Origin of the sequence: Paenibacillus sp. UNC496MF (assembly GCF_900113915.1) — a bacterium.
Classification (GTDB): domain Bacteria; phylum Bacillota; class Bacilli; order Paenibacillales; family Paenibacillaceae; genus Paenibacillus_Z; species Paenibacillus_Z artemisiicola.
In genome coordinates, this window is record NZ_FORE01000019.1 from 1 (window position 1) to 181,614 (window position 181,614).

Annotated in this window: 145 protein-coding genes, 11 pseudogenes and 1 riboswitch; of the genes and pseudogenes, 60 read left to right on the forward strand and 96 right to left on the reverse strand. The window is 48.1% G+C overall.

The features are described 5' to 3' along the window. Positions 1-810: 810 nt before the first annotated feature. The 11 genes from BMZ79_RS29085 (at position 811) to BMZ79_RS29135 (ending at position 19,887) form a co-directional block, all read left to right on the forward strand. On the forward strand, positions 811-2,118 hold the full coding sequence (locus BMZ79_RS29085) for an ABC transporter substrate-binding protein (RefSeq protein ID WP_090647508.1): 1,308 nt from the start codon (positions 811-813) through the stop codon (positions 2,116-2,118). 63 nt (positions 2,119-2,181) lie between these two features. Beyond that, a complete protein-coding gene (locus BMZ79_RS29090; protein ID WP_090647511.1) occupies positions 2,182-3,069 on the forward strand; it encodes a carbohydrate ABC transporter permease in 888 nt (295 codons plus the stop codon). Continuing rightward, a complete protein-coding gene (locus BMZ79_RS29095; protein ID WP_090647514.1) occupies positions 3,066-3,896 on the forward strand; it encodes a carbohydrate ABC transporter permease in 831 nt (276 codons plus the stop codon). The genes BMZ79_RS29090 and BMZ79_RS29095 overlap by 4 nt, the downstream gene beginning before the upstream one ends. 93 nt (positions 3,897-3,989) lie before the next feature. Further along, positions 3,990-5,072, forward strand: coding sequence for a Gfo/Idh/MocA family protein (locus BMZ79_RS29100; RefSeq protein ID WP_090647517.1), 1,083 nt, complete (start codon positions 3,990-3,992; stop codon positions 5,070-5,072). A 3-nt stretch (positions 5,073-5,075) separates the two neighbouring features. Beyond that, positions 5,076-6,860, forward strand: a complete 1,785-nt coding sequence (locus tag BMZ79_RS29105) for a cache domain-containing sensor histidine kinase (protein ID WP_090647520.1) — start codon at positions 5,076-5,078, stop codon at positions 6,858-6,860. Continuing rightward, complete coding sequence (locus tag BMZ79_RS29110; RefSeq protein ID WP_090647523.1) at positions 6,857-7,957, forward strand: response regulator; 1,101 nt, start codon at positions 6,857-6,859, stop codon at positions 7,955-7,957. Before BMZ79_RS29105 ends, BMZ79_RS29110 begins: the two co-directional genes overlap by 4 nt. Further along, entirely contained in the window at positions 7,944-10,421 is a 2,478-nt protein-coding gene (locus tag BMZ79_RS29115; protein ID WP_090647525.1) for a GH116 family glycosyl hydrolase, read from the forward strand. The genes BMZ79_RS29110 and BMZ79_RS29115 overlap by 14 nt, the downstream gene beginning before the upstream one ends. A gap of 882 nt (positions 10,422-11,303) precedes the next feature. Next, positions 11,304-13,322, forward strand: coding sequence for an RHS repeat protein (locus BMZ79_RS29120; RefSeq protein ID WP_177222405.1), 2,019 nt, complete (start codon positions 11,304-11,306; stop codon positions 13,320-13,322). Positions 13,323-13,415: 93 nt separating this feature from the next. Beyond that, the gene (locus BMZ79_RS29125) at positions 13,416-18,764 is read left to right on the forward strand and encodes an RHS repeat-associated core domain-containing protein (RefSeq protein WP_218154823.1); all 5,349 of its coding nucleotides are present in this window, start codon (positions 13,416-13,418) and stop codon (positions 18,762-18,764) included. 23 nt (positions 18,765-18,787) lie between these two features. Then, positions 18,788-19,522, forward strand: a complete 735-nt coding sequence (locus BMZ79_RS29130) for a hypothetical protein (RefSeq protein ID WP_090647534.1) — start codon at positions 18,788-18,790, stop codon at positions 19,520-19,522. A gap of 179 nt (positions 19,523-19,701) precedes the next feature. After that, positions 19,702-19,887: a hypothetical protein gene (locus BMZ79_RS29135; protein ID WP_090647537.1), complete on the forward strand. Its 186-nt coding sequence runs from the start codon at positions 19,702-19,704 to the stop codon at positions 19,885-19,887. Positions 19,888-20,807: 920 nt separating this feature from the next. Here the strand turns inward: BMZ79_RS29135 and BMZ79_RS29145 are convergent. From BMZ79_RS29145 to BMZ79_RS34875, 3 genes are all read right to left on the reverse strand, one after another. Beyond that, positions 20,808-22,340, reverse strand: coding sequence for an RCC1 domain-containing protein (locus BMZ79_RS29145; protein ID WP_090647543.1), 1,533 nt, complete (start codon positions 22,338-22,340; stop codon positions 20,808-20,810). Positions 22,341-22,802: 462 nt separating this feature from the next. Next, positions 22,803-24,134 (reverse strand): hypothetical protein, encoded by a 1,332-nt coding sequence (locus BMZ79_RS29150; RefSeq protein WP_090647545.1) that lies wholly within the window; start codon positions 24,132-24,134, stop codon positions 22,803-22,805. Positions 24,135-24,150: 16 nt separating this feature from the next. Beyond that, a complete protein-coding gene (locus BMZ79_RS34875; protein WP_218154824.1) occupies positions 24,151-24,297 on the reverse strand; it encodes a hypothetical protein in 147 nt (48 codons plus the stop codon). Positions 24,298-24,668: 371 nt separating this feature from the next. Here BMZ79_RS34875 and BMZ79_RS29155 point away from each other — a divergent pair, with 371 nt between their 5' ends. The 3 genes and pseudogenes from BMZ79_RS29155 (at position 24,669) to BMZ79_RS29160 (ending at position 26,238) form a co-directional block, all read left to right on the forward strand. Further along, complete coding sequence (locus BMZ79_RS29155) at positions 24,669-25,607, forward strand: helix-turn-helix transcriptional regulator (protein WP_177222407.1); 939 nt, start codon at positions 24,669-24,671, stop codon at positions 25,605-25,607. A gap of 81 nt (positions 25,608-25,688) precedes the next feature. Beyond that, positions 25,689-25,818: pseudogene (locus BMZ79_RS33935) on the forward strand (transposase); the annotation flags it as partial. Between the two features lie 213 nt (positions 25,819-26,031). Then, the gene (locus BMZ79_RS29160) at positions 26,032-26,238 is read left to right on the forward strand and encodes a hypothetical protein (RefSeq protein WP_090647550.1); all 207 of its coding nucleotides are present in this window, start codon (positions 26,032-26,034) and stop codon (positions 26,236-26,238) included. A gap of 190 nt (positions 26,239-26,428) precedes the next feature. Here BMZ79_RS29160 and BMZ79_RS29165 read toward each other — a convergent pair whose 3' ends face one another. The 40 genes and pseudogenes from BMZ79_RS29165 to BMZ79_RS29350 all read right to left on the reverse strand — a co-directional run. Continuing rightward, a complete protein-coding gene (locus tag BMZ79_RS29165) occupies positions 26,429-26,980 on the reverse strand; it encodes an NAD(P)H-dependent oxidoreductase (protein WP_090647553.1) in 552 nt (183 codons plus the stop codon). A 241-nt stretch (positions 26,981-27,221) separates the two neighbouring features. Next, positions 27,222-28,554 (reverse strand): annotated as a pseudogene (locus tag BMZ79_RS29170) (FAD-dependent oxidoreductase). Between the two features lie 99 nt (positions 28,555-28,653). Next, entirely contained in the window at positions 28,654-30,084 is a 1,431-nt protein-coding gene (locus tag BMZ79_RS29175) for an aldehyde dehydrogenase family protein (RefSeq protein ID WP_090647556.1), read from the reverse strand. A 19-nt stretch (positions 30,085-30,103) separates the two neighbouring features. After that, positions 30,104-31,216 carry an MFS transporter gene (locus BMZ79_RS29180; protein ID WP_218154825.1) on the reverse strand — a complete coding sequence of 371 codons (1,113 nt, stop codon included), beginning with the start codon at positions 31,214-31,216 and terminating at the stop codon, positions 30,104-30,106. Between the two features lie 100 nt (positions 31,217-31,316). Continuing rightward, positions 31,317-32,213, reverse strand: coding sequence for an oxidoreductase (locus tag BMZ79_RS29185; protein WP_256253215.1), 897 nt, complete (start codon positions 32,211-32,213; stop codon positions 31,317-31,319). A 155-nt stretch (positions 32,214-32,368) separates the two neighbouring features. After that, positions 32,369-32,932, reverse strand: coding sequence for a TetR/AcrR family transcriptional regulator (locus BMZ79_RS29190; protein WP_090647565.1), 564 nt, complete (start codon positions 32,930-32,932; stop codon positions 32,369-32,371). Positions 32,933-33,045: 113 nt separating this feature from the next. Then, positions 33,046-34,587, reverse strand: coding sequence for an aldehyde dehydrogenase (locus BMZ79_RS29195; protein ID WP_371263818.1), 1,542 nt, complete (start codon positions 34,585-34,587; stop codon positions 33,046-33,048). A gap of 220 nt (positions 34,588-34,807) precedes the next feature. After that, on the reverse strand, positions 34,808-35,128 hold the full coding sequence (locus tag BMZ79_RS29200; protein ID WP_256253216.1) for an SDR family oxidoreductase: 321 nt from the start codon (positions 35,126-35,128) through the stop codon (positions 34,808-34,810). Positions 35,129-35,211: 83 nt separating this feature from the next. Further along, positions 35,212-35,541, reverse strand: coding sequence for an antibiotic biosynthesis monooxygenase family protein (locus BMZ79_RS29205; protein ID WP_090647572.1), 330 nt, complete (start codon positions 35,539-35,541; stop codon positions 35,212-35,214). Between the two features lie 240 nt (positions 35,542-35,781). After that, entirely contained in the window at positions 35,782-36,345 is a 564-nt protein-coding gene (locus BMZ79_RS29210; protein ID WP_090647574.1) for a TetR/AcrR family transcriptional regulator, read from the reverse strand. 636 nt (positions 36,346-36,981) lie between these two features. Continuing rightward, complete coding sequence (locus BMZ79_RS29215) at positions 36,982-37,536, reverse strand: SDR family NAD(P)-dependent oxidoreductase (protein WP_218154826.1); 555 nt, start codon at positions 37,534-37,536, stop codon at positions 36,982-36,984. Between the two features lie 504 nt (positions 37,537-38,040). Next, positions 38,041-38,617: pseudogene (locus tag BMZ79_RS29220) on the reverse strand (tRNA-dihydrouridine synthase); the annotation flags it as partial. A 20-nt stretch (positions 38,618-38,637) separates the two neighbouring features. Continuing rightward, on the reverse strand, positions 38,638-40,035 hold the full coding sequence (locus BMZ79_RS29225; RefSeq protein WP_090647577.1) for a sulfatase family protein: 1,398 nt from the start codon (positions 40,033-40,035) through the stop codon (positions 38,638-38,640). Between the two features lie 14 nt (positions 40,036-40,049). Beyond that, positions 40,050-41,531 (reverse strand): sulfatase family protein, encoded by a 1,482-nt coding sequence (locus BMZ79_RS29230; protein ID WP_090647581.1) that lies wholly within the window; start codon positions 41,529-41,531, stop codon positions 40,050-40,052. A 45-nt stretch (positions 41,532-41,576) separates the two neighbouring features. Then, complete coding sequence (locus tag BMZ79_RS29235) at positions 41,577-42,923, reverse strand: sulfatase family protein (RefSeq protein WP_090647583.1); 1,347 nt, start codon at positions 42,921-42,923, stop codon at positions 41,577-41,579. A 2-nt stretch (positions 42,924-42,925) separates the two neighbouring features. Beyond that, a complete protein-coding gene (locus BMZ79_RS29240) occupies positions 42,926-44,395 on the reverse strand; it encodes a sulfatase family protein (RefSeq protein ID WP_090647585.1) in 1,470 nt (489 codons plus the stop codon). A 24-nt stretch (positions 44,396-44,419) separates the two neighbouring features. After that, positions 44,420-45,292 carry a carbohydrate ABC transporter permease gene (locus BMZ79_RS29245; protein ID WP_090647591.1) on the reverse strand — a complete coding sequence of 291 codons (873 nt, stop codon included), beginning with the start codon at positions 45,290-45,292 and terminating at the stop codon, positions 44,420-44,422. 1 nt (position 45,293) lies between these two features. Next, on the reverse strand, positions 45,294-46,211 hold the full coding sequence (locus tag BMZ79_RS29250) for an ABC transporter permease (protein WP_090647593.1): 918 nt from the start codon (positions 46,209-46,211) through the stop codon (positions 45,294-45,296). 24 nt (positions 46,212-46,235) lie between these two features. Beyond that, the gene (locus tag BMZ79_RS29255; RefSeq protein ID WP_090647596.1) at positions 46,236-47,753 is read right to left on the reverse strand and encodes an extracellular solute-binding protein; all 1,518 of its coding nucleotides are present in this window, start codon (positions 47,751-47,753) and stop codon (positions 46,236-46,238) included. 545 nt (positions 47,754-48,298) lie between these two features. Further along, positions 48,299-49,144: a helix-turn-helix transcriptional regulator gene (locus tag BMZ79_RS29260; RefSeq protein WP_090647598.1), complete on the reverse strand. Its 846-nt coding sequence runs from the start codon at positions 49,142-49,144 to the stop codon at positions 48,299-48,301. Positions 49,145-49,174: 30 nt separating this feature from the next. Continuing rightward, positions 49,175-50,524, reverse strand: a complete 1,350-nt coding sequence (locus BMZ79_RS29265) for a sulfatase family protein (protein ID WP_090647601.1) — start codon at positions 50,522-50,524, stop codon at positions 49,175-49,177. A gap of 13 nt (positions 50,525-50,537) precedes the next feature. Beyond that, positions 50,538-51,902, reverse strand: a complete 1,365-nt coding sequence (locus tag BMZ79_RS29270) for a glycoside hydrolase family 27 protein (protein ID WP_090647604.1) — start codon at positions 51,900-51,902, stop codon at positions 50,538-50,540. Positions 51,903-51,931: 29 nt separating this feature from the next. Then, positions 51,932-53,443 (reverse strand): sulfatase family protein, encoded by a 1,512-nt coding sequence (locus BMZ79_RS29275; protein WP_090647606.1) that lies wholly within the window; start codon positions 53,441-53,443, stop codon positions 51,932-51,934. A gap of 18 nt (positions 53,444-53,461) precedes the next feature. Next, the gene (locus BMZ79_RS29280; protein ID WP_090647609.1) at positions 53,462-54,946 is read right to left on the reverse strand and encodes a sulfatase family protein; all 1,485 of its coding nucleotides are present in this window, start codon (positions 54,944-54,946) and stop codon (positions 53,462-53,464) included. Next, on the reverse strand, positions 54,943-56,289 hold the full coding sequence (locus BMZ79_RS29285; protein WP_090647613.1) for a sulfatase family protein: 1,347 nt from the start codon (positions 56,287-56,289) through the stop codon (positions 54,943-54,945). The genes BMZ79_RS29280 and BMZ79_RS29285 overlap by 4 nt, the downstream gene beginning before the upstream one ends. A gap of 62 nt (positions 56,290-56,351) precedes the next feature. Further along, entirely contained in the window at positions 56,352-57,881 is a 1,530-nt protein-coding gene (locus BMZ79_RS29290) for an ABC transporter substrate-binding protein (protein WP_090647615.1), read from the reverse strand. 30 nt (positions 57,882-57,911) lie between these two features. Continuing rightward, on the reverse strand, positions 57,912-58,754 hold the full coding sequence (locus BMZ79_RS29295; RefSeq protein ID WP_090647617.1) for a carbohydrate ABC transporter permease: 843 nt from the start codon (positions 58,752-58,754) through the stop codon (positions 57,912-57,914). Between the two features lie 12 nt (positions 58,755-58,766). Next, positions 58,767-59,729 (reverse strand): carbohydrate ABC transporter permease, encoded by a 963-nt coding sequence (locus BMZ79_RS29300; protein ID WP_090647620.1) that lies wholly within the window; start codon positions 59,727-59,729, stop codon positions 58,767-58,769. Positions 59,730-59,746: 17 nt separating this feature from the next. Then, positions 59,747-60,793, reverse strand: coding sequence for an ROK family protein (locus BMZ79_RS29305; protein ID WP_177222408.1), 1,047 nt, complete (start codon positions 60,791-60,793; stop codon positions 59,747-59,749). Positions 60,794-60,937: 144 nt separating this feature from the next. After that, positions 60,938-61,894: a formylglycine-generating enzyme family protein gene (locus tag BMZ79_RS29310; RefSeq protein WP_090647624.1), complete on the reverse strand. Its 957-nt coding sequence runs from the start codon at positions 61,892-61,894 to the stop codon at positions 60,938-60,940. 1,501 nt (positions 61,895-63,395) lie between these two features. After that, positions 63,396-64,538 (reverse strand): Ger(x)C family spore germination protein, encoded by a 1,143-nt coding sequence (locus BMZ79_RS29315; RefSeq protein ID WP_090647626.1) that lies wholly within the window; start codon positions 64,536-64,538, stop codon positions 63,396-63,398. After that, positions 64,535-65,980 carry a spore germination protein gene (locus BMZ79_RS29320; RefSeq protein ID WP_090647630.1) on the reverse strand — a complete coding sequence of 482 codons (1,446 nt, stop codon included), beginning with the start codon at positions 65,978-65,980 and terminating at the stop codon, positions 64,535-64,537. Before BMZ79_RS29320 ends, BMZ79_RS29315 begins: the two co-directional genes overlap by 4 nt. Further along, positions 65,977-67,086, reverse strand: coding sequence for a GerAB/ArcD/ProY family transporter (locus BMZ79_RS29325; RefSeq protein WP_177222409.1), 1,110 nt, complete (start codon positions 67,084-67,086; stop codon positions 65,977-65,979). Before BMZ79_RS29325 ends, BMZ79_RS29320 begins: the two co-directional genes overlap by 4 nt. Before the next feature lie 1,062 nt (positions 67,087-68,148). After that, a complete protein-coding gene (locus BMZ79_RS33940) occupies positions 68,149-68,502 on the reverse strand; it encodes a hypothetical protein (RefSeq protein WP_143089151.1) in 354 nt (117 codons plus the stop codon). 351 nt (positions 68,503-68,853) lie between these two features. Continuing rightward, positions 68,854-69,108, reverse strand: a complete 255-nt coding sequence (locus tag BMZ79_RS33945; protein WP_143089152.1) for a hypothetical protein — start codon at positions 69,106-69,108, stop codon at positions 68,854-68,856. 218 nt (positions 69,109-69,326) lie between these two features. Beyond that, a complete protein-coding gene (locus BMZ79_RS29330; RefSeq protein WP_090647634.1) occupies positions 69,327-69,869 on the reverse strand; it encodes a hypothetical protein in 543 nt (180 codons plus the stop codon). A 337-nt stretch (positions 69,870-70,206) separates the two neighbouring features. Next, entirely contained in the window at positions 70,207-70,749 is a 543-nt protein-coding gene (locus BMZ79_RS29335) for a hypothetical protein (RefSeq protein ID WP_256253218.1), read from the reverse strand. A 172-nt stretch (positions 70,750-70,921) separates the two neighbouring features. Further along, the gene (locus tag BMZ79_RS29340; RefSeq protein WP_090647638.1) at positions 70,922-71,650 is read right to left on the reverse strand and encodes a DUF6602 domain-containing protein; all 729 of its coding nucleotides are present in this window, start codon (positions 71,648-71,650) and stop codon (positions 70,922-70,924) included. A gap of 13 nt (positions 71,651-71,663) precedes the next feature. Next, positions 71,664-72,428 carry a nucleotidyltransferase domain-containing protein gene (locus tag BMZ79_RS29345; RefSeq protein WP_090647641.1) on the reverse strand — a complete coding sequence of 255 codons (765 nt, stop codon included), beginning with the start codon at positions 72,426-72,428 and terminating at the stop codon, positions 71,664-71,666. Positions 72,429-72,844: 416 nt separating this feature from the next. Next, a pseudogene (locus BMZ79_RS29350) lies at positions 72,845-72,961 on the reverse strand (hypothetical protein); the annotation flags it as partial. Here BMZ79_RS29350 and eno point away from each other — a divergent pair. Further along, a pseudogene (gene eno, locus BMZ79_RS29355) lies at positions 72,962-73,189 on the forward strand (phosphopyruvate hydratase); the annotation flags it as partial. It lies immediately after the preceding pseudogene. Positions 73,190-73,343: 154 nt separating this feature from the next. Here eno and msrA read toward each other — a convergent pair. Beyond that, positions 73,344-73,718: pseudogene (msrA, locus tag BMZ79_RS29360) on the reverse strand (peptide-methionine (S)-S-oxide reductase MsrA); the annotation flags it as partial. A 531-nt stretch (positions 73,719-74,249) separates the two neighbouring features. On the opposite strand from msrA, the gene BMZ79_RS29370 reads away from it, so the two are divergent. Further along, positions 74,250-74,912 (forward strand): L,D-transpeptidase family protein, encoded by a 663-nt coding sequence (locus BMZ79_RS29370; protein ID WP_256253219.1) that lies wholly within the window; start codon positions 74,250-74,252, stop codon positions 74,910-74,912. 403 nt (positions 74,913-75,315) lie between these two features. Here the strand turns inward: BMZ79_RS29370 and BMZ79_RS29375 are convergent, their stop codons facing one another. The 20 genes and pseudogenes from BMZ79_RS29375 to BMZ79_RS29475 form a co-directional block, all read right to left on the reverse strand. Continuing rightward, positions 75,316-78,441, reverse strand: coding sequence for an alpha-amylase family protein (locus tag BMZ79_RS29375; protein WP_090647653.1), 3,126 nt, complete (start codon positions 78,439-78,441; stop codon positions 75,316-75,318). 38 nt (positions 78,442-78,479) lie between these two features. Next, complete coding sequence (locus BMZ79_RS29380) at positions 78,480-79,310, reverse strand: carbohydrate ABC transporter permease (protein ID WP_090647655.1); 831 nt, start codon at positions 79,308-79,310, stop codon at positions 78,480-78,482. Positions 79,311-79,313: 3 nt separating this feature from the next. Then, the gene (locus BMZ79_RS29385; RefSeq protein ID WP_090647657.1) at positions 79,314-80,195 is read right to left on the reverse strand and encodes a carbohydrate ABC transporter permease; all 882 of its coding nucleotides are present in this window, start codon (positions 80,193-80,195) and stop codon (positions 79,314-79,316) included. 148 nt (positions 80,196-80,343) lie between these two features. Next, positions 80,344-81,639 (reverse strand): ABC transporter substrate-binding protein, encoded by a 1,296-nt coding sequence (locus tag BMZ79_RS29390; protein ID WP_090647659.1) that lies wholly within the window; start codon positions 81,637-81,639, stop codon positions 80,344-80,346. Positions 81,640-81,828: 189 nt separating this feature from the next. After that, positions 81,829-84,438, reverse strand: a complete 2,610-nt coding sequence (locus tag BMZ79_RS29395; protein ID WP_090647661.1) for a glycoside hydrolase family 2 protein — start codon at positions 84,436-84,438, stop codon at positions 81,829-81,831. A 152-nt stretch (positions 84,439-84,590) separates the two neighbouring features. Then, entirely contained in the window at positions 84,591-85,646 is a 1,056-nt protein-coding gene (locus BMZ79_RS29400) for a LacI family DNA-binding transcriptional regulator (RefSeq protein WP_090647664.1), read from the reverse strand. Positions 85,647-85,772: 126 nt separating this feature from the next. Beyond that, positions 85,773-86,063, reverse strand: a complete 291-nt coding sequence (locus BMZ79_RS29405) for a hypothetical protein (RefSeq protein ID WP_090647666.1) — start codon at positions 86,061-86,063, stop codon at positions 85,773-85,775. Between the two features lie 97 nt (positions 86,064-86,160). Next, positions 86,161-87,117, reverse strand: coding sequence for a hypothetical protein (locus BMZ79_RS29410; RefSeq protein ID WP_218154827.1), 957 nt, complete (start codon positions 87,115-87,117; stop codon positions 86,161-86,163). A gap of 91 nt (positions 87,118-87,208) precedes the next feature. Next, positions 87,209-88,072 (reverse strand): hypothetical protein, encoded by an 864-nt coding sequence (locus tag BMZ79_RS29415; protein ID WP_090647671.1) that lies wholly within the window; start codon positions 88,070-88,072, stop codon positions 87,209-87,211. Next, entirely contained in the window at positions 88,057-88,341 is a 285-nt protein-coding gene (locus BMZ79_RS35400) for an ATP-binding cassette domain-containing protein (RefSeq protein WP_090647673.1), read from the reverse strand. Before BMZ79_RS35400 ends, BMZ79_RS29415 begins: the two co-directional genes overlap by 16 nt. 215 nt (positions 88,342-88,556) lie before the next feature. Then, a complete protein-coding gene (locus tag BMZ79_RS29425; RefSeq protein ID WP_143089154.1) occupies positions 88,557-88,895 on the reverse strand; it encodes a glycosyl hydrolase-related protein in 339 nt (112 codons plus the stop codon). Positions 88,896-89,218: 323 nt separating this feature from the next. Further along, a complete protein-coding gene (locus BMZ79_RS29430; protein WP_090647846.1) occupies positions 89,219-89,932 on the reverse strand; it encodes a response regulator transcription factor in 714 nt (237 codons plus the stop codon). 17 nt (positions 89,933-89,949) lie between these two features. Next, a complete protein-coding gene (locus tag BMZ79_RS29435) occupies positions 89,950-91,371 on the reverse strand; it encodes a sensor histidine kinase (RefSeq protein ID WP_218154828.1) in 1,422 nt (473 codons plus the stop codon). Positions 91,372-91,419: 48 nt separating this feature from the next. After that, the gene (locus BMZ79_RS29440) at positions 91,420-92,145 is read right to left on the reverse strand and encodes an ABC transporter permease (RefSeq protein ID WP_090647681.1); all 726 of its coding nucleotides are present in this window, start codon (positions 92,143-92,145) and stop codon (positions 91,420-91,422) included. Continuing rightward, complete coding sequence (locus BMZ79_RS29445; protein WP_090647683.1) at positions 92,142-92,864, reverse strand: ABC transporter ATP-binding protein; 723 nt, start codon at positions 92,862-92,864, stop codon at positions 92,142-92,144. The genes BMZ79_RS29440 and BMZ79_RS29445 overlap by 4 nt, the downstream gene beginning before the upstream one ends. A 27-nt stretch (positions 92,865-92,891) precedes the next feature. Next, positions 92,892-93,863, reverse strand: coding sequence for a hypothetical protein (locus BMZ79_RS29450; RefSeq protein ID WP_090647686.1), 972 nt, complete (start codon positions 93,861-93,863; stop codon positions 92,892-92,894). 427 nt (positions 93,864-94,290) lie between these two features. Continuing rightward, positions 94,291-94,584 (reverse strand): annotated as a pseudogene (locus BMZ79_RS29455) (ABC transporter permease); the annotation flags it as partial. Positions 94,585-94,872: 288 nt separating this feature from the next. Next, positions 94,873-95,574 (reverse strand): annotated as a pseudogene (locus BMZ79_RS29465) (alpha/beta fold hydrolase); the annotation flags it as partial. A gap of 111 nt (positions 95,575-95,685) precedes the next feature. Then, a complete protein-coding gene (locus tag BMZ79_RS29470; RefSeq protein WP_218154829.1) occupies positions 95,686-95,928 on the reverse strand; it encodes a ThuA domain-containing protein in 243 nt (80 codons plus the stop codon). A gap of 209 nt (positions 95,929-96,137) precedes the next feature. Next, entirely contained in the window at positions 96,138-96,338 is a 201-nt protein-coding gene (locus tag BMZ79_RS29475) for a cold-shock protein (protein ID WP_090647694.1), read from the reverse strand. A gap of 622 nt (positions 96,339-96,960) precedes the next feature. Between BMZ79_RS29475 and BMZ79_RS29480 the strand changes: the two genes are divergently transcribed. Further along, positions 96,961-97,638 (forward strand): SOS response-associated peptidase, encoded by a 678-nt coding sequence (locus BMZ79_RS29480; protein WP_090647697.1) that lies wholly within the window; start codon positions 96,961-96,963, stop codon positions 97,636-97,638. A gap of 891 nt (positions 97,639-98,529) precedes the next feature. On the opposite strand, the gene BMZ79_RS29485 is transcribed toward BMZ79_RS29480, so the two are convergent. Together BMZ79_RS29485 and BMZ79_RS29490 are read right to left on the reverse strand one after the other, a co-directional pair. Further along, complete coding sequence (locus BMZ79_RS29485; RefSeq protein ID WP_256253220.1) at positions 98,530-98,967, reverse strand: YhjD family protein; 438 nt, start codon at positions 98,965-98,967, stop codon at positions 98,530-98,532. Further along, positions 98,957-99,157 carry a hypothetical protein gene (locus BMZ79_RS29490; protein WP_256253221.1) on the reverse strand — a complete coding sequence of 67 codons (201 nt, stop codon included), beginning with the start codon at positions 99,155-99,157 and terminating at the stop codon, positions 98,957-98,959. Before BMZ79_RS29490 ends, BMZ79_RS29485 begins: the two co-directional genes overlap by 11 nt. 1,001 nt (positions 99,158-100,158) lie before the next feature. On the opposite strand from BMZ79_RS29490, the gene BMZ79_RS29495 reads away from it, so the two are divergent. Both BMZ79_RS29495 and BMZ79_RS29500 read left to right on the forward strand, forming a co-directional pair. Continuing rightward, the gene (locus BMZ79_RS29495) at positions 100,159-100,356 is read left to right on the forward strand and encodes a hypothetical protein (protein ID WP_090647702.1); all 198 of its coding nucleotides are present in this window, start codon (positions 100,159-100,161) and stop codon (positions 100,354-100,356) included. Positions 100,357-100,783: 427 nt separating this feature from the next. Further along, on the forward strand, positions 100,784-101,446 hold the full coding sequence (locus BMZ79_RS29500) for a prepilin peptidase (protein WP_090647705.1): 663 nt from the start codon (positions 100,784-100,786) through the stop codon (positions 101,444-101,446). Between the two features lie 144 nt (positions 101,447-101,590). Here the strand turns inward: BMZ79_RS29500 and BMZ79_RS29505 are convergent, their stop codons facing one another. The 15 genes from BMZ79_RS29505 to BMZ79_RS29575 form a co-directional block, all read right to left on the reverse strand. Beyond that, on the reverse strand, positions 101,591-107,794 hold the full coding sequence (locus BMZ79_RS29505) for a hypothetical protein (protein ID WP_143089155.1): 6,204 nt from the start codon (positions 107,792-107,794) through the stop codon (positions 101,591-101,593). Between the two features lie 698 nt (positions 107,795-108,492). Continuing rightward, a complete protein-coding gene (locus tag BMZ79_RS29510) occupies positions 108,493-109,449 on the reverse strand; it encodes a copper amine oxidase N-terminal domain-containing protein (protein ID WP_090647712.1) in 957 nt (318 codons plus the stop codon). A gap of 225 nt (positions 109,450-109,674) precedes the next feature. Then, positions 109,675-110,298, reverse strand: a complete 624-nt coding sequence (locus tag BMZ79_RS29515) for a hypothetical protein (RefSeq protein ID WP_090647715.1) — start codon at positions 110,296-110,298, stop codon at positions 109,675-109,677. After that, on the reverse strand, positions 110,295-110,756 hold the full coding sequence (locus BMZ79_RS29520; protein WP_143089156.1) for a hypothetical protein: 462 nt from the start codon (positions 110,754-110,756) through the stop codon (positions 110,295-110,297). Before BMZ79_RS29520 ends, BMZ79_RS29515 begins: the two co-directional genes overlap by 4 nt. Positions 110,757-110,985: 229 nt before the next feature. Then, the gene (locus BMZ79_RS29525) at positions 110,986-111,174 is read right to left on the reverse strand and encodes a hypothetical protein (RefSeq protein ID WP_090647720.1); all 189 of its coding nucleotides are present in this window, start codon (positions 111,172-111,174) and stop codon (positions 110,986-110,988) included. Between the two features lie 14 nt (positions 111,175-111,188). Next, complete coding sequence (locus BMZ79_RS34570) at positions 111,189-111,335, reverse strand: hypothetical protein (RefSeq protein WP_177222411.1); 147 nt, start codon at positions 111,333-111,335, stop codon at positions 111,189-111,191. Between the two features lie 11 nt (positions 111,336-111,346). After that, positions 111,347-112,210, reverse strand: coding sequence for a hypothetical protein (locus BMZ79_RS29530; protein ID WP_090647723.1), 864 nt, complete (start codon positions 112,208-112,210; stop codon positions 111,347-111,349). Between the two features lie 15 nt (positions 112,211-112,225). Continuing rightward, positions 112,226-113,152: a type II secretion system F family protein gene (locus tag BMZ79_RS29535; protein ID WP_090647725.1), complete on the reverse strand. Its 927-nt coding sequence runs from the start codon at positions 113,150-113,152 to the stop codon at positions 112,226-112,228. Further along, entirely contained in the window at positions 113,143-114,558 is a 1,416-nt protein-coding gene (locus BMZ79_RS29540) for an ATPase, T2SS/T4P/T4SS family (RefSeq protein ID WP_090647728.1), read from the reverse strand. Before BMZ79_RS29540 ends, BMZ79_RS29535 begins: the two co-directional genes overlap by 10 nt. An 11-nt stretch (positions 114,559-114,569) precedes the next feature. Continuing rightward, positions 114,570-115,817, reverse strand: a complete 1,248-nt coding sequence (locus BMZ79_RS29545; RefSeq protein ID WP_090647730.1) for a CpaE/TadZ family protein — start codon at positions 115,815-115,817, stop codon at positions 114,570-114,572. 14 nt (positions 115,818-115,831) lie between these two features. Then, complete coding sequence (locus BMZ79_RS29550) at positions 115,832-116,737, reverse strand: hypothetical protein (protein WP_090647733.1); 906 nt, start codon at positions 116,735-116,737, stop codon at positions 115,832-115,834. Positions 116,738-116,753: 16 nt separating this feature from the next. Beyond that, positions 116,754-118,337, reverse strand: coding sequence for a CpaE/TadZ family protein (locus tag BMZ79_RS29555; RefSeq protein WP_143089157.1), 1,584 nt, complete (start codon positions 118,335-118,337; stop codon positions 116,754-116,756). Between the two features lie 606 nt (positions 118,338-118,943). Beyond that, positions 118,944-119,852: a replication-relaxation family protein gene (locus BMZ79_RS29565; protein WP_090647741.1), complete on the reverse strand. Its 909-nt coding sequence runs from the start codon at positions 119,850-119,852 to the stop codon at positions 118,944-118,946. Positions 119,853-119,868: 16 nt separating this feature from the next. Then, complete coding sequence (locus BMZ79_RS29570) at positions 119,869-120,441, reverse strand: hypothetical protein (RefSeq protein WP_090647744.1); 573 nt, start codon at positions 120,439-120,441, stop codon at positions 119,869-119,871. A 1,000-nt stretch (positions 120,442-121,441) separates the two neighbouring features. Next, on the reverse strand, positions 121,442-121,681 hold the full coding sequence (locus BMZ79_RS29575) for a type II toxin-antitoxin system HicB family antitoxin (protein ID WP_090647745.1): 240 nt from the start codon (positions 121,679-121,681) through the stop codon (positions 121,442-121,444). 266 nt (positions 121,682-121,947) lie between these two features. Then, positions 121,948-122,031, forward strand: a riboswitch (cyclic di-GMP riboswitch). Between the two features lie 35 nt (positions 122,032-122,066). Between BMZ79_RS29575 and BMZ79_RS29585 the strand changes: the two genes are divergently transcribed. Together BMZ79_RS29585 and BMZ79_RS29590 are read left to right on the forward strand one after the other, a co-directional pair. Continuing rightward, the gene (locus BMZ79_RS29585; protein WP_177222412.1) at positions 122,067-122,735 is read left to right on the forward strand and encodes a LytTR family transcriptional regulator DNA-binding domain-containing protein; all 669 of its coding nucleotides are present in this window, start codon (positions 122,067-122,069) and stop codon (positions 122,733-122,735) included. An 832-nt stretch (positions 122,736-123,567) separates the two neighbouring features. Next, entirely contained in the window at positions 123,568-123,885 is a 318-nt protein-coding gene (locus BMZ79_RS29590) for a hypothetical protein (protein ID WP_090647748.1), read from the forward strand. Positions 123,886-123,947: 62 nt separating this feature from the next. Here the strand turns inward: BMZ79_RS29590 and BMZ79_RS33950 are convergent, their stop codons facing one another. Further along, the gene (locus tag BMZ79_RS33950) at positions 123,948-126,326 is read right to left on the reverse strand and encodes a type IV secretory system conjugative DNA transfer family protein (RefSeq protein WP_256253222.1); all 2,379 of its coding nucleotides are present in this window, start codon (positions 126,324-126,326) and stop codon (positions 123,948-123,950) included. 625 nt (positions 126,327-126,951) lie between these two features. On the opposite strand from BMZ79_RS33950, the gene BMZ79_RS29600 reads away from it, so the two are divergent. After that, positions 126,952-127,620, forward strand: a complete 669-nt coding sequence (locus BMZ79_RS29600) for a hypothetical protein (RefSeq protein WP_090647753.1) — start codon at positions 126,952-126,954, stop codon at positions 127,618-127,620. Between the two features lie 1,747 nt (positions 127,621-129,367). On the opposite strand, the gene BMZ79_RS33955 is transcribed toward BMZ79_RS29600, so the two are convergent. Next, positions 129,368-129,907: a hypothetical protein gene (locus BMZ79_RS33955; protein WP_143089159.1), complete on the reverse strand. Its 540-nt coding sequence runs from the start codon at positions 129,905-129,907 to the stop codon at positions 129,368-129,370. A 39-nt stretch (positions 129,908-129,946) separates the two neighbouring features. After that, positions 129,947-131,257, reverse strand: coding sequence for a ParM/StbA family protein (locus BMZ79_RS29610; protein WP_177222413.1), 1,311 nt, complete (start codon positions 131,255-131,257; stop codon positions 129,947-129,949). A 590-nt stretch (positions 131,258-131,847) separates the two neighbouring features. On the opposite strand from BMZ79_RS29610, the gene BMZ79_RS29615 reads away from it, so the two are divergent. The 8 genes from BMZ79_RS29615 to BMZ79_RS35530 all read left to right on the forward strand — a co-directional run bounded on the left by BMZ79_RS29615 (position 131,848) and on the right by BMZ79_RS35530 (position 142,555). Beyond that, positions 131,848-132,843 (forward strand): replication-relaxation family protein, encoded by a 996-nt coding sequence (locus BMZ79_RS29615; protein WP_090647755.1) that lies wholly within the window; start codon positions 131,848-131,850, stop codon positions 132,841-132,843. Positions 132,844-132,996: 153 nt separating this feature from the next. Further along, on the forward strand, positions 132,997-133,389 hold the full coding sequence (locus BMZ79_RS29620; RefSeq protein WP_090647758.1) for a hypothetical protein: 393 nt from the start codon (positions 132,997-132,999) through the stop codon (positions 133,387-133,389). Between the two features lie 15 nt (positions 133,390-133,404). Continuing rightward, complete coding sequence (locus BMZ79_RS29625; protein WP_090647760.1) at positions 133,405-134,535, forward strand: conjugal transfer protein; 1,131 nt, start codon at positions 133,405-133,407, stop codon at positions 134,533-134,535. A 57-nt stretch (positions 134,536-134,592) separates the two neighbouring features. Further along, positions 134,593-134,895 carry a hypothetical protein gene (locus BMZ79_RS29630; protein WP_090647763.1) on the forward strand — a complete coding sequence of 101 codons (303 nt, stop codon included), beginning with the start codon at positions 134,593-134,595 and terminating at the stop codon, positions 134,893-134,895. A gap of 3 nt (positions 134,896-134,898) precedes the next feature. Continuing rightward, positions 134,899-135,303, forward strand: coding sequence for a TcpE family conjugal transfer membrane protein (locus BMZ79_RS29635; protein WP_090647765.1), 405 nt, complete (start codon positions 134,899-134,901; stop codon positions 135,301-135,303). A 32-nt stretch (positions 135,304-135,335) separates the two neighbouring features. Beyond that, complete coding sequence (locus tag BMZ79_RS29640) at positions 135,336-137,990, forward strand: ATP-binding protein (RefSeq protein WP_090647768.1); 2,655 nt, start codon at positions 135,336-135,338, stop codon at positions 137,988-137,990. Further along, positions 137,950-140,622: a CD3337/EF1877 family mobilome membrane protein gene (locus BMZ79_RS29645; protein WP_256253223.1), complete on the forward strand. Its 2,673-nt coding sequence runs from the start codon at positions 137,950-137,952 to the stop codon at positions 140,620-140,622. The genes BMZ79_RS29640 and BMZ79_RS29645 overlap by 41 nt, the downstream gene beginning before the upstream one ends. A gap of 40 nt (positions 140,623-140,662) precedes the next feature. Next, positions 140,663-142,555, forward strand: a complete 1,893-nt coding sequence (locus BMZ79_RS35530) for a glucosaminidase domain-containing protein (protein ID WP_218154833.1) — start codon at positions 140,663-140,665, stop codon at positions 142,553-142,555. Between the two features lie 727 nt (positions 142,556-143,282). Here the strand turns inward: BMZ79_RS35530 and BMZ79_RS29655 are convergent. Next, positions 143,283-144,122 carry an alpha/beta fold hydrolase gene (locus BMZ79_RS29655; RefSeq protein WP_090647772.1) on the reverse strand — a complete coding sequence of 280 codons (840 nt, stop codon included), beginning with the start codon at positions 144,120-144,122 and terminating at the stop codon, positions 143,283-143,285. Between the two features lie 258 nt (positions 144,123-144,380). Here BMZ79_RS29655 and BMZ79_RS33960 point away from each other — a divergent pair, with 258 nt between their 5' ends. Next, positions 144,381-144,515: an NUDIX domain-containing protein gene (locus BMZ79_RS33960; protein ID WP_143089160.1), complete on the forward strand. Its 135-nt coding sequence runs from the start codon at positions 144,381-144,383 to the stop codon at positions 144,513-144,515. A 111-nt stretch (positions 144,516-144,626) separates the two neighbouring features. Here BMZ79_RS33960 and BMZ79_RS29660 read toward each other — a convergent pair whose 3' ends face one another. Then, positions 144,627-145,268 carry a hypothetical protein gene (locus tag BMZ79_RS29660; RefSeq protein WP_177222404.1) on the reverse strand — a complete coding sequence of 214 codons (642 nt, stop codon included), beginning with the start codon at positions 145,266-145,268 and terminating at the stop codon, positions 144,627-144,629. Further along, positions 145,178-145,782 (reverse strand): annotated as a pseudogene (locus BMZ79_RS35725) (MFS transporter). Before BMZ79_RS35725 ends, BMZ79_RS29660 begins: the two are co-directional and overlap by 91 nt. 137 nt (positions 145,783-145,919) lie before the next feature. Between BMZ79_RS35725 and BMZ79_RS29670 the strand changes: the two are divergent. From BMZ79_RS29670 to BMZ79_RS29675, 3 genes are all read left to right on the forward strand, one after another. Further along, positions 145,920-146,369, forward strand: coding sequence for a MarR family winged helix-turn-helix transcriptional regulator (locus BMZ79_RS29670; RefSeq protein WP_090647778.1), 450 nt, complete (start codon positions 145,920-145,922; stop codon positions 146,367-146,369). 113 nt (positions 146,370-146,482) lie between these two features. Next, the gene (locus BMZ79_RS34575) at positions 146,483-146,758 is read left to right on the forward strand and encodes a DUF6220 domain-containing protein (protein WP_177222415.1); all 276 of its coding nucleotides are present in this window, start codon (positions 146,483-146,485) and stop codon (positions 146,756-146,758) included. A gap of 173 nt (positions 146,759-146,931) precedes the next feature. Further along, positions 146,932-147,951 carry a carboxymuconolactone decarboxylase family protein gene (locus BMZ79_RS29675; protein WP_177222416.1) on the forward strand — a complete coding sequence of 340 codons (1,020 nt, stop codon included), beginning with the start codon at positions 146,932-146,934 and terminating at the stop codon, positions 147,949-147,951. Positions 147,952-148,511: 560 nt separating this feature from the next. Here BMZ79_RS29675 and BMZ79_RS29680 read toward each other — a convergent pair. The 3 genes and pseudogenes from BMZ79_RS29680 to BMZ79_RS29690 all read right to left on the reverse strand — a co-directional run. Further along, positions 148,512-148,706 (reverse strand): annotated as a pseudogene (locus BMZ79_RS29680) (transposase); the annotation flags it as partial. A gap of 288 nt (positions 148,707-148,994) precedes the next feature. Continuing rightward, complete coding sequence (locus tag BMZ79_RS34580; protein WP_256253224.1) at positions 148,995-149,210, reverse strand: glycosyltransferase; 216 nt, start codon at positions 149,208-149,210, stop codon at positions 148,995-148,997. Next, entirely contained in the window at positions 149,207-149,674 is a 468-nt protein-coding gene (locus tag BMZ79_RS29690; protein WP_090647785.1) for a glycosyltransferase, read from the reverse strand. Before BMZ79_RS29690 ends, BMZ79_RS34580 begins: the two co-directional genes overlap by 4 nt. Before the next feature lie 571 nt (positions 149,675-150,245). On the opposite strand from BMZ79_RS29690, the gene BMZ79_RS33970 reads away from it, so the two are divergent. From BMZ79_RS33970 to BMZ79_RS35415, 8 genes are all read left to right on the forward strand, one after another. Then, positions 150,246-150,641 (forward strand): DUF4258 domain-containing protein, encoded by a 396-nt coding sequence (locus BMZ79_RS33970; protein WP_143089163.1) that lies wholly within the window; start codon positions 150,246-150,248, stop codon positions 150,639-150,641. A gap of 76 nt (positions 150,642-150,717) precedes the next feature. After that, complete coding sequence (locus BMZ79_RS29695; RefSeq protein WP_256253225.1) at positions 150,718-150,951, forward strand: hypothetical protein; 234 nt, start codon at positions 150,718-150,720, stop codon at positions 150,949-150,951. Between the two features lie 109 nt (positions 150,952-151,060). Further along, positions 151,061-151,285, forward strand: coding sequence for a hypothetical protein (locus tag BMZ79_RS29700; protein ID WP_090647788.1), 225 nt, complete (start codon positions 151,061-151,063; stop codon positions 151,283-151,285). Positions 151,286-151,853: 568 nt separating this feature from the next. After that, the gene (gene radC / locus BMZ79_RS29705) at positions 151,854-152,528 is read left to right on the forward strand and encodes a RadC family protein (RefSeq protein WP_090647790.1); all 675 of its coding nucleotides are present in this window, start codon (positions 151,854-151,856) and stop codon (positions 152,526-152,528) included. Positions 152,529-152,548: 20 nt separating this feature from the next. Beyond that, positions 152,549-153,064, forward strand: coding sequence for a hypothetical protein (locus BMZ79_RS29710; protein WP_090647793.1), 516 nt, complete (start codon positions 152,549-152,551; stop codon positions 153,062-153,064). 239 nt (positions 153,065-153,303) lie between these two features. Beyond that, entirely contained in the window at positions 153,304-154,455 is a 1,152-nt protein-coding gene (locus BMZ79_RS29715; RefSeq protein ID WP_256253226.1) for a hypothetical protein, read from the forward strand. Further along, the gene (locus BMZ79_RS34585) at positions 154,439-154,609 is read left to right on the forward strand and encodes a hypothetical protein (protein ID WP_177222418.1); all 171 of its coding nucleotides are present in this window, start codon (positions 154,439-154,441) and stop codon (positions 154,607-154,609) included. The genes BMZ79_RS29715 and BMZ79_RS34585 overlap by 17 nt, the downstream gene beginning before the upstream one ends. 100 nt (positions 154,610-154,709) lie before the next feature. Then, complete coding sequence (locus BMZ79_RS35415) at positions 154,710-154,844, forward strand: hypothetical protein (protein ID WP_256253228.1); 135 nt, start codon at positions 154,710-154,712, stop codon at positions 154,842-154,844. A 179-nt stretch (positions 154,845-155,023) separates the two neighbouring features. Here BMZ79_RS35415 and BMZ79_RS29720 read toward each other — a convergent pair whose 3' ends face one another. Further along, positions 155,024-155,497, reverse strand: coding sequence for a hypothetical protein (locus BMZ79_RS29720; protein WP_090647795.1), 474 nt, complete (start codon positions 155,495-155,497; stop codon positions 155,024-155,026). Positions 155,498-155,783: 286 nt separating this feature from the next. Here BMZ79_RS29720 and BMZ79_RS29725 point away from each other — a divergent pair, with 286 nt between their 5' ends. The 6 genes from BMZ79_RS29725 (at position 155,784) to BMZ79_RS29755 (ending at position 163,000) form a co-directional block, all read left to right on the forward strand. Then, positions 155,784-156,506 (forward strand): NPCBM/NEW2 domain-containing protein, encoded by a 723-nt coding sequence (locus tag BMZ79_RS29725; protein ID WP_090647798.1) that lies wholly within the window; start codon positions 155,784-155,786, stop codon positions 156,504-156,506. Positions 156,507-157,572: 1,066 nt separating this feature from the next. Beyond that, positions 157,573-158,892 (forward strand): replication initiation protein, encoded by a 1,320-nt coding sequence (locus tag BMZ79_RS29730; protein ID WP_177222419.1) that lies wholly within the window; start codon positions 157,573-157,575, stop codon positions 158,890-158,892. A gap of 744 nt (positions 158,893-159,636) precedes the next feature. Continuing rightward, positions 159,637-161,358 carry an LPD1 domain-containing protein gene (locus tag BMZ79_RS29740; protein ID WP_090647803.1) on the forward strand — a complete coding sequence of 574 codons (1,722 nt, stop codon included), beginning with the start codon at positions 159,637-159,639 and terminating at the stop codon, positions 161,356-161,358. Between the two features lie 22 nt (positions 161,359-161,380). Then, positions 161,381-161,554, forward strand: a complete 174-nt coding sequence (locus BMZ79_RS29745) for an aspartyl-phosphate phosphatase Spo0E family protein (protein WP_256253230.1) — start codon at positions 161,381-161,383, stop codon at positions 161,552-161,554. Between the two features lie 302 nt (positions 161,555-161,856). Next, positions 161,857-162,432: a hypothetical protein gene (locus BMZ79_RS33975; protein ID WP_143089164.1), complete on the forward strand. Its 576-nt coding sequence runs from the start codon at positions 161,857-161,859 to the stop codon at positions 162,430-162,432. After that, positions 162,389-163,000, forward strand: a complete 612-nt coding sequence (locus tag BMZ79_RS29755) for a hypothetical protein (RefSeq protein WP_143089165.1) — start codon at positions 162,389-162,391, stop codon at positions 162,998-163,000. Before BMZ79_RS33975 ends, BMZ79_RS29755 begins: the two co-directional genes overlap by 44 nt. Positions 163,001-163,417: 417 nt before the next feature. Here the strand turns inward: BMZ79_RS29755 and BMZ79_RS29760 are convergent, their stop codons facing one another. Both BMZ79_RS29760 and BMZ79_RS29765 read right to left on the reverse strand, forming a co-directional pair. Beyond that, on the reverse strand, positions 163,418-165,220 hold the full coding sequence (locus tag BMZ79_RS29760; RefSeq protein WP_218154835.1) for an LGFP repeat-containing protein: 1,803 nt from the start codon (positions 165,218-165,220) through the stop codon (positions 163,418-163,420). Positions 165,221-165,573: 353 nt separating this feature from the next. Further along, a complete protein-coding gene (locus tag BMZ79_RS29765) occupies positions 165,574-166,566 on the reverse strand; it encodes a helix-turn-helix domain-containing protein (RefSeq protein WP_090647812.1) in 993 nt (330 codons plus the stop codon). Positions 166,567-167,376: 810 nt separating this feature from the next. On the opposite strand from BMZ79_RS29765, the gene BMZ79_RS29770 reads away from it, so the two are divergent. The 3 genes from BMZ79_RS29770 to BMZ79_RS29780 all read left to right on the forward strand — a co-directional run bounded on the left by BMZ79_RS29770 (position 167,377) and on the right by BMZ79_RS29780 (position 169,699). After that, the gene (locus tag BMZ79_RS29770; RefSeq protein WP_090647814.1) at positions 167,377-167,790 is read left to right on the forward strand and encodes a hypothetical protein; all 414 of its coding nucleotides are present in this window, start codon (positions 167,377-167,379) and stop codon (positions 167,788-167,790) included. Between the two features lie 174 nt (positions 167,791-167,964). Continuing rightward, entirely contained in the window at positions 167,965-168,429 is a 465-nt protein-coding gene (locus BMZ79_RS29775) for a hypothetical protein (protein ID WP_090647816.1), read from the forward strand. A 16-nt stretch (positions 168,430-168,445) separates the two neighbouring features. Continuing rightward, positions 168,446-169,699 (forward strand): toprim domain-containing protein, encoded by a 1,254-nt coding sequence (locus BMZ79_RS29780; RefSeq protein ID WP_090647819.1) that lies wholly within the window; start codon positions 168,446-168,448, stop codon positions 169,697-169,699. A gap of 60 nt (positions 169,700-169,759) precedes the next feature. On the opposite strand, the pseudogene BMZ79_RS33980 reads toward BMZ79_RS29780, so the two are convergent. Continuing rightward, positions 169,760-169,897: pseudogene (locus BMZ79_RS33980) on the reverse strand (SpoVR family protein); the annotation flags it as partial. Positions 169,898-170,116: 219 nt separating this feature from the next. Between BMZ79_RS33980 and BMZ79_RS29785 the strand changes: the two are divergent. Continuing rightward, complete coding sequence (locus BMZ79_RS29785; protein ID WP_090647821.1) at positions 170,117-170,686, forward strand: Uma2 family endonuclease; 570 nt, start codon at positions 170,117-170,119, stop codon at positions 170,684-170,686. Between the two features lie 317 nt (positions 170,687-171,003). After that, the gene (locus tag BMZ79_RS29790; RefSeq protein WP_371263819.1) at positions 171,004-171,870 is read left to right on the forward strand and encodes a copper amine oxidase N-terminal domain-containing protein; all 867 of its coding nucleotides are present in this window, start codon (positions 171,004-171,006) and stop codon (positions 171,868-171,870) included. 521 nt (positions 171,871-172,391) lie between these two features. On the opposite strand, the gene BMZ79_RS29795 is transcribed toward BMZ79_RS29790, so the two are convergent. Beyond that, positions 172,392-173,663: an IS110 family RNA-guided transposase gene (locus BMZ79_RS29795; RefSeq protein ID WP_090647824.1), complete on the reverse strand. Its 1,272-nt coding sequence runs from the start codon at positions 173,661-173,663 to the stop codon at positions 172,392-172,394. Positions 173,664-174,042: 379 nt separating this feature from the next. Between BMZ79_RS29795 and BMZ79_RS29800 the strand changes: the two genes are divergently transcribed. The 7 genes from BMZ79_RS29800 (at position 174,043) to BMZ79_RS35730 (ending at position 180,695) form a co-directional block, all read left to right on the forward strand. Further along, positions 174,043-174,567, forward strand: coding sequence for a DUF2199 domain-containing protein (locus BMZ79_RS29800; protein WP_090647827.1), 525 nt, complete (start codon positions 174,043-174,045; stop codon positions 174,565-174,567). A gap of 85 nt (positions 174,568-174,652) precedes the next feature. After that, a complete protein-coding gene (locus tag BMZ79_RS29805) occupies positions 174,653-175,495 on the forward strand; it encodes a tyrosine-type recombinase/integrase (RefSeq protein ID WP_090647829.1) in 843 nt (280 codons plus the stop codon). Positions 175,496-175,676: 181 nt separating this feature from the next. Then, on the forward strand, positions 175,677-176,432 hold the full coding sequence (locus tag BMZ79_RS29810) for an AAA family ATPase (protein WP_371263820.1): 756 nt from the start codon (positions 175,677-175,679) through the stop codon (positions 176,430-176,432). Positions 176,433-176,832: 400 nt separating this feature from the next. Beyond that, positions 176,833-178,377, forward strand: coding sequence for an RCC1 domain-containing protein (locus BMZ79_RS29815; RefSeq protein WP_090647835.1), 1,545 nt, complete (start codon positions 176,833-176,835; stop codon positions 178,375-178,377). 530 nt (positions 178,378-178,907) lie between these two features. Then, positions 178,908-179,129, forward strand: a complete 222-nt coding sequence (locus tag BMZ79_RS33985) for a hypothetical protein (RefSeq protein WP_143089166.1) — start codon at positions 178,908-178,910, stop codon at positions 179,127-179,129. A gap of 167 nt (positions 179,130-179,296) precedes the next feature. Next, on the forward strand, positions 179,297-180,358 hold the full coding sequence (locus BMZ79_RS29820; RefSeq protein WP_090647838.1) for a DUF1835 domain-containing protein: 1,062 nt from the start codon (positions 179,297-179,299) through the stop codon (positions 180,356-180,358). A gap of 13 nt (positions 180,359-180,371) precedes the next feature. After that, the gene (locus tag BMZ79_RS35730; protein ID WP_090647840.1) at positions 180,372-180,695 is read left to right on the forward strand and encodes a YxiJ family protein; all 324 of its coding nucleotides are present in this window, start codon (positions 180,372-180,374) and stop codon (positions 180,693-180,695) included. A gap of 126 nt (positions 180,696-180,821) precedes the next feature. Here the strand turns inward: BMZ79_RS35730 and BMZ79_RS29830 are convergent. Then, a partial coding sequence (locus BMZ79_RS29830) for an Hsp33 family molecular chaperone HslO (RefSeq protein WP_143089167.1) occupies positions 180,822-181,614 on the reverse strand: 793 nt, incomplete at its 5' end.

Sequence of the window (181,614 nt, forward strand, 5' to 3'; positions counted from 1 at the left end):
ACATCGTGAGGAATTCGCGCGGCAAAGACGTCAACTCGTGGTCGGGGAAGATAAACAATTCGTGTTCCTAAAGCCAGAGCTGCAGGGAATCGTGCGGCACCGCGGCTGGACCCGAAAAGGTCTGCTGCGATTGCCGGAGTTTGTGCAATTCTGTTAATAGAAAAGCCTGTTAAACCGTTTCTAAAGAGCAGCCGTTAGTTAACGTTGGGTTCATTCATTTACTTTTTCACAAAATACTGATTTTTCGAACATGTGTTCGTATTTTGGTTAATAGAAAAAGCAACCGGGCGGCATGACTCCCGCAGGTGTGGCACCTTTTGAATATGCGAATGGACTCCTTTTGGTGTGGCCTTTCTTTGTTCTCAGTGTTTCAACTGGGGTTGATGGAAGGACAGTTGCTGGCTGTCGTGGTACAGCATTTCCACTATAAATGACCCTAAATAGGCCTGATATAACTATTTTGGGCATATTCTTGTCTAACACATAGCCTACAACCGGGTCTTCTCGTCGCCTTGAAATAAACATCTCTCACACCATTTCACTACGCCTATTAGATGTCTCCCGTTATTACCTTCGGACTATCTGCATTTTATGTCTAAATGATCTTCTTTAGACAGAAAAAATTATGACGAGTAGAATGAAGATACATAAAATAGTTGCAATCTACTTGCTCCGGTTAACAGAATAGCGCACTTCAATTTATTACAGTCCTAACGATTAACATTCTCCAATTACAAACAAAGACACGAAAAATATAATAAACAAGACAGCGCTTACAAATTAGCGTTTATCCAAAAGGGGGTTGCAGCATTGAAAAAACGATTGGGCGTTTGGCTTGTATTGTTGCTTCTGATCAGCATCGTTAGCGCTTGCGGAAGCAGCAACAGTGCATCGAATTCGGGCAATAACACCGGTGCTTCGGGCGGAGACCAGGCCGTCGATCCGCCGAAAAAAGTGGAGCTTAATCTGATGTTGACGGGACTTGGACGATTCAAGGAACAATTCGATCAATATTTGAAGCAGTTCGCGGCCAAAGAGAAAACGGACAAGGGGATCGAAGTGTCGTATAACCTGGAATTGCCCTCGGACGCGAATCTATTGAAAACGAGGCTTGCCAGCGGAGACGCGCCGGATATCTTCTCGTTCCATGCGGCCTTCGACGGACCGACTTTCGAGAAGGGCGGATATTTGCCGGATCTCTCCAATGAACCGTTCGCAAGCAAGTTAATCGACACGATTCGCAACGTCGTCACCATCAATGACAAGGTCATCGGCGTTCCGATGGAAAGCTTCTCCTGGAGTTATCTCTATAACAAAGACATTTTCGATAAGTACGGCTTGAAGGCGCCGACGACGTTGTCGGAAATGAAGCAAGTCGTCGAAACCTTGAAGAGCAACGACGTGACGCCGTTTATGCTGGCCTACAAAGAAGAAAGCTTCCCCGGATGGCTCACGCAGCTGGCCTTTGAATCGGTGGCCGCCAAGCAAGACCCGGATTGGTGGGAGCGCATGAACAAGGGAGAGGCTTCCTTCAAGGAGTTAAAGGATAAAGGCATGTTCGACATTATCGATCTGGTCAACGCCAACGGAACGAAGCGCCCACTCGAGATCGGCGCGGATGACGGCCTGGCGAAATTCGCCAACGGCGAAGGCGCGATGCTGATTACCGGCACGTGGTACGCGGACAGCATTCTGAAGGCGAATCCGAATTTCAAGCTGGGTCTTGGCGCGCTTCCCGTCAATGATGATCCCGATTCCACGATGGTGAACTTGGCCGTATCGACGACATTGACTGTCTATCCGGACAGCCCGAACAAAGCGGTTGCCACCGATTTCCTGAATTACATTTTGGACGATAACGACTCTTCGGCTTTCTTCGATCAATTGAAGTTCAACAAAGTCGCCAAAAATCAGAACATCGAGACGTTCCCTTGGACGGAACAGGGCAATCAATACGTGGAAAGCGGACATTCGTACCTGGATCAATCGATTCCGCAATCGGCGAACGAGGCGATTGGTAAAATGTCGCAATCCTACTTCTCGGGTCAAATCACGCAGGATCAACTGGTCGACGAAATCGACAAAGTCTGGAAGAAATCGATCGAGCTTCAAAAATAATGCAACGGAGAAAGCGGCAACCGCTTGCGTTGTCGCTTTCTCGTTAGTTAGGCGGTGATAGAGATGTATCGCGCGTTAATCAAACGACCCTGGATGTCCCTATTGGCTTTCGCAGCCCCGGCATTGGTATTTTACGCGATCTTCTTGTTGGTTCCAACGATCGGCGGGATTTACTACAGCTTCACAGATTGGAACGGTTTGTACCGGCATTACAATTTCGTCGGTTTTGCCAATTACATCGAATCATTCACCGACGATTCGAGATTCATCTATTCGTTGTTCTATACCTTGAAGTACGTGCTCGCAATCGTCATCTTGCAAAATGTAATCGGTCTCTCGCTGGCATTGCTGGTGGAAAGCCGGATGCGAACCAAATCGCTGTTCCGGACCTTGTTCTTCCTGCCCAACATGTTCAGTGTCTATATCAGTACGCTGATGTGGACGTTCATCTTTTCGACGGTTTTCCCCCAACTCGCGGAGAAGACGGTGCTGCACATCCTGGACCAGCCGTGGCTCGGCTCTTCTTCCATGGCGTTCGTATCAATCCTGCTCGTATCGGTGTGGCAGGGTGCCGGTTATTTGATGGTCATCTATATCGCGGCTCTGCAAGGCGTGCCCCGGGATTTGCAGGAGGCCGCGACGATCGACGGCGCGACGACCTTTCGCAAATTCCTGCACATTACGCTGCCGATGATCATGCCGGCCATCACGATATGCGTGTTCTTGACCTTAAACGGCTCCTTCAAAATCTTCGAGGTCGTCTATGCGCTCACCGGTGGAGGCCCGGGTTATAGCACGGAAGTCATCGCGTTCAACATTTATCAGGAAGGCTTCGCGAGAGACTTGCGTTACGGCTACGCGACCGCCAAAGCGATGATTTTATTCTTGATCATTCTGGTCATTACCGTCACCCAGGTGTCCGTGCTCAAGAAAAGAGAGGTAGAAGCATGAGGAAAAAGAATCGGCTGCTTTCGTCGCTCATCGTCCTGCTGCTGATCGCCGTCACGATTTTCTTTATGTTTCCCATCGCGCTTGCGCTCGTGAATTCGCTCAAGACGCAAGGCGAGATGTTCAAATCCGTGATCGAGTGGCCGAAGACGATGCATTGGGAGAATTATAAATACGTCCTGACGGAAGTTCACATTCTGCGCAGCTTGTATAACACGTTCATTATTACGTTCCTGTCGATTGCGGGCATCGTCGTCTGCAGCGCGCTCGCCGGTTACAAATTATCACGTACGCCGGGGAAGCTTAGCGCGTTTCTATTTTTTCTGTTCCTGTCGTCCATGCTGATTCCCTTTTATTCCATCATGTTCTCGCTGATCCAGGTCGCTTCCGGTCTTCAAATCCAAGGCTCGGTGTATCGTTTGCCTTTGATTTACATTGGCCTGGGCGTCAATTTCGCAATCTTCCTCTACCACGGGTTCGTCAAATCGATTCCGCGCGAATTGGAGGAATCCGCTCAGATGGACGGCAGCGGACAGCTGAAGACGTTCACGAGCATTATTTTCCCGCTGCTTATCCCGATTACGATGACGATCGTCATCTTGGATATTCTGTGGGTATGGAACGACTTCATGCTGCCGCTGATCATGATTACGGATTATAAGAGCTACACGCTCGTTCTGCTGGCCAGCACGTTCTTCAGCTCGTATTCGACGGAGTGGTCCTACATTCTGAGCATTCTGGTGCTGACGTCGCTGCCGGTAATTCTGGTTTATCTCGTTTTCCAGAAATATATCGTTCAAGGGATTGCGGAAGGGGCCATAAAAGGATAACGCGTATGACCTATTCTAGATATTTCCAAATGCAGCGCAATCATTTAATCGTTACAATAGAAATCAATCATCATCTACGGGAGTGAACGGAATATGGCACGAACAGCGTTAAACGTCGGCATGATCGGCCTGGGGGAAGTCGCGCAGGTCATTCACCTGCCAGTATTGCAATCGCTTGCAGATCGTTTCCGGGTGACCGCTTTATGCGATATTTCCCCCCGGCTGGTCGAGCATCTGGGGCAGCAGTATAACGTCGAGAACCGGTATACGAACATGGCGGACCTTGTCAAGCAGCCGGACATCGACGTGGTGTTCATCTTGAACAGCGACGAATATCATGCCGAATGCGCGATCGAGGCGATCCGCCATGGCAAGCATGTGTTCATGGAGAAGCCAATGTGCCTAACCGCGGCGGAAGCCGATGCGATCATTACTGAGCGCGACCGGCATAACGTAACGGTAATGGTTGGCTACATGCGGCGGTATGCGGCTTCCTTCACCGAACTGGTCAAGGAAATCGGCGGGTTGGACCAGATTGCATACGCACGCGTCAGAGACATTATTGGACCTAACGGTTATTTTATTCGGCCGACCAGCCCTACGGTCGCTTTCGACGATATTCCGAAATCGGCCAAAGCCGATCGAGCCGCCAGGTCGGAACGCTTGGGCATCGAAGCGACTGGCCTCGAGCCGAGCTCTCCGTTGTTCGGCGTGTACCGCTTCCTGACCGGCTTGGGCAGCCATGACCTGTCTGCCATGAGGGAAGCGCTAGGAATGCCGCTCGGCGTCGTCGGAGCCAAGGTCACTCAGCAGCCGGGCAGCATTTTTCTGACCGCCATCTTCGATTATGGCCGATTTTCCGTTACGTACGAGACCGGGATGGACCAACAAGGGAGGTTCGACGCCCATATCGAGGTGTACGCCAGCCGCAAGTCGGTGAAGGTGCAGTACGATACGCCTTATATCCGCCATCTTCCGACCAAGCTGTTCATTAACGAAACCGAGGGCGAGCAGTACAAGGAATCCGTGATTCGGCCGACGCTTACCGATCCCTATACGCTGGAATTGAACGAACTGTACGAAGTCTTAACGGAGAAGAAAACGCCGAAAACGACGCCGGAAGACTACAAGAATGATCTTCGAATCTTCGGTATGATCATGGATTCGTTGAAGTAGCCGATGTCGAATCGTCTGCGCTTAAAATTGCTCGCGGCTTTCCAGTCGTTCATTCAATCCTTTTCCAGCAGCATCAAGCGGAAGCTGTTCCTCGTCATGATGCTTCTGACCTGCTTGCCCTTAATCGTGCTGACCGTCGTGGCCATCCGTAACGCCGAGGATCGCCTGGAGTCGGAAATTACCCGTTCCAACCTGTCCAAAATCGAATGGACCGGTTCCTTTGTCGACGATCAAATTCAGGTCTTGGATCAGATTTTGTTTTCCTTAATGAACGACCAAGCCGTTTCAACCTTTATGGATGCCGCGCAGAAGCCGGACGATCCCGTCGAATTCCCGGTACAAAATAATCTGTTCGATAAATTGTCGGCGCAGTATGTTTCCAATCTGAAAAGCTTCGACGAAATCCAATTGTTCAAGAAGGATGCAGGCAGGGTATACGCCATCCGTAGCGGCGAAGAACGCATCTTGAACGATCAAGGGTCGGTCGCGCCGTGGAATGCGCTTGGCGGCAGGAAAGCAGCCTTTATCGCCGATCCCGATCCCGGTCATTTCACGATGTATCGTTCCATCTACCGATTTATCGGACGCGATTTGGAGGGCGGCATTGCGCTGCAGGTGAACTGGAGCATGTTCAATCCGCTGTTCGAATCGTTGAAAAGCGGCGATTCGGCAAAGATTCTGATCTTGGACGATACGGGGAAGGTCGTGCTCGAACCGATGGTGAGCGGGGCTGCTACGGCCGTCCCGGAAGACATTATTACGCGGATTCACGGCCATTCAGGCGACCATTTCTACAAAAGCGGCAAGTATTATGCGTTCTATCAGCCATTCGCCGGAGGCAAGATGACGCTTGTGAAATTGATTCCGACCAGCGTCGTCTCCGAGAGCGGGAAGAACACGATCTGGTTCAGCATCTGGATCGTATCCATCCTGATCGTCGTTTCGATTCTATTCTCGATCATTGTTTCGAACAAGGCGACGGCCCCTATTCTGAAGCTGGTCAGGGCGATCACTTGGACGGAAGAAACGAACAGCGAAATCTACATCGGCCATGAACGGCAGGATGAAATCGGCTTATTGGAGCAGAAATACGCCCAAATCATCAAGTCGCGTTACCAGATCCATATCGAGAAACGAACGGCGCAATTAAAAGCGCTGCAAGCGCAAATAAATCCCCACTTCCTGCATAACACGCTGCAATCGATCGGCGCGATGGCGGTCGTGAAGGATGTTCCCGATATTTACCACATCATTCAGGCGATGAGCAGCAATCTTCGTTATACGATGAAAGTGGGCGGAGATTTGGTCGAGCTGAAGCAAGAATTCGAGCATATTCGCAACTATCTGGTCATACAGAAATTCAGGTTCAAAGATAAAATCACGGTGGAATGGGAGGACGATTCTGCGGCGGGCAGCGGTCTGATTCCTCCGTTATCGCTGCAGCCCATCGTCGAAAACGCGTTCGAGCACGGTTTCCGCAATAAAAGAGGCGGTTGGGTCATCCGCATCAAGACAACGTGGGAGCCGGACAAATTGCGTATTGAAATTGCCGATAACGGAACAGGAATGTCCGAGCAGTCCGAATTCGAGCTGAAGGAGCGTCTGTCCCGGAACATCGAAGACATTATCGAATCGAAGGAAAGCATGGCTTTAAGCAACATTCACGCGAGAATGAAGACGCAATTCGGATCCGAATTCGGACTGGAAATCGAAAGCGAGTGGCAGAGCGGGACCCGGGTTACGCTCGTGCTGCCTAATCTGTCTGCGCAGGGAGGGGGATTCTCTTGACTAACTTACTTATCGTCGAAGATGAATCATGGACTCGCGAATTGATCAAGCAATTCGTTATTCAAGCCGACATGGACATCGAGGTGATTGGGGAAGCGGACAACGGGGAGGATGGCTTGCAGCTCATCCGCGAGAAGCATCCGGATATCATCATCACGGATATGAACATGCCGGTCGTCGACGGCATCGATATGCTTCGCCAAATCGAGACGGCTCAGCTGGATACGAAAATTATTGTACTTAGCGGGCATGACGACTTCAAATACACGCGCCAAGCGATACGCTCCGCTGCCGTAGAATACTTGTTGAAGCCGGTCGACCCCGAGCAGCTGAAGCAAGCGTTGAAGCTCTGCCTCGAGCAGCGCCAACGCCAGATCTCCGAGGCATTAGTGGCGCTTTCCCCCGAGCTGCTAACCGTTCTCAATGACTATAAACGGAGCGTTTCCGCCCATCTGAACGAATTGGCCGTTAAATCGGCTGAAGACGCGCTGCTGGAATGCATCTCTTACGTGGACGCCCATTTTAATTGCGGCGCTCCGCAGTGGTTTCGAATTTATCATGAGTTCTTGATTATGCTGGAGGAATTCGCCGCGATGGAGTGCGCGGAGCTGCTCGACGTGCTGCGCGATAAATTCATGAAAGCCTATGCGCCGCAGCAGTTTGCCGCCGCGGATATCGCCGAAGCCTTGCTCGGCATTTACCGGGAAGCGATGGGCAGCATCATCTCGAGCAGGAAAGAGCGCAAAAAACTCAATCTGAATCTAATCTTCGATTACGTTCAGCAGCATTACGCCGATTCGATTTCATTGGAAACGCTTGCGCACCGGTTTTTCGTGAGCAAGGAATACCTGAGCAAAATGTATAAGCTCCGATTCGGGGAGAATCTCATGGAGCAGATCATCCGCCTTCGCATGGAAGCGGCTAGATCATGGGTGATGCAGGACGGCACGCAAATCAAGCATATCGCGAGAAGAGCAGGGTATGAAGACGTGTCCTATTTTCATAAACTATTTAAAAAGCATTACGGGGTATCCCCGATGGAAATGAGACAAAAGGAAGAGTCGACAGGAGGCTGCTCGTCATATGAAGAACATTGAGGAGAAGCGGCAGGACGGCAGCTATGCCGGCGCCCGAAATTCGCATGTCGCGTTTCCGCTCGGAGGCATCGGCGCAGGCATGTTTTGCTTGGAAGGAACGGGCGCGATGACTCATTTTTCCTTGCGCAACGCGCCGGACGTCACCCACGAGCCGATGATGTTCTCCGCGCTCTGCGTCAAGAGCGAGTCGGGCAATCTGGCGAGGGTGCTGGAAGGGCCGGTGCCGTCCTGGAAAATATTCAGCCATCGGTCGGATCGGTTCGTCGGGCCGGGGAATGGCTTGTTCGGCAAGCATTACGGGCTGCCGCGATTTAAGGAGGCGGCGTTCAGTTCCCGGTTTCCGTTCGGAACGGTGGAGCTGCGAGATCCCCAAATTCCGGTCGACGTATCGATCACCGGATGGAGTCCGTTCATTCCGCTGAACGCCGACGATTCGAGCTTGCCCACGGCCGGCCTGGAATTCACGTTCTCCAACGCGACGGATCGGACGGTAGAGCTCGTCTATTCGTTTCATGCCGCCAATTTCTTGGCAGCGGACGGCTCCGGCAATCATCGCATTGTCCGATCGGATTCGGGTCGGGGCTTCAGGCTGGAGCAGCCGCCGATCGAGAACCGCGGCTGGGAGCAGGGGGCATTCAGCGCCGTCACGGACGATCCCGGAGCGAAGGCGGACTGCGCATGGTTTCGCGGCGGCTGGTTCGATCCGCTCACGATGATCTGGAACGATATCGCCGCCGGACATTACCAGGAGAAAGCGCCGGTAGCGGAAGGCAAGCCCGGACCGGGAGCGAGCCTTTTCGTCCCGGTGGCGCTTCTTCCCAACGAACGAAAGACGGTCAGGCTGATGCTGTCTTGGTGGGTTCCGGAGACCAACCTAACCGTCGGTGTTCCCAGTCCCGCCGCTTCATCGCAGGAAAAGGTAGATGGCAAAGGTCGTGCCGTACTGGAATTCCATAAACCTTGGTATGCGGGAAGGTTCGCCGGCGCCAGCGATGTCGCCGATTATTGGCTCCAACACTACGACCGGATGCGCAAGGAGAGCCGCGACTTTACCGACAGTTTCTATGGGACGTCGATGCCCGCCGAGCTCGTGCATGCCATCGCGGCAAATCTGTCGATCTTGAAATCGCCGACCGTGCTCCGTCAGACGGACGGCAGGTTCTGGGGCTGGGAGGGAAGCGAGGACACTCGGGGCAGCTGCCACGGTACCTGCACGCATGTGTGGAATTATGCGCAAGCGCTTCCGCATTTATTTCCCGAATTGGAACGAGGCGTTCGCACGACCGAATTCACGGAAGGACAGGATGAGCGGGGACACCAGAATTTTCGCATTCCGCTGCCGATTCAACCGGCCGACCACGACTTCCACGCAGCGAGCGACGGTCAGCTCGGCGGCATCATGAAGGCGTACCGGGAGTGGCGGATCGGCGGGAATACGGAATGGCTCTGGATCCTGTGGCCCAAAATCAAATCGAGCTTGGACTATTGCATCGAAGAATGGGATCCGAAGAAGGAAGGGGTGCTATCCGAGCCGCATCACAATACGTACGATATTGAATTTTGGGGACCGGACGGGATGTGTTCCTCCATCTACGTTGGCGCTTTGAAGGCCGCTTCGCTGATGGCGCAAGCGCTCGGGGAAGCCGACCCTTACGGTTCCTTGTATCTGCGAGGCAGGCATTATTTGGATCACGTGCTGTTTAACGGAGAATATTACGAACAGCATATCGTTTGGGAAGGTCTTCGGACGCCTTCTCCGACAAGCGGCGAGCAGGCGTGGAACGTCAATTACTCGACCGAGGCGATCGAGCTCTTGAAGGGACAAGGCCCGAAATACCAATACGGCATGGGCTGTCTCTCCGACGGCGTCATCGGCGCTTGGCTGGCCGAGATGTGCGGACTCGGCGATATCCTCGACCGCGACAACGTCCGCAGCCACTTGCTCAGCGTATACAAGTATAATCTCAAGCGCGATTTATCCGACCATGTCAATCCGCAGCGTCCCGGTTTCGCGATCGGCGACGAAGGCGGGCTGCTGTTATGTACGTGGCCGAAGGGCGGCCAATTGGCGCTTCCGTTCGTATACAGCAACGAGGTGTGGACGGGAATCGAATACCAGGTCGCCTCTCATCTGCTCTCGGTCGGCTGCGCGGAGGAAGGATTGGATATCGTGCGAATCTGCCGAGACCGCTACGACGGCCGGACACGAAATCCTTTCGACGAATACGAATGCGGCCATTGGTACGCACGGGCGATGGCTTCCTACGGTTTAATTCAGGGATGGAGCGGCACGCGTTACGACGCGATTGACCGAACGCTGTACTTGTCGCCGAGGTCTGTCGAAGATTACGGCAGTTTCCTCTGCACGTCCGGCGGCTACGGCATTGCAGGCATGCGCGGCGGCAAGCCGTTCGTCGACGTCAAAGCGGGCAAAATAGAAATCGATCAGGTGCGCGTCATCTGATTGCGAATAGCTAAATGCTGTGCACCGTGCACCGGTTGGCGGCATAAAGGAAGAAGTCTCCGACGCACGCATTCATTGCGGAGTTAGAGACTTCTTTGGATTGAGCGCGGATCACTTCAACGTCGAAATGGAAGGTTTGTCGCGCTAGATATTTCGTTATATTAATCTTCTTCTTCTGCCCACATGCAGTCCGTTTGTTGATGTATGGCTATCGTCCCGGCCTCGATCTACGGGGCAATGCCCTTTGCCCAAAGCAATCCGGTACTCCGTGCAGTCTTTAGATCCCACGAACAAACCCATTTTCGTGTTACATGAGAAGCAGCTAAGCAGCTTGTTTCAAAAGTAGAGCACGATCCGGCTCGTAAGCTTCACCGCTTGGTGCCATGGCAACCCAAAGGCGTGCAAACGGGCATAACTGAATCTACTAAGTCTACTATTTTGGATGGATAGTGATCGTTATGCGATTATGGAAGGGTCCAGAGGCGAAAGCAAAATCGAAGAAAATTGTGAAATTTGAGATGGGTGTTCGTGTTCCACCAAACAAGAATTGGGACAAGGACATGAAGGAAATTCGTAAGAGCTTGAAACGAATGGGGAAATGATGGCCGATTTTGTGGCCATCTTTTTTATTTCAAGATGCATGAGCAGCTGATGTGATGCAACGTCGTTTCCGCGATAATATCCAGCGATAAAAATTTCCACAATTTAAAATAATTAAATTCGACAACGGTATTCGACAGTAAATGATATCAAAATTGTATTATTGTAAATTGGTAAAAATTTATAAAAATAAAATGCATTTTTTAAGGGGGATAGAGGTAGTGGGAATGCTTTAGGGAAAACAGCGCATTTTTGTAAGGATTGAATATGAGGAGGATTAATGTGATTAGGAAATATCTCATGTTTGGTGCAATTCTACTATCCTGCCAAACGTTCGTCACACCACAATTTGTGACAGCAAGTAGCAATGTTACCCAAAATAATATTGTCAAAAACGAAGCAATGATTAATTCGCAAAATTCGAGTGCAAAAGACATTGTGCAAAAGAAGATCGACAATCTTATCAATCGAAAGGCCATTGAGATCCCTAGCCTTAGGACAAGCAATGAAAAACACTTTGTCCTACCGAACGGTAAATATGAAGCTGTGATTTCTCCCTATGAGCTTCATTACTTGGATGAAAACAATGAATATCAGAATATCAATACAACATTAGTCGCTGAGAATCGATTGGCCAGCATAAGCTCAAAGTCTAAAGAGTTAATAGTTAAAAATAAGACTGAGACTGATGAGAGTGTGAGTGCGGAAAATGCAGAAGACGGAAAGAGTTTTAGAGCCCCAAGAGTTCCCTTTGATGTACGAGTACCTCAAACGTTTAATTTAGGGTACTCCATCTCAAAAGGAGAGGATAACATTGAGTTTGTACCCGTAGAGAGCTACGATGTCATCGGAAGTCAAACATCTCTTTCAACGATCTTCTATAAGGACGCCTGGGAAAATACAGACGTATCACTGGAGGTCCAGAGAAACGGGATTAAGGAAACCATTGTGCTTAAGAATGATTTGTCTCCTAAAAAAATTTCATATGAAGTAATCGGAGACATCGACGGCAACTTAACATCTGATGTATTTAGCATACTTCCAGCGTGGTTGGTGGATGCGAAAGGTACGAAACGCGTGGTAAATCAACAGCTTCGAGAGACGGATAATAAGAAGTACATAGACTTAGAAATAGATGCAGTAGGACTTACTTATCCCATTACCATTGATCCAACAACAATAACCTCTACAATCTCTGGTGTAGAAAATGGAAAAGTATACACATTTGATGTTCCGAAAAATGCTACCAATATTAGTGCGAGTGCAACGGTCACTTCACAAGACTATTCTAAGATCACATCTGTATCCAAGACAGGTACCACCACTTCAAGCAGCGGGACAGTCGTCCCAGCCTCAAATGTTAATACAGCCTTTTCTATTACAAATATTAATGTCACTGCAACCATAACTAACACGAGTGGCTCTAGTCCTGGAGATCCTCCTGGACAAACAAGAACTACTGAACCTTCTGACGTAGGTATAACCTCAACGACAACCACCTGTTTCTCCAAAGATTTTGCATCAAGCTATGCCTCAAGTACGTTTGAAGCCAAATACACTTCTATCTTTTCTGGAGGCATAAAGAATCATTGTGAGCTCTTTGTCAATGGAGTAAGCAATGCTTCAGTCAACGCTCCGTTGGGAGTACTACAATCAACAGGAATCAAACTAAACATCGCGCAAAATATCTCTTTAGTAAATGGTAGCTTTAAATTAAATAACGGCAGTACAAGTTATACCGTTGGTAACTTATCCGGAGCCGCTTCCAAAGTTATTCCTCTTGGTACCGGTATAATACCAGGAACAAACTCAATTGCCTTTAGTGCAGCTTCTGGCAGTAAGGCCAACATTGTCATCAGCGTTACGTATACACTCGTTACACAGCTCGTATCCCCAAACGGCGGAGAAACCGTTGATGCTTCAACTCCTATCCAGTGGTTAGCCGGTGAAGACCAGAATAAACCACAATCCAGTTTGCAATATCAAATTCAACTCTCTGGAGACAATGGGGTAACATGGAAAGATTTGCTCTCCCTAACTCCACCGGGTGATACATCAGCCACAATAGACTTTCGTACAATTGCGCCAACTACAACTGCTTTAATAAGAATAAGATCTTTTAATGGAACAACCTATGGTGCATGGGATGAATCGGATGCTGTGTTCAGTGTTCGTCATTTAGCGACAACGTATGAATACGACCAAGCAGGAAGATTGGCCAATGTATATCTTACTAGCGGAAAGAAAATCACCTATACCTATGATAGTAATGGAAATCTGATTTCAAAAGTTGTTTCGTAAATAGGGGAAATGGTCTGAAATTTCAATTAAGGTGGAGATAACTTGAAGAAGAGACTAAGATATTTGGTTGTATTAGTAATTGTCACTTTACTCATGACGACTACTAACTATCAATCCTGGGCAGCACCAAATAGTGGTACGGGTGAGGCAACGCCAGATGTCAATGTAAATAATTATAATTCTTACAATTATACAGAGCAGCTAAACTTTGAGGATGCGGAACGACAATGGATTAACGATCAGATTAATTTCGGTCTTGCACAAAATGCTGGCCGAAACGAAGAACCGGATATCAGTGCAAACCCATCATATGAGGAGCTTGTTAGTTCTCAAGAAACAAGTGACCGGGATTTAACGGAGCGGTTAATACGGCTTAAACAGCGAGAATTAGATGAAGCCTTGACGAAACAAAACGAAGAACTTACGGGTTTGAATTTGGAGGCAGTCTCTACTGAAACGCAGGTTAGTGAGGCGGAAATCCAAAAAAAGCTAGATCAAGGATTTACATTGGAAGAAGCAACCAGTGGCACACAATCTGCAGAAGGCAGCCGTGCTGCGGGGGCAGCAGAACCTAGGACGGTCATAAATACGTCCGAAACTGCCGAAAGCCAGATTTCATCCGATTTAGGTGACATTGATTTAACGGTAACGAATGATTTTCAAACGGAAGCCTTACCACCGCAGCCTGAAAAGCCAAATCTTGAATTGTTGAAAATTAAAGGAGATGAGGCTCCGTATAAAGTTAGCCAGGACACAGAGGATGTATCCACTGTATCCGGTACGTTGTCATTTACCGAACCGGACCTAACCCTTCCCGGCCGTAATGGACACCGTTTTACGCTGACCCGTTCTTACGACTCGGGGGCATCGCAATTATATGAAGCCGATGTTAAAGAGAATGTATCCAGTGTCCCGATCTATAACATTAACACGAATTATCAAGTCGATGTGTATGGCAATGTGTACTATCTAAACTATAACTACCATGTATTAAATGTGAAGTACAAATGCAGTGATAACTCTTTTGTTTTGCAGGAGAGCGAGTGGTTTGATCCATCAACACCTACTCAAAGATCTTTTTCATCTGAAAGTGAACGCGCAAGCTTTTATAATTCCTTAGTTCAATACAAAGAAGAAGCAGGTCCGAGTTACTGTTCGACCGATGACCGCTACTACCTGCATAAATATTATTTAATTCCGGCGTTCACTTCCGCTTATCAATACTTAAGGACAGAATCATATAGAGAGCCTGATGGTCCGTATCTTTTATCGGATGCACAGAATGCGGTAGCCATTTTCAACAACAAGAAGGGCTCGCAGGCGTTTAGTGAATCTGATGCAAATTATAATCGCTACTACAAATATGATTATGCATCTTTAATTACGACCCCAATTGATACGTTTGATCAAGTTTCATATTCAAATAGTATTGTAGACTCTAAAGATCAGAAGCGTGCACCGCTGGGAATCGGCTGGTCGTGGAACATCCCGTATGTGACTTTTGATAACGGAACGTATATTCATCTGGCAGACGGCGGTTCATATCAAGTTGAAGCAGGCGTACTAAAAGGATACCCGTGGAAGGATCTTACTTTAGCAAGCGATACTTCGGTCACGGTTAATGGGCTGAAATCTGCCCAAGTCCTGCGAAATAGTATTACGGGAGAAAAACAGTATTTTGATGACAAAGGGAAAGTGCTGCAGATTTCCGATGCGTACAATAACAATACGTCCTTTCAGTATGCAGATGTTTCTCCTTATGGGACGTTATTAACTCAAATTACAGATGCGATTGGTAATCAAATTACAATTCAGTACACGTCCTCCGCGGTTACGCTCACGATGGGGGATCGCCAGGTCATCTACAAAAAGACAATTCAAAATGGCAAAGAACTACTTACTCAAGTCATTGATCCCTTAAACCGGAAAACAACCTATGATTACTCCATCGCCACAGCAAAGTTTGACTTGCTCTCGACAACGCCAACGACGCTTAACCCCTATGCTTTAATTACAGGCGTGACGTACCCGACTGGAGCAAAGTCTGTTTATGAATATGAGGCTACGCCGGTCAAGCGGTATACAAGTGCAAGTTCCGTAAATGAAGCCTATCGATTGGCTGTTCGTAAAGATGTCGTTACATACTCCGACCAGACAACTTCTGACGCGAACCGTATGGCTTTTATCTACCCAACAGACATGGGGAACTCCTATAATGTCGATATGAACTTTACCACGAAGACCATTCGTGGACAGATTGAAACGCTTTACACGTACAAGAAAGACTTCATCGATAATCAGACACCTCCAATGATCTATAATACCAATATTGAAGCTTCCGATTTAGCCATTAAACAGATAACCAACAATACATTCGATGAAGCGAGACGAATTCCATCTCCGATTTCCACAACATCCTATTATCGTTCAACGTCTGCACAATCGGAACCGATCATGGATTCAAAAACGTTTGATGATTATGGCAATATACTCACGCGTACAAATGCGTTAAATAAAACGACCACGTTTACGTATGATCCTACAACGCACTTTAAATTAACCGAAACGTGGCCAGTCTCAGCTACTGATTCTCTGTTTGTTGACATGATTCGTAACGCTCAGGGAGATGTGCTGGATTATAAACTGAAATTAAACAATGCGGCAGGTGCTGTACTCCAGCGGTCGACGTACGATTATGACGGCTTTGGGAATGTGGTTGCGACAACGGACTTTGATACAGCAAGACAAGCCTTAACCACGTATGAGTATGATCCTGCCTACGGATCTGCATATCTGACTAAAGAAACCGCCCTCTACAAAGATGCTGACGGGGTTCAACAAAGCAGCAGCACCTCTTCGACGTACGATAAACTATCCGGAAACATGCTGACCTACACGGATGGTCGATCTAACAAAACATCGTACCAGTACGATAAGCTGGATCGTTTGACGAAAGTAACCAATCCGAATACTTCTTGGAATAGTCTTGTTTACGACGATACAAATAACCAAGTGACTCAAACCGATGAAGCAGGGGTGCAAACAAGAATCACTTGGGATGGCCTGGGAAGGCAGATTAAAAGTGAAATATATGAAAAAGAGCCTACTGATGCAGCGCCAAGCTTCAAGGCGAAGAGCAAAACCGGTTATGATGCTTTAAGTCGAAAGGCTTGGGATGAAGATGCTTCTGGAGATCGTACGGCGTACACGTATGATAATTGGGATCGGCTTATCAAAACAACGAATGCCGATTTAAGTTTCAGTCAAGTGGTGTATGACGACATTCTTCATACTATAACTGAAGTGGATGAAGAAAATAATCCCGTTAAAAAGCAATTGGATCATCTTGACCGTGTCACAAGTGAACAGGAATTAGAAAATGGTACTTACGTAACGAAACGGAGTACTCAATATGATGACGCGGATAACATTACTCAGATTTCGACTTTCGATGCCCCAGGTGTAGAGAATGTTACCAAGTACTCCTATGATGTGTTAGACGAATTGCGCAGCGTAACCACACCCAAGAATGAATTATTTACGTATGCCTATGATCAACTTGGCAATTCTACTGGCGTGACCTATCCAGACAATAAAAAGTTGATTAAAGAGTACGATGAAGTAGGAAATCTAATTAAGTATACCGATGAAGCCGGTAAACAAAAAAAAATGTATTACGATGCGGAAGGTAATCTGTCGAAGTTAATTGATCGCAATAACAAAACCTTTACGTATCAATATGACACCCAGAATCGCTTGCAGTATCGTTATGGTCCAAGTGAGACAATAAGTTATGTGTATAACCCAGATGGAAAACGTAAAACGATGGCGGATAAAACCGGTACTACCCAGTATGATTACGATTCCTATACCGGTTTGCTTAAAAGCAAGACATATCCAGATGGAAAGACAGTCCAGTATACCTATGATTTACGAGGGAATCGAACAGGATTAACCGATCCTTTTGGAAGAGCAATTGCCTATTCGTATGATACGGTGAATCGCATTAGCACCGTGAAAACGGATAATCAATTATCTGCAACTTACGCATATTATCGAAATGATAATGTTAAGACAATTACGCACGCGAATAATTTTACTAGCAATTATGTATATGACGGTTTGGACCTCAAATCACTCCAACATAAAAAAGCAGACGGGACAGTAGTTAACTCCTTTGACTATGAAAGCGATTGGAGCAGCAATGTAACAAAGCGTACAGAAAATGGAACGATCAACAATTATACGTATGATAAATTAGGGCAAATGCTGACGAACACCCAATTTCATGAGACCTACGGTTACGATGCAAGAGGAAATCGAACAAGTCTGATTTCAGATGCGACACCTTCGATTGATAATTTCAATTACACGTATGATGAATGGAATCAATTAACGAAGGTCACCGACAAAGATGCTGCCACTATCAGTTACACGTATAATGGTGATGGTCTGCTTTATGAACGGACTGCTGGTGGTACTAAGACCCGGTACTATTGGGATGACCAGCTCTTGATTGGAGAAGCGACTGTTAATGGAACAACGGTTACTCCGAAGGCTTCTTATGTGTATGGTAATGGTTTACTTGAACGAATTGATGGAAACAATCTAACAAAAGCGACTTATCTGCTCAACGGACATAATGATGTTGTTGAATTAAGGGATAATGCAGGCACAGTCTTAAATAAGTATACCTACGATATCTGGGGCAAGCCGTTAAGTGTGAGTGAAACGATCGATAACCCGTTCTGGTATTCATCCGAATATTGGGATAAGAATAGTGGGTTACAGTATCTTCGTTCAAGATGGTATAATCCAGAATCAGCTAGGTTTACAAGTGAAGATACGTTTGAAGGTGAACTTAAAAACCCACTAAGCCTGAATTTGTATACGTATGTTATGAATAGTCCACTGCGGTATACTGATCCAAGCGGGCATAAACAACATATGTTAGATTATGGAGGTGGTGGAGATGAATACTACAGACCGGCAGTATCGCAAGCCGGTGGCGGTTCAGGCGGTAGTGGTGCTGGTGCTCGTTCTCTGCCGCAATCAGCAAGCAGAGGCTCGGCAGGCACAAAAATTAATGTCAATTCTTCGAAAAGCGGAAGTAAAGTCCCCAGTCAATTGACCAGAGGGCAAAAGTTTGAAAAAGATGTGCTTAAAGAAAATAATCTGAATAAAAATGGCGGAAAAGGTACTACTGAAAAGATTGGAAAAAGTATCCCTGATAGTGTTAGCAACGGCAGAATAACCGAGGTAAAGGACCAAAAATATATATATAATAATAGTCAAATGAGAGACTATGCTAAAGATGGACGACCAATCGATTTGTATGTCTCTCCAAAAACTAAGGTTTCTAAAAATGCTCAGGCAACAGTTAGAAATAGTGGGGGAAGTATCATTGTACGAAAAGGGACTAATAGTTACGCTGCATATTAATCTATCTTGAGGAAGGAGTGAAGATGTTGATTACAATGTCTTTTTATTTCAACTCTTTTATCGGAACAAAAGAAAAGGCGGCTTTATTTCTGGAAATACTAGAAAAACAAGATTTATTACCGGACAAAGTAGGAATTTATGAACCTTTGAAAGTAGAATTTAGTAAGGAAGTAGCAATTGAACTCTGGTCAAAAGCAGAACAAGGTAAAGATAGGATAACTGGAGGATTGATGGGTAAAAAGAAAAATCCTTCATTTTCTTTCATTATGGAATGGAATAAAGGCCAGAAATATATTCGACCTAATTGGGTGACATTGTATGTTGCTGATAATGCGTTTAATAAATCTCAACAGAAGTTTATTGAACTATTCTTACAAATTAATGATAAATTTAATGGACTGTATTCATATATTTCTACAGAGAAAGCAATTGATCGGCAATTTGTTCCAGGAGGATTGGACACTAGATTACCAGGAGTTTTTTGGTGTAATTACTTCAGTAAAACATATGTTGACTTCTTTGGAGAGAAAAAGTTACTAAATGGGCCGTGGTTTAAATCGGAGGAATATTCAAATGCGATAGTAACATTTCTCACAAAATCTCCTGCCGATTCAGACAGTGATGAAAACTTAGAGAATGAGTTAAAAAGATATCTTGGAGAGAATTCTTTTGGAGATAGAAAATATTATCTCGACAATCTACGAGAGATTCAGGTAAAAAATGTTCCTAAATTTGAGTTGATAGAAATTAAAATCTGAATAGGTTGAGGTGTTCGTACTTTTTTAAAATAGAGCGCCTCAGTTTATTTATCCATCAGGGAGGCGCTCTTATTGAATATATTTATTGAGGCCTAAACCGGTACCGGGAAATCGCTTTCTGCCGCGCTCTGGAGCGCCGAAACGGTAAGAAAATCATTCTACGTGGAGAAGCCTTACGCGTGCGCCGCGACGATGCGAAGAAGGTGATCGAGCTAGCGCAGGCTAAAAACCTGCGCGTTGGTGACGCACCGGATACGTTCTTGGGCGGCGGTCTGCAGACTTGCCGTAAGCTAACCGACGAAGGCTGGATTGGGACACCGTTCTCTGCAGATGCCCGCATCATGATGGGTAACGCAGCCGATTAAAGCAAATAATCCTACCGCTAAAAATGATAAAATTATAGTATCGGATTTGGCATGGGATATAGAAGATATTAAGTAAAAGGATTGGTTCAAATTATGGAGATAGAAGAAGAGTTAGTGTCAATGCTCAGCTTACTGTTTTTTGTGATTATAATTCCATATTTTTTTATAGTGCTCTACTACGTCATTAAGACTAAACATCTCTTACTAAACTTTTTATTTTTGCAGATATTTTTCTTGGTTATAGCCTATTTTACTGCTATCCATTGGTTAAATGATTCCACTAATACAAACTCTATTATGGAATCAGAAGAAAACTCACTTTATATTGGATTAGTAGTGCTTTTTTGGGCAGTGAGCATGGTCTGCCTTATTATTGGACTACTAGGACTCATAAAAAGGAACAAGAAGGATGTTTAATTAGTGATTAAAAACCGTCGAACTCAACGACGGTTTTTTTTTATGCTATCGAAAAAATGGGTTGTAGCAGTCAATCCGGGAGCCGCCGCCGCCCGCCGGTGACTCGTTCGGGAGAGGCAACGGGACATGTGTACAAAATCCGAATTTTGTGCAAAAGTATTAGATTAGCTGCTAGAACAAATCTCTGGCGCTGCTGCTTTTCAATCGTCTCGATCCTGACGGTACGGGCTAATGTCACCTACCTCTTTGCTAGGAAACCTGCTATAGTGCCTCTTCCAATCCCTTTAATGGTCCAGCAATTGTGGCAATGTGGAATCTGTATGAGTAATTCATCCAATCTTTCTTCCAGCTCGAGTTTGCCATCGCGAGACAAGCCCAATTCGGCATATACTTGCTCCAGCTGCTACTTAATCATTCTTCAAAGTCATATATCAGCGGTACTTGATGTGCGCGAGCCGCATGTTTGAACTTTGCAATGTCTACACCTACAGCTTTCAACTCCGTTAACTTGGCCATATGTTCAGTTCATATTGGATGGCCACGTAAACGAAAACTTTCTCATCCTGACTATAGTCGTTGTCCGAGTGTCCCTTCACCCTCCACACGACTGCGGAATCTGGGGGAACAACCGCTTTACTGAACTCAGTACTATCCGGGTATTTCCCCGTTTCTTCCGGCGATTGATTGTCTTCGCCAACCGTTGTCAGACTAAGGTCATAATCTACCCCCGCTGGGGAAATCATGGAGACCGTAACGGTTCCGTGGAAACCTGCAGGCGGACTCCAAGATCCGCTCAATTCTTGTCCGAATGACGAAATGTATCCGTAATATAACGAGTAATCATAAGTGGATCCGCCGTTTGAATAAGATTTGGAATCGGAAAGCTGGAATGAGCCCGTTTGGTTCAGATCAACCTGAACGGGAGCATCACGGTCTGTCATTGTTCCGTCTCCCAGTTGACCATAGAGATTATCTCCCCATGTCCAGATGGTTCCGCCTTTAATAGCCATATTATGGAGATTTCCTGCGGCGATGGAGTCTACCGAACGAAGACCCTGCACCTGAACCGGAGGATCTGCACTCTCGACGCCCAGTCGGCCATCCCCCCATGACCAGACGGTCCCGTCGTCTTTAAGGGCCAAATTATGATCACCTGGTGCAGTGATGGCGACTGCCGTATGGAGACCCTTCACCTGAAATGGCGGATCTGCTCTATATCCCTGCGATCCGTCCGTTTCCGTTTGGACCCCCCCCCATTCCCAGACAGTCCCGTCGTTCTGGAGTGCTAGACTTTGATCGACCCCGGCAGCGACTGCGATCACCGATTTGAGGTTGGGTACTTGGGTAAGATTCGTCATTTCATATAGAGGGCCGATACCAATCTGGCCTGTACCATTGGATCCCCACGCCCAGACGGTTCCGTCCTTTTTGAGTGCCAAATTATGTTCACTGCCCGCGGCGATCGCAACTACCGAATCGAGATCGCGGCCTACCGAATCTGTCGTAATTACTTTAACGGGGGTATGACGGTCAATATTAGTCCAGTCGCCAAGCTGGGCCCAGTTGTTACTCCCCCACGCCCAAACGGTTCCATCGCTTTTGAGGGCCAAATTATGATCACCGCCCGCATCGATGGCGACTACCGAATCGAGACCCAGCACTTGTACGGGTGTATCCCGGTCTGTCGTACTCCCATCACCAAGTTGACCATGGGAATTGCTCCCCCACGCCCAGACGGTTCCATCGCTTTTAAGGGCCAAACTATGCCAACTACCTGCAGCTACATTGACCACATTTGTGATGCTCTTGACCTGAACGGGGGTGACACGGCCTGCCTTACTTCCATCGCCGAGCTGGCCGTCCCAATTATTTCCCCATGCCCATACTGTACCGTCACTTTGGAGAGCGATAGTATGAAAATCCCCTCCATCAACCTGTTGCACCGATTTTTCCGCAGCAGCCGCTATGTTGGATACAGATACAAGACCAACAAGCAGACAGATGATAATCATGAATTTTTGAGATTGTTTTATCATAATGATTCATTCTCCTCTCATCTTGTTCAGACGCATCTAAACCAACCTTTCGAGCATGACCTTGGCAACAACCCCACATCATAAAACCGCTCGATCTTGGACTTGGGTCAAACGGGTGCGAACGGTCCCCTGGGACAGCCTCTTTAGCAACTAAATTTTACCATGCAATAGTCGGGTTTCAATGTGCTGATGGGACTACTTTGCCCGTAGCTTATCACCGACTCAGAATTATCATAATGGCCCGCCGACGCCGGCAGGCCATTATTTGTTGAACTATCGTATCGGTTCGTATTATGAGGTCACCATTTTATTGAAATAAGTTTTGTCCATTACCCAAGACAAGAACATAGATTGTTTCCGAAAGGCTCTGAGATTACAAATTCTTCGACTGGGATTCCTATAAATCCTGTGGCGTGGGATCTAACGAGCCCTTATTAGAACGTGCAGATCCACTTCAATCGGTTAAGGAAAATATGTCGGACTATTCTCCGAAACCTTGGCATCGGATTGGTGTCGGGGTAACACCACTAGCAAAGTCATTAAAAGCGCGCGACCGAATGCATCTCCCGTGAGTTCCAATACATTACCTACTCGCATCATCATCGGCCATGAGGTGTATCCGAGCAGCGGGACCCACGCTTCTAGTACCGCCCCGATCAGTGCAAGGTACAGACCTGTAGCCCAACGTGAATAGCGCGTGAAGGCAATGACCGGCAGAAGGGCACACACAAAGAGGATTCCGCGAGATGCTTCCAGGATCAGAGTCGTAGTGGTCGAAGGAACTCGGGTGTGAAGCGTCGCCAGGAAGGCTTGGTCGTGATAGTAGGCGTGTTCTATCGGTGTAACAAGTGCTCCGAACAGCAGATATATAGCGGCGTAGGGCACACCCGCAAGGACAATTCTCCAAACCCAGGATGTGAACGGACGTTCACTAAAGATTTCCCCCAAACGGGAGGTGCAGCGTGCCTTCACGGTTGCCGGAAAGAGCCACGCAATGATGCACGCAATGATGGTGAGTGGAAATGCCTCAATTATCAGAGCTCCGAATAGTTTGGCAAGCGTTAACAGTGTGGTATAGAAATACGCCTCAACGAGGTCGGCCAATGCTCCAGTGACATATAGCGGAACGAAGATGGCCAGGAAGCGCGAAAACGGACCCGTAACTTGGCGAGCCAAGGGAAACATGATCCCAACGTACAGGACGCCGGAGAGTACTTGAATGGTGATATTTTGAATGGAGAAGGTTTTTAGTCCTGCGTTTGAAGTTAGTAACGCGCTGAATGCCGTGAGTACCCCCGCAACCAGTAAAGCGCCGACGAGGCCGCGGATGATAAGGTGGATTCTGGGTATCTCCTTTTGACGAGCGGGATTTTGTGCTACATGAAGTGATGAACCCTTCATCCATCCATTTTTAGACAAGCTACGACTCGGTTGGTAATACCTCAGCAGAATTCCGCGACCCAGGAACAGCCCAAATATAGAGAAACAAATCTGGACCAATAGAGATGTACCTGAATTCTGCAAATTGGAGACATGACTCATCGCAATGAGTGTCTTTAGTGCAACGATCACCCCAAACGACGCGGCAATCACTGCGGTCCGCACTTCGGCAGTGATGAGTCCCGCGTAGAAGTTGGCGATGGCGCGTCCCTGCATGACTCCAGCACAAAAGCTCAACACAGCGAAGCTCGCAAGCAACATCCAGTCCATTAGGCGCAAACCCTTTAGGTTCGATCCCAGCGCGACACCGACAATTAGCGCAACTATCGCGATCCGGATGAGTCGATCTCTCATGAGATATTCATCTCCTTCATTTGCCGATCTCCCGATGTGCCACGATGCGGCCGATATCCGGTGCGATCATTGCCCCCATGTCTCCGCCCTGCACCCCATACCCCTCATAACCGAGTGCTTCCATCAGTTGGTCAGCGCAGCTGCAGCACGGCTCGGTGTCCATCCTGTTTCCGTCGTCGGGCCGGACAGTCCTAAACTGGGCAGGGACGGAATGACGAGGTGATAGGCATCCGACGCGGCGCCGCCAAAGGAAGCAGGATCGGTCAAGGGACCAGCGGGTCATGCGAAGCCGAAGATTCAGATCATCCAGCTCGGTTTGGGAAACCTCAAAGCGGTACTGCCGGATTATGCTTACAGTGGATGATGTGTTTTCGTGTTCATCGTGGATATCCTCCTATAATTTGTTTTGGCTTATGTCCTCATTGTAAGGAACCCTTTCTGACAACTATCTGTCAGAGAAAAAACGGCCGCCAAAAAAAGTCGAAGGAATTCCACCGAAATTGTAAAATATGGTTTAGAGGGGAGGGACACACCTTGAAGATTGAGAGATTGTTCGGCATTACAATGATGCTGCTCAGCCGGCGCCGAGTGAACGCCCAGACGCTGGCCGAGAAATTTGAAGTTTCACATAGGACGATCTACCGGGATCTTGATACGATCAATGCCGCAGGAATCCCCATCGTAGCCTTTACGGGGAACGACGGGGGTTATGAAATTATGGAGCAATTTCGCATTGACAGGCAGATTGTCACGCTGGAAGATCTCCAATCGATTTTGTCCGCGCTCAAGGGCGTTCGTGCGTCGCTGGATGATGAAGAGATGGACGACCTGCTGACCAGAATCAAAGCGCTGATCTCCCGATCCGAGCAGAAGCAACTGGAGGAGACTGGTGAGACGCTCATCTTCGATACGAATTTATGGCACGGCGGCGGCATCAAGGATAGAACGATACTCGTACAGCTCCGTCAGGCATCCAGAAACCGCACCGTCGTTTCCTTTACTTACACCAATACGGAGGGAACCCATGAGCATCGGGAAGTCGAGCCGATCGGGCTTGCCTGGAAGGGATACGCTTGGTATTTGTACGCCTATTGCAAACTGCGCGGCGATTACCGGACATTCCGTCTTTCCAGACTGACAGAGCTCCGCGTGCATTTGGAGTATTTCGCAAGCCGCGGCGTGCGCATGGAGGAGCTCGACACACGCTGGGGCAATCAGGAGACCGGATCCGTCGTCGAGCTTCAACTGCTATTCCGACCACGATTACGCGTACGTGTGGAGGAGGCTTTCGGACCGGCCAACGTCGAAGTCCGGGATGATGGATCGTTGCTGGTCCGAGCCAGCTGTCCGGACAACCACTGGATGTACGGAATGATTCTCTCATACGGTCCTGACGTTAAAGTTCTGGAACCAGCCTTTGTGGCGGATAAGATCAAGCGCATGGGCACACAAATCACGAGCTTGTACGAATAAATCACTGGTCCCGGTCCGGTATTGAGGTCACAGCCAATGGAAAAAGAACTAACCCATACGTCGTGACGCTTCGAAAATGCATATAAGCTTATCCAATTAATCCCCGGTATCGGCGCCAAGATTGCTGCAACAACTTTGGTTGGTGGTTGAAATAGAGCGATTCAACCATGCCAAAAAACTGGTGGCTTTCGCTGGCGTTGACCCCAGCGTCTTCTTAATGCCAGTCCCCAGTCAACAACTTTATTTTTACAGTCTAATGCTTTGTTTTTCAGTCTGCATTGCCTTCGGCAGCGTGCTATCGTGTCCCGTTAGTCATAATGAACGAGGCGGCCTCAATCGCTTAACGTAGGTTGCATGTGGTTACAATGTGTAGTGGATTCTACTTAAAACCACATGCAGAGCTACATTCGAAAGGAGCCGTATTATGAAGGATTTCACAAAATATGTTGGTTTAGATGTATCAAAAGATATCATCTCTGTTGCCATCGCGGATGCTGGTCGTGGTGAACCGCGTTTCCTAGGGAACTTTCCCCACACACCTGAAGCCATGCGTAAACTCATGAAGAAAATAGGAACACCGGAGCAGCTGCACGTCTGCTACGAAGCTGGACCAACGGGGTACGTGATATGATGCGCTTCCAAGCTCTTCGCGGGAATGAGATTAAGTTCTTGTCAATTTCGGTAATGGGATCAAGTTCTTGTCATTGGGTTTTGACAAGAACTTGATCCCATAAATAAAAAAACAGCGATTTTCACGACCTCTAATGAGATAATGTTCTTGTCACCCGACAAAAATACATCAAGATTTTGAAAGAGAATTACTATCCATTAACGAAAGGTTCTAAAGCGCTTGTAAGTACATAATTTGCATACTCTCTAGCACTCTCACATAACTCTTTATCACTCTTTTTATCAGTGCCAAAAAGTGTGAATGGAACTAAAAAATTTGTCTCAATTAAATTGCTCGTTTCATGAAAAGGACTAATTAGTTCATTTATTGAATAACCCTCTCCTTCACCATGACGATAATCACTCTCGGATCCTCCGATTGAAATGGCAAGTGCGAGTTCTTTTCCTTTTAACTTGCTTCCTTTCGATGTAAAAGCCCAACCATATGTCAATACATCATCCAGCCATTTTTTTAATAACGGTGGTGAGCTATACCAGTAGAACGGGAATTGAAAAATTATTCGATCATGCTGCTCTACGAGCCGTTGTTCTTTTACAACATCAATTTGAAAATTGGGATAGTTTGCATATAAATCATTAATTGTTATAAACGAAGGATACTGTTGTATTTCCTCTAACCATCTTTTATTTACTTTGGAGTTTTCTAAGTTCGGATGAGCAACCAAAACTAATGATTTTTTCATAAGTAAATGAATTTCCTTTCGTTACATTTAGTTCCATCACCTATTTGTGCAGAGATCATTTCGAACTCTTGAAGGTGTACATGATTTTTATCGTTTTCATTTTGCGGATAAGTTATTCGCTTTTTTTGATCTATCTCAAAAATCGCCTGATCGATAATCGTTAACAAATTCAACCGGTTGTTATAAAAAGAAGCAGCCAAGCCCCACTCTACGTGGACTTGGCTGCTTCTTTATTAGACGTTCATCCGTGAACGACTTCGAGTCCGGGCGCGTTAAGAAGGTTCCACGGTTTGTTGTAATGAGGCTGGAAGAAGAAATCGACGTAGGCGAGTTCTTCCATCGTCATCCGGTTTTGATGCAGACCGACATCGTATTGATCGATTGGGTCAAGTCGGCTTTGGACAATACTTGGGCTCCTAAGATGCGCTTGCTCTCTTCCTCGTAGACGACTTTCAACATCGCTTTCTCGTAGCTCGGCATAAATTCGGGTCGGTAATTTTGCTCGACGACGATGCTCTTCGCGTTCATGCCCGTCGCTAGCGCGGCCGCTTCCGTCATGCCTGTCGAAGCGATGTGCAGATCGTAGATTTTGATTGCGGAAGTCACTTGCGTACCCAAGTATTTCACGGTAGGCTTCAGTAGATTGCGCGCGACAAGAGAACCCATGCGCACCGCGTTCGTCGCCAACGGAATATAAGACTGCTCCCCCGTCGGATTGTATCGCACGGCGCAGCTATCGCCCGCCGCGAAGATGTCGGGGTCGCTCGTGTGCATGTATTCGTCGACGATGGACGCGCCGTTAGGAAGCGTGTCGACTTGCCCCTGCAACAGCTGCGTATTCGGCCGGAAGCCGATGCATAGAATGACCAGATCCGCGACATATTCGTCGTCGTTCGTGACGACGGTCGTCACGACTCCGTCTTTTCCCTCAAAGCCGGTCACGGTCTGCCCGAGCGCCAAGCGGATGCCGCGTTGGAGAACGATGCCTCGACTCGGTCCGTCATTTCGGGATCCAAGTACCGGAATAACACACGGTCCATATTGTCGATCAACGTGACGTTTTTGCCGTGATGCTCGAAAGCTTCGACCAACTCGATGCCGATATATCCCGCGCCGATAACGGCGATGTTGTTCGCGTGTTCGGCTTTCTCGATGATCGTCAAGGCGTGATTGTAGTTTTTGCAAAGCAGAATGTTGACCAGCCCGATGTTGCGTAAATCGGGAATGACCGGCCAGGAGCCCGTCGTCATGACGAGTTTGTCGTACGTATCGGAGAAGCGCTCGTTCGTCACGAGATTGCGGACTTGAAGCCGTTTGTTCTTCGCGTCGATTTCGAGCACTTCATGCTGCATGAACATATGGACGCTGAGAGCGCTCAGCTCTTCGGGAGACGAATAGAACAAATCCTCCGGGTTCTCCACTACCCCGCCGACGTTAAGCGCGATGCCGCAGGAAAGGAAGGATACGTTGTCGTTTCTTTCGTATACGTTAATTTCCGCGTCCGGATACATGCGCGCAAGGTCCTTCGTCGCTTCCGTTCCGGCATGGGTGCAGCCGACTACTACGATTTTCATCGTTGTTCCCTCCAATAGTTTGTGATTCATTTCACATAATTCGAGAAAGGAAAACCAAGTTCTCGACTAAGAACTTGGTATTCAAAAAGCAACCGCGAGTTACATCGGCAAATCGTAGCCGGTGATCGTCTTCGTCTCCAAGCAGTCTTCCAGCCCGTGCACGCCGTATTCGCGGCCGATGCCGGAATGCTTGTAACCGCCGAACGGAGCTTTCATCTCGAAGCCGGCGCCGTTGATGAGCACCGAACCGGCTTGAATCCGGGTAGCCAGCTCGTTCGCTTTCTCCAGGTTGCTCGAGCTGATATACGCGCCAAGGCCATAGTCCGTGTTATTCGCCATTTCGATGGCTTCTTCTTCGGTTTTGAACGTCAAGATCGAAAGTACCGGTCCGAAAATTTCTTCCTTCGCTATCGTCATGTCTTCCGTAACGTTGGCGAATACGGTCGGTTTTACGAAGTTACCTTGCTCCAGTCCCACTGGGTGGCCTGCGCCGCCGACCACGAGTTCCGCGCCTTCTTGAAGGCCGAGGTTAATATAGTGCTGAACTTGATTGTATTGCTTCTCCGACACGATCGGACCGAGATTCGTATCGGCTTCGGTCGGCAAGCCGACTTTCATCGATTCGACCGTCGCGCGGGCCAGCTGTTTTACTTCTTCCAAGCGATGCTCGGGAACGAACAATCTCGTGCCGGCAACGCAAGCTTGACCGTTGTTCGAGTAGCACGATTTGACGGCGGCCGGAATCGCTTTGGAGAAATCCGCGTCGTCGAGCACGATATAAGGCGATTTACCGCCCAGCTCCAGAGTCACGCGTTTCATCGAATCTACCGTCGCTCTGCGGATTTCTTTACCGACCCGAGTCGAGCCGGTGAAGTTGACCATCGCGACGTCCTTATTGCGAGTTAATTCCGCCCCGACCGTTGCGCCAAGACCGTTAACGACGTTAATGACGCCTGCAGGAATACCCGCCGCATCGAAGCATTCGGTCAACAGCTGGGTTTGCAAGCCGCTCATTTCGCTCGGTTTAATGACGACCGTGCAGCCCGCGGCGATAGCGGCGCCAAGCTTCGCCGTAATTTGCGAATAGCTCGCGTTCCATGGCGTGATGATCCCCATGACGCCGACAGGCTCGGAGACGACTTTGGCTTTGCCTATATAATGAACGAATTCGAATTCCTCGAGCGCTTCTTTGCTGATCATCAAGTTCATCGCGGCCAGTTGCACGCGAGGAACGGAAAGCATTCTGGGAGCGCCGTATTCGAGAATGTTGGCTTCCGCCAGTTCGTCGGTTCTCGCCAAGATGGCATCGTTCAGACGTTGCAGCATATCCGCTCTTTCTTGCACGGTCGTTCTGGAGAAAGCGGGGAATGCAGCTTTGGCTGCCGCGATCGCAAGCTTAGCATCTTCCTCGTTGCCGAGCGCCAATGTCGCGAATACTTCCCTCGTCGAAGGATTCACCAATTCTTGACGCTCCGTGCCCCGCGGGGTTACGAATTCGCCGTTAATATAAATTTTGTCAATGTGTCTCATTAGGAAGTACCACCTGTTATTAGATTTTTGTTGCGGATGGCGACGTTGCGCGCATCTTGTTGCGGGAAAAAAGCAGGAATCCGACGGCAACCGCGGCCAAACCGACGGCTACGGCCGTGAACACGTCGCGAGTCGAATCCGAACGAAGCAGCGCTTCGACTCCTGTAACGAACAACGGGCTCAGGAATTGACAAATATATACGCACGCGAGCAGCAAGGAAATGCCCGTCGTAACGATTATCGTCGGAACGACTTCCGACGTTTTAATGAAGGATAACGGGAAGAGCACCCCTTCAGCCAAACCGATCATGAACACCGCCAAGGCGACCGTCCATTCCGCGTGGGCCGAAGAAAGGAGCAGGAAACCTCCGCCCATCAAAATCAAAACGAGCGGAACGAGCATTTTTTTGAATGCTTTGGTTACTCGCGTTATGAAAAGTCCACCGATAAAAACGCCGACTAACGAAAACGCAATCAAGTAACCTGCCGACGATACGCTGCCGATTCCATTATTCGCGATGAACAGCGAAAGATTCGTCGGAATCAACGCGAACATCATCGTATGGAAGCCGCCCGCGATCGCGACCGCGATGAAAAACTTCGGCAGCTTCGCGGAAGATTTCGTCGATTGACTGGTTTGAAGAGGCGGAAATTTTGGAAGAAACGCGATTACCAAGATCAGCAGCACCACTGCGTAGAAATACGTCATGAAGACGTCTCTCCACCCCAGCGATGCGATAAAACCGCCGATCGAAAGGAAAATGGCGCCGCCGATACCGTTGATCGACGTTTGAATGCCGTTCATGCGCGACCGCGCTTCGCCCTGGAAGTTTTCCGCGATCAACGAATTGAAGGTCGGCGAGATTAAGCCGATGCTGAGGCCTAAGATCGCCCTGCAAACCAAGATTAAATCGAACGACTGCATGAAAGCCGGACCGACGCCGCCGATTAAATACAACACCAGTCCCGTGATCAGAATCGATTTTCGATTGAATCTTTTGGCCAGCGTACCGGATAAAAACAAAGTCGGCAATATGAATAAAGAAGATATTGTAACGACCCATTGTACCAGTAGAGCGTCCGTATTCGGGAACGCCACGGCCAGCGGTTTAAGCGCCGGTGCGGCCATCATCGTTCCGAAGGTAGTCGTAACGACCAACGACAATAATGCGATTCTTGCGCTTTCTTTCAATGACGAAACCTTCTTTCGCCCTAAGGGATTGATTTAGAAATCAGAAATCGGTCGAGCGGCTGATCGCTTCCCAACGTTTCGTCTCTTCCAGCTTGCCGTTGTCCATCGCGTTCGCGAGCTCGACGGCGTCGCTTCCGAGCAGCAATCGAAGTGGCGGATTCTCTTCGTTCACGATCGTTATGATCGCTTGCGCGGCTTTAGCTGGATCGCCTTTCTCTTTACCGGTATTTTCGCGGAAGTGCTTCATCATGTAGCCGACCGTGTTTTGATACTCGGCGCGAGGCTCGACTTGTTGCATCGAGGAGCCTGCCCATTCGGTACGGAATCCGCCCGGCTCAACCAAAGTCACTTTGATTCCCAGCGGCCCGACTTCTTTGGCCAATACTTCGGAGAAGCCTTCGACCGCCCATTTCGCGGCTTGGTATGGCGCAAGCCCCGGCGCTCCGATACGGCCGCCGATGGAGGAGAACTGGACGATGTGGCCGTGTCCCTGTTCTCTCAGTAAAGGCAATGCGGCTTTCGTCACGTTGACGACGCCCCACAGGTTCGTTTCCACTTGAGCTCGGAAATCTTCCATCGACGTTTCTTCGATGGAGGAGACGTTGCCGTAACCCGCGTTGTTCACGAGCACGTCCAGACGACCGAACGCTTCGAACGCGGCTTTGATAGCCGACTGAGCTTGAACGTACTGATTAACGTCCAGCGTCACGAGGCGAACCAGGTCTCCGTAGCGCTCCGCCAAATCGGCGAGCTGCTCCGTTTTCCGAGCCGTTGCGACGAGGCGTTCGCCTTTCGCGAGAACCGCTTCGGCGAGACTGCGGCCGAACCCGCGCGAGCTGCCCGTAATCAACTTTTGCATATTCATGATCTCCTTTGAGCTGATATTCGGAATGTTTGTTCCACAATTAGTATAGCTCCTCACTATCGCATAAGTCAACGAAAACCGGAATATCTATTCCAAACAATTCGGCAAGAATTATACTTTCCGCGATTTACTCATGCATTTCTACATGGTTATGAGGAGCTTGATCGTTTATTATACATCGTTTTATGGAATTTATATTCCGTAAAGTAATTGGATATCATGGTAATTCAAACAAGCAACGCTTTCCAGGACGACTCCAGAACTTGCTGCGTCTGGCTCTCGTTTAACGGATATTTCCGCACGTAATAGCCTTTTAGAATCGAAGACACAATGCCGTGAATGAATTGATGGCACAGATGGGTATCCATTTCTTTGAATAGGCCTTGCTTTTGGCCTTCGACGATCAGGGAAAGCACGACTTCGACCGAATTTCGGGAATCGTCCATGTTGCGGAGTTCCGGTGAAATATACGGCGGGAAGGAAAAGCTGTCGATAAACAGAAATTCCTTCGGATAATGAATGCCGAAGCGCAGCCTGTTCAACTGAAGGCATTTAAACCGCTCGTAAAGGCTTGCCGTCGGATCGTAGCCTTGCAGCATATATTTCCCCATGAGCATACGCGCTTCCTTATAGACGGCGTTGACCAATTCTTCTTTATTCGAAAAATAATTATAAATCGTGCCGGATCCGACGTCCGCTTTCTTGAATATTTTCGAGAAGGTCACCGACTGCAGCCCTTCCTCGTGAATCAGGTCGAGCGTGGCAGCCATAATATCCTGTCTCTTGCCCATTCTCTCCACCTCTCCTTAAAATGAATGCCCTTAATCGATCCTGCCGGAACGACTAAGGGCATTGGGGTTAGTTGAGCGACCGGGGTTTACGCCCTTTCGACCTTATCCTTTAATTAGATGTTGATCGATTTATGCTCGACGAACGCGCCCAAGCCGACAACGCCGAATTCACGGCCGATGCCGCTCGCTTTATAGCCGCCGAACGGTCCTTCGTACGACACCGTCGCGCCGTTAACGACGAAGTTACCCGTGCGGATTTGGCGAGCGATTTCTAAACCGTGTTCCTTCGTGCCCGACCAGACGCCTCCGCCTAAGCCGAATGGCGAATCGTTCGCGATGCGCACGGCATCGGCTTCGTCTTCGTAAGGAATAACGACGAGCACAGGACCGAAGATTTCTTCTTGCGCAATGCGCATGCTGTTGTCGACGTCCGCGAAGATGGTCGGTTTGACGTAGAAGCCGCCTTCCAAGCCCGCGGGAACTTCCGTTCCGCCGGTAACGAGACGCGCGCCTTCTTTAATTCCCAATTCGATATAGGATTGAACGCGTTTTTGTTGGTCTTCCCGTACCATTGGACCGATGAAGGTCGCAGGGTCCTCGGGATTGCCCACGACGAGGCTTTCGGTCATCGTTTTGATCAAGGCGACCGCTTCTTCGTAACGTTTTTTGGAGACAAGCACGCGGGTATGCGCTACGCAGCTTTCTCCGTTGTTTACGAAAGACGTATATTTCAAGCCTTGAACGGCGGATTCGAGATCCGCGTCGTCGAGAATGATCGTCGCGGATTTGCCTCCGAGCTCCAAGCTTACACGCTTGAGCTGCTCGCCCGCAATGGAAGCGATGCGGCGACCGGCTCCGGTCGAACCCGTAAACGCGATTTTGTCGACGCCCGGATGAGAGACGAGGTATTCGCTCGTTTCGCGGCCGGCCGGCACGATGCTTACGACCCCTTCGGGGAGCCCGGCTTCAGCGAAGATTTCGCCCAGCAAGAGCGCGTTTATGGACGTTTCCGGAGATGCTTTAAGGATGACAGTATTGCCCGCAAGCAATGCGGGGATCATTTTGGCAAGAGCCGATTGGTGCGGTGCGTTCCAAGGAATGATCGCTGCGACGACGCCGACCGCTTCGCGGCGAATGATCGGACCTTTGCCGTCGTTCAGCGTTTCTTCCCAAGCGTACGATTTCGCGGCGCGAAGGTAAGCGTTCGTTTGCTCGGACAGAGAGTGCTGCAGTCCGTTCGTGAACCAGCTAGGCGTACCGTTCTCGGAAGTGATCAGAACCGCGATTTCGTCCGCGCGCGCGGCATGCAATTCATTGAAGCGAGCGACGAGATCTTGGCGTTCGCCCGGCGTCATTTTCGGCCAAGGACCGTTATCGAACGCTTTTCTGGCCGCCGCAACGGCCAAATCGATATCGGCGGGCGAAGCTTGAGCCGCTTTGCCTACAACGGATTGGTCATGCGGGGAAAGAATTTCGATGACTTCTTGGTTGATTGGCGCTTTCCATTGACCGCCGATAAATAGTTTGTCGTATATTTTCATTTTCGTTTCTCCTTTAGGATCGTATAGTTTATGACTCCATGGCTTGGAGACGGGGGGACGAGACTTTCGGTAATTGTTTGTCGCTGTATGCCATTCGCCTCCTCTGTACCGCATTTAATTGGAATGTTTGTTCCATGAGACCTAGTCTACCCTCTCAACCAGGTGTTAGTCAAGCAATTTCGGAATAATTATTCCGTTTGATATTATATACGGTCAACTTCGGACAGTTCAATATCACATTTAAACACGTTCTGACTGGTGAATACAGCGTCATATCGGAACATAAATTCCAATTTTGAAAGTGTCGCATTTGGGGACGGCAGGCGTATGCGGCTTACAGAAACATGCCGCCCGATGCCTCGATTCTTTGCGCGTTCAACCAGCCCATTTCCGGCGAGCAAATCGCGGCGATAACGCCTTCGATGTCGTCGGCTTCCCCTGCTCTGCCAAACGCCGTAACGGAGCCGATTTGTGCTTGAAGAGCCGAATTGTTCCGAAGCGTTCCTCCGGCGAAATCCGTCATGATCGCTCCTGGCGCGACGGAATTGACGCGAATGCCGCGGGCGTGCAGGCCTTGTCCGGCGTTGTTGACGAAGTAGTTCAGGTCAATTATCGCCGGCGCATAACGGATGGTTTGTGGTTTTTCCCAAAACAAAATCCCCTATTGCGATATACAGCAATGGGGATAAAATGAAGTAAAAGCGTTTGACTAGTGTCATTTCTAAGAGATGTGGCACACTACACCTTAATAGGTTCAAATGTTTTAACGACTTCATATGAACCGGGCTCAAATTTCGCTATCGTCATCGCTTCTTGTAAATACGGAAGAGGTTTTGGGTCATTTCGCATTGCTTGGTAATGCTCCATGGTACTCCATTGCGCGTACATCGTTACTTTCGTTCCATCCGTTCCTCGATGAAGGCTACATGAAACGAATCCGGGCGCATATCGAACGGAGACATCCGTTGCTTGAGTAAGCAATTCGAGAAGTAGGTCTTGATTTTGGGGCTCGACGGTAAACACGTTGATAAAGGTCACGACTTTGTTGCTTGTGGAAATTTGAGTCATCGTGGGCTCCTTCGCTGTTTTCTGAAAAGCGGCAAAAATTTTTTCTCAGGTATTATTGTTAGTTACCGTACCTGCTTTTATACAACGAATAAAACGTGTCAGTTCACGCTCTCAACCGTTAAGGTTAACTGCGTTTGCGAGTAAGGTGTGGTCAAGGATGGTTTAATAATCTAAAGGGATCAAGCTCTTGCTTAACGGCAAGTTCTTGATCCCTTCATAAACTTAATCGCTTTCTGCGATTTATACGAGTATGGCTTTCCAAGAGGCTTCGACGATTTGTTGGATCTGGAAATCGTTTAAAGGATATTTGTGTATATAATATCCCTTAAGAATCGATGAAATAATTCCATGTATGAGTTGGTGACATAAATTTGAATCCATCTCTTTGATTACACCTTGTTTTTGCCCCTCGATAATTAGAGAAAGAATCACTTCTCTCGAATGGTGAGCATCATCCATTTGTCGCAATTCCGGCGAGATGTACGGGGAAAAGGAAAAATTGTCTATAAATAAAAACTCCTTCTGAAAATGGATGCCGAACTGCAACCTATTTAACTGAAGGCGTTTAAAGCGTTCGAAGAGACTCTCTTCTGGGTTAAAACCTTGCAAAAGGTATTCCCCCATATGCATCCGAGCTTCTTTATAAACATGGTTTACCATTTCTTCTTTATTCGCAAAGTAGTTATATATTGTGCCGGACCCGACATTCGCTCTCTTGAATATTTTGGAAAATGTGACCGACTGCAGCCCTTCTTCATGTATCAAGTCAAGCGTCGCAGCCATAATGTCTTGTTTCTTGCTCATATCCCCACCTCTAAAACTAACATTAGTACGAGAAAGCATCACATGTCAACATTTATGAAATTTCGCTTGTTAACAGATTCGTAAACGTGAAATACTGCTTCTTCCATAGTTATCTCGGTAAAAGTAGCATTAGATTCATTATGCTTATAAAAATGATCGGATCGACCGCTTCTGGAGACGCAAAGGATGATTGATTACAAAATAGACACGTATAAAGAGGTCCTTGATCCGAAGCTTTGAATGATTTGTAAAACGGATGCTAAATACGCGTCAATTGTCGTTGCGGACACAGACGGTCCGCCCGTTGTCCAACTGCCGTCCTTCTTCTTTGCTTCTATTTTAAAAGTATAGGAAGGAGGTGCTTGGTTGAAGGTCACTTGCCTCATAAGAGAGAATCGTCTCGCCTGCGGTGATGTAATGTGGACTGCCCCATTAGCCATTATTCTGTGATGCTGAACGGTTGCACTTATCCATTTGATCCTCCGTAGAATCACTCAGCAGGGAAATCCGCTGACTTGCTGATTTCAGCCCATTTCTCGGTTTCGGCGATTCGATCTTTCGCTGACTTCAGTGCCATTTCAAGCGCTCCTGCTCCGAGTAACAAACGAAGAGGAGGCTGAGTCTCCTTTGTAAGATTTACAATGATTTGAGCTGCACGGCAGGATCTCCATGTTGTTTGCCATCGGTTTGTTCGCGCATTTTGTTTAAGGCCCCGACGGTTTGTTCATAATCCAATCCTACGCTCGCCCTAATCATGGATGAACCTTGCCAGTCGGTACGGAATGCCCCAGGTTCAATGATGGTGACCCTAACGCCAAATGGCTTAACCTCATTGTTTAAGACTTCCGAAAAACCTTCTACCGCGTATTTTGCAGTTTGATAAGCTCCCATGCCCGGCGTCCCCCCACCATATACACGGCGTTTGTTTATCTCGTCTTCAAAAAGAAGTGGAGTTGCTTTGATTCTTGATAGTAGATCCGTGCCAATGCCACGTTCAGTCCAACGTTGCCGGGCATGTTCGGAGATATGAAAAACGAATTTTGGTAGCTGTACGCCAACATGTTTTTCAATAAGTTCGACCTTTAGCATGCTTTGATCGACCGGTTTAAATTCTTCCACACTTCGCATCGCTAATCCGTTCAGATGTGCATCTGAAATGTTCCCGCATCCAATAAAGCCCAGTTTCATCATTAGCAACCTCCTAGATATTCGTGCAAGATGGCCATTACTACTCTGCGGCTCGGCGCATCGTTTACCAGTCTCGAATGGCGCCCCGGCATTCTCATGCGCGGTCTGAGGGAGCTGCAGATAGAATTCTAACGACTCGATACCTGAAGTGAAGTGCAGCCCCTCCTTGCAATAAAGCGTAAACTGCTCAAACAATGTGCCAAAAACGAAAGCTGAGAAAGAGACCGATCTAAATGAGGCCACTGAAAAAGTTCAAAAAGAGCAAGCACCTCATATTTGTTGAGGAGCCTGCTCTTTTTGAACTTTATAATTGAGTCATAAGGCCGTCCCTCTTTTTAGTCGTTTAGTATTCTGGCTTTTTATACTGATGTGTCACATTATATGTTCTGCAGCAGCAGCTCGGCTGGCCGGTCAAAAAAATGCTTTCTCGAGACGAAATCACGTAGTGAAATAATGAATGAACTGGCGTACGATCCCAGATCTCGTGCCCCTGGTTGTAAACCAATGGCCAGTCTGACGGTCAGGGATATCCCCGTTAATGGTCAGAAGTGTATCTGGTGCCACCTCATCACGAAGCTTCTTAATCTCCGGAATCAGTTCCCAATGAGCTTTTACTTTGCTCATTTCCTCACTTGTCCGAAGATGAATGGACAGATTAACAATGTCTTGTTTCAAAATATGGTTAACCAGTCACGCCATGTCTAGGTCACTAAAACCGAGCCTTGTTTTTACACTGACAGGAAGTCCTCCGGCTTTGGCGGCTTGGATGATATCCGCTGCGATTTCAGGACGGCAGATCAGGCCGCTGCCCTTTCCATTCTCTGCTACATTCGCCACTGGACAACCCATATTAATATCGATGGCTTTGAATCCTTCTTTCGCCATGCCAATGCTCATTTCACGGAAAAATTCCTTTGTGCCCCTCTGGGTGACAATAACTCTCCGTATTCGCAAACTCCGTAAAATACACATCCGGTCTGCTTGCCTCACTTACCACATGGCGAAAAACAACATCTGTCACATCTTCCATGGGTGCTAGTACAAAAAAAGGTTGTGGTAAATCGCGCCAAAAGTTTTCTTTCATTATTTGATCGCCCATCCTCGTTAATCGGTATCTCCGATCTTTTCGCGAAGACGTTCCAGCTCTCTCTCTAATTGTACCGTGATCTCCGCATATTCGGGACGGCCATAAACGTTGTAAAGCTCCCTGGGATCCTTCTCTAAATCAAACAATTCCCACTCTTTTGGCGTGGATATGTCTTGGGCTCCGCTAGAGCCGAGCGCCTCCCCATAGTAATAAATCAATTTGTACTTTTCAGTCCGTACCCCGTAGTGGGCATACACGTTATGAATTTTATCAAGATGCATCCAGTAACGATAATAAACGGATGTTTGCCATCCTTCAGGCACTTGGCCTTCTAAGATCGGCCGTAAGCTACAGCCCTGCATCTCTTTGGACGCCTCAATTCCTGCGTAATCAAGCAGCGTTTGCGCGAAATCCACATTGACGGCGAACGCGTCGGTGCATGTGCCGGCCGGGATTTCACGCGGGTATTTGATCAGACATGGCATTCGAAGTGACTCCTCATACATGAAACGTTTGTCATACCAACCGTGATCGCCGAGGTAAAAGCCTTGGTCAGACGTATATACGACAATGGTATCCTCGGTCAGTCCCTGTTCGTCTAAATAGTCGAGCAAACGTCCGACATTCTCGTCGATCGAAGCGACGCAGCGTAAATAATCCTTGATGAAATGCTGATATATCCGCTTTCTGGCTTCCGTTTCCGACAGCCCCTCGGCAATCTGGTACTTTGGGATGCGGTTCGGCAAATCGCGGTCAATCCGCATCTTGGCTGCTCTTGCGGCACCAGACCGGTTCGAATAATTATCGTATAGCGTGTCCGGTTCCGGGATCTCCACATCTTCGTAAAGCTTCTCGTGCTTATGATCCGGCTCCCAAGGCCCATGCGGTGCCTTGAAGTGGCACGTCAGCAAGAATGGCTTCGACTTGTCGCGGGCTTCGAGCCAATCCAGCGAAAAATCGGTCGTCAGCGTGGTGACATAGCCGGGGACTTCCCTTTCAATTCCCTCCGCCTCGATGAAGATCGGATTGTGATATTTGCCTTGACCGGGAAGCACCTTCCAATCGTCAAAGCCGGTCGGATCCGAATCTCCACCGTGGCCCAGATGCCATTTGCCAAACAGCGCAGTCTGATAGCCGCTGGCCTGCAGAAGCTTCGGGAACGTGACCTGCCGACCATCGAATTTGTCTGCGAGTGTTTTCACCCCGTTTAGATGGCTGTATTTGCCAGATAGAATTACAGCCCGGCTTGGCGCGCATATCGAGTTCGTACAAAAGCAGTTGTCCAGCCTGACGCCACCGTTTGCGATCCGATCCAAGTTCGGTGTCCGGTTTATCCGGCTGCCGTAACAGCTCATCGCCTGCCAGCCGTGGTCATCGCTCATGATATACAAAATGTTCGGTCTCTTTATTTCCACGTGCTTATCTCCTTTCAATTGCCGACTTCGCTTCCTTGGAGAAAGTTGTTCATGCGCACTCTATACCATTCCTCGGCGATCTTATGTTTGTCGACCAAATTCCGCTTGTTATCCTCCTCAAGGACGACAGGCGCCTCATCATCCAAATGGCTCGTCGGCATCGTCTCAAACAAAATCATATCGGATAGCTTGCGGATGTACGACTGAACTTCATCATGGTACTCCGGGGCTTCATATAAATTGTTCATCTCGTACGGATCGGTTTCCAAATTAAAAAATAACCGCTGGACCGGATTTCTCGAATAAATCAGCTTGCGCGTTTGCGAACGAAGCATGTACTCGTTCAAATTGACGGACAACGCATATTGACGCTCCGCTTCCGCCGCCGCCAAATCTTTTCCCGGGAGATCTTTAGCTTCGATTCCGCATTGCCGAAGCAGTGTCGGGGCGATATCCACATTGCTGGTGAGCTCCGTTCTCCGTATACCGTGCCACCGATTGCCGGGGAACTTGATGATCAACGGAATTTTGGAAAGCGGGTCGTACATATAGTTGCTTTTTAACAGCATATGATGAAATCCCATATATTCGCCGTGATCGCTTGTAAACAGAATCAGCGTATCTTCATACATCCCTTTTTCCTGCAGTGCCTGAGCCAGCCGCCCGACATGATGATCGATCTGTGAAATAGAGCCATAATACAGCGCCATCGCGTTCTGCAACGTCTCCAATTTCAACTCTTCATGCGGGAAAAATCCACGGTTGCGCTGCAGATCCCTCTCCAGGCATTGCTCCGTCCACCCTGGCAGCGGTTTTAACTTGCGCGGATCGTACATATTGCTCCAGGGAGAGGGCGGATCAATCGGATGATGGGGCTTGATAAAGCTGACCATCAGCAAGTTACCTTCTCCCTCCCACGCCTGCAAGGAGTCGAGCGCTCTATCTCCGATCCATGTCGTTGAATAGTGCTCCTCCGGAAGGTCGGATTCACGTGTGCCGAACTGCTCGTAATAATGCTGCGGCGCACGAACCCGGTATTCATTGACCTGATCCATCAAATCATGAAGATCCGCAAGGCCATGCTCCATTAAATATTGATGATAATCGTCGTCAAACCTCCCCGGACCGGCCTGTTCGGCCAGCTCCATCGATTCGAAGCCGACGTCCAGATAGGTAGGCGTATAATGCATCTTACCTACAGCTTTTGTACGGTAACCGGCGAGTTTTAATTCGCGCGGGAACGTTCTTGTCCCTCTCGGGATGGTGCTGTGATTCGTCTTGCCATGATGCTGATGGGGATACAGGCCGGTTACGAACGAATACCGGGAGGGGGTGCAAAACGGAGCGGCGCAAAAGCAGTTGTCGTAAATGACGCCGTCCGCTGCCAAACGATCTATATTAGGTGTCTTTACATCGGGATTGCCTGTAGCTCCCAAACAATCGAAGCGATGCTGGTCCGTCATAATTAGCAAAATATTCGGATTACCCGTTTTCATTGGAATCTTCCTTCCGCAACAAATTCAGCTGTAAACTTCATGTCACTAACGACTGGCGAGGTGCTCCTGGAACGTTTGTGTCAACGGATCCCCCGTTGATTCCATCATGTTTAGCATGTCGCTCTGAAAATCCGCAAGCTGTTGCCGATATTCGGGCTCATCAATCAGATTAACCAGCGCATCCGGGTCTTGTTCAAAATCGTAAAGCTCTTCTCTTACCCGGTATTGAAAGAAATGAGTTCTCCGCCGAACATACTCGTCATGCTGCGCCGCTTCCTCCATCGCTTTGAACGTCCGGCCGCTCTGCGATTCGTTTTTGAATGCGGTTTCCTGATCCGACCAAGCGTTGTAGATGTACCCGAGACGCCGGTTTTGTACGCAGCGCATCGGGAAATCGCGTTTTGCCGCCGTTTGCGTGAAAAAAGTAAACACTTTAGTTCGATGAACCTGCTTACCGCCCGTCAATAAAGGCAGGAATGAATCTCCGTTCAAATCTTCGGGGGCGTTCAAACCGACCGTTTCCAATACGGTGGGCATAAAATCGATCCCCGAGATCATATGCTCTTCGTCCACCGTTCCGGGTTTTACGCGCCCGGGCCAGCGGATGATCCACGGGGTCCTCGTGCTCGTTAAATAGCAATTTGTCTTGGCGAAAGGAAACGCCATGCCGTTGTCGCTTAAAAACATGACGAGCGTTTGTTCCTCCAGCCCCGATTCCTTCAAAGCTCGCAAAATTTCCCCGACGGTTTCGTCGCAGCGGTGAACGGAAGTAAAATACTGTGCCAGTTCTTTCCGAATGTCGGGCAAATCAGGCAGGAAGCCGGGCACCTCGATTTCTTCGGGTGTATAATGACGACTTGCTTTCGTATAGCGGCCGAACTTTTTCAATTCCTGCTCGCTTCCGGCGAACGGACGGTGCGGATCATGCGAGTTCGCCATAAGGAAAAACGGTTTCCCCGCTTGCTTTGCTTGCTCAATCACGTGTTTCGTGTGCGTATAATACACTTCCGGACTTCTTCCGAAACCATTCTCCTCGTCCATTGTCGTAATAAATGAATCCCAGCAAAATTTCCAAGTCGGCGCCAAATGCGCCTCTTTGCCGATAATGCCGTTGTAATAACCGGCCTGTCGCAGCAATTCCTGCAACGTGCATACGTTGTCGTTAATCGGCTCGAAGCCGAGGGCGCCATTTTGATGCGGATATTTTCCAGTCATGAGCACCGACCGGGACGGCTGGCAGACGGCCGACGTCACGTGCGCATGCCGGAACCGAATGCCTTCTCCGGCGAGCCGGTCGATATTCGGCGTTACATCACGGACACCGCATCCGGTTACCCCAGGAGAATTGTAGTTCAAATCGTCGGCGGTAATGAGTAATATATTGGGTTTCATCCTTATCTCGCCTCTCTTTTCGGATTCCGATCCGGAAGCTGACGGGCAGATTCGGGTATGGGCCAACGTTCCTCTTCCTTCACGTCCGCTCTCGCGCCCCACTTTGACAATAATCGATAGTAGGCCTCTTTTTGCTCCTGTCTCTTTACGATAGTCGGAATGTCCCAGTCTGTTTCCAATATCGCCCGAAGCTCCCTATAAACGCTGGGCTGCTCGTGCCGCAAATTCGTTCCTTCCAAAGGATCACCCGCCAAGTCAAAAAGCAAATCGTGTTCCTCAAAGTACGTATAAGAAATGAGCTTCCATTTTCCTTTACGGACCATTCGCGCGGGTACGCGATGTCCCTTTTCGTCCTTCACCACATATTCGCTCAAAACAGCCCGCTCCAGGTTCTCCGTTTCTCCGAGCAACTGTGGCAGCAAGCTTTGACCTGATTGTTCAGGCGGGGCAACGGCACCGATTAAATCGCAGAGTGTCGGTCCGATATCAAGCATGCTGACGGCTCCTTGAATGTTCCTCCCTCCTTGAAAGCCCTCGATACCATGGCCTGACACGACAATCGGAATTCTCGCCGAGCCCTCGAAGAATGTCTCCTTGCCGTAGAAATGATGTTCGCCCGCTTGATCGCCGTGATCGGATAAATAAACAAAAAGCCCTTGTCTTTCGTTCCGGTCCAAATATTGACGCCAAGCTTGATGAACGGAACCGATTTGCTGATCGATGTTTTCGATCATGCCGAAGTAGGCGGCCCGAACGTCTCTCATCAACTCGCTATCAATTCGATTTTGCTTGTTGGATAGAATCGGATTTCCTGCCAGAACGTCTACTGCATTATGGTGAGGGAGCTCAGCGAGATCGCGGTAATAAGCGTATAGCTCCGTCGGAGCGACATAGCTGAAATGCGGTGCATAAGTTCCGACCACCACGCATTGCGGCTTCTCATGATCCTCTTGCAAATAGTCAAGAGCCGCTTGAACAACGGCCCTGTCGTAGGCAAGAACAGGCGAATCGCCGCCGCCGACCACCTCCAAGCAGCGCTCCTTACTAAACGTGCCAACATACGGACCCAAATCCGCCCGCTTCTTGCCCCCTCTACCCCAATACAGCGGAGTGATCTCTCCCATAATTCGCTTCGTAAATCCGTGACGCTGATCGTCGCCGACAAAATGCATCCGGCCACAAAGCACCGTCTCATAGCCTTCTGCGGCAATCGAATGAATAAAGGTAGGCTGATCCACAGGTATCGCGCCTTGATTCGAAAAAATTCCCGTTACGGACGGCAGTTGGCCGGTTAGAAAGGCGGACCGGGCCGGCACGCAAAGCGGACATGCCGTGTACGCCGTATCGAAAGCAACTCCGTCTGCGGCAAGCCGATCCAAATTGGGTGTTCGCACGACCGGATGACCAGCATATCCCGTGTAGTTTCCATGGTGCTGATCGGATAAAAAGATCAATAGATCAGGCTGCGGCATTTGTTTTCCTCCTCTGCTGCTCGATTATCCTTTGATGGAACCGAGCAGCATCCCTTTGTTGAAGTACTTTTGGAACAGCGGATAAATGGCGAGTAGCGGCAATGCGGCAATAAGAACGGCGGCCATTTTGACCGGAGGACCGTATTCGAAGCCATTCAGCTCGTCTGCGTTGGACGAATCGTTCGCCGCCAGCAGCATTTGCCGCAAATACACTTGAAGCGGCCATTTTGCCGAATCGTCCAGATAGATAATGGCGGAAAAATACGTATTCCAGTTGTTGACCAAATAAAATAATAAAAAGGTCATGATCGCCGGCATGGACAGCGGCACGACAATGTTCCATAGCAAACGGAACTCCTTGCATCCGTCGATTCTAGCCGCTTCTTCCAATTCGCTCGGAAACCTGCTGAAAAAGCTGCGCATGACGATCAAGTTAAAAGACGCAACCGCTCCGCTTAGCCACAACGACCAGTAGCTATCCAATAGATGCAGTCCTTTGATGACCAGATAAGTAGGGATAATCCCGCCGCTGAACAGCATCGTGAACAGCACCATGAAATTGATCCATCTTCTTCCCGCCAAGTACGGCTTGGACAAGCCGTACGCCATAAGTGCAGTCAGCACAATGTTGATGACGGTTCCAACCGCCGTAATGTAGACAGAACTTCGAAGGGCATCTACGAAATTACGGTTGTTGATCAAATAGCCGTACGAATTCCATGTGAACCTTGAGGGAATCAGATAGAAACCCCGGGTGATTGCCTCTTCCCTAGTGGAGAAGGAGATGACAACGAGATAGAGGAAGGGGAGGAAAATAGCTGCAAAAGCAAAGCCGCAAGCGGTATATATGATGATTCTGAACAGAATATCAGAACGCCGCAAGGTAAGACTCGCCATTTCAGTACACTCCTTCCTCGCCGATTTTTTTCGAAAGCGCGTTGAATACGATGATGAGAATGAGCCCGACAAGGGACTTAAACAGTCCGACCGCCGTGCTGTAGCTGAATTCAGCCGATTGTATGCCGATTCTGTATACAAACGTATCAAAGACGTCCGAAACCCCCAGGTTGAGCGAGTTTTGCATCAGGAATATATGCTCGAATCCGATATCCATCACATGGCCGAGTCTTAGAATAAACAGAACGACAATCGTTGATTTGAGGGCGGGGAGACTGACATGAAGCATCTGCCTCCATCTACTGGCTCCATCCATCACGGCGGCTTCGTACAGCGACGGATCGACGGATGCCAGTGCCGCAATGAAGATGATCGCGCTCCATCCAGTCTCTTTCCATATATTTTGGAGCAAATACACCCACCGGAAATAGACCGGATCGGTCAACAGCTCGACCCGCTTCATCCCGTGATTTTCGAGATAATTATTGAACATGCCATCTTGGGTAGAAAAAAAGATGACCATCATGCCCACGACGACAACCCATGAAACGAAATGAGGCATATACGTCACCGTCTGTACCAGTCTGCCAAACCAACGGACTCTGATCTCGTTCAGCAACAGCGTAAACACGATGGGAGCAGGAAAGAACAAAAATAAATTGATCGAGCTCAGCACCAGCGTATTGCTGAGCAGCTTCATAAAGTCTTGTTCGGCGAACAACTGATGAAAGTTGTCCAGCCCGACCCATGGACTATGCAAAAACCCTTCAAACGGATCGTAGTTCTGAAATGCAATGATTAATCCGCCCATCGGAATATACTTGAAGATAATAAAATAAAGGAACCCCGGCAGGATCATGATATACAGTGGAATATCCTGCCGGATCCGCAGCTTCAGCTTGCCATTTCCGCCTCGCATGCTTTCATCCCCAAACCTGTATGATTACGACTGTGTCAAGACGTATTGATCGTTGATTTCCTTCACGATTTGATCGCCGCCGCCCGATCTCCAAGCCTTCGCCGCTTTTTCGATATTATCCAACGGTTCTTTGCCTACGATAATATTGACCATGGTTGTGAGCCATTCCTGATTCAGCTGCGTTCCGAGCTGGACCGCCGTGTCCGACTGCAAGCCAACCGCCGGATTCGGCCACTTGTATTTCGAGCCGTTCTCAATCCACTGAAACACGGATTTGGCATACTCCTGATCGTCCCATTTACGGATTTGAATATTCGGGTCGAATCTGCGGAAGAACCAGGTGGACAGAAGATAAGGTCTATCCTGATCGAAAGCGGGCAGCTTCTCGTATTTGTCGTCTCCGACCTTCTTGTAATGGATGCCTTCTACGCCGTTCTTGATCAAGTCGTAGCCTTCGTCCGAGAGCATATAGTCGAGCAGCTTTACAATACGCTGCTGCTTTTTCGGGTCGATTTTATTGTTGATGACGATTTTCCCCAAGCTGACTGACGTAACGGTGGCCTGCAGCCCCGTCGGTCCTTTCGGAGGCGTCAATTGAACAACCTGCGCGTCCGGAGCTACTTTTTTAAGAGTGGTCATCGTGACCGTTTGCAGTTGGTTCGCGTTCACATAATGGATGCCGCTTTTGTTCGCTTCGAATTTATCGAGCGGCTCCCGATTTTTGTTGACCGCAAAATCTTTATCGAGCACGCCTTCGGAATAAGCTTTACGAAGGAAGCCGATGAAGTCCGTCAACTCTTTCGTTTGCAACTGATACGGCACAAGCTTTCCGTCCACCAGCTTCCATTGGTTGCCGAGGCCAAAAGCACCCATCAGATAATCCAGGTTGTTAAAGCCGCCATTCTTATTCAAGGCAAAGCTAAAGCCGATGGTATCCTTCTTCCCGTCTCCGTCGGGATCGTCATTGACGAACGCTTTTGCCGTCTCGTAAAATTCGTCGACTGTGGTCGGCGCTTTCAAATGAAGCTTATCCAGCCAATCCTGCCGAATGGCAAGGTTATCCCTGAATTCCGGCACGTATTTCGGTAATCCGTATACTTTGCCTTTCGGGTTCAGGATTTCCATCGCATCCGCCCCCAAATATGTCGTGAAGTTCGGATATTGAGCGAGGTAGGGCGTATAATCGAGAAAAATGTTTTTGACCTGCCATTTCTGGTATAACGCCGTATCGCCGATCTCGTATACGTCGGGGAAATTGCCCGACGCGGCGAGCACGTTCAGTTTATCCTTGTAATCGTCCGTCGGAATCCACTGGATTTTCAAATCGATATTCAGTTTTTTGTCCAGCGCCAGCAGCACCGGATTGTTGTCCGGCCAACCTCCGCCTTGATTGCTCGATACCATCAAATTGATCGTCAATTTCTCGCTGCTGTCATCCTGTGCATTGGCCGCAGGCGCGCTCGTTGCGGCTGGTTTGGATTCACAGCCCGCTAGGCTCAGACTTGTTGCCAGCGCCAATAATGCCAAACTTCTTTTTTTCATGACTTTGTAATCTCTCCCTGTTTTTCATATGTTCTAAAGCTGTTTTTTTCTAACCTTGCCTCCGGAGGAGTTACTCTATTTCCGATATCCGCTTTTCGGCAAATTGACAATTCAACTTGTTGCACCCTCCTTACGCACGGGATACCCATGGCACCTATATCGTTTCTTTCCAATCCCACCCAAATGTTGCGCAGGAGAAACTCTCTTCAACTCCGCCACCTGCTTCCGTCGGATTGAATCCCCATAAATTTCGCTTACTATTCCTACTGATATACTATGTTTTGCGGGCATGCAATTATATTAATCGCAAGTTTTCTGGAATCAAATATCATTTTGTCTAGTCTGCATTTGTCATTTTGTCGGGTAGACCGGAAAGCCCTGGGCCGGGCGGCACACCACGAGGTGGCAAACGATGTGTATCCATCACAAAAAAGCCCTTGATTTTCAAGGGCTTTGGTTTTGGAAGATTATCCCTATAAGACTCGTCCAGTCCAACAGATAGGAAAAAAGGTGGAGGAGCATATCATTTTGTCTAGTGCCGTTTATTAATTTGTCTGTTTAGCTTGAGTCGGCGACATTCCGTAATATTTGCTAAAAGCTCTGGAGAAGGAGAAAAGATCCGGATAACCTACGGATAAAGCAATTTCCGTCACGCTAAACCCGGTGTCCTTCAGTAGTTCCCTTCCTTTCTCCATACGAAGCTTAATGATATATTGCATCGGGCTACATCCGATAAGACGGCTGCATTCCTGATAGAGATGGGAGCGATGAACACCTGCCACCTTAACCACATCGGAGACTGCAATATTTTCCGTATAATGCGTGTTCATATACTGAATACTTCGTTTCAGCCAATCTGCCGTCTCCTCGGTTTTGGTCAGCTCGCTGGCCCGAAGAGACAATGTCACGAAGAACTGATATAACTTCAACTGCAGCAGTGCTTCGTCATATTCAGCCTTATCCCGCAGCAGATCTTGAATGGCAGTCATCGTTCGTTCATGTTCCAGCATCCAGCGATCGGTTACATACGGCTTCGCTCGGCTAAATCCGATACGTTCCACCAGCTTCTCCGCTTGACTACCTTGGAAGGCCAGCCAATACATGCGCAGCGGATCTTCATTCTCGGCCAGTTGATAGCTGTACCGCAATCCGGGAAAAAGGCAGAACAGATCTCCGCTGCGAAGCCGAACGGTCTCATTGTCGAAAGCTAGCGTCATGTTTCCACCGATAATTGCATGAACGGAATAACACTCAATCACCCTGGGCCCGACCTGATAATTCGACTTTGCCTTGTTACGGCCGGCCCGAATGGCCCACAGTCCGCCGCTTTTCTCAAAATCGGAGGGCGTGTGGTACAAGTATTCAGCGTACTCATGACCATATTCAATCATAAACTTACCCTCTTGGCCGGTTCCCCAGCCTTACAAGCGAACCTCGGCTTCCAATACGCGCCGTTGTCCACTACGCTTACTCTCCACTGGCTCAATCCTCGCTGGTTGTTCGCCGGCTTCAACCATCCGCCGTAGCAGGCGTTCCCGCAACGCAGCCGTTACTTCTTGATGCGACTCGAAGCCAATCAGGTTCGTCAACTCGTAAGGGTCGGCCAAAAGATCGTACAGATACTCCTCATAATAAACATCGGATGAAGACGAATCCTGGATCGGATCGGCAGAGGAGACAGAATATTTCCAACGAGAAGTCCGGATCGACCGCCCGACTTGCGCTTCGCTGATCTGAATGTAGACGTCGTCCGGCCATTCCTTCGTATCCCTGTGCAGCAAAGGTAGAATCGACCGCCCCTGCATGACATCCGGTACAGGGATGCCGGCCGCATCGAGCAGCGTTGGCGCCAAATCAATTAAGCTGACGAGTTCGCGGATTTGTCCCCGGCTGTTAAAACCAGGTCCGATCGCCGCCGTCGGGACACGGATCGAGCTCTCGTGGCACGAACGTTTGTATTCGCTATTGCGTGTCTTGAAGTGACAGCCGTGATCGGAGGTGAACAAAATAATCGTGTCATCGGCAAGCTCCAGGCTCTTGACAGCGTCAAAGATCCGCCCGAGCGCTTCGTCGAGCCGCTTCACCATCCCGTAGTAACCGCCTAGGTGCTGCGCGCTTGTGCCACCGAGTGCCGCCAGATCCGGCGGGGTCCATCTTCCGGTATAGGATTCACGGTAGACGTCGGGCGAAGGATAGTCGTCCCGATGATTCTGATGATGAGGCTCAAGGAAGGACAGGAAGAGGAAGAACGGCTGTTCCTTCTCCGCGTCGATAAACCGGATAGCCGCATCCGTCAAGGCGTCCACGCGATATCCCGGTAGCTTTACGCGCTCGTTATCGTTATTGAAGACGACGGTGTCGTATGAATCTGAAGTCATCTCAAGCGCATTAGCCGCAAGCCAATATTCATATCCGCCGCGTCCTTTCTCGGTTACTGGGTTTTCGTCTGCCAGATGCCATTTGCCAATATATCCGGTTTTGTAGCCCGCCCCGCGGAAATGGTGCGCAAGCGTCTTCGTCCCCTTCGGAAGCGGTATTTTGTTGCGGTAGCATCCGGTCGTCGTCGGGTACAGCCCCGACTGGAATACCGAACGCGCCGGACCGCATACCGGCTGGCAGGTAAAGGAATGGTACAGATGCGTACCTTGCACTGCCATCCGATCGAAGTTGGGCGTCAGTCCTAGCGGGTTGCCATGAGCGCCGGTCGTATCCCAGCGCTGTTGATCCGTGAAGAAAACGATCACGTTCGGCTGCGAATCTCTTTTGGCCATCTTGATTCAACTCCTATTCTTGGTAATGGTAATGCAGAAACAGCACGCCGTCCCCTTCGATGTCCGCGGACAAGACGCCGCCTTGAAGCACATGCGAACGCGGCGCCCAGATCGATCGAAACGAAGGCGCCTCCGACTCGTTCAAGGCCAGCTGCTCCAAACTGAGGCGCGCTTTCCGTTTCTCCGTCGTGCGGTTAAACACGCCGATCCAGCCTTGTCGCGCATCGGCACGGTGCGGACTCTTCCAAACTTCGAGTCCTTCGCCCGCATGCACCTTGTACCCCATGACGCCGTTTTGGTTACACGCCAGCATGTCCGGATTCGTAATAAGCGAGAAGGAAAAATCGTCGGAGGTCGGTAGATCTCCACCCATGAAAAGCGGCGATGCCGCCATCGCACGGATCGTGATGAAGGTCAGTTTCTGGTTTGCCGATAGACCGCTCATCCGCTCGAAGCCTTTGCCGCTCAGCTGCTCCTCCGCCACGCTTTCCTTGTAGGACGAGCCGTCGGTTCGCGGCTTCCACAGCTGCAGATGGCCGAACGGAATCATGTCCAGATCGAGCCAGAATCCTTCTTGCCGGAACTCGTTGTAGACGCTCCAGGCATGAAACGCTTTATCCAGATCGGCCCGGTTGTCCCAAATATCGCGCGTCGTCCGGAGCATGTTCGCCTGCTGGTAGACGTCTATGTTCGCAGGCGTCGTCTGGCCGCCCGGAGACAGGCTGAGCACGATGTCCCGTCCCGAGGTGCGGATCGCCTTCGCGATGGCATCGATCTCCCGGGGATGCCCGGTGATGTCGTCCGCTTTGATAAAGTCGACGCCCCATCCGGCCAACATGTGAATCCAAGAATCGTAGTAAGCTTGTGCCCCGGGATGATCAATGTTGACGCCGTAGTTGTAGGGGCACCAGACGCAGGTATCTTCCGTATCGGCAATGTCAGCGGCCCGGTAAGGCGTGCCGTACACGGGCAGGTTCAGCATGACAGCCTTGCGGGGGATGCCTCTCATTACATGGATGCCGAATTTCAACTCCAGCTCGTGGACGCGGTCGATGAGCCGCCGGATTCCGTTCGGAAAATAACAGCGCGACGGCTGCAGCCTGCCGTATTCGTCCACGTGCACGTCGTCCGCATGGCGAACGCTGGGATAACGACTACCTTCCGCGAGTTCATACTCCGCAAACCAGCCGTTGTCCACAACAAAATAGTCGTAACCTGCCGGCTTCAAAAGCTCGGCCATCGCTTCGGCATTGCGGAGCAGCGCCTCCTCCGGCGCGGCGCAGCCGTAGCAGTCGAAGCTGTTCCAGCCCAGCGGCGGGCGAGGAGTCAACCGCAGCGGCGTCCCCTCTAGGCCAGCTTCATGTTCGATTCCGTTCACCGTAAATCCTCCTTTGTGCAAAAGGTCGCTTAAGCACCGGCGATCCGGGGCATCGGCAGCGGCTCTTTGCCCAGCTCCGCCCAGGCGTACCGGAGTAGCAGTTCCGACTTCAGTGCCGCATGCGCAGGTTCGTTCCACAAGTTCCGCACCTCGTCTGGGTCCTCCTGCAGGTCGAACAGCTCGCCATATGGCCGATTGTAATAAACGGTTAGCTTGTATCGCTCGTCGACGTACGTTTTCAGATGAATGGTCGTTGGTTCGTGATGGTTCTCGCACAAGATATGGTTACGAACGGACTCGCGCTTGCCGTTCCATACCTCGCTCTGGTCCTTGCCCGTCATCGTGGCGGGGATCGGCAACCCCGCATAGGCGAGCAGCGTCGGGGCAATGTCAACCAGCGATTGCATCGATGCCGACAAGCGGCCTGCCGGTACGCGGCCAGGGTAGCGAACGATCATCGGAACGCGGATCAGGTCTTCGTAATGGAACGGGCCCTTGGCGATCAGACCGTGCTGCCCGAATAGATGGCCGTGGTCGGACGTGAAAACGATCAGCGTATCTTCCGCCAGGCCAAGTTCGTCGAGCTTATCGAGGATGCGCCCGATATATCGATCCATCAGGCTCGTCATGCCGTAATATACGGCCACGTCTTTGCGGAGTGCCTCTTCCTGATGCAGATGCGACCGGAAGCCGTGCATGCCGAAGCCCGATTCGCGGTAGGCCGAGAAATCTGGCTCCTCCTCTTGGGTCAAGCGGAAGTGCGGCGGGTTCGCTTCATGCTCCCCGGCGTGCAAGCCCTGCAGCGTCAGCTGCTTCGGGTCGTACATCGTATCCCAAGGCTCCGGCACCAGGTACGGCGGATGCGGGTCAAAGAAGCTCGCCCACAGGAAGAACGGCTGCTCCTCCCGCTTGTAACGCTCAAGCTGCGCGTTGGTACGTTCGGCGATCCAGGCGTCATAGTGGAATTCCTCCGGGATCGGCCAGTGGTGGCGGTGCTTCTTGTCCATCGTGCCGGTCGGCGGTTGGAAGTAATCGCGCCAATTAAGGCAACCCTTCTCTTCCAGCCAAATCGCGTAATGCTGCCCTGCGTGGGCCTCGTTCGTATGGTTCCGGGCCAGTTCGACGTGACGGAAGCCGTAGAACGTCTCGTCGAAACGCCGCCAGTAATCCAAATCCTGCAGCAGCGGATACGATTCGATGGACGGATACTCCTCCGTCGAAGCGAGTGGCTGGAAGTGCGCCTTGCCGATTAACGCCGTCTCGTATCCGGCCTGAAGGAAATCTTCCCCGACTGTGTGAGCTTTCTCCGACAACTTCGTGCCGAGCGACCATGCGCCGTGCTGGCTTGGGTACTGCCCAGTGATCAACGAGCTGCGCGTCGGCGTGCACGTCGGGTTCGGGCAGTAAGCCCGGGTGAAGGTCGTTCCTTCCCGGACCAGACGGTCCAGATTCGGCGTCGAGATGTCTGGCTGGAACGCGCCGATCGTATTCCAATGCTGTTGGTCGCTCGTAATGAGCAGAATATTCGGTTTACGGCTCACCGTAGATCAACTCCGTTTCTAATGGTCCTGTGTAGTCGGGCCTGGCTGGCTCGCATCGGTCCCGATCGCAAGCGCCGGCCCCCAATCCGCCGTAGCTACGGTCGCGTATTTGTTAAATATGATATCGTCAACCCGCGCCGCTTCCTCCCACAGCTTCAGATACAGCTCCTTCTTCACGCTTGCGTATTCGGGAGCGTCCGCCACATTGATCAGCTCGAAGGGATCGGCGGACAGATCGTACAGTTCGTCGACGTCTGTCGGGTGATACACGAATTTGTATCGTTCCGTCCGCACCATGCGATGCGTGTAATACACTTCCACACCATTGCACTGGCTGTATACGGCATCGCGCCAGCGAACTGGCCGTTCATTCCGGAGCCAGGCGGCTAAGCTCGCACCGTTGGACTCGTTTAGTGCCTCTGCTTCGGCCAGCTCCACGAACGTCGGAGCCCAGTCCATGATGCTGACCAGTTCGTCCACGACTCTTCCCGGCTCCACGATGCCATTCGGCCAGCGAGCGACGCAGGGAAGGCGGTATGTCTCCTCGAATGGGCTGATGCCCTTCAGGTACAGTCCGTGCGCGCCCCCACTCTCCCCATGGTCGGAGAGGAAGAGGACCAGCGTATTTTCGGCCTGCCCCGTCGCTTCCAGCGCGTCCAGCACGTTGCCCAGCAGCTCGTCCACTAGTGTGCAGTAGCCCCAGTAATGCGCCGTCGCTTCCCGCACTTCCTCAGGCGCAAGCTGGTCCCACACCTTTCGCATGCGCCGGTATACGGCCGGCTTATCGGCGAGCGGATCGCCGTAATTCGGTGGCAGCGGAATCTCGGCAGGGTTGTACAGCTTGGCGTAAGGCTCGGGGATCACAAACGGATCATGCGGTCCCGTGACGCCCACATACAGGCACCATGGGTTGTCGCTGTCTTTTAGTTCCCGCAGCTTGCCGATGGCCTGCTCGACGACTTTGGCGTCTCTCGTATGCTCGGCAGCCGTCTCCGACATCCCGTACAGCCGGTATGGTCCCCATCCGGGACGCCTGAGTTCGCCGCGGCTTCGTTCCGCCCCCGGCTCCTCCCGCGGCATGGCCTGCCACTGCGGTATGGTAAGCCCCATCTGAGCGTCCTTGCCCGCCACGACCATGAGCTCCTCCCAGCCCCGGTCGGACGGATTCTCCTCCGCGGATACATGCCACTTGCCGGAGAAAAACAGATCGTATCCTGCCGCGCGCAGCTTCTCGGAGAACGTCTCGGCGCCCGGCCGGAGCCCCCTTCCTAGCGCCGCCGCATTGCTGACGTTGTTGTGAATCCCGTGCCGGGACGGATAGAGCCCGGTCATGAAGGACGCCCGCGACGGACAACAATGCGTCATCGTCGTATAGGTACGTCGGAAAGCGACGCCCTCCGATGCAAGCCGTACCGCGTTCGGCGTACGGCAAGGATGCCCTGGCGCGATAACTTCAGCCTGCTGCTGGTCGGTCATGAAGATCAGGATGTTGGGCCTGGTCATCGCGCCGCGAGCGCTTTCAGCTGCTCCTCCTGAAACGCATGAGCTCGCTCGTTCTCCTCTTCGGGATCGCAGATACGGCGAAGCTCGTCTTCGAGCTCGCGCGCCTTGTCGGGGAATTCCGAATAGACGTTGCGCAGCTCGTCCGGATCGTCGCTCAGCCGGAACAGTTGGTGCGGCGCTTCCATGTAGTAAATCAGCTTCCAGTCGCCCTTGCGGATCATATAAGCGCCCGAACGCGTGCCGTGGCCGTGGTATTCAGAGAAAATGACCCTTTCCGAATCGGAGGCGGGAATCGTCTGAAGCGGACTCCCCGTCCATTCGGCCGGACGCTCGGCGCCTACGGCGAAGAAGATGGAAGCCTGCACGTCCAGCAGGTCGACCGGCGTATCGACAACGGCTCCCGCGCCGAAGTCCGGTCCGGCCGCGATCACTGGAATGCGAACCGAATCTTCGTACAGCGAGCACTTCCACCACATCCCGAATTTGCCGAGCATATCGCCGTGGTCCGACGTATAAACCACGTTTGTACCGTCCGCTTGGGCCGTGCGCTGCAGCGTATCCAGCAGTCGGCCGATCTGCCGGTCGATGAAGGTAACGTTGCCGAGATAGCCTCTGCGGAGTCCGCGAGCCTGCTCCTCCGTGAAGAGATCCGTCTCGAAGTGCGCGCGCAAATCCCTGGCATACGGATGATCGGCGCTCTCCTGCTCCTTGCCGAAGCGGGGAAGGTCTTCGCCATGCGGGTAAAGGTCCCACAATTCTTGTGTGTTCCATTGGGGAAAATGGGGGTTGATCAGATTGATTGTCAGGCTCCACGGGCCATCCAACGTCGGCGCCGTCTCCTCAAGCCACTGCAAGGCAGCGTCCATGACCTTAAGGTCCGCGTCGAAGGCTTCATCTTTGACGCCATAGCCGTGCGCTCTTTCCGCCGCATCCTTGCGGATGGCTAGCGGCCTTCGGGAGAAATTTATATCTCCTGGAGCTTTGCCGTCCTTGGCCAAATGCATCTCCGAGAAGCCTAGCTTCTCGCCCTTCTCGTACACATGCGTTTTCCCGAAATGAACCGCATGCACCCCTTCATCTCGCAGCACGCGGCCGTAGGAAGGGAAATGATTGGGCAAATCGACATTGCAATTGCTGTACGCTTGCACCTCATGCACCCGGCGGCCGGAGATGAAAGCAGAACGACTAGGCGTGCAAAGCGGCGACGGGCAGTATGCGTTCCGGTATACTGTCCCCTGCCGCGCCAGCCGTTCCATATTCGGTGTCTGTACGAACGGATGGCCGTACACGGAAGAATAGAACGGATTGTGTTCGTCCGATAGAAATACGATAAAGTTGCTCACGGTTCAGCCTCCTTGCGCCAACGGATCGGGGCTTGCGGCCAAGCCCCTCCGCGCGCTTGTATTTATTTTAATTTCACATAATCATCCACCGTGTAGTCTTTGCCGGCGTCCCAGTTCGGGAATTGGAAATCCGTGATGTCAACCTTGGCGCCTTCCGACTTCGCCTTGCCGACCGCATCGGCAAGCCCTTTGTTGAGCTTCTCATCGTACGCCTGGAGCAGCGCCGGCAAATCCTTCTCGGCGCCGGTCAGCACGGACTGCAAGATATCGCTGTACCCCGGCTTGACCTTCGGCTGCTGCAACGATCCGAGCTCCACGATGACTTTGGCCGTCTCCGGATTGCGAACCGCGTAATCAGGGCGAAGCTTCAACAGATCCTTATGCAGCTTGAGGAACGTGTTGAACTCCGGATACGGATATAGCGAAGTATCTTGGTTGATGCTATCGAGCGGGGTAAGCGCCACGCCGCTTTGCAGATACTTCGTATAGAACGGCGGTGCCGCGAACGCCTTCTCGATGAATTCCCCGGCTTCCTTGGCATGCTGCGACGCTGACGAGATCATGTAACCCGACGGATCCGCTTTCACGTAGAAGTAGGTTGGCTTCTGGCCGGTCGGGGTTGGCACCTGGGCCAAACCGAAGTTTGCTTCCGGCGTGTCCCGCTTGACGATCCACATCCGTGCCCGGCCGTCGATCAGGAAGGCCGCCTTTCCTTGCCCAAACAAGACGCTTGATTCTGTCGCCTTCAGCGTATACGAGGAAGGCAAAATGCTGCCGTCGGCTTTTAATTGCTGCAGGAAGCCGAACGAGTCCACCGTCGCTTTCGACTCGTACACGTACTGGCCGGTTTTGTAATCGAATCCGCCCGCTTCTTCGGGCGAGATACCCGCAGAAAGCGCATCGACAAACTTGGATATACCTGATGCCGATCCCGTCTCGCCTCCACCGAACACGATGCCGTATACGTCGCCCTTGCCGCTCGCCGTTACTTTCTTGGCGTCTTCGCGAAGCTCGTACCAAGTGGTCGGCGGTTTCTCCGGATCCAGGCCCGCGTTTTTCAATACGTCTTTGTTGTAGTACAAGATTGCGCCGAGCTGAGGTCCGGTCAACGGCCAGCTGTAGGTTTTGCCTTCAATGACGTTGACACCTTCCACGAACGCGCCTTCCCCGAACTGCTGCTTCCAGGCATCGGAGACCAGCCCGTCGAATGGTTTGGCCCAGCCGTCGGCCACGAGGGTTCGGATGTCCGAATTTTGCGGTGTCTGGAAAATATCGGGGAGCTCATGGGATGTCGCGGCCGCCTGAATGGCCGTATTGTATTCGCTCCATGCCATATACCGGGCTTCGATCCGTATCCGGCCTTTGTTCTGCTCGTTGAATTCCTTGATCATGCGCTGCCCCGGGCTCTCATCGCCCTTCAAAAAATCGCTGGCCCCCCATAACGTGACTACCGTTTCCTTTTGCGTGGCGTCGGAGCCTTTCGCGCTCGGTTTCGCCACCGTTTCTCCGGTCGAAGCGTTGTCCGAGCAGCCGGCCAGTAAAGCGGCCGCAGCAACACCAATCACCGTCAATTGAAGTCGTTTGTTGATCATGCAAGATCCTCTCCCAGTCGTTCGAATGATTTAGCCTTTGATTGCTCCCGATACCCCTTCGATAAAATAGCGCTGCAACGCGACGAACACGGCCAGAATCGGCACTAGCGAGATGCTAGCGGCCGCCGCCATGCCGGTCCAGTCCATCGTATTCTCACCAGCGAACTGAAACATGCCGACGCCGAGCGTGCGCAGCTCCGGCTTGCCGAGCGTGAAGATGAGCGGCATGAGGAACGCGTTCCACGTCCACATGAATTGCATGATGGCCGTCGTTGCGATAATCGGCTTGGACAGCGGCAGGATGATCTGAGCGAACGTTCTGATAAAGCCGCTCCCGTCAATTTCCGCCGATTCCGACAACTCCTTCGGAAGTCCCCGGAAGAACGCGACGAACAGCAGGATGAAGAGCACATGCGCCCCGCCCACCTCCGCCAAAATGACGCCCCACAACGAGTTGTTCAGGCCAAGTGAATTCACCAACGTATACACCGGAATAATCGTGTACCCTTTCGGCATGAACATCGTCGCAGTGACGGCGGATATGAATACCAGCCGACCCTTGAATCGATGCCGTCCGATCGCGTAGCCGGTGAGCGAGCAGACGATTATGACGATGGCGACGACGAATACCGTGATGATGATGTTGTTCCAGAAATAAACGGAGAAATGCGCCGTCTCCCATGCCCGTTTGTAATTAGAGAACTGGAAGCTTTGCGGCAGTAGTTTGATCCCGGATATGATATACTCGTTGTTCGTTTTGAACGAAGACATAATCATCCAAATGAAGGGATACACCCATACGATGCCGATCGCGACAAGCAGCACATGTACGAGGACGAATGCCGGCGATTTCTTTTTCCTTGTCAGGGTCATTACCTTCACCTCCTAGAATCGTTCGGCATTCCGGCGGCCGCCGGACCATCGGACCAGCAAGCCGAGTGCAAGCGAGATAATCATGACCACAATGCCGTACGCGACGCCTGCTGCCGAAGCGAATCCGACACGCGCCCCTCCGTTGCCGGAGAAGGCATATCGGTAAATGTACACGTCCACCATATCGGTTTTGAAAGCTGGCCCTCCGTCCGTCATCGCCTTCACCAAGTCAAACACATGCAGCGCGTTGACGGCAGACATGAGCAGGATGACGCTACCGATGGGCAGCAAGAGTGGGATAGTAATATACCGAAGCAACTGAGGTGCCGAAGCACCGTCGATTCTGGCTGATTCATACAGCTCCTTCGGCAGCGACTGAATACCGGCGAGCCAATACACTAGCTTCATGCCGAAGGTCTTCCAAATGCCGACGAGCACTACGACCAAGAATGCCGTATCGATCGAGCCGAGCCAGTCGACCGGCGCGGACAGCAGTCCCAGCTTGATCAGCAATTCATTGACAACGCCTTTATATGCGCCGAATATAAACCGCATCACCAGGCCGACGACGGCCGTCGTCGTCACGACCGGCAGGAAATAGATCGTTCGATAGATGATCTTCCCTCGCAATCGTTCGGCGTTCAACAGCAGCGCCAGCAACAGAGCGAGCGGCACTTGGACGGCCACCACATAAGCCATGAACAGCAGACTGTTGCGAAATGCATTCCAGAAAATCGGATCTGTTAGCGTCTCGATAAAATTGTCGAAGCCGACGTAGTCATGCGGCGGCCCGTATCCGTCCCAATCGAAAAAAGCATACACGTAGCTCATGACGATCGGATATGCCGTAAATAGCAGAAACAATGCCAGCTGCGGCGCGATAAAAGCCAAGCACCAAAATTGCTGACGCGTCCGGAATCCGACCAGTGGACCGGTGCGCTTCTTCGCGACAAGAACTCGGTTTGCAATGCTCATTCGCGTTCCTCCTATTCTCAGCCTAATCGCCGGTGCTCGAAGACTTCGTTCCACTGCGCCAAGGCCGCCGCTCCGATCAGGCCGATGTTCTCGCCCAGCTCCGAAGCCGCGACTTCCACCCGCTCGCGCCTCGCCAGATAGGATCTGTCGTACAGCTCTCGGCGAATTTCTTCAAGCAGCGGACTCCCTTCCTCTGCCAAAGGGCCGGCCACCATCACCTTCGGTACATGGAACATGTTCAAGTACGATGCGAGCACCGTGCCGATTCGCCGGCCTGCCCGCGAGACCGCCTCATGTGCCTGACGATCCGATTGCCGCACCCGATTCAGCAGCTCCTCCTCGTCAAGGGCATCAAGCTCCGATGCAATGGCCGTAAGCGAGGTATATCTCTCCAGGCAGCCACGATTGCCGCAATGACAGATTGGGCCATCCGGATTGTACGTCATGTGGCCGAACTCGCCCGCTCCCGTAGAACCGCCGCGGTACAGCCGGTCCCCGATAACGAGGCCGGAGCCGATGCCCGGCCCGATGTAAATTAATAGGAAGTCCGTAAGCGTTCGTCCGGCGCCGAACATTTTCTCCCCCATCGTCATCGTACGAATGTTGTTGTCTATGTACACGGGCAGCCCGAGCCTTTCTCTCAGAAGCGCGGCTAATGGGACGTCTTTCCAGCCCAAGTGATCCTTGCTCAAATACGTACCGGATTCGAAGTGGACAAGTCCAACCAACCCCAAACCGATAGCAGCGATCGTGACTTCCTCCGATTCGGCGATGCAGGCGTCGATCTCCGAGATTAGGCGTTCGATGAACGCACTCTGGCCTGACTCCAGCGAAATCTCGTAACGACGCAGCGTTTGGACGGTTCCATGTATATTCGCCAGCCCGATCTGCACTTCGCGCGCGTTCATGTGCACGGCAAGTGTATTGCACGCATTCGGATGAAAAGCTAACGCGACGGATTTGCGTCCGGCCCGTCGCCGATCCTCTTCCAGGTTACCTTTCTCCATTACCAGGGTCTCATCGAGCAATTCCGAGATCAGATTGGATATGGTCGCCGGCGTCAAGGATGTAATCTCCGCTATGTGCTGCCTGGAGATCGGTCCGTACCGGAGTAGGCATTGCAGTACCGTCCTTTTGTTCGTCTGTTTGGAGCGCGCGGTATTGTGGCCTATTAGCACCATAAGGTCAGCATCCTCTCCCGCGTCGCGTCATAGATCCGCCGCGCAACGGAAGCCGAGATTCCCCGTCGAACTGTCCGGCGTATTGGAGCTTCGCGCCGCCACTCGATATCGGTTGCAGTACGACTTGTGGCATAGATAAGAGCCGCCGCGCATGCTGCGGTTCGTTCCGAGGGTGGGTCCTTTCGGATCTTTGTGCCTTGAATGCTTGGCCGCGGAAGAGGAAAACCAATCGGAGCACCATTCCCACACGTTGCCGACCATGTTGTACAAGCCATAGCCATTCGGAAGATACGATTGCGCCGGAGCCGTGCCGACGTAGCCATCAGACGCTGAGTTCTTCATCGGGAACTCTCCTTGCCAGATATTGCATCTGTGCTGCCCTTCCGGTTTCAGCAGGTCCCCCCAAGGGTATTTTTTCTGCACCAAGCCCCCGCGCGCGGCGTACTCCCACTCGGCCTCGGTCGGCAGTCTTTTGCCAGCCCATCGGCAATAAGCGACTGCGTCATTCCACGAAATGTGAATAACGGGATGATCCATCCGTGCCTCGACCGAGGACTCGTTCCCCTCTGGCTTTCGCCAATGGGCTCCGTTCACCGCCAGCCACCATGGGATTCCGGGAACGATGCGGGCGTCGTGTTTCTTTGCTTCCTCTGTTACGAACAAGTGAAACACAAACGACCAGCCGAAACGTTCCGCTTCCGTCACATAACCCGTATCCTCGACAAAAATTGCAAACTTGGCGTTTGTGACCGCCATGGGATCGATGTAAAAGGGCGACAGCTCGATCTCTCTAACAGGACCTTCCCCGTCTTCTTGAAATCCTTCCTCGTCGTCCGTTCCCATTAAGAAGGCGCCGCCGTTCAAATACACCATTCCATCTTTGTTCTTCTCACTTGTCCCAACGTGATGGCCGGAAGCGACTGTTGGTGTTTGCGAGGCCTGGTTCCTCCCGATGCTGCAGCAAGAAGATGGTTGTCTGATCATCGTCGTCCCTCTCTTTAATTAATATTTTAAATTAACCAATTCGATCGACCAGGAACAAAAAAAAGACGCAATTTCCCCTAATAAGGAAATGGCGTCTCCGGTTCGTCCGGTCAACAGCGTTTTGAGTTATGTCAAGTATTATACTCGGATTACTAGATATTTCAAGATCTTTTATTTTCGCCTATAGCTCATCCCTTTCATTTTTGTCGAAGGCTTCTTTGTAACAGATGTAGTTATGCCTGATTTTCTTTCTATGACAAACGGGTATACAAGTCGCTCGTTAAACGGCTACTTTATGTTTTGTTGAACTCACCTACTTCGACATAAGAGATTGTATTTGTAACAAACGGGGATTTTTCAATTGAGACGGCAAATGACAGGACTAAATTCATTTGCACAGGATTTTATACATATGTCTATAAATAGCTTTAAAGCCTTACTTGACTGGATTTATATATGGTGTCATACACGCCCTTTCTTATTGTTTAGAATATAGTTTGGAAATTTGTTTTCCTTTGTTCTAAACCCTGGTGTTTTATATGGTGTATAACACTATATAAAAATTTTGATTTGTTTAGTTCACCTGTCTCACTAGATAAAGCTATCAGCCTGGCGGGATTATCGAACTGGCGGTTACGCCGAAACATCGTGAGGAATTCGCGCGGCAAAGACGTCAACTCGTGGTCGGGGAAGATAAACAATTCGTGTTCCTAAAGCCAGAGCTGCAGGGAATCGTGCGGCACCGCGGCTGGACCAGGCTCCCCCCACCAAAAAAACTGTAACTCCCTTTCCCATGCTCTTTTTTAAGTATACCATCTCGTGAAATGACCACCAAGCTATTAGCTGGAATATATAGTGCTAACAAGCAATCATCCGCTATGGCAACATCAGCCCTGTCCGCCAATTAATAGTTATTTGGGTGTCGAATTATGCGCTTTGGTGGCATTTGCATCTACCACCCTGATATACCTTGGTTCATTCCCAAAGGGAGTCAGTAAGTCCATATTATGGATTGGATTTTGGGTCGTAATTTATTCCTTAATTGACGTTATATTTTTGTTTTACGGTGTGATGATACATTTTAACGGTTGGAGCATGCTTTATTCAGTTTTATTCAATATGGTCATGTTCCCAATGCTTCGATTACATTTTTCTCGGCCATTACTAGCGTATATGGTCTCAATACCAATTGCTATTGTACTATTGGTTATATTCAAGGTCCCAATTAAATGATGGGCTCTAGTTTTTTAGAGGATGCTTCTGCACTTCGTTCAAGGCGATCGTCATAAATTATCGGGTTAGTTGAGAAAACGGCAACCGATCGTTGACCGGCTACAGCTGTTGGGTCAAGGAAAAACTCCAGTACCAGAATGTATCAGCTACATGCTAAATTGTCTGGTGAAAATGTGATGACTCCCCATAGCTAAAGCTAGGGGCTTCTCGGTTCAACGAGAGTTCATCGATCTGGCAGCCTTTTAATAAGTTAAGGGTTAATGTGGACTTAGTACTTGAGCTTTTGCGCATGTTTCATATTGACATGTACATGAATCTGAAGAGATTCCGACGTAAGGTGAAAATCTTCCCGGCTCCGGAGCCGTTTCCACACCTGATTGTTCTTTCTATACAGTTCATGTTCCAAGCGAAGCAGATCTGTGTCTCTCTTAAGCCCTTTCTCGTATGTTTGCCGAATTTCTGCTTGCACTTGTTCTTCCGCCTTTCGCTGCAAATCCGGTTCGGACAGCGGGAGCAAGGCTTCGCTTACGATTCCCGTCAGCGTGACGTTCAAAGAGAACGCCACCTTATCTTTATTGATTAGCGGTTGGATTGTAACCTTGGGACTCTCAAGTGATAATACGACCATCGGTTTGCCATTATGAGAACGGATAATCAACGGGCTTCGTTTTGTCTCCGGATTAAACCAACGAAGTCCGTAAAGTTCCTCCATCCTGAACCATCCTTGATACACTTTGTTTTGGAAGACAAAGCAGCCATCCTCCAAGAACATCGGCTTCGGTGTTCCGCCACTTTGCCAACTTGCTTTAGATAGGACAACGGAGGGAACCAGAACCGAATTGCTAGGTTCACGGAATTCCGCAGCAAACTTCACCAATTTCATGGGTGGGATTAGTGATTCTTGAAGGTACGTTTCGTTCGGTTGATGAAGCAGGGAAATGAGCGGCGGATAATTGAAAAAAGAGCCGGCCGTGAACAGTTCCTTGATGTCTCCTTTCGTTCCGAACAGCCATGGGGTGTAACGCATTTCGTAATAGCGGGCAAGTAACTCCCGGGGATCCTTTGCTGCATTTTTTTCTATAATTCCCTTTCCTAGGACGACCACGTTGACATGCCCATAGAAAATCCGCATCTGGGATGTCCGGTAGAGTTTGTTGAGCGCGACACCCAACGTCTCTCCTGTACTATTACCGACCCAGGTCGGCACCTCTTGAGCCGCTTTCCCTTGTTCCGTTTTGGCAACCGAAGAAAAATCCAGCATTTGCACATACACCGCATACTGCCCGTCGATCAAATCAAATCCAATCGCGGTGAGGTAATTGACATCTTGAATCGTCTTGCTATCCCAGCACCCGTTAAGCAGCAAGGCCATCAACACCCACAAAGCGGTGGCTTTGGCGCGGCGGATCATTGGCCCCCCTCCCCCTGTCTTGTCGAATCCTCCGTCTCAAGGATCTCCGCTCGACGGTTTTTTAGAATCCAAGGTTTTCGCACCAGTGCGGAGAGGAAATCCTTCCAACGTATAGGAGTAAGTGGGGAAAGATAAGGCACTCCAAAAGATTCTAGCGTCGACAGATAAACTACAATTGCGATCGTTGACAGAATGAACCCAAACATTCCTAGCGTGGAAGAACAAAGCATAACAAAGAGACGGATCAGGGTGACCGCACCTACCAACGACTGGTTGACAAGAGTAAAGCTGGCCACCGCGGTAACTGATGAGATCACAAGAAATGTAGTCGATGCCAATCCTGCCTTGATTGCCGCATCACCCACCACAATGCCGCCGACGACGGCCACCGTTTGCCCGACTGCCTTAGGCAGGCGCTCGCTGGCCTCACGGAACAGTTCGAAAAGCCCCATCATGAGGAACCCTTCAAGTTGGGCGGGCAATGGCAGTCCGATGCGAGACATGGAGATGGTGGCTACGAGTGGATAGGGAATCTGTTCGATATTGAAAGAGGCGGCCGCGATCCAAAAACCGGGAAGTAGCAACCCAATGGCTAATCCTGCAAATCGAAACCACAGACCGAACGTCCCCATATAAAACGGGATATAACCGTCTTCCGGTGTTTTCAGTAGTAGCGTCAAATTTGCCGGTCCGATGATGGCAGTCGGGGCCCCATCGACGAGAACGGCAAATCTGCCGCGGATCAGGCAATCTACGACGAAATCGGGGCGCGTTGTATAGTGTAGCAACGGAAACAGGGTGATTTTCCGATCCGCGAGTAGCTCTTCTAATTGGCTGCTGCTTGACAGTATATCGAGGTTAAGGCGTTGAAGCCTTTTCCGTGCTTCTTCAACAAATCTCGGCTGTGTAATATCCTCGATGTAAAGTAAAGCCACCTTAGTCTGGCTTCTTTTACCGATGGAAAATTGCTCATAGTGCAAGGAATTGGTACGCAATCGCTTTCGAACCAGCGCCACGTTAGTGTCCAATTCCTCTACAAATGCGTCCCGGGGACCTTTAATGGCAATTTCGGTGTTCGATTCATCGACCGCCCGATGCGGGGGACTGGAAATATCGAGCGCATATACAAGATCCAACTTTTCCAGGTATAGAAGAAGATGTCCTGAAAAGACAAGCTCAACGATTTTCTGTGTTTCGGATACGCGGGATACATTCCACCTGCTATCGAGCTCTCGACCGAACTCTTGATTGATCATAATATCCAAACGACGGAGTACCTCATCGATATGTTTCGTCGCAGCCAACCCATCGCAGTACAGCAAAAATACGGGTTGCCAATGATCTGCATCTCCCAGTTCATATCGCTCCATTTTGAGGTCGGCCGATTGGCGGAACAGCTGCTTGATACTTTCCCGCGTCCATTGCTGTTGGTTCGGTGTCATAAATTTTCACCTGTTCTTTTCTTTGATCGAAGGGTAATCAGGAATAAAGTAGCCAGGACCAATGTAGTGATGCCTAAAGATCCTGGTAAATAGTAATTTTTTAGGAACGCTAAGTATTGCATATCACTGACAGGTAAGACCACAAGAATCAAGATGACAACACCGAGCATTATCAGCCAGGCGGTTCTTATTTTCTTTTTGGAACTGGGAGTCATCAGTTCGGTAAGAAGAAACAAGGAAAGAGCGATTCTTGCGAAAGCTCCCGTTAACCATTGATAAATGGACAGAAAATCCACGTGACGGATGTACTTCCCGATGCTGACCAGGCGCCATTCCTCATAAGCAGGATACCGCAGATCCGCTGCCTCAAAGGGGCCGAACTCGGCGATCGCTCCTGTCACCGGCCCTAAGACAAGAAACACCAAAAAAAGGGCCAATAGCCAAATTGACCACGGTTTTACGTTCGTACGAAGATGCTGTTGAATAAGCAAAAGCATTATCAGTTCGACAAGTCCTCCACCGATATACAAGCACCCGTGAACCATAGGAAGCATGCCATTTTCTAGGATTGGTGTTAATAGGCTGTAATTTTTTTTGGGTAAGTTGGCGCTCATAACGAAATCACCGAACACGATGACAAACGGTAACAAGAAGCCCGAAGAGAAAGCAATCGCCCGAATTCCAGCAAATGCAGCGCTGCAGCATAGCCCCAGGATCGCGGCTGCTTCGACTATGGGTGGTGTACTGGGCAAATACGAGGAGTCTGTCCACATCACCGTCTCTTTTACCGTCATGACGCTGATTAGAAACAAGTACCCGATAAAAAAACATCGGAATAGCCCGCAGACAAAGCCGCCGTAATGATGCCGCAACCATGGCAAAAGTGGCTGCTGATTCGTCCGTTTCATAATGAGATATAGTAATGTGGCCCATATCATGTATGGCGGAATAGTACTTAGCACACTGAGCCATGCATCTCTCTTCGCAATCTGAAGCAGAGGAGGAATGACCATGACATGATTCATGAGACCGACGCCTAGAACAATCACACTGAAGATGGAAAGAACATTGAGATTATTAGTATCAGTTCCGGACGAGGGACTCACAAGGCCATCTCCTATTGTAATAGTGGTGTGTTAACGAATAATATTTCCATTTAGAAAGTAAGTATACATAGCCTGGTCGGTCAGGAAAACAAACCCACGCTGCGGAGGCGATCATCTCGATTCCTCTGGTCAGTCCATAAATAGCTAAAATTCGATTTTGCTGCGACTCAAATGTTCCTTCCGCATTATATACACTCAAATAACGGGAAACGCAGTAATCGTGCTTCATCGCCGAAGCGTTCAAATTGGATATACCTCCCGATACGAAGAAGGATAGTAGCATGAACAGCACACTGATGACGAGGCTTCCGATGATGCTGAGGTGTAGTAGATTGGTCACGTCCTTCGTCAAATGCTTCGTCGGAATAACGCTGATATACTTCCAACCGTCGACGAACCTAGACGTATAGTACGTGACGATATAACCGCTGCCCCCGATCCACCGCGTGAAATGGCCCGGCCCTTCGCTGCGCCTATCCCTTCGCAATCATGAAAGGCAATCGTAAACATTTTAGAGGTTCAATCGGAGCTGCACCGTTACGTCTGCAAGCCGCCGGCGTCGGGCTGGCAGCTCGTGCGCGAAATCGAGCGCTGATTGCGCGGCTAGTCAAAGAAGAACCTCGATCTCCAGCGGCTTCCGCGCGCTGAGCGTGACGCGCACTGCAGCGGCAAATGCTTAGTCCGGCGAAGTGAACCGGCAGATTGCAGCACTCTGCAGGAGCCGGGCGGGGCTTTTACGCTTCACCAGTAATTCAGTGCACTTCCCTGCGCGGGAGGATGCCGGGAACCGAGAACGATCGAAGAGCCTGATGAAAAGAAAATACTGCTTATTCAGTACTTTAATAAGCTCGGTCAATTCTATTTATGAGCGGCGGCGATTGGTAAGGTCTTTCGTTTCCTCGATTTCATTCCCCAACGCTCGTGCCCCCTCCGAACCACTATTAATTTATACATATGCGCGCCTGGATGACGAATGGTATGCAGGGGTGAAAGCAGTGAGGGAAGCAGAAAAAGAAGCAGCTAAAGCTCGAAAGAAACGGGCTTAGCTGCTTGGCGGTTTTGTTATTCGTTCGTCAAATCCGTATGGTTAATACCTCGTACGATCTCGGTTGTCCAACTTACAAGCAGACAAAGGCCATTTCGTTCAATGCCCCATTTTCTTTTCTCTTGACCATAGTACCCACCTAATATTTCTTCTAGGCCATTGTGTAAGAAATCCCGATCTTCTCTTTTAAACATACTGAAATCGAGTGATGGACCATCTGGGTTATTAAATGGGAATTGTACTTCTAACCAATCTAGTACATCCTTATCTTCGATATGCTGTCGAACTTCTTCGATGGTGTAGCTGATGCCTTTATCAAGCAAAAAAGACAGTTCCTGAATTAATGTTGTTGATGCAGTAATCTTTCTCAATCTATCGCCTCCCCGTTTTTTCCAATTCAGTATATCTCAAAATGGTAGAAACTTGTACGTTTTCCCGTACGCGAATTTAAGAGGGCGCCGAAGCTCTTGATACACAAGGGTATAGCGCTCACGTAGTATCTGCTATCGTGTCGATATTGGGGCGCTGGCCAATGGCAATCCTAAGCGTTCTGGAATGTGGTTTCTCATTATCGCGGTGGTCGGATTCATTGTTCGCCAATCTGTTTTATCATCTCGGCCGTCTTGTTTGTTGTCGCCGGGGTAATTGGAGTAAGGCAAAACAAGAAAGTTCAAGCGTAAAGCAGAGCTCCCAGCTGGAGGCCCTTTTTGATTTTCGGAGGCTCAGAAACCGACAAATCTAGTCTGCCAGCCACTCCAATCTTCAAGTCGCTGCCCTGAAAATATAAGCTCATCAAGCAGCGTTAAAAAATCATTATCAGACGAATGAACGACTCTCGCTTTGATTACGCGATCTGCAGCGGTCACGGCAACATCGTCAGAAATTCTGAACAAAGAGAGCTGGCGGATAATATGTTGGATGGCCGAGTTCAAGTGATGTGGATCCGGAACGCGGCGCCAATAATCCTTGCCTTCCATGGTTACGACCACGATCCATACATTTTCCCATGTCGTATCTCTGCCTACGTTTGTAGCGAAGTAAGGGCACGCGGATGGATTTCCATTACAGCGGGATGATTTCCATGCGCGGAGCTCGTCTCGATCGGAGAAATCAATCCACTCTCGGCCGCTATGATAGTGTCGACACCGCATTCGTGGGTACTTCGATGATGATTCGCTATAAAATGGGCACTTCATCAGTACGGAGACTGCTCGTAGATAGCGCGAGCTTCTTTAATCGATTTGAAATCGAATTCGCTGTAAATCGCCCGGACCAACTTCTGCAGCTGCTCTTCGCTGTACCCGAGCTTCTGCGCGCCCAGGATCGCGTATCCGAGGCAAGCGTTATTGCTCCAGGGCTCACGGTTGAACATGTCCCGATCGATTAGCTTACGGAGATACTCTGCACGGTTTCCATCGGCTTCGCTGTCGACATACTCCCATGTGTTTGTCGGCAGCGTCAGGGAAACCTTTTTAGTTTCTCCGATGGCCGGCCGCCCGACAGGCAGGCGCGCTCCCTTGTTTCGCATCTCCAACATTCGTTGACTAAGCGATTTATACTCCTCATTTGCCCATTCTTGATGAGCCTTGACCATGCTCTCAAGATCAGCGACGTAATTCCATTCCTCGTCGCCGTCATCCCACCGAACATCGAACGTGCCGTCCTCATTATCAGATAATACCTCAAACGTTCGCGTCTTCTTTTCCCCGCCCAGAAGTGCATTGTAGACTTTCCCCACCTCAAATTTAATGCCGGAACACGCTCCTAGAATTTGTATTTGAGCCAATCATAATTTATGGAACTTTAATTTTCAATATTTTATGGAACATTAATTTTAGGGAGGAAAAAGGATTAACGATACTTATGGAGAAATGATCGTTTGCATGGCACCCTTATGGCATTAGGAGTTGCGAAGGATCTGAACGAGGCGGAGTCAATGGCGAAGGAGATTCGGTAGATTATTGATAGCCTATACAGAGGGAAGCTTTGCATAAAATTTTTCAATAAATAAAAGAGATGCTTTCAGATGAAGCATCTCTTTTTATTCACTCTCTCCTTATGTTCGAACTCGGACATTAGTTCAAAAGGGGATCATCATAAAAGAGCCCGCACTCCATGGAGGTAACTCTGGTCGGGACTACCAAATACTCCTGTGCCAAATAGATAAAACGTATATCTTTTGGTTTCAACCGTGAAGAATCACCAACCTTCACAAAGAAACTCTCATTTCCATTTGCTACGAACATATCAAGGCAAGGCGAGACAACATATCCGTTTTTAGTCCATTCACTTGCTTTGTGCCGAAAAGACTCATACCGCCCATTTCCGACGACAATCCGAATGAAATCAATTTGTTCTTGGAATTTGGATTGTCGAGCCAATAGATTGAAACGATCAATAACATCATAGCCCTCACTTTTGAAGTAATGCGATGTCCAATAAGTCTCCCAGCCACGCGAGGAAGATTTGAAAAGGCCAGGGCCATCCCAACCCAAGGCTTCTTGCGGTATAAATTGCGTTAGGTCCACCTTATACAAAAAGTCCTTATAAAACGGTATCCGTATAACAGTGATGGTAAGTTGATCGGGTTTGGCATCAGACGGAAACAAATCTTTCATATCGTAATGGGTCTGACTCATTAGCATCACCTACCAAGATTTTTGCGAGCAATCGGCTTGTGCCGCTTTTTGTGCTTGCTTCTGTTGCAATTCTTCCTGTTCCTTCAATAGCTGTTTATCAGCAGCACGTTTCTTAAAAAAAAACGAATATGATTCTGTCACTCCCTACCGGTTATATTGAGTCCAGCGCCCGGCTGTACAGGTCGATGTCCATTGCCGGCACGGTCCCCAGGTTTTGCAGTTGAGTGAACAGTTTGATGAAGAAGAAAATAAGCGCCTCTTCTGGCGTGCTCGTATCCAAAGATCCATCTTGCTTTAACAGGAACGAGCCGCTGTCGAGAGCGCAGCCGATGTTCAGGTGCTGCCACGGCTTCAGCGTCCCCATTGCCTCATGAAAAGACTTCCCGAACGGTGGGGACCAGTCGGAAGATGTGGTAATGAGGCCGGCCACGATCTCGAACACGGGACGTGGTGGATACGTCCCGCCAGCATGAACGATCGGAACAGACGTCCGCTTGAGTGCACGAACTGACTCCGCTTTTGCGGCTGCGTATTCGATATGCGGCTTGTTGAGTGCCTGTTTGATCTCGAAGATCGCGTAGACGCTCTCGGCGGGAATGAATTTCACGCCGTCGTGGAGAAAGACGAATGGCGAATACTGCTGGTCGTAGATGATAAGATCGATCTGGTCACTACGCGTTCCGGTGTGATCCACAACAAAGGCCGAATCCACGCAGTACCGATTCGGCAAATAAGCGGAAAGGAATTCAATCCAATTTCGTTCAACCGCATCTCCTTTGGTCGGCGCGTGGGTCACATGCTTTCGTATCGAGTTGAGTCTCGTGAGCATCTCCTGCTGCATGTCTAAAAAAAGTTCTTTCATGTTCACTTTCTTGTTCAAGCCGCACCCCTCCTCACCAGATCACGTCTTCCCATCTGCTCATTGCAAGACACTCCGCGGCCTTCTTGCGGATCGCCTCTTTTTCGTATTTGTACAGGTCATCGGAAATGATGTTTTTCGTGTTGGCAGGATCATAAAAGGTCTTCCCCACGAACTCGGTCTTCAGATATTCAAGAAGCGCAATTAAGTTACTTGCCGGCGTGTTTTTGTTCTTTCCCTTCAGCGCCTCGATGACGGTGAGTTCAAGATAAATGGACGGGAAATCAAGGCCGTGCAGTTTGCGCCATATTTTTAGCAGGACAATTTCTACGATGCGGCCGGAGTTCAGGACCTTATCGATGTGAATCTTCACGTTGGTCTGCGTCCAAGTGTTCCGCTTGTTGATATACAAACTGTGCAGATTCGTATTCCCGGGCCGCTTTTTGGCAGGGACCAGATCCACTGCGTTCCCCCATACACGGACCCCGATAGAGACGTTCTGTCTTCTCGTGGCGTAGCCCTTATGCGTTAGAAAGTTATCAAGAAAGTTGTAGATTTCCTGAAGCGTATTCTCCGTGTCAGACCTCAATGAAATAAACAAATCCAGGTCGGAAGAAAGAGAGATTGCCGTACCCTTCGCCCGTGAACCGGAAAGGTAAATATCCTGCAAGCAACTTCCCGCCCACTGTTGGATTACGTTTTTGAGAGGCTCCACGACGTGTAGGTTGGTCAGAAAGTCCACATCTTTCTGGACATAATACTTCTTTGCAATGGAGATCACGTACTGATCTGGTGTCATAAGAGCCCCCTCTATCTCTGTGCAGCCGAAAACGCTGCAACTGCAAAAGAAGCCACAGGCGCTCCCGCCTGCGGCTTCCGTTCTAAGCCTCAATCGGCCAGTCCTTGTATTTTTCTGTCATGGAACACTAGTTCGACTGCGCATTCTAATTACAGAACATTAAAATAAATTCTACGATATCCGACAAAATCCCTTTTTATCAATTGGGATTTTATTGAAATGACTAATTATATAGAGAGAGAATAGTGTAGACGTTTTTTGAAATACAAAACGAATGAGCATCTCGTCCGCAATAGAGATGCTCATTCTGTTTCAATTCATGAATACGTGCTTGATAATACCACGAAGAGATTCAATAGCCGGTGCGCCTGACACACGATCACTCCTCGATTATATATTGTCTGAATCTATGTCATTATTAAAATAGCATTGGCTACATGTTCTAGAATACCTTTCTTTAAAAAGCGAGAGTTTGTAACGAAGATATCGTCACCAACTAATTGAATTTGTTTACCTAGCTGCTGATTGAGCAGAAACCGAATCAAATTGGTACCTTAACAGAGACACTAGATACCATTCAAGAAGCTCAAAAGGCTGGCTACGGTATCGTAATGTCTCACCGTTCAGCGGATACAGAGGATAGCTTTATTTCAGACCTTGCTGTAGCCACCAATTGCGGTCAGATTAAAGCAGGCTCTGTGGCTAGAAGTGAACGCTTAAGTAAGTACAATCAATTAATTCGAATTGAAGAACAGCTTTAATGACATAACAAAAGCATTAGCTTCATCTTTTTGAAGCTAATGCTTTTATTTCTTTATTTCTTCTTTATGTTGAGTCATATTTTGTTTGCGAAAGCTAAAACATTAGCAGCATGTATGTTTCCAACTCCAAGAATTAAACTACCAATGAGCGGTATTAATACAGGGACTGTAAGGAATTTCTGTTTCCACTGCGCGGGAAGTGGCAAGTATAGCCGTTCGGATAGCGCTCCAGATAGTCCTGGTGCTCCGGCTCTGCGTCTCAGAAATCGCCGACCGGTGTCACTTCGGTGACGACCTTGCCCGGCCACAGATCCAACGCGTTCACGTCGGCGATTGTCTCCTCCGCCACCTTTCTCTGCTCGTCGCTCGTATAGTAGATCGCCGAGCGATAGCTTGTGCCGATATCGTTGCCTTGACGGTTCAGCGTCGTAGGATCGTGGATTTGAAAGAAATACTCCAGGATACGCCGGTAGCTCGTCTCCGCTGTATCGAAGATGATTTCGATCCCCTCCGCATGAGTGCCAAGATTGGCTAATTATACATGGTTTCTCAACAGTCTACTCCTACTGTCTTTCCCCTGCTAATGACTAAAGCGGGTATTGGGACCACATTTTTCATCGAGGCTTGATGCCTATGTTTCTGTTCTACATAGACTTTGAATGGGTCATAATTACTTAAACATGATTTATCTAATTTACTTCATCCTCCAATACACGGAGACCATAGAAATACGAGGAGAGGAATGAAGACGTCGCCGACGAGGGTGCCGATTGTTCGCGACCACGACACCTTGCGGGGTTCGGAAGTAGAGTTCATCATTCAACATCTCCTTTGGCTTGTTTATGCCGTCATTTCAACACCTCTTTCTTCAATATTCAAGATGACGACGGTTCAAGAAAAAACATGCTTTATTACAATGATTAACAGCTGGGCCGGCCAAATAAAATTATGAATAATTTTGAAAAAATAGAGCATGATACGATTTAGTCCTTAAATTTCTGTCTTCGAAATCAGCCATAAAGCTAAAGGGTGATGAATGATGAGGCAATTTGCCTTTTACATGTTCGTTTCTTTGATCTTCTTATTGACCGCTTTCAAAGGTACGTCGTCTTATGCCGAACCATCACTGCCGATCGTTACGGCTCAAGGAATTTATTCCATCGAAGTTTACCCTTTGAAATATCGATTAGTTGTGCTTATGCAAGGGCAGAAAATAAAAGAATATCCCGTTGCCGTCGGCAATCCGTCCACGCCAACTCCTGTTGGAGAATACCAAGTGGTTTATAAAGGTAAGGATTGGGGAACTGCATTCGGCCCACGCTGGTTGGGGTTAAACGTACCATGGGGATATTACGGCATACACGGCACGAATAAGTCCTATTCCATCGGCCAGCATCTTAGTCATGGATGCATCCGCATGCTTAACAGTGATGTAATCGAATTATTTGATATAATTCCGGTCGGAACGAAAGTAACGATCTACGGACATGTCTTGGGTGATCCCAACCGTAATCCAAGAGACTTGGCGGAAGGTGACGTCGGCGGCGATGTGCAATTGATTCAATCCCGGTTGAAAAGTGCCGGCTATTTCGTCGGCGTATGCAACGGTAAATTTCGTTCGGACACGACTCTAGCACTCAAGAAATTTCAACGGGATCGTCATCTAGTGCAAAATGGCGTCGTCACGAACAAGGTATATGAAGAGTTCGGACTATTTGAATAGAGGTCTTGATCGGTAGAAATCAATAGATCTGACGCTATCTCCCCTAAACGTTTCCAAGAATATCCATCGATAAGAGACAAGAACTTGTTCGGTTTTCTTTCTTCACTTCTTTTGTAACGAAATAAAGCTGCCGGCATTTTTCTTGCCGTCACAGCTTAACCATTCCTACACCGTTTCAATGAAGAAGACCCAGCATTCACCGGCTGGGTCTTAGACTGTCGACCGACTCTGGGCTGATTTCACCTTGATAACCCTCGGCATCCTTCCAGGTGTTGTCGAACTTTTTGCGCATTAACGTTACGATGTCATCGTCGGCGTTTACTTGTTTCCTGGGGCATTCGCCGTAAGCGTCGATTCTCACTCTCTTATTCCAATGCCCGTGCGCATGTGTATCCGTTCTACGCTACTGGCGCGAACAGTTGATATCCACCTCGCCGCTTCGGTAAATGGCAAGAAGCCGGCCTTCCCCGTCGGCGGCAAAGAGTACGGACCGCTCCCGCTCCAACCGGAACGCATACGTTACCCCGGTCGCGCGGTCTTTCACCCGAACAAGACAGTCCGATGCGGATTCGGACACAAAGATGAACAGCGCGCCGCTGCGAAACGTCAACTTGCGGCCGTAGATACCGGGCCCCTGGCCTTCCAGCCATATCAGTTCTGGCATAACGCCAGCCTGCTTCAGCACCTCTGCGTATACGGCTCTAAGCGTATCGCTTCCGTTGCCAAGCTCCAGCGGGAGCGGCGACCAGATGAGTCGACCTTTTCCCGTGTGATACTCATGCAGGCGGCTGCCGGTCGCCATGCCGGCATGCGCATCAACTCCCATGGCCATCGGGACTTCCTTGCGCAGCTCGGCGATTCGGGTGCCGCCATACCGGATCGACAGTTCTACGCCGCCGACTTGGATCGTCTCCTCGCGCATTACGTTGAGTGTCCGAACGGGGCCGACAAGCGCTTTCGCCCGCGGAGTCGGCCGCCCATATGCATCACGGGCCAGCATGCCGCTCCAGAACAACGTTCCGCCATGCTCGTGCACATGCGCCAGCAGTTGCTCCCAAGCCTCATCGCTGAATTGGCAAGGGCTCGGCACTATAATCAGTTTAGTTGGCGACACCGCCAAGGCCTCCAGGTGATATTCGCTAAAGGCGCGGAACGGAACCTGCAGCTCATAGCCGAGCAGCCGCGTAAGCCGTGTCGTGGCTGCCGCTGCCAGCGGCCGATTAGAGAAGTCGTTCGTGTAAGGATACACGATGGCAACTTCCTCAGGTTCCCGATCCTCAAATAGATCGCGAATCTCCGCCATAAAGCAGCCGAAATGGTACGACACCTCCGCCTCGGGTTTCTGCGTGCCATCCGCCCGCAGTGCGCCGATCATCGATTCATTAATGTTGGGGATGTAGATATTCGTGTTCCAAATCCATTGAACGGCGCCAGCTCCACCTGAAGCGAACGCATAGGCGTACTTGCGCTCCAAAATGTTACGGAGTTCCTCCTCGGAACGCTTCGCCGAACCGTCGGGATTTTCCACATACATGATGCCGGTCTCCTGAACCAGGTTCGGCTTGTCCGGTGTCTTGGCGAAGACTCCGTCCCACAGCAGGTCGTCCATCCCCCACCAGCTATGCACGGACGTATAGTCCACGGCCTCGCCGTAAAAGAACGGCGTCGGCCGGTTGCCGCCGAACGCTTCGTCCTGCCCTACCGTGACCAGCCGTTCCGGCGCAAATTTGCGAATGGTGCCCGCAAGCTCCGAGGCCCAATCGTTGAAGCAGTCCATCGCGAACAAGCAGAAGTCCAGCCAAGGCTCCCCGCGTTTGCCCTCCGCCATGTCCGTAATATCAAAGTTGATCTCGCTGCGTTCCGGCGGCCTTGCGTCAGCAAAGGAAGACAGCTGGTCAGGCGTTCGGTTCCACCTCTCCTGAAGCGCCTCAATGGTCCCGTGGCGCACCTCCAGCCACGCCGCAAAGGCCTGCCGCTCAATGTCGTCTCCCGACGGGTGCAGCGACCACAGCCGTTTCGGGTCAAAAATCGACGGCTCGTTGATGAGATCCCAATTGACGTGGGCTGCCTCGCGATAGCGCTCGGCAATAACAGCGACCAGCCGCTTCTGGCCTGCAAGGCTCCGAGGGTCAAGATACGGATTGACGCCCTCAAACAGCTCCGGCGTAAAGGCGAAGAAGGTAAATGTCACCTCCAAGCCGTGGCGGGCAGCCGTCAGGATGAACGCATCCAGCGCGCGAAGCGCCTCCTCGCTCGGATGGCCGTCCGCGGGGACTAATCGGGACCATCCGTTCCAGAGGCCGGTGCGGATCAGATTGATGCCGGCGGCTTTCATGGCCGCCATGTCCCGGTCCCAGCCCGTCACGTCTGGCAGGAACAGATAGTTCCGTGCTACGACAGGCGCCATGTAGGTCATCCCGACGATGGGGAAGGGCCGCCCCGCCTTCCTGAAATAATCGCGGCCGCATTGCAGCGGCTCGCCGCCCGCCAGCAGCGCCGTGTCCTGGCCCCAGAAGCCTTGTCGAAACGTACGGCTTACTCCGTATGGCGAGACCGCCACTGCCTCCAGCTCGTACAATCCCGGTTCTACGGCAAGTGGAATCGGGATTCTAACGGAAGTCAGCTCAGCTGAAGCGTGAGCCGCCATGCTTGTTTCCCACCGCTGCCTTTGCTCATGTCGGACGCGTAATGTAATTTGCCATTTTCGGCTTCCGCCATTTCGAGCCGAGAAGCTCAAGTCCTGAAGCCGGATAATAGCCATTGGCCGCTCATTGGGCTCATAACAGGCATATCCGGATTTAAGCCATAGCTCCGTGACCCCTTCGGCGGCATAGTGTGACAGCCGCCGGACAAGTTCGGACACAGCCCCGCCCCAAAACTCGGCCTCCAGTGCGATGTTGAGAAAAATCCACCGCGTTCCGGCGTAGTCGCCCTTCGTATGTTCAATCAGTACCGCAGGCGCCGATACCTCTCGTCCATCCTCCGAAATCCCTCTCAACAAGGGATAAATATGCAGATCCATAGGACCTCCCGCCCCGGGGTCGGGCAAATCTCTGGCTTGTGTTCCCTCCAGAACAAAGCCACAGGTTGGACCTATCGCAAATAACCCTTCATAACCGACAATTAGCGGCAAGTCGCTGTTGGCCTTGAGCAGTTTCGTATGAGATGGACTGACGCTGAGCGTTTCGAGAATTCGCAGCCTGCGGAGGTATGCCGTCTGCCGATGACCGGCTTGCCACGCCTCATTTTGGCCGCGCGTTACAGGCCGCGTGAACGGGTCCAATCCAATGGAAATTAGTCCGCCGCCGCGACGCAAAAAAGCCAACATCGCCGTCCATGCCGCTTTGGGGAAAAAAGCGCCGTGCAGATGGATCAAGCAGCCACCATCTTCTGATTGATCAAGCGCCGCTGTCAACGATTTCGCATCGATCAGATCACAGTGGACTAAGCATGAGTTCAGGGCGGCGGCCGATGGCCGGACGCCGTCAAAAGGGAAAGACGGGTCATAAAACAAAATGGGTTTCGACATTGCAAGTGCCTCCTCAAATTACGTCATCGCCATTGCAGTTACTTGACCGCGCCGTTCGTCACGCCCGCAAAAATATGGCGCTGCAGGAATAGATACATAATGGCGGTCGGAATCATGATTAGCACGATGGCGGCCGAGACCATCTGCCAGTCGCCGCTGTTGTTTCCGAAGAAGCGCATAAGCGATGTCGAGACGACGACATTTTCCGGACTCGGCAAGTACAGATACGGCGTAAAGATATCGTTATAAATGGCGATGATCTTCAGAATCGCGATCGTCGCCGTAGCCGGCCCCAGCAGCGGGAAGATGATCGTGGTGAAAATTTTGAACAGCGATGCGCCCTCCAGCATGGCGCTTTCGTCAAGCTCATACGGAATGTTGCGGATGAACTGCAGATAAATGAAGATCATCATAATGTCGGTGCCAATGTACAGCAGGATCGGTCCCATCAGCTTGTCGTGCAGGCCCAGACTCTGGATCGTCTTGAAGTTGACGACCTGGTTCGTAAAGCTCGGAATAATGGTCGCGAACAGGAAGAGGCCCATGACGAGGCCCCTGCCTTTAAACTCGAAGCGGCCGATGGCGTAGCAGAACGCGGAGCCGAGCGCCATGCTGAGGACAAGCGATACACCAATAAGAATTAGCGTGTTTTCATAAGCTCTCAGCATGTCGGCGCTTTTGAACGCTTCGCCGAAGTTCCTCAGGTAAAGGAAGCTGTCCGGCAGCGACATCATTGGCTTGGTATTGAATTCGTCTCGCGTCTTGAACGCGTTGGCGACGATGATGTAAGGCGGATACAGGACGGCAAACACGGCGATGACGAGCGATAGATATTTAAATGTTTCCCATACAGGATTGCGGCGTTCCATGAATTAGTCCCTCCCTCTGAGAATCAAGCGCTGTAAGCCGAGCACGACGATCACGAAGACCAGCAGTACGCAGCTCATGGCGGAGGCCAGTCCGTAATTGTTGAACTGGAAGGCCGTATGCACGATGGAGAGGGCGAACGTCTCGCTCGCGCCGGCTGGGCCGCCCTGCGTCAGTACCAGCGGAAGGTCGTACACTTCAAGCGCGCCGGTTACCGTCAGGAACAGGTTCAGCTCCAAAATTTGGCGCAGGTTCGGAAGCGTAATGTACATGAACGACTTCCAGCCGTTTGCGCCGTCGATGGCAGCCGCTTCATAGATATCCTGCGGAATCGATTGGAGCGCGGCGAGGTAAATGACCATGTTGAAGCCCATGAACCGCCAGAAGCCGATGGAACCCAGCGTATAGTTGATCATCTTCTCGTTGCCGAGCCAGCTCGTATCGCCCGAGAGACCCAGATGCCCCAGCAGGAAGTTCAGCGAGCCGTTCGTCGTGTCGAACACATAGCCGAACAGGTACGCGACGGCTACCCCGTTCAGGATATACGGCAGGAACAGCAGCAGGCGGAAAAAGTTCCGGCCCTTCAGCTTGGCATTCAGGATAACGGCGAAATAAATCGCAAAGATGTTTTGGAAAATGCCGACGACAAAGTAGGCCAGATTGTGCCGGAACACACCGAAAATCTCCGGATTTTTGAAGACTTCCTTATAGTTCGCCCAGCCGATGTAATGCTGGGTCGGACTCATACCGTCCCAATCCGTAAATCCGAGTCGAATCAGTTCCATTGCCGGATAGTACGAGAACGTGAGCAGCAGGATAAGCGGAATTATGATGAAGCCGATAATGATGATGAATTTCTGTCGCTTGAAACTGAGCATGTTTAGCATGCATGTAGCACCCCCCGTTTTCTTATCGCCCTGCATAACAAAAACTTTATTGCCCTGGTGGATTGATCCGCCGACATATGGCAATTCGAACAAAATGAACGACCCGCCTCCACGGATCGTTCACTTTGCCTTAAGTGGTAACCTGGCATTAACCGATAGCTTGCTTGGCATTCGCCCATGCCTTGTTCATTTTGTCAAACACGCTCTGCGGGTTCTTCGAGAGAATGAACCCCTGTTCATACGCGCTCTCATCGATTTGTGCCTTGTTAAGAATCTGTGTCGATTTATCGTTGGCCGGTATCGTCTCGATCATCTGCGGCTTATAGCTCTGGAACTCGGCAAGTTGCGGCAATTTCGCTTGCTTGTCTTTCAACGTCGGGATTAAACCCGCAAAGTCGTCAAAACCGGAATCCTCCACTATCCACTGCACAAAAGCTTTGGCTGCTGCCACGTTGCCGTTCTTGTTCACCGCATAGAACCAGTCAGGGTTCAGCGGAGCCTTAGGCTGGCCGGAATTATCCGCCGGGAATGGATAAAAGCCGATATCCTCCGACTTAGCGCCATTTTCGATGATTTGGTTAATAACCCAGCTTCCCAATACATAGCTCCCAAATTTGCCCTGTGCCACATCTTTCTTCGACTGTTCCCAGTTTGTAGAGTTGACGTCCTTCTCCAGATACCCCTTCGTGTACAGCTCTCGGATGATATTCCACGATTGTCCGTAAACCCCATCCATAGTAAATGGCGCATCAGTGTCTGCCCGGACATTCTTATGATCCGACTTACCGCCGATGATGGTCGGAACATCATCCGTCCATACACCAAGCGGCCACTTGTCTTTAAAGTTCGAGGCGACCGGAACAATGCCAGCCTCTTTAAGCTTTAGACATGCCGCGTAAAATTCATCCAGCGTCTTGGGCACCTCGGTGATACCGGCCTTCTCATAGGCCTTCTTGTTATACACTACGCCCATCGTCGAACCGCCGGCAGAAATGCCGTACATCTGACCATCAACCATCTTCATATCCTTGAACCAGATATCGCCGGAAAGCTTGATATCGCCAAGCGGTGTGAAATACTTCGGCAAATCGCTGTTGGCAATCGATTGGTTTACCAGCATGACATCCGGATATTTGCCGGAGGAAATCCGGATTTTGGAGGCTTTCTCATAATCCTGAACCGCTTCGAATTGAAGCGTGACACCCGGGTACTTCTCTTCAAACCGTTTTTTGTAATCGACAAATTGTTTGCCGATCATGTCCGTACGGTTCGTATAGAATGTAACCTTGCCTTTGATATCGGACGCCTGAGTATCTTCGGCCGATGTCCCGGCGTTTGGCGACTCGGCGCTGCCATTCCTCGTGCTACTGTTATTGCCTCCGCAGCCCGCCATCAGTGTCAGCATAAGAATCGCCGCTAGCATCAATAATGCTGTATTCTTCATCCTTTTCGTCTCCCCTTTGCTTGCGCTTTCATTTGCGTCTTTCCCGTGTCTGTCCTCCTTGGCCCGGTGGCCTGAATCACGGAACTTCGCCCTCAACGAGTATAACGCTGAGTTAAACAAATTTCAATTAAATTATATTATATGAAATTAAATTTAAAAAACCCGCCTTATTCGGCGGGCTCCCATTACCTAACACTCGGACCCAAAGCAGCAAAATCGGATCTGCGGATCATGTCCCGCTGACTCATTGCTTGGCTTTTGTTCAAAGAGACCCGTGGGACGACGCCCGCACCGAACCTTAATGACGATAGCCTCGCCTGGAAACAGTGTTTCGTAGAGGCGGTCGGCGCGCATCCAATACGCGTCGCTGGTTTCCTGGGCATAGACGTGAAGGGCGGTCTCCGTGCCGTCATTTCTTACCACGTAGGATCGTTCGATTTCCGGCATCGTCCCCGTTTCGCACCCGTCCGGAACAGAGCGCCACGGATGCAGCGGCTCGGCGGTCAGGCGGTGCCCCTTAATGTCCCTTGCGGAAGCGTAAATCGCATCTTTTGCCCCGGACGAGAAGATATAAAGATTAGGCACCTCCTCCGAAGCATTCCCCTCCATAATGCATGTTAACCGTACAAAAAACAGTTCGTTGGCAACCGGCGGCACGGTAAAGATGAGCTGGCCGGCGCACACGGCTTTGTCCCGCTCCGTCATTCCTTGGAAGGTCTGCTCATGCAGCCACTCACCGGTCACCGTTAACAACTCGCACCGAACCGTGTAAGCCGATGGATCTCCGGAATGGTGAATGTAAACCGGCGCAGAGAAGGCTTCGCCCGGTGAAAAGTCCAGCTTCCGGTAATCCAGCGATGCATGGTTAGTCGCAAAAGCTTGTTTGACCCAGTAATATGCCATCTTAGGTTCGTGATAATAGTCGATCAGGTTGGTACACGAAATGTTCGGCCACGGTTCGTTCAGCTGCCATATGATGCTGCCGCTGTTTTTAAACTTGCGCCGCCGGTTCGCCTCCAGGATAAAGCGCAGGCCTTCCGCCTGTATCCACTGGCTGCAGGCCGCAAAAAGATCGAGGTGGTCCAATCCCCCAAAAAATGCCGTGTCCCGCTTATACGTATCCCACCACTCGCCGTGATGGCGCCACACGAGGTCGCTAGTCATGGACGCAGGCGTCAAATGCCGGGGACTTAAGAATTTCCGGAGACTCCGCCCCGTGCTCAGCCCGTCAACGCCGAACTCGCTATGAAACAGATTATCGGATTCGGCATACAACTTGTAATGCCCGGGATTCCCTTGGTATTTCCAATGGCCGTGGACATCGTGGCTGACTCCCTTTTCCTCGGTAATATACTGAACCGGGCCCGATGCGGAGGTAGGGAGAAACATACGCTGGGGGTCGTACGCCTCCACCAGTTCGCGAAGCATCGCGAGATTGGAATCCCCGTAATCGGACGGCTGGTTCGGGGCGCTCATGAGTTCGTTGCCCCCGCTCCATACCGCTAAGGATACATGATTCCGCCGGTCCTTTAGCGCCGCCTTGGCGGTCTCCCGAAGCAATTCCAGAAACTCAGGTCGCTTGGAAGGAATATTGTCCACCCCGGAGCTAGACTGGATGAACTCCTGCCATACGAGAATGCCAAGACGGTCGCAGAGCTCATAGAATACCGTCTTCTCAATGACGCCGCCACCCCACACGCGAAGCATGTTCAAATTAGCCTCCGCAGCCAATCGAATCAACCACTCGTACCGCTCCGGCGATACATTGCCGTAGAGATGGTCCAGCGGCGTCACATTGGCTCCCTTGATGTAAATACGGCGGTCGTTCACGACAAACGTATAGGGCAATGCGGATTCGGGGCTGTCGTCGTTTGGAAGATAGCGCAGCTTCCGGATGCCCGTACGGAGCTGTTTGTCGTCCAGAACCCGGCTGCCGTCGCGTAGCGTCATCCGCACCCGGTACAATGGCTGGGGGCCATATCCGTTGGGGTACCACAGCTGCGGTGCTTCGACCCTGGCCCGAACCGTCTTGCCGCCCGGTACAATGGCGTCCTCCCATTCAAAAACGGGGCTTCCTGCCGGGTCGGTCACGGCGATATGGAGCCGGAGCCCCCTGTTGCCCGCTGCACAATCGCCCGCTGCCGTTTGGACCGCGTTGCTTATGTCAATGATGCCCATGCCGTCTTCGACATCCGTAGCAACATGGATGTTGTCAAGGTAATGGCTTTGTTTGACACGGATGACAACATCGTCCCACAGACCGAGGTTCACCAGGCGCGTCGAGAAATCCCACTTGTAATTAAAGCGGCTTTTTTGCGTAAATGTCTCTGAGGTTTTGCCGATTTGCGCCATCTCATCCGGCGCTTGCTTGAGAACGATCCGGATGTCGGCCGGACCAGCTTGCCGAACCAGCGACGTGATATCGAATACGGCGGGATGGTACATGCCTTTATGTGCGCCGAGAAGGTTACCGTTAAAATAAACTAGCGCCTCGTAATCAAGCCCCTTGCACACCAGTTCGATGGTCTCGCCTTCCACAGCGGGCATCTGGAACCGGCACCGGTACATCCACCAACGGTTTTCGACCCACTCGCAGTGCAGGCTGTTCAGATCCCGGTAAGGATCCTCGATAAATCCCGCCCGGAACAAGTCCACATGCACGCCGCCCGGCACAGTGGCAGGCATCCACTCCGTCACCCCGAGCAGTTCGTCTCCGATCTCCATGCTTACCCCTTTTAGTGGGACCCACGGCCAATAGCCTTTAAGCTCCCACTGCTCTCTTGCCAATGAAATTTCCATTCAATACGCTCCTCTGTCTATCATGCATAGGGTGTGACGCAAATGAGAAGAGTATAAAATTTTATGAAATAAAATTCAATATATTTTAATTATTTTTAAAAAAGAATAAGGCCTACCGTCCTGCTGCGCAGGGGCACGCCTTATAGACACGTTTATTGTACGCTTCCGGATAACGCCGCGGTGCTCTCCCGTTTGATGTAACGGGTTGGCAGCTGGACCAGCTCCAGAAGGGTGCCGGGATCAAGAATGCGACGGTGTACAAGTTCCACCGCTTTTTGCCCGAGCTCCTTTCGCGGTACGCTGACGGTTGTCAGCCCGGGGTGCGTGTGCCGGGCCAGTGCGAGATCGTCGAAGCCGCAGATCGAGATCTGCCCGGGACAAGCGATCCCCCATGCGGTGCAAAGCCTTAAAACCTCAATAGCCACCATATCGTTGGCGCAGAACATGGCGGTTACCGGGTCTTCACCTGTCATATGACGGTGAATGTCTTCAGCAAACGAATCGGAAATATAATTGCCCCAGCCGCTGACCCCCATGCCTTTAATCGACCTGCCGTCGATTGCGCGGCCGGTAAGGACTTGGAAATCTGCAATCGCTTGGTCAAACCCCCGCTTGCGTTCCGAGAAGCTCAAGGCAGATGTCTCGTCGCCCACAAAGGCCAAATGACGGTGTCCGTCCTTAAGCAGCTCAGTCGTCGCTTCCCATGCCCCGTAAAAATTATTTGCCAGCACGTGATCGCTGACCGGACTCCACTCATTGCTGTCCACTAGGACAACCGGCAGCATGAGTGCTCTCAGCAGCTCGATATAATCCCGGGGAATATGGCCAAGCACAATGACTGCGTCCACGTTCTTATCTTTGACGACGCCCGGTATGCCGGATTGCGGGGTGAGGGCGATGTCGATCCCCGTAAGCATCAAATTATAGCCGATCTGGGAGGTGCCTTGATGAATGCCTTGAATCAGCGTTCCCCAATATTCAAAATCTCCGAGATAGGCTTCAGGCAGCAGGACGGCGAGATTTCGCGTCGCATCTCTTACCTGGACCTTCTTGGCTGCTTTCACTCGATATCCGAGCTCCTCTGCCGTTCGCCAGATTGTCTCCCGGGTGACGTCGTTCACTGCCGGGTCATTCGACAGCGCTTTAGAAACGAGTGCCTTGGAGACACCCAGCCGCTCCGCGATCGTTTGCAAGGTTACCTTCTTCATTCAATCAACCCTTCGAGAATCTCATCATGTTCCTTATCATAACGATGTTTCTTACAATTTTCAATTTTCTTCAACAAAAAAGAGCTGCCGAGAAAGATCTCGACAGCAATAACGGGTACCGCTATTTTAATTAAGCAGGCCAGTGACACAGCCGCCGCTAAATTTACCGATAATGGGAAACGAAACACGACGGTCAACAGCTGCGTTTCCTGTTACGCCGTCCAAATAAACCGTATATTCTTCCTCCTCGACTCGGAACAACGGAATTAACGTTTCTTCATCGTCCGTATCATCAATGACAGAAAACGCTAAGCGTTCACTTTGGGTTTTAATGATTTTTTTGTTGAGATTGTGGTATGAAAGGCCCGCCATAGCACGATTGCACCTGATTTGAGCCAGCAGGACGGGGCCGTACATGACGGAAGCGATACCATCTATGCCTTGAAGCGAAACAAAGTGCAAGCTCGCATCGATTTCAGAAGTCCGTCCCCCGTAAGATAAATATTATTCAGTTTCACAGTCCTCTCTCCTTCGATCGTTTTTCCTCCGTTTGCCGCTCCGGCCGCAACCGTTTCCGGTAGCTGAAGTAAAGACGGCTCATATTCCCCAGGAGCAAAACACCACAAACGAGCATGAAGGCGATCATCGACCATTGATAAACCTCGCTAAGGAACAGAGCGAGGAACCAGGAAGGAGCGCCTCCCCCGGCGAGCTTGATAATAAGCGGCACGAGCCCTTGCGGGAACGTCGCGAGCATACCGACGAACATGCACCCATAGAAAATGAGCTGAATCCGCGGGGACATCGATTTCGTGACTGCGTCGAACGTCGGCTTCGTATCGCCCGCCTCCGACTGCTGAGCAGCGCCCTCCTTCCCCCGCAGCATAAAGTTCAGCAGCTCGGGACCTTTCGCTTCGAGCCGTATATAGGCAAGCCGGCCGAATCCCCAATAATACAGCCAGCCAGTGGCGATGCCCGCCGGCACTCCCAACAACAGCAGCTCTTCCGATTCGAGAGCAGTCCCGAGCAGCAGCACGCCGAACGTCGGTGCAAGCAGGATAAGAGCCAGAACGAACAGCGACATGAATTGCCACCAGCCGACCGGATGGTCGAACAGATTGTTGCCGCGTTTATGCGCATCAATCATCGGCTCGAGCCGGTAAACCGAGTTGAGGACGACCAGTCCTCCCCCCGCTCCCAGGGCGGCGGCCGTCAGCGAGAGTGCAAAAGGAATGGTCCAATAGTGGCCGCTGATCGCAATCGCCGTAGCGGCCGCGAAAAATGCTACGGGTCCAACCATCAGCAGCCAGGCGAGCTGCCTGCCCCGGATGTCGTGCCGTTCGGCCGATGGCATTGTCAGCGTCATCCACAGCGCGCTTCCATCCGAGCCGAGTAGATTCGCCGTGGCACCTGTCGCCGTAACAATGAACAATACACCTGCCCACGGCAGCGCAAGGTATTCGCCGATCATAGCGGGATAGAGGCAAAGAAAGACGCTGTAGAAGAAGGAAAAGGACAGGTGTCCGATCCTCGTAAAGTCCCGCGTCCACGTCAGCAGCTCCTTACGCGCGACCGCCCCCGCCCGGGCTGGCGAATACGGCGTAGGAGCGGCCGGCCGCTCGGCGAAAGGCCGGCTTCTTCGCCGTTTTCACGGTGAGCCGCCTTGCCAGCAGCAGCCCCCAGCAGGCGCGAAGCAGCGCGATCAGGAGACACAGGCCGGCAAGCGCCATGGCCGCGAATCCCCACCGGCCTTCGTGAGCCGCGTTGACGGCGGCAAGTCCCCAGCCGGACGGCAGTATGTAGAGCGCCGCGGAGAAGACTTCCGGCAAGCCGGCGAACAGCCGTTCGAGATCAAGCTCCAGCAGCACCCAGCCGGACACGAAGAACGCCATGATCCCGCCCGTAACGAGCGAGCTGAGAGCCGCGGTTAAGGCCGATTTAGCGAACGCCCGAAAGGCGCCCGCGGCCGCCCTGGACAGCAACACGACGAAAACAAGCTGCAGAACGAGCGCCGGTACAGCGATGATAGCCGGTAGCGCGCCGAGCGGGAGCGCGTACAGAAACAGGGCGAGAAACGCAAGCAGGCTGATGACAGCCGGAATACCCGCGAACGCCGCGGCCAAAAGGCCAGAGGCAAGCTCGCGTGGCGTGACTGGCAGAAATCGGAAGTGCTCCGGCAGCAGCGTTTTATCCTCCCCTACAAAGACGATCGGACCGAGCATCCAGCCCAGAGTCCATACCCCGAACGCAAGCGCGAGCATATCGCTCTCCACCTGCCGCGAGGCATATTCGCCCAGACTGACAGCAATGGTTAGCGCCGCGGCGGTCAGGCCGAACAGAATGTCCCAGCCCATCTGCGCGAGCCGCGTACCGCGCAGCCCGTGGCGTATAACCGCCAACTTCATCCGGATCAGGACAGCAGCCAAGACAGCCCCTCCTTGCCTCCGGTCTCGCCTTCGACGAGCTCGACGAATCGTTTCTCCAGCTCCCTTCCTGCCCGTACCTGCTCCATCGGCCCTTCCGCCCGAACGCAGCCTTTGCTGATGACCGCCAGCGTATCGCATAGCTGCTCGACTGTAGCCATCACATGGCTGGAGAAGAGGACTGAGCCTCCGCTGTACACGAACCGGCGAAGAATGGTCTTAATCGTTGACGCCGAGACGGGATCGACCGCTTCGAGTGGCTCGTCGAGCACAAGCAGCTTCGGTCAAAAACCGGCTTATGTAAAGCTTCGCGAATGTGATTGTCTGCACCACAGAATCAGGTTTATCGAATCTCCCCGATTTATAGTACAAGCACGCGCTCCAGACTTCGACTTCGTTCTTTCCTAGTTAAGGATCGAATTCGTCTCCCTTCGCCCGTTATCCTGCAAAGCCGGCCGAAATTCGTATGAAGTAGGCTGTCCTGCCTTTACCACTCAATCATGTTCACTTCGCAAACGGGCACGCTCGCGTCCTTCGAGACCCGGAACGTTTTGATTTCGCACGGACCGAACGTTGTCTTGATCGTGCGTCCCCATTGCGGCAGCGTAATTGTGGCATCCGTCGCGACCTTCGAGGTTTCGTACAGCCGGATGATCAGATCGTCGCCATCCTCGCTGTTTTTCATCGCGCCCACAATGACGTTGTCTTTGTCCACGGACAGGAAGGAATTGATTTGTGGAAGTGCCCCATTATGATACGTCTCGATAACCGATACCGGACGCTGGATTAGCTCCTGCGCTCTCTTGATCGTACCGTCCCGGCCCATCCCCGCCCAGGCCGTGCCAAATGACGATATCGGTATCGGTAGATAGGATAAGTATTTTTGCTCCTCCCGTCAAAACGGCAGAGTGCCTTTTGTCTTTCAGCTTTTTGGGCGCAAGCAGCCGGAAGAGCTTGAACTTAGATGGCCGCAATAACCTGTTATCTGCGGAGTCACGCCTAGAAAGCCTGATCCGCTTAAGCACCTTCCGGGAAAAACTTGCCGTTATTTATGATACGGTTCACGGTAACATCTATGGAGCGAAATCAAAAAGCACCCGATTAGGTGCCTTATTGTTATTAACGTATTTTGAAAGTTGGGGTACGCGTTCACACTTTAAATCGATACCCCGCACCCCATACCGTCTCGATAAACTGCTGCTTCGCCGGGTCCTTCTGAATCTTGTCTCGTATCTTCCCGACGTGGACCGTGACCGTGGCGGAATCCCCGAAGTTATCGATACCCCACACCTTATCCAGCAGTTCCTCCTTGGAATAGACCCGATTCGGATTTTCCGCGAGGAAGAGCAACAAGTCGAATTCTTTGGCGGTCATCGTGATCTCTTGCCCGTTCAGCGTCACCCGTCTGGAATCGACCTGAATCGCAAGTCCGCGAAAGTTCAGCTCGCGCATCTTCCGGACAGATGAAGCGGCGCCTGCCGCGACCCCGGTCAACCTGTCATATCGTTCGAGGTGTGCCCTCACCCTCGCCACGAGTTCCGACGGACTGAACGGCTTCGTTACGTAATCATCCGCCCCTAAGCCGAGTCCCCGGATCTTGTCGATATCCTCCTTGCGGGCGGACACCATCAGCACCGGAATGAATTTCGTCACACGAATCCGCCGCAAAATGTCGAAGCCATCCATGCCCGGCAGCATGACGTCCAGGATAATAAGATCGTACGCTTGCTCCAACGCTTCTTCCAGCGCTTGTCGGCCGTCTGCCCGAAGAGTCACCTCATAGCCGTGTACCTCGAGGTAGTCCCGCTCCAGTTCTGCGATCGCTTGATCGTCCTCGATGATTAACACTTTCCGCTTCGTCATCTTCTTACTCTCTCCCGTCACGCTCGAGACTGATTCATCGGAATCGTAAACAACACCTTCATAGATTGCCCAAGCTCGCTTCTTGCGGTAATCGTCCCGCCATGAAACGCGACGATTTGCTTTACGATGGCCAAACCTATCCCGGAGCCCGCCACATTCTGATTCCGATCGGCATCCGCCCGATAGAAACGGTCGAAAATCCGCTCTAGCTCGCTCTGCTCCATGCCGGGACCGTTATCCCTCACCGCGATAACCCACGCCTCCGATTGCCGGCCGAAATACACATGGATATGCGGTTCCTTCTTATCCATAAACTTCACCGAGTTGCCGACGATGTTCAGGATGGCCCGCTTGACCTTCTGGGCATCCATTGTCGCGACAGCGTCCAATCCGGCCTCGTATTCGCCCGTCAGCCGTATGCCCGCGCTCTCGTATTCGATGTACAGTTCGCTCATGGTCTGCCGGTAGAACTCCTCCAGCGACACCGCATCGAAGTGGAACTTCTCTTGATCGAGGTCCAGCTTCGACAGCAGGAACAGGTCGTCGATCATCCGGTCCATGTCGAGCGTCTTCGTATAAATAACGTCGATATACTTCTTAAGCTTCTCCGGATCGTTCGCGATACCTTCCCGAATCCCCTCTACATATCCCTTAATCGAGGTGAGCGGCGTCTTCAGATCATGCGAAATATTCGAGATCAGCTCTTTGCGGTTCTCCTCCAGTGCCAGTTGCGCGCCGATGGATTGCTGGAGCTCACTGCGCATTTTCTCGTACGAGCGAATTACGCTGCCTACTTCGTTGCGGACCTTCGATTGCAGACTGAAGTTCAAATCCCCCTCCGCGATACAGCGGGAACCTTGTTCAAGCTGCCGCAGCGGCCTGACGATATCCTTCGTCGTTATCCAGATCAGCGGGACTAGAACGATCCCAAGTAAGATCGCAATGCCTAAGACCACAAAATATGGGAACCGACCGCCCTTCACCGACATCTCCGTCACGTCGATAATGAGGTAATACGTTAAGGGATCGTCAATCGCCGGAAAATCGTACCGCAGCGCGAGCAAGTCGCGTCCTTCCCACGAACTCACCGTGAACGCGCCATCCGTATGTTTTCCCGGCTTCGAAACGTCTTTCCGCAACTGCGCAAGAAACGTATCCTCTTCCTTGAGCGCGCCGTAGCTTTCCCATCGCTCGCCTTCCTGGACGACAAGGAAGCCCCCGAACGGCTGCAGTTGTTTCCCTAACAGGCTCGCAAATGCGGGGGAGACCAACTCCTCCGGCTTATACCGCTCCGCATAGCGCAAGTCCACGATCACATCGATGCCCCGTTGAAACGCCTCACGCGGGTTTTGATCCTTCACGATGCCCTTTGCGAAATACGAGACGACCCCCGTGACGAGCCCGATCCCCGTCACCGTGACGATCGCCGCGGTCAGCAATATGCCAATAATATACGTTAAGATGAGCTTCAGTCGAATGGACATCTATTAGATCTCTTTTCTTTGGAAGGCTAACAAGCCCAATATAGTGCCAATCATATAGTAGGCTATTATAAATAGCAACGCCGAGATTGACGCGCCGGCATCGCGTGCGTACAGAAGCGGCCTCACCCAGTCCGTGAAGTCGGTGACGAGGAAACGGCTCAGTTGCGGTTCGAGGAAACCGACGACACTCATCGCCAGCCACAGCACAACGCTGACCGCCAGCCCCACTCCGCCGCTTCCTGTCCATAAGGCCACGCAGTTAACCAGCACCATTAGTAATCCGCAGAAAAGAATCGCAGCGCCGAGTTCAGCCAAATTCGAACCCAGCTCGGAGAGTGCAGGCACACCCTGGAGTACCAGGCTTCCGATCAACGTCGGCACGAACACACTTAGCACGATCATAGCACCGGCTGCCCATCCTGCGAGCATTTTCCCCATGAAGAGGGACTCTCGGCTGACCGGCAGCTTTAGCGCATGCTTGATCGTACGGTCCTTAAATTCGCCGACCATAAGGTCGCTCCCTAACGACGCCATGAATAGGGGGAATACGATCCCAAGCAACAGTTCCAGCGTGGTTGACGGAAGGTTGTCGTCCAGCCCGATACGGTCGCCGATAAAGACGATGAAGACGCCGATCAGGAAGGCGAGCAGCAGCAGCACCTTCAGCTTCCCTCCACGGAGCAGCTTACGCAGCTCTTCCCCCGTGAGATAGTTCAATTGCGCGATCATGCTACTCCGCTCCTTTCCTGCCCAATACCGTGCAAATAGTATTCTTCTACACTAGGGAACGATTCCCGAATCTGTACGACGCTCGCGGTACCGACATGCCGCCCTTCGAAGATGATGCATACATGCGTGATCCAATCCACGATATCGCGCACTTGATGCGACGAGACGATAATGCTCATACCCGTCTCGGCTACGAGACCGCGCAATATCGCGGCCATCTCCCGCCGACCCTCAATGTCCATGCCCGAGAACGGTTCGTCGAGCAGCAGCAGCTTCGGCCGGTGGAGCAGCGCGCTAGCGAGCTCAATCCGCTGTTTCATGCCGGTGGAGTACTTTTTGATCTTGAGCCCGTGGTGCTTCGACATTCCCACAAGCTCTATCGTTTGCCGAATACGTGCTTCATCGATGCCTGGGTACAGCTTGTGATAGAGTCTCAAATACTCATAACCCGTGAGATAAGGGTACGGCGTCGGCTCGCCAATCATCAAGCCCATGTACGGCCTCGTCTGCTCGGGCAGGTCGGCGACGGAGGCGCCATCCAAACGTGCATTCCCGCGGTCGCTCTCGATCCACCCGGCCATCGCTTGCAGCGCTGTCGTCTTTCCGGCACCGTTCGGTCCTAATAAGGCGACAACCTCACCGGGAAGTACGGTGAGATTGAGCCCTTGGATACCGCGGCCGCCGGGGTAGACCTTAGACAAATCGTTCACTTCGAACATAAGACAGGTCCTCCCGTTATCGTGATGTTAGCCGCGATCGTCGAACGTTGCTGCGTCGATGATTTCAATATTCTTGCCGGCAGGGTCGTACATGTCCGGCGTCGTTGCGTTAATGCCGCTGATGTCTCCTGCGCCTTCGATTTCCACCGTGTGGGCGGTACCCGCTTCGTCCTTGCCGCTTACTTCAAGCTCACCATGCACGCTCTTAAGCTCGTTATTCGCATTCACCGTGAACTGGAGCATCACGTGCTCAATCGCGAAGTCTTCCGTCAGCTCTGGTATTTGCTCTTCAAGGTTGATGTCCTCAAGACCTTGGAAGAAAGGAAGCTGCTTGATCCGTTCCCATTCTGCCGGCACTTCCTCCGTATGCTTGCGTTCTACCCTGTCCTTAGACTCTGCCGCGTCCATCAGCAGGCGAATCGGAAGGGGAATGTCCTTCTCTTCAATGTCCGCCGTAATCGTCTTCGAGCCGTCCGCATGGTTAGCCACACTGAAGTTATTCTTTAGGTCGCCCACCATGAAATCGAGGAGCACTTCTTCCTCTTTGCTCATCGAGCGGTCATGGAAGTCGCCCTCATGGGACCGCACGCGGTGCTTGCCGGCGTTCTCCTTGTCAATGTTAATCACCTGATAGTTCAAATCATGCGTGCGGTCGACCATATAAATGCTTTCAACGCCGTTGCTGTACAGACTGCCGCTGCGCGCGACGCCCATGATGGTGAAGTCGAAGTCGCTGCTCACGATGTGTCCGTCTTCCGCGTCCGCCACCTTTGCATTACCGTCCGCGGCCAGCACTGACTTGCCATCTACCGTCACGGTGAAGTTCCCGTTCATCGTCGCGCTCTCGAAAGCTTTGCCCGACAATTGGTTCTCCTTCAGCACCTCTTTGAAAGAGTTATACCCCTCCGTATTCGGGGTGTACGCGAACGCCGTCGCCGAAAATAACGTCACAGCAGCCGCCGCGCCGCCGATCATCAACCATTGGTTTCTCTTCTTCATTTCATCCTCGCTCCTTTAAGATTGCATGGTCTCTCTTGCTTACAACCTTAGTCTAAAGGAGGAGTCTAAACTCCCTCGAAACCAATTCGAAAATATTTCTAAATTGTGGGCATGCTTGCAAAAACAAAAAGAGGGGATTGCTCTTCTCAAGCAAAGCCCCTCGCATCTGCTGTCTCTCGCCAGCATGCTTATTAAGCAATAAACAACATATCGTATCAAAGTAAGTACAGACTGTCCGCCGAGGAAAAGATGCACTCGGTGCGCCTTAGTGACAGGTTGGCATGAACGCACCGAATGTCGGGGGCGGCGGATGGGAGTAAGGGTTATAACAAGTATATTGTTAGCCTCAGCGGGATTAAATCCTGGTTATTATAAAAGAAATACCGCAGTAGATTATTGATTCTACTGCGACATTTGTTCTTTACGTTTAATTTCTCTTCTTGAATACGCGCACCGCGAAGAAATAAGCGACTACTAGTATCCCTGAGCACCATGCAAGAGCGATCCAGATCTCATTGCCGACCTGTTGATTCGATAATAATGCGCGAATGGTCTCTACGATCGAGGCCACTGGCTGATTCTCTGCGAAGGACCGTACGACCGCCGGCATCGATTCGGTCGGAACGAACGCCGAGCTGATAAACGGCAGGAAGATTAGCGGATAGGAGAATGCGGTAGCGCCTTCCATCGAATTAGCGGCTAGTCCGGCAATCGCCGCGACGTCAAGCGCATTGACCAAGGAGCGATTGGGCTGGTTGCCCATGCACCCCGCATTGATTCCTGATCTTGAAGAAGGTCATTATTTTCACAAGTGAACGGCTATCCTTCTGTTCCCGCATGCGCTTCGGTTGCCAAATCTGACGGTACATCCCCTCTTCTATCCGAATCACGATTCATCCATTGGAGAGATCCTGCGAATAAGCGAGCATTCGTGAGAAAACCGCATCGTATCGAGGGAGTTTAATGACCCTTTATTTAGATCGTTGAGTTTGAGAAGATACCTTGCGCTTTAGTTGAAGAATTGCCGTAACTCCTGCGCCACCAGATCCGGCTTGCCGCCTCTGTTGGCATTGCTGACATCGCATGCTCCGCCATGATCAAGTCCGGGAAACTCTACTCGTTTGGCATTTGGAAGCCCTTTCTCCAAAGCAACGAGCACAGGCTTCAAGTACGACAAGCCTCTATTGCCGCCGAGTAACAGCGATTCGATTCTTAAAGACATAAATCGATCCAGCTTCCCCGTCATCTCAACGAGCAATCGCCCGTCATAATGAAGCGTCGGAGCCAGCATTCTCATGGTTACATCGCCTTTCTTCGCCTTTTTGTCCTCGCTATCCATCATCTTGTTCGTCATGGATTCGAGTAGACGGCGAGGGATGGCATTAAGCACCATTCCGCCAAGCTGCAGCCCTTTCAAGCAAGTCACGAGAGCGGCGGCTGTCTTGCCTTGCGCGATCTCTTGGTCATACCGAGTTAACCATGCCGTCCGTGCCGAGTTCGTCAGCAGCGCGGGTTCGTAGAGAGCGATCTTGCGAATTGCGGGCAAGGCGAGCGCTGCTTCGAGCGCGATAAGCCCCCCCGAGCTGATCCCGAATACATACGAGGCACCTGTTCGAGCAAGGAGTGCTTCTAAATCTTCGACTTCCTTCCGAATACCGTAATCTTCACCGAAGGGTCCGCTTAGACCGCGACCTCGGCGGTCAGGAACGTAGACCGTGAACGCGCCCCTAACCTAGCCGATTGGCACACCAGAGCATGCCCCTTCACAAAATTTCTTGGAATTCCGATCCTTGTACGCAAAATCGTCGTGACCAGACTGGTATCAGAACACTAGACTGTTCTTATACTGCCTCGTCCAGGCAATCGCCTTCATGCTGTTCGGATGGTCGGCCATAATGAGAATTTCATTGTCCTGATTGGGCTCGGCCATCGTGTACGTCTCATCGATCATGGCGAAATTTCGCAGGCCGCGTGTGATCGGATGATCAACTGCGGTAAGGTCGTAGCGCACCGTCTGTTCCCAGTAATATTTGAAACTACGGTTGCCGACTCTGGCCACATCCATCCACAGTTCCCAATTGCGGTAATTCAAGATGGCATCGTGCTTATTTTCGCATGCGCAAATTCCTATCTCCCAGCAACCGACTTAATAAAAACGACAGTCGATTGTAAAATCGACTGCCGTGGTATTTCCATATTCAGCTATCGTGTCTCGTTAGTTCAATAAAAAAGTCTGTTCCTGACATTTCGTCAAGTCCAGGCTTGATCTATTTATTACAGTTTTACAACATTTTCAGCTTGAGGTCCTCGTTGACCCTGGACAACATTGAAATCAACACGTTGCCCTTCGTCCAAAGATTTATATCCTTCGCCTTGAATAGCAGAAAAATGAACGAATACATCGTCGCCAGTTTCCCTTTGAATGAAGCCAAAACCTTTTTCCGCATTAAACCATTTGACAGTACCTGTTTCCATTAATTTACAACCTCCAAAGTTTAAACATTATGCCCCAACAAAGTGGGCTATTCATTAGTATATCCTATAGAAAACGAAAATATTGTTGGAATTTGTCTAAAAAATGATGGTGTTCTAAAAAGTTCTAGCACCTAAAATTCTAAAATTTGTGGTCTACTTACATTTACTGATTTTGTGCTCGACTGTTCGTTGAACAATCCCTAGATGTAAATGTAACCTGCCTTCGTTGCATCGTGTTCACGACGTCTTCCTAAAAAGCAAGAAGCGGTGGTACAGGTATCCCCTAATCGGTCTATCATCAACCTATATTTTTTGTTTCTCCTTCATAACCTCTTTGGACTTTTCAAGCTCAAAGCTTTTCAAGGATCTTGCAAATCGTTTGAGTGAAGCCACTTGGTTTCTTCTACAAGTTCCTCGGCACTCACCAGTGCCTTGAGTAATGCTATTTGGAAATTAGGAGCATTGGATCAAATCTGTTCATCGTATCATCTCTAACAGAGCTGTCTTCCTAATTTAATGGGAGCGTATACTTATTTCTAATGCTCTGTTAAAAAATACTTGAGGGAGCTTTTTAATAAGAGGTTTATAATTAGTATATCTACCTTCAAGAGGGGGCATCGTCATGTGTGGACGGTATACGATTAATGTAACGCTTGAAGAGCTTATGCAGATCTTCTTGGTTGAGCAATCTAATTATCCGCTAAAGCCTAATTATAACGTTGCACCTACTCAAACTGTTCCGGTAATTCTTCAGGAAGAAGGAAAGCGTGTTCTTGAAGGATTTCATTGGGGATTGGTACCCTTTTGGGCGAAGGATAAAAAAGTAGGATTTAAAATGATTAACGCCCGAGCAGAAACCGTTGCTGAAAAACCAGCTTTCGGACGATTATTGAAAAGTCAACGTGTCATTATCCCGGCAGATGGATTTTACGAATGGAGAAAAGATGGGAAAGAGAAACAGCCGTTTAGGTTTCAGCTGAAAGACAAGTCGACGTTTGGGTTCGCAGGGCTCTGGGATGAATGGACTCAACCGAACGGAGAAAAACTACGGAGCTGCACCATTATTACGACGACTCCAAACGCATTTGTTGAAGACGTTCATGACCGCATGCCGGTTATTCTTGAACGGGATACAGTGGAAGCTTGGCTTGATCCTCAAACCAACAAAGAGCTTCTGCAGAATTTCCTTGTTCCTTATCCTGCGGATAAAATGATACGCTACCCGGTTTCGAAAGATGTAGGGAATGTCAAGAATAACGGGGCAGACTTACTCGAAGAGGTTGCATTGAATTCTAAATGAAATAAAAGGGTGTCAGCGGAAGCTGGCACCTTTTCTTTTGCGTAGCTGCCGAACTTTTATCTGCATGACACGGGAGTGCCGGCGAACACGACATCGGCGTCGATTCGCTCACGGGCGTCATGAACATCGTTTACTACAGCAACCAGGTGAATGGGTTCGAGCCTCGACGTCTACGTCGCATGCTCCATCGCGGCACGACTTTCACGTACACGCACATCTCGAGCCAGTAGTTCAACCCGAACGGCAACTCTCCGGTGCCTGTGCCACTGATTGGCAACGTGGGCTGCTGGGTGATTATATCGGTGTATGGATGTCGACACAGCCGTTAGGAACGCAAACTATTTGGTTGGCTTCCTTTAAAATTATTACATCGTCCACAATACTTCGTGGAAAGTAACGACGTGCTACCTCCCCTGTGTTTGAAGAACTTATCGTATAGAAGAACCTGCTGAATCTGAGGAACCTTTTTTAGCGAGTAATATCAACGAATTCATTGATCGGAACATCCGTATGCCGTATCCCTCGCCGCAGTTCCGCTTTGCGTACGATATCCGGGTACATATCCTGCAGATACGATTCCGATCGCGACAGTAAGTAATGCTCGGAGATCATCCAGATCCCGTTCACCGGTCCGTCGCCTTCCGCGACTTCGACTTCTGATATAAAGCCATTTCCATTGGTAGTAACCTGAAAAGCGACCCCATAATAAGGTGGCAGGTTATATAATAATTTGCTTACAATTTGAATCGGGACTGAAAAGGAGTGCCTCCGCTGAACTAGCACCTAAACACCACACCAAGCCATCTAATGGCGGGCGCCTTCACCGTTGCGTATATCCTTGAACGCGATGAGAACGGATTAATTACTCAAATCTGCCCTTATGATTTGCCGTCACGGTAGTCCGACAGTATTCGAAGCAACGTTTCCTACATCTGCGAAGGAACGGGACTTGAATGGCTCCGATACCTGTGCGAAATACTCCCCAAACTTAATCGAGAGCTGCGTCTTTGCGACGTCCCTGGTCATCCCAAAGGTATCCTCGAAACCCCGACAAACGATGTGATAGCTAAGTACCAATTCCTTTTGTTCGCCTTCCCACCATTTGATATTTGCTTTCCGCAGCTGCATCCGAATATTCTTTAGATCGGCAAGTACTAAATCAAGCAACCGATCAGCTGCTTTAAGGAATATCGGACGCAGTAGATTCCTCGAGTTTTCTATTTGCTTCCGGTTAAAATCAATCATCTCGAGCATCTTGATCAATATGATGTTGTCTCTGACGAGACTGCGCTCTTCAGTCGTGATCATTCTTGCAAATTTATCCTGCATAGCGATGCACCAATTTAAACGCCAAAATATTTTTAATAAAGAACACGCGTGGCCCTTTTGACGTCAAGCAATACGCCCGGATCTGACCGTCAGACACTGCTTTTACTTCAATATCTCGCTGTGTAATCTGGCCGCGCCGATCAACGTAGACAATCCGTAATGTGTGTCCTTTATAATTTTCGAGTTTCAACGCAATCCCCTCCCGTTGCGAACGTATGATCTTATTATAACCAGAACACATGTTTGTCATGCAAGAGGTATTTTTATGGAAAGTGTCATCCTTGTGCCCTTCTCGAAAATCCAGGAACGTTTAACCCGCTCCATAGGTACGAGAGGGGTAACTACTGCAGATGGATACAGCGCGCCCACCGGAACGAATCCATATACAAGGTTGTGCACCGATCGCTTCTGTAATAAGCCAAAGTTGAGATTTTGACTGTTGTATTGTTGGGAATCAGAAAAGCCGACCCACCGTAATGACTTACGGCGTGATAGGCTGAGCTTTATCGCTCAAAAAGTTGCCGGAAAATGCAGTAAGGATCCTGCATTTGTCAAGATCGATTCGACGGATCAAATTTGAGTATACAAATTTTGTTTTAAATGTATGATAAAAGATGTCACGATTCACTTTGCGATATGTCCTACATATCGCCTTTTTTATTTTATCGACCAATCTTATGTCTTTCGTCGGTCATGACAAACTAACTTACAATGGCCTGGCTTAAGATTTTGTTTCGTTTCGCTGTCTCATTAAAGAAACGGTTGAATCTCGAACACCTCTTAGAATCTATGGGATAGGAATTAGCCTTAAAGAAGAGTGGCCTCCGATTACTTTCTTAGAAGACAATAAAAGAATATAATAGTATATAATAGTAAACCAAAGAATATCGAGGAATAAACATTCAAGGAAGTGGTCGAATGGTGATTATCAAAGTCAAAGAAGTGCCACAAGCTAAGGCTCATTTAATGGAACGTGTACGTAGGGCTTGGCGTATCTAATTGGTTTGTCTAATTCCTTGTGGGCTTATAGCCCGACGGTAGAAGAAAGACTATATGACTCGAACAGGCAAAAACAACTGGACATTAAGTCCGCACTTAAAATCCATTCATGATTGAGAATCAATCACCCTGCTACTGGTGGAAGGAAACCTCTTCAAAAGTGGCGAGTAGTGTGAACAGGAGGCGATCTACATGTTCAGCGTAGGCCAAGAGCTCTACCTTGAGACCGATCTTAAACGCGCCAAGCTTGCGCAGCTGCCGGTCATGGTAAAGTACGATGACGGCGAGATAGCTGACTACGGCGGCCCTATTCAGGAGCTCAATAAAGATGCCGTCAAAATCAACGGCATGTACTATACAAAAGCCACTTGCCGGTTCTACGTCCGGTAAGCGGCTTTGATTAACTTTCTCCAGTAAAATAAATTAATGATGCGCTGCTCCCCATACATCTGAATTATTACCAGTCATGTCCAGTAAAATTTCCATCGCATATCCTCCATTTTCTCAAAAAAACTCCGAAAAATAAGCAGGGTATCTGCTTGTTTTTCGGTGTTTCCGAAATGTCTTTGCCTATTGGCTATATATGGATACTATCATGCTCTTGCAGAAGCTTCAAGCGAGTTGTATTGGTAAACAACATAACTCTTTTCACATATGTTGATTTTCAATTATAGTTTTATTTGATCCATACATCCTCCTTATTGAAAGGGTAATAATTCCATTGCGTTTATGATTGTCATCGGAAACTACATAAGGAACTTGATGTTGGAGATTTTTTACCTTACCTCCTCTTCAAGGATGCTGAGGAGTCCCTAGAATGAATTACCTCTTTATTTCCTTACCTGCTGCAGCTGCATTTGGTTTTTGGATTGGAGGCTATATTAATCACATATCAGTTCGATTTGCAGAAAAGCCGAGCTCTCCTCCACCCTATTCATTGATGATCCGATTCATATTGGCCGTTTGCCTTTGCTTATGTGTTTGTTCGATTCATAATTTTGCTGAGTGGTTTATCGCCATTCCTTTTGCTATTGTCTTAGTCGTAATCTGCTTCATTGATTTACGTCACAAAGTCATACCTGACATAGTGACGCTGCCTGGTATTCTAATCGCTATGACACTTCGACTATGCATACACCCGCTTCCTTTATTAAACTATGTCTTGGCAGCCTTCGTTGGAGCGGGAGTCTTTTACCTAATAGCCCTTTTCATGCAGTTAACCTCGAGAAGAGATTCGATTGGCGGCGGTGATATTAAGATGCTGGCTATGACCGGCATCGTGCTCGGACTAAAGTTAAGCATCCTCTCTGTGTTACTTTTCAGTTTTGCAGGGTTTATTGCCGGCTTGTATCTTCTCGTGACGAAGAAACACGGCCAAGAATTAATTGTTCCGTTCGGTCCTTTCATTGCTGTCGCATCACTCGTTAGTTATTTATGGGGATCCTCATTTCTTAATTGGAGCTTACACTCGATGCTATAGAAGTTACATCACACGGGTAGCCAGTCAGGATGATCGGCTACCTTTTTAACTAAAAGCAGCATTGAAGTTTACCATCATCCCATTGCCAGGGGTTAATGACAACAAACAGCCCAGAGGATAAATTCATATCCCCTGGGCTGTTTTCTAGTGCAAGCGGTGTGTTGCAGTCTCGCCCCAAATACTGTCCTTAATGGTAATCGTCACATTGCTTGTTTTCTTCACGCCATTTAAATAGGTCACAACAAAGGAAAAAACATAGGGACCGTCCGTAAGTTCATCAAAGTTACTCTGCCACATGCTTCCGCTCCAGGAAATCTGCTGCACATTGTCCGCTGCAAGATAGACCTTTACCCCATTCATGAACACCTCAACGCGAGTCGCTTTAGTCGCGGTTCCGGTATCCGTTGTTTGAGCTGTTAGAATAAATTTCTCCCCGGCCCAAAAAACGCTGTACCCACGCGGGCTATCTTGCGTACCGGATTTATCCATATTAAATGCAATCCTGCGTTCATCCCATTGGGGCGTATGGTTCACTTGCCCCTGAATGGACAATGGCAACACCTGAATAGTTTTCGTCACGATAACGGGCGGTGCTTTCCCATCAGATACCGTAAGTTTCACTGTGTAGGCTCCGACCTTCGGCCCCACAAACGACGGCCCGGTTATCGCGTACGGACTATCTAATGTAAAAGGGTATGTTGTCTTTTGGCCTTCCGGATCCGTTACTTCGTATTGAGCACTAAGGGTATCCTTATCCGGATCGTCAATTGCCTGCGAGATCTTAACCGTGTCGCCTTCATAGACCGGCTTCGGTGACCAATCGAAGCTAGCAGTCGGCGGTCGGTTCGTCTCAATCAAAAAGTAATGCGGATCGCTGTAATCACTCCAGTCATATCCATCGAAAACACGGATAATGACGTACATGTTTACGTGCTCTGGAAGATCGGCACCTGGCACCCAATCATTCGCATGCGATGTCTTAACGCCGGAATCATACTGTAACACGCCACCATACTTATAGATTTTAACTTGGAATTGAGACTGGGCGTCGGTGTCTGGATCCCAATAGTTCCATTGAAAATCCGGTCTAAGCACGGTTAACTTTGTCGGGTTAGCCTGATCGACACTTTCTGGCACGGTGATTGCTGCCCCTGGTTTCTTATTCACGATATTCACCTGCAGACTAAATTCCGCAGATGCACCATCGGAGTCTGTCACTACCTGACGGACCTTGAAGCTCCCCATGCTGCTAAAGCTCTTCGTCCAAGTTGTTCGCGAATCGTTTGCGAATGTCTCTGCTCCGCCAGTCGTTGCATTTGAAAGATAGTATTCATGCGGCAGCTTCGTACGTTCGCCGTCTTCAGCATCATAAGCCGTAGAATCGAAAGTTATGGGCACGCCGCGGAACGTATTGATATGATCGGACGTAAAGCCCGGAACCGGCGGCGCGTTCGGCGGCGCCAAGTCTGTCACCGGCAACAGGACGACGTACCAATCCGACCAGGCACCATACTCGTCAGCGACCGCCATGCCGACCTCGTACGTGCCGCGTTCCTGCGGCGCGGTGAGCTTCGCTTCTTTATACACGCCGCTTGGTGAGACGTAATAAAACCGTTTCTTCAAAATCCCTTTGGTCGCCTTGTAATCGATTCCGGTATCCTCGGTTGAATAGTCTGTGCTGCTGAGATACCTGTCTGGATCGTAGCTGTAATCGGTCCACAGTACTTTGTGCTGTGCATCGCTGTCTAGCGTGAACTTGGCGATCGGCCGGCGGTGCACCGTGATTTTGTTGGTGAATTCGTTCGATGCTTTCCGGTAGTCGGCGAACGTGTCATCCGGCGAGAGGTAGTCCGGATTCGGATCGTCCTTTGCCTTTAGAGAGACGACGTAATCCCCGACCTTATCGAATGTGAGCTGTGCATTATGGAACGTCTTACCGTTCAGTGCCGAGACGCCCTGGTTGTGAATGAAACGTACGGTGTGCTTCACGGACCAATCGTATACACCGCCAGCCGGTTTATCGTTCTCCGGATCACTGAATACGATGTTGTTGTACTGAATTTCCGCTTTAGCCGATCCTTCGTCCCAAATCGCATACTGATCGGACCAAACGTCGTTCTGCACGAGCGGCTTATACGCAAGCCCGTTGAACGTGACGAACGACTTGTTCGAGAAGTAACCGAAACGACCTACGGTATAGGTTTCGTCATCCGTTTCAAACAGGGGCGCGTTGTCGAGAAACACGGCAAAATGACTGCCGTTCATTTGCAGTTTCACCGCGTACGTCTTCTGACTGAGCAGCGGATATGCTTGCGATTTAAGTACGGTTCGCGCGCCGCCGATGTACTTCACCAGCTCGATCTTGTTCCCATCCGTCTCGAGCGCATAGCCACTCTGCCGATCCTTCATGCGAAAGGAGAATCCGATCCACTCCTTATCGTAATCCACGTCATCAATTTTGAAATTGAATTTCACTTCATCATCGGATAGCGAGAATGGCGAGTAAAACTGACCACTCGTAAATGGCTTAAAGAGGAGTGGATTCGTTGTCGGCTGACCGACCGAAACGGTCATGCGCAGCGTATTCGAATATGTCCCCTGATCGGAGCTTGACGACTGATTAGCTTGGGATAGTGTGACGTACACACCGTCCATGTAATAGGCACCGTAGATTGGCTGTGTCGAGTAATTACAGCCAGTGGACACCGTACCAGCTGCCTTCCCTGAAGCATCGTACACGGTATTTTTACCATAGATCGAATACATGGTAGACATGCCTTCACACGTGACGCCTTCTCCCAAACTGGTGCTGTATCCGTCCGCAGTTTGACTAAGCCGACTCTTCTGCTTCAGATTTCCCGCAAAGTCTGTCGAGAACTGCGTGTACGGCCCAAAATCGCTTCCGCCATAGTGGTACATCGTCATGTCGTCGCCAGTTAACGAATCTGCTTTACGTTTGATCGCACCGGAAGAGCTGCTGAGTACGAAAACGCGTTCGTATAACAGGGGGAGGACATCACCGGGCCTTGTATGATCGTAATAAACCTTTGCGTACAATTCATTCTTCGCTGGATTAAAGAAGAAACCGCCTCGCGTCTCCGGATAGGAATACGCGGTGAGGAACGAGTTTGCTGGCGTCACGCCGATGCTCTGACCGTTAACCGCCGGGTCGTTCCGAATAGATTCACCGATGTATTGCCGCCAAGCGAGCGAGTAATCCGGGTTATATTTCGCAACATTCAGATCATAGTAGCCAGAGTTGTAGGCCAAATTGGCATACGTCTCTAGTCGGTAGATGTTACCGGCAGCGTCGGTCATGCTTGCTACGGCCATATAAGTAGGCATGTCCATTGTCTTAATTGCCGGATTAATCGGCGCCGGTTTCGTCCAAGACGGCAGCTCAACCATGGACATGTCCCGGTTTAATTTGAAATGCTTTTCACCTTCATTGGCTGTCCCGGTACAGAGAATGACACTGCTGCCTTGTACACCACAAAAATCCATGCCGCTGATGGCCGTTTTATTATAATAATATTGCTCGATCGTTGTATTAATAAAGGTGCTGGACAGCTCCTTCCCCGTTCGGACATCAAACACACCAATGTCCGAAATTGAATCCTTTCCGAATTCCCAATTCCGTTTAATGTACAAATACTGATCGGCTAGTTCATATTGCGGTGCATCCTTCAAATAGATGTTGACGTTTTTCTTCAATGTGCCATCAAACAATACATCTACGGTTCGGCTGCCGCCTAGGCTTGAATTGGTCAGCACATAAGCGTTTGGATCACCGTTCGTGTACGCTTGAGAGACTGATCCCCAATCACCGAACACATCTTTTATCGGTGATAGCTTATGCGGATCAAGCGCGAAAAACTCATCGTCATAATAGTAGGTCCATGACCCATTATTGGAGTTATAGTTGCTTGTTGTATAGTGATAATCATAGATCAACAGCTTTTTTGTAGACCGGATCTTAGGCGGATTATAATACCAAGTCAGAAGTCCGTCGCCCTTTTTATTTAAGAGATTGGTGACGATGGTGGACTGCAGTGTGGATCTCCAAGGGTTTAGCTCGTTTGAGCCATATCCGTTGTTCGTTAACGGATAAGCCTGATAGGAAGACAGCGTTCGGCTGAACCGGGTCATCGAATATTGATACGCTTCATCCGTTTGTTGGCCGAAGTTCCGTCCTTCCCCGCTGATCATATTCCCTGTCGTTGTCCGCCACAAGTTGTTGGTGTTGTAAACCGAATTGTTGGTACCCGGCACATAAACCGGCCATTTTACCATCTCTTCCGGTTGAATGCGTGTATACGGATCAAGGTTTGGATTTGGATTGTTCCCTCCCATCTCAAAGGAGACTTCCGGTGCGTTATTCACAACATCGAGCGTCAGCGTTGAAGGTGGATCAGAATTCGTATCATCCCACTGACCGTACTCCTCCGTTACCTTCAAGTAGAACAGGTACTTGCCGACCTTCAACGGAGTAAACTGAAGCTTAACAAGCGTGCCGTTTGCCGTCTGCCATGTATCATCCCCAAAGCCGTTGTTGTTCGCGTCATATTTGTACTTGTATTCCGCTTTCACAATCGCATCAGCATCCGGACTCGTCGATTTATTCAACAAGTCCAATTGCGTGCCGCGGACCGATAACGGCGGAACGACGAGTTTGGCGACCGGCGGGAGATCCGGCTTCACGATAATCGTACATGTCGCCGGCGCCAACGATTTCAAGCCATTCTCATCGTAGACAGACAACGAGACCTGTACGGTCGTATCCGTCGTGCCCGGATTTGGATAGCTGGTCTGCTTGTTCGTCCATTCGTCGCGGCTGTGGTCGATTTTTAAATACGTAATTGGACTGTAACTGCGATTGCTGTTAATTGCACCATCAGGAATCGAATGGTTCGCGATGACGGATGGAGGGCAGTCGATGACGGGAACCGGATTTTTGGGGACGACTTCAATATACGTACAAGCCTCTGCGGTCGCGCCCCACTCGTCGCGCATCTGCGAGCACACGTACTGGTACCCTAACGTGTCCATCTTTACATTATGCTGCCCGTCAACATATTCAATGCTCTTGGATGGAATCGACTGGACAAAGGGCGAGCCGGCCGCGAAATCGAATCCCATAAAGTAAATCGAATCTCCGTCCGGATCGTTCGGCGTCGGTACGGTCGGATCGTTGATAAAAATCAAATTGAGCGTCGTTCCCTCCACCACTTGATGCAACGGTTTCGTAGGTTGGCCGGGATCGACGAAGCCGATCTCAAATGTTGGCGGGTTATTGACGGTCGGCCCCGTCACTGTAAGTGGCTTGGGACCGATCCAATCTGACGTGCCGCAGCTCGTCACAATCTGCATGTAGACGTTATGCACGCCGACCCCGATTACCCATGGATAATTACCAAACGTGTATATCGAATCCGTTGTTTGGCCTGTGACCGGATCTCCAACCCACGTTCCATTTCGTTCAATCTTGAATCGGTGCGAAATGTAGGTGCAGCCCTTCAATTGAAAGTCCCTTGGATGCAGCCTAAATGAATCTTTATAGGGAATCGTGCTTGGAATGACATCGAAATCCCCGGTAAAATCAAATGGCTTTTCATAAAAGAATGAGACGTACGCTTTTGGCGTTGTTGAATTGACCGTCACCGATTGACTGGTTTTAACCGTTACCGTGTTGGAGTAAGCAACATAAGATAAGTTACTGCCCTGGACTGCGCCGTATGTACTGTCTGAGCTGTAGGCTGCGCCGAACGGCAGAGACGCGACCGGGATGGTCTGTTGCTTTGCGAGGGTATACGTACCGTTCGGTCCGATCCGGACCATATGCCGAATGTTGATTTCTCCGGCCGTTACCGTTGAATCGACATCGTAGTAATAATATAGATATACAGGATTCGGGAAAGCTGCTTTCGTATACGTCCCAAGCGTGTACTCGCCGGAATTATTAGAGCCACTTGGGATGCTGCCGGACGTGGATTTTTTGTAACCAGCATATACATAGCCAGCGCCAGCGGTTGGAGCGTCATGTGTGAATGAATAGGAGTCCCCTTCCTTCAGCACCTGTTCCCGATCGCTGAGCCCTGCGATACCGTCGAGGCTGTTATTCTTGGTGTCGAAGTGCTTTATGATCACCTTGCCATCGTTAGAAACCTTGTCATAATAGTAATTCACTTTGTACGTATCAAAGAGACCGTCGTACACAATAGACGGTGTTCCCGATAAAAAAGAGCCTTCAGCAGGATCACTACCGTCGGTCGTCTTCTTGTATTTATTTGCGTATGTGTACCTTGCAATGACATCCGGTGTAGGAGGATACGATGAACCGGCTTTCATGTCTCCAATTTTGGCTGGAGACAAGGAATCCAACGACTGTCCGTCTGAGTCCTTGTGATGTACTTCATACTGGCCATTCAAAGTGAACTCTATAAATATAGGATAAAAATAACGTTGGCCGACAACATTTTCGGAACAAGAGCTACATACATCCGGCTCTTCAATTCGTATGAGGTATGGTTCCCTAGCCGACAATGTACCAGTTAATGAGATATTAAATGATATAGTAGACGAATCGATTCCAGAAGGTGTAGATCGTACTGGATCTGAAGGGTTTGCACCAACCCAGTTCCTATAGTCATCCCAATTTTCTGTTCTGGAACGAGTAAAGAAATCGTTTTGGCGATCGTTAGATGGATCAAATCGGTAAACCTGAACATCCTTCACGGTTCTTCCTGGGAACGTGAATGTATACGGAGAAGTAATAGAGACATTCGACTCCCCCGGTTTATGTGTGGTCCATTGTCCTGATGAATCGGACCAAATATCATAATAAACAAATGCAACGGCATATCGCTTATTTGAGGGAAGTGGTTGACCGGTTAAGGAATCAAGTTCTTTAACAGGTGTAATGTTAGAATTACCTGTAGCGGCTTTTGCAATCTCAAGATATTGCATCCATGAAAATATTGAAACGATCAGACAAACCAATAGAAGAATAGCTGGGTAATTGTTCTTATATCTAGCCCTCAAACTAGTTACCTCCAAGGATTCTTGATAATGATAGCGGAAGTTTCATCATCTTTTATCCGGAAGTCTCCACTTAAACCAAGGTAGGAGATGTCTTTGATTGTTAGTTCATTATAGTTCTGAATTTGATCATTAATTTTATCTGCCTGTGAAATTATTGGATGAAACTTTTTTCGAATTCCTGATTCGGGAGATGAACGTAGATATCTTGCCTCTGGCCGAAAACGAGGAAGAGAATTGTTTATTAAATAGTAATAGCTAAATCCCATTGCCGAATTATCTAATGAAGTGGTTTGGATGAAAAGTGATCTATTGGTGTCGTATGCCAAATCGATCCTATAGAACGTTCTTATACCAAGAGTGAAAGGAAAGTCATTAACCGTTAGAACAGAAATTTTCTTATAAGGAACTTCCTCATAAACCTCAGCAAGATATTCCTTACCTTTATAGAAAGGAAGGAAGGGCTTAATATCGACCGGCTTTGCAATATCTTCAATTTTCGGGACTGACTTGCTTCCAATCCAAACGAAACGAAGAACGCTATCCCACTGAACCGAGACATTTAAGCCTTCACTCACAACACGTAAAGGAACCAATGTCCTTCCGGAAGACACACGAACCGATACGGGTAGAGGAATTGCTTTTCCATTTATCGTTGCCGAAGAAGAGCCCATCGTTAGTTCCAACTTACTGCTTCCCTTCACGATGCTGATCTTTTTGCCGGTCAGCGTCAACTTGCCCCCAAGCTTGTCGGAGACAAACCGGATTGGGACAAGAACAGTTCCATTGACGTTAACTGGTTGAACGTCCGTAGCAATCTGTCGCGCGTTATATAAAACCTTAATAGGCATATTGGTCGGCCGCATAACCGGCGTCCCTGCAGCCGCGGCAAATCCAACGTTAAAGATACTTGATGCCATCACCGTGGCAATAATCGCTCCTGTTAAGCTCTTCTTATTCATCATCGTTTTCCCCCAAAAAGTTAAGTAATAAGTACTATTAATATCGGTCACCACATGAAGTTAGTAAAATGATCCAAGATGGCGAGATCATATTGCTGCCACTCTCCTCTCGATGACGGGCGTTCAAAAGTTAATACTTGAGTACGTATGGGTATTCATCGAAATAATTATTGTATATTAGTTTATTAATTAGATTATATACCACAATTGAATACGCCTATTCTACCTTTACTTAGTAAAGTATACTTCCTGTACAGCCGGTAGTAATAACGGTTCATCGGAAAGCGAACCAATACCCTCATGTATCGTATCGACAACAGCTACGATAGATGGACCCACGATTGTCTCATCAATGAATCGTGTTATTTCTGTAGAGCTCCCACTGTTTAAAGTCACCGCACATGTTGTGCGCGAAGCTACGAGGGAGTATGAACATGTAGTCGGCTTTGTTCCTAAGTTAAGTAGCGTCCCAGTTTCATTATCAATATAGATTAGCTCATCCACATGAACCGGTGTCCCCTGCTTTAATTTACTGCCAGTAACTGCAATATTGTTAAGGTCTAGTCCCATATTTAAACGAAGGTATTTGTAGAACATGTCCTGGGCGCTAATCCCTGGAGTGGTTGTATCCAGTTTAAAATTGCCCTCTGCAAGTTCAACTTCGTTAATTGATAACGATCCAGCATGGACCGCAGCATTTAAGTCGTTTTTTAGTTTATTTTGCGTACTGTACAGCAATATATAATCAAGGCAGTACACCATGACAATTACAGAAAAAAGCAAAGCAAGAATAGAGAAAATCATTATTGAAACCCCGCCTCGTTCGTTACCCAAAATTTTCAGTGGTTTCATTTTTGTTCACTTCTTCCATAGCCTTCAAGATAGAAGTATCCTGGATCCTCCGTCGAGGCTACTCCGAAGAAGACCATTAATTTCGCCAAATCTGAAGCGGGATATTGAATTACAAGTTTAACTGTCGGATCTGCATCGTTCTTACGTACTTTATTCATCGTGCTACCAGCGAAAGTTGGAAAATTGGTTCCACTTTTAGTTACTGCATCGTAGCCTAAACTAGCCATTTTAGTTCGAATATCGTCTTCTATGGCAGGTGTCAAGTACCCAGCTGTTTCAACCATTTGAAGGGCCCGGTCCTTGATATCGTCCAGTTTGGCCTGTCTCATTTTAAACGTAAATAAGGTAACCATCATGACCGTCATTGCAAAGAAAATCGGTAGGACAATAAGAAGCACAATTAGATCTGAAATCCCCTTTTCGTTCTTAATAGGACCAGCTAGCAGCCTTGCAATCATGTTCTCACCCGCTACTTCCCAATTAATTATGGAGAGGGAAAGCTTTCGCTCTCCCTCTTTGTTTTATGGACCCGGCTTATATCCATAAGAACGCGTCTCAGTTTTTAAATTCTCATAGCCATTCTTTATGGTATTGTTCATACCGCTAGGGCCTAAAAACATCCATGTGCATATTCCGATAATGATGACCGCAGTAATGATAATTATTACAGGCTTGTCCATCTCTTAATTACGGCGCCGTGTGACCGGCTCCAGGAGCCGTTCCACCGCTATAATCAAAGGTGGCAACTTTTGAATGAACCTTAGAAGCCCCGCTATCGACACTGCTGCCTAGACCATTCGGGTTATTGAAAGCCCAAAAAAGAAGTCCAATTCCGATCACCACAATAATAAAAATTCCAATTGCCTTATCAATCATCAGCAAAAACCTCCTTATTTTGTCGCTTCTATAATCTTGTCTTTGACATTCCTTCCACCTTGATCGAGCCCAGGCCCTATTCCATTTGGATTGTTGAAAACCCAGAATGTAAGCCCAATAACAATAATGCACACAACGATGATTGTAATGATTTTATCCACTGGATCCCCCCTTAAAATATTTGCTGAATAGTCGCTTGGAAACTCATATACCAAGGCAACAGACAGAGAATGCCCGTTACTAAGAAAGGTATCAAAATGACAAAGGTTACACGCAAAGGCGAGGCTTCAATTTTCTTTTTCACTTGAAAATCTCGCATGGTATCAATATTGCGAATTTGTTGGTGAAATAAGTTGATGATTTTATCCTCTGGCGCGTTCCAGCTAGCCAATAATGTATTGGTCAATGGAAGGACTTCATTGATGCCAATCTGTTCTCCAAACTGGTTAATGGCAGCTCTTGGATTGTTCATCCAATCAATGAGCATCTCGTCTACATAAGGCTTGAGGACCTTGCAGGTCCTCCCCGCCCGACGTATTGCATAATAAAGGGGAATTTTATCAGTCACGCAAACAATTAAGCGATGTGAGAACTTAACAATTTCTTCTGCTAATACCTCTCGGCGCTGTCGAGCAAACATGACTAGAAAGATAGGGGGCGTCGCATAGGAGAGCAAAACGATAACGATAAAGGGAATGATGGGGAAGTTGGTCACATACCCATTCAAACTATTTCTTAGCACGAACATTAATAGGATGGTTACCAGCGGCAATGCAAGACGTAGCATATTGTAATGAAACACTTGCATCCCGAACGGATTACCGGCGGTTTTTAATCTTCGTGCGACTTTATAATTAGATTTTCTGACATTTTCTCGAGTTACAGCAGCCGCGTACTTTTCTTGAAAGAGTTGCCTCCTTTTAATCCTCGTAGAAGGAATCCTAAGCCTTCTCTTTAACTTGACGGAAAACAACATCGAATACACAATTAAACCTACGCCTACGGAAAAGCCAACGCCAATAAGCACAGATACCATTCATTACTCACCTGCTCATAATTTTTTTCGTCCCATGTACATCGCTCCTATGAACGATATGAAGAGAACGAAGACAGACAACGTGATGATGTTAACCCCGGTTGACGTGTGAAAGTAAAAATCGTAATTCTCCGGATCCATTCTTATATTGAAGTAAACAACAAATGCTGCTAAGCCAATCATAATAAAGGTTCCATACTTGTAGGCCGTCAATAAGGTCAACCGTTTTTCCTCGTTGTATTCGGAGTTTTGCATTTCACCAATCAACTTAAACAGCGAGGGAGTAATGTTGACCCCGGTATCTACGTGTGTAATGATGATGTCCGCGAAATAATGAGCCCAATCGTTCCCAACACGGTCAGCAAACTGAATCAGTGCTTTTTCTGGCCTTTCTCCAGTCTGCAAATCCATAATAAGGCGATTCCACTCACTGGAAATTTCGAATGGTATTGTACGTGCTGCCTTGTAGATAGCACTTTCTAAGTTCTCAGCTTCAGTAAAATAGCCAATAAAGTTTTGTACGGTGGGAATCATGACAGATGCCATCGCTATCGTCTTCTTCTGAAATCGTGACCAGCACCAAAGAAGTGGAACGGTACCAAATAATAAGGCAATGATGATGTCGTATCCAGGCGCCGGCATCATTTTAAAGCTTATGATGAAGACAAAAATCGTGATGAGTAAACATAAGGCCAAAATGTAGGTTGCAGGTATTGAAACCTCTGCCACGCTCAGGTAATCGTTAAGCTTCATCATGACCGGATGATTTCGTAATGCATGGCCTTCCTTAGTATGATATCGCCCATTACTCTTACGCTTTTGGTAAAATCGGCTTCGCTTCATGACAAGAAATCCGACCATTAGCCTGCCGACAATTGGTTCAACAATAAATATGACGCCAATGATATAAGCGGCCAGAAATGCGAAATTAATCAGTTGCATCCGTATAACCCTAATGCCGTGAACTCCTCAGCCGATGCACCATAGCTCATCATGTGCTCCATCAGTTCCTGACTAATTTTGTGTTCCGTCCTTACCCAATCGTTTTTTTCTGCTTTCCATTCATATAATGGGCGCATGATTATATCTCCGTTTTCGGTGGGTACGACCTCTGTGATTTCTGTCATCACGCGAAGATTTTTTCGTTCATTCACTTTGACAAATCGCTGATAAATGACAATGTTGAATGCACGGCCAATGCGGTTCTTGAGAAGGTTGTCATCATGTGTTCGCCCATCCTGCTTAACCATGTCCATGATGTCCGTGATAATCATGCTCCGATATTTTGAGTGAAGGGACACCATGGTATCATGTCCGCGTAATGCAGCCTGTACAGCTTGAGAGGCCTCAGGACCTCGAACTTCGCCAATGATTATGCGATCTGGACTTAAACGAAGAAGCGGTAAAAATGCATCCTCCATTGATATTCCTAGTTCAGGAACCGCTTGAAATGGCACAATGTTACGGCCTGGAAGACGCTCATCTAACCGCATCTCCATTTCTGTTTCCAGGGAGAGCACACGTTCAAGGACTGGTATTTCCTTGGCAAGTGCGTACAATGTAGTCGTTTTACCGGTTTTAGTTCCCCCAGCTACGATAATAGATGCATGATATTTTACAAACAGGGAAAGCAGCATTGCCATAGCCGTATTCAGCGTACCGCGCTCAACCAACGTAGAATGCAACTCTGGATCCCGAAGGATGAAATTCCGAATTGCAATTGTCGGGAAGGCTGAATACGGAGACTGCGTCATTGTAAGCCGTGCTTTATTGAACATATAGGTATGACAGATTGGATGCTGCTCGTTGATACGAGCTCGGCCGTACAGTGCAAGCCTTTCCTGAAGACGAATAACCTGATCCATGTTGTTAAACACCCGTGGAAACTTAACTGATACTCCATCTCGCATGATGTATATGTCAGTTCCGTTTACTTGGACTTCTTCGATCTCTTTTCCCTTATATAAGTCCTCAATGTAGCCAGCGCCAACCGTGAGGGCAAAGACCGCTTCTGGTAAACTCATTCGTTCTTGTAGCTCGCCAAGCGAAGCATAAAGCATATGATCATAGATGATCTGCTTTATAATCGATTTCACGCGCTCTTGCGCAATTGGATTGCCGAGGCCGGCTTGATGAATCATTTCCTTGTGTTCGTCCTGCTCTTCCGCCGTTCCATCTGTTTTCTTCAATTGATCCTGCACAATCTTCACAACTTCCTCGAGCGTTCGATGCTGATAACCTCGTATGGAGGCTGTTTTTCTCTTATCTTCTTTTTCCTTTTGAAGGTGCTCAACTATGCTGAAATTATTTCGCTGTGGACGGTGCGGCAATGTTGATACATCAATCATGGTCTTCCCTCCTATCCAAATAGTTTGAATAGTTTTCGTTTACCTCTTAGCGCTGATTTACTGTCGGTATGTAACGGCAGGAGTTCAATCTTCGCTTTTTTTGCAATCCATGCTGTTAATTGAAGAACATTTTCTCTAAATCCAGCAACATCATTATCCGAGTTAAGATAAAGGGGTTGACCATAATTAATTGCCTTAATGCCTGCACCCTTTTCAACGTTCTGGACTCGGGTGACGATCTTAGCCCCCACTGCTTTCTCAATTCCGAATCCGTCCAACGCATTTTTATTGTCTCGATTGACGACTAAGTGGAAATCCGATTCCTTTAGGCCATAGTGCTGCCAAACGCTGTTGTACCAATCATTCCAGGATGATTGATAACTCGTTACGATTGGCTGTACCACAATTAGACGGTCATCGGCTTCTTTAATACATTTCAAGGTCGCTGCCTGATCAGGAAACGTGTGTACGTCTGTGATTATCAAATCAAACGTCTTTTTCGCAATGAACAAGAAGTGACTAATTTCCTCGATTGTAATTTTTTCAGCCCATTCGCGACGTTGAATACCGGTGAGAATATATAGATTTGACACATTTTTGAGCTGATCGCACACCTTAAGGAGAGATGTCTGTTCGAGCGTCCCCGATCCACAATCCGCTTGGATCATTTGATAACCTTTATCAGATTGAAGGTTAAGATGGTCCCTTACTTCGGGACTCTTGAGATTAAAATCTACAAGAAGGACCTTCTTTTCCGGCATTCTCTGTGCTGCACAAATGGAGGTAGAAATTGCGATCGTTGTAGCACCGTCCTTAGGGGAGGCGGCCATTATGGTTATTAGGCGTCCACTGCTATCTGTATGTCCAGGTTGCTTTGTTCCATGGCTATAAAGTCGATTGCTCACCTCATCTGCGATTTCTTTTGCTGTCAGCCCGTTTGGTAGGAGGGAAATACAGAGGTCGATGCTAAGGCGTTTAATGATCTCCTTATACAGCGAATCTGTTGTCTCAGCAATTAATACAACAATTCGTGTTTTTGCATTCACGGACATTTTTATTAAGCTCATCCATTCCCAGGGATATTTTGAACGGAAAATATCCTCTTGAACAAACAGAAAATCAAGATCGTTTCCTGACTTGTTAAGTGCTTTCATTAATTCCTGTTCGTTGAAAGCGAAGACCGCTTCATCACTTTTCAAAATGACTTCACCAATGGATTCAGACAATGCAGGCTTTGTTGTTGCAATCGTAATCTTCACCTTGAAACTCCTCCTTAATGACTCTCCTGATTTGAAGGAAGAGTGGAATTCGTAAAGTTTCCAGTAGTAGAGGAGTCTTTTGTCGTCTGCTCTACCAACGGTTCCTTTGCTTCACTTTGCAAGCTGGTAATTGTACCAAATGAACTCAATGTATTGGGAAGACCTAACCGGATCGTCCCCTCTTTTGTTCCGGCCGCAAAGGTTTGATACTCTTCCGGTGACATGATAAATGTAATATACGCGGGTACTCCCGTCGCGGTCTGACGATAATGATCCGCGCTTGCCTCGTCACGGTGTGCAGCACTACCTGGGAGCGATATTGGACCACCTAAGTCTGCATCGATTATTTCATTGCCTTCTGTATCTTTTACATAAGCTACGGTAAGATCGTTTAATAATTGCTTTGTGTAAACTTTGGTGAACACAGCCGAAGGCTCCACAGATAGGACAGCTTGCTGCTGAGCCTCGCTTATTTCATGACCACTAACATCTAACACCTTTGGCTGCGCATACTCCACCCATGCCACCACTTTATCCCCACGACGCACCATGTTATTTACCGCACCAACAAAATCAATATTGAAGCCGATATATTCGTCTTCTCCGGAAGGGTAAAGCTTGTCCTCTCCGATCTTCCACAAAAGGAATTCCTCAGTCTCCCCGATTGGTATTAAAGCTCTTTTTCCGATAATCTGACTCTGCTCGACGATCGCGTTATCCATATGTTGAACTGTCGGTATCGACACTTCACGTATCATGCTTAATGTAATAAGTTGGCCTTGTTGTATCATTTTTACCGGCTTCCATGTTTGCATCGTCGTTACATCGGTCTCGATACTATTCATGTATTTCCAAAACCCGATTGAACACCCTACTACAATCAACAGGCCAATTGCGCCGGAGATCCATTTCCGATTCATAACCTACTCCTTTCAGTTATTCAATTGTCTGCAAGGCTTCATCTTCGGGCGTCTTCAATTGAGAGAAGATCCCCTTCAGCTTCGCCTTTAAGCCATGATGTTGTTTCAGTAATGCATATATTTCCTTAGCCATTACTGCTCTTGCCATCGGCTTAAACGGTGAGAATAGCGTGCTTTTGAGTTTGAAGTCATCCCACGCAAGTTTCCCATCCCATGCCAGTTTAATCACAGTACTACCGAGATCCGGAATCAGCGAAAGAGTCGGCAACATTACTGCTTCCCTCCATTCGCTTTGCTTAATGTAGCGGGTCCATTTGTTGCCGATTACTTTCATGGGTTTTCCAGGGTATTCAATTCTTAGTTCGTCGATATGTTGAAGACGGTGATTTAATTGCACAGGATCCCCATCTGTGACTATCCAAATTTCATCTGACATGCTCAAAATCTGTTTGCAGCGTGGCTCTTGGTAATGTGATGAGATATCACAGAGTGCAACAGGAAATCGCTTTGCTGCTATTAAGAGCTTCATCGTTTGTTCGTCTGTCCAATTCTCAGTTGGTCGTACATTGGCTGGGATCCAATTAACGCCTTGGGAGAGCCACGATTTGTCGTTTGATATGTATCCATTCTTCTGAATTTGCTCCGCCCAGGACTTCCATTCTTTTGGAGCATTCATATCGCCGTGCAAAAGCTCGAAGTAGGTTGAACCAATACTCGATAATACTGGTTCAAATACCGCAACTGGCACCTTGTTTTCTCCAAGCATTCTTGCGAAGTTGGAGGTAACGAAAGTTGCACCAGCTCGAGGGTACAAGCTAAGAACAGAAATTAAGATGGAATTAAAATGCACAGGTACATGAACCCTAACAATTCTCTCTTCAATAATGATGCGTTCTTTGATTTTCTGCAGCTTTACTTTCTGCTCTTCTGCTGTACTATTCTTTTTTTTGGTTTTCGCTTGTTGGGGCTTTACAAGAGAATCTATAGGTTCCTCAACAAGACGGTTATCATTTGCTATTAAGCTATTTTCTGAAATTACATCATTTTCTCGGTCTATACTCCAGGGTTCATTCGTTTCTGCTACTGGAAGCGGAGCATCTTCGTCATTTTTCTGGAGGCTCGGCTGAGCTTCAACCTCCTCAGCACCGATAGAATCATCGTCCTCAACGAACATGGTTGGAATTTCTGAAATGTGCGGAACCTGGAGTAAATGCTTCCTAGGTATATGATCTACTGTTAATCCTAGTAAACTCGCTTCAAGCAAGTCGGCGTCTAATTCATCAAAACTTATGCAGACGTTACCTTCTGCCTCAAGCAGCAAAATTAAATCATCCTTGGTTCTGTAATGAATAAATAGGAATACTGTTCCCGGAGATTCATGACGAACAGATCGATATATTCTTTGAAAAGATTTATCGGAATGAACAACTGTTTCGGGAATGATAATAACATCCGCTGGTGAATCGAGTGAGCTCCATTGAGGAATAAAGAAGTCCAACGACTCTATACTCCGTATCACTCTTCCGTATTCAGCAAGCTCCTCGATAACCCATTCTTCAAAATCAGTATCATCATAAACAAGAAATAAACGATGGCTCATGATTTCACCTGCCCGCATACACTCATATATTAATTAATATACTAATATGTTACTATAGGATTCTGTTCTCCTCTTTTCTTTTGCCGCCCGGAGTGGAGGTCTCGACAGGAAGATTTACTACTAAGAGTAAATAGAATTTATTATCCTGTAAAATAAGATCCGCGAGTCCGCTACCAAGTCGCTCAAAAGAACCTTGCCTGTATTCGACTACACGAAACGGAACTTCAATACGTTTTTCAAAAGTAGCTATAGAAACGTGGTTCATCCATTTAAAAGCAAGTGATCGAGAATCATAAACGACTGATGTAAGATCTCCGAACCTCATTACTGCATTGAATCCCGATTTGTACGAATCGACAACCTTTCCTATGGCGCGAACTACCATCTGAGAAGGCATCGAATATTCTTCTCGAATGTCGTAATAGCATTGCTTCGAAAGTCTGACTTTACTTCGATGTGTCCTTGTTCGGAACCCTATCTCGCTGATGTGATTACACACTAGGTTGAAACGGGACATTACATTGGTAAGTGTATCATGCTGATGTACATCAGTTAGAAGTTGCAGTTTCATCGTATGAAGCACGCTGGCGGCACTCCTCCCTTCCATCATCGCAAATCGTAATAAATCTTCTGGTTCTCATTGAAGACAAAAAATCCATTTCGTAAATCAACAGTTTCATCGAGCAAGTCTTTATCGGTTACAAACCAAATTCGACCCTTTAGATCCTCCTGCTCAGCAATTTTGCTTACAAGCAAAGCTCTTTCATCAGAGGATACCAAAACAACGATTGTTGTGTCTCTCTCCTCACTGGTAAAGTACTCCTTAAAGAATCTGGCTTGAAAACGTATTGTTTTTAACCACTTCTCATCTTCTCGCTGACACAGAAGATAAAACGGCATTTCTTTGCCTTTCGGATTACGTAGGACAAACCGAGCGGTTGGAATTACATGGGCTTCCTTTCGTTTTAATGAAGGATGGAATTCAAAATGAACAAGCTCAAATAGTTCTTTTAACTGGATGTATAGTTCATTCGTGATAACATAACGCATTCGATATATCATGGTGGTTGTTTTTGGGTTACGCGGATCTCGCTGTCCAACCATTATGCCATATTTATATTTAAGTATATCTGCACCGCTATCTCCTAGTTCATAAATGCTTGGTCTATTCTTCTCTGGCAACGAGTAGCTGCTCCACTGGGTTTTTCGTAGTAATCCGTATTTGATAAGACGGTTAATCCGATCACGAACAGATTTCCCCCTATCTACATCAGGAAAAAACAAGCGTTCAATTTGCTTCAGTACAAGCCAGCGATGTACGAATACAAATCGGACAAGCTCAATATCACGTTCTGTTATCCAGTTTCTTTCGATTTTTTCGACAATATAATAATATTCGTGTTTTGGCAGCTTACTCTGGTTTGTAATGAATGCATAAGGGTCATCCCATGCTGGCTGTTCAGGAACCGCTGCATTGCTGTGCGGGCTTATGATTGGCGAAACATTAATGTCCATCAGCTTTCACCTTTCGTTAGATCTCGTAAGGAAAATCTACAATTTTGGACCCAATTCTGCGCTTGTCAGCATTTATATTTTTAATACGTACCGACACTCTCTTTCCCACGAGAATTCCGTCTTTAGGCATTTTATTTGCTGGCGGAAACCAAGCAAGTGATTCAATCCCCGGTGCGAGCTTAATGAAAATCCCAACTTCACCGGTAACAATGTGATTCAACTCAGCTGTAGACCAGAATTCCTCTTGCAGTTCATCAATTGCTTGTACACGAGAAAGAAGTACAATTCCTTTCTCTTCATCAAACACATTAACCTTCGTGTCATCCTGTCCTAGCTTTGTGACATCAAGAACCATGAAGTCAATTTTGTGGCCAAGAAAACCAACGAGTGAGCTGTACTTCCTGCGATCGAATTGATCCTCGTAAATTAACCCTTTAAGTCCATAATTCAGTTCTACAACTGCACATTGCATATTCTTCCCAAATGGTGAGTGATTCTCAATACCAATAACCATGCCTTGATGGAGCATTTTCCGACGGGCAGACGTTCTATATTCTTGCATTGGGCTGGTTAGTAATGGTCCATTCATCTACTTGCCTCCTCACGTCTAAATGAGATAGTTTCGAACCGACTTTGCAACGGCTGTGGCATTGAAGCCTGGGTGAGTCAGAACGGAATTTAGCCCTTGAATTAAGTTCAACGTTTCATGTCCCATTTCAGACTCATTCCCCATCTTTGTCAGTATCATATTGAATAATAAACTAATATATATACTAATATACTACTATACGACAATGGGATTGAGAAGGACTATTTTATCCGTGTCAAGTGCCCCGCTGTCTTGCTGCTTTTCCATGCTTTAATTCTATCAAGTGGCAACTCCTGTGGTTCTATCTTCAATATAAGATTTCTTAGTCGGTCATAATTGAAATTAATATCGCCAAATTTGTTTCAAACAGATGATAACCGAGTCATCGTAAAAGCTCGTAGCGTCCATTACTTGATCAAACTAAATGAGCTAAAATTAATTTATTTTGCATGAAGCATCCCATTTCCTCTTCTAGGTGGCTATATAGTTCTGATAAACCTTTTGAATCATTCTTAGACACACCTATGACGAGGTTAAGGATTGCCAAAACATGAGGCTCTGGTAGATTGTTATGGATCTGATATTAACAAATCCATCGCAGTAATCTTCCGGGCAAACAATGACTCTTTGTGTTTCTACATCGAGCTAGTATCGAAACTGAGACTAAAGATCCGGTCGTGAAAATTGAGAACAACTGCTCACCATCCTCGATGCATTCGTCTGCAATTATGTCCGGATAACCATAATGCTGAAGACCGTTCGTTTGAACATACAGAATGTTCCCATCATCAAGATCAGTTGTAGCTACCGGTAACAACGATGGATCAAAGAATTGTCTCACATTGATTCCCTCCTTCCGGAACTTTAATCTGAATCTACTCAAGACTATTCGAAGCACAAAATGTTTCGAGAAAATATCTTGTGTATTTTTGACGATATTCTTCAATAGACTTACACCAAAAAAAGAGGTGGTAGCCCACCATTCTCCATATTGCTGCGGTTATCCGAACTCGATTTCAAGCCGTTCAATGATTGGCACATTTTTTTTTACTGATTCTATTAAGCGAGCCAATTCCATTCTGGCCAAGTCTATCGCGTTTTCCCTTGCTTCCTCAAGAGTATCGCCGATAACACCAAGACGTAATTCAGGAATATAAACGGAATAATTTCTGTCACTTTGATTACCTTCAAATAGCAAAGTAATTAACACTTTGTTCGAAATTTTAGCTGCTGTTTGCATTTTCAATCTTCCTCTCCATGTTAATTTTGGGTCATTATAACCATTTAACGATATAAAGCACCGTATTGACTAATTCTAATGTACTATTTTTAGTACAGTGGAATTGTACTACGACGTATATTACCGGTCAACATTTTTCTTCCAATTCAGCCTCTATTCGACATTTACAGACAACTTCAATCTTTTTTTCGACAATGCGTTTTCCTAATTCCCATTTAATCACTGGATAAACTTTTAATCATGCTATATTTTTATTAAGAGGTTGTATGCAGATTGGGCAAACTGCGTGAAAGCGCAGGACGCAAAACCACGGGTCTAAAGATTCTTTCTATGATAGCCGGGTTGCCAACTCTCGCCTAAACCTAAATTAAAGGTGGATATTCCAGTGAGCACAAACAAAATCGGGTCCCATCTTGAATCACTCAGAATCGAACGCAAATTAAGTCTTAGAAAAGCTGCCGAAAAAAGCCGGTTAAGTCATGGCTATATTCGTGATGTCGAGCTGGGAGAAAAACGATGTAATGGAGAGGGATCCGAAATCATTCCCCGCCCTCAAACCCTTAGGAAATTCGCGGAAGCCTACGACGCTGACTTCAATGAATTAATGAGAATTGCTGGGCATGTTGACGATCCTCAGCATTCGCCAAACAAGCCTAATTGCATTATTGAAATCAGTCTTCATGATGTCCTGTATGTCCATGTTGACGAGAATAATCAAGTTCAAGTCCATCTTCTCGAACAAGTCTATTATGAAATTATGCATTTGCATGAGTACATGCTGCTTGAGGAGCGATTAGAGAACTCGGACTTTATTCGAGTTAATGTAGGTACCTATGTAAACCTAAGAAAGGTTTATTCTTATGATGAAAAAAATGGCCGTATCTATTTTGATCAAAGAAAGGCCGGTAAATTCGTCGAAATTGCATGGTTAAGGGCAAAGTTATTGAAAATGCCAATTGAGAATGCTGTTGCAAGTAATAATGAAAATTCGATCGAATATAAAATCGAAACTAATCAATCTCGTTCGTTATTCATTCGTTCAACAGAGGATTAGGAATTAGGACTACTGTATCTCAAGTCGATAGGATTCTACGAATAGTGTTAAGTTCTCAATGATAATCGAAGCTGTCACTAGGTAAAATGAAAATTCGTTTGGCAATATGATATAGAGGAATCCTAAAGATGATAAGAAGATTAAAATCGAAACATATAATTTACTTAATCCCTGTCCATGTTTGGCCATAATTCTCGGACTTGCTAAGAAGGTAAAATGAATTTTGTTTTTTATCAGTACATTACTCACAGTTGTTAATATGAATGTATTGATTAATTCTTCAACAACCCTGCTTGTAGGATCTCCATAATGAAAAGTTAATGACTGTACTAAGAAGCCAAGACCGCACGTAACGGCCGAGATCTGTATTGCATCTCTGATCTTTCTCCTTGACAAGTAAATTACTGTAACCACCATTGAGCAGATTATTATTGGCCCAATAGCTTTCATATTGTAGACATCAAAAGTGAATGTAGTTACAATCCCAAGGAACGTACACATATACCATATCTGCCTTGGGTTGATTTTGAAGCTGTATAGACTATATCCAATTCTAAGCAAGCTACTCCAACCCAGGATACAAAGAACTCCATATAAGGAGAACTCCATTACAATCCCCCTATTCCATGCATGTTAAGATCGTTATTTTTAATTAATAATAGTGTAATTATCGACTATTGAGATATGATCTTGAACAACTCTCTGATTTAACTTAATGGAATAAGGTATACTGCAGACTTCAACAGGATATCATTGTTGTATGTCAATTAATAATTCGATGTGATACTATATTAGTTAATTGAGTAACAATCGTAAAGGAGTGCAATGAGTTATGTCTATTGACTTTGAAATCGAAGGCACGCTACAGCCTTACTTGGAAAAAATGATCAGTAACTTGCCTAATGGCCCAAAATTGGTTATGCAGGCATTGTCCAAAAAGGATTATAATAAAGAGGATCTTTCTTTAAAAGCAAGAGTCAGAAGGGGCGAGCTAAACTTCGCCGTTTGTTGGCTTGAAGCTCTAGGGTTTGCTGAATTTAACTCCTCCGGCAGACAAAAATTATATAGTCTCACTCCTCTTGGCCTTGCTGCCTTTGAGAAATTCAATGAATTATTTATGGACATTACTGAGGATGAAGATGCTGATTAACATCAAATTCAACCATAATAAATAATGAAGCCGATGTCTTAGACATCGGCTTTTTTCAATGTTCATCCTGAGTTTCGAGCGGCATCAGCACGCTGGGCAAGTTTCTCTTCAAGATCGTTTAGTGCCCGATTCTTTGATGCCAATAGTGTCCCAGTTTTAACAATTGTTTCGTCTTCTACTACTTTAACTTTACCTTGAGCGACCTTTGGCGTTTCATCATCTTCACTATCCCATGCTGAACTCCTAATCATATTTGGACCAGTTTGCGACTCCTCTCCCCCACTGCTCGTTTCTTTAGCTGCTCTCTTCCCTTTTTCCTTTATCTGATCCAATCGATTTTTGGAACTCTCACTTCGGTCTGGCCCCCCACTTTTGGATAGAACTGTACGCTCTTTTGCTGAACCTACCATCTCGGAATTGCCGGGTTCTACATTTGGTTGACTTGATTCTTCAAGTGGCTCGAATAGTTTTCTTGGCAATGGATAAATCAGACCAATCACTGGTTCCATTCTTACGTTGTTGTGAACGCCTCTAAATAGACATTCACCTGGTTCACCTGTCTCTGGATTGTATCCTTTTAATCCTGTAATCTCGCTCGGCATTACTCGATAACGTTTCTCTTCCTTAAGCTGAGTTTTAAACCCCGTGACCGACATTTCATCGGTTCCGCTACTCTGGCCAATTTTATAATCCTCACCAATCATATCTGCATAATACTCTGCGTCCTCATTATCGAGGCCTGCCAAAATGAATTTCTGAACCGCATTTTGTTTAACCATTCCTCCGAGTCTTTCACTAACATCAGTCAATTGGACATTTCCTTGATGAATGACATTCACATACACTTCAAACTCACGTGCCATCTCCAGAAAAGTTGAAAATTCTTCATCTGCAAACATTTCGATCTCATCTACGGTCAGTTGATGCGGACGTACATTTTCAGTCAAATTTCTTCTGAAGGTACTTGCACGCAATAGATTTAGGAACAGCCTTCCTACAGTGTAGGTTAAAGTCTGCAACTTTCCATATGCACCATTTACTAAGATGACCTCACCATTACGTAACGCATCATCGATATTAAAAGTAGATTTACCACAGAAGATTCGTTGGACGTATTTGCTTTCTGTTAACTCACTTAGATAATCGTATAATCCCGAGTACGTTTGCATAGCATGTTCTTGCAACTTGCCCCCACTCGCCATGTTTCTTGTGTATTCAAGAAGCAATGGAACCTCTGTCTCACGTCCGATAAATTCAGACATGATCTCAGCTCGATAGTCATCATTTATCGGTTGAATCAGTCTATTCAAATGATTGTATGTGCAATCATTTCCCAAAACGATCTTTAGTGCCTTGATACCAATACGCAACAATTGCGTCGACCGACTTTTAAAATATTGTTCTGGATCCGGACCTAAATAGCCGTGAAAGGCAGAGACATTTGCCTCAATCATCGGTTCAATGTCTTCTCCTTCAGGCACAAAGAATGGGTTGAGGCAATCAGTCAATGAATACTCTGGATCTAGTCTTCTATATGGCCTACCGGTCCGATCCATGAAGTTTGCCATTCTTTTTATGAACGAACCTTTCGGCTCTAGAATTGTGGTACCCATAAAATCATTTAGAACATCTTGAGTAACGAGTGTAGTTGCAAGAAGCGTTTTACCAGCACCTGTTCCACCTATCGTTTGTTGATGCTGCGCCCGATCCCCTCTGTTAAGAACAATCAGTTCACTCCCTCGATATTTAGTAGGTACTGTATGAAAAAGTTCAAGTTTACACTCTTCAGAATAATATCTCAGATGACTTAATGAACCCTTCTTACTTAAGTCGATCTTCTCAAGTGTGGCAAAGCCTCCATTTAAGATCCCATCCCATTTACTTAATTTTAATTGACTAGAAGTGTTAATGTTGAGTGTTGATTCCTCAGCTGCTCTAGATAATTTATAAAACACTGTTGACCGTATGTTAATTTGCAATGTATAGAACAATGTCAATGCGACTGAACCAAAAAAGAGGATAAACGTAATGGTGAGCCCTTGCCATCCTTCTACATAGTGCATAATTATTTGCCCGGCTGCCAGTACACTTAGTGAATTTAAAAACGTTTGAATAACGGGCTTTGAATACTTACTTTTGAAAATAAGTGGGGATGAATAAATGATATGCCCTAAAAAGCATGAAATAAGGAGTGGAACCGCACGATAAAATACTGGCTCCCCGACCCCATAGAACAAATCCTGGTATTTACCCACTAACCACAAAAAACATAAAATTAAAATCGTCAGAACGCTTATTGCTTGCATGTTCCATATCGCGTTTTTATTTGCTGGATCCATTGCATATCGTCGCACCTGAATGAAAGTATTTTTGAACATGAACGCAATCACATGCCCTATTGCTGACAATATTCCTCCAATAACCATGCCTACGTATCTCAATTGTCCCGCTCCTTTTATCAGTATATTAATTTACTAGTATATTAATATATAACAATAATCCTTGTCATTGTTTGACTTCATTCCCTTGTGGCGCTATTCGCTCCACCTCTATTTGATAAGTATTTGTGGTGTACAAACTGTCGATCTTACACTTCTTGTATATAACATGTCGTATACTAAATGTAGTTTATTGAATACAAAATAAATATATGTAGTTCACTGATTATAGAATATACGCCACCTGTCTTAAACATCTAAAACACTGAATGTAGTCTGTATAATACTTGATAGGAACATATAGTGTACCGAATGTGAGATGTGAAAAACAACTTTTGCACATATTAACTACTTAAAATAGGATGTATAACATATAAAATAAACATGTTATAGACATAATGTCCTCATTGTAGTAATTATTGTAGATTTGTTGTCAACTGAATGTATTATGTTTTCTACAAGTAGCAGTTTTGGCTTGCTATTGCTTCGGTGTTTTACCGCTCATAAATCGGCTTGTCCACTACATGTGATGACATTATCGCTGTAATTGTGTATGATTGACGTACAAGTATTCTACAAATAAACCACAAGCTACTTGTGGTAGACATTTTATAGAGGAGGAGAGTCATTGGAGCTTGAAAAAGCGTGGAAAATTTCGGAATTTGCTAAATTGATAGAAGGCAATCATCACAATACAATCAATCAATGGTTCATTGCATTGGAAGAGAAGAGAATCCATTACGTTAATCGCATTCTTGGGGAAAAGGTTTATGACGAAAAAGACCTTGAAATCGGAAGATACATTAGTGAAGGTAGAGCCAAAAAGTATAACCTACAATTAATATTCGATCAGCTTCCAGATGTTTTTGAGTTACGACCATTTCCGTTAGATTGGGGAACAGGGGAGGGAGGATTAGTCGATCTCGAAGCCATAAGACGGCAAATGGAGGCTACCTTCGAAGAGAAGTTTCAGAAAGCCCAAATTGAAATTCGCAATGAGGTTGTATCCGCTGCTACACAACTCTTGGAAGAACATCGTAAATCGCTACCTGCACCGAAATCCGACGAAGAGATCCGCCTTGAAAAAATTAATGAAAAGATGTCTCGAATGAGAATTGAATGGAAATTAGAAGAAAAGGCCATTGAGGAATGGTCAAAGCTGCCGGAAAATGAACGAATGAAGCGCATTGGGTTCTTCAGAAAAGACGAGGATTTGGGAAAAAGGTCTACGTTTATCCGTCAGTATGTTCAAGAAAACATGGAGGCGGCTTTAAAAGAGGAATATGGTGTTAACTAGGGACGCACATGTTGCGTCTCTTTTCTTTATCACAAACAAGACGTTAACAACATGAGTTCATCATATGCACTTCTTATTAATTACATATATATAAAGGTAAACCAATATTGCACTCAAGTTTGTATAGAGGATCAATCTAATTATAATTTAATTAATCCTTAGTTATAACTTTATATTAATTGGTTTCAGCCAAAACGAGCAGAGGATTCATCATAATAGCCCTGGTAGTTTAATATCAGAGAGATTAGACAAAAAACGTTACGTTGTTCAAACCGATGGGCCGCTGCTAAACGCTTTTTACCAACTTTCGTTCAGGTGAAGATAGACGATGTGAGTCGCCATCGCTTCAACGTTGACGGCCGCATAACCAAAACGAATAGAACAGAGAATGAGCCCAGAGCACATATCATCAAGGGAATCCGTAACAGATATCAATACCGGCGGCAATGCCCTAAATATGACGCCCGCGAAACTAGCTATTGAGCTCACAGTTTTATCAGCGAGAGTCCGACACGACTATCAGTACCAGCCACAGTGCCTTATTAGTTGTGCGGCTGTAGAACTGAACATAGATCTCACGGTTGTATCAACAGGGAGACAATATGTTCGTGACAGATGCCAGGACTTAAACTTAAAGGCCATTACGATGTCCATTACGACGAAACTAAGTGTAGGGCTTTGACAAAGGAGGGAGGAAACAGCGGAAAGAGGCAGAGGCGTTGAACGGCGTATACCTTCGCTGCAATGAACACGATCACGGTACCTGTAAACCAAGTTTGGATCTGAGCAATTGAGCGCACGATATATACCAGATAGGAGTCATTCTAGGTTCGCAACGCATGCCAGCAAATTTACAAGGCCATTATGATCCCGCTGCGAAATAAGAAGATGACGACTGAGCCATTCGTTCTTTAACAGGGGAGAGATACTCCGCTACGCATCCTTCGCTTTAACATTCACCGCACACTACTGGTCACTCCATTGATGATTTTTGAGTACGCTGTAAGCGCACAGGCAGTCTCGCTACGAGCTACGCGAAACCGAACATATAATCCCCATAAAGTAATAGAAGAACCCAACATCACTGAAGTGCACACTTGGATAAACATCCTCGTGTTATGCCGATGAAAACGATAGGGGTTTTTTATAGCGATAATGGGTCGGCCATTTAACGTATAACCTGGAGACAAAGAAGAAAGCGATTGAACTGGGATTGCAAGGGATGACGAAGCAGAAGGTGGCGGAGGAAAGAATCGTCGATGTGGGCCGACTGAGGGCGTGGATGCTCCATACAACCAGATGGAGGGAGGAGTTAGGACTCTTAGATACACGGGGGAAACGAGAAACATTCCAAATATGGATCGCTATGTTCGAAGGGTGGAAATGGAGAATGCCGTCCTCGATACGTTTTCAAAAGCGTTTGAAAAAGAGAAAGACGTGACGGGGCTGATCGTTCACAGCGACCAAGGGATCCGCGTACACGTCCTACGACTACCTCGACATGCTGCCATTTGTTGGCGCCGGAAAGCTTTTTCTATCATCTTAAGAGCGAAGGATTCTTACCTTAACATATCCGATCCTTCAAGAAAGCACAAAGCTAATTGAAACGTACATACACTTTTACAAACGATCTTAACGAAAGTAAAACAAACTGACTTCGGTGAAGTACCGAAATCAGTTTACAGGGTAGGGTTTTATTTCATTGTCGACGAAACGGGGTGTTGACCAATCATTGGGGATCCTTTATTCAGTTTGCATATGAACTCGTAACGTCTGCACCAAAAACTTTCTTTGCCGGTCTTGGGCTTGATCCTGGTGCAACCGTCTGTTTGTCAATCGGGGTATTGTCCGAGCTTTTAGGTTCAAAATCATTTTTTATCACAGAGTCATCATTGCCTGTAACAAGATCCGTGCCTTCAGAAAGTTCATGCTCATGAAGTGAGAACGTATCGACAGCACTCACGTCAGGGTCAGTAGTAAGTCGTGTGATGCGTTCCGCAGAAGTTATCTCTTGTTCCTTTAAATCCGGTTGCAGGTCAATTTGAGTAGCCCCGGGTCCTGATAACACGTTCATGGATTTCAGCGTTTCAACCGTACGATGTTGTGGAATAAAATGCTGCAGATTCCTTAGACCGTTTTCAGCGATTTCTTTTTGTATCAGATAACGGATTGAATCACTATACACGCTTTGCAGATTCAACCATTGTAAGACGCTGGTTTCTTCATCTTCACGCAGTTTCATGACTATTGGTTTACCGGGGACCGCTTTTGTTTTTGTTTTTTTCAAAAAGTTCACCCCCAAGTGAAATCGTTATGATCATGATACTTATTGCTCTTTAGCAGCTGCAATTTGCTTTTTGGTTTTTTCTGCGATCGGAGCTGCTACAGTAACTGCTTGGGATTTTAACGCCTTATAAATATCGCTGTGAACAAAGAAATCAAGGCCTTCGGCATTTAACGTCACAGCATATTTAGCTGGGACGTAGAAGAGCTGAATTCGGGAATCGTCACAAAGCTGCTTCAGTTTTGGTTCCAGGTAATCTCGCATCAAGATGCTTCCACCGCCATAAACAGGAACGATGTCGATTTCATTTGCACCGATTTTCAGAATTTGATCTGCAATGTGCTTGAGGATTTGATTGACCTGATTTTCACAGTGCGGCCTGAATGCTGATAGAGCCTCTGGCAAGAACTTATGTTTCCGACCGGAATATTGGCTTCTCAGGATATCACTGTATTGTTGACGAGAGAGAGAATTAAAAACATGAGGTGCAAGATCCAGAAGATCATCGATCGAATCTGCAATAGCATGTCCAACACCGTGATTTACACCACTGCAAAAATCCTTATCGACCGAATCTCCTCTTGTAAATGGGTCATCGAGCGTTCCGTCACCCAGGTCAACGTGAAGAAGGTTTTTTCCATCAAGATAGCTGCCATCCGTATCGGCAGGGAGGTCATAGATTTTCGCGAATTCAGTGAACAGATCATTCTCGTTAGAAGCTGGGTTATAGCCGCCAGTTCGCCAATCACCGTTTTGGTCCATCTGTAATGCAAAGACCGGTGGCGTTCCTTCTTGAAGAATATGAACGTATTCAAACTTAATTTTAACGTCCACTTTCTTCGTCAAACCAAGATGGACGGAAACTGTATGTGTATCGTCCATGAATTTTTTCTTCATGGTATCAATATTTGTTGGCATGTGCTGTTTAACTGGGAGAGCAGTAGCCATATCAACGGTCAATTCAATTTCGTTAACATTTGCTCCACTCCGGTTTGCTTCTTCAACAGCTTGTGCTGCCAATACGGCCAAGGAGCTAACGTATGGAACCTCTTGATCAGATTTGGCGTTGTTGCCCTTTACATACAAGCTTGTGACGTTTTCGCCATATGTCTTCAGAGCATGACGGCCGACCGCATACATATTCGTCCGAACAGCGCCAGAGATGATTGACACTACCATGTTATCGTAAATGTTCGAGAGGTTTTTCTTTACATCTAAATCATCATCAGACCAAGGATTTTTGCCAGCTACAGCAAAAACATTTGGTTGAGCAATCAAGACTCCATTTACGTAAGCATCTAATTCAGAGTTACCAAAATCAAAACCTGCATTAGAGTGGAGTTTCAGTTTCATTCTATTTCCTCCCGAGGATAAAATATCATTCTGTCAAAATTGTATTCCTTTTTTAAATCAGAGTCAAACTAAATGAGTATGAAGGTAAAACAGAGTTATAACGTTATTTATATCCGGTATTAATGAGTAATTGTCTCTCTCCCGCAATCCTTGCTTCGTCATTGAGGCTCATAGTCCACGGTCATAATTCCACAATTCCACTTTTCCGACTAATTCGTTGCCGAACCAAGGCGCCTATATTAAGATAATTTCTGAAGCTGGAATATCCATACAAGTTTTATCCAAGGAGGCTTACCACCTGTAAGAGAGGAGGGCTCATTTTTTTAATCATCTGACAATTTTATAAGGTTCCAATGTATTTCAATATCTCAATCAGAATGAGTCTACACCGTGTTTAATAATGCGTTTCGTCCTTGCTTACACAATAAAGGTTTTATCGTGCAGAACATTGCAGCCATTAATCTTAATGATCTTCTCAAAAACGTAGCTATCTCAAATACTCACCCGAGTCATGAAATCACGACTAATACGAAATGTTTGTGGTATGAAAATGACTTCCGTCGCCATGAATCCGAAAGGAGTGGAGGCCTTTGAAGGGAGCACTGGAACATGTCCCTACAAGTGGAGAAGGTAAGAAACGAAAGGTTCGTACGCCTGGTGAATCGTCGTTTGGTTCTGTTGTTGATCGATTAAGTTCGAGAGATTGGCGGTTCCTAATCGATCTCTACATTTGCAGATGCATGCCAATCTCGGTTGCAGTTGAACACTACTTCTGGAGTAACCCAGTGGATGATCCGGATTATGCCAGATCCTCAAGAGATAAACAGGAGGAGATGCATGCTAAAAGTTTGAAATCAGCCAAACTTCGAACACAACGGAAACTCTTTGATCTTTACGCTAAGGGTGTTTTGGAAAAGTCTAATGCACTTCCCGATGAACTAGATAAAGCGCCTAAACTTAGGACGAGGGTGAAAGGGGAGACTTGGTATTATTTGACCACCCGGGGACTACGACTTGTAGAGATGAGAATTGGCGTATTAGAGGAGTCCAAGCTCTCGAAACTTGAGCTCGATCTAGAACGGGCAAAGAAGGAACACTTCTGGGAGCTGGCCAAAGTGTATCTTGAACTGAAATACAAGCAGTTGGAGCAAATCGGTGCGAAGCAATTTATCGATTGGGATTGGTATCCCTCACTTTCGATCTTGGGAAACAAGGACTTTTATATCGAGGTGCGACCAGATGCTGTCTTTAGATTGGACGAGCAAGTGTTTTACATCGAACTCGACCGATCTACAGAACCCGTGCAGCGATCTCCATTCGTCAGCGCCAGGAACCAGCAGGTATCGATTGAAAACAAGCTGCAGCGCTACAAGCAAGTCATGCATTATAAGGATGCGCCCCTTATCCAAAAGAACGGCATAATTGCCTTTATAGTCCCAGAAGCGAGATATGAGGCTCGTCTGAATAACATTAGAGCGGCAGCAAAGACGGTATTTAAGGGATTCGATACGCAAGTATTCGTTGGCCGCACCATTGGCGATGTATTATCGCAACGATTCGCCGCGGCAGGGAGGAAGGATGGTTAAGTGCATATAAACAAAGTGAAGACGTAACAGAATAAGTTTATGGATTTATTAAGCCTACAAATTTACCAATAGTCATATATTAATTAGTATAGTGATATGTTATATTATTGATCATCTAATAAGCTGATTTCTATTCTGAGAGGAGGTGAGCGATTGCGTAAAAACATGAAGGTCGTCTTCATAAGTGTTGGAGCGTTACTTGCCTTAATCATGGCGGTGCTAATGATTCGGGATCCGGCACCAAGGGATGAACAACATTCCACGAAAATTGAAAGACCAGTGACAACGTCAAAGCCCGCTCCTGAGGACGGTACCCCCAAAGAAATGGACGGTTCACATCAGTTCGTTGCCGGAATCATAGATGATGCATCCCATGCTGTAGCTGACAAAGCACCAGGTGTCTGGAGCCGAATGGTGGATTATTGGAACTGGTTGATGGAGTTTGACGCTAAATATGCAATTATATTAATTCTCGTGGGAGTGATGGTCGTAGGCGTCCTCATCAACGGTAATAACGCGAGCAAGAGCAAACGAAAAACACACTAGGTAGGTGATAAAGGTTTGCCGTTATTAAAGAAAAAGAATACGACCGATGACGATTCATCGGAGGAGAAACAAGAACTCAAGAAAAAGAAACAACTTAAGCCGAAGAAAGACAAATCAATCAGGCCGCGAGCGCCAAAAGCAATGGCCGGTAAGAAAGTTTTACGCATGTTCTTTTGGGTATTCGCAAGCCTGCTGCTCTTGAAAGGTGCTATCGCTTTTGCGCAAGGTAACCGGACAGTTAATCAGACAATCGTTGAAGGAAACACAACACCTGTCATCACGGATTCTGTTAAGGGCTTTGCGGCTGACTTCGCGACGGAATACTTCTCTTGGGATGCAAAATTCGTTAACGACCGGACAACGCGACTAGCCAGCTTTATTAAGGGGATTGATCCTGCTATGGGATTAAATAGTCTTGACGTTAAAGGTTCAAGCAAAGTCACCTCCGCCGAAATATATGACACCCATCAACTTGATGCAAATCATGTGGATGTAACGGTTGTGGTTTGGCGTGACGTTCAACAACTCCCGGATCAATTGCTCGATGCACAAGGAAAAGCGGGGATGCCGCCCATCTTGAAAAAGAAGTCGTACATGGTTGTCCCCGTTACGTTGGCGCAGGAAGGACCCGTCATACAATCCTACCCACGATTCGTTTCTGAACAACCAAGAGGGGAGACGGTAGACGACACGTCGACGGGAAAGCTAGTCGGAAACGAAGAGCTAGTAGTGAAAAGCAAGGAGCTCGCTGATAGTTACTTACGGTCATGGTATGAAGGGAATGCGGGCCAGCTTCGTTACTTCTACTCGGACAGTGTCAAAGCGCCAAATGAAATGAAAAAGTCCGAATTCACGTATCAAAGCCTCGATAAGCTGTCTGTGTATGAGCTGCCGTCTGGGCTAGGCGAGCTGACAAAGTACCGAATCGAGGTGAGTGTTCTGGTAAATAGCGATATGGGTGAACCTTTCGTTAACTCCTGGAACCTTGAGGTCGTTCAACAAGAGGGACGCTTGTATGTGCTCTCAGATGGCATCACGCCTACAACAGATTCGCTAAGTCATACCGCCGAGAAGGATCCTCCTGCTTCTGAGGATCGGGATGATGCATCCAGTGACAACCTAGATGGACCAACAACAGACGGATAGTTGTATATTAGTATATTGATTAATATGTATTGATGAATCGAAGGGAGATCCAAAAGAATGAAACCCACTAAAGCACAATTAGCTCTCCGTGTTGTCGTGCTTTCCTTAACGATCTTTGTCATTATTGCTCCTGTAGCATTTGCTGAAACGCCGGGAGAAAAGCTGGGGCGTTCCATTACCACGAACGTTAACGCCCTAATTCCGGCGGTTCTCGGCATTATTGCGGTCTTTTTCCTGATTAGTCGTGACTGGTTCAAGATGATTAGCGCATTTGCCATCGCATTGGTTGTAGCTGTTTTTATGAACTGGACCTGGGTAGGGAATATCGCTACAAAACTCTACAACGCCTTCATCGCTTAAGCCATGACCGAGAAGAACGAAACGCCCCGTGTCACCGTTTCAAATTATACGCGGATTTGGAACCTTGATTTTGTCATTTACGCGGTAGAAGGGAAGAAGCTGCCGGTTCCTGCCAATCTGAAGGTCGTCGGTATCTTCTTCGTATGCGAGTTCATTTTCTGGATGCTTGGAAAAACCATCTTCTTCTTTCTGCCATTTGCGTACAACCATATTCTGTTCCCAATCGGAGCCACCTGGCTCATCGCAAAGCAGAAGCTGGATGGAAAGGCACCACACAAATGGCTGCTGGGAATGATCTTCTACTGGATGCGCCCTAAGCGGCTCCATCGGTACCGGAAATTCGAGCACTTAAAGCGTTATACGTACGGAAGCAAGGTTGTGTATCGCAAGGAGAGGGAGCGTGCTTAGCGCGCTCCTCTTTCTACTAGGAGGTTTGGACATTGGCGATAACCGTTAAAAAAAAAGTCAGCAAGGTGAACATCGAATTCCCGATTGGTTACTTTGAGGGGAATCTCATCTTTAATCACGATAAATCCGTATGGGCCATCTATGAAATTGATACATTCGTTTATGATCACCTAAGTGATCAGCAAAAAATTGATAAACTGATTGCGCATACCTCATTTCTAACGCTGCTCACCGATCGTTTTCACATTCTATGGCTGCCACGCACCCATGACATAACCGAACACCACAGCCGCCTCAAAGAACGGCTTCAAGGCCCATTAAGAAATTGGGGCAAAAAATTCATTAACACCCTGGACATTTATTTAAACGAACGATATAACGCGGTATCCGGAACCAACAATGCGGATTACCGTGCCTTTATTGCCGTTTACCTCCCCAAAAACGAAGCGAAGGACCTCGTGGATCAACTGGGGACCATTGCAAGCGAAGTGAAGAAACTTCTTTTACATCCGAAGCGAACAATTGAACATTTTGCCGGCCTCAATGAACCGGAGGTTTTTGAACACGAGTGGCAGGCCTACACCATCAAAGAGAGGCAAATCTTTGATCGTCTCTCGCGAAAACTGAAAGTCGAGCGGGTCGACCACGAAAAAATCGAATGGTTGATTAAGCGAAATTTCTGGTGGGGGATCGCGGAGCCTACCCTTCGTTCATCCGACATCGATGGCTGGAGTCCGAAGAAGACAAAAGGGCTGCGAGGCGGACTTAAAACCTTCCTATACGATCCCCGCCAAGTCCTTACGCTCACCGAAGGTGACATCGATACCAGCCGTGCACGCCGGGTTACGATAACCCAGCCATATGATGGAGAGGACAAGAAAATTCATCATGCGTACCTTGCACTCTCCGATCTTCCGGACAATATGGACCACCCTGGCAGCGAATGGCTGTACAGCGCCGCAACCTTACCGTTTCCGGTTCAAATGAGTATTAAAGTCGACGTCCTGGAGTCCAGGGATGCCATCAAGAAGCTCAGTCGCAAGAAAATGGATATCGACAACCAGGTCAAAAACATCAACGAAGCCAATGCTCAGGTTCCGCTTGATCTTCAAGAAAAACAAGAAAAGGCGTTGTACTTGGAGGATGAGTACAAGAAGCGAAAGAACCCTACGTTCGTTACGCATGTCTCGTTTGGGCTGTACCATGCCGACCTCAATATGCTGAAAAGTAACGTGAAGATCTTCCAGGACCACTTCCGCGATATGGGCAACATTCAAATTGAATTGCCCGCCGGCGACCAGTGGCTCTTATTCAACGACTTTATCCCGGGTTCTCCCCGTTACGTATCGGATTATATTCAACGGATACCGCCTGAGACGCTTGCTGCCGGCATGATTGGGGCCACTCAAAGCTTGGGAGACGGGAAAGGACTTTATATTGGCACAACCGGATCGAACCAAAATCCGGTCTATGTGGATCTCCGTCATGCCAGTCAGATTAACCGCTCGCCTTCGTTTAGCATTACAGGTACATTGGGCGGTGGTAAATCGGTACTCTTGAACTTGCTTGGCTATCAAAACACGATTAACGGCGGCAAGACCCTGATGTTCGATCCGAAAGGGGAACGATCGCATTGGCCGGATATGCTGCCCGAACTTAAAGGTCACATTCAAGTCGCCACCCTATCATCGGCACCCGAGGATGTCGGTAAACTCGACCCGTTCGTCATGCTGAAGAACATCGAAGACGCTAAAGAAGCCGCCATGGACATCCTGGCCTATCTCAGTTCGGTCAAGACGGACACGATCGGATACAGTTACATTTCCCAGTCGGTTATGCGCGTCGCCTCTGAGCCTAAGCCCTATCTCACAAAATGCATTGATGTCCTTCGTACGATGGGGGAAACGCGTCACGAGGCGGCAGTCATTGCGGAAGTTCTGCATAGCTTTGCAGACCTGTCATTCGCAAAGCTGCTCTTCGGCAAGGGCGACCATAAATCGATCAACATGGATTTCGCGATGAATATTCTCCAGGTTCAGAACTTGAAGATGCCACCCGTCGAGAAATCGCCGGCCAACTATTCCTTAATCGAGAAAATGTCGATCGCGACCATGTACTCGATTGGTAGTTTCATGGATTCCTTTATCTATTTCGACCGAGGCGTCTTCACGCTTGCCAATATGGACGAAGCCTGGGCCATTCTAGCCACGCAAATAGGCAAGGAAATGGCGAACCGCGTCATCCGGACGGGACGCTCCTTGAATGGTGGCCTTGGCATTGCAACGCAGAATGCGACCGATATGGCCGGTGACCTCGCTGGGAATATCGGGATGAAATTCGCCTTTCGGGATCAAGACACGGAGAAAATAAAAAACACATTAGCTTATTTCGGCTTAGAACGCACGCAGGACAACATTGATCTGATTCGAAGCCTGGAGAACGGGCAATGCCTCATGCAGGACATCTATGGGCGTGTTGGCGTGCTTTCGGTCGATGTGGTGTTTCAGCATCTCTTCGATTGTTTCGATACGAGACCGCCTGAACGAGCGGAGGAAGAAGAGGTGCCCGTAGAGGAACATGAATTCTCCATCCTAGAGCGATTTGCGCTGTATCAAGCGGAGGCAGCAGTGGGAGGGGAGGATCCACATGATCTCGATGATGCAGATGCCGAGGATTCGGATGATTAGCCCCCGTTCGCGCTTTATCCTTAGCATCGTACTGACGCTTCTCCTTGCATTCGTAGTATCCGCAACGGTCGTGTCCGCGGATGCGATGGACGAAATGATACCCAAAGATACATCGACCGGCACGTTATACAACACATACCCGTCCTCTCATTATTCGTTTCAAACGGTTTCCCCCGAACGGCATTTCTGGCAGATTGGCGCGAAGGCTAATGATAGTGTCAGTCGCATCTACGATCAGATGCTGTCCGGGGGCTTTTTAATTGGGGTTCAAATCACCCGCTTCTTCAATTTTATAGCTCGAGAGGCGTTTACCTTTTCCTACATGAATAGCCTTATCGACGGTACAGAGGGGATCATTCAAAATGTCTCCGGCATCAGTCATGGCACCCTCGGAAACGGCCTTTGGAGCGGGATGTTTGGCGTCTTTGCATCGATTACGTTGCTTGCCGTGCTCTGGCAAATCGTCCGATTCAGGTTTCTGGATTCTCTGCAGACGATGGTCTCCTTTCTCATTGCCCTTGTCGTTGCATTGGCCTCCTTTTCACAGGCAGGAACCTTTCTAAAATTCTTGAATGACACGGGCAACGAGGTGGCCGCCTCGATGTATGCCGGGCTGGCCAAACCAGGCGGCTTGAGCTCATCCACCACGACAGGCGTCGAAGCGATTAGTGAACAAATCTGGATGGAGCTTGTCATGAAGCCGTATGGCATGCTGCAATTCGACGACGCGACGGCCTACGAGACGCATACGACGGAAGTCGATAAGGTCCTGAGATCGCAGCCTTGGTCAGACGATCGAGACGTAGCCTTAAAAGCGGCGGAAACAGATTTTCCTGCGGTTAACGATGTGCGTTCAGACGAGCAGATGATTGTCCTATTATGTAATGCGGTGTTCGGCACTATCATTATCGGCCTATTAAGCTTTTGGTCGCTTGCCACGATCTATGCTCGGCTAAAACTGCTGATTCACGCCATGGTCATGGCGGTCACACTGCTCGCTTCCCTGTTGCCTGGGAGGGAAGCAGGACTGTCCGTGGTTCGCTCTCAATTTCTCAAATTAATTGGTCTCATGCTCATGTGCGTATTCACCATGTTCTTTCTTGATTTATCGTTGGTGGTCGGGCATATGGTCTATAACCTGGCCGCCGTAAAGGCGAAAGCGGGATGGTTCGCGGGCATGCTGCTCGAGTCCGTTGTCATCTTTGTCGTCTTTAAATACAAGGATGAAATCGGATCCGTCTTCTCCAAAGCCGCCGGCCATATCCCATTGCCGGCGAAAGCAAAGTCTGCAGTGGTAGATGCTGTTCAGCGTAATGTGACTCGCTCCCTCTATAACAAAGGTCTCTCCAAAGTAACCGGCATGTTCAATAAGCAGGAGATTGAAGGGGTGCCGAGCACGTTTAATCCGAGCGCCCTGTCCAAGTCGAACGAAAACCTGAATGACGCGACCACGGCGAGCATGCAGCTGCGCTACCAGCGAGAAAGGGAAGCCGCCGAGCAGCTCGCCATTGAGTCGGGGCAGCCCGTGCAATATACGCCATTTGTATCGAGCGTCAACGCGAACCTCCGGACCAATACGAAGAATCCTTTCCGTGGGATGGACAAGGAGTGGAAGGAGGAGAAAGGAAGATTGTCCGCGGTTCAAAAAGATGGGGGAGACGTGCGCCAAGCCATTCTCTCGCAGGGTATTTCCGAGGATATGAACGACCAGCAAGTGGCGGCGACGATGTATGCCAACGAGAACGCGATACGCCAGGCATCCACCTTCATGGTCAACCGCCCGAAGGCGGTTGTTGGACAGTTGCAGCGGGCAGGTACGCTGAACACGAACCGCAAACTGGAGACCAGCGTGAACGATTTCGTTATGGTGGAGCTGTTCCAGCGTTATAAAGTGGAGTATAAAACGGCGATTGACACCTCGGCGGCCAAGGGAGCGTCCGTCAATCATACCGAATTTGTAAAGAAGATGGACGAGCGTTTCCTGGAAGCCGGATTAACGAACACAAATCAAATCAACCAGGTGATGACGACACGAAAGGGCCGGATTTCGTACGCTTGGCAGTTTGAATCGATGCCGGAGTTCGGAAAGAAAAAAGACGACTTGCTTCGGGCGAATGAGGCATTCCGAATCGCAACGGGAACCGTGGAGGAGGTGCATCAACCCGTTGCACCGATTCGTAATGCTGCTCCGACTAGCACAGCGTCTATCTTGAAAAACGCCCCAGCGCTGCCTACAGCGACATCTAGACGCGAGGCGCCAATGGCGCTAACGACCAACCCGGTGGTGCAAAACAAGCTCGATATGAGCCAGGTAAAGCTTCCTAACGAACTGAAGAAGTCCATGAACGCCGCGCAAGAAAAGCTGTCGAAAACCGCGCGCATGGAAGTGGGAGATCGGCTTGAGCTGAATGCCCAGAAGAACGTACATGTGTTCTCGACGTTAAAGCAGCGTGTGTCGCCCGAGGTATCCACCAACCTATCCCATCTAAATCAAGAACTCGAAGTCATGCAGCGGGCAAAGGTAGGGAAGCAACAGGCGAGTGTAACGGAGGACACGAATCAAGTCGTAAAGAAAAACATGAAGACAGCGCAGCAAACCAGAAAGAACCTGCAGCGCCCCGTTGTGGAATAGGGTCTGCACATTGGTTTCTCTTAAACTACCTCGGTTAGACTTGAAGATTGCGAAGGGAGCCATAAAGGAGCGGCTAAAGAAAGAAGCCATGAGGCAGCTAAAAAAGAAGCTGCGCTCCACCTTCTTGAGCCATGTAGGAGGATTCTGGTGGGTGTATGCCATCCTGCTTGGTCTTTTTCTCCTCCTGTACTTCATCGCTGCCGTAATCTCTTCCAGCCAGTCGCTTGCTGTCAGTGCCATTCTTACGGAAAGGTTCCTTCCTCCTCAGATTTATAATCCGGATTTAGAGAATCTGATTACAGATGGGTTTGGGGAGCGTGTTCACCCGGTTACGGGTGAACCAAGCTTTCACACGGGCATCGATATCGGGGTGCCTACCGGCACCCCCGTATCGAGCTCTCAGGATGGTGTCGTAACGTCCGTTATCTACCCGAAGGCTACCGACCCGGACGCGCTCAATACCGGCGGCATTAACGTTGCCATTGAAAGTACGGATGAAGAGATGCCTGGTACGACACGCTATCAGCATTTAAGCAATGCGCTTGTTGGCCCCGGGCAGAGCGTAAAGAAAGGACAGATCATCGGTCTATCGGGCAATACGGGCCGATCAACCGGGCCGCATCTTCATTTTGAGTACCTGCCGGATGGGAAAGAAGCGACTGATCCGTCCCCCTATGTGCTTTTCATGAGTAAGATTACCGATATGGCGAGTGAAGCTGCATTCAACGCGGTTGGTGACGTCAATTTCTCTGAAATGAACGGGTACGATTTTAAGACCAACCCGCTCCTTTATATCAGTCATGCCTACATCGAGACAGTAGCACCCTCTTTTAACGAATCAGGAACCCTCTATACGCGCGATATGAACTCAGGCACTGTTCTTGGCTCTGGCACGGGAGGCGGCTATGAGGGGAGCGGAGGACCGGTTATAACGGTACCAACCACGGTTGGGGTCTTGCATCATCCGTTCTTTATCCAGTGGGCACCCTATGCCATGGACTCCGAGAAGAGAACGGGGATTAAAGCCAGCGTGACGCTCGCCCAAATGGCGCTTGAGTCCAATTGGGGGAGAGTAGATATCTGCAATAATGTGTTCGGGATCAAGGCCAACTCTTCTTGGAAAGGTCCCGTCTGCTATTCGGGGACGAATGAAGAAGATTCAACCGGCACTCATCACGTCAATGCTGCGTTCCGCGCATACCCGAATTACACAGCATCCTTCGATGATCATGCTCTGTTTCTAATTCAAAATCCGCGGTATACCGTCACCCGTTCTAAGAAGAATCCTTTTGAATGGGCAAACGAGCTGCAGCGCGCAACGTATGCAACGGACGGGCAATATGCAAACAAGTTGAAAACCCTCATGATGAACGATAACTTAGTGAGTCTCGACCAGGATCGTGGGATTGATCCGGAAACGGGTGAGCCCTGGAAGGACGTACCCTATGACGGGTATATCCCGCTTCCACCTACTGCGCCATCAACACCGACGCCTCCATCTAAGCCGGAGGCGCCAGTAAAGGTGAATACATCGGAATCCATTACCATTATGTTTGGCATTGAGCAGCTCTATGGGACGTATGGCCGTCAGGTGCATCGAACGCAGATAAAGAAGCCCAAGCCTCCCACGAACGGAGCGGGAACAAGTACAACGGGTTCTGGCGGCACAAGCGGGGTTGGCAGTGGTACCGGGAGTGAGGACGATTCTACCGAAGAGCAGATAAGCTACACGAACCTAACCGATCCTTACACTGGAAAACCGGTCATTAATTTGGAGAACTACAAAAACGTGATACCGTTTTATTCTGGAGAACTAGAAGCACCACGTATCTTTGTAAAGGATCTTCCGGACGCTATTGCCGTAACATTGGAGTCTAGTTCCGCCGATGATCTCCACGTAGCTCACGTCGATTTTGTAAAGGGACAATATTAGAGATGAACGTATAATTAATGGGGAATCTATTGTGAAATCTTACTTGGTGATGTTTTGAAATCACCTTTAGTGACGTTCGTGCCTAATTAAAATGGTCAATGCCCGAATGGATGATGCCACCTTAGTCTAAAATCTTGATGGCCAGAATGTAGTCTATCGATATGAAGACGTATTTTTTTAATTGAATCGGGTGGATGATAGCGGCGATGAAGATCACCCGCTTCACGATATAACCGAATCGGTCTATCAGCTCTTTTCAGATGATGCATATGCGGTCGCTCCAAGGTATTGAGAATGCCATGATTGACCTTGGAATCGTTCTGCAGAAAGATAAGAACAGTAAAAAAACCTATCTGCGCAACACTGCACGATATGTTTGAGAAATAGTTAGTAACGGCTGCCATTCTTGAGGCGACCGTTTTTACTTTTTGTGACCTGCATCTGCTTGCAAATAAAAGGGGCCACTCCGGAGAACGCCCCCACGTGGCCCCTTTAACGCCTTTTTAGAACGTATTTACTCCAACCGGACCCGAGTAGGATCGCCGCTGCGTTACTTTCACCAGTCGCGACGCTGGTTCTGAGTCCTCAGTTAATAGTTGTTCGATCCAAGCACATCCAAACACGCGGTTGTCTAACAGTGTTCGCATAGGCTGAAAGGCTCTTATTGAGACTGGCAACTTTTCTTTGTTAAACGGTTATCTGGCCCGGTCGGTTCCGAACGTTGGCTTTAACTTTGGATGAATTCCAAAAGCGACTTATTGAACTCCTCTGCATGCGTGGCGTTGACGCCATGCGGTCCGCCTTTAATTACGACGAGCTTGCTTCCTGGAATCGCTTCATGCGTTTTTATGCCGCTGCCCTCCACTGGGACAATGGCATCCGAATCGCCGTGGATAATCAGGGTCGGCACATTGACTTTGGTCAGATCCGCACGGAAGTCGGTTCGACTGAAAGCAGAAATACAGTCGAGCGTGCCCTTCGGGGAAGCGAAGGCGGCGATGTCCCGATTGTAGAGGCGGAACTCCTCGCTGACGAGATCAGACTTGTCCCCAGCGGTGAAAAAGTTTCTGGTAAAGCTGTCCAGGAACGCGATACGGTCGCTCCGGACACCCTGCTCGAACATGGCGATTGTAGCTTCGTCCAGCACGCCTTCTTCCGGGAATTCCGCGGATTTATAAAGATACGGAGGCACGGCTGCTGCAAAAACGGCCTTGCAGACGCGTTCGGTCCCGTACGTGCCTATGTAGCGCGCCACCTCGCCGCCGCCCATGGAGAAACCGACCAGCGTAACGTCATGCAAATCGAGCTGAGTGAGCAACTGATTCAAATCTGCAGCAAAGGTATCGTAATCATAGCCGTACCACGGTTGGGAAGACGCACCGAATCCTCGGCGGTCATATACGATCACCCTGTTTCCTGCTTCCACGAGTGCGGGGATCTGAGCTTCCCAGGAACGTCCGCTGAGCGGCCATCCATGAATAAGTACAACCGGTTTACCGGCGCCTATATCCTCATAATAAAGTTCAATCGGAGTGTTGTTTTCCTTGCCTACTGTAATTTTTGCCATTGCGTTGGTACCTCCAGAAAAATTAAAATTTAGGACCCTTTACTACAAACCCATAATACACATGTTCACACCATTTGAACATAGATTTAAAAGATCTTAAAAAATGGGGCCGAACCCTTAAGTATGGAATTATATTCCATATATTCTTAAATTCCAAGGACACCGTATAATGAGAATTGTTGTAACGGGCGAGAGATTATAAAAGATAGGCAAAGGTAGAATTCAATTGCAGCAACGATCCGATTACGGTAATTGTAGATGAATCCAGGTGAGACTATTCAAGAGACAATGATACGAAAGGTTAATGAGGAGACCGGATTATCTGTTAAGGACAGTGAATTTATTCAATATAGCGGCCCAATAATGATTTATTCCTATAAAACGCTAAGGTAACAGAACGCGCAAGGTTAAAGTGCACCTAGAAACGGCAGCCAGGAGCGTGGCTGCCGTCTTCGTTCTCCGGTTGGAGGTTGCTGACCCTCTGTTTGTGTCGGTGGCAAGATCTTATTTATGGCTACGAAAGCCGCAGGCTTTTTCGAAGGTAAACTTCGATTCCCACATAACAGGAGAGAAAAAGATTATATACTCCTTGAAAGGAATATTTCCATTGGGTGTATTGTGGATGTTATTAGGCGGATAGTTAAGCTCCCTCGAAAATGATTCACTTTCCTCCCTCAAGCTCATGAATTCGCAGGATTTCACCCCCGGAAGAGCATGAAAGCCGGCGGCTACCACCTTTCCTGGCCATCGGTTCGTCAACTCTTCGCAGATGATGCGCCCTACCTTCCCATAGCCGCCGACTACGACAATATCGTCCCTCATCATTTCTGCTCCTGGCTGCGCCGCGGCCAAATAACCGAGAGATGTCTGGATGACCGATAAATGCAAGACGTCTTGCATATAAAGCGTTAGCAGAAAAAACATGGAGAAATGATGAGATCCGGCCAATATCCCGATAACGACGCCGACCTGCATCGTGGCGATCCGTATGACCGCCTTGGGAACTAGAGGGAAGGAAGCGTTTCTTTTAATGAGAATGAAGCTTCCCCAGAGAATCAGAGCTGCGGCAAGAAGAAGGAAGACGTTCCAGTTCCACCCTGATCCTGAAGCTGTGCTAAGTGCAGAAAGAAGCAGACCGGAGCCCAACGAAACGGTGGCCGCCCCGGCGACAGTAAGCTGCCGATTGCACCTCCAGCCCCGAATACGGCCCCCCAGATGCCGAGCGCGATGTTGCGCTCGCGGCCTTCCAGAAACATTCGGGTCACCGATGAGAGCGAAGTCGGCGACAGAATAGCCGCAGCTAGACCTTGTATTACCCTGAAAAGGATTAGCGAGAGTGCTGTCGGGGCCAACCACACAAGAGCGAAGTCGTTGCGAAAGCCGCAGCACCGATCAGGAAAATCCGCTTTCGCCCGAAGAGGTCGGCGATCCTACCCCCGAGCAACAGGCAACCGCCAAACGCGATCTGGTACGCGCTCATCACCCATTCCAAGCTGGAGTTCAAGAAATGCAACGAATGTTGAATCGAAGGAAGGGCTACGTTCAATCCGATAATGTCGATCACCACCATGAATTGCGCGACCATCAGCGCGGCCAGCGCGAGCCATTTTCCATTTCCGGTTTGGGGTAGCGCCTGCTTATTTTCTGCAATGACATTCATCCATCACCACTCCTAATTTGTATTTAAACAATAATTGTATGAATACAAATCAGATGATGTCGGCCTCGTTGTCAATGATTCTTTCAGAAATTGTTGCAAAAATACAACTTTTTCAACTACAATGGGGCTAAACGTTGATGGGGGTGGCCTGTATCGATCCAATCATTTTAAACGAGCTGATCAATGAGGTTCTGGTCAAATCGACAATACTGAGCTCGGACAAATCCTTCGTGGAAGGGCTGACACCCCGCCAAGCGCACATCGTCATGTTGCTCGACAAGGGGAGCTACCGCAATGGAGATTTGGCGGCCCGTCTAGGCATCGAACCTTCGACGCTGACCCGTTTACTTGATCCCTTGGTTAAGAACGGAGTCGTATCCCGCAACCTGAATCCAGATAATCGCCGGGAGATCTTGATCCAATTGACCGAGCATGGCTTAGGTATGCTTCAGGAGCTCCATGGCAAAATGCTTCACGTCTGCAACGCTGTTCTGGAGAAAGTTCCCAACGAGGACATGGACCAGGTCGAAGCCGGAATCCGCGCATTATTGTATGCTTTCAAACAAACCACGTTTCACGGGATTTGACTCGAACCAAGGAGGGTCCGCCAATCGGCGGACTTTCTTTTTATTTGTTGACACAAAATAGTTGCATAAATATAATAGTTGTGTAATTACAATTATTAGAAGGGCGTGATGGTATGTCCAGGAACGAACTGAACAACCGGTTGGATACTAGAGAGGAAAAAGTGATGCAACAAAGGTTTTCCGGTCCGGCCATGTTCCAAAATACGCTGGCCTGGGTGTTCGCGATATGTTTGATCGCACAAGCATTTTTGGCGGGATTGGCCGTGTTTTCGGACTCCGCGAGATGGTCGGAACATTCGCGTTTTGCCGACGTTTTTGCCGTGCTACCGCTCATCATGTTGATCATTGCAATGGTGAAGAAACATCCTGCGGCAATTCGTGTGCAATGAGCGGCGTTGGTTGGCATGATCGTTCTCATGTTTCTCAGCGCAATCTATTCAGAGCAGATAGACTGGCTCGCTGCGATTCACCCGGTCATCGCCGCCATTTTATTCTTTCGGACAATGGCTCTTATTCGGACCGTCGAGACAATCCGCTAACGGAATGGAAGGTGGAGAACAACATGATCAAATATATTCAATCAACGCCCGTTTTCGCAGACGAAGGCATAGTTTTCGACATGTTCAAGCAAATCAAAAGGGATTTTGGTTTAGTGGGGGACCTGTTTGTTATGCACTCCCTCTCTCCCTCATTGCTTGCGGGGGTTTGGGCATCTTTACGAGAGACGGAAATGGTGGGGATTGTACCGAGAGCGATTAAGGAGGTTGTTGCCACGGCGGTTGCGAAAGGGAATGAATGCCCATTTTGCATGGATGCGCATAGCACTATGCTCATGGCCGCAGGAGAGAGTGATGTGGCACGTCAAATCTTTGGTGGTCGTATCGGGGAAATCCAGGATAGAAAACTCAGATCCATTGTGGAATGGACGCTCGCGACGCGTGTGCCTCATTCCCCTATCTTGCAAGAGCCGCCATTTACTGCAAAAGAGGCACCGGAAATCATCGGCACACTCGTAATCAACAACTACATTACCCGTATGATTGATGTACTGCTGACGAATAAGTCACTCATTCCTGTGAAAAACCCATTTCTTTCTAAAATTACAAAACGGCTTGTGGCTTTGTTATTCTCATCGAACTTGAAAAAAGAAAAAACAATCGGTGATTCTCTCGTATTCTTGCGCGATGCTCAATTGCCGGACGATCTATCTTGGGCGAGCTCCAGTCCAGTCATCAGCAAGGCATTCGCGAATCTTTCAGCAGCCGCGGATCAGGCGGGGGAAGCTGATCTGGATGATGCAACACGTTCCGTCGTTAAGCAATATATAGATGAATGGGATGGAGCTAAACCCGCACTAGGCAGGGGCTGGGTTGAACAAGTCGTAAGACCACTCGATGCCCCGTCCCGGGCCGCAGCTAGACTTTGCCTGTTGACTGCGACTGCACCTTATCAAATCGATGATACGCTTATTGATGAATTTCGTGCCTTCTTTAAAGAGGATAGACAGCTTCTGAATGTGCTTGCCTGGGCCAGTTTTACGGTTGCTCGAAAAGTCGGGGCACATCTGACGGTACCTGCATAATTTAATCTCTGCGCGTTCCCCTCGTCAATAAAGGAACTCATCTTAGTAAATGTCGAGACAATTGTGGGGTGTACTGCTGCTGGCGGTTCCGATGTTACTGAAAAAAGGGCATCCAACATCGGACGCCCTAAAATTCGCCGATACGCTCGTTACGCGTATCATAAGTAACGGCGAAATTTTTGATCATGCCAGATTGCAGATCGTTTAAAACCATTAGAGGCATTGTAATAGTCATCAAGTCTTCAAGAAGAGTTTGTTCTGAAGGGTACCTAGGAATCCGATTGTACCCTTCAGATACGGGGAACCGTACCATAAGTAGGGCGAATCTAGTTATTTGAGTGCAGGGCTTAAATTTACAGATAAGCAGGATTAATGTCCTTGCGCTCGATATTGTGGAATAAAGCATATGCGATGATCGCTCCGAACCACGACAAGGCGATGGGGATGGCGACAATTGAACTGAGCGAGAAGCCACCCGAAACATTGTAGATGGCGGTGACAATCAGAATGGAAGTTATGATGGTTGCCGCTGTCGAATACTTTCTCATGCCAAAGAACAGGGAGTAGTACCCGTTTTTGATCATATCTGCAATAACGAGCGCGTCCTTGCGATCGCTTTTAGACGGGGTGTTGTCTCGGTTTTCCTTGTTCTTTTTGACGAGATGAGGATTAACTAGAACGGCTTCTATGCCTTGAGTGATAAGCCAACGAGCCAGGCTGAACCAGTAGTGGCCGGTGGGTAAGGTCCCGCGAATAAGCCAGTATTCGTGCTCATTAAGAAGCGTTAAGCAGCTTGTTTCATAGGAAGAACTCGATCCGGTGCGTCCGTCATGTTTTGTTCGGAGTAGTGCGTTCGGGACGTACCTCCTTAATCTCCGAGCACTAGGCAGCCGCTTGCGGTTACGGACCTTTGGAGCCATGCCGGTCGTCGTGTTGCACACAAGCCGCGGCACGCCGCGCAACACCTCGGGGACGGCGCCGCGGCGGAATCCTAGCACGGCGTGCCGCTTGCCATCGCTTCGACGAGAACGAGCACGAACGGCTCATCCCAGGTTGACTAGTACGCAGTGTGCATTGGCCAGCATCCTGCGCTTACGGTCGCCGCCGACGGGGCCGATGTAACGAATTTTTTTACTCAGATGCGGCTTGATCTTGGCCTTGTAATATTTCTTGTCGTTCAGTGTGCCCGCGATGATGAGCTTGCGGTTCGTCTTCTTGGCCACCTTGATGGCGAGGTGAACACCTTTCTCTTTGATCAACCTGCCGAGAAAGAGCAAGTATTTTTGTTTCTTTTTCTTGAACGTATAATCGCCATGCGCATTCCGTTGTAGACGGCGTAGCCCTTTCCCTTGCCGTACTTCCGCAAAATGAACTTGCTCACGTAGACCCGAATCTGTACGTTCGATCGGATCCACTTGGAATGAGATTGGCAGATGGTCGGGATCGGAGGTTTTGCCTTGGCGACGATGCCGTAATGGTCGTGGATGATGTCGATGTCCGGAGGCATGTTCTTAATGATAAAGTCCAGTTGTTTGGATTTATCGTTTGATTCGTACTCAAACGTTTGAGTTGCGTTTGACGTAGAACCCTTCTTTGCAAAGAGAAAAACTTCGTGTCCCCGTTTGACCAACTCCTCCGTCAAATAATGCACGTCGCGCTGCGTACCTCCGTAATTCTTCGGGGGAACAGGTATCGTATTCGTCGAGATTTGCGCAATTCTCAAGTGCCCGTCAGCTCCTTAAGTTAAAGTCCGCCATAGGCATATACTCGTAGGATATGAGCGGAATTCCGAGCAGGGCACGGCGATGCACAACTGATACACATACGTAATGACAAATATAAAAGGACAAAAACATACCGATGACAAGAACTTGATGTCATTTCCGACGGCATTCGAAGAATTCGGCAGAGGTGTATATCTTCTATAAGCCGACTGGAAAGGAGATCAATAAAGGTGGTCGTTACATCGAGAAGAGTTTTGTCATTGAGACATTCAGTCTAAACCATTGTTTCCGCGTCACCTATACACTAGAAGGCAGCCTCTCATAAGTTAAAAGCTGCTAATAGGAATGGGATCATTGCCCAGTTTTAAGTTTTAGAGTATAATCGAGACATAACGATTAACGATTATTATTTCTTCGCCGATTCATTTTCAGCGAAGCAGGAGCGTTGTTTTTCGACAACAATTGGAATTTGCCTTGGGATTAGCGCATGCCTTTTATTTGGCTGTGCCTTTTTTATTCCCAGGGCTTTTTTGCGTTTATTTACGATTCGCAAAGGGGGGATATTGGAAGATGCACTATCGTCAGGTCAACTGGCCCTACGAACTCGAGTGTATTCGCAAAGGCATTACAGGAGAAGAAGGTTTTTCAACTGACATCTCCAGACACTACATGGACGATCGACTTGAACTGCGTGGCTATGACCGTACGGACATTGCATGCGCGATTCTGACCGGCACCATCGTTGAAGGCTACTCAAGCGAGGCTAATCGAATGCGTTGTTCGCGTTCTTCTGGTCTGGTAACCCCTTCGCGATGCATCCTCGGCAGGAGCTTACAAGGCGAATGGTTCATTGTTGTGATTGGGCTTGTCAGCACGATAAATTTTCGTGTAATTACTTGCATGATTACGTCTTTCCGACATCAGCAGTTGATTACACCATTGGAAAATGCTTTGGGGGTTCATTAAAACGATGGTACAATGGTGTCATAAGGAGCGTGATTTTATGACGCATTGTGACCGGTGTAAAGGGGAGTATAAGGATATGCTGACGACGGAGGTTGTCTCCTTCGAGGGAGGTATTTTAAATGTTGTCGACGTCCCGTTTCGAAAATGCGAATGCGATACGATCATCGCGCTTGGCGATGGCGTTATTGTAGACGGGTACAAGGGGTTGCTTGAGAAGAACGGGATTATCGGTGCAATTACCGTATCGTTTGATAAGCTGAAGGAACGGTTTGGGCCGATGGATTTTATTCGTCCGCACCTCCAATCCTAGCAGCCGGAGGCAATTCGTATAGGTGAATAAAAGAGAGAATGACTTGCAGCCTATGGTCGCATGGTCATTCTCTCTTTTTTTATTGGAGCTCATTAGGAGGAGAAGCGCTATGTTTATCAGGATCTTGCGTCATTACAAGGGCGGAACGATTACAATTTCGGATGTACCTTTACCCAAGGGGAACATGGAGATTTCAACAGAGGATCGTCAGGTCGTCGACAAGTACATTCGTGTACTGGAGGAACTGAACATTTTCGGAGATATCGAAATTACCTTCGCTGAAGTAAAGAGCAAGTACACCACTAGTCGGGGCGCTACATATGACAAGGGGTAATTCGAAAGAGAAAGGGATGATGTGTGATGCTACGGCCTTCCAAAAAGGAGACGGTGCTTTTGTACATCTGCTACATCGTTGGTACATTCGTCATGCTTGACCGGTTCTTAATTTACGGTCCATGAGTGACTCATTCCTTCCAAGGAGGACTATGAGAAGATGCCGTCGGTAACTTTCTTTGTTGTGCTTAAAGAAGGCTAATCAGGTGTTTAAGAAGGATTTGATCTAGATTAACCAAAAAGCCCAATGCGGTGGTCAAACTCTCGTATTGAGTTGAGTGGCTAGCAGGTCCAGGGGTAATTCGAAGGTTTAAAAAACCATAATGTTGGGAGGAAGCCCTCAGCCATTGGCGCAGGGGGCGATCCCCCACGATGTGGTAGGGGCGATATTCGGATGAAAGATTATTATTTAAGCAAGATCCACTTGATGAAGGTAGCCTTTCAGCAGCAGAAGCGGCAGACGCTGAAAAACCATACTGTCATTGGAAAACTGCTGTCTCGATAAGGCTGGATGGGGGGTGCGAAAGCACCTCTTTTTCATTCCATACACACATCAAGGAGGAATTGGGATGTCAATAAAGGAGCTTAACGCACTTGCCGTTCAGGAGATCCGTAATAACTACTTCCTGACCGGTCAAATTTTATCACTCTCCACACGCGACCTTTTAGTGCTCATGATGGAGCCCATCACAAGTGGGCGATCCTTGTCGTTGCTCGCCGACGAATTGCTTCAGCATGGCTTGCGTAGCCTATCCGAGCTTTCAGAGTTTGAATTGTCTATGCGCTATGGGCTAAATGAACGTCAGAGCTTTTTTCTAGCTTCCTTGCTCGAGCTTGGCCGTAGACAGGTTGTCTCTCGAAAGGAAGATCGGGTAACCATCCGGTCCTCGGCAAACGTCGCGGCCTTCATGATGGAGATGCGTTATTTGGAAAAGGAACATTTTGTCTGCCTATTCCTCGACACCAAAAATCACGTAATCGCCAGAGAAACGATATCTATCGGTACGTTGGATGCAGCGATCGTGCATCCCAGGGAGGTATTTAGTGCCGCTATTCGGCATCGCGCATCCTCCATCGTAGCGGTTCATAATCATCCTTCTGGGAATACTACTCCTTCTCCAGCAGATATCGATTTGACGAAAAAGCTGACAGAGGTGGGGGAGTTGGTAGGAATTGAGCTCCTCGATCACGTCATTATCGGGGATGGAGTCCATAGCAGCCTTCGTGAACTTGGACTGTTCTAGGGGCCTTAGGAGGAATTCGTATGCTACTTGAAGCTAGTGAGACATTCATTTATATCGTCCTTTTGATATTGATCGCGATCCCCGTATCCTCGGTGTTCGTATCACTATACGCGCGTCTCCAAAATCGTTACTTAAACCGGTATTTTATTATTCTACCTCGGAAAAATGGCGGTTATGAACTCCATTATCAGCCCCTTCATGGCTTTTATTATGCCAGAGAACGGAAGTTCCACAGAATGATTGTGGAAGCAATTCGGATTTTTCAAATGAACAATCCGGATTGTATGCTTGTTGCAAATACGTTGACGTTTGTATCCCGCTCCCGCGGCAGTATGCCGGTGCAAACACCTCGTCCGCTGCTGACGTTCCTGCGCTTTATGGCATATTTCCTCGTCCTTTTAAACCTTGCGAATTATCGCCAGGTAAAGAGACAGTGGCGAATTGCCCAGCTCATTCGCAATGTGCATCAGAGTAGGCCGGTGTATTACGTGGTGGTAGCGGAACAGCTAGGAGAGCTTTACAACTGGAGTAATTGAAATGGGTTGATGAACAAAGGGAGGGGGTAGTAAATGACTGCTGCCGGGTTTCCCAACCCTTTGCATTATTGATGGCGAGTTGCTAACTACAAAGGCGGTGAATCTGAACACAGCGAGTAATTGGAGAAACTGAGGATGCTGCTCCTCACAGGGAGTTCACATTTCGTTCTCTGTGTTGAAAGAGGCATGTACTCATCGCTTGGAGCGTCAAACCTATGAATTTTTCATCGTATTGATGTATGATAGTTTGGGGTGATGAAATAGGAATGGTAATTAAATCCTTGCAGGTTCAGAATCTTAGTTACCTCAACGAGATTAAGGGTGACCTCGATCCGATTATTAATACGATGCGAAAACAAAATGGGGAAAAATGGCGTGGGACGGCTTGGAGAGGGCCTTTCACAACGATTCGGGGCTATTTTAAGCATGCTAAACTGCTAAAAGGGATCTCCTGGTCTACACTGCCGGTTATTGGACCCATTGTAGTCGGGGTTGGAGCGGGATACTATGCGCAGTGGCCACTGTGGGTCGGTCTGACTGGTGCTGTTTTGCTTATTTCAGGCATTTACTTTGCTTTCGTCCAATCCTATATCTCTAAAATGGCGACAATAGGGCGGCGAGAGTTTCATGTGGAAGCCTTCAAAGCAAAACGGCCTCAGGAGTTCGAGCAAGCATGGGCGCCTTTTGTAAAGAAGCCTGACTTTACCTTTGACGGCTTATATAACCTTGTGAGTGTTGTATTCAGCCAAAATGACCAAGATCCGTCTAGTGTCGCATATGTTGTAGCCTATTCGCAAAGTCAGCATGACGCAATGCAAAGCAGCATCACAGAGCTAAAAACCACCATCTCCGAGCAGGAAAAAGCCATTGCTACGTTGGAAGATGAGCTGGAGGAGTCCGAAAATGCGGTTTATACGCTAACCAAAGTACTTAGGTCAGTGACAGAGAATCAATATCGTTATGTAAATGACTCATTAGTATTTACGGACTTGGATTTTGTTTCAGGTTTCTCGTTATATCGTAAGGAAGGCAATACGCTTAAAATGATCATGAACAAGGGAACTTCAGGTAAGAAGCGTGACCTTGATCTGGATGAAGATATTAATTATGTTGCGGTAGCAGCAGCGAAGGATGAGGCTGGACAAGCCTATTCCAACAATCCGTATCCGGGAAGGCATGTTGTTGCGTTTCGCATGGACATGCTAGAGGATGAAACGTGGGTGTGGTGTTTTCATTTTGATGATGACGATGATCGTGCGTTGTCTCTCATTAAAAATAATGATATTATAGATTCAAGTCAGATTCGTAGAGTGATTCATGCATTCTGTCTCACGATTCAGAAGCGAATGATCGCTCAGAAGGAGGTTGACTTAAATGCCGGAGCAAAATAATCTTGTGAGTTCGATTCAAGTGATAAAGGATGTCCCTCAACAAACCATTATCCAGAAGCGCCGAGAACAGCGGGAGCAGTTGCTGAAACGGATTGGTCAGCTGACTTCCACTTCGGAGCAATCCATCGAGCGTCTTTATGAGTTAACTCGATAATGTATCTTAAACCCCTTGGGAAGCCAAGGGGCTTTTTATTGTTTATTTGATCCGTTCTTTGGCGACACTTGTTACTATTCTCGCTAGAAAGGAGAATAGTATGAGTAAGAAAAAGATCGTTCCATTCTGTCCTAGACCCTTGCCTATCAAAGATCGGACGCAAGAAGAAATTTTAGCTGATCGTCGGGGTAAAAGAGAAGCAATGCTTGAAAAATTAAGACAAAAAAGCAAATAATGTGCTGCATGTAGAAAATGGAGAACCTTTATAAGTTTGACTTGTAATGCTCCACAGTCGAGCGACTTATTTTTTATTATGTAAATAGGAGAAAGCTATCCTCTTTGGAGGATGGCTTTTTTAAATGAAAAAATAATATGTCGTGAAGTTCTTTGAGACTACTGGAGGTCACCCTTAATTTATAACGTAATACTTAAGGCGTCTCCAATTTCACCGAACTTGCAAACTTTTACTGTTCTATAAGTTGGCGAGTTGATATCCATATCGAACACGCAAATTTGTTTTTTGATTTGATAAGAATCACCATTTTTCATGATATGATAATCGACCGACGGCAAGTTTGATAAACCATCTTCATAGCTTGTATTAACAGACACAATTATGTCTTCTGGATTTGAGACGTCAGTATTTACAATTTCAAACTTTGTTAATGCGGCACCGTTTTTGTCTTTTTCTTGTTTAATTGCTTCGAAGTAATTAGTAGCGATTTGGTTAGCTGCTTCTACGGGGTTCTTTACAAACTTATTAATGGGTACGCCAGTTTTTTCTTCTAATGTCTCATTTTCGCTCTGAGCATTCACGATACCGAGTGAAGTGACTGTGAATATAGAAACCGCCACCAATAGAGTTGCAAAATTGCTTTTTCGAAACAAAATTTTTCATCCTTTCCAAAATTAATCAGCAGCATTATAGACCGTTTAGATTGACTTTATGTTGCACGTTTTTCTGAAGGGTTATATGTATGAAGTTTTTAATCTCAAAACGAATGAGCGATATTATAAGTTTCATGTCTTGGTTTAAAAAAGAGAGGCTTAACACTAACATATTGAACGTAATAGAATGTAAAAAAATATCAACTAATAGGAAGGGAAAAACAGGAATTGTGTCGAAATATCCATCTTTAGCTATATATTTTAGTGCTTAAAGAGGAGAGATTTTATGAAGGATAAGGTTAAAGGTTTAGCAGCAGGACTTCTAATCGGTACTTTAATAACGGGCTCGGCGGCCTATGCAGCGGGGTCATCAACAAAGATCGAAGTGGCATTCCAATCAGTGAAATATATGTTTGATGGCGTTCAAAAAACAGCATCTGACAATGCAATCGTATATAAGGGTCAAATGTATGCTCCTGTAAAATTCATTGCTGAATCGGCAGGTAAAGGATTTTCATACGATAGTAAAAACCATACTGCATGGATTGGAAAAAAAGAAGGTGCTTTTAAATATTTAACCGATATTAGTTATGCAAGGGTGAATACAAAGTATGAATCATTGATTGATTTTAACCAAAACTATCAACGTCAAAAAATAACCATTGCCGATAATACGTATCAAAAGGGAATCAACTTTGCTTATTATTCATATGATACGCTTGGTAAACAACCATCAATTGAATACAATTTGAATGGTAAATATAAAAAATTAACTGGTTTTGTTGGTATTGACGATTATACAAAAAATAGTACTGGTTCAGTTACGTATCGATTTATTGGTGATGATAATGAGCTGCTTACAGTAGAAAATGTTCGTGGTGGCGACAATCCTAAACAAGTAACTGTAGATGTAACAGGAGTTCTTAAGCTAAAGATTGAAGTGGAATTTGTAAGCGAAGATTATCAAGATATTTTTGCTGCTTTTGCGGAGCCAAAGTTATTTCAATAATGAATCCAGGGCGCTACAGGAATGTAGCGTCTTTGGTTTACATTTGGTTTGTGAAAGAGAAGATTCAAAAAGTTTCTTGCGTCCGAGGATATCATGCATTTGGGGTTTTGCTGCGTGTACGCTATGGGAGGGGAAAGTGGTAATACACAATAAGGCGTCTAATCAGATGTAGATGTAAAAGTTATCCACAGACTATAAATCTCTCACCTCTATGTTTCTATTTCTGTATACTATATTTGTAATGTTTATAGATGAATAAACTTGTTAAGAGAGCGAGAAAACGAAGCCCTATCTAGGATTAACGTGCTTAATGTCCGTAGAAACGGGACCAAATGTCCGTAATAAGGGAATAACCTGTCCAAAGGAACGGGACCGAATGTCCGTAGAAGAGGGATGAATTGTCCGTAGAAACGGGGCTTTATGTCCGTACGAACGGGATTATGTCCGTACAGACGGGGCGATATGTCCTTAAAAACGGAACGCGGTACATCAGCTGCTTTTTAATGTCCGTAAAAACGGAATGAAGGCAAGTTTATCCGTTAACATGGGGCAGTGAAGCAGCTTAAGGTTAGCGAAATGTCCGTACAAACGGAATTTGAAGGTCTAGCGCTAGCTTTTCTATGCCGTATATGTCTGTAAAAACGGAACGAACGGTACCCGTAGCCTGGTTTCGTATCTGGAATGTCCGTAGAAACGGGACCGATCCAGGGAAAGTTTCTCGTAGTATCCATGCTATGTGCCTGGACGTAGAGTTAGAACCTTGGAATCGTATGTGTAACGATAACCCGCGTCACGGCTGGGTTCCGTTTCTACGGACATATAAATGCCCGGTAGTGGGGGGGGGGCTGAAAAAATAATTTTCGTTCCGTTTGTACGGACATATGCAAGACTGTTCGTTTCCCCAGATTGTTCCTTCCCTATGACATCGGCGTTTAGCGGCATTGACCCATTCGGATGTGGTTCCGTTTGTACGGACATTACGAGTCCCCAGGAAAAAGCTCCTTTTTCTACCATTTCACCTCTGAACAAAATAGGCTATATTAGGATTGGAAGGGGGATTAAGGCTATGGTAGAGCAGGTCACGGACCAAGAAGAGTTAGATGTAGAGCCTGATGGCCAATTGGCCCTTACAATGCCTGAATCGGTTGAGGCGAACATTAAGGACTACTACTGGGTCAACCAGTCCAGGGAAATCATTAACGCGCAGCAAGACCTTGACCTTACAGAACGGCGATTAATCTTCTCTCTTGTTTCTCTGGTTCAACCGGATGATGAAGAGTTTAAAACATATACGGTTTCGATTAAGGATCTAGCCAATCTCATTGGGGTTGAAGGAAAGTCGTTTTATGAGCGGGTTGAGCGGGCGATCGATCAGCTGCAGTCAAAGCAGTTAAAGCTGTCCCATGAAAACACGCGTCAAAAAATTACGTGGGTACAGAGTGCGACCTATAAGGACGGCGAGGGCCGCGTTACGATAAAGCTATCGGAAGATCTCGCGCCATTCTTCCGGAACCTCAAACGAGCGTACACGAAATTTCGATTGAAGAATGTACTGAAATTGAAATCGGAATATAACTGGCGATTGTACGAATTGTTGAAGGAACGGGAGTTCCGTAAAGAGCGGATTTTCAAAGTGAAGGAGCTGCGGCATCTCCTCAACATTCCGGATGACAAATATAAAATGCTGAAGCATCTTCGCGAACTGATTGACCGGGCGAAGGTGGAACTTGAGGAGAAGACGGACATCAGCTTTACGTACGATATCCATAAGCGTGTTGGCCGGTCCGTAGAGTCGTTCATTTTCCGGATCAATAAAAACACGAATAACCAGCATAGCGATCAGGAAGAAATTAATTACGATGCGGAGAACCTGCTGCAGATGCTGCTTGAAAACGGCATTCACCGTAAAAAGGCGGTTCAGCTCGCGAAAGCGTATCATCCGTTCTATATCGAGGAGAACATTCGTCACGTTCGTTCCATGAATGCGGGACAGTCGATTCGGAATATGGCAGGTTATATCGTGAAGGCCCTCGAAGAGAACTATGCCAATTCGCTGTATGACACCCCGATCGATGATCCGATGTTTGGGCTCGAGCTGCGGAATGTGGAGCAAGGGCTTGAAGAAGCGTCCAACACCGATATTGAAGTGTTTAATGCGATCATCGCCAACTTTAAGGGCATGCTTCATCGGTTAAGTGACCCCACACCTGAGCGTCTGAAGGAGATTGCCGAGGAGCGGGATCGTATGCTGATTGAAGCACTTTCTACCGTTCAGAAGAAGCGTAAGGCACAGCGCAAACCGCCCTTGCTCTATGATGATATTGCGGGGGATCCGTACATGAAGGCCATCTATGAGAAGTGGGAAAATTCATCGTTGCCGTTCTAGCAAAGAGGCCAGCCTCAAGTGCCGGAAAGGTAGTCAACGTTCGCTCTTGCCCGGGCCTGGAAGTCATTGTATAATTCAAGTATGACGAATCAACAATGATTTTCTTCGCTTATTTCTTTAAGCGAAGACGGAGCAACGCTTTAGCGAATAGGTACGGTACATAAACAGGAGACCATTAGAACATGCGTGAGACGTGTGTTCTTTTTTGCGTCTCCTGTTTTTTTGTGCCCAAAAACGAGGAGGAAATTGGGATGAAGGTTGGACGCATCATACTTCTGAATGGAGGACTCTCCAAGTACTTGCTTACTTCATGCGGTCGGCGTTTTATTCGGTGTTTTACGGAAGCGGACGGCAGCTATGCGGAATACTTTCTTGAAACCCCGGATGAGCTTCATGTATTCACGTCTAGCGAGATGTTGTCCGTCACGAGGCAAGATGGTTTACATGTCGGAATCTATGAGGGAAGGTTGTTCCCAAAGAGTGACTTCCGTTCAGAGGGAGGTAATTGGAGCGGACCGTTTTTCGTTCATTAATAGTAAGAGCAGGTCAGCGCGAAATGGGCTGCGCGTGGCCATGGTTTGCGTGTGATTGGGATCTGGAGATTGATTGGTAGCTGCTATAGCGTTTGAAGGATGGATAAGGAACTGTCGCATTTGGGGAGCCCCATACGTACTCCGGCTGAGCGGAGATGAGATAAATGTTGTCTCTCGCTCAGCGCGGGAGACCTATGGAGGTAATTTGAAGATGGCCTTAAATCTATTATTCCTGGTTGACTATTTTTCGGATACGCTTGCCGGTACGGGCGAGCTTTCGGCTGTTATTTTGCCCCGTACTGCTGCTTTGCCGGATACAGGACGCAAACAATATTCCTACGATGTGGGGGAAGAACTTGCTGGAGCCCGTAAGCATACTGCCTCGTTGTTGAAATTCACCGCTGAATGGTATGCGGCGCTTGAACAGGATCCCGCACATGCTTTCGAAGCCATTTGCAAGGATGAACTCCTTGGTGCCTTCCCAGTCCAAGAGTATCGGGAGAAGGGATTTACGTCAGAGGCTGCGTACGCGATCAAACAAATTTGGGATCGCGTTGGCCAACGTCCGGATGACCATGCTATTGCCCGCGAGCACTTTGTAAAAGGGATTGCAGAGCTGAAGCGGGTCTTTGCCGAGGCGTATTCCAAAGAGGCCTTTCGTAGCGCGTTTTACGCGCTTCAGGCGGATGTGAAGAAGGCAACATGGTTGCAGGAAGACCGTCTGCTGCGCAAGGAACCATCCGTTGCCAATTACGCTTTTTGGTTAGCGCTTGGTGACCGTTTCAAGCGGACGTTCATATCTGCAGGCCACGGAAAGGAAGCGGCATACCGAAAGATTTTCGATAAAGCCTTCTCCTCCATTGAAGGTCAGGATTGGAAATGGACAGAGCCTAAAGCTCGAGCTGTGAGGAGCAGATCGAGAGACCGCTGGGAACGGCTTGTGCCGAAGGAGGTTGTCCGTCTTTCAATGGAGCCTTCCGGCGTAGAGAAGCCGGAGGACCTCATGACGTACTACGGTTACCGTGGGATACAGTTTGGAACGTGGATGGAGGATGCAGCCGGCCGTTATCACGTGCTTTGCAGCGGAAACGCACATGCGGACCTTGCAGCCATATTGAACATTCCGCGTCGAGCCATCAGCTTTTACAGCGCTACAGGACTCGCTTTTGGAGCTAGAGGGGCTGGAAAAGCAAGTGCTCATTTTGAACCGTTTCTAAACGTAATCAACCTTACGAAGATGAATGGTGGTGGGGCGCTCTGCCATGAGTGGGCGCATGCACTCGATTTTAACCTGTATTCCTGGTCGCATGGATTTGCAAACGGAATGAAGGCGCCGATGTCTGCTTGTGAAGCGAATGGCTCCCAGGCGTCCCATTCGATCAGGTCCGCGTTTGTTCGTTTGATGAAGCAAATCAAAGAAGGCAATGGGAGGATGCGGTATGCTGTTCCTGCCGTATTACCACCGCGACATGGAAGATACGGCTGGGAGATAAACCGGAACCTTGCACTTGCTGGATACGACGTATCCAGCGCACTCTTATCACTCAAAGGGACTTACCGGATTCGAAGCAGGAGCAAGTGGATTGCACTTGGCCTGTATTACTGTCAGCTGCTTAAAGAGGCCGGCATGGAGATACCGTCCGAATTCTTCATTCCAACGGACTTTAGTGCCTATTATCTTGATGCGAAGGAACGCGGCGCGTACTGGCGCCGTGATCACGAGCTCTTTGCTCGCGCGTTTGAAGCTTGGATAGAGGACGAGCTAGTCGAACGTGGGATGACAAACAGTTACCTGGTCAGCGGTACCCGCTGTGAAGGTCCATATCCTCAAGATGCAGAGCGAATGGCGATTAACGCGGCTTTTCGCGAATGGTGGGGGGTTCTGCTTGCCTCCGGCGTCCTGCAGGACGAGCAGAATTGGAGCAGAGGCTAACCGTTGATAGGGGGAGGACATCGTGCCAGAAACTAGACGCGCTCAAATCCGAAGCGAAATTGAACGCAAGCGCGAAGAAATGCATCGGCTCAGCGATCGGTTTGGGATGCAATCCGAGATCGTGATTCGAATATCTCAAGAACTCGATGGTTTACTGAATCGATATGGTCAATTGGGGAAAGTAGTGAAAACGTAATTCGAATAGCAGGCTGCTAATCAGAGCAGCCTGCTTATTTTTTTATCAGCTTGGGCCCGCCCATTTTGCTAGAAACATGCATCATAATGGAGGCCAGTTTCTTTGCTTGTTCCGGGGTCATCTCTTTTCTTGCAGCCATTCCTATCACTCCTCTGAATTGGTTACTATTCATCATCGACCGTTCCTGCAGCGAATATACGCCGGACGAGCGTTCTATTCGCAATAGGACTGCTCATATACTTGTCTCAAATGGAATTCTGGAATTTTGACCGTTACGCTATCAGGAGAGGGAGGCCAGACCCATGGTAAGCAGTCTAAACGGCATTTTTAGGCCGGCAAGCGATAATCCCGCTACACCGGATAAAGCACAGCCTCTCAGAGCGCAGAAGCCTGCTGCGGCGCCAAGCACACCACCGGCCCCGCAGAAGCGGGCTACACCGCCTACAGCGGCCGCAGAAGAGAAGCCAAAGGTACGCACGCGTAAAGAGCGTTCCGATAAGAAGAAAGACATGAAGTTCCCGGTTACGCCAGAACAAAGGGAAGAGCTGCGAAAGCGCGCAAGCGAATTAAGAATCGCCGATCGCAGGCCCGAGATCAAATATGAAACGATCTCGAATACGGAAATCCTAAAACAGGCTTTGGAGCATTATTCGATCTTCCCCGAACGGTATCCCCCGCTTGTTTATAAAGATACCGGCCAATACATGCACGCGGAACTTCTGCTTCCGAATTATACGGAAATCGAGGTACTCGCCAGGAAGTTGAATCTCTCCATACGAAAGACCGTCTACCGGTTGATTATGAATTACATTTACCGTGGGGATGTGGATATACATGCGTATCGAAAGAGTCAGCAGCAGCCATCTGAACGTATCTGAGAAGCTGCGGGGCTTAAACGGCGGGTTTACGTGGAGCGATCTTTTTACGCGTTCCAAACGGGTAATCCGCCTAAAGGTCCGAGCGGAAGAAATCGATTTTACCCGAGCGGAAGTATTTATCGGCGACATAAACAAGAAGACCAAAGGGGCATTTGCCGAGTTGACGGTGGAGCATCTCGTCCATATCCTGTACGCGGACTTTTTGCTGCACATCCGTGAGAACCTCAGCGAGCGCAAGGAGACAAAAGATAGCGTGACCATGGAGGATACCGTAAAAAGTCTGCAGCAGAAGCGGCACTTCTATTTTCCGCGGCAGCGAAGCGGGGACGCAACGTTTGCAGCACCAAAAAGGTGGGCATTGATGGAGGTTCAGTTTTTGCGCGAAAATGTCAAGCGCGGTGAAGTGTTCTTATATGATGCCGAAGCGACGTTTCCTCAATTCCAAATGAAAGTCGATGAGCTGATCTCAATCTTGTTTGTCGATTTTATCGCGCAGCTGCGCCGCGGGAATCAACAGGTGTTAATCAATGGTCTGATCGATCGGTTCCTATCGCATGACTTTGATTGATGATGATATAGAAGTTCTTATACCTTCGTTCTTCTTAAAGATTGTATTTATTTGGTCTCAATTATTGAGATAGCCTGTCTCAGATTTTGACTGAGGCTCTCTCAAATTTTGATACCTAAGTATCGCTTATAGATTTCTGATCCCCCTCTCTCAAAATTTGATAGGCGGGAATTTGTCTCTTTTTCGGGTATCAAAAATTGACAGAGGGTGCCTTTCAGAAATTTATACGTTGGGTGTCAAATATTGAGATAGGGGGATCTGTTTTTTATAGGCAGCCTTTCAAATATTGAAACTTAGTTATATTTTCAACAATCCGAGCGCAGTGGTTAGTGCGTCAAACCCCAAATAGCACAACATAAGAAGAAGGACCGTTTCCGTTAAGGAAATGGTCCTTCTGGGTTAACAGGTGCGGTCTGGTTAGAAGTTTTCGATAATACTGTCCAGCTTACCTTGTGCGATCATTTTGCGGAACTTGCCCGCTAAGTCTGGCAATGGGTTTACGAAAATTTGAAGTGAGCCGTCGGCTGCAAGCATGATGTCAATTACGTCGAGATTACCTTTACCGCGTTGGCTAACTCCGGTAGGTAGATCGCCGAGTACGAGTGCTCCTAATGATGTCGGAGTCGATTGGAACGCATCTGTAAGCGCCGAGACGATCTCATCACGTATCGTCCCCGAGAGCACTCCATGAACGCTAACCGACCAACGTTGCAATGAGGCTAGGACGGTTTTATATTGGGGGTAAGTGAACGATTCGAGAGGCGATGTTGTGGTGAACCGAAGGTCAACTTCAACTTCCCAGGTTGGATCGGGAACAACAGGTAAACTCACGAAGCCACGAATGCGAAGTTTAAGGGTTCTTGGAACAGATGCCCAGAAGCCGTATGACCAATCTTCGACTCCAGCGGCATCGACGCCGTACAAGCCGGGCCGAATTTCGGCGGAGATTAAATTCAGGGTGACTTTCTTTGTTTTCATTTTACGATCAAAAGTTTTATAAATGGCGTCCCTTACCTGGGATTCAGAGATGACTGCAGCTGGCGCCACCTGAGCTTCGTTACCTTGCGCGAAAACCATTCCGTTCTCAAACTTGCTCCAGTGCATATCTGGGTTGTCTTCCGGAGGGTACAGTCCTGTCAGTGAATATTGATCTGTCACAGGGTAACCGAGCGGTCCGGTTTCCCATCCAATAGATGCCCACCGAAAGCGAACAGCCCCCCTTAGATAGAATGGTCCAGTTCGTGGTGTCCAGTAAATCGACGCGTTTTTTGCAAAATGGTTGAAACGCCCAATCCCATCGGGACATGCTGTTTCGTCGGTGGTTGGCAAACCTAGCAACACCGGGCCATTTACGCCATTATATTTATTGCGAATCTCGCCATGGACCTCATGAGCACCAGTCTCGGAAGAAAAGTAAATATCGCAGTCGGCGTACCGTTGTACGAAACCGTTGCCAGCATTGCGAAGTGAACCCTGGGGGTGACTCGCTATTTCGCCAAGCGCACTAGCTTTTTCGTCGATGGCTTTTCGTGCTTCTGTGAATCGATTGTGGAAGAGGGATACATCTAAGGGAAGGTGGACTGTCGGTAGATACTTTGAGGACAACACGATGTCGTTATCAAAGAATGTCTGTAGTTCAACATGCTCGTCGCCCTCCGGCAGATCACCGATGTCCGGCACCGGTCCAAGTTGAGTGATAATTTCCTTCAATGGTAGCCCAACCAGGGGACCTGCCATTGAAATGGCTTTGTTAACAAGGCCGTGCAGATTTTCGTCATTGGATTGTTCGGCGACGGCTTTGGCTAGACTAACGAAGTATTCATGGGTCTCAGCTGAATAAATCGGGGCCTCGAGGTCGGCGTTAAGCGCTTGCGCGGATAGTTCCCCAAACTTGCTGAGGCCTTTGACGAGACGCTCGTTAAGTTTAGGATCGTTGATGACAATTGAATCTACCGTATGACGAGCAGCGCTGCTTAACTCGGTTAAGAGTTGTATTGCTTGTGTGTATCCGTACTTCCCGCGCGCGGCATAAATGGAAGTCGTATTAATTGCACGACCGTCCGTTGCAGCGAAGTTCTGAACCGTACTTCCCGCGCAACCTCCTTCGGGTGGCTGGCCGTCAGAATGAACTTCTCCTCCTCCTTCTCTGCACAACTCTACATCCCTTGGTGTAGTCATCTTGTAGCCATCGAATTGCCCGCCAACGCAGTAATCTGCCATTTAACATTTCCTCCATCTCATTTAACTCCGAATGAGAAACACTTGAAACTCCAGCAGGCCGGCGATGCTGAATAAGTCATATTTTCAAATATCTGTCATTTCCTGTGACATCTAATTTGTATCATATACGATTCTTGCGGAGATATAGTACTTCAGATGCGAAATAGGAGACTGCGACAAAATAGACTGTAAGTCGAATCACCGAGGAAAAGAAGGATAATACCGATATAAATGGAGAAATTGACGGTTACAATACCATTTCAAGGCCAAGGGATGTCCCAAGTCCTGGCCAATCCGTTTCCGACTGTTAAAAGTTCGTATATTGTAAACAAAAAAGGAGCCGTATCGGCTCCTTAAACCTCGACTGTTTCCACTTGGATCTCTAAAATCGATTTGTCGATTTCGCGGATGAGTTCATTAATTGTTTTCATATAGCGTTCCACTAACCAGTCCGTCACCATCTCATGTGGAGTATAGATAGTTAAGACACTGGCGCGCTTGATTGCAAAGGTTTTCGCGAACCAGTTATCATAGGAAGGCTTAGATATCTTTTTTCTTATTTCAGATAAAACCGCCTGCCAGCGCACCTTGTCAGCTTCCAATTGCTCGCTTTCGAGGATCCGCCGTTTGAGTGCAGCCTCCTTATCCATCTCAAACAAGGAGAGCTGCCTTGTTTTACGTCGGACGTTCCCTTTTTCAATGAGATCATCATAAAGGCTGCTATAATCGACACTTGGATCGAGATCGAGTTCGTGTTCGCAGGTCGTTAAGAGCTTAGTTAAGTATTTTTCATGATCGACTTGCAGCACTTGAGGGAGCTGGTCGCATAGCTCTTGCGAAAGGAGCGGGACCTTCTTTCGTACCTTAAACAATGGGCTTTCGTTGGTATTGTTTAAGTCAGCGTTTTGGACGTTAAAATGATAAACGAAGCCATGATCCTCTAGGATGCTGAGATACTTTTTTACAGTGTTACGGCTCATTTTCATCTTATACGAGATGAGCTCGAGATTCGGCCAACAGAAGTCTCTTTCACCGTAGCAGTATCGCTTCAGGTGCGCATAGAGTGCGATCGCTTCTGCTCCAAGAATGTAACCCCAGTAGTCAAACATGTAGTTATTGATGATCGTCATATGGCCGTCGACATAAGGCACATTCTGACCATGCTTGTCCAATGAAAATTTGCGTATATCTTCTTCGTTAAAGTAGATCCGCTCCAGCTCTTCTTCAAAATAGGCTTGGGGCTTACCTTTGACCATTCGTGTCTTCGGGGTTCGGTTTCCCGTAGGACGTTCACGGTAGTAGAGGAGACGAGCAGAACCTTCCTTCAGGTTTTTCTTCTCTGACATAAAAAGTCTCCCTTGCGCCACCAAAAAGGCAATACTCAAGAGAGAGAAGAGGCTTTATTTTTCAAAAACGATATGCTAAAATGAAATCATACCGAGTTTGTGTAATAGAGCTTCTACTCCTGAACTATTCATTGTCTAAACGCTTGGCGGCCGGAAGACAATGAATATAACCTGGTAGGGGCTTTTTTTATTTGATTTGGAGGACATTCGGCCTTCTTTCGTGCTGTAGGAAGGCGAATCGTATACTAAAAAACACACATGAAATGTGTGCAATAAGTTAAAGGTCAGCAATCAACATCCGTAGAGGTTGACTTGACCCCGGCAGCACGCAAAAAGATTATAACCTACTTCTTTAATTTGGGTAAAGCGAAATATGGCGAATCATGGCGTTGTCAGGGATCTGGTCTTGGCATGCTGCATGCTAACATAGAATCAACCAATATGGCGTGTGTACGTAACAACCTCGCTGTAGGTTTTTACCTGAAGCGGGGATTTATATTTCAATAGAGGCACAAAGCTGTCGCAGGCATACTTTACCTATTTTCTGTCTAGTGCTATAATTCGGGTATTACAGCATCACTCGCTTTATTTTCTTCGTTGTTAGACTTTCGACGAGGATGGAGAAGCCTTAAGGCATTTAAAGTATGTAAATGGAAGCTCAGGGACTTACACTACACGTATGTCCTTTTTTGTTTCCATTCCATTGAAGACGCATTCGATTGTTGAATGCGTCTTTTTTGTTGGCCAGTTTAAAGCGGATGGTTTTTGCAGCACATGGGTAATTCGAAGAGAACAATGGAGGCATGTAGAATGGGGAACCCGGGACAAGAGCGAAACGGCTTTCCTTTCTTGGCGGGTGAGGAGGCCGAACACGTTAAACGTATCGCACTTGAGAAGAAGGCACTTGCACATTCGACAGTACAGTCGGTGTATCAATCGATGGCAAATGAATTCCATAAGCACATTCGGCTGCTTCCGCAAAAGGAAAAGGTGATGGACAAGCAGTATGCTCTTACTGCCGAACAAAGGCAGTTTGGTCTTTACTCCTACCATGGAAAAACGTATGTCGAAACATTGCGGCCGTATGTTGATGTGGAAGGCCGAATCGAGCAGATGATCGCTGTTCACAAAGCCCATGAAAAGAGGTACGTCATTCATACCTTTCCTGAGCAAATCGGTGAGCAGTGGGTCATGACATGTCAATTTGAAGGGTTGAATAAATAATATGGTCAGCCTTTTAAAACAATTGAGCGTTCCATCATTGGATTTGGCGCAACTTCGGGCGTAGATTCTACCAACCCGATAGAAAATGCTTCGACAAGCGCGGTTGGTCGCGCGCTTTCGCATGGGGGGTATGGAAATATTGGCGGAGGTCTCTCTTCGTACGAGGACATTTATATGACGGATGCCCGGCAGAGCGCTCATGAAAAGCTGAAGAACGAAGGCCGTCATTCCGATCCGGTCCAAGGGCAGCCATTTGGTCAAAACGGAACTCTTACTGACGAAGAAGGACAACCGCAAGGAAGCGAGCAACAGTCGCATGGAGGTAAACAATCTGCGTCGCATGGGAATTCCGATCGTTCGCAAAGCCAGAGCAACGGCAGCCGAGGCTCGTCTTCTTCGAACAATGGGTACCCAACCCAAGGACCTACCGGGCAGCATGAGAAGAATCGTCAGCGGGAGAAAAATAAATTTGTCAGCCGTTTTTTGAATAGCACCAAGAACTGGGATAAACAGGACTTGAAGAACAAGGTCCAGGCTGTTCTCCAAATTGCTTCTTGGGACGGCAAGTTTACGTCATTCTCTCTTGATCAATTGCAGCTCCTTGAGGAGCGCATGGGCACGATTTTTCAAGCATCATAAGAAAAGGAGTTGGGGCATGAAGCTACGCAGAATAAAGCACGAGGGATGGTACGAGCTCCAGTCCCCATGTCCCATTTGTGGACATAAAGGCTGGTGCCGGATAAACCGCGAGCAAACAGTTGTTTATTGTATGAGGGTGCCAAGTGATGATTATTTCGATTCCATTATTGGCCGTCAATTCCGGCATGTTCTAGATCCCAATGCCGTACCAAAAATAAAGGTTGAAATTCACGTGAATAAGGCTGTCGATAAGAAGCCCGATCATCACCTCAACCGCGTTTATCGTGCCTTACTGAAGGAGCTCTCATTATCCCCTGAGCATTACTCCCATTTGATTCATGACCGCTTCCTTGAAGAGAAGGTTATACAGCTACGCGAGTATCGTACCATGCCCGATCAGGAACGTTATAAAATTGCCAAGAACGTCATTAGCCGACTGAGCGACAATAGCGATCTATTGGGGGTGCCGGGTTTTTTTTGTCAAGAAGGCCAATACGGCCCCTACTGGACGATGGCTGGCAGAATGGGTCTCATGATCCCGTTCCGTACCATCTCGAATGAGATTACCGGCTGGCAGATTAGGGTAGATAATCCGCCCCTGGAACTGGATATAAAGGGTGCCATGACGGGCGAAATTTTGGAGGAACTTCCGCGAGATCAAAGCGGGAAGCGTCGGGCGAAGTGTTCAATCATGGTTCAAGATAAGCCGTTGACTGTCGAGCTCACCGAGAAGAATAAAAAAGAGATTTCTTCAGCATCCGGCCATTTTGTCTTTAGCATGGAGATCAAGCAGGGACAACGATATTGGTGGTGGAGCAGCGGTTCAAAGGATAACGGCGCGTCCATTGGCGGCCCGCTTCCGGTACATCTCGCGTTGCCAAGCCCTTGTTTGAAATACTGGAACGTCGGGGATACCGCGGATACCATAGTCGATTGTTCGGAAGTCTGGGTAACAGAAGGGGCACTAAAAGCTGATAAGGCTGCGGACGGGTTAGTTAAACCGGTCTTTGGTATACCAGGCGCCGGTGCGTTCTCGCTATTGCTTGAACCGCTGAAGGCACTAGGTTGTAAGCATATTATCTTTGCTTATGACGCGGATGTTGTAACTACGAAGGAAGTTGAGATGGCCCTCGGGCAGTGCGTTGAGTATTTCGCAAAGGAAACCGAAATGCAGCTCAGCCTTGCTATGTGGGACATTTCGCTCGGAAAAGGCATTGACGACTTGCTAGACCATGGGTATCTGCCGCAAGTGTCCACGCTTCTAAGGTGAGTAAAAGATTATTAATGGGAATTGTAGGAAACTGATGCCCACCTTTTAGGTTTGTTAAACGTTTCCCAAGGTTCCAATGGCTGAAGCGGGTAGGCATGGCGTATGCGCCAAGGTGTAGATAATATCGGAAGGGCAAATTTCGTATCGCATCGGGTAGAAGTTAAGCCCGAGGCCTGTGATCTCGGGAATTTCTGCAATGGCACTTCCAGATCTCTTGAATCAGTGGACGGCATATGTATACCTCCAATCGTAAGTTCCAAAACTGAGATTAAGCAGGGAATTATGTTATAATTCGGGTATTAGCACGGGAATAAAGTTGTTCATGGACTTGATTTTACTTCAGACATACGGCAATCGATCGAACAATTCGATACGGATATAATCAACAGATAATGAATCCGAAGGAGGTGGATCCCGGTGTCGAATCCGGATGAGAAGAAGCTGAACACCTATCAAGACTGGTTGTCGTGGGACGGAGTATGGGAACTAATTAACGGTAAAGCCTACAATATGTCGCCTGCTCCAAACGCGCTGCATCAGTTCATCGTTGGAGAACTGCATTTCGCGCTGCGAACGTATTTTCAGAATCAGAGCTGTTATGTGTTCGTTGCGCCGTTTGATGTGTTCTTCAGCGAAAGTGACCAATATGATACTCCCGAACATGTGACGCAGCCGGATTTGTCTGTCGTCTGCTCTAAGAGTCAGATTTCGAAGAATGGCTGCCACGGGGCGCCAACAATGATTATCGAAGTGTTGTCGCCATCAACAGCGCTAAAGGATTTTAATGAGAAGTTCAATCTTTATCAGAAATACGGAGTCCAAGAATATTGGATCGTCGATCCCGGCAATCGCACCGTCCATGTGTATGCGCTACAGGATGGATTGTATCAAGTGCGGAAATTATATACGGAACAGGATAACGTGCAGTCGAACGTGTTTAAGGAGTTGCAGATTCCTCTCTGTAAGCTGTTCAGTCTGGAGACTTAATTTAATTAAGCCGATTCCTACAGGAGTCGGTTTTTTAATGCTCCGAATTAAGCACCTTGGCGATACAAAGCTCAATTCGTTTATGATGTGCTGATCATTGCTCTTACGGACAGGATAGCGCAACTTTAGCTTTATCCATTGCGTATTAGATGTGGATATATTTGTAAATCGAACGAGAGAGCTAGTACATTTTAGCTTAAGAAGTAGCTTGTTCATGCTATTACCTGTGGCATATGTGTATTACAGATCAGTTTTGTTAGGAGGCATTTCCCTAGATGCAATTCACAAGACAAAAACAACACATATTAAGATAAGGAGTGGTCGTTTTGAAGAAGCTGATTTGTGCAGTTGTTGTGTTGAGCGTGATGATTTTTGCAGCATCCGCTAACGCCGCTGAACCGGTGAAAATACTCATGAAAAATCAAATCGATGGCGCACCGATTGCGATTTCCTCCGATGTAAGTCCCGATATCAAGAAGAATCGAACAATGTTACCTCTGCGCGTTATCAGTGAAAACTTGGGAGCAACAGTCGACTGGTCGACTTCGGAAGTCGTGCTCACTAAGAGTGATGTAGAGGTAATATTACAACTGAATAGCAATAAAGTAGTGAAAAACGGTAAGGCGATGCAGTTTGATGTCGAACCCTATCTGAAGAATAATCGTGTGATGGTTCCACTTCGTTTTATTGCAGAAACATTTGGTTGCAATGTAGGTTACAGCAATTCTGCAGTAACTGTCGAAACCAAACCATTAGTCATCGATGGTGTAAAGGTGAAAGCAGTGCAAGAAGAATACTATCTGACTTTTGGCGAAGTAGTAAATCAAATCACCGGTAATACATATAACGAAGCGATATATAATATTTTTGTTGAAAACAAAGGGATGAAGGTCGAAGCACCTTCTAACTACGCCGATAACGTAAACCTCGTGACAACTGGCGACTACTATAAAGGTGGACAATTTGACTTTCTTGACCAGGAAGGGAAGAGCATAAAACGTTTTGATGTTTATACCTTAGTTCAATCAACGACTGCTAATGACGCCCCCGAGACTTTAATTTATGAAGCGAATGAAAACCAATGGTTTAGGTTTAACTACAAAGCACTTCTGGATATTTTGGGGTTAATTGATATTGCCTCAAAGAACGGTTTTTTTAAGGAGATCAGCAATACAGCTCCGTAAAAAGGTACGATAGCTCAATGTGTTGTGTACGATAGCAACTCCGCCTTAAACTTGAAAGGGAATCGAATTTACGGCGTCCAGCTATGAGGAATTTTTAACTGATAAAAATGTCGTCAAGGGTAAATGAGATTGAACTCCCTCAGTACGATTTAGTTTTCTCACGAATACTCGCTTATTCGCAGGATTTCACCCTTGCCAGAAATGCAGAAAGATAGTAAGAGAACCTTTGTTGCGGACCAGGACATCATGAAGGCGTGAGGAAATAGAGGGGGAGGCTGCTACCCCATAACCTTCCATATAATGCACGCATTCTCCACGCCGCCCCTGGAGGTTTTCACTCCCATGTCTCAACGGGTCTTAGCCCTCTCATTCCTTCGTTACGCCTGTCCAAGGGGTGGAGGCCGGTCTTGCTAACGGTACGGGTCGGTGCCCTTTGATTCAATCGTATCCGGTACTCCGTGCTTTCTTTTGAAATCCCGCGAATAAGCCAAAATTCGTACGACGAAACGGTAAGTTTGCTTTTAAGCCGCTAGCGGAAGAGGCAACGTTTTTTGAGGGTTGTAGGCTTCGCGCCTGCGAGCCATTCCAACGAGAATTCGAGCTAATTTGCCGCATAACTTCATAAGCGACCTCATTTTCTTCATCTTCCTCACCTGAACATTGTGCGTATGCATCGCCTTAAATTCGGGATTATTTGCAACCAAGCTCATGGCCATCATGAAGATGAATCGGCGTAGGCGAGATCGTCCGCGTTTACTAATCTTCATCTGCCCGGTCCATTTGCCTGAGCTTGCTTCGGCAAGGTTGAGACCAGCATGACGCAGTAGGGCGTTGCCATGAACAAAGCTGCTTAAATCACCGGCTTCGCCAAGAATACCAGCGAGTGAAATGGCACTAATTCCTTTGATAGCAAGCATGGATTTAGCAAAAGGAATGCGATCCAATACAGCAATAATCTCCGCTTCGACTGTTTTGAGCTGCTGACAGGCAAGGTCGTGCTCATCAAGCAATTGCTGCAAGTGAAGCTTGTAAGCTTGTATGGCTTGTTTTGAGCCAACGGAGCTGCTGGCTAGCGCGATAAGAGCGCGAGCTTTACGCTCACCAGAATGACGCTTCATTAACGATTTCCAGCCTTCAATGATATCTTTAGGCTGCTGTTTACAAAGCTCTTCAGGTATAGGGAAAAGGCGCAGTGTAGCCAGCGCACCGGTACACATCAGGCTCTTAAAGACCTGACGCAGTTCCGGGAAGACAACGTCAACCCAGCGATGGATTTGGTTCTTTGCACTCACAAGTCTCGTCACAACAGATTCGCGGTTTGAGAGATACACACGCAGCTCTTCAAAAGCCTCAGGTGTGTTTCGAACGAAAGAGTAATAACCGTTTTTGACCATGTCTGCAATGACAAGAGCATCCTTTTTGTCGCTCTTAGATGGCGTATTATCTCGGTTTTCCTTGTTCTTTTTCACGAGATGAGGGTTAACGAGAACGACTTCGAATTGACGCTCAGCAAGCCACCTTGAGACGTTAAGCCAGTAATGACCGGTAGGTTCCATGCCCACGATAGCGGTGCTAAGGCTGTGTGCTGCTTGCAACGAATGGATCCAACGAAGAAGATTTTGAAATCCATCTTCATCGTTCGTGAAGGAGAGTGGATGACCGATGACGATCCCTCGAAAGTTAACTGCACGTGCGACATGCAATTGCTGAGCGATGTCGATCCCGATGACGAGATGCTGAGCGGTAATTTTTTCAATGAGTTGATTTTGTTTGTCCTGCGATTTAAACTTCATAGTAGAGCGTCCTCCTGGATGATGGGATTTAAGGGCTATGACCCGTTGCGTACTCCCATCGTACCGAGGCGCTTTTCTTTTTTCAAAGACGAAATTAATCCATCTACAGGAATGCTAACGGGACACGATAGTTGAATGGAGACGCAGCGGCAGCCGGCCTCACGGAATGCCTACTACGATAGGATTCTGGGGAAAGTTGATTGATACTGGGCATTACTAAGAAGTGCCAAAACTAATGGGACACGATATCTCAGTCATGACACGACGGCAGCCGGCTGCAGATCGATCGGCTGCCGTCGTTGCGCTAACGGGCAGCAGGATAGTTTAATCGCTTAGCGAATAATTCGTATTATCAAGGCGGAGGGACTGAGGGCAGAGAATGAATCTCAAAGGCTACACCTGTAGTTGTTGTGGCAACTATCACGATGAACTTCCAATGAGTTATGGATATATGGCTCCCGCGTATTACTTCTTTGCTGAACCAAAAGAACGAGAGAGCAGGTTTGAACTGAGTGAAGAGTTATGTGTAATGGATAATGAACATTATTTTATCCGCGGGTGCGTGGAAATGCCGATAAATGGCATGGATGAAGTGTTTATTTGGGGTGTTTGGGTTTCGTTAAGCGAAACGAATTATTGGAAAGTAAAGGAACATGGTAATGATTCAGCATTAATAGATCCTATGTTTGGATGGTTTTCAACGCAATTGCCTAGCTATCCAGAAACACTAAACTTAAAGGCGAAAGTGATTCATCGCGCGGATGGCCTTCGGCCGTTTATTGAGCTCGAACCGACCGATCATCCGTTCGCTGTGGAACAAAGAGATGGAATTTCAATTGAACGTGTGCAACAAATAGCTGAACAGCTATGTCTCATTAACAAGAGCGAAGATTCATTACGCTAACGGGACACGCTACTTGAATCAATAAGACTTAAAACCTTCTATTAGAAGCACACTAGTATTAATTACTCTAATAGGGGGTTTTATTATGAATTTAAGCGAACTTTGGCATCATTATGAGGCAGATAAGCGAATCCAAGGGTTTAGTCCAAATACATTGAAAGCCTATTCTCTGCAGCTCAAGATGCTGATTACGGAACTTGGGGATCTAGAAATCACTGAAATAACTCTGAACGTGCTTAAGGGATACCTAGCTAAGCAGTCCGATCGATTAAAGCCTAGCAGTCTAGGGCATCGGATTCGTTTTGTGCGTTCCCTCTTCCGTTTTGCATATGAAGAAACCTATCTACCCACCAACCCTTCACTCAAACTGCGTGAGCCCAAGATGGATAAGCGAATTCCTAAGTTTTTGATGGAGGAAGATGTTATCCATATGAAGATATCCTGTCAGACGTCAAGGGAAAAGGCGCTACTCGAGTTTCTCTACAGCACGGGCTGCCGTATTGGGGAGGTCGAGAAGATAAACATTGAGGATCTTAATTGGGAGAACTGCTCCGCCATTGTAAATGGGAAGGGTTCAAAGCAGAGAGAAGTTTACTTCACTACTGAGTGTAAAGTATGGTTGAGGAAGTACTTGGCCAGCCGTAAAGATTCATGTCGTGCTTTATTTGTAACGGACACAAATCCGGTTAAACGTATGGCCATTCCGTCGCTCAGGTGGGCAATAAAGCGGCTAGCAGTTCGCGGAGTGATCGAGGCAAACGTGTACCCTCATCGTTTTCGTCATACTTATGCATGCCAGCTGCTGGATAACGGGGCACCGTTAGATTTTATTCAAGGCATGTTGGGGCATGAAAAAGCATCGACCACACAAATTTATGCGCAGCTCCGCGGAGAGCGTAGAAGAGAACTTTATCGCCGATTTTTTTAGTATACGTTAGCTGCAAATTCTCCCCATGTGAATGGCGACTATTCAACTAAAGGGCAGGATAGTTCCAATATGTGGTATTATTTGGTTGATGGAGTAAACTCAGGGGTGTGATGAGTCAGCGTCGACCGACAAAGGTAAGGATAGGGATTGAAGGCCTAAACGGGAGTGAACTATATTGAATGTGCAGCATTCCTATTTACGACAAATTCAGCTCAAGAGGCACCAAATACCCACTTATAATTGTTATCCCTTTGATTTGGCGGTCATTCGAAGCTTAAATACCCTTGATTTCCACCCCAAGGTAACCTATATAGTAGGTGAAAATGGGATGGGCAAATCAACACTGATGGAGTCCATTGCTGTCGCATGGGGATTTAACCCGGAGGGTGGTACGATCAACTTTTCCTTCTCGAGTCAGGCTACCCACTCGAGCTTATACGAATATATACAATTGATCAGAGGTCCGCGACGCCCGAAGGATGGCTTCTTCTTCCGGGCAGAAAGCTATTATAATTTCGCCACGACGATCGATGAGTTGGACAGCCAACCTTCATTGGGTCGCCCTATTAAAGATTCGTACGGTGGTAAGTCCTTGCATGAGCAATCGCACGGAGAGTCGTTCTTTTCCACTTTCATTCATCGGTTCGGGGAGAATGGCTTATATATACTGGATGAGCCTGAGGCTGCATTGTCTCCCCTTCGCCAAATGGCGATGCTGACACGAATCCATGAACTTGTTTTGCAAAACTCTCAATTTATTATTGCGACCCATTCCCCGATCCTTATGGCATATCCAGATTCGATTATTTACAATCTAAAGCCGGATGGTATCGAGGTCCAAGTATTGGAGGAAACCGACCATTTTATGATTATGAAAGAGTTTGTTAATAACAAGGATAGGATGCTCAGGGAGTTACTCGAAGAAGCACAAGATTAATTCCACTGCTATCCCTATGGAACCCTACAGCTCAAAAGAGGTCATTTTAGACGAAGAGATTTCTTATCAAGACTAAGCTATAGGGACACGTTAGTTCAGAGCAATCAGGAGTAGTTTGCCGCAGTGGCAGCTGCTCCTTTTTGCGTAACGGGCAGAATAGTCCCATAAACCCATTGATAACTAACCCCCGGATGGTAAAGTTTAGGAGAGAAAAGGATGAAGGCGTTTGTGTAGAAGCAGGTGGAGATAATTCGGTGGAGAGGCCGTCCGAGGGGAACGAGCGCTATCTTCTTTCCCAACTGTTTGTCCAAAGTCCAAGATATTTTAGGATGTGAGGTGGTTGCCAAGTTATGCTCGAAAGATCGGTTTGGACGCGTCTGAATAAAAGGAGGAGCGGATTATGAAGGTAAATCGATCTCTACGATTCATGGTCATCATCTGTTTGCTTTTTGGTCTTATATCTGTATCCAACATAGCGGCCGCTGCGGAAATTCCGGTGCAACAGGTTGATGGTGGACGATTTCATTCTATCGTTCTTCAAAGTGACGGTACCGTATGGTCATGGGGAAATAATTGGGAAGGCCAGCTTGGCGATGGAACTAAGGAAGGCCGTGTTACTCCCGTTCAGGTCAAGAGCCTTACAGATGTGATCGAAGTAGCTGCAGGTAATTGGTATAGTTTGGCCCTCAAGAGCGATGGAACTGTCTGGGCGTGGGGGGACAATACCTATGGCCAACTCGGTGATGGGAGTACGATAGACCGGAATACACCCGTACAAGTACAGAGTCTCGATTCGGTAGTCGCGATCGCTGCGGGCAGTGATCATAATTTGGCTCTCAAAAGCGATGGAACCGTTTGGGCATGGGGTAGCAACTACGAGGGCCAGCTTGGCGACTGGACTGGTATAGACCATCATACCCCCGTTAAAGTGATCGAGACAGATTCGATAGGCCAAAAACTCGATTCGGTAGTCGCGATCGCTGCGGGCAATCAACTTAGTTTGGTACTCAAACAGGACGGAACCGTCTGGGCATGGGGATCCAATGGTTCAGGCCAGATTGGCACCGGTAACTTATATGAATCGATGAGTCTTACTCAAGTACCTAATCTCAAATCGGTGAGTACCGTCGCTGCCGGGTTTTTTCAATGTCTGGCACTCAAGAACGACGGGACCGTCTGGGAATGGGGGGGAGGTCAAAAATCAGAATCGGACGGATCATATGCATACGTAGCAGATCCGCCGTTTCAGGTGCATAGTCTCAATTCAGTAGCTGCCATCGCTACTGCAGCTGATCATAATGTAGCCCTTAAAGAAGACGGAACCGTTTGGGAATGGGGATATGACCAACAATTGGGCAACGAGAGCGCAGACCCTCCGGTTCAGGTGCAGGGTCTCGGTTCGATAGTCTCCATCGCTACCGGAGATCGCCATAATCTTGCCCTCAAAAGCGATGGGACCCTATGGGCATGGGGAGATAATGAATATGGCCAACTAGGTGACGGAACAACATCAGAACGTGATGTGCCTGTTGATGTACCTGTTCAGGTTCATTTGAACCATACGGACTCTTTCCATCTTTCCGATTCCAAATCTAATGAATCCGGCGGGTCCCATAATGAGTATTCGTTATATTATGGGTACATTTCGTCCCCGGGACTAGAGCTGAGTGGATCTTGGAGTCCTCCTGAGGGCTCCCGCGCAATCGTTACGGTCTCCATGATTTCCCCGGCGGGATTAGATTATAACCTTAGTCTGGCAACGGTTGGCGGCGGTAATCGATCGCCGGCAGAAACGGGGGAATACCCGGATGGTACAGAGTTCAGCAAAGTAGAGGTTCCCGAAGGGTATGCAGCCGAGTGGAAGGTGAAGGGACAATCGGGTAACGATTATAGTCAGGATGAGAAAGTGTTAGTTTATGTGGCCATCCAATATGTCAATTACTGAACCGATGGCGGAGCTTGCCCGCGGCCTTTTCAGTTCTCCAAGCGTTGGCGTTTTTGTAATCCCAAGACTTTATTGATTGCGCTAACGGGACACGATAGCTCAATCATGACACGACGGCAGCCGGCCTCAGAACGATCGGCTGCCGTCGTTGCGCTAACGGGCAGGATAGTAGTATTTCCCCTTCCTATGGCATGAAAAAATGGGTAATATTAACGTGAGTTGAAAGGGGATATGTCTATGGCTCGTTTTATCATGTATTCTTCTTGGATTGTAGTTCTACTTATAGAAGTGTTCTATTTGTAATACCATTCATAGGGTACATGATTTTGACGAAACCTTATTTGGCGTCGTAATTATTGTAATTACATTAGTTGTTGGGACAGTGGGTACACTAGTTACTCGAAATAGATGGATTGAATAACTCAAGTTTTGAAATATGACCGATTTAGGCGGAATCATCACGGGAGTTTTAAAGAGTTTAAAGAGTCGGCCAGGAAAAATGCTTAATAGGATCAGGAAGGAGCAGTTCTTTGACTGAAGGTGAAGAATACCTTAGGATGTACCCGCAATTAAGGAAATGGATTAATCAGTGCAATGCTTGTCAGGATACTGGATATAAGCCTGAATTGCCGAAAGAACTTTCAACCTACGGCGGTGAAACATCTGCTGCAGCAAGCAATCTAAGAAAGTTTTTTAAGCCACTGTCATTAAATGAAATTGGTCTTTGTGATATTTGTGAGAGATTAATTTGAACCACAGGTTATGTTTATGGGACACATCTCACGGGACACGATAGCTCAATTAAGACACGACGGCAGCCGGCCTCAGAACGATCGGCTGCCGTCGTTGCGCTAACGGGCAGATTAGTTCCAATATGTAGTATTATGAATGCGGGATGATCCCATAAGGAGGATATAACATGGATGCGTTCTATAAACATCTGCCTTACCAGCTGAGTGAAAATGAATTACGGAAGTTATTTTATAATTTATTGGATACAGTAGGTCGTTATCATCAAGACGGTGGTATTGAAGAAAAAAAGTTAGCAGAGGGAGTTATTAACCTACTTCAAGGACAAATAGATGCGATTCGTAACCAAAAATTACAGATAGATGCGCTCCAACGTTACGTCCATATTGTGTTTAGCCTCTCTGATGAAGGTCCGCTATTACAATCTCTCTATGGAATCGGGAAACGGGAAGTGTGCCAGGTTTTAGCATTTAATGATGTGTTTTCAGTCGGGCCAATATCTGACTTGGATACAACAACTGGGCAGCAGAAAAGAAATCTTTGGATGATGGAACACGATCGTGATTACTCTTATCATCAACAGTCGAACCAAGAACATCAGCTTGAGAATATGATAACAGCAATAAGAAGCATTCCGGATAATAAGAATATCGTCATTTGGTACGCGGATAACCCCCATGATCAAACAGGCTTACGTTTCGTAGTACATTTGTTAAGAAAAAGAGAACAGCCGATTAATGTCGTAAATGTGACGGAGCTATTTAACGCTACAAGAATGCAAAACGCAGATGAGATTACTCCATACGCAGGGGGGTTAATCGACCGAGAACATTACCAGGCAATTGTAAAAAATTATTATGAAGGTATCCCTCTTAAACAAGATAAAAGAAGAAGGTACGAATCAGAATGGCTTATGCTCACGGGGCAAGATCATATGCTTCGTTTGTGGGAAGAAGGTACAGTTAGAGGCAGTGATGAGAATGCCCTAGATGCGGTGATTGTAAGGTCGGTTATAGAACTGGAACACAAGCAAGATGAGCATGGATTTATCAAGGCCGGAAGTGTCGTAAAAAGGGTTTTTGAAACATCGGAGCAACTCGTAGGAGATTCGTTTCTATCCTATCGAATCTGGATCTTAGTCAACCAAGGAATCTTGGCATTTAGAGGACTACCGGGAGCGCTGCATCAGTTTTCCGTTAAATTAGGCATCCATAGTTTAAGTCCCATATAGGGACACTGATAAAATGCAGGTTGATTTCCAATCTGAATTTCTGAAGCTAACGGACGATAAAAACTCTTTTGTCGGTGATTTTAACACGTATTGTATGAATATTTCAGGCACTATGAGTTACGTTTTAGCTGGAAAGACATTAAAAATTCCACAAAGACAAATCGAAATATTAGAGTTCTCATTCTTTAATTGGTTTCAACAATATAAGTTTATTGAGAATAGAATTAGTGATTACGTGGAACTTAGTTTGGAATACAATAGCTTTGAAGAAGCTCGGATACTGTTATTGAAGTATTTAAAAAACGAGAAATGTGATTCAACTAACGGGACACGATAGCTTAATCATATCACGACGGCAGCTGACCTGATTACAATCGGCTGTTGTCGTTGCGCTAACGGGCAGGATAGTAGGAATGTCTTAGAGAATTGAGAAGTTAAAGAGCCAGATAAGCACCCGATATTATTACTTTTTTTCGGATATCCTTGCAATTTCATCCGGTTGAAAATGATAGGCCTTCCCGCATATATGGCAAAAGATTTCGATTGAGCGGCCTGCTGCGTAGGCATCAGTCAGCTCATCCTTCTCCAAAGCGCGCAGCATTGGAATCAACATTTCCTTGGAGCAGCCGCAGAACAATCGAACGGGTTCCTTGCCCACAGCTTGCATGTATTCAAAATTAGAGAAAAACAAATCGTTCTTGATACGATCGATTAGCTCGAGCGGTGCCCCCGGAAGCAATTGAGCCATGACGCCGCGGCTTCGAACGATGTCTTTCGATTGATCCATTTCGATAAGTAAAGAAAAAAAGGTGGGTGTTTGTTCGCTCTGCTGAAAATAATACGATAGGTCGTCGACGATATTTCCGTAAGGCATGTCTGTGATACCGGTAAACGTGCCATGCATGCCTATATCCTTGGTAATTTGAATACATCCTCTAGAGCCTATCAATTGCTCAATTGAGTTATGGTGCAGATACTCCGGAGATGCGTTTAATAATTCATCGCTGATGTAGCCCCTCACATTGCCCCAAGCATCGGCATCCGCGAAGATTTTGTAATCACGGTGGCTGGTTTTTATTTTCAAACTAATTCGTTGATTGTCCTTCAAAACTCCAGTAAGCAGGCTCGCAGCGGAGACAGTCCTACCCAATGCGATTCTCAGCATCGGGGGCATCGGACGCTGACTGCATGCTGCCCTGACGAGCTCCGTATTTTCAACAAAAAGAACTCGAGCTTGACTATGATAGGCTAGTGCT

Coding starts and splice junctions, on each gene's coding strand:
- BMZ79_RS29090 (WP_090647511.1), top strand. CDS start 2,182: ATGTATCGCGCGTTAATCAAACGACCCTGGATGTCCCTATTGGCTTTC.
- BMZ79_RS29095 (WP_090647514.1), top strand. CDS start 3,066: ATGAGGAAAAAGAATCGGCTGCTTTCGTCGCTCATCGTCCTGCTGCTG.
- BMZ79_RS29100 (WP_090647517.1), top strand. CDS start 3,990: ATGGCACGAACAGCGTTAAACGTCGGCATGATCGGCCTGGGGGAAGTC.
- BMZ79_RS29105 (WP_090647520.1), top strand. CDS start 5,076: ATGTCGAATCGTCTGCGCTTAAAATTGCTCGCGGCTTTCCAGTCGTTC.
- BMZ79_RS29115 (WP_090647525.1), top strand. CDS start 7,944: ATGAAGAACATTGAGGAGAAGCGGCAGGACGGCAGCTATGCCGGCGCC.
- BMZ79_RS29125 (WP_218154823.1), top strand. CDS start 13,416: ATGACGACTACTAACTATCAATCCTGGGCAGCACCAAATAGTGGTACG.
- BMZ79_RS29130 (WP_090647534.1), top strand. CDS start 18,788: ATGTTGATTACAATGTCTTTTTATTTCAACTCTTTTATCGGAACAAAA.
- BMZ79_RS29145 (WP_090647543.1), bottom strand. CDS start 22,340: ATGATAAAACAATCTCAAAAATTCATGATTATCATCTGTCTGCTTGTT.
- BMZ79_RS29150 (WP_090647545.1), bottom strand. CDS start 24,134: ATGAGAGATCGACTCATCCGGATCGCGATAGTTGCGCTAATTGTCGGT.
- BMZ79_RS34875 (WP_218154824.1), bottom strand. CDS start 24,297: ATGGACACCGAGCCGTGCTGCAGCTGCGCTGACCAACTGATGGAAGCA.
- BMZ79_RS29160 (WP_090647550.1), top strand. CDS start 26,032: ATGAAGGATTTCACAAAATATGTTGGTTTAGATGTATCAAAAGATATC.
- BMZ79_RS29165 (WP_090647553.1), bottom strand. CDS start 26,980: ATGAAAAAATCATTAGTTTTGGTTGCTCATCCGAACTTAGAAAACTCC.
- BMZ79_RS29175 (WP_090647556.1), bottom strand. CDS start 30,084: ATGAGACACATTGACAAAATTTATATTAACGGCGAATTCGTAACCCCG.
- BMZ79_RS29180 (WP_218154825.1), bottom strand. CDS start 31,216: ATGATGGCCGCACCGGCGCTTAAACCGCTGGCCGTGGCGTTCCCGAAT.
- BMZ79_RS29190 (WP_090647565.1), bottom strand. CDS start 32,932: ATGGGCAAGAGACAGGATATTATGGCTGCCACGCTCGACCTGATTCAC.
- BMZ79_RS29195 (WP_371263818.1), bottom strand. CDS start 34,587: ATGCGGTACAGAGGAGGCGAATGGCATACAGCGACAAACAATTACCGA.
- BMZ79_RS29205 (WP_090647572.1), bottom strand. CDS start 35,541: ATGACTCAAATTTCCACAAGCAACAAAGTCGTGACCTTTATCAACGTG.
- BMZ79_RS29210 (WP_090647574.1), bottom strand. CDS start 36,345: ATGAGCAAGAAACAAGACATTATGGCTGCGACGCTTGACTTGATACAT.
- BMZ79_RS29215 (WP_218154826.1), bottom strand. CDS start 37,536: ATGATGAAACTGGGCTTTATTGGATGCGGGAACATTTCAGATGCACAT.
- BMZ79_RS29230 (WP_090647581.1), bottom strand. CDS start 41,531: ATGAAAACGGGTAATCCGAATATTTTGCTAATTATGACGGACCAGCAT.
- BMZ79_RS29235 (WP_090647583.1), bottom strand. CDS start 42,923: ATGAAACCCAATATATTACTCATTACCGCCGACGATTTGAACTACAAT.
- BMZ79_RS29240 (WP_090647585.1), bottom strand. CDS start 44,395: ATGCCGCAGCCTGATCTATTGATCTTTTTATCCGATCAGCACCATGGA.
- BMZ79_RS29245 (WP_090647591.1), bottom strand. CDS start 45,292: ATGGCGAGTCTTACCTTGCGGCGTTCTGATATTCTGTTCAGAATCATC.
- BMZ79_RS29250 (WP_090647593.1), bottom strand. CDS start 46,211: ATGCGAGGCGGAAATGGCAAGCTGAAGCTGCGGATCCGGCAGGATATT.
- BMZ79_RS29255 (WP_090647596.1), bottom strand. CDS start 47,753: ATGAAAAAAAGAAGTTTGGCATTATTGGCGCTGGCAACAAGTCTGAGC.
- BMZ79_RS29260 (WP_090647598.1), bottom strand. CDS start 49,144: ATGATTGAATATGGTCATGAGTACGCTGAATACTTGTACCACACGCCC.
- BMZ79_RS29265 (WP_090647601.1), bottom strand. CDS start 50,524: ATGGCCAAAAGAGATTCGCAGCCGAACGTGATCGTTTTCTTCACGGAT.
- BMZ79_RS29280 (WP_090647609.1), bottom strand. CDS start 54,946: ATGACCAGGCCCAACATCCTGATCTTCATGACCGACCAGCAGCAGGCT.
- BMZ79_RS29290 (WP_090647615.1), bottom strand. CDS start 57,881: ATGATCAACAAACGACTTCAATTGACGGTGATTGGTGTTGCTGCGGCC.
- BMZ79_RS29295 (WP_090647617.1), bottom strand. CDS start 58,754: ATGACCCTGACAAGGAAAAAGAAATCGCCGGCATTCGTCCTCGTACAT.
- BMZ79_RS29300 (WP_090647620.1), bottom strand. CDS start 59,729: ATGAGCATTGCAAACCGAGTTCTTGTCGCGAAGAAGCGCACCGGTCCA.
- BMZ79_RS29310 (WP_090647624.1), bottom strand. CDS start 61,894: ATGATCAGACAACCATCTTCTTGCTGCAGCATCGGGAGGAACCAGGCC.
- BMZ79_RS29315 (WP_090647626.1), bottom strand. CDS start 64,538: ATGATCCGCCGCGCCAAAGCCACCGCTTTGTGGGTGTTGATGGCCTTG.
- BMZ79_RS29320 (WP_090647630.1), bottom strand. CDS start 65,980: ATGACACCGAACCAACAGCAATGGACGCGGGAAAGTATCAAGCAGCTG.
- BMZ79_RS33945 (WP_143089152.1), bottom strand. CDS start 69,108: ATGGAAGGCAAGGATTATTGGCGCCGCGTTCCGGATCCACATCACTTG.
- BMZ79_RS29335 (WP_256253218.1), bottom strand. CDS start 70,749: ATGAAAGATTTGTTTCCGTCTGATGCCAAACCCGATCAACTTACCATC.
- BMZ79_RS29345 (WP_090647641.1), bottom strand. CDS start 72,428: ATGACACCAGATCAGTACGTGATCTCCATTGCAAAGAAGTATTATGTC.
- BMZ79_RS29370 (WP_256253219.1), top strand. CDS start 74,250: ATGTTCGTTTCTTTGATCTTCTTATTGACCGCTTTCAAAGGTACGTCG.
- BMZ79_RS29375 (WP_090647653.1), bottom strand. CDS start 78,441: ATGTCGAAACCCATTTTGTTTTATGACCCGTCTTTCCCTTTTGACGGC.
- BMZ79_RS29380 (WP_090647655.1), bottom strand. CDS start 79,310: ATGGAACGCCGCAATCCTGTATGGGAAACATTTAAATATCTATCGCTC.
- BMZ79_RS29385 (WP_090647657.1), bottom strand. CDS start 80,195: ATGCTAAACATGCTCAGTTTCAAGCGACAGAAATTCATCATCATTATC.
- BMZ79_RS29390 (WP_090647659.1), bottom strand. CDS start 81,639: ATGAAGAATACAGCATTATTGATGCTAGCGGCGATTCTTATGCTGACA.
- BMZ79_RS29395 (WP_090647661.1), bottom strand. CDS start 84,438: ATGGAAATTTCATTGGCAAGAGAGCAGTGGGAGCTTAAAGGCTATTGG.
- BMZ79_RS29400 (WP_090647664.1), bottom strand. CDS start 85,646: ATGAAGAAGGTAACCTTGCAAACGATCGCGGAGCGGCTGGGTGTCTCC.
- BMZ79_RS29405 (WP_090647666.1), bottom strand. CDS start 86,063: ATGTACGGCCCCGTCCTGCTGGCTCAAATCAGGTGCAATCGTGCTATG.
- BMZ79_RS29410 (WP_218154827.1), bottom strand. CDS start 87,117: ATGATCGGCGAATACCTTGCGCTGCCGTGGGCAGGTGTATTGTTCATT.
- BMZ79_RS29425 (WP_143089154.1), bottom strand. CDS start 88,895: ATGGGCCGGGACGGTACGATCAAGAGAGCGCAGGAGCTAATCCAGCGT.
- BMZ79_RS29430 (WP_090647846.1), bottom strand. CDS start 89,932: ATGACGAAGCGGAAAGTGTTAATCATCGAGGACGATCAAGCGATCGCA.
- BMZ79_RS29440 (WP_090647681.1), bottom strand. CDS start 92,145: ATGATCGCGCAATTGAACTATCTCACGGGGGAAGAGCTGCGTAAGCTG.
- BMZ79_RS29445 (WP_090647683.1), bottom strand. CDS start 92,864: ATGTTCGAAGTGAACGATTTGTCTAAGGTCTACCCCGGCGGCCGCGGT.
- BMZ79_RS29450 (WP_090647686.1), bottom strand. CDS start 93,863: ATGAAGAAGAGAAACCAATGGTTGATGATCGGCGGCGCGGCGGCTGCT.
- BMZ79_RS29470 (WP_218154829.1), bottom strand. CDS start 95,928: ATGGATGTGGCCAGAGTCGGCAACCGTAGTTTCAAATATTACTGGGAA.
- BMZ79_RS29475 (WP_090647694.1), bottom strand. CDS start 96,338: ATGGAAACAGGTACTGTCAAATGGTTTAATGCGGAAAAAGGTTTTGGC.
- BMZ79_RS29480 (WP_090647697.1), top strand. CDS start 96,961: ATGTGTGGACGGTATACGATTAATGTAACGCTTGAAGAGCTTATGCAG.
- BMZ79_RS29485 (WP_256253220.1), bottom strand. CDS start 98,967: ATGCAGGATAAATTTGCAAGAATGATCACGACTGAAGAGCGCAGTCTC.
- BMZ79_RS29495 (WP_090647702.1), top strand. CDS start 100,159: ATGTTCAGCGTAGGCCAAGAGCTCTACCTTGAGACCGATCTTAAACGC.
- BMZ79_RS29500 (WP_090647705.1), top strand. CDS start 100,784: ATGAATTACCTCTTTATTTCCTTACCTGCTGCAGCTGCATTTGGTTTT.
- BMZ79_RS29505 (WP_143089155.1), bottom strand. CDS start 107,794: ATGAAAGCCGGTTCATCGTATCCTCCTACACCGGATGTCATTGCAAGG.
- BMZ79_RS29510 (WP_090647712.1), bottom strand. CDS start 109,449: ATGATGAATAAGAAGAGCTTAACAGGAGCGATTATTGCCACGGTGATG.
- BMZ79_RS29515 (WP_090647715.1), bottom strand. CDS start 110,298: ATGAAACCACTGAAAATTTTGGGTAACGAACGAGGCGGGGTTTCAATA.
- BMZ79_RS29520 (WP_143089156.1), bottom strand. CDS start 110,756: ATGATTGCAAGGCTGCTAGCTGGTCCTATTAAGAACGAAAAGGGGATT.
- BMZ79_RS29525 (WP_090647720.1), bottom strand. CDS start 111,174: ATGATTGATAAGGCAATTGGAATTTTTATTATTGTGGTGATCGGAATT.
- BMZ79_RS29530 (WP_090647723.1), bottom strand. CDS start 112,210: ATGGTATCTGTGCTTATTGGCGTTGGCTTTTCCGTAGGCGTAGGTTTA.
- BMZ79_RS29535 (WP_090647725.1), bottom strand. CDS start 113,152: ATGCAACTGATTAATTTCGCATTTCTGGCCGCTTATATCATTGGCGTC.
- BMZ79_RS29540 (WP_090647728.1), bottom strand. CDS start 114,558: ATGATTGATGTATCAACATTGCCGCACCGTCCACAGCGAAATAATTTC.
- BMZ79_RS29550 (WP_090647733.1), bottom strand. CDS start 116,737: ATGAATCGGAAATGGATCTCCGGCGCAATTGGCCTGTTGATTGTAGTA.
- BMZ79_RS29555 (WP_143089157.1), bottom strand. CDS start 118,337: ATGAGCCATCGTTTATTTCTTGTTTATGATGATACTGATTTTGAAGAA.
- BMZ79_RS29565 (WP_090647741.1), bottom strand. CDS start 119,852: ATGGACATTAATGTTTCGCCAATCATAAGCCCGCACAGCAATGCAGCG.
- BMZ79_RS29570 (WP_090647744.1), bottom strand. CDS start 120,441: ATGAATGGACCATTACTAACCAGCCCAATGCAAGAATATAGAACGTCT.
- BMZ79_RS29575 (WP_090647745.1), bottom strand. CDS start 121,681: ATGCAAACAGCAGCTAAAATTTCGAACAAAGTGTTAATTACTTTGCTA.
- BMZ79_RS29590 (WP_090647748.1), top strand. CDS start 123,568: ATGTCTATTGACTTTGAAATCGAAGGCACGCTACAGCCTTACTTGGAA.
- BMZ79_RS29610 (WP_177222413.1), bottom strand. CDS start 131,257: ATGAAACTGAAACTCCACTCTAATGCAGGTTTTGATTTTGGTAACTCT.
- BMZ79_RS29630 (WP_090647763.1), top strand. CDS start 134,593: ATGAAACCCACTAAAGCACAATTAGCTCTCCGTGTTGTCGTGCTTTCC.
- BMZ79_RS29635 (WP_090647765.1), top strand. CDS start 134,899: ATGACCGAGAAGAACGAAACGCCCCGTGTCACCGTTTCAAATTATACG.
- BMZ79_RS29645 (WP_256253223.1), top strand. CDS start 137,950: ATGATCTCGATGATGCAGATGCCGAGGATTCGGATGATTAGCCCCCGT.
- BMZ79_RS29655 (WP_090647772.1), bottom strand. CDS start 144,122: ATGGCAAAAATTACAGTAGGCAAGGAAAACAACACTCCGATTGAACTT.
- BMZ79_RS33960 (WP_143089160.1), top strand. CDS start 144,381: ATGAATCCAGGTGAGACTATTCAAGAGACAATGATACGAAAGGTTAAT.
- BMZ79_RS29670 (WP_090647778.1), top strand. CDS start 145,920: ATGGGGGTGGCCTGTATCGATCCAATCATTTTAAACGAGCTGATCAAT.
- BMZ79_RS34575 (WP_177222415.1), top strand. CDS start 146,483: ATGTCCAGGAACGAACTGAACAACCGGTTGGATACTAGAGAGGAAAAA.
- BMZ79_RS29675 (WP_177222416.1), top strand. CDS start 146,932: ATGATCAAATATATTCAATCAACGCCCGTTTTCGCAGACGAAGGCATA.
- BMZ79_RS33970 (WP_143089163.1), top strand. CDS start 150,246: ATGCACTATCGTCAGGTCAACTGGCCCTACGAACTCGAGTGTATTCGC.
- BMZ79_RS29695 (WP_256253225.1), top strand. CDS start 150,718: ATGCTGACGACGGAGGTTGTCTCCTTCGAGGGAGGTATTTTAAATGTT.
- BMZ79_RS29700 (WP_090647788.1), top strand. CDS start 151,061: ATGTTTATCAGGATCTTGCGTCATTACAAGGGCGGAACGATTACAATT.
- radC (WP_090647790.1), top strand. CDS start 151,854: ATGTCAATAAAGGAGCTTAACGCACTTGCCGTTCAGGAGATCCGTAAT.
- BMZ79_RS29710 (WP_090647793.1), top strand. CDS start 152,549: ATGCTACTTGAAGCTAGTGAGACATTCATTTATATCGTCCTTTTGATA.
- BMZ79_RS29715 (WP_256253226.1), top strand. CDS start 153,304: ATGATAGTTTGGGGTGATGAAATAGGAATGGTAATTAAATCCTTGCAG.
- BMZ79_RS34585 (WP_177222418.1), top strand. CDS start 154,439: ATGCCGGAGCAAAATAATCTTGTGAGTTCGATTCAAGTGATAAAGGAT.
- BMZ79_RS35415 (WP_256253228.1), top strand. CDS start 154,710: ATGAGTAAGAAAAAGATCGTTCCATTCTGTCCTAGACCCTTGCCTATC.
- BMZ79_RS29725 (WP_090647798.1), top strand. CDS start 155,784: ATGAAGGATAAGGTTAAAGGTTTAGCAGCAGGACTTCTAATCGGTACT.
- BMZ79_RS29730 (WP_177222419.1), top strand. CDS start 157,573: ATGGTAGAGCAGGTCACGGACCAAGAAGAGTTAGATGTAGAGCCTGAT.
- BMZ79_RS29740 (WP_090647803.1), top strand. CDS start 159,637: ATGGCCTTAAATCTATTATTCCTGGTTGACTATTTTTCGGATACGCTT.
- BMZ79_RS33975 (WP_143089164.1), top strand. CDS start 161,857: ATGGTAAGCAGTCTAAACGGCATTTTTAGGCCGGCAAGCGATAATCCC.
- BMZ79_RS29755 (WP_143089165.1), top strand. CDS start 162,389: ATGCGTATCGAAAGAGTCAGCAGCAGCCATCTGAACGTATCTGAGAAG.
- BMZ79_RS29760 (WP_218154835.1), bottom strand. CDS start 165,220: ATGGCAGATTACTGCGTTGGCGGGCAATTCGATGGCTACAAGATGACT.
- BMZ79_RS29765 (WP_090647812.1), bottom strand. CDS start 166,566: ATGTCAGAGAAGAAAAACCTGAAGGAAGGTTCTGCTCGTCTCCTCTAC.
- BMZ79_RS29770 (WP_090647814.1), top strand. CDS start 167,377: ATGGGGAACCCGGGACAAGAGCGAAACGGCTTTCCTTTCTTGGCGGGT.
- BMZ79_RS29775 (WP_090647816.1), top strand. CDS start 167,965: ATGACGGATGCCCGGCAGAGCGCTCATGAAAAGCTGAAGAACGAAGGC.
- BMZ79_RS29780 (WP_090647819.1), top strand. CDS start 168,446: ATGAAGCTACGCAGAATAAAGCACGAGGGATGGTACGAGCTCCAGTCC.
- BMZ79_RS29795 (WP_090647824.1), bottom strand. CDS start 173,663: ATGAAGTTTAAATCGCAGGACAAACAAAATCAACTCATTGAAAAAATT.
- BMZ79_RS29800 (WP_090647827.1), top strand. CDS start 174,043: ATGAATCTCAAAGGCTACACCTGTAGTTGTTGTGGCAACTATCACGAT.
- BMZ79_RS29805 (WP_090647829.1), top strand. CDS start 174,653: ATGAATTTAAGCGAACTTTGGCATCATTATGAGGCAGATAAGCGAATC.
- BMZ79_RS29815 (WP_090647835.1), top strand. CDS start 176,833: ATGAAGGTAAATCGATCTCTACGATTCATGGTCATCATCTGTTTGCTT.
- BMZ79_RS29820 (WP_090647838.1), top strand. CDS start 179,297: ATGGATGCGTTCTATAAACATCTGCCTTACCAGCTGAGTGAAAATGAA.
- BMZ79_RS35730 (WP_090647840.1), top strand. CDS start 180,372: ATGCAGGTTGATTTCCAATCTGAATTTCTGAAGCTAACGGACGATAAA.